The following is a 227,947-nucleotide window of genomic DNA, read 5'->3' on the forward strand; positions in this document are numbered from 1 at the left end:
ATGGCGCGTTAGCAAAGCGGTTATGCAGCGGATTGCAAATCCGTTTAGTCCGGTTCGACTCCGGAACGTGCCTCCATCTTCTATCTCTCTTTTCCCTGATTCATCACTCTTCGATCCGTGAAGCTTGGTCAGTATCCTTGCTGCACCAGTAACTGTTCGCAGCCAGCCTGTTTCCACTCGCGCTCGAGATAGTGGCTCACATCCGCCATGTTTTGCCCCCGATATTGAAACTGCACCTCGGCACTGTGCTGGTTGAGATCCGCAATCCGTTGCTTCAGTGTGCCGCATTGCCACAGGCTGACGGTGGGCACGCCCCGTTCTGCCAGCACGATGGCATCCTCCCGATTCAGTTGCCACTCCTCCAGTTGTGCCCGTGTCAGGGCAACCATCAGCACCAGCAGTGCCACTTCCGGCAGTTTCATGCGTGTCTCCCTACTGCATGTTTTTCCCCTGATAACTGTGGCAAAGCGCACGATTTTCGCAAGTTTGTTAACTGTTGGTTAATGACGTAACCCGTTTTCAGTATTTCCCATTTTTCACCATTTTTTTATAAAAAAATGCGTTGGTGATGTAGTAATCCTACATGGAGTGGGGTAATCTTTGCTCAGTGGTCTTACCAGTAAGGAGTTACATCATGTTTCATCCCTTTTCCCTGACTCAGATTATTCTTCGTCGCATTTATGTATTGCTGGTGGGCATTCTGGCTTTCCCCGTGATGCTGTTTCGCAGCGATCGTGCCCGTTTCTACAGCTATCTGCACCGGATCTGGAATAAAACCAGCACCAAACCGGTGTGGCTCAAAATGAGCGAGCGTGGCGAGCGGATTTTCTACTAAACCCCATTCGCACCATGTGCAAAAAGAGACAGCCAAAGCTGTCTCTTTTTTTATCTGCTTGCCGCAACTCCTGGCTCCCAACACCACTCCGATTGTTTATTTCTTGTTTCTTTAAAGTTGCATCCAGCCCTGCCTGTTGGCGGGGCTTTTTTATGTCTGACGCATCTCTTTTGATGGAAGCAGTGAAGAAGATTAACGGGATGAAAGTATCAAATGGCCCTCTTTTTTGTTCATAAAATGGTGGTCGGCAAGAAATTCTTAATGAGGGGATAGTTGTTTTAAATCAATATCTTGACTTCTGTTATTTGGATTATTTAATTCTTTTTGTGTTTTTTTGAAAGGGAATATCCCGTTTGCCGGTTCTATTGCAGGTACCCGGTTGCGACAAATCGGGGATATCAGCAACACCCAACGACATCAAAAGGAACATGAACATGAATGTTAAAAAAAGCACTGCTATCGCCTCCGCCATGACCGGTCTGCTGGCGCTGGGCGCCCAATTTATCGCGGCACCAGCCATGGCTGCCGATGAAAAGGAGAAGTGCTACGGCGTGGTCAAGGCCAGCAAGAATGACTGTGCAACCAAGAGCAGCTCCTGCGCCGGTACCGCCAAGGAAGATGCTCAGGGTGATGCCTTTGTGGTGATGCCCAAAGGGCTGTGCGAGAAGCTGGTCGGCGGTTCGCTGCAACCCAAGTAAGAGACATCGGGCAGGGGATGGCCAATAGGTCGCCCCCTGCATCTTCTCTGATTGGCGAAAGCGAGTCTTGCGATGAACCCTTTGATTGGTATCGGATTACGCACTCCCCATTACGACGAGATCCGGCAAACCCTGCCGGCAGTCGGTTGGCTGGAGGTGCACAGTGAAAATTACTTCGAACGGCACAGCCACGGTTTTCAGGTGCTCGCCGAACTGGCGCAACACTACCCCGTCAGTCTTCACGGCGTTGGCATGTCCCTTGGTTCTGCCGGCCCGCTCGATCCGCACCATCTGCAGCAGTTGTCGACACTGGCCGCGGCGATCAAACCGGTACGGATCTCCGAACATCTCAGCTGGGGCAGCATTGGTGGGCGTTACTTCAACGATCTGCTGCCGGTGCCCTATACCCGAGCCTCCCTGCGCAACATGAGCGACAAGATCCAGCAGGTACAACAGACCCTGGGTTGCCGCATGCTGATTGAAAATCCCTCCTCCTATCTGCAACTGGCCGGGGAGATGAGCGAGTGGGAATTTCTGGCCGAGCTGCAGCAGCGCAGCGAGTGCGGCATCCTGCTCGACCTCAACAATCTCTATGTCAGTGCCTTCAATCACGGTTTCTCTTGCGATGAGTATCTGGCGGCGATCGATCTCGCCACCGTCGGGGAGATCCATCTGGCCGGTTATACCGAGAAGCAGCTGCCGGAAGGCTCCCTCTATATCGATACCCACAGCGCCCCTGTGGTGGAGCCGGTCTGGGAACTCTATCGCCAGATCTGCCGCAAGCAGGTCATTCCGACCCTGATTGAGTGGGACCTCGAGATCCCGCCGCTGCCGGTCTTGCTGGCAGAGGCGGCGCAGGCCGGCGCCATTCTGGATGAGGCGTGCGCCATGAGTGCACCACGGGAGGTGGCCCATGGCTGAACTGGCACAGCTGCAACAGCACTTTGCCGAGGGTCTGCTGGGGGCGCCTGACGCCATTTCCCCTCACATCAGTTCCCGGCTCTTTTCTGCCGAGTCTGTGCTGCAGGTCTATCGCAACCACTTCATCCTGAGCCTTGGCGAGGTGCTGGCGAGCAGTTATCCCGCCGTCAAGGCCATGGTCGGGGATGACTTTTTTGCAGCGGCGGCCCGTGGCTTCGTATTAGCCGAGCCGCTCAGGGAAGGGAGCGTCATGCACTATGGCGCCGGATTTGGCCAATGGTTGGCCCGCTTGCCAACTACAACCGGACTGCCCTGGCTGGAGGCGCTGGCTCAGTTCGAATGGCAGCTTGAGCGTGCTAGTCTGCTGCCGCTGGAATCACGCTGCTGGCCAGCCGAGCGTCTGGCCGCATTATCGCCGCAACAATGGGAGCGGCTGCGACTCTTGCCAGCCACTGATCTGCTGCTGGTTGCCAGCGATTATCCGGTGCTGGCCCTGTGGCAGATGGCGCTGCACTGTGGTGAAGCGGTGGAGGTGCTTGATGCCCCCGTCTGGTTGGCATTGAAGAAACAGCTGGATTGCCGGGTTGCACCCTTGCCCCTGACGGCGGGTGAGTGGGCGCTGCTACAGGGTTGTCTCGCTGGTACGGCGCTGGTCGATCTGCTTGCGGCCGACCCTGCGGCCAGTGAACATCTCACTCGCCTGATAACCCTTGGTCTGCTGGTGGATATGGAGGTAATGCCATGATGGCAAACAAATGGCTGGCGCTGGCCAGCTCAAGTGGTGATTTGCCGCGCTGGAGCAGTACCGGTGTGCTGTTGCTGGCGCGGCTGTGGGTCGCGTCGGTTTTTATCACTTCAGGCTGGCTCAAGCTGACGGCGTGGGATTCCACCCTCTATCTGTTTGAATCCGAGTATCAGGTGCCCCTGCTGCCCTGGTTGTGGGCTGCTTATCTGGGTACGGCGACCGAGCTGCTGTTGCCGCTCTTCCTGCTGGCGGGGCTTTTTACTCGCCCAGCCGCCTTGCTGCTGTTTGGCTTCAATATCATGGCGGTGATCTCCTACCCGACCCTCTGGGCGGGTGGCTTTTACGATCACCAGCTGTGGGGCTGGATGCTGCTGACCCAGATCATCTGGGGCGGCGGTGTGCTGAGCCTGGATCACTGGCTGACACGTCGCAACCATTGATTTATCAGTGATTTTCCCCAATCACAAAGAGCGCCACAAGGCGCTCTTTGTCATAATGACGGCCGGCGAAATTTCCCATGAGAGAAAAGGAGCAGCCAATGATCATTCGTCAGGCAAGGGCCGCAGATATACCCGCACTGGTGGCGCTGCGCATGGAGCTGTTTTGTGAGGTCGGTGAGCTGGTGACGCCGCAGGCAGACCCGGCCTTGTGGCAGGCCACCCTTGACTACTTTACCCGGGCGATGAGTGAAGAGAGCGCTTTATCTTGGCTGGCTGAGGCCGATACGCAAGAGGGCGGCAAACAGATCGTGGCGGCAGGGACGCTGGCACTGTTTGAACGGCCACCCTATCCCGGCAATCTGGCGGGGATGGAGGGGTATCTGCTCAATATGTATACGCGGCCACAATGGCGCCAGCAGGGGATCGCCACGGCGCTGCTCGATGCCATTACTGCCTTCGCCAGATCGCGTCAGCTGGGCAAGGTGTGGCTCTATGCCAGCGAGCAGGGGCGCCCTCTCTATGAGCGGATCGGCTTTGTCGCCAATCCGGCCTATCTGGAGTGGCAACCGGCGGTGGAATAAGGGTTGCAGCTCTGCATGAGTGGCGTTTGGTCGGTGAATTTGATTTACAGCAATAAATATGGCGTCAGATGGGATCGCGGCAAAGCCGCCAACTATGCTGATGGAGCACGCCACCATTATCTTATTGATCCACTGCGTGGTTTGGCCATGGTGGGTGCCAGTCTGGAGGATACGTTTCGATGTTCAATAGCAAACTGAAAGCCGAGTTGCAGCAGTGCCAGGATCAACTTCTGGAACAGCAGGGATTTTTTGACGCAGTGCACGGCAGCGTGGCGACCATCACCTTTACGCCGGATGGCACTGTGCTGGCCGCCAATGATCTCTTTCTCAACGTGGTGGGCTTCAGTGCGCCCGAGGTTATCGGCCAGCATCACCGTATCTTTTGCGACAAGCTCTATGCCCAGAGCAGCGACTATCAGCAGTTTTGGGCGGACCTGAAGCAGGGGCGTTCCCGCACCGGGGTGTTCCAGCGCTTCAACAAACGGGGCGAGGTGATCTGGCTGGAAGCAACCTATTTTCCGGTCAAGTTGCGGGGCGTGGTGACCAAGGTGATCAAGATTGCGGCCGATATTACCGAGCACCACCTGCAACTGCTCAGCCAGCAGGCGGTGGTGACGGCGCTGGATCGGTCGCTGGCGGTCATCGAGTTCACCCCCGGTGGGGAGGTGATTGCAGCCAACGGTAATTTGCTCCATACCATGGGCTATACCCTGGCGCAGGTGCAGGGCAAGCATCACCGTATCTTCTGCGACGATCAGTTCTATCGAGACCAGCCCCACTTCTGGGATGAGCTGGGCCGTGGTCAGTTCAAGTCCGGTCTCTTCTGTCGTCAGAACAGTCATGGTAGCAAGGTGTGGCTGGAGGCGACCTACAACCCGATCCTGGATGACAACCGCCGGGTGGTGAAGGTGATCAAGTTCGCAAGCGATATTACCGAGCGGATCAACAAGAGCGATGCGGTGCGGGAAGCGGCCATGCTGGCCCACGATGCGGCGCAGGAGACCCTGAACTGCGCCGAGCGCGGCGCGGGTCTGCTCTCCTCGGTGGTCGATACCTCCAGCCTGATTGCCAGCCAGCTGACTCACAGCATCGGCCTTATCAATCAGCTCAACGAGCAGTCGCGCAGTATCGAGGCGATCGTCTCCACCATCAGCAGCATCGCCGACCAGACCAATCTGCTGGCCCTTAACGCAGCCATTGAGGCGGCGCGGGCGGGGGATCAGGGGCGTGGTTTTGCGGTGGTGGCCGACGAGGTTCGCCAGCTGGCGGCCCGCACGTCTCTCTCTACCGACGAGATTGCCAAGGTGGTACAAAATAACCGGGAGCTGACCGCCAAGGTCACCTCCGAGATGTCCGACGTCGCCAGCAGCGCCGAGCTTGGCAAGCAGCAGGTGGGCGAGGTGAATGAGGTGATGAGCGACATCCGTCGGGAGGCGAACAACGTCTCCAGCACCGTCTCTGATCTGGCAATCTGAACCCCCTGACTTCCTGTCATGCCGGGGCATTGACTCATATTTGAGCAGTCAGTGCCCCAATCTGAACCCCTCCTGTATCGTCCCGCCATTGTGAATTGTCCTCTTCTGGCCCCTTGATTAGGCTTGCCGCCTCATTTATTTCAGAGCAGGAACAGAACAAGATGGCATTACAACAGAAGGGGCGGGCAATGGCCCTGCTGGTTATGGTCGCGAGCATGGGTCTGGGCGGCTGTATGGGGCAGATGGGGCTTTCCGGCATGGTCACCAAGGGCAACCTGAGCGTGGTGGATAACCGCTACGCTCGTGCCGGGGTCTTCATGCTGCTCTCCCCTGTCTACGGTCTGGCCGCGACCGCTGACCTGTTCGTCTTCAATACCATCGAGTTCTGGTCTGGCAAGAACCCTATCACCGGCAAATCTCCGGCTGTGGTGGACATGAAAGCCAATCCGGTAATCAAGGTGAACCAGCATCTGGATCCGGCCCTCAAGAAGGTGCCGTTGGCCATGCTGCCACAAGGGGTGCGCGAGGTGGAGATCAGCTACCCGGACGAGCATACCGCCCAGATGGAGGTGCACTATCTGGATGGCCGCCGCAGTATGATGCGTGGCGAGAAGCGTGGCGAGTTGATGGATATCTACTTCGATGGCCGCTTTGTCTCTACCCTGAGCCGTGCGGAGCTGGAAGAGCGGGCGAATCAGGGCAAGGCTGCTGCCTAAATTCAACTGAATCCAGATCGATCCAGCTTCAGATGGGGTATACCTAATCTGCTGGCAAAATCGCCATGATGTCTAAGGGAGTGGACTATGACGGTGAATGGATTGCGATTGGCGGAGTTGATTGGTTCCCTCAGTCATGCGCTCGACATGACTGAGGGGCAACCAAGAGGACACTGCATTCGCTGCTGCTGGATAGGTTCCCGTCTGGGGGAGCGGCTGGGACTGGATGCCCGGCTGCGCCATGATCTCTACTACACGCTCCTGCTCAAGGATCTTGGGTGCAGCAGCAATGCTGCCCGTATCTGCGAGCTCTATCTCACCGACGATCTTCACTTCAAACGCGATTTCAAACTGGTGGATGGCTCCCTTTCCGAGGTAGTCAACTTCGTGCTGGGCCACACCGGCTTGCAGGCGGATCTGCTGGGACGTTTTCGCAGCCTGTTTCATATCTTTCGCAACGGCGACCAGATTGCCAACGAACTGATCCAGACCCGCTGTCATCGGGGGGCGGATATTGCTCGCCAGCTCCGTTTCAGTGACGAGGTGGCTGATGGCATTCTCTCCCTCGATGAGCACTGGAATGGCAAAGGTCGGCCCCTGCAACTGGCTGGCGAGGCGATCCCGCTCTTCTCCCGCATTGCCCTGCTCTGTCAGGTGGTGGATGTGTTTCACGCAGCCGCAGGCCCGGATGCGGCGCTCAAGGAGCTGCGCGAGCGCAGCGGCAGCTGGTTTGATCCGGCACTGGTTCGGGAATTTGAAGCGCTGGCCGACGAAGAGTTCTGGCAAGGACTGGCCGATCCCCGACTGACCGAGTGGGTGTTGGTCCACCCGGCCGGGCAAGGGGAGGTAGCGCTGGATGAAGATTATCTGGACGAAATCGCGGCGGCCTTCGGGCAGGTGGTGGACTCCAAAAGTCCCTACACCGCGGGTCACAGCGGCAGGGTGGCGCTCTATACCGACATTCTTGCCACCCAGATGGGGTTGTCCGAGCCGCGTCGACGCTGGCTCAAGCGGGGTGCCCTGCTCCATGATGTAGGCAAGCTCGGGGTGAGCAACGCCATTCTCGACAAGCCGGGCAAACTCGATGCGCAGGAGTGGGCGGCGGTGCAGATGCATGCCGCCTACACCGAGGAGATCCTGAGCCGCATCGGCGCCTTCGAGGAGCTGGCACAAGTGGCGGGCGCCCACCATGAGCGGCTCGATGGCAAGGGCTACCCCAAGGGACTTAAGGGGGACGAGATTACCCTTGAGACGCGCATCATTACCACAGCCGACATCTTCGATGCCATCACCGCCAAGCGCCCCTATCGCGGCGCCATCCCTGTGCCGCAGGCGCTGGAGATGATGGCGGAGAATCTGGGCACCGCGATAGACCCCGACTGTTTTGCCGCCCTGCAGGCGGGTATTCAGGATTTCTCCCTCTACCTCACCACCGAGCAGCCGCTGGCCAATGCCAGTTAAGATTTGCAGCCTTCATGGCCCAAGTGGCCAGTCAGACAGCAAAACGCCCCGCAACAGCGGGGCGTTTTGCATTGGGCCTAGTCGGGCTGCTTGCGATGGGGCGGGGTGAGGATCAGCCCCAGCAGGCGGCGCAGGTGGGTGAGCTGTTCGGTCAGCTGGACGTTGAGCCAGAGGTAACCATTGATGGCTGCCTCTGCGTTGGGCGGCAGCGACACCCGGGTCGCCACCTCGTGCAGGCGGGCGATAGCGTCATCTGCGCCGCGACCGTCACCGGTTTGCATCATCAGGGCAAGCTGGTTGATTGCCTCCTCGGTGGCCAGATGGCAGGCTTGCAGCGCAGCCGTGCTCTGCATCAGGAAGTGGCTCTCCCGATCGTTCCAGTAGGTGTTGGCCAGCATCTCAAGAGTGCAGAGGGTGTTGCGCATGGTGACCTGCACCGCATCAAACAGGGCGACGCTGTGGCGTGTTTCCTTGGCCGCGGGGGCCAGCAGGGCCCGCAGTTTGCCGGTCTGTGCCAACAGCTGGGAGAGATTGTGCTTGAGGCGCGGGCGCTCCAGCACATTGGGGGAGAGGTGGGTGTGATAGAGCCGCCCCGACTGCTGCAGGATCTGGTGCAACTGCAGGCGCCAGTGGCTGTAGGCCCGCTGGGGGTAGATGCTGCAAAAGAGCAGCGCCAGCAGGGAGCCCAGTATCACGTCGGCACTGCGCCACAGCGCCGTCTCTATGTCCCCCGGCATGGCCCCCATGGTGACTCCCAGGGTGATGCCGATCAGCAGCCCCACATAGGGGCGCTTGCCGAGGGCCAGATAGCCGCAGAGGAACATGATGCAGCCGCACCAGATCAGGGTGAGTGGCAGCGAGTAGATCTCGAGATAGAGCGCTACGACCCCGCAACTGGCGCCGAAGATGGTGCCCACCACCCGCTGCAGGGCGCGGGAGAGCACATTGCCCCAAAACGAGATGGGGCCCATCACCACCACCAGGGTGATCAGCGGCCAGGTGCTCTCCGGCAGTTTCAGCTCGCGGGTCAGCAGAAAGGTGAGCATAAAGGCGAGCGCAATGCGCAGGCCATGGACGATCCGGTAGCGGCCATAGACCAGCAGATCGAGTCGGGAGAGGGGGGCATCAAGACGCACGGTCTGCCTCCTGTCAGGTGGGGGACGGGGCGCCGTGCATCCGGCCAACGCCCCGTCGGGATTTAGGCCAGTCGTCCCTGCAGGGGGTGGATCCAGACCCGCTCGCCAACGGCGATCCCGGGTTGATCCGGTACGATTTCAATCAGGCAGTTGGCATCGGCCATGGAGCTGAGAATGCCGGAGCCCTGTGGCCCTGTGGTGCGCACCCGCAGCTGGCCGTTACGGTCCTGATGAAAGATGCCGCGCAGAAACTCGGTGCGCCCCGGGCGGCTCTTCATCTTCTCGTCTGCCAGTGCCGAGAGGCGCAGCGGCTGCCACCGCTTGCCTTGCAAGCGGGCGATGGCAGGCTCGACAAACTGCAGCACGCAGATCATCGCCGCTACCGGATTGCCCGGCAGGCCGAAGAAGGGGGTCTGCCCCAGCTTACCAAAGGCGAGCGGGCGGCCCGGGCGCATCTGGATGCGCCAGAAATCGATCTGGCCGAGCTCTGCCAGCACCAGCTTGATAAAGTCGGCGTTGCCCACCGAGACTCCGCCCGAGCTCAGCACCAGATCGGCACTGGCGGCGGCCTGCTCAAGCTGCTGGCGCAGAATGGTCTTGTCATCGGGAATGATGCCAAGGTCCATCACCTCGCAACCGGCGGCGCGGATAAGGGCCATCAGGGTGAAGCGATTGCTGTCGAAGATATGGCCGGGGGCGAGCTGCTCGCCCGGCGCCTGCACCTCGTCGCCGGTACTGAACAGCGCCACTTTCAGCGGGGTGCGCACAGTGAGACTGGCTTGACCGAGTGATGCCGCCAGCCCCAGCTGGGGGGCACCAAGCCAGGTACCGGCCGGGATGGCGACCGCACCTTTGGCGAGATCTTCCCCGGCGAGGCGCACATTCTGCCCCGCCCGGACTGGGGCGGTGACGGTGACCCACTCACCTTCAATATGCGTCTCTTCCCGCATCACCACGGTATCGACGCCGGGGGGCAGCGGAGCGCCGGTCATGATCTGCACCGCCTGACCGGCCAGCACAGGCTCGTGGCGCTGCTGGCCTGCCAGCACTTCCCCCACCAGTTGCCAGCGGCCGGCGGCGAGATCGTCGCTGCGAAGGGCAATGCCATCCATCGCCGAGTTGGCGTGGGGCGGTACATTGATGGGGCTTATCAGATCGGCGGCCAGCACGGCGCCGTGGCACTGGGCCAGCGGTTTGTCGCTGCAGGCGTTGCTCGGGGTGAGGGCCGCCAGAATGGCATTGCGGGCCGCCTCGACCGAGAGAAAGCCCTTGCCCGCCTCCGGCTCCTTGCTCTGGCAGCCGTCAAGCCAGCGGCAGACGAAGTCGGCAATGGCCGCCAGATCGTTGATATCGAGGCGGGGCAGGCTTGTCTGCTGTTGTTCGCCACTCTGTTGGGGCTGATCGCTGGCCAGCGCGATGATGTCGCTGTCTTCGGGGAAGAGCAGCGGCTTGCCAATCTCGGCGCGGTGCAGCTCGATTTTCGGGAAGTGTTCGTGCTTGAACCCCTCGACCAAGAGCAGATCGAGCTCTGTCTGATCGAAGCTGGCCAGCAGCTGGCGAAAGTCGGCTTCGGCCAGCTCGGTCTCGCCGTGCGTTGTTTCAGTAATGCGAGCATGACGACGGCGGGAGGCCACCATCATCTGCTGGGCACCCGCCTTGCGCAGGCGATAGCTGTCTTTGCCCGGTTGGTCGATATCAAAGTCGTGGTGGGCGTGCTTGAGCACCCCGATGCGCAGGCCGCGATCCACCAGCAGGGGGATCAACTGCTCCAGCAAGGTGGTCTTGCCGGTGCCGCTCCAGGCGGCGAAGCCGAGCAGGGGAAGAGTGGGGGCCGGGGTCATGAGGTGACTCCTTGTTGAGGGTCGATAGCCGGGGCGAGCAGACGGGCCTCGTAGGCGGCCAGCTCGGCAGGGCTGTTGAGATTGATAAAGGCATCCGGCTGATCGGCAAAGCTCACCACCGCCATATTGTGGCGGGCAAACCAGATATCGATTTTGCGCTCTCCCTCTGCCAGCGCAGCGGTGAGGGAGGGGAGCAGGGATTTGTGCAGCAGGGCCACCACGGGTTGCAGCCAGTCGCCATCGTGGGCCACTACCAGCTCGGTATCCGGGGTCAGGGCGGCGCGAAAGCGGCTCATCAGATCCAGCGGCAGGGCGGGGCCATCGCAGGGGACAAACAGCACCCAGTCGTGACGGGCGGCGGCAAGACCTGCCTGCATGCCCGCCAGCGGGCCTAGATAGTCGTTGTTGTCATCGCTGATGACCGGGGCCAGCGCCTGATAGCGGGTCTGACTGCGGTTGGCGTTGATTAGCACCTCATCCACCTGGGGGCGCAGGCGCGCCAAAACATGGTCGATAAGAGGGCGTCCTGCCAGTGCTACCCATCCCTTGTCTTCGCCCCCCATGCGGGTGGCGCGGCCTCCTGCCAGGATCACTGCTGATACGGCAACGGGATCAGAGTGGCTGTCGCTTTTTGAAGTCATGTCGCTCGATGATTTTTAAAGGGGTCGTCTCTTGCAGCTGGCCACGGGCGAGGGTCCATTGCCGCTCGCACAGGTCGGTCAATGCGTTGCTCTGGTGGCTGATGACGACCAGGCCGCTGCCATGTTCCCGCAGATCTTGCGCCAATGTGGCCATCAGGGCAACCGAATGTGTATCGAGATTGGCGGTGGGCTCATCCATCAGCAGAAAGGCCGGTTGTAGCGCCCAGGCGCGCGCCATTGCCAGCCGTTGCCGTTCGCCACCGGACAAAATGCTGATGTGCTCCCGCGCCAGCCCCTCCAACTCGACCCGGCGCAGCGCCTCGAACACCCGGATCTCGCTGCCGAGCTGTTTATCCAGCGCCCAAGCCACGTTGTCGTGCACCGTGCGATCGAACAGATAGGGGGTCTGGTGCAGATAGGTGACCCGGCCCGGCCCCAGATCCCGCTTGAGCAGCCGGTTGAGCCGCTGTTGCCAGCGCCCCGGCAGATTGGTGTGGCCGCGGGTGGGTGCCAGCAGCCCTGCCAGGATTTTGAGCAAGGTGGTCTTGCCCACCCCGTTGGCTCCATGCAGCCAGATGGCATCCCCCGGTGCGATGGCGAGCCGGTCAATCTCGAACAGCTGGCGCTCGCCAAAGCGCATCGTCAGCTGGTGGGCGGTCAGGGCCATGGGGTACTCCTGTTGGTACACAGTGGGGGCATGGTCAGTTCTTCAGATAGCTGTGGCCACGGCACGCGGTCAGCAGCAGGTTGAGCAAGAGGGCCAGGGTGAGCAGCACGATGCCGAGGGCCACCCCCTGGGTGAAGGCCCCTTTCTGGGTCTCCAGCGCGATGGCGGTGGGGATATTGCGGGTGAAATGCAGGATATTGCCCCCCACCATCATGGAGCAGCCCACCTCGGTGACGATGCGGCTGAAGGCGCCGATGATGGCGGCCAGCAGGCCAAAGCGGCATTCGTGCATCAGGCCGATCAGCGCCTTGGGCCAGGAGACCCCCAGGGTCAGGGCAGTCTCCCAGGCGCGCCGATCGCTCTGGACAAACGCCGCGTGGGCCATGGTGGCAATCACCGGAAAGGCGATCAGCATCTGCCCCACTACCATCGCCTGCTGGGTAAAGAGCAGCTTCCAGTCGCCAAAGGGGCCGGCCCGCGACAGCAGCATATAGAGCAAGAGGCCAATCACCACGGTCGGCACCGATTGCAGGGTATTGATGCAGGAGAGCCAGAGCCAGCGGCCGGGCAGCGGCAGATAGGCCAGGGCAAAGCCCAGCAGCAAGGCGGGCAGCAGCACCAGCAGCAGGGCGATGCAGGAGACGGAGAAGGAGACCCCCACCACCTGCCACAGTTCGGTGTCACCACTGAACAGCAGGGCGAGGGCAGCCAACGTAGTATCGAGCAGGGTCGGCATCAGGCGCCTCCCTCAGCGAACCGGGGGAGGGCCATCAAGGTCATCGCAGAGGTCAGGGTTGCCATTATTTCTCGTTGGCATCCGCTACAAACAGCGCCTGACCCGCCACCTTGAAGTCGCCGATCAGCTTCTGGCCATGCTCGGAGACCAGCCAGTTCTTCAGGGTGCGGGCCCCTTCGGTGTTGAGATCCGGGTAGCGCTTGGGGTTGACCAGGATCACCTGATAGGGGTTGAACAGGCGCTTGTCACCCTCCAGCAATACGGCGAGATCCAGCTTGCTCTGGTAGGCGAGCCAGGTGCCGCGGTCGGTCAGGGTGTAGGCACCCAGCTCCGAGGCCATGGTCAGGGTCGGGCCCATCCCCTGGCCGATGGATTTGTAACCGGCAAACTCGGGTTTGACGTCAGCCGCCTGCCACAGGGTCTTCTCCTTGATGTGGGTACCGGACTCGTCACCGCGGGAGATAAAGGCCTGGCCCTGCTCCTTGATGGCTTGCAGCCCTTTGGCTGCGTCGTGCAGTTTGCCGAGACCCGCCGGGTCTTTCGCCGGGCCGACGATAACGAAGTCGTTATACATCAGGTGTACCGGCTCGATGCCAAAGCCTGCGTCGACAAACTTCTTCTCGGCAGAGGGGGCGTGGGTCATCACCAGATCCGCGTCGCCATTCTCGCCCATCTTCAGGCTCTGGCCGGTACCGGCCGCCATCACCTGCACCGGATAACCGGTCTCCTTGGTGAACTGGGGCAGCAGCCAGCCCAGCAGACCGGACTGCTCGGTGCTGGTGGTGGTGGCGAGGCGGATCGGCGCTTTTGTGGCATTAGTATCCGCTTCAGTATCCGCTTCGGCGTGGGCCGCACCGGCGATCAGCAGGCTGGTGGCGAGGGAGAGGGCAAAACGTTTGAGGCTGGTTTTTATCGTCATTGTGATGCAACTTTTTCAGGGTGGCTGAGGAGAGGGCAAGAGTAAGCAAGCAGGGTGCCAAACCGTTCCTTTGCCGCTGCATTCACGGTTTGCCGTTTAAAAACAGAAGCTTATTAGAATCAATTAGGTGAGCTTGTTATCGCTTTTAATAATTGGTGTTGGTGCTTTTGATACGGTAAGGACAAAATGTCCCACTAAGGTTCCGGTTATCGGGACATTCACCGACCGTACGTGCATCCGAGGTACTTTTTTCCATGACACTCCCTCCCAGCCGCTGGTCTGCCCTCTCCCTGCTTATCGTTGACGATGAGCCCGGCATGCGCAGCTTTCTGGCCAAGGCGTTGGCCAAGCGTTTTGCCCAGATTGAGACTGCCGCCAGCGTGGAGGAGGCGGAAGCCCTGCGCTGCCGCCTTCACTTCGACCTTATCATCGCCGACATCCGGCTGCCGGGGCGCTCCGGCATCGAGTGGCACGAAGCCATCGACCCGGCCACTCGCCGCAGCGACATCATCTTCATGACCGGTTTTGGCGATATGGAGACCGCCCTCAAGGCGCTGCGCCTCGGCGCCAGCGACTTTATCCTCAAGCCCTTCAACCTCGATCAGATGGTGCAGGCTGTGGACAGAGTCATCGAGCGCCGCCAGATGGAGCGGGAGAACCTGCTGCTGCGCCGGGAGGTGAGCAAGCTGTTCCCGCCCACCCTGATTGGCGACAGTGCCAAGACCCGCGAGCTCAAGACGCTCATCGCCAGAGTAGCCCCCTCCAATGCCGCCGTATTGGTGGAGGGGGAGTCCGGCACCGGCAAGGAGTTGGTGGCTCGCGCCCTGCATCAACTCTCCGGCCGTATGGGGGCCTTTGTGCCCCTCAACTGTGCCTCCATCGCGCCGGAGCTGCTGGAAAGCGAGCTGTTCGGCCATGTGCAGGGGGCCTTTACCGGCGCCCGCAAGGGGCGCGACGGTCTGTTTCGGGTCGCCCATCAGGGCACCCTGTTTCTCGACGAGATCGGCGAAATGCCGCTAGCCATGCAGGCTTCCCTGTTGCGGGCGCTGGAGCAGAAGGCCATCCGCCCGGTGGGGGCTGAGCGTGAATTGGCGGTGGATGTGCGCATCGTCGCCGCCACCAACCGCAACCTCAAGGCCGAGGTGGAGGCGGGCCGCTTTCGCGAAGATCTCTTCTATCGCCTCAACGTGGTGGCGCTGCCGGTGGCCCCGTTGCGCGAACGCATCGACGATATCCCCGCGCTGGTGCACCACTTTACCCGCCAGCTCACCGCCGAGATGGGGATGGGTTCCTTGAGCTGGACCCACGAGGATGTGGTAGCGATGCAGGCCTATCCCTGGCCCGGCAACGTACGGGAGCTGCGCAACCTCATCGAGCGCTGCCTGCTGCTGGGCAAGCCCCCGGCGGATTACTGGCAGAGCAGCAAGCCCGCCGAGCAGGGGGCGAGCGAGGAGGGCTACCCGCTGGCGTGGCCGCTTGCCGAGGTGGAGAAGGCCCACATCCTGCAAGTAGTGGCGAGCCATGATGGCAACAAGTCGGCCGCCTCCCGGGTGCTCGGGGTGGCGCGCAAGACGCTGGATCGCAAATTCAAGGAGTGGGCCATCGAATGAGGAAGGCTGATCGGATGGGGTGGCGATGAAACTGACCCTGCTCTCCCGCTGCATGCGCGCCCTGTTGCCCCGTTGCGTTCGCACCAAAGTGCGCTGGCGCCTGCTGCTGCTTACTTCGGTGCCCATCATGCTCACCCTGGTGGGCATGATTGCGCTCACCCTCTACTGGACCCTCACCTACAGCTGGCAGAACCTGCTCACCACGGTGCGCAGCGATCTCGGGGTGGCCCATCACGCCATCACGGTGCAGCAGCAGCGCCAGACCGAGCATCTCGAGCATCTGCGCGATGCCTGGGCCTTTCAGCTGCGGCTGCGGGAATCGCCGGATTTGCTGCATGACTGGGTGATGCCGCTGGCGGCCAACTATGGTCTCGATTTTCTGCGCTTGCGCCGCGGCCCCGAGCTGGATCAGCTGACGGCGCAGGAGCGCGCCGCTCTCACGGCCGGACGCAGCGTCAGCCACTTTGTGGTCTGGTCGCAGCAGGAGATGCTCGCCCTCTCCCCGCAACTGGCCAAGCGGGCCGTGCTGTGGCAGCGGGATGGCACCAGGGTGGTGGAGAACAGGGGGTTGATCAGTCTGTCACTGACCCCTGTGATGGGCCGCGACGGCTCCCTTTGGGCCGTGCTGGAGGGGGGGGAGCTTGTCAACGGCAGCACCCGGCTGGTGGATGAGCTCAAGGGTCAGGTGTTTGCCAAAAACACTCTGCCGGATGGCAGTGTCGGCACCGTCACCCTGTTTCTCGACGATCTGCGGGTGAGCACCAACGTGCCGGTCAGCAGCAGTCGTCAGGTGGGTCGGGCGGTGGGCACCCGGGTCTCGCCGCCGGTGCGCGAACAGGTGCTGGGGCGAGGGGAGATGTGGGTTGACCGCGCCTTCGTCCACGACGCCTGGTATGTCTCGGGTTACGAGCCGCTGCTGGGAGCCAGGGGCGAGCGGATCGGCATGCTCTATGTGGGCTTTCTCGAGTGGCCCATTATCCGCACCTACCTCACCAATCTGGTGGAGCTGGGTTCCGGCGTAGTGCTGCTGTTGCTGCTCTCCGGCCTGCTGGTCTATCGCGGCGCGCGGGATCTCTTCTCCCCCATCGAGCGGATGCACAAGGTGGTGCGGCAGGTGCAGGCCGGGGAGTCGGCTCGCATCGGCCCGCTGGCCCTCGACCCTGACCACGAGCTGGCCCAACTCGGTCGCCAGTTCGACGCCATGCTGGACAGGCAAGAAGCGCATCAGCAGCAGATGGCTCGCAGCGCCGACGAGCTGGAGCAGAAGGTGGCCGAGCGTACCCAAAGCCTCGAGCTCAAGACCGCCGAGCTGGAAGATCATATTCATATGCTGACCGAGGCGCGCCAGCAGCTGCTGATCAGCGAGAAGCTGGCGGCCCTCGGCGAGCTCTCCGCCGGGGTGGCCCATGAGATCAACAATCCGCTAGCGGTGATCCTCGGCAATGTGGAGCTGATGAAGCTGGAGCTGGGGGAGGCGGCCGAGCCGGTCAGCGAGGAGCTGGCGCTGGTGCTGGCCCAGATCGAGCGCATTCGTGCCATCACCCGCAGCCTGCTGCAATACTCTCGCCCTGGCGATTACGAGACCGCGCCGGTGTGGCAGCACCTCAACCCCATCATCGAGGAGAGCCTGACCCTGGTGCGCTCCGCCCTGCGTCAGCAGCAGGTGGAGCTGGTGGCCGATCTCAAGGCCCAGCAGCCCATCGAGGCGGATCGCCAGCAGCTGTTGCAGGTGCTGATAAACCTTCTGGTCAACGCCAGCCACGCGCTGTGGGAGCAGGGGGAGATCCGGGTCGAGAGCCGCGACTGGGTCGATGAACTGGGTCAGCTGCGCGGGGCAGAAGTGCGGGTGATCGATAACGGCAGCGGCATCGAGGCGGCCATTATCGACAAGATCTTCGACCCCTTCTTCACCACCCGCGCCACCGGCACCGGTCTGGGGCTGGCCCTGAGTCACCGCATCATCAGCCGCTGGGGTGGGGAGCTGTTGGTGGACTCCACCCCGGGGCAGGGGAGCTGCTTTACCGTGCGGCTGCGCAGCCACGCCCTGCTGCCCAGCGGCAGCGAGCCCGCGAAACTGGAAGGGTGGCGCATTGCCCTCAATGCCGAGGGGCGTGAGACAAGCGATTGATGCTGTTATAAAAAGGCCCGTTATAAAAACAGCCCGTCAACATGGTTGGCGGGCTGTTTTGTTGGTGGGTGAGTGGTTATTTACTGCGGACTCCACACCAGCTTGCCGCTCTGGGTCAGGTCATAGCCGCCGAGGCGGGCCGCCAGCTCGCGTCCCTCGGGGGATTGCAGCCAGCCGATCAGCTGTTGCAGCAGGGTGCGAAAGAAGACCCCCTGCGGCATCACCAGATCGAAGCACTCCTGCGACAAGGGCATAAAGCCGAGGCCAAACTCGGTGGCGGTACTCTGGGCGCCGGGCCCGACATCCGCATCGCCGCGGCTGATGGCGGCAGCCAGCTCCCGCTCGCTATTGACCTCGAGGGTGCGCTCCAGCCGGGTCAGCGACTCCCCCTGAGTTTGCAGCCACTCCTGCAGGGCGCGCTGGCTGCCAGCCCCCTCCTGACGCATGGCCCAGCGCCAGTCGAGCGCCTCTTTCGCCTCCTTGGGTTGCAGCCCCTGCCGCAGCACCAGCCCCTGCACCCGCCTGAATCCATGAACGATCACCCATTGCCGGTGGCCCTGATACTGCTGCACCAGCGCCGGATGGCGCAGGTGGGCCTCTTCGGCCTGCCCCCAGTGGATGGCGCAGAGATCCACATGGCCGCGCGCCAGCATCGCCAGCCCCTGACGGGTGCCGCACGGGGTGTAGCCCACCAGTGCCTGGGTGCCGAGCTGCTGTGCCAAGCGGCTGCTGGCGTAGTGCAGCAGCACATCGTCCGAGCCCGCCAGCAGCAGCCGGTCGTTCATCACCCCCTCGTGGCAACTGCCGAGCAGCCAGCGATCGAGCAGGGAGCGGGGAAACAGCCACTTTCCGGTCGCCTTGGTGGCGGGGATGCGCGCCTCGTTGGCGAGCTGGTAGACCTTCTTCTCGTTGAGATCGAGGTATTCCGCCACCTGCTTCACGTTCATAAACTCGTTCATGACTTAATCCCGCATCCCGCGACCGGCCGGACTGGGCGCCAGCACCGGCGGCTTCTCGTCCAGCTCGATATGGTCGTGGCCGCTGAATACCTCGAAATGGCGCCCTTTGGCGCGGGCAATCATGGTGATACCGAGCTGACGGGCCAGATCCAGCCCCATCTGGGTGACGCCGGAGCGCGACAGCAGCACAGGAATGCCCATCTGCGCCACCTTGATCACCATCTCCGAGGTGAGCCGCCCTGTGGTGTAGAAGATCTTGTCGTGGCCACTCTCGCCGCGCATCCAGAGCTCGCCCGCCAGAGTATCCACCGCATTGTGGCGCCCCACATCCTCGACAAAGGAGAGGATTTCGCTGCCGCGACAGATGGCGCAGCCATGCACAGCACCCGCCATCTTGTAGGTTTCGTTATGAGCCGACAGCGCCTTGAGCAGGGCGTAGAGAGTACTCTGTTTAAGCTCGGGCGCCGCTAGCACGACCCCTTCGAGCTTTTTCATCACGCTGCCATACATGGTGCCCTGACCGCAGCCGGAGGTGACCGTCTTCTTCTCCAGCGCTTGGTCGAGATCGGCGGCCTGCTGACTGCTCACCACGGCGGCGGCCTCGCTCTCCCAGTCGACGATCACCGACTCGATGGCTGCAATATCCTCGATAAAGCCCTGATTTTTCAGATAACCCAGCACCAGCGCCTCGGGGCGGGCCCCCAGCGTCATCAGGGTTACGATCTCCTTCCAGTTGAGGTAGACCGTCAGTGGCCGCTCACAGGCGATTTGGCGGGTGTTCATCGTGCCCTGTTCATCCATCACCTCGACGGCCATGGTGAGCTGGGCGGCGGCATTGCTTTTGATAAAGGTCGGTGTCATGGGCCCCTCGCGACCGATTGCCAGGATCTAAGGGGAGGGATACAGCAAGTTTTGTTCCAGATTACTTTTGGTTTAGGTTCTCTTCTTATGGAGTTGAGTAGGTTCGAATAGCAAAGCGTATTCGAACAATCGCGATATTCGTGGCATTGAAATTGTGCGTATTGCGTCGGGTAGTAACACAATGTGTGGCTTTACGGCTATCAAAGGAAAACGGGATGGCAAATTGGCAACGAGCAAGGCAGCCCAGTGTAATTTGGTTCTTTACCGTTAACCTCCTGAAACGGCGCGAAAACCGGTTGCTGGTGACGCAGATCGGTTGCGCCATGTCGTTGCCAAGGTGAAACAGGCTCGCCCTACCTGACTATCTTCATTGAATTCTCTCCTTACCAGAGGGGGAGATTGATTTTCCTCTGCGTTGGCGGTTGATAAAAAGTTACTTCTCTTGTGTCTTGCCACTATAGATTTACGTAGTTAGACCCGGCTGCGACATTGCGAACGGGGTATTTGGCTGCGTAATTATTGGGAGCATTTTATTCGGGCTGAAGAGGATTGCCGTCGCCATATGGATTATGTCCATCGTAATCCACTTAAGCATGGCCATGCAATCCTCTTAATGTTTTTTGTCGCTCTTGTCTAACCTATGGCCTTGATTATAGGTCTGAGACTGTTAGTACTTGCAGTAAAGTGTCATCGTAACTTTCGATTTCAGATAAGCGAATAGCTTGATTTAATAGCATGGATTCAAATAAATTTCTGGCAAGACGGCCATTTGCGAACATATCAGTTGAGTTTCTATAGTTTGAAAACTTATCAATCAATGCGATTTCTAGTTCCTTCTCTAATGTGTAGTCATTTCTTTCAGCCATTCTTTTTACGATGCTGACCAATTCTTCATTGCTGTAGTCTTCGAACTCAATAAAAAAGTTAAAGCGAGATTTAAGGCCAGGGTTTGCATTCAAAAATTGCTCCATTTCGTTTTTATAGCCTGCGACAATAATTACAATGTCATCACGGTAATTCTCCATGGCAACCATAAGAGTTTCTATTACTACCTTGCCAAAGTCATTATCATCACCAGCTAAAGCATATGCCTCATCAATAAAAAGAACACCACCTTTGGCTTCTTCAAGAATCTTGTTAGTAATTATCTCTGACTTTCCAATATATTCTCCAACAAGGTCTGAACGCTTGACTTCTCTAAATCCCCCTTGACTAACCAATCCATAAGCTTTAAATAATTTACCAATAATCCTAGCTACAGTGGTTTTGCCTGTTCCTGGGTTACCAGTAAATACAATATGTCTTCCAACTGAAACGGACTGTAAGCCTAATTTTTTCCTTTTCTGTTGAATTGTACTAAAAGCAATAAGCTCTTTTATTTTTCTCTTAACACTAGACAAACCTACTATGTCGTTTAGTTCATTCTGAATGGAAGATATTTCATTGCACACAATGTTAGTGGTTTTCTTTAAGTTTGTTTGCGCCCCGCAAAGATTACAGATTGATGTTATAGAGGCCTGTTTTCCATTGTATTTAATATTGAGTGTTGAACATATCATTTTAATGTCATGATATGTAAGGCAATTTAAAATTTGCGACATGTGCAATGACGTGAGGGCTCGATTAATTAATTCGCTTTTGCATCCAGTGCCACTTAAACCGTTTTCCCTAAGGACCATCTGCAAATCATATTTATAGAGCTGATTTAAAATATCGAAAGGTTTCATTATGTATCTCATTGTTTTCAATGGTTATTAGAAATTTGAAATTCGAAACCCATACATATTTAGTGGGTTCGATTGATACACATTACTGTCTGTGATTACGCTTTTCAATAACAGAGGAAAAAATTGAGAGATAAGAGCTTGGATTGATATTCTCCTGTTGGGAATTGTTCGAATGGCGAAGCGTATTCGAACGGTAGTGTATTGGAATTGCTGCGTCCCCTGTCCGCCTTGATGGAACACTCCATCCTGCCTTGGCCCCACTCTTGCTAAGTCTTATCCCATTGATGGTCGTGGCCGCCATAAATCTCCTGCCGTGATCCGCCCCGAACAGGGTGGATCACGGGGGAGGGCGGCCCGGCAGAGACCTTCTGATGGGAGCCGTGACAGTGCAAGAGACAACCAAACCCCTCTCCCCGCAGCGCTGGCTGCAACTGGAGTTAAAGGCCATCAACAGCCAGGTTGGCCGCTGGCAGAGCCGCCGTTTCGAGATAGCGGCGCTCCATCCCGCCGAGCCCGAGGCTGCCGGTGCCTTGCCCCTTACCCTGTTTCGCGATGAGCGGGGGGATTATCGCTTCAACCTGAGCTCCGGCTCGCCCCGCCTGTTTGTCACCGGAAGCCGCGTGGACAGTGGCTTTGTGGCCGATGGCTTCACCCTGAGCCAGACCGTGGCCGCCGCCTATATGGATGGCGAGCGGCAGGTGCTCTCCTGCCCGCTGCCCGAGGCGCTGCAAGCCTGGGTGGAGGCCTTTATCGGTCGTCACGGTGAGCTGCTGGAGGCCCGCCGCAAGGGCAAGAAGGGCAAGGGGCGGGCGCAGGATCAGCTGGGTGTCGATAGCCAGGATCAAGCCAGCTGTGGCGCCGTCAAGGCCACCGGCCCCGATGGCCGCGAGCGTGGCAGCGACGCCGGAACCTGTGCTGTAAACAAGGCCGGAAACAGCGCCCATGAGTGAGTTCCTCAAGCGCTGGTCGTCTCGCAAGAGCGAGGCGCGCAAGCATCAGCCATTGCAGCCACGAGAAGAGGCCACCCCTGAGGCGCTTGCGACCCCTATCGATGGCAGTGGCGAAGCTGAAACTCCAGATACTGCGCTGGATAGCCCCGTAGTCAGTACTGACAAGGGGAGCGAAGTTCCTCTCCACCTCGAAGGGGAAAAGCCGCGCGGATCAGAGCCCAAAACGGCCCCTTCAGAGAAGCCGGTACTCCCCGACAAGGAGGCACTGCGGGCCATGTTTCGCAGCTACAAGCCGGATGGGCTCGACGACTACACCCAAGATTTCAGCCAGCCCGAATTGCTGCCCGCAGCCCTGAGCGCCGGGCTGCGCAACTGGCTGGTGGAGCAGGTGAGCACGCCCGATGGCGAAGCGCCTCATTTAACCGCTGCCGCCCCCGACCCGGCGATTGTGGCCGCCACGGCCATACCCAGCGAACCGCAAGGGTTGGCTGATAACCATTCTCAAAACCCTACCGATGATCGGGACATTTTGGTTGGCCATGATGGACAAAATGTCCCAACCAAGGGTGGGGGAATGGAGCATTTGGGATCCTGACTCCCTGCCAGTCACTTTTTTCCTGGGGGAGTTGGCTCGGCTCTTGCTCTCCCAGCTGACCAACAAGCACGCCATCCCACGAGGTGGCGCGCACAGGAGTGCATGTGAGCATCGAACAACCCATAACAACATCCGTCGCAACTCTGACCGCCGATGGCGTGGCCGCGCGCAACGAACGTGCCCGCGCCCATGCCCTGCAGCATACGGTCAAGACCGACAACCTGATCCCGACCACCGTCTCCTACCAGAGTCAGGGGCGCTTGTTGCTGGTCGGCCCGGAAGACAGCATTCGCCGCGCCGCCAGTCTGCTGCCCCAAGGCGTGATGCCGACCCTGCTGGTGACCGAATCCATTTATGACGCCGAGGCGGCGGATCTCGAGGCCATCTTCGAGGCTACCGCCACCCTGGATGCCCTGACCCTGCGCGAGCCGAGCCTGACCGGGTATCTCGGCCAGTTCCAGCTCACCGGCCTCAATGGTCAGGGTGAGCGGGTTAACCTTGCGGCGCTCTGCTTTTCACAACAAGCGACGATGGGTAGTGAGCCGCGCTTCGATTTGGTGGCTGATCTGGGCCGCGTCCCGCTGTTTGCGCTGGAACGCCCGCCAGTCGGTTATCTGCATCTTGCCGATGATCAAGGGCTGGCCGAACGGCTTGCCGAGCTCTGTGCGCTGACAGGTATTTTTGACAAGCCTCGCTATTTTCGCCTCGACCCCGAGGCGTGCGCCTTTACCGCCCGCGGCGTGCCCGGTTGCAGCCGCTGCCTCGATGTCTGCCCGACCGATGCCCTCAAGCCCATTAATGGCCGCATCCAGATCGATCCCCATCTCTGTCAGGGCTTCGGTAGCTGCGCCTCTGCCTGTCCGACCGGGGCGATTGCCTATCACCAGCCCGATGCCAACACCAGCGGCGACTACCTGCTGCGCTTGCTCAAGCACTACCGGGATGCGGGCGGCGAAGCGCCGCAGTTGCTGATCGCCGGTGAAAACGAGCGCGAATGGGTGGAAGCCGATCTCACCCGCCTGCCCGCCAACTGGCTGCCGGTCTGGGTGGAGGAGAGCGCGAGTTTAGGCATCGAGAGCTGGTTCGCCGCCCTCGCCTATGGCGCCAGTGCGGTGCGCATTGCGCTCGGTGATGATGCTCCCGCAAGTGTGCGGGCATTGGTTGAGCGGGAGCTGGCGAGCGCCGCCGTGCTGTTGGCGGGCGCCGGTCTTGCTGCCAATCGTATTGCCCTGTTTAACGGCGATGCCGAAATGGATGAGTCTCTTTACGCGCAGTCAGCCGTTGCCCTGCTGGACAAGCCGCTGAAAGGGGATAAACGGGAGAACCTGTTTGCCGCCTTCGATGCCCTCTGGCAGGCCAACGAAGGGAACCGCGAGCCGCTGGCGGTGCCTCACGGCGCCCCATACGGCAGAGTGGAATTGAAAGAAGCTGACTGCACCCTCTGCATGGGCTGCGTGGCGGTCTGCCCGAGCCGCGCCCTGCATGCGGTTGGGCACACGCCAGGCCTTAACTTTATCGAGCAGGATTGCATCCAGTGCGGCATGTGCGAAAAGGCGTGCCCCGAGCAGGCCATTGTACTGGTGCCTCGCCTGCAACCTGTGCCCGAGGCGCGCCGCGCCGTGCAGAGCCTGAAAGCCGAAGAGGCTGCCTGCTGCATTCGCTGCGGCAAGCCGTTCGCACCCGCCTCTATGATCCGCCGCATCCAGCAAAAACTGGCCGGTCACTCCCACTTCCAGAACGAGGCCGCCCAGCGGCTGCTGATGTGCGAGGACTGTCGCGTCAAGGATGTGTTTGCGGCGCTGGCGGCGGATCCCGTCTCCCAGCTCAAGGTATGAGGGGCCAGTGATGAGTGAACAACATAACGAAAAGGCTGGCGAACTGACCATGACCGAACTGGAACAGAGTAGCGCCGATCTCTACGCCCTGCTGGCAAGCCTCTGGCGCGCCGCCCCCCGTGGCGAACAGCTCGCCTGGCTGCAAGGGTTGCAGCCGATGCCGGGCCCCTTTGCCAGAGGGCTCGGGCTGGTGCAGCTGGCGGCCAGCAGCCACCACGAAAACGAGCTTGCCGAGGAGTATCAGGATCTCTTTATCGGGCTGGGGCGCGGGGAGATCGTGCCGTTTGCCTCCTGGTATCTCACCGGCTCATTGATGGAGCTGCCGCTGGCGGTGCTGCGCGCAGATCTGCAGTCCCTCGGTTTCGAGCGCCAGAGCGGAGTGTGCGAGCCGGAAGATCATCTGGCCGCCCTCTGTGAGGTGATGGCGGTACTGATTGCCGAGCAGCACCCGGAGCGCAACCGCTTCTATGAACGCCACCTTGCCCCCTGGGTACTCGCCTGCTGCCGCGATCAGCAACAGGCGAAAGGGGGCAGCTTCTACCGGGCGGTCGGCGCCCTTGCCGAAGATTTCTTCAAGCTGGAAAACGAATTGCGCCTGCCGTTTGGTGCCTGCGTGGTGCCGGGCTGAACGCCCTTATCAGCGCATAACAAGAGCTGCGCATAACAAAACGAGCAGACGAGATATCCCATTGGACGCGAAGCTGGCGCGCAGGCGCCAGCAAGAACAACAACAGAGGTCACAAGAATGAGCGATGAACAGCTGAAAGACCCGTCTCGCCGCAATCTGATCAAGGGAGTTGGCGTGGTCGCCACCATAGGCGTGCTAGCCGGTGCCACCGGTCGGGTGGTGGGCAAAGAGGTGCTGACCCACGACACCGAGCCTGACAAGGGCTATCGGGAGACCCCCCATGTTCACGACTTTTATCGCACCCTGCGCGGCACCGACTGAGCCGGATCAGTGAAGGAGAACTCATGAAACTGACAAAACGTGCCGAGCAGCCCCAGGTGGGCGAGCAGGGCAATAAGGCCATTCGCGGTCAGGGGCTGACCCGTCGCGCCTTTATGGTCAACTCCGGTCTGGTGGCCGGTGGCGCCGTGGCCGCCGGTTGGCTGGCGCCAGCCATGATGCAGCGGGCCGAAGCCAAAACCGTGGCGGCCGACGTGCCGGTCGAGGTGAAGCGCACCATCTGTTCCCACTGCTCGGTGGGCTGCGGCGTCTATGCCGAGGTGCAGAATGGCGTCTGGACTGGTCAGGAGCCAGCATTCGATCACCCCTTCAACCTTGGCGGTCACTGTGCCAAGGGGGCGGCCCTGCGCGAGCATGGCCACGGTGAGCGTCGCCTCAAGTACCCGATGAAGCTGGTGGGCGGCAAGTGGCAGCGCATCAGCTGGGATCAGGCCATCGAAGAGGTGGGCAACGAGGTGCTGCGCCTGCGCAAGGAGTCCGGCCCCGACAGCGTCTACTGGCTCGGCTCCGCCAAGCACTCCAACGAGCAGGCCTACCTGTTTCGCAAGATGGCGTCCCTGTGGGGCACCAACAACGTGGATCACCAGGCGCGGATCTGCCACTCCACCACGGTCGCTGGCGTAGCCAACACCTGGGGCTACGGCGCCATGACCAACAGCCTGAACGACATGCACAACAGCAAGTCGATCATGTTTATCGGCTCCAACCCGGCGGAGGCTCACCCGGTCGCCATGCAGCACATCCTGCTGGCGAAAGAGCGTAACGGCTGCAAGATCCTGGTAGTCGACCCGCGTCGCACCCGCACCGCCGCCAAGGCTGACATGTACCTCTCTCTGCGTCCGGGTACCGACGTCGCCTTTATCTGGGGCATGCTCTGGCACATCTTCAAGAACGGCTGGGAAGACAAGGAGTTCATCCGCACCCGCGTCTACGGCATGGATGAGGTGCAAAAAGAGGTGGCGCGCTGGACCCCGGCCGAAGTGGAGCGGGTGACCGGCCTCAACGAACAGCAGGTCTATGGCGCCGCCAAACTGCTTGCCGACAACCGCCCCGGCTGCGTGGTCTGGTGCATGGGCGGCACCCAGCACACCACCGGCAATAACAATACCCGTGCCTACTGCATCCTCGAACTGGCCCTCGGCAACGTGGGCAAGAGCGGAGCGGGCACCAACATCTTCCGTGGTCACGACAACGTGCAGGGCGCCACTGACTTTGGCGTCACCTCCGACTCCCTGCCCGGTTACTACGGGTTGGAAGAGGGCTCCTGGAAGCACTGGGCCCGGGTGTGGGACGTCGATTACGAGTGGATCAAGGCGCGCTTTGACAACAAGGCCTACAACGGCAAGCTGCCGATGAACAACAACGGCATTCCGGTCTCCCGCTGGGTGGACGGGGTGCTGGAGAATGCCGATCTCATCGAGCAGGGCTCCAATATCCGCGCCATGTTCTACTGGGGCCATGCGGTCAACTCCCAGACCCGCGGCCCGGAAATGAAGAAGGCGATGCAAAAGCTCGACATGATGGTGATTGTCGACCCGTATCCCACCGTTGCCTCGGTGATGAACGATCGCACCGACGGCGTCTACCTGCTGCCGGCCACCACCCAGTTCGAGACCTATGGGTCCGTTACCGCCACCAACCGTTCCATGCAGTGGCGTGACAAGGTGATCGAGCCCCTGTTCGAATCCAAGGTGGACCACGAGATCATGTATCTGCTGAGCAAGAAGCTCGGTTTTGCCGACCAGCTGTTCAAGCACATCAAGGTAGAGAACAACCAGCCGCTCTTGGAAGACATCACCCGCGAGTACAACCGCGGTATGTGGAGCGTGGGCTACACCGGCCAGAGCCCGGAGCGGCTCAAGGCGCACCAGCAGAACTGGCACACCTTCCACAAGACCAACCTCAAGGCCGAAGGTGGCCCGGTCAGTGGCGAAGTGTATGGTCTGCCGTGGCCCTGCTGGGGTACCCCGGAGATGAAGCACCCCGGCAGCCACATCCTCTACGACACCAGTATTCCGGTCTCAGAAGGGGGCGGCGGTTTCCGTGCCCGTTTCGGCATCGAGTATCAGGGGGTCTCGCTGCTCGCTGAAGACTCCTGGCCAAAGGGAAGCGAAGTAGAAGATGGCTATCCCGAGATCACTGCCGACCTGATGAAGCAGCTCGGCTGGTGGGATGAGCTGACCGAGGCCGAGAAGAAAGAGGCCGAGGGCAAGAACTGGAAGACCGACCTCTCCGGCGGCATTCAGCGGGTTGCCATCAAGCACGGCTTCGTCCCGTATGGCAACGCCAAGGCGCGCTGCGTGGTGTGGACCTTCCCGGATCAGGTGCCCAAGCACCGCGAGCCGCTCTACACCCCGCGCCGTGATCTGCTGGCCGACTACGCCACCTGGCCTGATTCGAAGAGCCTGTGGCGCCTGCCGACCCAGTACGCCTCGGTGCAGGAGAAGGATGTCAGCAAGGAGTTCCCCATCATCCTCACCTCGGGCCGTCTGGTCGAATACGAGGGGGGCGGTGACGAGACTCGCTCCAACCCCTGGCTGGCTGAATTGCAGCAGGAGATGTTCGTCGAGATGAACCCGGCGGATGCCAACGACGTCGGCGTGCGCGACGGTCAGGATGTGTGGGTCGAGGGGCCGGAAGGGGGCCGGGTCAAGGTGAAGGCACTGGTGACCCCGCGGGTCAAACCGGGGCTCGCCTTTATGCCGTTCCACTTCGGCGGCCACTTCGAGGGCAAGGATCTGCGATCCAAATATCCGGAAGGGTCTGACCCCTATGTGCTGGGGGAGTCGGTCAACATAGTCACCACCTATGGTTATGACCCGGTCACCCAGATGCAGGAGACCAAGGTCACCCTGTGCCGTTTTCGCAAAGTAGGAGCCTGATCCCATGGCCAGAATGAAATTCATGTGTGACACCAAGCGCTGCATCGAGTGCAACGGCTGTGTGACGGCGTGCAAGAACGAGAACGACGATGCCCTGGAGTGGGGCATCCAGCGCCGCCGGGTGGTGACCCTCAACGACGGCCTGCCGGGGGAGACCTCCATCTCGGTCGCCTGCATGCACTGCACCGACGCTCCCTGCATGGCGGTCTGCCCGGCCGACTGCTTTTATCACACCGACGACGGCATAGTGCTGCACAACAAGGATCTCTGCATCGGTTGCGGTTACTGCCTGTTTGCCTGCCCGTTCGGAGCGCCCCAGTTCCCGAAGACCGCCGCCTTCGGCGATCGGGGCAAGATGGACAAATGCACCTTCTGTGCCGGCGGCCCGGAAGAGGATCACAGCGAGGCGGAGCGCCAGAAGTACGGTGCCAACCGTATCGCCGAGGGCAAGCTGCCCATGTGTGCCGAACTCTGCTCCACCAAGGCACTGCTGGCGGGGGATGCGCAGGTGATCTCCGACATCTTCCGCGAGCGGGTTGCCTATCGCGGTGCTCCTCACGCAGCTTGGGGGGCTGATGAACAGGCGCTCTATCGCGACGCCAGCAAACCTCACGATGGCAGAGGCAAGGGGCTCAAGCTTGGCAAGCAGGAGGATGGCCAATGAGACACTGGCTGACAGCGCTGCTGACGGCCTTGCTGCTGTTCAGCGCGCCCGGCTTCGCTGATGCGCAGAAAGAGGCGGTCGGCTTTGCCGGTGCCGATTATTGGCGGGCGGTGAAGGATGGGCAGGAGGGGGTGACCACCTCCCGCTCGCCGGAGCACGGGGTACTTATCTCGGTGCCGGGCCAACTCTGGTTTGAGGTGAAGACCAAGTGGGTGTCGCCGCTCGGTGCCATCGCTATTTTCGGGTCGCTCGCCATGTGTGGCCTGATGTATCTGGTGGTGGGGCAGACCAAGCTCTCCAAACCGCGCACCGGGCGCAAGCTCAAGCGCTGGAGCAGGCTGGATCGGGCGCTGCACTGGACCACGGCGGCCATGTTCCTGACCCTCTCCGGGTCGGGGCTGGCCATCATCTACGGCAAGTACTTCATCAAGCCGGTGGTGAGCCTCGGGGTGTGGGAGAACTGGATCTGGTTTGCCAAGGTGTTCCACAACTACGTGGGGCCGCTCTTCTTCCTCTGCCTGATGGGGGTACTCATCAAGTGGTTCCGCCACAACATCGTCAACATGGTGGATGTGCAGTGGTTCATGAAGTTTGGCGGCATGCTCGGCAAGCACAAGGGAAGTCACCCCTCGGCGGGCTTCTCCAACGGTGGCGAGAAGGCGATCTTCTGGCTGCTGATCTGGTTTGGCGGAATAGTCGTGGCGACCGGGCTGTTCCTCGATTTCCCCATCTTTGGCCAGCTGCGCCGCCAGATGGAGTGGGCCAGCTTTATCCATATCGTCGGCGCCTTGATCCTTATCTGCGGTTTTATCTTTCATATCTACATGGGGCTGTTCCAGCTGGAAGGGGCGCTGGAGGGGATGGTGACCGGCGAGGTGGACGAGACCTGGGCCAAGGAGCACCACGACCTCTGGTATGAAGAGGTGAAACACACCCTCGATGAGCCCAAGGCGGGCAAATCAAGTTGATGGTCGACAAAGAGTAAAGAGAAGGGGCGCTGCGGCGCCCCTTTTGATGGCGGGTCGATGGTGATGGCAAATTGATTGAGCGATGCCGCAAACGGCGATGGTTTTTTGGGCCACCTTGAGCAACAGTAACAGGGGTTCCATTCACACAAGGGATGACAAATGATGAGAAAAGCATGGCTGGCAGCGGTATGTGCATCTGCGCTCTTCGGTGGTATTGCGGGCGTGGCGCAGGCGGCTGACGGGATCAAGACCCAGCAGGTGCAGTTCAAGAAGGGGGAGTCAGGGGCGACTATCAACGGCACCATTCAGGGTAGCCAGACCCTCGATTACAAGCTGACGGCCAACAAGGGCCAGAGCATGGTGGTGATCCTGACCGGCAAGCCCTACTTCAATATTCTGCCGCCGGGCAGCAAGGGGGAGGCGATGTTTATCGGTTCTACCGAAGGGAACAACTTTGAGGCGACCCTGCCCGCCAAGGGCACTTATACCATTCGGGTCTACCAGATGGGGGCGGCCGAGAGCAGCAAGGCCAAGACGCCGTTCAAGCTGGAGGTGGGCATCAGCGGCTAATGCCAGCAGCTGACAAGCATCACAGAGGTGGCGGCCACAAAGGGCCGCCACCGTTGTTTTATCCCCTCTGTTTTTGCCTCGCCAAGGTCAATATTCCCCCCGGGCCAGCCGTTCGAAGTAGCGCTTATAACGTCCGCTGGCGATGGCCTGCTGCAACTGCTGATTGAATTGATCCCGCAGTTTGGCTGAGCCCGGCATCTTGCGCGGGAACATCACGAAGCTGTCGTTGCGCAGAAAAGGGGTTTGACTGTGGGTGATGAGTGCCGCGCTGGCGGGGTCGAGCTGGCTCTGCAACTCGGCCAGACCGACTCGCAGCTCTTGTGGATAGAGGTCGATCCGCCCGCGCAGCAGCTTGCCGAAATTCTGCTTCACGTCGGTGACTTTCTGTTGGGTTACCTTGCCATCGGCCACCATCTTGTCCAGCTCGGGCCCGTAGCTATAGGCGATATCACCCCCCAACCGCATACCGATGATCTGCTCAAGGCGCTCGGCCTGCAGCTGCCGTGATTTGAGGGAGAAGAAGACAAACTGCTCCTGCAGCACCGCTTCGCTAAACAGAAAATCCTGCTCCCGCTCCGGTTTGTGCATCCAGACGGCGGTGGCGTCGTAGAGCTGGCTGTTGGCCGCCAGCGAATAGACCCGGCCCCAGGGGGCGAAGTGGAACTTCACCTCATAGCCCGCCTCCTTGAACAGATCGCTGATAAGGTGGGCCACTGGACCGTGCTGTTTTGACTGCTCGGAGACGAAAGGGGGCCATTCACCCACGATGATGTTGAGCACCCGGCCCGGAGCGGCGAGAGCCGACTGGCAGGTCAGAAACAACCACAGAGCAAGCAGCGGGATCAGGCGCATGGCAGAAAGAAGGGGACGCAGGCTGGCAGAGGCGAGGGCATCAGGTCACTCCCGGCTGTGATGCGGTGAAAGGGGCTGGGTTGCCCGCAATGCTAACATGAGTCTCATTCCTTGCCGTGGATATTTGTCTCGTCGGGGCCGCCGGGCGCCTATTTTGGCCGCAGGGTATGCCCAAGCTCACAAAACCGATCGAGTAAACGTCATATGATTGATTTCATTATGAGTCTTGCTCTCCTGCCGAACGGCAATTTCACGTAAATCAAAGAGAATGACTATGGCTACCGGACAATATCTGCTGTGGAAAGATGCACAGGGACAGGATTTTCGCCCCGTTGCACTGACCGGCACTGATCTGCTTAACAATCGATACCTCAACAAGGGCACAGCCTTCACCGAACAGGAGCGGGCCGATTTTGATCTCGATGGTTTGCTGCCGCCTCAGGTGCAAACTTTTGAAGCCCAGCTCGAGCGAGTGTATGAGGGGTTCAAGAGCGCTTGCAGCGATATCGAGAAGTACCAGAACCTGCGTGCCCTGCAGGATCGCAACGAGACTCTCTTCTATGCCCTGTTGTCACGCCATGTGGAGGAGATGACTCCCTACATCTATACCCCGACCGTGGGCAAGGCGTGTCAGGAGTTCAGCCACCGCTTCCAGAAGCCGCGGGGCCTCTACATCACCCCGGACAACGTGGATGACATGGGCAGTCAGGCCCGTCACTTCGATGCCAAATCGATCCGCATCATAGTCGTCACCGATAGCCAGGGCATTCTGGGGATCGGCGACCAGGGTGTTGGCGGCATGGGGATCCCCATCGGCAAGCTGGCGCTCTATACCTTGGGTGCCGGTATTCACCCCGCCTGCTGCATGCCCATCGCGCTGGATGTGGGCACCGACAACCAGAAACTGCTCGATGACCCCATGTATCTGGGCCGCCCGCACAAGCGCATTCGCGGCAAGGAGTATGAGGAGTTCATCGACAAGTTCGTGCAGGGGGTCAAGCGCCACTTCCCCAACGCCGTGCTGCAGTGGGAAGACTTCAGCAAATCCAACGCCTTCAACAATCTGGCCCGCTACCAGCAGGCACTGCCGTCATTCAACGATGACATTCAGGGCACCGGTGCCGTGGTACTGGCGGGCATCATAGGGGCTGTCAAGGTCAAGGGTGAGACCCTGGGCCAACAGAACTATCTGGTCTATGGCGCGGGTGCAGGCGGGGTCGGCGTGGCGGATCAAATCTGCGCTGGGATGATCCGCGAGGGAATGGATCCGCAGGCGGCCCGCGATCGCATCTACATTCTGGATACCCAGGGGCTGGTGTGTGATAACCGGGATGGGCTTGATGAGTACAAGCGTCGCTACGCCAAACCGGGGCTGCTGCTGGCCGGTTGGGACACCGAGGTGCCCGGCAAGGCTAATCTGGCCGATGTGCTGCGTCATGTGCCCATTACCGTGCTGCTGGGTACCAGTGGCTCGGGCGGTGCCTTCCAGGAAGAACACATCCAGCTGATGCTGCAGCATTGCGAGCGCCCCATGGTGTTCCCGCTCTCCAACCCGACCGCCAACTGTGAAGCGCTGCCGGAAGATATCTACCGTTGGAGCAATGGCAAAGCCATTGTTGCGACTGGCAGCCCGTTCAAGGATGTGAGCTACGAGGGGCAGGCGTTCCGAGTCGGGCAGGGCAATAACGTCTTTATCTTCCCCGGTGTAGGTCTGGCGGCCATCGTCAGCCAGCTCCGCGAGATCACACCCGATGTCTTCACTACAGCCGCCTTTGCGCTGGCCGAGTGCGTGAGTGAGGTGGACCTGGCGAAAGGAGCCGTGTATCCCCGCATTCGCGAGCTGCGCAGCATCTCGGTGCATGTGGCGACCGCCGTGCTCAAGGATATCGTGCGCCGGGATCCCTCCCACCCGCTGATCGGTCAGGATTTGCAGCAGCATATCCTCAACCACATGTGGGAGCCGGTTTACCTGCCCTATCGTCGGGTATAACCGCATATTCACCGCTCGGATAACGGGTCGGTAAAGATGACAAGGGGGTAGCACTGCTATCCCCTTTCGTTTACCCCGTGGCATTCACTAAGTTCGCAATGGCCGCCAGCGCCCTTGCTGATTGCGACAGGCGGTATCCTGCCACTGCTGGCTCGCCTTGCCGATATAGAGTTGCTCGCGATAGTCGCGGCACCACTCCCCACTGGTATGGCGGAAGGTGCGTAGCGGGGTGACGCTACCCGCGTGACGATTAGCCGGATTGAACCAGGTGAGGCTCTGCCCTTTGGTGCGGGTTTCCAGCGCCTTGGCAAGGGCCTGATTGGCCAGTTGAACATCTGCCTTATCCATCTGATGGTAAAGCGGCGGAGTGTCGACCGTGGCGCAGCCAGTGAGGCTGAGCAGGAGGAGTGGTAACAGATATCGCATCATGGTTGCCCCTGTTGGCGAAAACCGTTGTTGAGCAGCGCCCGCTCCTGCTCATCGGTAAGCACTTGCTGGCGATCATCGACCGTGCCATCACCTCTTAGTTTGTTGCCGTTGGCATCGACAGCATCCACACCGTTGTCATCGACCGTGCCATCGCCCCTGAGTTTGTTGCCGTTGGCATCGACAGCATCTACGCCGTTGTCATCGATGGTTCCATCACCCCTGAGCTGGTTGCCGTTGGCATCGACGGCATCCACGCCGTTGTCATCGATGGTGCCATCACCTCTGAGCTTGTTGCCGTTGGCATCGACGGCATCCACACCGTTGTCATCGATGGTGCCATCGCCTCTGAGCTTGTTGCCGTTGGCATCGACGGCATCCACACCGTTGTCATCAACGCCATTGCCAAACCCGCGGCCACCCCCATGGCGTTCTCCCCCTGCATGTTTTTCTCCACCAGCATGCCGTTCACCTCCACCATGCTGCTCTCCGCCGGCATGCTCGCCTTGGCCGCCACTGTCATCGCTGCCCCCATCGCTGTCGCTGCCACCGCTGCTGTTGCTGCCACCGTCGTTGTCGCTGTCGCCGCTGTTGCTGCCTCCGCCGCTGTTGCTGCCTCCACCGCTGTTGCTGCCTCCGCCGCTGTCGCTGTCTCCGCCGTTGTCGCTGCTACCGCCGCTGTTGCTGCTACTGCCGCTGTTGCTGCCACCGCCGCTGTTGCTGCCTCCACCGCTGTCGCCACCACCACTGCTGCCCCCACTGCCCCCATCGCCATCTTTGTTGTGAACGATCAGCTCATTGGCGATGTAGCTGTGGCTGCCATCGAGCAGCAGATTGAAGAGTGCGGTAGTGGGAGGCGCCTCGATCCAGCAGAGTGACTCAACCAGCAGTAATTCCGGCTGGGGTTGCAGGGCCAGATTGCCCGTCACCATGACAGGTGCCGGGCGACACATTATCTGCATGCCGGTAAATAGCGGCAGCACCGCCAGTTGCGGGTTTTCGGTTCGTGTCATGGCCGGTGAGATGGCAGCCCAGCCCCGAGTGGTCAGCAGAGGGTGCTCTGCGGTAAAGAACGGGGGCAGATCATTGATCCCGTAGAGTCTGCGCTTGCCTAGTATGACCCGTTCGATCGCCAGGATCCGGTTACTGCCGCCGTGCTGATCCAACACCCGTTCACCGACCCGCAGCGTCTCTATAGGGCGGGTGGAGCCATCGGCCATCGTGATGCGAGTGCCGGCGATAAAGCAGGACTTGGCATAGGCCTGATTCATTTGCCACTCATTGTGGGCGAAATCATAACTGAACGGGTTTGCAAACAGGGCGAGTGCGATGGCCGAGCCGATCAGCAATCTGCGCTGGCTGGCCTTGAATGGGGGCTGTGACATGGGGACTCCTTGTCCATCTTGATTCACAGGATCCATTATAGAGCGCCCCCTGGCGGCGGCATTTTTGACCATGAACACAATAAACATGATGGAAAAACGATTGGCGTTCGTCACAATAATGCGTAAAATCGCATACTCGATGCTTGTAGCAACGAATCCCGCCTAAAAAGCCAGTTTCATGCCCTTCCCAAGCAGTAAAAGGTAACAAGTGACGCATTTGTGTTCATTTCGCGCCTTGAAAAAGTCTTGTGATGACTGAAAAGTGATAAATATCCCCATCAGTTATCAAAAAATTAAGGACATCCATGTTTTCCTTAGTCAAGCAAAGTGTCGCCGGGCTGCAAATCCTGTTTGTCGCCTTCGGCGCCATGGTTCTGGTGCCCCTGCTCACCGGACTGAACCCCTCCATGGCCCTGCTTGGCGCCGGTGTGGGCACCCTGTTGTTCCAGCTCTGCACCCGCCGCCAAGTCCCGATTTTCCTCGGTTCCAGCTTTGCCTTCATCGCTCCCATCATCTACGCCACCCAGACCTGGGGATTGCCATCCACCATGTTTGGCCTGTTTGCCGCCGGTTTCATGTATTTCATTCTGGCTGCGCTGATCCGGGCAAAAGGGATGGGTTTTGTGCACAAATTGCTGCCCCCGGTGGTGATTGGCCCGGTGATCATGGTCATCGGTCTTTCTGTGGCGCAGGTTGCCTGCAACATGGCGATGGGCCGTGCCGGTAGTGAGCAGGTGGTACCTGCGGGGACTGCGCTGACGCTGGCCGGTATCTCGCTGGCGGTCACCCTGATTGCAGCTGTGTTCTGCAAGGGGTGGATCAAGCTGATCCCCATCCTGTGCGGCGTGATTGTCGGTTATGTCTCGGCGGTGTTCATGGGCCAGGTGAGTTTCGATGGCATGGTGAACGCCCCCTGGCTGGCGCTGCCCCACTTCGAAACCCCGGAGATCAACTGGGCTGCTGCGTTGTTCATGTTGCCGGTAGCCATCGCCCCCTGTATCGAGCATATCGGTGGCGTGTTGGCGATTGGTGGCGTGACTGGCAAGGATTACACCAAGGATCCGGGTTTGCACCGTACGCTGGCCGGTGACGGCATCGGCGTCTGCTTCGCCGGTTTCATCGGTGGCCCACCCGTGACCACCTACGCCGAAGTGACAGGTGCCGTGATGATCACTCGCAACTTCAATCCGGTCACCATGACCTGGGCTGCGGTGTTTGCCATCATTCTGGCCTTCTTCGGCAAGTTCAATGCGCTGCTTACCTCCATCCCCATGCCGGTGATGGGCGGTATCATGCTGCTGCTGTTCGGATCCATCGCTGCCATCGGTCTCAAGACGCTGGTGGAATCCAAGGTGGATCTGGGACTGTCACGCAATATCGCCATCGTCGCCGTGACTCTGACCGTCGGTGTCGGTGCGCTGGAGATGAAGATTGGCGACTTCGCGCTGGCCGGCGTTGGCCTGGCCTCTGTTGCCGCCATCCTGCTCAACCTGATCCTGCCTGCGCACTCCGAAGAAGGTGTGATGGACGCGGCCAAGGATTGAGTTCCACCAGACGTTCATTGTTAATTTGGAGAAGGCCACCTCGCGGTGGCCTTCTGTTTTTCGGGTATCTCGCGCCATTTTTCGGCTCGGCGGAGCTCATCTGGAATCTAATCTGGAAGCAGATGAGGGGGTTAGCATTCTCATTTGACGTATCTCTTTTCGTGACCTTAGCTAAAGGACAGGTTTGGCTCTGAGGTCTCCTCGAGCAGTATGGGAAAATGGATGTTGGCGTTTTCTATCATTTCTCTCCCAGACCCCTGTCATAAAACGATGCGCTTTTTCTTTGCCACGGCGCTGTTGTATGGCAGAGGCTTATCCGCCCCACTCCGCACTCCCCTTATGCTGCCCTGGCATGTTTCCTCCTCGATTTGTTGTGAGCCTCCCTCGCCGGTTGCGTTTCGTTGCGCACAGGCAAAATCCGTATCTGTTTGCTGCTGCACATGGGTGGGCGGCGAGCCGTGAAAGCCGGCATGACCCCAGCGGGTCAGACGTGCACCGCCATCGGTAACGGCGGATGTTCAGGGATGAATGGCAAGCAAAGCGAGGTTGCAATGAACTATCAACTGCTGTGGAAAAGTGCAATTTTTTCAGTCTCTTCCATGATGGCGATAAGCGCTGTTCAGGCTGCGCCACTGAACGTGATGACCGAGGATTACCCGCCATTCAACATGCAGGGGGAGGGGGGCAAGATTGTCGGGCTGTCGACCGAGGTGGTCGAAGAGCTGTTCAAGCGTGCTGGAGTCGAATACAAGCTGACCCTGATGCCCTGGAAACGGGCGTACGAAGATACCCTCGGTACTCCCAATACCGCCCTCTACTCCACGACCCGTACTCCGGAGCGGGAAGCACTGTTCAAGTGGGTCGGGCCGCTGGTCAATAACAACTGGGTGTTTTTCTCCAGCTCGACCGCCAATATCACGGTCAAGTCGCTGGAAGATGCCAAGCAGTATTCGGTGGGTGGCTATAACGGCGATGCGGCCGCCGAGTATCTCAAGGCCCAGGGATTTGCCAAGTTGCAGCTGGCGGCCAACGACACCGCCAACGTGAAGAAACTGGAGGCGGGCCGCATCGATCTTTGGGCAACCGGCCAGTATCTGGCGCCCTATCTGGCCAGCAAGGAGAAGGTGGCCTCACCCAAGCCGGTCTTCGTGTTCAAGGAAACCCAGATGAGCTTGGCGTTTAACAAGGACACGCCCGATGAGCTCATCACCAAGCTTAACGAGATCCTCGCTGCCATGAAGGCGGATGGCACCATCGACAAGATCAATGCCAAGTACCAGTAACAGTACCAATAGCAAGTGCCGCTCAATGGCACTGCGCCGGCTGCCGTAAAACCGGGAGGAAACCATGGATTGGAAAAGTCTGACGTTCAGGATTGCCGTGTTGACCTCCCTGTCGGTGAGTCTGCTACTGGTGTTGTTTGGCGCTTACAACTACAACGCCGTCAGGGCGGAGAGCTACAGCAAACAGAGTGCGCTGGTCGAGCAGGCCATCGGCCGGCTTCAGCTCTCCCTGCCCGGCCCGCTGTGGAATTATGAATCTGCCTTCATCGAGGCATCACTCAAGTCCGAGCTGGCGGCCGATATCCTGAGTGCTTTGCTGGTGGTCAACAAGGACAAGCTGGTGGCCGGGTTTGCCCGTGACACGGCGGGGAGCATTGCCCCCGTGACAGCCATGCCTGCCGATACCGCTGCCTATGGGGGATATGATCTGGTCTATGACGACAGTGGCCAGAAAAACACCGTGGCCCGATTGCTGGTGCAAACCAGTGATGCCGCCATTCAGGCCCAACTGCGCCAGCAGTTGATCACCACCGTCTGGCAGATCCTGGTGCTCGATCTCTGCATCATCGCACTGCTGATGGTGCTGATTCATCGCAATGTGCTCAGGCCGCTTCACCAGATGAATCAGGCGGTGTTCGATCTGGCCAAAGGAGAGGGGGATCTGACCCAGCGTCTGAAGATCAGCCGTCAGGATGAGATGGGCGCGCTGGCCACCAACATCAACCACTTTATTGCCAAGTTGCAGGAGATGGTGGCGGAGATCAACGAGCTCTCTGCCGGTGTGTTGCAAACCGCTGAACTCTGTGACTCCCTCTCGGCAGATACCCGGGTAGGCAGTGACGCCCAGCAATCCGAGCTGGATCAGGTCGCTACCGCCATTACCGAAATGAGTCAGGCAGTGCAGGAAGTGGCTGGTAACGCGGTGAAAACCTCTGGCGCTACCGATGAGGCCAACCTCTATGTGGAGCAGGGTTACAATCTGGCGGGCCATGCCAATGAGGCCATCCATCAACTGGTGGGGGAGGTGGAGCGAGTCGCCACCCTGATGCGCACCCTTTCGACCGAGAGCAGCAGCATTGGCACCATCATCGAGGTGATCAACGGCATTGCCGAGCAGACCAATTTGCTTGCCCTCAATGCGGCCATCGAGGCGGCGCGGGCGGGTGATCAGGGGCGCGGTTTTGCGGTGGTGGCGGATGAGGTGCGCACCTTGTCGGGCCGTACTCGCCAGTCGACGGAGGAGATCAGCGCCAGTATCAAGCGGTTGCAGCAAGCGACCCAGAATGTCGGTGCCGGCATGCAACAGAGTCAGGAGAAGGCATCCCGCGCCGGCATCGAGGCGGCAGATGTGCAGATATCGGTGGAGAAGATTAAAAATCAGGTCAGCCTGATCCGCGAGATGAACATGTATATCGCCCAGGCATCGGAAGAACAACACTCGGTGGCGGAGGCGGTCAGCCACAGCGTCAACCGGATTGCGACGCTCAACAGCGAGAGTGCGGCCAGAGTGGCACAGGTTGCCGAAGCCAGCAGCGATCTGCGGCAGCTGTCGGCCCAGCTCGACACCCTGCTCAAGCAGTTTCGGGTCTAGTCAGTTGACTTCGCCCCGTTGGATCATCCTGCGGGGCAGGTTAGGTTCCCTTTATTGTGAGGCGCGGCGAGATGTTGTGAGGGGCAAAGGGCCTTGTCCTGCAGCGCTTTTCGTCATGCCCATGTCACTGTTCAGTTGAGATTGGCGTGACCGCGATACGCGAAACTCGCAGCATCATGCTCTGCCCGATACGCAGTCCGACAGCGCTGGACGCATATTTTCATTTTCCCCGCTCATGCCTGCCTGCATCTATTGTGCCGCTGATCTCGACCCTTTAGAATTTCGTTTAATTACAGCGAGTCCTGAGCCGCCATCTGGCTTTATCAGGTGTGGAATCCCATCTTCTTCATGATGAATGCAAATAACAGGTGGTTGGTATGACGGGGGTTGCGCCAGGCAATAACATATCAGCCTATCACTTCGGTGATTATGTCTTTGATGTCAAAAGGCGAGAGCTGATCTTCTGTGCCGACAAGGACAACTTGCAAAGCGCCCGGGTGGTGCGTTTGTCATCGGCAGAGAGCCTCATTTTCAGCTATCTGCTCGATCACCATGACGAGGTGTGCGACAAGGATCTGTTGCTCGAAATCGGCTGGTTGGGTCGCCCCATCAGCCCTAACTCACTGAACGTGGCCATCGCCAATATTCGTCGCCACTTCGTCTCATCCCCCCAGACGCTGGATATCAGAAGTACCCCGAAAAAAGGGTACTCCCTGCATCTGAACTGCAAGATGAAGAGCTATTACGGCAAGGCACTGCCAACAGAGAGTGAGCCCTTGCCCGAGCCGATGAGCGAGCCCACGCCTGCAGCGGCTGCGCAGCCACCGTCGACATCACCAAGCTCCGACCACGAGGTCATCAAAGAACCTGCTGCTCCCCGTTCTTTTGGTGAGCGCGCCAAACTTGCCTTTCTCAGCGGTATCGGGCGGCCAATGCTGGCAAGGGGCCTGATATACGTCAATCTGCTACTGGCTGTGCTGGTGGTGTTTGTCGCCAGCTATCTCCATTTCGAGTGGCTCCATGTGCACTGCACCGACTCGCCGACCGGCGTTGTTTGCCAGATGGAGGCACGGAGCGATGTGCTACCAGTCAAACCAGCATCGCTGGTGCTGGTCTCCGGCCACCAGGTTCGCGTGTTTTCCTATAAAGAGCTCGAAAAAACGCTGTAAGGGATCTCTGATGAAACGAACGCTGAAAAATACCTTGCTGCTGTTGCCACTGCTTGTCGTGCTGCTGTTTGTGGTCGGGATGTTTATCAACAGTCTGGGCTGCCATTACGACCTGAAAATGTCGGCCAATGGAGTCAACTATCACGGGGTGTGCCGCTGGGGCAAAATCACCGTGATCGAAGAGGAGGAGGCGACCAGGGAGAAGTGGCGGGTGACCGGTTTTCAACTTACCTTCTTCAACCAGCTTGTTTACCTCATCGACAGTCGTACCCAACTGCACGAATCGGGTAACGATGACTCCTATCTCAATGAGTACAACCTGATCCAGTCGCAATATGCGTTGGTCAACTATGCCTGGGTGCCGCTGACTGAAAACAAGGTGGCGATCTTCCAGCGCGATCCAGTGCACGAGGTCGTGATTGCCCAGCGAGATGGCTGGTTCGATCTCTACCGCTGGTTCTTCCCCCCGGCACCGCTGGTGCCTGTTCAGCCACAAAGCGCAGGTGCCGGGCGTCCCGCTAGTTTCTAAGCAACTTGCACCAGGGGCCGGTGACCTCGCAGTGGCCTGTCTCATCACTGTTTTGCCAGCCCAGCCGGTGGTAGAAGGCTACTGCCGCCGTGTTGCGGGTCGCAACCTTGAGCGAGCCGTGCGGCGAATCAGCGAGGCCCCGCTCCAGCAGGGCGCGCCCTATCCCCTGACCGTGCCAGTCGCTTGACACATAGAGGTGATGGACGAAGTGATCGGGCTGCCAGATGGCGATAAAGCCGCAGATATTGCCCCCCTGTTCGGCGACCCACACCTGTTCACCTTTGGTCTGCACCTCGAAATCCTCGAGTTGGAAACGGGCGGGATCAACCCAGTGAAAGGTGTGGCGGCGGCTCTTTAAAAACAGCCGAGCCAGTTGTGGAATGTCGTGTTCTTCCATGAGCCGGATCATGATGCCCTCCCGAGCCAATGTTCACTGAGGCAGCTGCACAGCGGCAGGTTAATCGATGCAAATGACAAGGGTGTGATTAAGCACTGTCCATTGTATTTGCCATGGGGCTATACTGCCGGAGTCCCTTGTATGGATGGCTTGAGGATCGCTGATTTATGGACAATAAACTGATTGAAGGCAACATTTTTGTGCCGGCGCACATAGACGATGTCTGGCACGCCTGGACTACCGAAAGCGGTCTGCGCAGTTTTCTGGCTCCCGAATGTTTGATGGTGGCCGAACCGAATGGTCCTTTCGAGATCTACTTCAGGCCTGATGCCCCGCTGGGTGAACGTGGCAGCGAAGGGTGCCGGGTCATGGCCGTCATGCCCTATGACCTGCTCAGTTTCAGCTGGAATTTCCCGCCCAGCCTGCCCCATATCCGCCAGCAAAAGACCCAGGTTTGCCTGCGATTTGTGCCGGAAGGGCAGGGCACTCGCCTCTACTTCCTGCAGAGCGGTTGGGCCAATGATCCGGATTGGGATCAGGGTTATGCCTATTTTCGAGAAGAGTGGCTGGAGACCAGTCTGCCACGGTTGCAGTACCGTTTTACCCATGGTCCCATCGACTGGAACAATCCGCCAGACAAGGCGCAGTTGAAGGCGCTGGCCCAGTAATCCCGGATATCAGACATAAAAAAAACCGGCCAAAAGGCCGGTTGAAACAGTTCAGGCTTGTCAGGTGACAAACGTATCCAGCGGATGAGAGTCGCTTTCCACTCCTTGTGAAGCACAACACTCTTGGTTACGTGCGGCTACTTTATGCCATTCACACTGAATCGAGGCTGAACCATGGATGATCCCGCCTCGTTCCCCTCTTCAATCAGATAGTGATCCCCATCGACTGGCGCAAGTAAGCACCCGCACCGAGCAGCCCCGGCCCTTCATGGGTGATCAGAAACACCGGGATCTCCTTGAGGTAGGACTTGAAGCGCCCCTTGTCTTCAAAAGCGACCCGGAAACCGGAACCGGTAAAGAACTCCTGGAAGCGCGGCACTATGCCACCTGCGATATAGACGCCGCCAAAGGTGCCCATATTGAGGGCCAGATTGCCGGCAAAGCGGCCCATCAACACGCAGAACAGGCTCAGGGTGCGACGGCAATCGAGGCACTCCCCGGCCAGTGCGCGCTCGGTAATGTCTTTGGGGGCAAACGGCTCTGGCTCACGGCCATCGGATTTCACCAGCCCGCGATAGAGATTGACCAGACCCGGGCCGGAGAGGAAACGCTCTGCCGAGACATGGCCCAATTCGCCTCGCATTACTTGCAGCACCGCATCTTCCTCTTCGCTGTTGGCAGCAAAATCCACATGACCACCTTCTCCCGGCAGGCTCAGCCACTGCTCACCCGCCTTGACCAGATGGGCGACCCCAAGGCCTGTGCCTGCACCATAGATGGCGATGGGCTTACCCGCTACCGGCGCGGCGCCGCCAAGCTGGATGCGATCCGATTCAGCCAATACCGGCACAGCCATCGAGACCGCAGTAAAGTCGTTGATCACTTGCAGGCGTGCCAGCCCAAGATTGCTCTGCATCTCGCTGATGGAGAACTCCCAGCTGTGGTTGGTCATGGCAACCCAGTCACCGTTGATGGGGCAGGCGATGGCGATGCAGGCTTCAGCCACCTGGACCTTGTGTTCTTCCAGATAGAGGCGTACCACGGCTTCAAGGCTGGGATGGGCCAGACCTGAGTAGGTCTTTGCTTGAGATATTGTACCGGTGGCCAGCTCACACAGGGCCAGACGCGCATTGGTGCCGCCGACATCGCCGACCAGCGCATGGGTATGCTGCATAACAACTCCTTCGTTACAGGATGGGGACGACTCTGGTGTCCCGAGATTATTGTTGGATTATGACGGCCCATTCTATCCGAGCTCAGAATTGCTCACCCGCCGGATCGATACAAACGTGCGCCTGCTCACAGTGTTGTTGCTTTGCAACATTTGTAAGCGCTTTCATGGCAAGGTGACGTTTTGTAACGAAAAGTACGAAATAATTAGAGATGAGTCATACTTTGTATGGCAGGCGTTAGTTGCGATAACCGCTTGTCTTGTATAGTCCTTAGCTTGAATGGAAACTTGCTTAGCCGTAGATTGAGTGCAAAGACACTGAAGCTAAATTACAAAAACGCCTGGTGGTGATGATGAATACCCTTGATAAAATTACGAACAACTTGGAAAGTTTCAGTAAATCAGAACGCAAGGTTGCCGAGGTGATCCTGGCGTCTCCCCAGACCGCCATCCACTCCAGCATCGCCGCTCTGGCCAAGATGGCCGATGTCAGTGAACCGACCGTCAACCGCTTTTGCCGCCGTCTCGATACCAAGGGCTTTCCTGATTTCAAACTCCATCTGGCCCAGAGCCTGGCCAATGGCACCCCTTACGTAAATCGTCATGTGGAAGCGGAAGATGGGCCGGATACCTACACCGCCAAGATCTTCGAATCCACCATGGCCTGTCTGGATGCCGCCAAAAACAGCCTGGATATTTCTGCCATCAACCGCTGCGTCGATATCCTGACCCAGTCCAAGAAGATCAGCTTCTTCGGCCTTGGCGCCTCCTCCGCCGTTGCCCGCGATGCCCAGAACAAATTCTTTCGCTTCAACATTCCGGTAGTGAGCTTTGACGATATCGTCATGATGCGCATGAGCTGCATCAACAGCAGCGAAGGGGATGTGGTGGTGCTGATCTCCCACACCGGCCGCACCAAGGCGCTGGTCGAGATCGCCGCGCTGGCCCGCGAGAACGACGCCACCGTGATCGGCATGACCGCCAAGGACTCCCCGCTGGCCCGCGAGTGCAACCTGGTGCTCTCCATGGATGTGCCGGAAGATACCGATGTCTATATGCCGATGGCATCCCGCATCGCCCAACTGGCGCTGGTGGATGTGCTGGCGACCGGTTTTACTCTGCGCCGGGGGATGAAATTTCGCGAAAATCTGAAGAAAGTAAAAGAGGGATTGCGCGAATCCCGCTTCGAAACCCCGCACTCTTCCTGAACCGTCGGGGGCTCCGGCCCCCGACTGTCTATGCCACCCGCCTTGGTGTAGTATTGTAATTTAATAACAAAAACCACCCAGATGGTTTGTAAACGGGTGCATCGAGCCATGGGCTTGATGGGGCAGAATCTCAAGTCATATCAACTTCATATTGGAGTCTTTCATGCCTAGACGTACAAAGATTGTAACCACACTCGGTCCGGCTACCGACCGCGAAGGGATCCTCGAAGGGATCATCCGCGCCGGGGCCGACATGGTGCGGATGAACTTCTCTCACGGCACTCCTGAAGACCATATCCTGCGCGCCAATCAGGTGCGTGACATTGCTGCCAAGCTCGGTCGTCACGTCGCCATCATGGGTGATCTGCAAGGCCCGAAAATCCGTGTTTCCACTTTCAAGGATGGCAAAATCTATCTGGCCATCGGTGACAAGTTCATTCTCGACGCGGCACTCGGCAAGGGTGAAGGTTGTCAGGAGCAGGTCGGTATCGACTACAAGAGCCTGCCAGACGATGTGGTACAGGGCGACATCCTGCTGCTGGACGATGGCCGTGTACAGCTGAAGGTCGAGCAGGTTGAAGGCACCCGCATTCACACCACGGTGACCGTGGCCGGGCCGCTCTCCAACAACAAGGGCATCAACAAGAAAGGGGGTGGTCTCTCCGCTCCGGCCCTGACCGAGAAAGACAAGGAAGACATCAAGACCGCTGCCCGCATGAATGTGGACTATCTGGCTGTCTCCTTCCCGCGCTGTGGCGACGATCTGCGCTACGCCCGCGAGCTGGCCCGCGAAGCCGGTTCCAATGCCAAGATCGTGGCCAAGGTTGAGCGCGCCGAAACCGTCGCCACCGATGAGGCGATGGAAGACATCATCCTCGGTTCCGATGCTGTGATGGTCGCTCGTGGCGATCTGGGTGTCGAGATCGGTGACCCCGAGCTGGTTGGCGTACAGAAGAAGCTGATCCGCCACTCCCGTCGTTTGAACCGTGTAGTGATCACCGCGACCCAGATGATGGAGTCGATGATCAATGCGCCGCTGCCGACTCGTGCAGAGGTCATGGACGTGGCCAACGCCGTGCTGGATGGTACCGATGCGGTGATGCTCTCCGCCGAGACTGCTGCCGGTCAGTTCCCTATCGAGACCGTGACCTCCATGGCGAGCGTCTGTGTCGGTGCCGAGAAGCACCCGAGCCTGAACGTCTCCAACCACCGCATGAGCTACACCTTTACCTCGGTAGAAGAGGCGGTGGCCATGTCCACCATGTATGCGGCCAACCACCTGGAAGGGGTGAAGGCGATCGTGGCACTGACCGAATCCGGTACTACGCCGCTGCTGATGTCCCGTATCAGCTCCGGTCTGCCGATCTTTGCCATGTCTCCCCACAACAAGACCCTGGCCTGGACCAATCTCTACCGCGGCGTCACTCCGGTGATGTTTGACGGTGACGAGACCAAACCGGTCTACGAAGTGTGCCGCGACGCGCTGGCCGTGCTCAAGGATAAGGGGCTATTGCAGAGCGGTGACATGGTGCTGCTGACTCACGGTGACAAGATGGAAACCGTGGGTAGTACCAACACCTGCAAGGTGATGATGGTCGAATAAGCCCGTCCGGTTTTACTGTGCTTAACAAGGCTGCTCCTCTTTGATGAGCAGCCTTTTTGTTAACCGCTGTCGGGCTGTGGCGGTATAAACAGGACTCAATGATTGCTTAACCGGATTCCCCTTCCGATAATGCGGGAGTGATTTTGACCGGGTAGCCTGTTGTAGGTGATCGCCCCAGGTAGCCCAGACACTCGACAATACGGGAGTGAAAAAATGAACAAGCGTAACTGGTTGCTGGCCTTGTCACTGAGTCTGGCCTTCTCACCCTGTTATGCCGACTGGGCCAAGCTCAAGGCCGCAGCGTCCGATCTGGGAGCGGCAGTGAGCGAGACCAGCAAGGAGGTGTGGCAGGATGTCAGCGATTTTTCCAAAAAGAGCTGGGCCTCCATCTCGGCCTGGGGAGAGGATGCCTTCAATACCGCCGGGGTCTGGACCGACAAGTGCATCGCGACCGGTAAGGAGTGGCTGAAGGCGGCCGACAAGGAGCTCAACGAGATGCTCAACCCCAAGACGGCTAAAGAGGCGAGGATCGCGCTCAATACCATGGCCGACACTGCGCTGATCCGGTTGTTCAACGAGCAGCCATCAGCCAAGTTGTTGTTTGACAAGGCTTATGGCTATGCAGTGTTCGATTCGCGCAAGTTCTCCCTGATGCTGCATACCAATCAGGGGGCCGGGGTGGCGGTCAATCGCAAAACCGGCAAGCACACCTATATGAAGATGTTTGGTGCGGGTCTGGCGGCCGGGATTGGCGGCAAGTTTTATCAGCAGGTGATCCTGTTTGAAGACAAGGCCAGATTCGATGCCTTCGTGACCCAGGGGTGGGAGGCCACTTCCGAAGTGGGCGTGGTGGCCGGCAAGGAGAGCGCCGAGCTTACCGCCAAATACAATGGCGGCATGGCCATCTACCAGATTGGCGAGAAGGGCTTGCTGCTCGATGCCAATATCTCCGGCTCCAAATACTGGATTGACAAGGACTTGACTGAAACGGGCCGCTAATCCCGCCGTTATCGGTTGCTCACTGCACGCCATACGCTTGTCGTGATCTCGCCAACAGGCCCGCAGTGCGGGCCTGTTTGTTCTCTCGGTGTCAGTGGGCTGAATAGACCTGCTTGCCCTTGAACATGGTCCAGAGCACCTTGGTCTCCTTGAGCTCTTCGCTTGCTACCTGTTCCAGATTGCGATCCAGTAAGATCAGGTCAGCACTCTTGCCCGCGCTGATGGAGCCAATCTCCTTTTCCCGCCCAATAACCTTGGCGGCGTTGAGGGTATAGGCCTGCAAGATGGCCTGACGGCTGATCTGCTCGCTGGCGGGGGGCAGCAAGCCAAGCTCCCCTTGACGGGTGATCGCGGTATACATGGCGAGGAAAGGGTTGGGGCTGGAGACCGGCCAGTCACTGGCACCGGCGATAATGGTGCCGCTTTGCAGCAAGCTGCCTGCCGGATAGAGGCGGGCTAGCAGTGCCGGAGGCACTTTTCCTTCAAGCAGCAGGGTGGTCGCCACGTTTTTCCCGGCCCACAACAGTTGCATCGATGCGGCCACATTGAGTGGTTTGAAACGGGCAATGCTGGCCGGGCTCACCACCTCCAGATGGGTGATGCTGTGCAGCAGGCGGTGATCCTGATTGTGGGCCCGGGCATAGGCGATGGCATCGAGGGATTCTCGGACGGCCCGATCGCCGATGGCATGAAAGTGAGCGATAAGTTGATGGGCATCCGCGGTGCGGATCAGCTCGTTGAAACGCTGCTTGTCCAGATCGTCCTTGCCGCTGTAACCGGGACGGTTGAGGTAGGGCTCGCTCAACTTGGCGGTCTGGGATGGATACTCGATAACACCATCTTGGAGGATCTTTATCCCCACCAGTTTCACGTCCGGGGCATCTTGAAACTGCTGTTGCAGCGCTAATACGTCATCAATGATGGCGGGTGATGCATGTATCCCTACCAGTGCCAGTGCGGACACATGTCCGGTCAGCTTGCCTTCCCGGGAGAGCATGCTGTACGCCGGCAGCAGGCCGGTATCGCGGCGATCCGGCTCGGCGTTGAAGATGGGGGCGAGGGGGCGAATGTTGCTGATAGGGTCCATCCAGGCGGTAATGCCCACCTGATTGAGTTGTTTGGCGGCAGTCATGATGGCACTGGCAATCGTCTCGTCGCTGACAGGAGGCAGCGCCTTGAGGATGGCATCCCAGCCGCCTTCCGAGGCAAAGCCATTGAGCTTGCCGGATGGGGTGAGGCCAAAATTGCCTTTCAGCGGAGCATAACGACCGGCAAGGGTGTCGGCATCAATGCCAGCCTTGCGCAGCATGGCCTGATTGGCCCAACCGGTGTGGGCATCCGAACCTGCCAGCACTACCGGGATCTGCCGGTATTGCAGGCCATTGAACACCTGATCGAGCAGGGGAAGCTGATGCCAATAGTCGAGGGAGACATTGCTGTATAGCTCTACATCGCCCAGTGTCAGGCGGGGATCATCCTTGCTGCGGGTCAGAAATTGCTGCACCTGCTCAACCTCGCTCATGGCGTCAGGAAAGTTAACCGTCATCCCCTGAAAACCGGCAAATGCCGCATGAACATGGCTGTCGATGAGCCCCGGCATCAGGTACTTTCCTTTCAGATCAAGACGCTTGGCATGGTTGCCTAGACGGGCGCTGACCTCCTGATAGCTGCCGACTGCCACTATCTTTTTACCTTCAATGCCGACCGCTTCCGGGTGAGGGTTCGCCGGATCACCACTGTAGATGGTGCCGCCAAAGATCAGCGTCTGGCTCTGTGACTGGGCATTGGCGGCAGCGGGCAGCGTCACCAGCAAGCTGGCGAGAAACAGCGTTTTGATATTCATGGGCATGACTCCGTCGCTTCGGTGCCCGAAGGCACCGAAGTGGGTAAATGGAAATGAGGTATCGGCTTATCGGTTGATCAGCGGGATACAGATATCAAACACGTAATGCTCCCGGTCGGGGTCCGTACCTGCGTGGTATTGCTCGTAACACGGGCGATCGTCGCAGTTCAGCCCTTGGCCCACTACCCAGCGAAACGCCGTTTCCCAGCAGGCAACCAGTTGATCGCCGCGAGCGATAAACTGACAAACCGCATAGGGGCCCGCGGCGATGGTCTGGGTGGTTAACTGGCGCCCAGCGTGGATCTCTGGCCCCAGCTCGATGCAGACGTCAGTACGGCAACGGGTCTCATCGGTGATATCGGGGATATCCCAATAGAGACTCAGGGTACCTGCTGGTGTCATCGCCTCGTCTGAGGCGAACAGCGCGAGCAAATCCCGATGAGCTTGCTCGCAGGTCTCTTTGCCATAGGGGCCCAGGCGGCGCATGTACGCCACGCGCCGGGCGGGCATCTGTCTGACGCTTGCCCCCTGCAACAGACCCGGGTGTTCGGTGACCGGGTGCATGGCCAGGTCATCATAGGTGTCAAAGGGAAGGGGATCGTTTCCAATCTTGCTTTTCCAGTTTCCCCCCTGCTGCTGGCGGTATTCCGAGGGGCTCATGGCGAAGTGCAGGCGAAAGGCCTTGGCGAAATTCTGCGAGCTGGAGAACCCGGCGGCCAGTGCGAGGGTGGTGATGTCGCTTTGGGGGGAGGCGAGCAAGCGACGGGCAGCGCGCTCCATACGCAGGCGCCGGGTAAATCCGGCAATGGTCTCGCCGACCATCGTCTTGAAAATACGGTGGAAGTGGAAGGTGGAGATGGCCGCCGCCGCTGCGACCTCATCCAGGCCCGGATTGTCATCCAGATGGTGGCTGATGTAGTCCATCGCCTTGAACACGGGTTTGCGATAATCCAGAGCGGACTCCTTGCCAGCCAGCAAAAGTGGGCGTCAGAGTCGGATTTAATCAGAGCCACCTGCCGTTGTCGAACCCGTCCGGCCTGGTCTGGCCACTCATCTTCATCGCGTTTTTAACGCATTGGCACTCTAATTGCTTGTTGCATGCCAGCGTCAATGATTTGTCTGGGGATGGAAAATGGAAATTAGTGCAAGCAGCCTGATGCAAGAGATGCAGGCGCTCAAGATCGAAGCAGGCGCAACGCCGCTGGCACAACCCGGTCGTCAGGTAACCTCCGACTTTGGTCAGCTGCTGCAACAGGCGCTTGGCAACGTCAACGAACTGCAAGGGGCCGCCAATGACCTGCGTACCCGTTTCGATATGGGCGACAAGTCGGTGGATCTGGCCGAGGTGATGATCGCGGGCCAAAAATCGTCCATCGCCTTTGAAGCCACGGTACAGGTACGCAACAAGATCGTCGATGCCTACAAAACCATCATGAACATGCCGGTATAAGCGACGCCAATAAACCATGACGACTGAACATCATGAACATGTCAGCAATAAGGACATAAATCGTGGCTACTGACCAAAACGGCGATCTGCTGATAAACGATGAGGGCACCGCCGCCCTCGATGAAAATGAGCAGAAGAGTTCGGCGCTGGGCTTCCTGTCCAATACCGATGTGCTGCGGCAAATCACCCTGATCCTGGGGCTTGCCATCTGTCTGGCCATTGCGGTGTTTATCCTGCTCTGGGGCAAGGAGCCGGATATGCGTCCCCTCGGCACCTACACAACCCAGGAGCTGGTGAAGACTCTCGACTTCCTCGATCAGCAGAAGATCCCCTATGAAGTGGATGGCAAGAGCGTGCTGGTCAACGCCGAAAGCTACCCCACTATCCAGCTGGCCCTGACCCGTGCCGGTCTTGCCAATGCCACCGATAGCAACATCGGTGGTGAAGATATCCTGCTGAAAGATTCCAGTTTCGGCGTCAGCCAGCGGATGGAGAGCGAACGTCTGAAGCTGAGCCGCGAGCGCCAGCTGGCGAGCGCCATCGAGCAGTTCCAGAATGTGGCCAAGGCCCAGGTGCTGCTGGCTATCCCGAAAGACAACGTGTTTGCCCGCAACGAACGCAAACCCAGTGCCACTGTGGTGCTCAACCTGAAAGGGGCGGCGCTGGGGCAGGGGGAGGTGGACTCCATCGTCGATATGGTTGCCTCTGCCGTACATGGCCTCGAGCCGACCCGCGTCACCGTCACCGACCAGAATGGCCGCCTGCTCAACTCCGGCTCGCAAGACCCGATCTCGGCCCAGACTCGCAAAGAGTTTGCCATGCAGCAGAAGCAGGAGCTGGAGTACAAACAAAAAATTGACGCCATCCTGATCCCGGTGCTGGGGGCCGACAACTATACGGCGGAAGTGGATCTCTCCCTCGACTTCTCCCAGCAGGAGCAGACCCGCAAGACTTACAACCCGGACCTGCCTGCTGTGCGCTCCGAGATGACCATGGAAGAGAACAGCGCCAGCGGCAGCAACGGTGGTGTGCCTGGTGCACTCTCCAACCAGCCCCCTGCCGCCTCCAATATTCCCGAGGAGGCGACCGGTGGTGATGGTGCCAGCGCTGCCGCTTCGGGCCGTTCCCGCAAAGAGGCGACTCGCAACTTCGAGCTGGATACCACCGTCAGCCATACCCGTCGCCAGATGGGAGGCATTCGCCGCATGACTGTTTCGGTTGCCGTGGATTACAAAGCGGTACCGGGTGCCGACGGGGCCGTTACCCGTGAGGCGCGCACCCAGGCAGAACTCGATACATTGCGTCGTTTGCTGAGCGGTGGCCTTGGCTTTGATGTGACCCGGGGTGATACCCTTGAGGTGGTCGCGATTCCGTTCAATCGCCCAGAGCTGGATACCGTGGCCGAAGTGCCGCTCTACGATCAGCCCTGGTTCTGGCGTGCGGTGCGGATTGCCGCCTCGGTACTGGTGATCATCGTCTTGATCGTCACCGTGGTTCGCCCCATGCTCAAGCGACTGCTCTACCCGGATGCCAAACCGGAAGGGGAAGTGGATTTCGACAACCACACCGTACTGGGTGGCGACGACGAGTTGAGCCTGCTGTCAGCACAAGTCGAGAGCGATCAGGTGTTTGGTGTACGTGATGGCCAGCTGAAACTGCCGGATCTGCACCGTGACGAAGACTTGCTCAAGGCGGTACGTGCGCTGGTAGCGAACGAGCCGGATCTGGCCGCTCAGGTCATTAAAGAATGGGTAACGAACAAAGATGCCTGAAGAAAAGAAGAGTCAAGTCACCGGCAATGACATCACCGACAGTCAGCGCCAGATCCTCGACCAGATGTCGGGGATGGAGATGGCTGCGGTGTTGATGCTCAGCCTCAATGAAGAGGATGCCGCCCAGATCTTCCGTCATCTCGAGCCCAAGCAGGTGCAGCGGCTCGGTATGTCGATGGCTTCCATGTCTGACTTCAGTCACGATCGGGTGGCGGCGGTGCACCGTCAATTCATCGACGATATCCAGAAGTACACCAACATCGGTATCGGCAGCGAAGACTTCGTGCGCAAGGCGTTGGTGGCGGCCCTTGGCGAGGACAAGGCGAGCAATCTGGTGGATCAGATCATTCTCGGTTCCGGCGCCCGCGGCCTCGATTCGCTCAAGTGGATGGATGCCCGTCAGGTGGCCAGCATCATCCAGAACGAACACCCGCAGATCCAGACTATCGTGCTCTCCTATCTGGAGCCGGAGCAATCCGCCGAGATCCTGAGCCAGTTCCCGGAGCAGGTGCGCCTCGATCTGGTGATGCGTATCGCCAACCTCGAAGAGGTACAACCGGCGGCACTGCAAGAGTTGAACGACATCATGGAGAAACAGTTCGCCGGTGCGGCCGGTGCCCAGGCAGCCAAGATGGGCGGCCTGAAGGCAGCCGCCAACATCATGAACTACCTGGATACCAATATCGAAGGCCAGCTGATGGACTCCATCCGCGAGTCGGACGAAGAGATGAGCCAGCAGATCCAGGATTTGATGTTCGTGTTCGAAAACCTCATCGATGTGGACGATCGCGGCATCCAGACCATGCTGCGGGAAGTGCCTGGGGATCTGCTGCAACGCGCCCTCAAGGGCTCCGACGATCAGATGCGCGAGAAGATCTTCAAGAACATGTCCAAACGGGCGGCCGAAATGCTGGCAGACGATCTGGAGGCCATGGGGCCGATCCGGGTCTCCGAAGTGGAAGCGGCCCAGAAAGAGATCCTCTCCATCGCCCGTCGTCTGGCGGATGCTGGCGAGATCATGCTGGGCGCCGGTGGCGGCGAGGAGTTCCTCTAAGCCATGGCCCATAAACCGAATTGCGATGCCAAACCCGCATCAGGCTGTGGTGAGGAGCCGCGCAAAGCATGAACAACAAACTGCGTGGGTATGTGCGCCCCGAGGGCGATGATGCCCGGGTTGAGACTTGGGGCTGGCCCGAGATGGAGGTCGAGGTAGAGGCGGGTGCGCCTACCAATGCCCTTGGCCTGGCCCCTGACTGGTATCAGCAGGAAGAGGAGGTGGTGGAGCCGGAGCCCGAACAGGAGCCGGCCCCCAGCATCACTGCCGAAGAGCTTGAAGCGATCCGTCAGGCCGCTTGGGAAGAGGGGATGGCCGAGGGGCGCGAGTCCGGTTATGCCAAGGGGATGGAAGAGGGCAAGCTGGAGGGATTGCAACAGGGTCATTCTGCCGGTCTCGAACAGGGGCGCGAGGAGGGGCTGGCTATGGGCCGCGAGCTGGTGGAGCAGGAGATCGCCCACTGGCAGGGGCTCGCCGCGCGCCTTGCCAATCCGCTTAACGAGTTGGATCAGGCGGTGGAGCAGCAGTTGGTCTCGCTGGTGATGCAACTGGCCCGCGCGCTTATTCGTCACGAAGCAGAGACCTCCCCCCGCATTCTGCTGGAGGCGCTTAAAGAGGGGCTGGCCTTGCTGCCTGCCGCCGAACAGGGGGTGACTCTGATGCTGCATCCCGACGATATAGCGCGAATCGAGCAGGCATTTGGCGCCGACGAGTGCGCCAAGCGCCACTGGCGATTGCAGAGCGATCCCACCCTCTCCCCCGGCGATCTGCAACTGGCTACCGAGCTCTCCAGCATCGATCTGACCCTCTCCGGGCGCATCGATCAGTTGCTGCGCAACTTCTTGCGGGACAATGCGTCGCAGAAACCGGCTTCGCCGGACTCACGCCCATAACCGATGCCGGACGTTGCTGTCCGGCTGCACTTTTTAGCTCTCAGGAGGCCAGATGAGCGGCTCGCTACTGAACCGGTTGCAAAGGTACAAGGTACGCGACAGCGCCCCCAAACCGCCGGTCGCCGGTAAATTGACCCGGGTGGTGGGGCTGACCCTCGAAGCCATCGGCTGCCGTGCCGCCATCGGTGCCCTCTGCCGCATCGATACCCTTGATGGGACGCTGGAGGCTGAAGTGGTCGGTTTTTCTGGCGATCGCCTCTATCTGATGCCGAGCGAGCAGCTCAAGGGGGTGATCCCCGGTGCCCGGGTGGTGCCCATCACCGAAGAGCACGGCATTCCGGTTGGGATGAACCTGCTTGGTCGGGTCATCGATGGCATCGGCCAGCCACTCGATGGCCTCGGCCCCATTCTCTCCTCCCAGACCGTGCAGTTTGCCCAGCATCGCATCAACCCGCTCTCTCGCCGCCCGATCCATCAGCCGATGGACGTGGGGGTACGCGCCATCAATGCCGTGCTGACGGTGGGGCAGGGCCAGCGGATGGGGCTGTTTGCCGGTTCCGGTGTCGGCAAATCTGTGCTGCTGGGCATGATGACCCGCGGCTCGGTGGCGGATGTGGTGGTGGTCGGCCTCATCGGTGAACGGGGCCGGGAAGTGAAAGAGTTTATCGAAGACATTCTGGGAGAGGAGGGGCGTGCCCGCTCCGTGGTGGTGGCGGCTCCTGCCGACGCCTCGCCGCTGATGCGGCTCAAGGGGTGTGAAACGGCGCTGGCCATTGCCGAGTATTTTCGCGATCAGGGGCTCAACGTGTTGCTCTTGATGGACTCTCTTACCCGTTATGCCCAGGCCCAGCGTGAGATCGCGCTGGCGGTGGGCGAGCCGCCGGCGACCAAGGGCTATCCTCCCTCGGTATTTGCCAAATTACCGGCGCTGGTGGAGCGGGCGGGTAACGGCAGTGACGGCCAGGGCTCCATAACCGCCTTCTTCACCGTCCTGACCGAGGGGGATGACCTGCAAGATCCCATTGCCGATGCTGCGCGGGCGATCCTCGATGGCCACATAGTGTTGTCGCGCGAGCTGGCCGATGCGGGCCACTATCCGGCTATCGACATCGAGAAGTCCATCAGCCGGGTTATGCCCATGGTCACTTCGCCGGAACATATGGATCTGGCGCGCACCCTCAAGCAGTTCTACTCCCTCTATCAGCAGAACCGGGATCTCATCACCATCGGCGCCTACAGTCAGGGTTCCGATCCGCGTATTGACCGCGCCATCATTCAAAAACCCTATCTGGATCAGTTCTTGCAGCAGGGGATGCGCGAGGTCATTCACTACGATGATGGCCTGCAAGCCTTGCAGATGGTGGCGATGCCATTGATGCGCTGATGATGGTCGGTAACAGAGAGGTCGACGATGAGTAAAGGGTTGGTATTGTTGGCCGATCGGCTGGTGGAAGCGGAGCAGCAGTGTGCGCTGGCACTAGTGAAGGCGCAGCAGGATCTCAAGCTGTTCATGGATCAGCAAAATGCCCTCAACCAGTACCGCCAGATCTATCACCAGCAGTGGACCGATCGCGGCCTGCAGGGGATTTCGCCCCAGCAAAATACCCAGTATCACGCCTTTATCAACAAGCTCGAACAGGCAGCGACCCAGCAGTACGAAGGGGTGTTGCAGGTGCGTCAGGCGCTGGAACAGCGCCGTGAAGAGTGGCTGGCGGCCCAGCAGCGGCGCAAGGCGGTGGAGCTGTTGCTGGAGAAGCAGGCGAGCCGCGAGCAGCAGAAAGCCCAGCGTCAGGAGCAGAAGATGCTGGATGAGTACGCCATGTTGCGACGTTTTCATCAATCTGGCCTGTAACTTGCTTTGATATGGACATTGTCGGCGGCCATCTCTTTGGGGGCCACCAGAATTCAGGGATCCCATCATGATGCAGACACTGTTGACACAAACGCCTTCGGCTCCGGCCAACGGGTTGGACAAAGCGCCTCTGAGCGGTTCCGTCGAGAGCAAAAGTATCGATGGGGGAACCGGCAGCGACAGCAAGGGGGATTTCGCCACCCTGATTGCCAAGGCCCGGAACAGCGAACAGGGCGCCGCCGAAGCCACTCAGGGCGGTAACCATGTCCGATCAGCCAAATCTTTGGCGACCGAAAGCGCCTCTCCCAAAGAGGAGATCGGCAAGGAGGAGGATCCTGACGCCGACAACAAGGTGGAGGAGGTCCCTGCCACCGACTTTCTGCTGCGCCTGCAAGACTCCCTCAAGCTCGATACCTCGCTAGTGACTCCCCAGCTGGCGGTGGCGGCCCAACAGAACGCCACTGCGGTAGACGGCAATCCGTTGCCGCAAGAGGGTGAGCTGGAGGGGATTACGCTTGATGAAAGCGAGCAGACCCCAGCCGCAGCCAGGATTGCCCAACAGCTTGCTGGTCAGACCGGGGCGCAGTCGCCGCTGGCGACGACAGCCAACTCGACTCTTGATACCACCGTATCGTCCTCAGCGGCGCGAGTGGTGGCGCAGGGCGATGCCTCTGCTGCCGTTCTCTCCTCTGAAGGTGAAGATGCCGCCACTACTGCTGATGGGCTGTCCGGGGAGAAAGCCTCTGCCAAGGGAGAAACCCTCGGAGCAGATGGCAAGCACACCAAGCCCCTCACGGGGGCTGAGCGAATGGCCCAGCTGGCCAAGGTGCTGCCGGTCGATGAGTCGGCAAGCACCGCCAAATCCGCTGAGTCACTCGCTGCAAAAGAGGCTGGCGACAGCAAATCCGATCTCGCCGCCAGCAATGCTTTGACTAACAAGGGGCCGGCGACGCAAGCCACAACTCAGGGGGCTGCGCTCAAGGCCTTCAGCGAGGGGCTCAAGCAGCCTGAGGCTGGCGCTGCTAACTCTTCAGCAACTGCGGATGGAAGTGGGGTAGCTGGCAAGGGGGCAGAAAAGGGTGCCGCCGAGGGTAGCCAGCAGCCAGCCACCGCCGCCAATCAAGGTTCGGCGCCCGTGACGACGGCGCAAAGTGCCGCAGAAAGTGCCGCAGAAAGTGCCGCAGCCCAGAGCAGAGTGACGGCAAATGTGACGACTCAGAGCGATAGCGCTGCCGCCCCCGTGATGGTGGCGCCGCAGCAGGTGTTGGCACAGGTCGAATCTCAGGGGCTGCAAGCATCGCTGTCGACTATTTCAGCCGGCATCAAGCAGATGGAAGTGACCGGCACCGACGAGGTGCGCAAAGCGGTGTCGCTTGAGGTAAAACCGAAGGCCGGTGAGGCGGAGAAGAGCCTGGTTGCGACGACATCTAGCAGTGAGAGCAGCCCGAGCCAGACCGTTCAGCATGGCCAGAACAGCCAGACTCAGCCACAGGTAGCCGATAGCCGGGCGCCTGCCGCTGAGACTACGCTGCGCCGTGAGCCGCAGAATTTACCCCATTTGAAACTGGCCAGTCAGGAAGCGCCTGCCGAATTGCACCAGAAGGTCAATGTGATGCTGGCCGAAAAACTGCAACAGGCGGAAATTCAGCTCGACCCCCTCGGCCTTGGCAAGATGAAGATCCAGATCCAGATGGGGGCCGACAGCCAGGCCAACGTCCATTTTGTGGTACAACATGGCCAGACCCGCGAGATGCTGGAGCAGGCGATGCCCCGGCTGCGTGACATGCTGGCAGGGCAGGGGATCCAGCTTGGTCAGACGCAGGTGCAGCAGCAGTCGCAACAACAGCAGCAACAGGGCCAGCCCACCTTTAATGGGCAGGGTCAGCAGGGTCAGAGTAGTGGTCAGCCGCGGTCCGGTAACGGGCTGGTTGAAGGGGAACTCACCACTTCCAACCCCAGTTTGCTGGTGGAATCGACAAACGGTTCCGGAATTGATTTCTATGCTTGATGCAATCCCGAGTAAGTTTATGATATCGAACAAGTTTGAGACTAGGGTGGACAAGGGATGGCTGACGATAACGAGTTGACGCTAAAAGACCCGGCTGCGGGCAAGAAAAAGAAGCTGATCATTATCATTGCCCTGGCGGTTATTTTGCTGGGCGGAGGTGGTGTTGGCGCCTTCCTGATGCTCTCCGGCTCCGATAAACCGCCTGCTGAAGCGGCGGAAGGTGCCGAGGCCACACCCAAGGAGGAAGCGCCTAAACCTTCCCTCTATGTTGGTATGCCGCGCCCCTTTGTCTTCAACGTTGCAGGTGCCCAGCGAGATCGACTGGTGCAGATCAAGATCCAGCTGATGGTGCGCGGTACCGCCGACGAGACGCTGGCCAAACAGAATATCCCCCTGATTGAAGGCACCTTGCTACGGGTATTCAGCGCAGCCAGTGCCGAACAGCTGATGACCTTTGAAGGCAAGGAGAAGCTGCGCAAGGATTCACTGGAAGAGTGCCGTCGGGTGCTCAAGGACCTGGTCTCTTCCCCCGTTATCGAACAAGTGCTGTTTACCGGCTTTGTAATGCAGTAGGTGAAGCGTGAGCGATCTGTTAAGTCAGGACGAAATTGATGCCCTCTTGCACGGTGTCGATGATGTCGAAGAGGAAGAGATAGGCGGCGCTGGAGACCCCGGCGTAGCCCAGTTTGACTTCTCCTCCCAAGACCGCATCGTCCGTGGTCGCATGCCGACGCTGGAGCTGGTGAATGAGCGTTTCGCCCGCCATATGCGGATCAGTCTGTTCAACATGATGCGTCGTACCGCCGAGGTCTCGATCAACGGCGTGCAGATGCTCAAGTTTGGCGAGTATGTTCATACCCTGTTTGTGCCGACCAGTCTCAACATGGTGCGCTTCCGCCCGCTCAAGGGGACGGCGCTCATCACCATGGAGGCCCGACTGGTCTTCATTCTGGTGGAGAACTTCTTCGGTGGCGATGGCCGTTATCACGCCAAGATTGAGGGGCGCGAGTTCACCCCGACCGAACGGCGCATTATCCAGATGCTGCTCAAACTGGTGTTTGAGGATTACAAGGATGCCTGGGCACCGGTGATGGACGTAGGGTTCGAGTATCTCGACTCCGAAGTGAACCCGGCGATGGCCAACATCGTCAGCCCGACCGAGGTGATCGTGGTCAGCTCGTTCCACATCGAGCTCGATGGTGGCGGCGGCGACTTCCACGTGGCGATGCCTTATTCCATGCTGGAACCGATCCGCGAGCTGCTGGATGCCGGTGTGCAGAGTGACAAGGGGGATACCGACGTACGCTGGAGCAAGGCGCTGCGTGACGAGATCATGGACGTCAAGGTGGAGCTGCGTGCCAAGCTGCTGGAGACCGAACTCACCCTGCGTGAGCTGATGGAGCTGCGACCCGGCGATATCATTCCGGTCGATATGCCGGAAAATCTGCTGGTTTTTGTCGAGGACTTGCCCACTTTCCACGCCAAGATGGGCCGCACCAAGGATAATGTGGCGCTCAAGATCACCGACAAGCTCAAACGTCCGGAAGGGGTCAAGACGGAGATGCATCTGGTGACCCGGGGCGGGGTACGAATTGATGGCGAGGCCGAGCTGGAAGAGCTCGAGCGCAGTATCGAAGATCAACAGCGATAATTGACGGTTTATTACGGTAAACGGTCACGAAGTAGCATAAGGAAAAAAGATGAGCGGAACTGAGGAAGAGGATCTGATGGCTGATGCCTGGGCTGCGGCTCTGGAGGAGCAGGTGACGGCGGAAGCCAAGCCAGCCCCGCTGGAAGAGTTGAAAGATGATGCCCCCATCAGTGCCGAGGAGCGTCGCAAGCTCGACACTATTCTCGATATTCCGGTCACTATCGCCATGGAGGTGGGCCGTAGCCAGATCAGCATCCGCAACCTGTTGCAGCTGAACCAGGGCTCGGTGGTGGAGCTGGATCGTGTTGCAGGCGAGCCGCTGGATGTATTGGTCAACGGTACCCTGATCGCTCACGGCGAGGTGGTGGTGGTGAACGACAAGTTCGGTATCCGCCTGACTGACGTCATCAGCCAGATTGAACGGATCAAGAAGCTCAAATGATGCGCCTCCTGTTGTTATTGCTGCCTGTTCCGGCCTTTGCCGAGACAGCGGCATCTGCCAACGTGCCTAGTCTGAGCTCCTGGTTGCTCTCTAGTCTGATGGTGATCGGTCTCATTCTGGTGCTGGGCTTTCTGCTCAAGAAGAGCAAGCTGGCGACCGCCATGGGTGGCGGCCAGATGCGGGTCATCGCCTCGTTGCCGGTGGGTTACAAAGAGAAGCTGCTGGTGGTCAAGGTGGGCGAACAGCAGTTGCTGGTCGGCGTAACGCCGCAGCAGGTCAACTTCCTCTACCGGCTGGAACAGCCGCTGGATGAAAATCAGCCGCAGGCGTTTTCCCAGCAGCTTGGCAAATTGATGGGCAAGCATGAAAAAAGCTAACGGCTTATGGCTGAAAACAGGGCTGCTGGTCGGCCTGCTGATCCCCCTGTTCTGCTCTTGGCCCGCCCTGGCACAGGACGCCATGTCGGCGGTGACCGTCAAGACCATGGGGGATGGCTCTCAGGAGTACAGCCTGACCCTGCAAGTATTGGCGCTGATGACCGCGCTCTCCTTCTTGCCGGCCATGGTGATCATGATGACCTCGTTTACCCGCATCATTGTGGTGTTGGGTATCTTGCGCCAGGCGATCGGTCTGCAACAGAGTCCCTCCAACCAAGTGTTGATCGGCATCGCCCTGTTTATGTCGTTCTTCATCATGTCGCCGGTGCTGGATCGCATCAATGATGAGGCGTTGCAGCCCTATCTGGCCGAGACCATTCAGGCAAAGGAGGCGCTGGAGCGGGCCGAGTTGCCCATCCATCAGTTCATGCTGGCCCAGACCCGGATCAAGGATCTCAACACCTTTATGGAGATCGCCAACGTGCAGGTGGAGAAACCTGCCGATGTGCCGCTACGAGTGTTGATCCCGGCGTTTGTCACCAGCGAGCTGAAAACCGCATTCCAGATTGGTTTTATGCTGTTCCTGCCGTTCCTGGTCATCGATCTGGTGGTCGCCAGTATCCTGATGGCGATGGGGATGATGATGCTCTCGCCGATGATTGTCTCGCTGCCTTTCAAGTTGATGCTGTTCGTGATGGTGGATGGCTGGAATCTCATTCTGGGGTCATTGGCCAACAGTTTCGGACTGGGTGCCGGTTAGCCGGTCGAGCGCAAGGAGCCCGAACATGAGCCCTGAAACCTTTGTCGACGTCTTTCGCGAGGCGCTCTGGCTGGTCAATATCATGGTCAGCGCCGTGATCCTGCCCAGCCTCGCTATCGGGCTGGTGGTAGCCATTTTTCAGGCGGCCACCTCCATCAACGAACAGACCCTGAGCTTTCTGCCCCGTCTTATCGTGACCCTGCTAGCCCTGGGAATTGGTGCTCACTGGGGAATGCAGAGTCTGATGGACTTCTTCATACTGATGGTCAATCAAATCCCCGAGGTGGTGGGATGACCTATACAACCGCTCTGATCATGGAGTGGTTGTCTTCCATCCTCTGGCCGCTGGCGCGGGTGAGCAGTCTGCTGATGGTGATGGCGGTGTTCGGTAGCCGCCTCGCTCCTGCGCGGGTAAGGATGGGGCTGGCGCTTGCTATCACCTTTCTGATTGCCCCGCTGCTCCCGAAAATGCCCCCCATTGAACTCTTCTCTGCCGGCAGCTTTCTGGTATTGGGCCAGCAATTGCTGATCGGAATTGCCCTCGGCCTGATGACCCAGTTTCTGATGGAGAGCTTCGTGATGGCCGGTCAGGTCATCGCCATGCAGACCAGTCTGGGTTTTGCCACCCTGGTGGACCCGATGAATGGCCAGTCGGCCCCCGTAGTGGGTCAGTTTTATCTGATGCTGGCGACCCTGGTGTTTCTGGCGCTGGATGGTCATCTGGTGATGCTGCGGCTGGTCATTCTTAGTTTCGAGACACTGCCTGTCTCCGAGCACGGCCTTTCAGTTTCGTCCATGAAAACCCTGAGTGCGTTTCTGGGGGTGATGTATCAGGCTGCTTTGGTGATGTCGCTCTCAGCCATCGTCGCCTTGCTCTTGATCAACTTCGCCTTTGGTGTCATGACCCGGGCGGCGCCGCAACTCAACATTTTCAGTATCGGTTTTGCGGTCAGCATGATGTCGGGTCTGCTGATCCTCTGGCTCACTATCGGCGGGTTCCTCGGTCACTTCGACATCATGTGGGAGCGGGTGCAGGAGGTCAGCTGCGAGCTGATCAACACCCAGTGCTTCGGAGGCGCTCATGGCTGATACCGACCAGGAACGTACCGAACAACCCACGGGCAAACGACTGCAACAGGCCCGTGAAAAAGGGCAGATTGCACGTTCAAAAGAGTTGGGGACCGCCAGCGTTCTGCTCTCGGCGGTATTTGGCCTGCTGATGCTCAAGGGCTCGCTGGCGACTGCCATGATCAAGGTCGTCACCATGGGCTTTACTCTGGATCGGGAGCAGGCTTTCGATCCCAATGCCATGATCGCCATGGTGCCGGCGCTGCTGGGGGAACTGGTGCTTCCGCTGGGACTCTTGTTTGCGCTGGTGGCGATTGCCGCTTTTATTGGCAACACCCTGATGGGTGGGATGAACTTCTCCACCGAAGCCATGATGCCCAAGATGAGCAAGCTGAGTCCACTCAGCGGCATCAAGCGGATGTTCGGGGTGCAGTCGCTGATCGAGCTGGTCAAATCTATCGCCAAGGTGGTGTTCATCACCCTGTTTGCCTGGTGGATGTTATCCAGCCAGTTCAATCACCTGCTAAACCTCTCCATGGAGGGATTTCCCGGCGGCATTATCGATGCGCTGGAGCTGTTTCTCTGGATGTTGATCATCCTCTGCTGTGCCCTGCTCCCCATCGTGGCCATCGATGTGCCGTTCCAGCAGTGGAACCACATGCGTCAGCTCAAGATGACCAAGCAGGAGGTGAAGGACGAGTTCAAGGACAGCGAAGGCAAGCCCGAGGTAAAAGGCAAGATCCGTCAGTTGCAGATGCAGATGGCGATGCGCCGGATGATGGGGGATGTGCCCAAGGCCGATGTGGTGATCACCAACCCGACCCACTACTCGGTAGCGCTCAAGTATGATGCGGGCAAACCCGGTGCCGCGCCCAAGGTCGTAGCCAAGGGCACCGATGAAATTGCAATGAAGATCAGGGAGATCGCCAGAGAGTACGAGATCCCCATCATGCCGTCACCGGCTTTGACCCGGGCTATTTACCACTCAACCGAGCTGGGCCACGAGATCCCGGAAGGGCTGTTTGCGGCGGTTGCCCAGGTGCTCGCCTATGTCTTCCAGCTCAAGAAATTCCGTCGTGGTCAGGGGCGCCGTCCCCAGCCGCTGGCTAAAGATCTGCCCATTCCGACCGAATATCGAAAATGACAAAGTTCTGACGTAGTCAAAATAAATCCATTTCATTTCAATGTCTTGTATTGTTGGCTTGATGTTTGCTTTAATCTGGCACCAGCAGGTTGAAATTGAGAAGCGCGATGGAATTCAAGGCAGTATTGGGCCAGTTCAAAGAGTACCGGGGAGTATTGGGCAAAGGCCTTGGTACCCCTCTGCTGGTATTAGCCGCGCTCGGTATGGTGGTGTTACCCATCCCGCCGCTGATGCTGGACGTGCTCTTCTCCTTCAACATTGCCCTCTCCATCGTGGTGCTGCTGGTATCCGTCTATACCCGCCGCCCCCTCGAATTTGCTGCCTTCCCGACCGTACTGCTGCTCGCTACCTTGCTACGGTTGGCGTTGAACGTTGCCTCGACCCGGGTGGTGTTACTGGAAGGTCATAATGGCAGTGCGGCGGCCGGCCATGTGATCGAGGCGTTCGGTAACGTGGTGATCGGCGGCAACTATGCGGTCGGCATCATCGTTTTTACCATCCTGATGATCATCAACTTTGTGGTGATCACCAAGGGTGCCGGGCGGATCGCGGAAGTGAGTGCCCGTTTTACCCTTGATGCGATGCCGGGCAAACAGATGGCCATAGATGCCGATTTGAACGCCGGTCTCATCAATCAGGAAGAGGCGAAGAAGCGTCGTCAGGATGTGACCCAGGAAGCTGACTTCTACGGCTCCATGGATGGTGCCTCCAAGTTTGTCAAAGGGGATGCCATTGCGGGCATCATGATCCTCTTTATCAACATCATCGGCGGCTTCATCATCGGGATGATGCAGCACCAGCTGACCTTCAGCGAATCGGCCGAGATCTATACCCTGTTGGCCATCGGTGACGGTCTGGTGGCGCAGATCCCCTCCCTGCTGCTCTCAATTGCAGCCGCCATCATAGTGACCCGTCAGAATACCGAGCAGGACATGGGAACTGCGGTGCTGGGTCAGCTGTTTGACAATCCCAAAGCCCTGATCATCTCCGCCGGTATTCTGCTGATGATGGGACTGGTGCCGGGGATGCCGCATTTCGCCTTCCTGAGTCTGGGGGCTCTTGCCGCCGCTGGCGCCTGGTGGTTGCTGCGCCGAGAGAAACTGGCTGCCGCCAAAGCGGCCAAGGGTGAGCTGCTGCCTGCCACTGCCGAACAACCCCATGAGCAGAAAGAGCTGAGCTGGGACGATGTGATGCCGGTGGACATCATCGGGCTGGAAGTGGGTTATCAGCTGATCCCGCTGGTGGATCGCAATCAGGGTGGCGAACTGCTCAACCGGATCAAAGGGGTGCGCAAGAAACTCTCGCAAGAGCTGGGCTTTCTGGTCCCTGCCGTCCACATTCGCGACAACCTGGATCTGGCGCCAAACCAATACCGCATCACCTTGATGGGGGTCAGTACCGGCGAGGCCAATGTCTACCATGATAAGGAGATGGCCATCAATCCGGGGCAGGTGTTCGGCCAGATCCAGGGGATAGCGACCCGGGATCCCGCCTTCGGGCTGGAAGCGGTCTGGGTTGCCAAGGAGATGGTCTCTCAGGCGCAGACGCTGGGGTATACGGTGGTGGATACCGCGACCGTGGTGGCTACCCATCTGAGCCAGATCCTGACCAACCATGCGGCTCTGCTGCTGGGTCATGACGAGGTACAACAACTGCTCGACATGATTGGCAAACATCAGAGCAAGCTGGTCGAAGGGTTGGTGCCGGAAGTGATCAGCATGGGTAACCTTGTGAAGGTATTGCAGAATTTGCTCAATGAAGGCGTGCCAATCCGCGATATGCGCACTATCCTGCAGACCCTGGTTGAATACGCGCCGCGCAGTCCGGATCCGGAAGTGCTCACGGCCGCTTGCCGGATTGCCCTGCGTCGCCTGATTGTGCAAGAGATTGCAGGCCCCGATCCCGAGCTGCCGGTGATTACCTTGGCGCCGGAATTGGAACGTATATTGCATCAATCCCTGCAGGCTGGTGGCGGTGATGGTGCCGGTATTGAACCGGGTCTGGCTGAGCGGATGCAGCGCTCGCTGGTGGAAGCCACTCAACGACAAGAATTGGAAGGCCAACCGGCCGTGCTTCTGACATCGGGGATCTTGCGCAATACCCTGGCGAAATTTGTCAAGAATGCCATTCCTGGATTGCGCGTTCTGTCTTATCAGGAAGTGCCCGACGACAAGCAGATCCGCATCGTCAGTGCGGTAGGGCAGAACTAGTTAGCGGAGACGACGGGTGAAGATTAAGCGGTTTTTTGCCAAGGATATGCGAACGGCTCTGGCCGAGGTCAAGGAGACTCTCGGGCCGGATGCCGTCATCATGTCCAACAAGAAGGTCACCGGAGGGGTAGAGATAGTCGCCGCAGTCGATTATCAATCCCAGGTCCCGGGGCCCAAAGATGCGCCGGTTCGCCGTCAGCTGAACGATGAGAGCGTCAATATTTCGTCTGCTGCACGGCAGATGATCCGCCCCGAGCCGTCGCCGGCGAAGGAGCAGAACGAACATTATGCCGATACCCTGGCCGCCTTGCTGGCGCGCCAGCAGAAGCTCAAGCCGGGCAATGGGGCGCCAATGGGCAATACCCAATCGGCCGGGCTGGCCGCTGCCAATGCAGCGCCCAGAACATTGGCGGAGCAGGGGCAGTGGGGCGCAGCCCCGGAACCTGCCAAGCCCAAAGCCCGGGTTGCGTCCGGCCAGCGCCCCCCTCAACCTGCCCAGCGGGATCAGGAGATGGAGGGGATGCGCAAGGAGATGGCCAGCATCCGCAAATTGCTGGAGCACCAGATCTCCGGGCTGATGTGGCAAGAGGTGGAGCGCCGCGAACCGATGCGGGCCCTGCTGATCAAGGAGCTCAAGAAACTGGGCTTTGATGATGCGTTTGCCGATCAACTGGCGGGACTGATCCCCGAAGATATGTCCATCCATCAGGCGATGGCCCAGTTGGCCGAGGTGCTGACGGTCCAGCTCAAGATCAGTGAGGACGAGATCATGCGTCAGGGGGGCGCGGTGGCGCTGCTTGGTCCGACCGGGGTGGGCAAAACCACTACCATCGCCAAGCTGGCGGCCCGTTTCGCCATGAAGTATGGCGCCGAGCAGGTGGCGCTGATCACCACCGACAACTACCGGATCGGAGCCCATGAACAGCTGCAGACCTATGGTCGCATCATGGGTTGCCCGGTACGTCAGGTGCGTGATGCCGAAGAGCTGGCCAATGCCCTTTATCAGTTCCGCCATCGTCGGCTGGTACTTATCGATACGGCCGGGGTGGGTCAGCGGGATATCCGGTTGACCGAGCAGCTCGATACCTTGGTCAAGAATGCCAAGGTACGGATCCGCAGTTATCTGGTGATGTCGGCAACCTCCCAGCGTCGGGTGATGCAGGAGGCGGTGGACCATTTCCGGCGTATTCCATTAAGCGGCTGCATACTTACCAAATTGGATGAAAGTCTGAATCTTGGCGAAGTGATTAACGTGTGTATCCAGAATTCATTGCCCATCAGCTATATCACTGACGGACAAAGGGTTCCGGAAGATATTCAGGTTGCCAATGCGGCGCAGCTCGTCGGGGCTGCCATGGGCTCGCTGGAGCGAGAAACAGAGGAGCCCTATTTCTGGGGCGCAGGCTTTGGCGAGGCCGAAGATTCGGAGTTTTATGAGTAACATGTATATGGATCAGGCGAGTGGTCTGCGCAAAATGCGTCAAAACAATCGAGTAAAAGTAATCGCCGTTTCCGGTGGTAAAGGTGGCGTGGGCAAGACCAACGTGACCCTGAACGTGGCCGGAGCCATGGCCGCCCAAGGCAAGCGGGTGATGGTGCTGGATGCCGACCTGGGTCTGGCCAACGTCGACGTCATGCTGGGGCTGCGGGTTCATCGCAACCTCTCCCACGTGCTGGCGGGTGAATGCACCATCGACGATATCATCGTCGATGGCCCCTACGGTATGATGATCGTGCCTGCGACCTCGGGCACCCAGTCCATGGTCGAGCTTTCTCCGGTGCAGCATGCCGAGCTTATCCGTGCCTTCAGCGAGATGAAGACCCAGGTCGACATCCTGTTGGTGGATACGGCTGCGGGGATCTCCGACATGGTGCTGAGCTTCACCCGTGCCGCTCAGGACATCATGGTGGTGGTCTGCGATGAGCCGACCTCCATCACCGATGCCTACGCCCTCATCAAGATCCTCTCAAAAGATCACGGTGTGTTTCGTTTCAAGGTGGTGGCCAATATGGTGCGCAGTCTGCGCGAAGGGCAGGAGCTCTTTGCCAAACTGACCCGGGTCACGGATCGTTTCCTCGACACCTCGCTGGAGCTGGTCGCCTGTGTACCCTATGACACCAATCTGCGTGCCGCCGTGCGCAAGCAGAAGCTGATTGTCGAGGCGTTTCCCAAGTCGCCGGCCGCACTGGCGTTCCGGGCCCTTGCCAACAAGGCGGCGAGCTGGCCGGTTCCCAACCAGCCGGGCGGCCATCTGGAGTTTTTCCTGGAAAATTTGTTGCAGAAACCGGCCACAACACAGGAAGGTTCCCGTGAATAAAGCCCAAGCGTACTTGCGTCATCAGGATTCCTATGTGCTGGTGGAGCGTCATGCTCCCCTGGTCAAGCGAATTGCCCAGCATTTGTTGGCTCGCCTGCCCAGCAGTGTCTTGCTGGATGACCTGATCCAGGCAGGTATGATTGGGCTGCTTGAAGCCTCCCGCAATTTTGACGGTAGCAAGGGGGCCAGCTTCGAGACGTATGCCGGGATCCGCATCCGAGGCGCCATGCTGGATGAGATCCGGCGTGGTGACTGGGTACCCCGCTCTGTGCATCGCAACAGTCGGGCTATTGCAGAAGCGATCGAGAATGTCGAGCAGACGCACGGTCGTGACGCGCGAGATACCGAGGTTGCTGCCGAGATGGGGGTCTCCATCGCTGATTACCATGCGATGCTGCAAGACGTCTCTTGCGGGAAAATTATCGGCATCGAAGATCTGGGGGTCAGCGAGGATGTGATCGGTAACCCCGATGATGCTCCTTCAGGCTCGGGATTCGATGAATTGGCTGCCGAGCGATTTCAGATTCAATTATCCGAGCAAATTGGTCGTCTACCAGAGAGAGAAGCTTTGGTTCTCTCTCTTTACTACGATGAAGAGCTGAATTTGCGTGAAATTGGCGAGGTTTTGAATGTCAGCGAGTCGCGTGTGAGCCAGATCCACAGTCAGGCAATGCACAGATTGCGTGCTCGTTTGAGAGATTGGCATCTATAAGTGTTTGTACTGGCTACACTGAGATGAAACTCTAAGGCATAATCCGCACGACACAACCCGTTTTTAGCATCATGTAAGTGAGCCACTCTGGTGGCTATTTAGGAGGGAATTTTGGACAAGAACATGAAAATCCTCATTGTTGACGATTTTTCAACGATGCGCCGGATTATCAAGAACTTGCTGCGCGACTTGGGATTCAACAATACCCATGAGGCGGATGACGGCAATACAGCGCTGCCGATGCTGAAAAATGGTGATTTTCAGTTTGTAGTTACCGACTGGAACATGCCTGGCATGCAAGGTATTGACCTGCTTAAAGCCATCCGTGTCGATGAGAAGCTCAAGCATCTGCCGGTACTGATGGTAACTGCTGAAGCCAAACGTGAGCAGATCATTGAAGCCGCCCAAGCTGGCGTCAACGGTTACATCGTCAAGCCCTTCACCGCAGCAACGCTCAAAGAAAAACTCGACAAAATTTTCGAACGAATTGGCTAAGGAGCTGCAGGGATGATGGCCAAAACGAGAGCAATGATTTCGCTCGACCAGGCAAGGATGCTTGTTGCTCATCTGGAGCAAGGCGAATTTGAGCTGGCCGATGAACTGCTTGCCGAAGTATGTGCCCCCAACGCAGCCGATCTGTTTGAAAAAGTAGGTCAGCTGACCCGACAACTGCATGATTCACTTCAAGAGTTTCGCCTCGACCCCCGTATTCCCGATTTGGCTACCCATGACATTCCCGATGCTCGGGAGCGTTTGAGCTACGTTATCGATATGACCGACAAAGCGGCCAATCGCACAATGGATGCGGTGGAAGCCAGTTTGCCGATAGCGGATCGCCTGAATGACAATATCCAGCTGGTGATGCCGAACTGGAATGCCCTGATGTCTCGTGACATGAGCGTGGGGCAGTTCAAATCCTTATGTCACCAACTTGATGATTTTATTAAGGCTTCAGAGTCTGATGCCGATAAATTACGGCAACTGCTGACAGAAATCCTGATGGCACAAGATTTTCAGGATTTGACAGGTCAGATGATCCGCAAGGTCATCAAGCTTGTTCAGGAAGTTGAAACAAAATTAATAGAAATGCTGACCATGTTTGGTGAGGCTTCTGCTGAGCATTCAACTCGTAGTATTCCTGTCAACGGGATTGAAGCAGAGGGTCCTATCATGAACCCCGAGGCTCGTGCCGATGTGGTCAATGGTCAGGATGATGTGGACGATCTGCTGTCTAGCTTGGGATTCTAATGGAGTGACGCATGGCCTTCGAAGTTGATGAAGACATACTGCAAGACTTTCTGGTCGAAGCATCCGAAATATTGGAACAGTTGTCTGAACAACTGGTCGACTTGGAAAAGCGGCCCGATGACAAGAACCTGTTGAATGCTATCTTTCGCGGTTTCCATACCGTGAAAGGGGGAGCAGGTTTTCTGTCGCTCGGTGAACTGGTTGATGTATGCCACGGTGCGGAAAACGTGTTCGATATCTTGCGTAATGGCAAGCGAACCGTTACTGCGGAGCTGATGGATGTGATCCTGCAAGCGCTGGATGCCATCAATGTCATGTTCGCCCAGGTTCAAAATCGCGAAGCACCCAGCCCTGCGTCAGATGATTTGCTTCATGACCTCCATGAATTGTGCAAGCCAGAAGGGGAAGAGCAACTGCGCACTGCTACGAGTGTGGCTGCGGCTGTAGAATCTGAACCTGCAGCACCGGTAGTTGTTGAAGAAGTTGCTCCAGAAGTTGTTGAACCTGCAGCCATCAGCAGCGAGCCTGCTCCTGTCAATGGCGGCGGCTCGATCGATGAAATTTCTGCAGACGAATTCGAGCGTCTGCTGGACGAGCTCCACGGCGTGGGTGGGGCTCCGACCAAGACGGCTGCAGCAGCCCCGATAGCCGGTGGCTCTGGCGATATCACCGATGATGAGTTTGAGGCCTTGCTGGACCAGCTCCATGGCCAGGGACAGCACATGGGGGCACCAGAGGTGAATCCTCTGAAGTCGGTGCAAAAAGAGGTGGACGAGCTTATCGATGATGATGAGTTTGAGCGTCTGCTTGATGAATTGCATGGTCGTGGCCAAGGGCCTCAGAGTACTCTGGCACCTGCCGCACCTGCCGCACCTGCCGCACCTGCTGCGGTGACTCCGCCCAAACCGGCCACTCCTGTAGCCAAACCAGCACCGGCGGCCACCGGAAAACCTGCCGAAGCAGCCAAAGCACCAGCGCCTGCCGCCAAGGCGGCTCCTGCGCCAGTAGAAAACAGTGCCGTGCAAAGCGATACGACGGTGCGGGTGGATACCAAGACTCTCGATGTCATCATGAACATGGTAGGTGAGTTGGTACTGGTCCGTAACCGGCTGGTGAGCTTGGGTATTGCCAGTAATGATGAAGAGATGTCAAAGGCGGTTGCCAATCTGGATGTGGTAACGGCTGACCTGCAAGGGGCGGTGATGAAAACCCGCATGCAGCCAATCAAGAAGGTATTTGGTCGTTTCCCGCGCGTGGTGCGTGATCTGGCCAGAACCCTCAAGAAAGAGATTGAGTTGGTGATGGTGGGGGAAGAGACCGATCTTGATAAAAACCTGGTAGAGGCGCTCGCCGATCCTCTGGTTCACCTCGTTCGCAACTCCTGCGATCACGGGGTCGAAATGCCGGATGTGCGGGAGAAAGCGGGCAAGCCGCGGCAAGGGACAATTACCCTTAGCGCCTCCCAGCAAGGTGACCATATTCTGCTTTGCATCGAGGATGATGGGGCAGGGATGGATCCGGAGAAACTCAAGTCCATCGCAATCAGTCGCGGTGTTCTGGATGCAGATACTGCCGCTCGCATGAGCGACAACGATGCCTATAACCTGATCTTTGCCCCGGGTTTTTCAACCAAGGCCGAGATCTCCGATATATCTGGCCGTGGTGTCGGAATGGACGTGGTTAAAACCAGCATTGTCAGCCTCAATGGGTCAGTGCACATAGATTCCACTTGGGGGAAAGGTACCCGTCTCGAAATCAAGGTTCCGTTGACGCTAGCCATTCTGCCGACGCTGATGGTTGAAGTGGGTGAGCAAACCTTCGCACTTCCCCTTGGTTGTGTGAACGAGATTTTCCATCTGGATCTCAAAAAGGCCAACATGGTTGATGGCCAGCTCACCATCATTGTACGCGAGAAGGCGATACCGCTTTTCTATCTGCATAAATGGTTGATTCGTGGCGCCAACAAACGTTCACGTCAGGATACCGGACATGTGGTGATCGTGCAGATTGGCACTCAGCAAATCGGGTTTGTGGTAGACAGCCTGATTGGTCAGGAAGAGGTAGTGATCAAGCCACTCGATAACCTGCTGCAAGGCACCCCTGGCATGGCCGGGGCGACCATTACCAGTGATGGTGGAATTGCTCTTATTTTGGATGTGCCGAGTCTGCTCAAAGCATATGCGCGTAGACATTAATAGCTCAGGCCCAAGGAGTTAGAAAAACAACAATGGCAGTCAAGGTATTAGTTGTCGACGATTCGAGCTTCTTTCGCCGTCGGGTGAGCGAGATCATCAATCAGGATCCCATGCTGACGGTGATTGATACGGCCCAGAATGGACGTGAAGCGGTGGACAAGGCGATGTCGCTGCGCCCTGATGTGATCACCATGGACATCGAAATGCCCGTGATGGATGGCATAAGTGCGGTGCGGGAGATCATGGCCAAGTGCCCAACCCCCATTCTGATGTTCTCCTCCCTGACCCATGAAGGGGCCAAGGCTACGCTGGATGCGCTGGACGCCGGTGCCCTGGACTTCTTGCCCAAGAAGTTTGAGGACATTGCCAGAGACAAAGATGAAGCGGTCAGACTGTTGCAACAGCGGGTGAAGGAGATCTCCCGCAAGCGCTTCCTGATGACATCCGCTGCTCGTCCCAAAGCACCTGAACCGGTTGCTCGTGTTCCTCTGGGCAGCACAGCGCCCAGATCTTCAGATCGTCAGCCTGACCTGCAACGCACTGTGCCAAGTGCCTCATTCAAGCGCAGTGGCAAGAGTTATCAGTTGGTGGCGATCGGTACTTCTACCGGTGGACCTGTTGCTTTGCAAAATGTGCTGACCAAGTTGCCGGGGGATTTTCCCCATCCCATCCTGCTTATCCAGCATATGCCAGCCACTTTTACCGCCGCGTTTGCTGCCCGTCTCAACGGGTTATGTCAGATTGGCGTCAAGGAAGCGGAAGATGGCGATGTGCTTAAACCTGGGCATGCCTACCTTGCTCCCGGTGGTAAGCAGATGCTGTTGGAAGGTCGTGGTGCAGGGGCCCGCATTCGCATCGTCGATGGCAACGACAAGGTAAATTACAAGCCTTGTGTGGACATCACCTTTGCCTCTGCGGCCAAAACCTATGCCGACAAGGTATTGGCGATTGTGCTGACCGGTATGGGGGCTGATGGCCGTGATGGTGCCAGACTGCTGAAAGAGCAGGGATCAACCATCTGGGCTCAGGATGAGGCTTCCTGCGTGGTATATGGTATGCCCCAAGCAGTAGCCAAAGCGGGGATTGCCAGCGAATCACTCCCTCTGGACAAGGTGGCCCAGCGTATTCTGGTTGAGTTGGGGCGCTAATCATGGGCTTGCTAGGTCTGCTCCTGGCATTGGGGGCTATTGCCATTGCCCAACTGTGGCATGGCGGCTCCCTGTTGACGCTGGTAGACGGCCCCGCTTTTTTGATCGTGCTGGGTGGTACCGTTGGTGCAGTTACCTTGCAGACTCCAGCCAAGTACATCCTGCTGGCGTTGCGCCAGCTGTTATGGATTTTTACCCCTCCCCACCAAGATCTTGCGACGCAGGCCGAACGATTGCAGTCATGGGCCGTCTTTGCGCGCCAGCAAGGGCTGCTTGCCCTTGAAAATCAGGCCGAGCAGGAGGAAGACAACTTTACCCGTCAAGGGCTCGGCATGATTGTCGATGGGGTCTCCACAGAGGATATCCGTATGCTGCTGGAAGCGGACATCGATATCGAGCAGGAGCGCAATGAACATGCCGCCAGGGTATTTGAAGCCATGGGGGGGTACAGTCCGACCATCGGGATCATCGGTGCCGTGCTGGGCCTGATCCAGGCCATGTTTCATCTCGAAGACCCGTCAGCACTGGGGGCGGGGATCGCAGTGGCATTTGTGGCAACCATCTATGGAGTGGGGTTTGCCAACCTCATCTACCTGCCTATCGCCAACCGGCTACGTGCATTTCACTATCACTACGCACTCTTTCAGGAGATGACCTTGGAAGGGCTGCTGGCTATCGCCCATGGTGAAAACGGCTTGCAGGTTGAACGCCGGCTCAGGGCCTATTTGAAAGGAGAGTAGCCATGCGCAAGCGCTATCGGTTGCACTTGCAGGGTCGCGAGCATCTTGACCGCTGGCTGGTCTCCTATGCCGATTATATGACGCTGATCTTTGCATTGTTCGTGGTGCTCTACTCTGTTGCGCTGGTGAACAAGGACAAGTATCGCGCGGTGATTGATGGTATGAGCCAGGCGTTCAGTGTCATGCAGTCTGGCGGCAATGGCTTGCTTGAAGGGCAGGGTAATTCCCTGCTGGATAACCCAGTATCTGCCTCTCCATCGTTGCTGGAAAGTCCAGCATCCCCCTCTCCTTCACTTGCTCCCATTTCTGGTGTGCCAGTGCTGCAAGATGGCGCGACACTTGCAGAACTCGATATGCAGTTGCAACAGAGCATGGGCTCGCTGGTGGATGCCGGTATCGTCAAACTGACGCAGGATGAGAACTGGCTGACGGTTGAACTCAGTTCCGGCTTGTTGTTTGGCAGCGGCAGTGCCTTTTTGGGACCAAACGCTGCACCGGTCATTAATACTCTTTCAAGTATTCTCAAACCGGTCGATAACTATGTAAGGGTTCGGGGTTATACCGATAACCAACAGATAAATAATGAAATTTATCGTTCTAACTGGGCGCTTTCTGCTGCTCGGGCAGAAGCGGTACTCAATGGTTTGATTGCAGATGGGATCGCCCCCCAGCGTCTGGCGTTCGAGGCATATGGCGAGTTTTCCCCCTTTGCTGACAACGGCAGCGAGCAGGGCAGACTGCAGAATCGCAAGGTTGTGGTCGCTATCTCCAAATTTGCCTGGGTGCCGCCAGCACCTGTGGTTGCAACGCCTACGGTAGTTGCTGAACCGGTTCCTACTGTACAACAGGCGGTGGATGCGGGGGAGATAAAGGTGATCACCTTGCCCGGTGGTGGCATACGCATAACAACAAGGCAGGATTGATACAGTGATTGTTTGGACGGTTGCCAACCAGAAAGGTGGTGTGGGTAAAACCACCACAGTGGTCTCGCTTGCGGGGATCCTGGCCCAGCGTGGCCAGCGGGTGCTGTTGATTGATACCGACCCCCATGCTTCGCTGACTGCATATCTTGATTTTGATTCAGATCGCCTGGATGGAACCCTCTATGAGTTGTTTCAAGCTGTCAAACCGACAGCCGAGCTTGTCAATAAACTGACGCTCAAGACCAAGTTCGAAAATATCAACTTGCTGCCAGCATCTATTACCTTGGCAACTCTTGATCGGGTGATGGGCAATCGTGAGGGGATGGGACTGGTACTGAAACGGGCACTGCTGCGCATTCAGGATCAATATGATTACGTGCTGATCGATTGCCCGCCAGTGCTGGGAGTGATGATGGTCAACGCGCTGGCTGCCTGCGATCGCATTCTGGTGCCTGTCCAGACCGAATTTCTGGCCCTTAAGGGGTTGGAGCGGATGATGAAAACATTCGAGATCATGCAGCGTTCCAAGCGTGACAAGTTCCGTTATACCGTGATCCCGACCATGTTCGACAAGCGCACCCGTGCCTCTCTGATGACCTTGAAGTCGATCAAGGATCAGTATGGAGATTCAGTGTGGAATGCGGTGATCCCTATTGATACCAAGTTTCGGGATGCCAGCTTGCTGCATATCCCCCCGTCTATCTATTCTCCCGGGAGTCGTGGAACCTATGCATACGAAACGCTGCTCAACCATCTTGATGCCCTTGAGCGGCAACGGGTTCATGAGGTGACGGCATGAGAGATACCATTCAAGTTCGGGCGATGGATGACTATTTCCACTCCCTGCTGCTCGATGAGCCACTGGTGCTGGATGAGGTGGAAGAGGTTCAATCTGCCCCTGTTTTACAGTTGCAACGTCAGCCCCAAAGCGTCCCCGAGGTAGTCGCCGCACCTTACCTCGAAAGCGATCCACGGCTTGCCCAGCTCGGTGAGCTATTGGCTCAGGTGGGACAAGTCCAGTTCGAAAATGATGCCTTCACCCAGGAGATAACACTCACCGCACCGCTGGAGATTGTGGCGGAGGAGTCACTGTTGCCGGTGGAGCCTGAATGGCCTGCGGAAGTGCTACTCCCCGAGGTTGCAGAGCCCCATACTACTATCCTGACCGAGACGGCGCTGGAGGTTGCTCCGGTAGAGGCCAGTGAACCGGTCGCCTGGGAAAATATCGATACCGGTAAAGAGTTTCAGGCCCTTTTCTTTGAAGTCGCGGGCGTGACGTTTGCGGTGCCGTTGACCGAGCTGGGTGGTATTCATCAGCTGGGCGAGATCACCTCCCTGTTTGGCCAGCCTGGCTGGTACAAGGGGATCATGACCTCCCGCGAGCAGAAGATGAATGTGGTCGATACTGCCCAGTGGGTCATGCCGGGTCAGCATCTCGAGATGGATGATTACAAGTATTTGATTATGCTTGGTGAATCGCCGTGGGGATTAGCCTGCCACCATCTCAAAGGGACTGAATTGTTACACCGTGACCAGGTTAAATGGCGCCATCAGGAGGGCAAGCGCCCCTGGTTGGCTGGCATGGTCAAAGAAAAAATGTGTGCCCTGTTACATGTTCGCGAACTGCTCCTGTTGCTGGAGCGTGGGGTTAACATAGAAGGTCGCTGATAACTTCTGCAATCGAGCTGTTTTATTGCTAGTTTTAGCAGTAGACGTTTTCATAAAAGGAATAAAAACATGACAGAAAAGCGCAATATTGCACAGAATCTGGCCGAAGATGAAGTGCTGCAATGGGTAACCTTCCAACTGGAAAACGAAACCTACGGCATCAATGTGATGCAGGTTCAGGAGGTGTTGCGCTACACCGAAATTGCACCGGTGCCGGGTGCGCCTGAGTACGTACTGGGGATCATCAACCTGCGTGGCAATGTGGTGACTGTCATCGATACCCGTTCCCGCTTCGGTCTGCCTTCCGGTGATGTGAGTGAAAACTCCCGGATTGTGATCATTGAGGCCGAGAAGCAGGTGATCGGCATCATGGTCGACAGTGTGGCGGAAGTGGTTTATCTGCGCTCTTCCGAGATCGATGCGGCACCTGCGGTCGGTACTGAAGAGAGCGCCAAGTTTATTCAGGGGGTGAGTAACCGCGATGGGCAACTGCTGATCCTGGTTGACTTGAACAAGCTGCTCTCCGATGAAGAGTGGGAAGATATCGGTTCCCTCTGATAAGTAAGGTGATGTTTTGATAATCGAGATGGTTGCCTTGGGGATGTCCCTGATTGCCTTGGTGTTTGCCTCTTATATCTGGTTCAAGAGCAAGCGCAGCAAGCAGGAGTCCGAGGCCAGTGTGGCAACCCTGCAAGGTCAGTTGGAAAGCTTGCGCAAGCAGATGATGGAACTCCATACCGGTGCCATTGGCATGGGGCAGCGTCTGCAGTCGGTGGAAGGGGCTATGCAGCAGGTCAATGAGCGCCAGCAAGAGCTGACCATGCAGGATCCCGAACGCAGGCTCTACAGCCGAGCGGCAAAGATGGTCGAACTGGGCGCCGATCTTGATGAAGTCATGAGTGAGTGCGAGTTGCCAAAGGCAGAGGCTGAGCTCTTGATATCGTTGCGAAAAGGTCGCTCTTGATGATTCAGGAAGGCAATTGCCTTCCTGAATTTTATGGCGTGCAGCCGCTTGTCCCCCGTCTGCGTTGAGCGGATGGTTTCTACCGCATTTTCTTTGTGATCCCGGTCGCCAGTCAGTTCAATTGTTGCATCTTTGAAAAGACGTATTCCAATACTGTGTTAAGATGCAGACCGCTTCATTTTCTCTGAAAAAATCCCCATGCTGCTTCAAGTTAACAATCTGAGCTGCGTGCGCGAAGATCGCACTCTGTTTGAACACCTCTCTTTCTCTGTTGCGCCCGGCGATCTGGTGCAAATTGAAGGGCCCAACGGGGTCGGCAAGACCAGCCTGTTGCGGTTGTTGACCGGGCTGTCGCAGCCGTTTGCCGGTGAGGTGTGCTGGAATGGGGAGAATATTCGTCACTGTCGTGATGAGTATCATGCCAATCTGCTCTATCTCGGCCATCAGCCCGGTGTCAAAGCGGCGCTGACCCCTTTTGAAAACCTGAAGTTCTACCAGCAGTTACATCACCCGCAGCAAACAGAGACTGACTTGTGGCAGATATTGGCCCGGGTAGGGCTTGCCGGGTTTGAAGAGAACCCGACCGGGCAACTCTCTGCCGGTCAGCAACGCCGGGTGGCGCTGGCCAGACTCTGGCTGTCACAGAAACCGGTACTCTGGATCCTCGATGAGCCCTTTACCGCCATCGACAAGCAGGGGGTCAAGGTGCTCGAGCAGCTCTTTTTGGCCCACGCCGAGCGGGGCGGCATGGTGATCCTCACCACCCATCAGGATCTGACCCTGATGCAGGGACGGCTGAAGACTATCTCGTTGGCCCCCTTCGCCTCGACATTGCAGGAGTAACGCCATGTTGCGCGCTGTTATGCACCTTATTCACCGTGAACTGCTGATGGCCCTGCGCCAGCGTTCCGATATTCTCAATCCGCTCTGGTTTTTCCTCATCGTCATCACCCTGTTTCCGTTAGGCATTGGCCCGGAGCCCAAACTGCTGGCCCGTATTGCCCCGGGGATTATCTGGGTGGCGGCGCTATTGGCGGCCATGTTGTCGCTGGAGCGGCTGTTTCGCGATGACTTTGCCGATGGCGCGCTGGAGCAGATGATGCTGATGCCGCACCCGCTGGGCTTGCTGGCGCTGGCGAAAGTGGTCGCTCACTGGCTGCTGACCGGCTTGCCGCTGCTGCTGATCTCTCCCTTGCTGGCGATTTTGCTGTCGCTGGATATGAACACCTATCTGGCTGTCGTCGCGACGCTGGCACTGGGCACTCCAGTATTGAGTCTGCTCGGCGCGGTCGGAGTCGCGTTGACGGTGGGACTGCGCAAAGGCGGGGTGCTGCTTAGTCTGCTGATCCTGCCGCTCTATATTCCGGTACTGATTTTTGCCACCTCAGCCATCGATGCCGCGGGGATGAGCTTGCCCTATGGCGGGCAGCTTGCCATTCTGGCCGCCATGCTGGTGGGGGCTTTGACACTGACGCCGCTGGCTGTGTCGGCGGCGTTGCGGGTCAGCCTCAACTGATGGCCGTGAGCTGAACCGGATTTGGCTCCGAACGGAGTCTTTTTGCAAAAAATAATGTTGCGATGGATCAAGGAGAGTGCCGCTTATTGCTTTCGGGGTATTTGATGCTGCCCTGCGGTCGGTATGGTAGGCCTCGCCAAACGATTAATAACAAAAAGGTTTTGTGAGCTATGTGGAAATGGTTGCACCCTTATGCCAAACCGGAGCGGGCCTATCAGCTGGCAGGCACGCTGTTGCCCTGGTTTGCGGTGATTAGTCTGCTCTCGTTTGTGATCGGTACTGTCTGGGGCCTCGCGTTTGCGCCAGCGGATTACCAGCAGGGAGATTCGTTCCGGATCATCTATATCCACGTGCCTTCCGCCATTCTCTCCATGGGGGCCTACTCCACCATGGCGGTGGCCGCCTTTATCGGCCTGGTGTGGCAGCTGCGGATGGCGGACATGGCGGTTGCAGCCATTGCGCCGGTCGGCGCCGTATTTACCTTTATTGCCCTCTTTACCGGTGCCGCCTGGGGCAAACCGATGTGGGGAACCTGGTGGGTCTGGGATGCCCGTCTCACCTCCGAGCTGATTTTGCTGTTCCTCTACCTCGGCGTCATTGCTCTCTACAACGCCTTCAGCGACAAGGTGGTCGCTGGCCGTGCGGCCGGCATTCTGGCGCTGGTCGGGGTGATCAACCTGCCCATCATTCACTACTCGGTGGAGTGGTGGAATACCCTGCATCAGGGGGCCACCATCACCAAATTTGACAAACCCTCCATTTCCCCCGAGATGCTTTGGCCGCTGCTGATCATGATCCTGGCATTTGCTGCATTTCTCGGGGCCCTGACCCTGATGCGTTTTCGCAATGAACTCCTGATGCGGGAGTGGCATCGCCCCTGGGTCAAAGAGATTGCAGAGCAGGAGAAGTAAGCATGCACTTTGCCTCTTTCAGTGATTTTATGGCGATGGGCGGTTACGCCTTCTATGTCTGGCTCTCTTTTGGCCTGACGTTGGTGTGTCTGGTCGGCATCATCATTTCTACCCGCATGAAAACCCGCAGCCTGCTCGCCGAGTTGCGCAGCAAACAGGCGCGTGAGGCCCGTCGCAAGGCGGCCCAGCAGATGGAGAACACCCTATGAACCCGAGACGCAAAAAACGCCTCACCATCATTCTTGCCATCACCCTGGGCCTCGCCACCGTGAGCGGCCTGGTGCTTTACGCCCTCAGTCAGAATATCGACCTCTTCTATACCCCGAGCGAGCTGGTGGAGGGGAAGGGGCCGGACAAGATCAAGCCGGAAGAGGGGCAGCGCCTGCGCATCGGTGGATTGGTCGTGCCGGGGTCGGTGCAGCGGGATCCCCAGAGCCTCAAGGTTGCCTTCAAGCTGGTGGATAACGGCGGTCATCTGGTGAAGGTCGAGTTTGACGGCATCCTGCCGGATCTGTTTCGTGAAGGGCAGGGGATTGTTGCCCAGGGCACCCTCAAGGATGCCACGACCGTAGAGGCGTTCGAGGTGTTGGCCAAGCACGATGAGAACTACATGCCGCCGGAAGTGGCCGATGCCACCAACGGCATGCACTTCAAGCCGGAGTATACCGAGGCGCAGTTGAAGGGAGCCAAGCAGTGATCCCTGTGGTGTTTGCCTTTTCCGCTTTGCCTGCCGTGCGTGGTGCGGCTGTTGTCACCGTTCAATTGAAAGGAATGCCTTCATGATCCCGGAATTAGGTCAGTTTGCGCTGATCCTGGCCTTTGCCACCGCCCTGCTGCTGGGGAGCTACCCGCTGCTAGGCGCCAGTTGGGGGCGTCTTGGCATGATGTCGGCGGCCCGTCCGCTCGCCTATGCCCAGTTCTTGTTGCTGCTGCTGTCGTTTCTCTGCCTGACCTGGGCTTTTATCGATAACGACTTCACCGTGCAGTATGTGGCCACTAACTCCAACAGCCTGCTGCCGCTTGCCTATCGCATTTCCGCCGTATGGGGGGCCCACGAAGGCTCCCTGCTGCTGTGGGTTCTGACCCTGGGTGGCTGGACTGCGGCGGTGGCCATGTTCAGCCGTCGTCTGCCGCTCGATGCGGTGGCTCGGGTACTCGGCGTGTTGGGGCTGATCTCGGTCGGCTTCACTGCCTTCGTGCTGTTCACCTCCGATCCCTTCACCCGCACCTTGCCCTATTTCCCGGTAGATGGTCGTGACCTCAATCCGCTGCTGCAGGATCCGGGTCTTATCTTCCATCCGCCGATGCTCTACATGGGTTATGTGGGCTTCTCGGTGGCGTTTGCCTTTGCCATTGCTTCGCTGATGACCGGTCGTCTCGATGCGACCTGGGCCCGCTGGTCGCGCCCCTGGACCATGGCGGCCTGGGTATTCCTGACCCTCGGCATAGTGCTCGGCTCCTGGTGGGCCTACTACGAGCTCGGCTGGGGCGGTTGGTGGTTCTGGGATCCGGTAGAAAACGCCTCGTTTATGCCCTGGCTGGCGGGCACCGCTCTGCTGCACTCGCTGGCGGTGAGCGAGAAGCGCGCCACCTTCAAGGCGTGGACCGTGCTGCTAGCCCTCTCCGCCTTCTCGCTGAGCCTGCTGGGTACCTTCCTGGTGCGCTCCGGCGTGCTGGTGTCGGTTCATGCGTTTGCCTCCGATCCGACCCGCGGTCTGTTTATTCTCGGCTTCCTGCTGGCGGTGATCGGCTCATCCTTGCTGCTGTTTGCCTTCAAAGGCTCGCAGGTGAAGAGCCACGGCAAACACGAGCTGTGGAGCCGCGAGACCCTGCTGCTTTGCAACAACATCATGCTGGTGGCGGGTCTGCTGACCGTGCTGCTCGGTACCTTGCTGCCGCTGGTGCACAAGGAGCTGGGGCTGGGGAGCATCTCTATCGGTACTCCCTTCTTCAACCACATCTACAGCTGGCTGATCATCCCGTTTGCCCTGCTGCTGGGGGTTGGCCCGCTGTTTCGCTGGCGTCGTCAGGAGCTGGGGGAGCTCAAAAGCAAGGTGGTTGTGGCACTGGTGCTGAGTCTGGCCGCAGCCTTGCTGTTGCCGCTGCTCTTTGCCGAAACCTTCAAGCCGTGGGCGGCGGTAGGGATTGGTCTGGGCGCCTGGATCATCGTCACCAGCGTGCAGGAGACCTGGGCGCGAGCGACCCACAAGCACGGCTTTGCAGTCGGTGTGCGCAAGCTTGGCAACAGCCACTGGGCCATGATCCTTGGCCATGTGGGGCTGGCAGTCAGCATCATAGGTATCGCCTGCACCCAGAACTACAGCATCGAGAAGGATCTGCGAATGCAGGCGGGTGATCGGGTGCACTTTGCCGATTACGAGTTTGTCTTTGCCGGGATCAAGGAGAAGAACGGCCCCAACTACGATGGCTTCAAGGGCGTGCTGGAAGTGCACCGCAATGGCAAGCAGGTCGCCCTGCTCAAGCCCGAGAAGCGGATGTACAAGGTGACCCGGATGCCGATGACCGAAGCGGCCATCGATGCCGGTATCACCCGCGATCTCTATGCGGCGCTGGGGGAACAGCTCGACAACGGAGCCTGGGCGGTGCGGATCTACTACAAGCCGTTCGTGCGCTGGATCTGGTTCGGCGGCGTCTTTATGGCCATTGGTGGCGTACTGGCGATGCTCGACAAGCGTTACCGTTTCGGCCGTCGTGATGAGGAGGCCAAGGCATGAACAAAAAGACCTGGTTGTTTTTAATCCCCTTTATCGTCTTTTTGCTGGGGGCTGTGTTCCTGTTCAAAGGGCTCTACTCCGATCCCACCAAGCTTGAGTCCGTGATGGTGGGCAAAGAGGTGCCGGTGTTCACCCTGCAGGACATTTACGATCTGAACAAACAGCACGATCGCAGTATCCTGACTGGTCGCCCCATGCTGCTCAACGTCTGGGCCACTTGGTGCCCCACCTGCTATGGCGAGCACACCTACCTCAAACAGTTGGCGGGGCAGGGTATTCCCATCATCGGCATGAACTACAAGGATGAGCGCGACAAGGCGATCAAATGGCTGGCGGAGCTGGGCAACCCCTATCAGGTCAACCTCTATGATCCGGACGGCATGCTGGGGCTGGATCTCGGGGTATATGGCGCACCGGAGACCTTCTTTATCGACAGCAAGGGGATCATCCGGTATCGCCACGTGGGGGATATCAACCCCGAGAACTGGGCGTCGACCCTCAAACCCATCTTTGATGCCATGAAGTGAGGGGAGTCCTGATGAGAGTATTTATTGCTTCCCTGCTGCTGTTGCTGGGATGGGTGGTGCAAGCGCCGGCCATGGCCGCTATCGATGTCTACACCTTCGACAACGACAATCAGGAGCAGGTCTTTCGCGAACTGACCAAGGAGCTGCGCTGCCCCAAGTGTCAGAACCAGGATATCGCCGACTCCAATGCAGGGCTGGCCAAGGATCTGCGCGACAAGACCTACCAGATGGTGCGCGAGGGTAAGGATAAAGAGGAGATCGTGGATTACATGGTGGCCCGCTACGGCAACTTTATCCTCTATAACCCGCCCCTGATGGCCTCCACCCTGATCCTCTGGCTCGGCCCGCTGCTGGTGATCCTGATCGGTGGCGCCGTGGTCGTGATGCGCAGCCGCCGGCCCCCTGCGGTGAAAAAACAACTGGATAACGCCTTGAGCGAGGAGGAGCAGCGCCGACTGGCCGAGCTGCTCAAAGAGGAAGAGAAACAATGACCGCTTTTTGGATAGTGATTGCGGGCTTGCTGGTGCTGGTGAGTCTGGCGCTCGTCGTGCCGCTGTGGCGTGGTGAAGGCAAACAGAGCATCAGTCGCTCGGCGCTCAACAAACAGCTCTATCGCCAGCGGCTGCTGGAAATTGGCGAAGAGCGCGAGCAGGGTGTTCTGGCTGAGGAGTCCGACTCGCTGGTCGAGCTGCAACGAAGCCTCTTGGATGATATCCCTGATGTGGAGCAGACCGCCCGCAGTGGCAAGAGTCTGATCTGGATCCCGGGTGTGCTGGTGCTGTTGGTGGTGAGCCTGGGGCTCTACTACAAGTTGGGCTCCTGGCAAGAGGTGAGTCGCTGGCAAGATGCCAGCAGCCGTCTTGGCGAGCTGAGCAACCGCATTCTGGTGGAACGCGATGCCCAGGTGACCGAGCAGGATCTGCTGGATTTCACGCTGGCACTGCGTACCCGCCTCAAGGATGAACCGAACGACTACCGCGGCTGGCTGCTGCTGGGACGTTTGGCGCTGGATGGCAATGATCCTGAAATGGCCAGCGAGGCGCTGGAGCGGGCCTACACGCTGGCTCCCCAGAAATCGCTGGTGGCGGTGCCCTACGCGCAGGCGCTAATGATGACGGGGGATGAGGCGCAAGCGGATGCCCTGTTGCAAGCGGCTATCGCGCAGGATCCGGACAATATCGAAGCACGCTCTGTCTATGCCTTTATGGCGCTGCAAAAAGAGGACTTCCAGACCGCGCTGTCTCGCTGGCAGGCGATGTTGCCACTGATGGAGAAAGGTACCCCCCGTTACGTGATGGTCGAGCGCTCCATGGAGTATGCCCGCGCGCAGCTCAAGCAGCGCGGCATCGAGGTGACGAATTCAGGCGTAGCCAAAGCGGGCGCAGTTGAGGGACAACCGCTGGCGGTGAAGGAGGGGGAATTCCCCATCCACGTCACGTTGGCTGCGGGCATTCAGATGCCGGAAGATGCCCATCTCTTCGTCTTTGCCGTGGTGCCCAACGGGCCGCCCATGCCTATCGCCGTGAAGCGTATCGCAGGGCCAACCCTGCCAGTTACCCTGTCACTCGGGGATGGCGATGCCATGATGGAAGGTAGCAAACTGGAGGCCTATCCGGAGCTGCAGTTCAAGGCGCGTCTCTCGCGCGGTGGCAATGTGATGAACAAGGAAGGAGCCTTCGAAGGGGTATCCGTGCCGGTCAAGACGGCCGAGATCCCTGCTGCTCCGATTGACATCCGCATCGATCACGCCCTCTAATATGCCTTTGGATAACCCGGCCCCTGGATAGGGGCTGGGTTATCTATACTTCTGATAAATCAAAATAAAACGTCAGGACAATCATATGTATCTTCGTTCAGGGGCCATACTGGCAGCCCTCTTGCTGGCTGGCTGTGCCGGTGGCCCGCCCAAGCCTGGCCCAGAGAGTCTGGATCTCAATCCCGGTATGAATCGTCCGGGCGCCACCAGTACGGCGGCCGACCCGCGTGATCCCTTCCAGGGAGCAAACCGTGCCATGTGGGCGGTCAATTATGATGTGCTGGAGCCCTATGTAGCACGTCCTGTGGTACATGCTTACGCTCGCTATATTCCGGTGGGGGTGAAGGATGGCATTGCCAACTTTGTTGCCAACTTTGATGAACCGAGCAGCATGGTGAACCACCTGATCACCGGTGATTTGAAGGGGGCGGGGACCAACCTGGGGCGCTTTACCCTCAACACCACCGTCGGTCTGCTGGGTATCTTCGATGTGGCCAAACATGCCGGTCTCGAGCGCAACAAGCTGGAGATGGATACCGTGCTGGGCAGGGCCGATATCGGTAATGGTGCCTACATCATGGTGCCTGTCTACGGCCCGACTACCACCCGGGAGCTGGTTGGTGATGCGATTGACAGCTTCTACTTCCCCTATGCCCTGTTAACCTTCCCAATGAAGGTTGCACATTGGGCACTGGATGGCTTGGGCAATCGTGCCAAGCTGATCGATCAGGAGCGGATCATCGACAACTCCCTCGATCCTTATGCGCTGACCAAGGACTTCTACCTGCAATATAACCAGGGCAAGGTGACGGGCAAGCAGACCGAGCTGAAAGCGTCTCAGCAAGAGCAGGCCGACGATGCCAATCTGGATGAATATATGGACGAGTTGGACCAGTAAACGGGTCATCTCGATATGTAAAAGGCGCCTGCGGGCGCCTTATTCATTTTCGCAGCCATATCGAGATAAAAAAACGCCCCGCAGTGCGGGGCGTTTTGGCAAGCGAGGCTGATTAGGCAGCCAGATTCTTGGCCACGAATTCCCAGTTAACCAGAGCCCAGAAGGTTTCCATGTACTTCGGACGCAGGTTGCGGAAGTCGATGTAGTAGGCGTGCTCCCACAGGTCAACGGTCAGCAGCGGGGTGGTACCGGCTTCAGTCAGCGGGCAGCCAGCGTTGGAGGTGTTGACGATAGCCAGAGAGCCGTCAGCTTTCTTCACCAGCCAAGTCCAGCTGGAACCGAAGTTGCCGATGGCAGATTTGGTGAAGGCATCTTTGAACTCGGCGAAGGAGCCGAATGCCTTGTTGATGGCCTCAGCCAGGGCGCCAGTCGGCTCGCCACCGCCATTCGGGGAGAGGCAGTGCCAGTAGAAGGTGTGGTTCCAGATCTGGGCGGCGTTGTTAAAGATGCCGCCGTTGGAGGTCTTGATGATCTCTTCCAGAGACTTGCCTTCAAACTCGGTACCCGGCACCAGATTGTTCAGGTTGACCACGTAGGTGTTGTGGTGCTTGCCGTGGTGATATTCCAGAGTTTCCTGGGAGATGTGCGGTTCCAGAGCGTTGATTGCATAGGGCAGAGCGGGAAGTTCGAATGCCATTTTCTACTCTCCATTGGCTGGACCGTGCGAAGGCGACGGTTGCAAGACATTGCGTACTCTTTTCTATATGTGAAAAGAGTTGTTTTTAAAATGATGGGGCTGGGTAGCCCAAAGCCAAGGGATTGTAGCAGTATCAAAGATGGCCTAACAACTCTTGATTAGCGCCATGATCGCGATCAATCCAGTGTGGGTTCTTTGCGCAATTCGAGCTGGGTCACCCCTTTGCCAGTTTGTGCTCGGGCAAGATTGCAGTAGAATGGCCGCCGAAATCGCTCTAGTGAGGCACCTATGGAAACTATTGAAAAGATTAAGCAGCAGCTGGCTGACAACCCCATCATCATCTACATGAAGGGCTCCCCCAAGCTACCCAGCTGTGGCTTCTCTGCCCAGGCCTCCCAGGCTCTGATGTCCTGCGGCGAGCCGTTTGCCTACGTTGATATCCTGCAAAATCCGGATATCCGCGCCGAATTGCCAAAATTCGCCAACTGGCCGACCTTCCCCCAACTGTGGGTTGAAGGTGAGCTGATCGGTGGCTGTGACATCATGATCGAGATGTTCCAGGCTGGCGAGTTGCAGGCTCTGATCAAAGAGACTGCTGCCAAGTACAAGAAAGATGATGCTGCAGCTGAGTAATCGGTTCGGTATTGTCGAGAGGGAGCCACACTGGCTCCCTTTTTTATTGTCCCGGTTCTGTCAGGCAAGCAACTGATTGTCGGTTGCAAAAAGCAACGCAATTGCCCTGAAAAATCTAATCTTTACGGCTTTGTTTTGGAGTTGTTAATTATATTATTTTCCAATATCTGATTACTTTTTTTAATCCATTTGGATTCAAGTGTTGCTGCCATCACATTTTTTGATAATTTCACCGTAACGTAGTCTCTTTGTAGATTTTTTGTGTTTATGCTCACATTAATTGCAAGTGATAGAACCTAGTATCGCTTCGCCCTGTGAAATAAAACCCTACAAATTAATAAATAAAAAGAGATTTGCGATGAAGATGTATAGCAATCTGCCCATTGGTCTTCATGATATTACTGAAGCCAAAAAAAGACTGACCAATCATATATACAAGACCGCGCAACTACCCTCTAACTACATCAGCGAACGTTGCCATGGCGAGGTTTACCTCAAGCTTGAAAACATGCAACGTACAGGCTCTTTTAAAATTCGTGGCGCCTTCAACAAACTCAGTTCATTAAGTCTGGAAGACCGACAAAAAGGTGTTGTCGCCTGCTCGGCGGGCAATCATGCCCAAGGTGTATCACTCTCCAGTGCTATGCTGGGAATTGATGCCAAGGTGGTCATGCCTTGCTGTGCCCCCAAATCAAAAATTGCTGCAACCAGTGACTATTCAGCCAAAGTGATCCTCCATGGAAATAGCTTCAATGACACCATTGCCAAAGTCAGCGAAATCGTGGAGATGGAAGGCCGCGTATTTATCCCCCCCTTCGACGATGCAAAAGTAATTGCCGGCCAGGGCACCATTGGCCTGGAAATTATCGAAGATTTGTATGATGTCGATAACATCATAGTGCCGATCGGTGGCGGTGGTTTGATTGCCGGTGTTGCCATGGCTATCAAATCTATTAATCCGACCATCAAGGTGATTGGTGTGCAATCCGAGAATGTGCACGGTATGGCGGCCTCTTTCTATGCCGGTACCATGACCAATCACAGAACCAGCAGCACGCTGGCCGATGGCTGTGATGTGGCAAGACCCGGTTCACTGACCTTCGAAATCGTCAAACAATTGGTGGATGATATTGTACTGGTCACCGAGGATGATATTCGTCATAGCATGGTTGACCTTATTCAGCGCAACAAGGTGATTACCGAAGGGGCGGGAGCTCTGGCCTCGGCAGCGCTGCTCAGTGGCAAGCTGAAACATTATGTCGAAGGTAAAAAGACCGTCAGCATTATTTCGGGTGGCAATATTGATCTGACCCGGATCGCCGAAATTATCGAACAGAAAAATATTCGTCAATTTAGCCTGTAAGGAATGCAGTCATGATATTAGACAGTGTTGTCACTGGCAGTAAAGAGAATACGCGTGCATGGCGTAAATCGGATACCACATGGGGATTAGGTCTGTTCGGTACTGCTATCGGGGCGGGGGTCTTGTTCTTTCCAATCCGGGCCGGATATGGTGGCCTGATCCCAATATTAATCATGCTGGTGCTGGCTTACCCCATTGCATTTTATTGCCACAGAGCGTTGGCCAGATTATGTCTTTCTGGCAGTAATCCATCGGCAAATATTACCGAGACCGTTGAAGAGCATTTTGGCAAAATGGGTGGGGTAGTAATTACCTTCCTCTATTTCTTTGCCATTTGCCCACTGCTGTGGATATATGGTGTGACGATCACCAATACCTTTATGGCATTTTGGGAGCATCAACTACAGTTGGTTCCGCTTAATCGAGGTGTGGTTGCACTGGCATTGTTGATGTTGATGGCATTCGTGATCTACTTCGGTAAAGATCTGATGGTCAAGGTGATGAGCTATCTGGTCTTTCCCTTTATTGCCAGTCTGATCGTTATCTCTCTCTCCCTTGTCCCGTACTGGAACAGTGCCGCCTTTGATCAGGTCAATCTGAGCGAGATATCGATGTTTGGTCACGATGGTATTCTGGTTACCGTCTGGCTGGGGATCTCCATCATGGTCTTCTCCTTCAACTTCTCGCCGATTGTCTCCTCTTTCATCGTCTCCAAACGGGAAGAGTATGAGCAGGAGTTCGGTCGTGATTTTACCGAGAAGCGCTGCTCGAAGATTATCTCCGGTGCCAGCATGCTGATGGTGGGCGTGGTGATGTTCTTTGCCTTCAGCTGCCTCTTTACCCTGTCACCGCAAAATATGGCGGAAGCCAAAGCCCAGAACATTCCGGTGCTCTCCTATCTGGCCAACCACTTCTCTTCAATGACGGGCAGCAAGTCTGCGTTTGCCACCACTTTGGAGTATGCGGCGTCCATCATTGCGCTAGTTGCTATCTTCAAATCCTTCTTTGGCCACTATCTGGGGACGCTGGAAGGGTTGAACGGCCTCATCCTCCGCTTTGGCTACCAGGGCGACAAGAGCAAGGTTTCCAGTAAAAAACTCAACATGGTCAGTATGTTGTTCATCATGGGCTCCACCTGGCTGGTTGCTTATGTGAACCCCAACATCCTCGACCTGATTGAGGCAATGGGGGCGCCAATCATCGCTTCCCTGCTCTGTCTGCTGCCGATGTATGCGGTGAGCAAGACACCGGCACTTGCAAAATATAAAGGTCAGGCCAGCAACCTGTTTGTCACCATCATCGGTGTGCTGACCATCCTGAATATAGTTTCCAAGCTGTTCTGAAAACCTTTTCTGTAAGTCATCAACCATTCAGGCCCCCTGGCGGGGTCTGGATGGCGCAGTCAGAAGTGCGTAATAACCTGTTCTTGGTTGGCCCAATTATGTGGGCCCAGGGCAAGGCTATCCGTGATTTGGCCACCACACTCAGTGGTAAATATGTTCTGACTGCAGTGACTCGACATCATAAATATCGAGGCGATGTAATGAAGTTTGATTCGTTGGTTCTGGTTATCAATTGCGGCTCCTCATCGGTCAAATTCTCGGTACTGGAGAGTCAATCCTGTGAGGTGGTGATATCCGGTATGGCGGATGGTATTGAGACGGCCCATCCCCAATTGCAAGTGGGTAAAGAGCCCGCTATGTCATTACCTGAAAATAACCACACCTGTGCATTGGCTGCCATTGCGGCTGAATTGAAAAAGCGCGATCTGCTGGATTCGATTGTGCTGATTGGTCATCGGATTGCGCATGGTGGCAGTGAATTTAGCGAAGCCGTGATCATTGATGAACATGTCTTGGCCAAAATAAAGCAGGTGTCACCCTTGGCTCCCCTGCACAATCACGCCAATTTAAGTGGCGTGATGGCCGCCCGCCAGCTATTTCCCAACCAGCCCCAAATTGCGGTATTTGATACCGGCTTTCACCAGACCCTCAAGCCGGAAGCTTATATCTATGGGCTGCCTTACCAATATCTGCAGGATTACGGCGTGCGCCGCTATGGCTTCCATGGCACCTCCCATCGCTATGTGGCCGAGCAGGCCTGCGTATTTATGGGGCTGGATGAGCAGCATGCCGGTCTGGTTATCGCCCATCTGGGCAATGGCGCCTCTATTTGCGCGGTACAGGATGGCAAGAGCGTCGATACCTCGATGGGGATGACGCCGCTGGAAGGGTTGATCATGGGTAGCCGAAGCGGCGATATCGATTTTGGCGCGCTGGCCTATATCGCTAGCAAGACGGGGCAATCCATCGAGGATATCGAGCGGGTATTGAACAAGCAGTCCGGCCTGCTGGGTATTTCGGGGCTCTCCTCGGATATGCGGGTATTGGAAGCTGCCTATCACGAAGGACATCCCGGGGCAAAATTGGCCATTCACGCTTTTGTCCATCGTATTGCCCGCCATATCGGCGGCCATGCCACCTCATTGCGCCGGCTGGATGCCGTTATCTTCACCGGCGGGATCGGCGAGAACTCGGCTTTTATTAGAAAGCTGGTATGCGAACGGCTTCAGGTATTTGGCGTAGCGATCAGCGAGCCGTTTAACCAGCGTCCCAATAGCGAGGGCTGCCGGGTTATTTCGGCGGCAGAGTCCATGGTGCTGGCGGCGGTTATTCCCACCAATGAAGAGAAAATGATCGCGCTGGATGCCATTCGTCTGGGGCAGCAGGTTCGTCAGGCCGAGTGCGTCTGACATCTTCCACTGTAGTGTCATGAGTAGTGAAAGAGGTTTATTTGATGAAAGTTGATATGCAATTGGATCAGGATAAATTCCGTCAGGCATGGCAAGGGTTTGCCGGTGAGAACTGGATGCACGAGATTAACGTCCGTGATTTTATCCAGCAGAACTACACCCCCTATGAAGGTGACGAACGGTTTTTAGCAGATGCGACCGAAGCGACCACCACTTTGTGGAACAAGGTGATGGAGGGGATCCGTATCGAGAATGCCACCCACGCACCGGTCGATTTTGATACCAATATTGCTACGACCATCACCGCCCACGGGCCGGGCTATATCGAGCAGGGGCTGGAAAAAATCGTTGGCCTGCAAACCGACAAGCCCCTTAAAAGAGCGCTGCACCCGTTTGGCGGCGTAAATATGATCAGAAGCTCTTTTGAAGCATATGGCCGGGAGATGGATCCCGAATTTGAATACACCTTCAGCGAATTGCGCAAAACCCACAATCAGGGGGTGTTCGACGTCTACTCTCTCGAGATGTTGCGCTGCCGAAAGTCAGGGGTATTGACCGGTTTGCCGGATGGTTACGGTCGTGGTCGCATTATCGGAGATTATCGTCGGGTCGCGCTTTATGGCATAGATTATCTAATCCGTGAGCGGGAGCTGCAGTTTGCCGATCTGCAACCGGCTCTCGAGCGGGGAGAGCAGCTGGAGCAGGTGATCCGCCAGCGTGAGGAGCTGGCCGAGCACAAGCGGGCACTGGTGCAGATCAAGCAGATGGCGGCCAGCTACGGCTTTGACATCTCCGGGCCGGCACGCACAGCCCAGCAGGCAGTGCAGTGGCTCTACTTTGCCTATCTGGCGGCGGTGAAGTCGCAAAACGGTGGCGCCATGTCCCTCGGCCGTACCGCCACCTTCCTCGACATCTATATCGAGCGGGATCTGAAGGCGGGGCTCATCAGCGAGCAGGATGCCCAGGAGCTGGTCGATCACTTCATCATGAAGATCCGCATGGTGCGTTTCCTGCGCACCCCCGAGTTTGATTCCCTCTTCTCCGGCGATCCCATCTGGGCGACCGAGGTGATCGGCGGCATGGGGCTGGATGGTCGCACCCTGGTGACCAAGAACTCCTTCCGCTACCTCCACACCCTCAAGACCATGGGGCCGGCGCCCGAGCCCAACCTCACCATCCTCTGGGCGGAAGGGCTGCCGCGGGCCTTCAAGACCTATGCGGCCCGTGTCTCCATCGATACCTCATCCCTGCAGTATGAGAACGATGATCTGATGCGCACCGACTTCGAGAGCGATGACTACGCCATCGCCTGCTGCGTGAGCCCCATGGTGATCGGCAAGCAGATGCAGTTCTTCGGTGCCCGCGCCAACCTGGCCAAGACCCTGCTCTATTGCATCAACGGTGGCGTGGACGAGAAGCTGAAGATCCAGGTTGGCCCGAAAGTGGCGCCCATCATGGACGAGGTGCTGGATTACGAGACCGTCATGGCCAGCCTCGACAGCTTTATGGATTGGCTGGCGGTGCAGTACATCAGCGCGCTCAACCTTATTCACTACATGCACGACAAGTACAGCTACGAGGCCTCACTGATGGCGCTGCACGATCGCGACGTCTATCGCACTATGGCCTGCGGTATCGCCGGTCTGTCGGTGGCGGTCGATTCGCTGGCGGCCATCAAGTACGCCAGGGTCAAGCCGGTGCGCGATGCTGACGGGCTGGCGGTCGATTTCGTGATTGAGGGGGAGTATCCCCAGTACGGCAACAACGACGAGCGGGCCGACTCTATCGCCTGCGATCTGGTCGAGCGCTTCATGAAGAAGATCCAGGCGCTGCCGACCTACCGCAATGCGGTGCCGACCCAGTCGATCCTGACCATCACCTCCAATGTGGTCTATGGCCAGAAGACCGGCAACACTCCGGATGGCCGCCGCGCCGGTGCGCCGTTTGCGCCGGGAGCCAACCCGATGCACGGTCGGGATCGCAAGGGGGCGGTCGCTTCGCTCGCCTCGGTAGCCAAGTTGCCGTTCAAATATGCCAAGGACGGGATCTCCTACACCTTCTCCATCGTGCCGGGGGCGCTCGGCAAGGAGCCGGCCAATCGCGAGAACAATCTGGTGGGGTTGATGGATGGCTACTTTCATCATGAGCGGGATGTGGAAGGGGGTCAGCACCTCAACGTCAACGTGATGAACCGCGAGATGCTGCTGGATGCCATCGAGAATCCGGACAAGTACCCCAGCCTGACCATCCGGGTCTCCGGTTATGCGGTGCGCTTCAACGCCCTGACCCGCGAGCAGCAGCAGGACGTCATCTCCAGAACTTTCACCAACATGATGTAACTCTGATGCCCGGGGTGAGCAGGCTTGCTCCGGGCCTACTTTTTGTTTGTCAGCACGAGGAAGTAACAGATGCGACAGGTTATCACTACCAAAGCGGCGCCGGGCGCCATCGGCCCCTATGTGCAGGCCGCCCGGATTGGCAACATCCTCTACACCTCCGGCCAGATCCCGCTGGACCCGGTGAGCGGCGACATAGCGGAGGGTATCGAAGCGCAAACCCTGCGCTCCCTGCAAAACGTCAAGGCGATTGTCGAGGCGGCGGGCGGTGAAGTGCGCAATATCTTCAAGACTACGGTGTTTGTCTCGGATTTGAACGACTTTGCAGCGGTAAACCGGGTATACAACGACTTCTTCACCGAGCACGATGCCATGTATCCGGCTCGCTCCTGCGTAGAAGTGGCTCGGTTACCGAAGGATGTGAAGATCGAGATAGAGGCGATTGCTGCGCTGTAACCCCATCGGGAGTGTGTCAGCAAGCCAAAACAGAGCGGCTGCCAATGGCAGCCGCTTTTGTCTATATGGTCATCGGGCAGATCAGGCGATCCGTTCGATACGAGCCGTGTAGAAGCCGTCGAAGCCGGTCTCGGACGGGCTTACGGTGTGATCGTCACGCAGACGGAAGTTCTCGTTGGCGGCGAGGAACTTGTCCACCTGCTGGCGGTTCTCCTGCGGCAAGATGGAGCAGGTTGCATAGACCAGCAGACCACCCACCTTCACCATCTGGCTGTAACGCTGCAGGATCTCTTCTTGCAGCGCGACCAGCACCGGCAGACGCTCGGCGGTATCACGCCACTTGGCATCCGGATTGCGCTTGAGTACGCCCAGACCGGAGCAGGGCACGTCCAGCAGTACGCGGTCGGCGCTCTCTTTGAGGCGCTTGACGGTCTTGCTGCTGGTGATGACCCGGGTTTCCACGTTGTGGGCACCGGCGCGACGGGCGCGCTGCTTGAGATTCTCCAGCTTCCACTCTTCCACATCCATCGCCAGCAGACGGCCTTTGCCCTGCATCATGGCGGCGATGTGCAGGGTCTTGCCACCGGCACCGGCGCAGGCGTCGATCACCCGCATGCCCGGGGTGACCTCCAGAGCCGCAGCAACCAGCTGGGAGCCTGCGTCCTGCTGCTCGAAGCAACCATCGGCAAAGGCCTTGGTACGGAACAGGGCGGCGTCCGAGGTGACCTGCAGGGCAGTCTCCACACCATCAACCGGAATGGTGGTGACCTGCTCTTTGGCTAGAATGGCTTGCAGCTCATCACGGGTGCACTTGAGGGTGTTGACCCGCAGGTAGCGCTTGGGCATCCAGGCCAGAGCGGCACGCTCGGCAGGCCAGGCTTCACCCAGCTGCTCGCTACCCAGTTTCTCCAGCCAGCTCGGGCAACCATCCATCAATACCGGGTTCTTCTTCGCCTCGGTCAGACGTCGGCGGAATGCTTCTTCATTGAAGCGATCCAGGGTCGGGTGGTTGGGCTGGGCAATTTTGTGGAAGGCATGCCAGCTGTGCAGCAGCGGCCAGACATTCTTTTCGGCCTGACGCACCTGAATACCGGTGAGGAAACAATAGAGGCTGAGACGGCGCAGCAGGTCGCCGGTGACCAGGGCAATCCTTGCCTGTTCTTGCGGTTTGAGTTCGATGCCGGAGAAGTGACGGGCATAAGCGCGGTCGAGGGTAAGACCCTGACCGAGCACATCGTCAATAATGGCAACGACCAGATCCCCGAAACGGGGCAACAGTGGGGATTTGAGCATGAGATTAACCTTGGCCAGAGAAAGATGAACCGCACCTTTGTGAAGAGGGACAGTTCTAAAATTGACAAATCCGCGCAATGATAGGGGTTAGATGGGGTTGGCGCAACACTCCCCATGGGTGAGTGGCTGAAACAGTGGCGCCGGGCTTTTTGATTCGGCGGGATAATGATGCCGGTAATGGTTCAAAAAAGTGCATGACTACAAGGATGACAAAGATGCATGTGACCAGTAAGTGTTCGTTGGCCTTGTTGGTGGCCAGTTTGTTGGGGTCAACCAGCCTGATGGCCAGCGAGTGGAGGACGGTAGCCGCCAGAGCGACTGCGGAGCAAGGTTATGAGGTGCGGGCCAATCAGTTTCGGGTGGCCAAGGTGCCGCTCGACTATTTTGCCGGGCTGCAAGCCGGGGCGAGTGAGCTGACCCTGCCGTTGCCCGATGGGGGGGAGGTCACCTTTGCTCTGGAAGCCTACGACTTGCTGCCTGCAGATCTCGCCGCCAAGTATCCGCAGATCCGCACCTTCAAGGGTCACAACCCGGCGCATCCTATAGAGACGGGGCGCTTCGATCTGGGGCCGCAAGGTTTCCACGCCATGTTCAGCCATCAGGGCAGGATGGTGTTTGTCGATCCGCTGCGCAATGCCGAAGGTTACGCCATCTATTACCAGCAGGATGCCCATAGTCGATTGGAAGAGGCTGCAGATGAGGTGATAGGGCTCAAGCTCAGCAAACTGGTGCGCAAGGTGCAAGTGGATGGCAATGTTCGCAAGCGCTACGTCATTGCCATTTCGGCGACAGGAGAATTTACCCAATACCACGGTGGCTCCAAAGCGCTTACCATGGCGGCGATTGCGACCTTGCTCAACCGCGTCAATCAGGTCTATCAACGGGATGTGGGCGCCGAATTCGTGCTGGCCAGTGGCAATGACAACCTGATCTTTACCGATCCGGCCAGCGACTTGTTTGCCAATGATAATTCGGATGCGCAGACCAATATCGGGGTACAGGCTTATTACTTTACCAATATGCAGCTCGGTAATTTTGATATCGGCCATGTCCTGAATACCAATGGCGGCGGTCTGGCCGGATTGGCAGTGCTCTGCACCAATCAGAAGTCTGGTGGGATGTCGGGTTCACCCACACCGGTGGGAGATGCCTTCTTCGTTGACTATGTGGCTCATGAAATTGGCCACCAGTTTGGTGCTGATCATACCTTCAACGGCACTACCGGGAGTTGCGGTGCTGGTACCCGGGTTGCGAGTCAAGCCTATGAGCCTGGTAGTGGCAGCTCCATCATGGCCTATGCCGGTATTTGTGGTGATGAGAATATTCAGACTCACAGCGACCCCTATTTTCATAGCAAGTCCATCGAGCAGATGCGTGCGCACATGGCGACCGTATCGACTTGTGGAACCACACTCGCGTTGAGCAATAATGCCCCGCAGGCAGCTGCAGGGGGGGACTATGTGATCCCTGCCAATACGGCCTTTATGTTAAAAGGGGCTGGTGGAGATCTGGATAATGATTCTCTGCTCTACAACTGGGAGCAGATCGATCTTGGTACTGAATCGAGTAGTGCCGCCACCATGATTGACGATGGCTCCCGGCCGCTGTTTCGTTTTGTCTCTCCCACGGCATCGCCGGAGCGGATCCTGCCGAGTTTGCCATCCCTGCTCTCCGGCACGCTTGCCAAAGGAGAGGCCTGGCCGACTACCAACCGGGATCTCAATTTCAGACTGACGGTGCGTGATGGTCAGGGTGGAGTTGCCAGTGATGACATGAAAGTGCAAGTGATCAATACCGGTGCGGCATTTCGCATCACCAACCCGTTTTACGGGGTGACTCTCACGCCGGGGGCCAGTCAGGCCATAGCATGGGATGTGGCGGGCACAACTGTGGCGCCGATCAGTTGCAGCAAGGTGGACATCTCGGTGACCCAGGATGAGGGCGTAAGCTGGACAATGCTCGCCGCCGGACAACCCAATAACGGCGCAGCAACGGTAACGTTGCCTGCCGATCTCACCAGTAGCGTCAGGCTGAAAGTGGCATGCAGCGACAATATCTTCTTTGCCATCAGTCCCCTCAAATTGCCTCTGGTGCAAGGTGGCTCGACTTCAGGTGGCGGCAGTGGTGGCGGGGCGCTCGGATTGTGGACGCTGGCTCTGGCACTGCTCGGCTGGCAACGGAGGCGTACATGAAGGGAGTCCCTCTGTTGCTGCTTGTCATGCTCGGCGGTTGTCAGGCCGATGCCAGCACGCTGGAACAGGAGCTGAGTGCAAACCTCGCCAGGCAGGATTACCGCCTGATAGTGATAGCCGGGCGGGGAGAGTTCGCCCCCGGTATTGCAGCCGAACAGCAGGCAGAGGCCAAGGGGCGCTGTGGCAAGCGTTATCTGGATGGATTGGGCGATGTGATAAGGCCCGGTCAGCAAGAGATACATGCCAAGTTGAGCGCTTACGCCAGCGAGTATAACCAGCGTATGGTGATTCATTGCCCAATAGCATCGGGCGCTGGCAAGCAGTAATACACCAACGAACCAATCCAAATGGAGGGGATATTCATCCCCCTATCTATCCGTGAAGGCGCCAATGGCGCCTTCACTTTTTCCGTTGTTGAATGGGGCCAGTCTGTATTGCCTGAGATGGGGAGCGCGGGTGTAGCACGATTTTTCAGCGTGACAGAAGTTTTGTGCGAATTTTCTTTTCTGTCTGTCACGCAGATCGTCAATTGACGCTGCACCATACTTGTTGTCACCAAGGTAGGGCAAGGAGGCTCTATGAAGCATGGCATTGCGGTGATTATCACCAGTTTGTCTGTTCAGGTTGCAGCAGAACCACAGTGGACCTTCATGGATGAAAACTTGGAAAGGGGAGGGGTCTATGATGTGCGAGCTGAAAAGGTCAGAGTGGTGGTTCCTGACAAGCCTTTTGAACCCGGGCATCTCGCCAGTGTATTGACCTTGCCATTGCCGGATGGCACTACGGTGCAGTTTGATGTTCATCCCAATGCCTTGCTCCCGGAGTCTTTGGCCCAGCGCTACCCTTCTATCAATACTTACAGTGGGAAGGCTATCGATCGGGCGGCGGATACAGGCCGATTTGATGTCACCATACATGGTTTTCACGGTATGTTTACCCATCAGGGGCGTACCTTTTATGTCGATCCGCTTCAGGACGGTTTCTCTTATGCCGTTTATGAACAGCAAGATGCCTGGCGGCGACAGGATGTGGATCAGGTGATTGATCCTCATGGTATCGAGCGTGAGCGAGCTGTGCTGGTCGATGGCAATTTGCGCAAGCGCTACACCATCGCCATCTCGGCAACCGGGGAATATACCCAGTATCACGGTGGTACCAAGGTTGCAGCACTCTCGGCCATTGCAACACTGCTTAATCGGGTCAATGAAGTCTATCGCCGTGATGTGGGGGCCGAGTTTCAGCTTGCAGCTGATACGGATAATGTGATTTTCACCGATCCTGCGACGGATCCTTTCACCAACTCGACCCAGGATATCGCAATCAACCAGACCCAACAGGGGGTGTTGCTCAATCCTTCTTTTGATCTGGGCCATCTGCTGGCGACATCAGGCGGCGGGGTGGCGACCCTGAGATCTTTATGCAACCCTTTCAGCCGTTCACGGGGCATGACCGGAGGCTCACAGCCTATCGGTGATGCATTTTTTATTGATTATGTGGCTCACGAATTGGGGCACCAGCTGGGGGCCGAGCACTCCTTCAATGGCATGGCCGACAGTTGTGCCACGGGTCGCAAGGCTAGCTCAGCCTGGGAACCGGGCAGTGGCTCGACCATCATGGCTTATGCCGGGATCTGTGGTGAGGAGAATCTGCAGGTTAACAGCACTCCTTTCTTTCACAGCAAGTCGATCGAGCAGATGCGGGCTCTGATGGCCTCTCTGCCCTCCTGTGGCACCGACCTAGCGCTTGCCAATAACGCGCCGGTTGTGGATGCGGGGGGCGATAGGGTGATCCCCGCCAATACGCCTTTCACTCTTGTCGGTAGTGCGCTGGATCTGGATGGTCATCCCCTCAGTTACACCTGGGAGCAGGTTGATCTTGGCAATGCATCCTACAGCGTGGCAACCATGGTGGATGATGGAACCCGCCCGCTGTTTCGCTTTGCTTCACCGACATCGGATCCCCGTAGAACATTGCCCGCCATGAGCTCTCTGATATCGGGTGTCTTGGCCAAAGGAGAAGCGTGGCCTGCGACCAATCGCAATCTCCAGTTCCGCCTTACCGTACGTGATGGTCAGGGGGCGGTGAGCAGTGATGAAATGGTGGTTCAGGTGATCAATACCGGCGCGGCATTTGCCATCACAGCTCCGCAGATCGGCGCCATGGTGGCGGGTAGCACTCAGCTAGTGACATGGAATGTTGCCGGGACCGATCAGCCTCCTATCAATTGTCCCAGCGTGGATTTGGCACTGACACAGAATGGTGGTTCTACTTGGACTACGCTGGCAAGCGGGCTTGCCAATAACGGTTCGGCCAGTGTGGTGTTGCCTGCACCGTTGACCAGCACGGCCAGGCTGAAGCTGGCATGCAGCAATAATATTTTTTTCTCTATCAATGGGATAAGAGGTAATGCGTCTGCCACTACGGAAAGTGCAACTGTCATTACCGACAACAATGCGGGTGGCGGCGGTGGTGGTGGTGCAGTGAATCTTATCGTGATCCTCCTGATGGGAGGGGCAGCCGGATGGCGCAGGTATTACGGTTAGCCGTCAGTTTGCTGTTTCTATATATCTGCGCAGCGCCTGTTGTGGCCGCATCACTGACCGAGGCAATAGATGAAAGTCTTGCTGCTCAGGATTATCGGCTCATCGTGCGTGGCGGGCGCGGCGGTATGGCTCCGGGGGTTGTGGAGTCATTGCAAGCAGAAGCGAGAACCCGGTGCGGAGTCCGTTATCTGAAAGGGTTCGGTGATGTCATTGAGATGGGCAAGGAATCGGAGTTTGAGCAGCGGATTGACTATGCCACCCGATATAACCGACAGATGCTGGAAAGGTGCATGCCGGAGGCGATTTCAAGGCCGTAGTGGCTGTTCAACAACGGCGTGTAAATCGGCATGATTGGAGTTATAACTCTAATGTTCCAAACATAGTGATAGCCTCATGGGAATGATTCGATGACTCACATATGAGCTCCCATATACTTTTTTTGGAGTTTTAACTCTATTAAAAAGAACTGCTGAAAATGCTAACAAAATGAGCTGTTTATAAACTATAACTCACTAACTTTATGATTTTAAATGAAATAAAATTCATTTAATTTTTATTGAAAAAGTTGAAATGTGATTTGTGTCACGTTATTCTCGCCGGCTGTTCAGTCAGGTGATTAATAATGATGAAGTTCACAATAAATGCAATCTCAGTTGTCATCGCAATGTCAGCCAATATCGCGCTGGCATCCCCATGGCATATGATCGAAAAACGCAGCAAGCAGGCCGATGAACCTGTAAGGGCTCGCGCATACAATATCTTTGAGGTAGAACCAGATTTTTTAGAAAATCTGCGCTTGGGCCAAACCGTGATTGCGCTACCATTGCCTGATGGCAAGATGGTGCAATATGAATTGGAAGCCTATTCCGTATTACCGCCTGCGCTGGCAGCAAAATACCCAGATATCATGACCTATAAAGGACATGAAGTGGGCACCGCCAGCAATACCGGTCGCTTTAATATTTCTCCACGCGGTTTTAACGGCATGTTTATGCATGCTGGAGAGCAGGTGTTTGTCGATATTCAGCGCAACGGTACCTACGCTGTCTATTACAAAAAAGATGCACATTCAATGAGTGGCAAGAATATCAATGAGATCATTGACAAGTCCGAGCTGAAAAAAAATCTAGAAAATAATACTGAAGCGGCTCGTAACGAGGCTAGTTATAGCAAGGCAGCGCTTACCCAGTACAGCATTGCATTCTCTACCACTGGTGCATATACCAAGTTCTTTGGCGGCAAGGCGCAAGCCATGGATTCACTGGCTGTATTGGTTAACCGTTTAAATGAGGTGTATGAAAGGGACTTGGGTGTTCGTTTCGTATTGGCAGAGGGAAATCACAATATTATATTCGAAAATCTTGCTGACGATCCTTTTGTGAATGGCAGATATCCAGGTGAAACAAGAGATACTCTTATAAATGCTAGAGTTCAGAGAGAGAAACTGATTAGTAGAGAGATTGGTTATTTCGACCTTGGCCATGTATTGACCGCGGGTAAAGATGCAGGTTCGGCGAGAGTTGGGTCATTATGTGATGACATAGGATATCTTTATTCATCTAGGTCTCAAGCTGTTACAGGAAATATAAATCCTGTTGGTGATGCATTTTTTATTGACTTCGTTGCGCATGAAATTGGCCATCAATTTGGCGCCAATCATACCTATAATGCAAATGGGACACAAAGAGAGCCCTCTATGGCATGGGAGCCAGGCAGTGGTAGTTCAATAATGGGTTATGCGGGTTTGATGGGGGAGCAAAACGTACATCTCAACAGCGAGGCTTATTTTCATAGCAAGTCGATTGAGCAGATGCTGCAGCATATCATCGCGAGAGAAGCCAAAGCGCAGAAAGGGGAGATCGAAATCAAGGACGCAGCGATTCTTGCACCGACTATCGCATCGCGTTGTGGCGCCTCTATTCCGAGACAGAATGGGGACAATTTGGAGCCGGAAATTACCGAAGTGCCGCCAGTGCATGTGATCCCTAAAGGTGTGGCATTTAGCCTGAGTGGTAAGGGCAGTGACCCTGATGGTGATGCACTTGTTTACACTTGGGAGCAGGTTGACCTGAGTGATGATGCAACGACGAGTGGCCATCAATTGAGCTCCGGGTTCCTTGCTACCGGTCCCCTTTATCGTTACGCCGCGCCGACAGCATCCCCGGTTCGCCACTTTCCTTCGCTGGCTACCCAGTTAAAAGGGGAAGCTGAGAAAGGTGATGTCTGGGTTAATGTGCCGCGCACCCTTAACTTCCGTCTGGTCGCCCGTGATGGCAAAGGCGGTGGTGCCTATGGTGAGACCTCGGTCGAAGTGGTCGATACAGGTTCACAAACCTTCAAGATATTGCCAGCCCCTGACCAGCGTATTCTGGTTGGTAGCCCGACCACAGTGAATTGGCAAGTAGCTGGAACCGACGGTGGCCGCATCAACTGTCAGCAGGTCGATATCAGTTATAGCAACGATGAAGGCAAGAGCTGGCAGCGGCTGGTCAATGGCGTGAACAACAATGGCGCCCATGAGGTGACCATTCCGGCCAATGCTGGCAGCGCTGTTCGCCTCAAGCTGGCCTGTAGCGACAATATCTTCTATGCCATTACGCCAAAACTGGCGACCAAGAGCAGTGATACACCGGCTCCCCAGCCTGAAAGCAATGGCGGCGGTGGTGGCGGCGGTTCGACCGGTCTGTTCGCGCTGTTGGGCCTTGGTATCGCTGCGCTGCTGCGTCGTCGTGAGATCGTGAGCTACTAAACCAGATAACCCAAGGGTGAGATTACCCATCTTTGGTAAATTGATAAACCAAGCGAAGAGGCGTTAGCCTCTTCGCTTTTTTTGTATGGTTTACAAGGTCGCTTTATCGAGCGCACAATGCCTGCGTCACTCTCTTGATGGTCGTGGAACCATTATTTATTTGAAGGAAAATCAAGATGATGGATGTTGCTGATCTGCGCCGTGAATACTCCCGTGGCGGGCTGCACCGGGCCGATCTGCCGGCCGAGCCCCTCGAGCTGTTCGAGAAGTGGTTGGCGCAGGCTTGTGAGGCCAAACTGACCGATCCCACCGCCATGGTGGTGGCGACCGTCGATGCCGATGGTCAGCCCTGGCAGCGCACCGTGCTGCTCAAGCACTACGACGCCCAGGGGATGGTCTTTTACACCAACATGGGCAGCCGCAAGGCGCAGCAGCTGGAAGGCAATCCCCGTATCAGCCTGCTCTTCCCCTGGCATACGCTCGACCGTCAGGTGCATGTGACCGGTCGGGTGGAGAAGATGAGCACCTTCGAGGTGATGAAGTATTTCCACAGCCGTCCCAAGGATAGCCAGATCGCAGCCTGGGTCTCCAAACAGTCGACCCGCATCTCGGCCCGCGGCGTGCTGGAGGCCAAGTTCCTCGAGCTCAAGCAGAAGTTTGCCAATGGCGAAGTGCCGCTGCCGAGCTTCTGGGGCGGATTCCGGGTGGTGATCGAGACGGTGGAGTTCTGGCAGGGGGGCGAGCACCGGCTGCACGACCGCTTCTACTACACCCGCGACGGGGATGGCTGGCATATCGAGCGTCTGGCTCCCTGATCGCGCTGTTCAATTCTGTTTTCACAAGGAGTGTGTATGCATCTGTATGGTGATCTGCGTTCCGGCAACTGTTACAAGGTGTGGCTGCTGGCCCGCTGGCTGGAGCTGCCCCTTGAGTGGGTAGAGGTGGATATTCAGGCGGGGGATACCCGTACCCCCGCATTTCTGGCCATGAACCCCAACGGCAAGATCCCGGTGCTGGAGATTGGCCAGGGCGACATGCTGGTGGAATCTAACGCCATCCTCTTCTATCTGGCGCAAGGCAGCGCTTTGTGGCCAACCGATCCGCGCCAGCAGGCCGAGGTGCTCAAATGGATGTTCTTTGAGCAGTACAGCCATGAGCCCTACATCGCGGTGGCCCGCTTTATCGTTCACTATCTCGGCCGACCCGAGTCCCAGGAGGCGCGGCTCGACGGTCTGAAAGCCGGTGGCGAGAAGGCGCTGGCGGTAATGGAGCAGCAGCTGAAACAGAGCCCCTACCTGTGCGGTGATGCGCCGACCATCGCCGATATCGCCCTTTATGCCTACACCCATGTGGCAGAGGAGGGGATCTTCTCCCTGCAGGGGTGGCCCGCTATCCGTAGCTGGATCGCCCGTATCGAAGCCCATCCCCGCCATCAGACGCTGCCAGCGGCCTGTCAGGCCAGCTGATGGAATTGCTGATCGAGGCCAGTCTGTGGCAACCGCAGTGGGCTGCGCTGTTGCTGCACTGGCAGCAGCAAGGTCATCGCTGGCAGCTGCTGCTGGGCAAAGAGGCGGCCGCCGCCCTCGATCAAACCGATGCTCCCTGGGCGAGCAGTCCTCCTGACGGGGTGCTCTGCCCGGGGGCTCTGCTGGCTGCCTGGCTCGATGGCGATCTGCTGACGGATTTTCATGTTGATCCCAGCCGCCAGATCCTGATCAGTGCCTCCACCTCGCTACTGACCCTCGCCAGAGAGCAGGGTCTGCTTACCCTTGGTCCTGTGGGGGCCGATCTGCCGCTTACCCCCGAGGCCGATTTGGGCGCCGTGCTCAATCGCCTGCTGGTGCGCCGCATGACGGTGCCGACCCTGGCTGAGGGGCATTCGCTATCAGGCGTCGTGCTGCGACCACTGCAGGCCGACGATGAGCGCGAGATAGTGCGCTACTGCAGCGACGAGGCGCTGGCGCGCTACACCCTCAATATTCCTCACCCCTATCCGCCGGAGGGGGCCCGCGACTGGCTGGCGCTCAGCTGGCGCAAGGCGGCGCTTGGCCTTGGCTGGAGCTGGGTCATCACCTTGCCAGAGGAGCAAGGTGCGGCGTTGCTTGGGGTGATCTCCCTGCACTGGAATGGCGAGCTCGCCTGGTGGGTGGGCGTGCCCTGGCAAAATCGCGGTCTGGCGACTCGGGCCGCCAGCTTGGTCAAGGCGTTTGCCTTTGACCAACTGCAACTGCCTGCGCTGACGGCTCGCCATATGCCAGACAATTTAGCTTCCGGCCGGGTGATGGCAAAAGTGGGGATGCACTATCGCGGGCGGCGCCATATCAGTGGTCGCCAGCCGTGTGACGTGAGTTACTGGCGACTGGATCGCGCCCCCTCCTTACCCAATCCCTTGGCCGAGGAGATTTCCCGCTGGCTTGCTGATGAGCGGATCGCCGTGGTGATCCTGTGGGATCCCGCCACGACCAATCGGCAGAGTACCAACGGCAAGCTGGCCATTTCGCTCTTTGTGGATGAGAGGGGCGCGGGGGAGAAGCCCTGTTTTCTGCACTGCCCGCCGCATCTTGAGCGGTTGCTGGCGCTGCACTGTTACCCCGTCGATCTGCTGGAGCAGGCCGAACCGGAGCAGTTGTCCCATCTTGGCGGCGTCTTGCTGAAAGACAGGGATGAACAGGGGCTGGCGTGGTTGCTGCAACTGTCCGCGCTGCAGCGTCAGGGGCCCGACCTGCTCAGCCGCGAGGAGCGTGCATCACGGCTCCACTGGTTCAACCAGTTGATGGCGCAGGCGCTGGGCGATCAGGGTGACTCTTCGCAGATACGCTATCAGCAGTTACGGCTGCTGGTGGAGCTGCCGGAGCTGGTCGATGAGCTGGATGGCTGTTGGTATCAAACGCCAGAACTGACCTTTGAGCGGTTGGCGCGGGAGGCTCCCGCCCTCTGGCTGGCCTACCACGAGGCGATGAACAGGGTCACCCCGGCTACGCTAACCGCCTTGCAGCTGCAGTTTGCTGCTCGTTTTCCTGAGTGTACCCTCCCATTTTTGGACAAAGGTACTCAGAATGACCAGCCGTTGTGTGGAATAATGCCCGCTCTGCTGTACGAGGAGTAATACCTGATGTTGAGAACCGAGCGCCCCGGTGACATGCTGCCGGTTTATGAGCTGCTGAGTGCTGCCTTCGGTCGTTCCGATGAGGCCGAACTGGTCAACCGCCTGCGCGAATGTGGTGCTGCCGTAGTGACCATGGTCGAAGAGGAAGAGTACGAGTTCATGGGGCATCTGATGCTAAGCCCGATCACCATTAACGGCATGGAAGGGCCCTGGCTCGGTCTGGCGCCGGTCGCGGTTCATCCCGACTGGCAAGGCCAGGGGATTGGCTCGGATCTTATCCGTGAAGGGCTTGATACGGCGCTCGAGATGGACTGGAAAGGGGTGGTGGTACTCGGGGATCCGGCCTATTACAGCCGTTTCGGTTTCCGCCCGGCCAGCGAGTTTGGCCTGCACTGCATCTATGAGGTACCTGCCGACTGCTTTATGGCGATGGAGCTGCAGGAGCGCGGTTTTGCGGGTGTGCAGGGTGAGGTGCTCTATCACCCGCTGTTTGACGAGCTGCCTGACGAAGAGCCGCTCGAGGTGTGAATGGTCGACATCTGTGAAAAAGGCGCCTGATGGCGCCTTTTTCATCTATATCAGCCAGTCAGGTTAGTTGAAGAACCAGTAACCGCGGTTGACCAGACGGGTCAGCAGTTGCAGGAAACCTGCCTGATCGGCCAGCTCCACCAGGTCGGCCTGAGTGATGATGTCCTTGTCACACAACAGGGAAATGGCTGCCGCGTCTTCGCTCTGCAGAGTCCAGGCTTCGCCGTCGATGAAGCACTGCTGGCTTTCGCCGCTAAACCAGACGGTGCGCAGACCCGGCACCTTGATGGCGGGCTCGCCCTGGGTCAGCAGGTCGGCAACCTCCTCGGCGCTATAGTCCGGCTCGACCGGATTGACGTCCAGATCGTGCTTGGCCTCGGAGATCATGGTGCCGAACCACTCCTTGAACAGGATCTCGTCATCGAGGGCCTGCTGCATCAGCTCGCGCAGACGGTGCAGCTCGTGGGGCTGGATCTCGCCGTGACGGGCACGGGGCTTGAGGTCGGCGTCGCCGTAACGCTCGGTACGCACCTCGTTGTCGATCAGATGATCGGCAAAGGAGGAGATAAGTGCTTTGGCATCCGGTGCGCGGAAACCCACCGAGAAGTTCATGGAGGGCTCGATGGCGTAGCCTTCGTGGGGGAATCCTGGCGGAATGTAGAGGATGTCACCCGGCTCCATGATGACGTCGATGATCGCCTCGAACGGCTCGCAGTGCAGCAGGGCGGCGTGGGCGGCGAACTCGTTGAGGGGCTTGGCATCGCCGACTCGCCAGTGGCGCTTGCCCAGACCCTGGGTGATGAACACATCGTAGTTGTCGATGTGGGGGCCGACACCCGCATGGGGGGTGGAGAAGCTCACCATCACATCGTCAAAGCGCCAGCCCGGGATGAACTGGAACGGCACGGCCAGCTCGTTCACCTCGGGAGCCCAGTGGTTGCAAGCCTGTACCAGAATGGTCCAGTTCTCTTCGCCCAGATGGTCGTAGGATTCGAAGGGACCGTGGGCGGCATCCCACTTGCCGTCGAAACGAGTGACGAGGCGGGACTCTACCACCTCTTCCATGGCCAGACCGGCCAGCTCGTCCGGGCTGATGGGATCCTGAAAGTCCTTGAAGCCGCCCTTGATAAGGAGTGGGCGCTTCTGCCAGTAGTGCTCAAGGAAGTGAGCGATATCCAGATTGAGTTCGTACATAGATCTTCTCGTCAAAGGGTTCGACAAAGGTCAGGAGAGGTCTTGCCAGAGGCGGCTGCCGGCCTCGGGCAAGCCCGCTTGCAAACCGTATATAGGGTGCCACATAAAATAACCGGGGCCCTGTTGCAGATCATGCACAGGGCCCCGGTGGTGTCATTTATCCGCTTATTTCAGCAGGTCAACCAAACGCTGGGCGTCACCGATGTAGTTGGCCGGGGTCAGCTTCTTCAGCTCAACCTTGACCGCTTCCGGCAGCTCCAGGGTGTCGATAAAGGTACGCATCCCTTCGGCATCGACGCGGCGACCACGGGTCAGCTCCTTGAGCTTCTCGTAGGGCTTCTCGATACCGTAGCGGCGCATCACGGTCTGGATCGGCTCGGCCAGCACTTCCCAGTTGGCATCCAGATCGGCGGCCATGGCGGCGTCGTTGGCTTCCAGCTTGGAGATACCCTTGAGGGTCGCCTGATAGGCAATCAGGGAGTAACCCACCGCCACACCCAGGTTGCGCAGCACGGTCGAGTCGGTCAGATCACGCTGCCAGCGGGAGATGGGCAGCTTGCTCGCCAGATGCTGGAACACGGCGTTGGCCAGACCCAGATTGCCTTCGGAGTTCTCGAAGTCGATGGGGTTGACCTTGTGCGGCATGGTGGAGGAGCCGATTTCCCCCGCGATGGTGCGCTGCTTGAAGTGACCCAGGGAGATGTAACCCCACACATCGCGGTCGAAGTCGATCAGGATGGTGTTGAAGCGGGCCATGGCGTCGAACAGCTCGGCGATATAGTCGTGCGGCTCGATCTGGGTGGTGTAGGGGTTCCAGGTCAGACCCAGGGAGGTAACAAACTCCTCGGAGAACTGGTGCCAGTCCACATCCGGGTAGGCGCTAAGGTGGGCGTTGTAGTTGCCGACCGCACCGTTGATCTTGCCGAGGATCTCCACCGCCATGATCTGCTTGAACTGGCGCTCAAGACGATAGGCGACGTTGGCCATCTCCTTGCCCATGGTGCTCGGGGTGGCAGGCTGACCGTGGGTGCGGGAGAGCAGCGGCATGTCACGGTACTCGTGGGCCAGACGCTTGAGCTCGCTGATCAGCTTTTCGCAATAAGGCTTGATGACCTCTTCGCGGGCAGTTTTCAGCATCAGACCGTGGGAGTTGTTGTTGATGTCTTCCGAGGTGCAGGCGAAGTGGATGAACTCGCTGACAGCCGCCAGCTCCGGGTTCACTTCGACTTTTTCTTTGAGGAAGTACTCCACCGCTTTCACATCATGGTTGGTGGTGCGCTCGATCTGTTTGATGCGGGCGGCGTCACTCTCGTTGAAGTTGCTGACGATGCCATCGAGCAGGGCGTTGGCGGCCGCGCTCAGGGCAGGGACTTCCGGGATCCCGGCGTGGCTGGCCAGTTTTTGCAACCAGCGCACCTCGACTTCGACGCGAAAACGCAGCAGGCCGAATTCGGAGAAGATAGGGCGCAGGGCATCGGCCTTGTCGCCATAACGACCGTCAATCGGGGAAACAGCAGTCAGCGCGGACAGCTCCATGGGGTGAACTCCTGATGATTTGTGTGGGGGATCCGTATCCACTCGCGCGTGGGGCTGAGTCGTCGTCAGGGCGGATGTGCGGCTGTTCACCCTGATGTTGACCTCGCTTGCCCGCGCGCGAGCCGATGATTAGTAACGTTTGGCCAGCTCCACCATCTTCTTGCGAGCGAAGATGATCTGGGTGCGGCTGCCACCGAGCTGGCGCCACAGCACGCAGGCACGAATGCCCGCCAGCAGCAGGGCGCGCACCTTGTGCTGCACCAGCGGTTGCTGCAGGAACAGCGGGGTACCCGCAACCTGGATGCGCGGCCCGATGGGGCTGATAAGATCGCTGTAGATGCTCGCCATGTTGGCCAAAATCTGCTCGTCGAGCAGATCGAAGTGCTGTTGCTGGCGGCCAATCTGGCTGATCCGCTCACCCAGCATATTGAGAATGTCCTTGCGCTTGGCCAGCTTGCGCTCTAGCGCAATCAGGCTCACCACGTAGCGGGTCAGCTCGGCATTTTTCTGGCTGCCATCTGCTCCCAGCTGCTCGACCAGCGCACGGTAGCCGTCGCGAATGGCCAGATGGGTGTTGTTGAACACCTCGAGCGGCTGGCTCGGGTTGGTCACCAGAATGCTGGAGAGGCTCTCGCGCAGGGCGGCCTCGTCACAGCTGCCGTCTCGGGCCACCTTCTGCACCAGATACGCGGCCTGGCAGATGCCGGCAAAGGCCATTGTTCTGTCTTGGAATTTATCGCTCACGTCTGCTGCCTTCTGTTAAGGATTCAAACCGGATGGCTGAAACGTTGTTCGATGATGCCGCCGCCCAGACACACTTCCCCGTCGTAGAAGACGGCGGATTGGCCCGGGGTGACCGCAGCCTGTTTCTCGTCGAAGATGACCCGGATGGTCTCGTCGTCGATGGGCTGGATCAGGCAGGGAATATCCTGCTGGCGGTAGCGGGTCTTGACGGTGCAGCGACGCGGCTCGCGAATGGGGGTGCGATCCACCCAGTGCAATTGGCTGGCAATCAAACCATCGGAGTAGAGGCGGGGATGTTCGCCCTGCGCCACCACCAGCACGTTGCGTTCGACCTCTTTGTCGACCACATACCAGGCCTCTTCGGTGGCATCTTTGCGACCACCGATGCCGAGCCCCTTGCGCTGGCCCAGGGTGTGATACATCAGACCCTGATGCTCGCCGATCACCTTGCCATCCACGGTCTCGATTTTACCGGGCTGGGCGGGCAGGAACTTGGCCAGGAAGTCCTTGAACTTGCGCTCACCGATAAAGCAGATGCCGGTGGAGTCTTTCTTCTTGGCGGTGATGAGATCCAGCTGCTCGGCGATGCGGCGCACCTCGGGCTTCTCCAGATCGCCAACCGGGAACAGGCTCTGACCCACTTGCTTCTCGCTCAGGGTATAGAGGAAGTAGCTCTGATCCTTGTTGGTATCGAGCCCGCGCAGCAGGCGCGGGCGGCCGGTGCTGTCGTCACGGCGCACATAGTGGCCGGTGGCGATATAAGTGGCACCCAGCTCTTCGGCGGCAAATTCGAGGAACGCCTTGAACTTGATCTCCTTGTTGCACAGGATATCGGGGTTCGGCGTGCGGCCCGCCTTGTACTCTTCGAGGAAATGCTCGAACACATTGTCCCAGTACTCGGCCGCGAAGTTGATGGTATGGAGTTTCATCCCCAGCTTGTCGCAGACGGCCTTGGCATCAGCCAAATCCTGGGCGGCAGAGCAGTACTCGTCCGTGTCGTCTTCTTCCCAGTTCTTCATGAACAAGCCTTCGACCTGATAGCCCTGCTGCTGGAGCAGGTAGGCCGAGACGGAAGAATCCACGCCGCCGGACATGCCGACGATCACCTTGATTTGGCTGTTGTCTGTCATTAGTCGAAGTTACCAGTTCGTTTAAACGGGGCGTATTCTACCAGAGTTTTGCGCCCCCGGTCACATATCCATGCCGCAGTTCCCATCAGGAACCTTGCGGCAGGAAATCGTTTTTCTTGTGGCGATTGCCAGCGGATGCCTGCTCTGTCCCTAGCTCTGGATAAAGGCCTTGAGCGCCGAGAGCGGCAGGCGTGTTCCCGCCAGATAATCCTCGATGCACTGCCACACCAGCGGGCTTCTCAGGGCCGGTTTGCACTCGGCGATCTCCTCCAGGGTGAGCCAGTGGCAGGCGAGGATATCGCCGTCAGGATCCTCTGGATGGTGCTGACCCGGCGCTTTTTCAAGGTCGAAGATGATGGCGGTGCGCACATAGGTGGCCTCGCTGTCGGCCGGTTTGAACAGATAGGTACCAAGCCAGGCGGTCGGCGTGGCGGTCAGACCCGTCTCTTCTTTCAGCTCACGACAGGCCGCTTCAAGCAGGTTTTCCCCCGGCTCCACATGGCCGGCAGGTTGGTTGAAACGGCGCTGGCCTTTTATCTCCTCTTCCACCACCAGAAAGCGCCCCTGCCACTGCACCAGGGCGGCGACCGTCAGGCGCGCCTCCATGCGGGCGTGGCTGGTGGCCGATTGCTCTGCCTGATTGCTCATCATGACTCCTTGTCGCTGCTATTGGGATTGCCCGCTCGGGCGGGTCTGCGTGCCGTTCCTCGCCCGCTGCTGCGGGGTTTGCCGCTGGTCGAGTTTGAAGTTGAACGCTCGGTTGGGTGAGTGCTGCGGGGGCGCTCGTCCCGTCTCGGCTGGCTGGCCCGCCGTGGCGCATCCCCTGCCGGTTTGGCCGGTTTGGCGGTATGAGCGCCTGAACGGGATGAGGAGGGACGCGGGCTGCGGCTGGAGCTCGGCGCCAGCTCGGGGGCGGGCAGGGCTCGGCTCTCGCCGGGGGCCAATCCATCTAACGTCCAGTCACCGATGGCATAGCGAATAAGGCGCAGGGTGGGGTGGCCGATATGGGCGGTCATCCGCCGCACCTGCCGGTTACGCCCCTCCACTATCTTGATCTCCAGCCAGCAGGTGGGGATCTCCTTGCGCTTGCGAATGGGGGGATTGCGCGGCCACACCGCAGGTTCATCCATAATGCGCGCACCGGCGGGCAGGGTCATGCCGTCGTTGAGCTCCACGCCGGCGCGCAGGGCGGCCAGTTTCTCCTCGCTCGGAATGCCTTCCACCTGCACCCAGTAGGTCTTGGGGGTCTTCTCCCCCGGCTGGGTGAGGCGCGCCTGCAGCTTGCCATCGTTGGTGAGCAGCAGCAGCCCCTCGCTGTCGCGATCGAGCCGCCCTGCGGCATAGATGCCGGGCTCTTTAATGTAATCCTTGAGGGTCTCGCGGCCCGCCTCGTCGGTGAACTGGCAGAGCACCATGTAGGGCTTGTTCAGCAGGAGCAATTTGCGATCCTCTGGGGCCAGCTCCGGTTTGCGGGGGGATGCATGGCGGGGTGCGGCTGGTTTGGCCGCCGTGCGCGGGGCGTTATCGCGCGGCGCGCGGCTGACAGAGAGACGGGATCGGGGAGATTTCATCGGATACACACTTCAGACAGACGATGGCAGCGAGTGTACCACAGGGTGCTGAGGGCAGGATGAATGGCTGGCGTTACAGCAAGCAGCGCCCAGAGCCAATTCGCCTAGCTTAACAGGCTCTCGATGACGATAGCCTGACGGGCGGGGGCCGAGCCTGCCAACAGCAGGGCGTGGCTGACCACATCGTCGATCATCGCCTGCGCCAGTCGGGTGAGGGGGCGCAGGGTCTCCCGTCCGCTACCAACCGGCACCGCCAGCAGAATAACGGTCTGCACCGGCCCGATTTGAGAGCCCCACTCGATGGGCTCCTTGCAATTGAGCAGAGTCAGCGCTGGCTGGCTGATCCCTTCGCTCAATACATGAGGCATGGCAAGGCCGGGGCGGATGATGGTGGCCGAGACCTGCTCGCGCCGACTGATCGCCTCCTCCAGCGCGGCTCTGTTGCTGACCAGCTCGGCGGGCAGTAGATCGATCAGATGCTCGAGCGCTTCGGCCTTGGTCACCGGTTCGGTGCTGTGGGCCAACTGGCGCAGGGCAAAATGGTAGTCGGGCAGAGCGTTGGCCAGTCGCAACTCCGCCAGCGCGGCGGTGCGCGGGCGCACCAGTGGTTGACCCAGTTCCCCGCACCAGCAGGTGAAGGCCATGTGGGCCAGCTCGGCATCGCACCCTTCAATTTGCAACTGGCAGAGATCGCCGGGCTGGGTGGCGAGGGTCAACAGGGAGAGCTGGTTGCTGGCGGCAACGGTCTGGCGCCGGGTGAGGTTGGCGCAGCGGATGGTGGATTTGAACATCCTCGCCAGCCGGTTCAACTGCTTGGCCTGGGTGATGCTCAACCCCTGCTGGCAGTAGAAGGTGATTTCGCGGGTCAGCATCAGGCCGGGATCGGCAGGGCCTTGAGTACGGCGTTGGCATCCAGCAGCACGGTTTCCAGTCTCACCTGATGGATGGTGCAGCCGAGGAAGCGCTCTTTCTGCTCAATCTCGATATCGGAGGCAATCAACACCAGGTCGGCGCTGGCAATATCGCGGGCGGTCAGCATGTTCTCCATGCCCATGGCGCCCTGTGTCTCGACCTTGATCTTGAGTCCCAGCCCAGTGGCGGCTTTTTGCAGGGCATCGGCAGCCATATAGGTATGGGCAATACCGGTCGGGCAAGCGGTGACGGCGACGATCTTCATCTGCTCTCTGTGATGCTGACAAGGGGGAGCAACAAGATAGCGCCAGCGGGGGGCTTTTACCAAAAGTCCATATGAAAAGTGGGATCTTGATGGGGATATGCCCTTCCCTTGAACGGCAGTGCAGGCTGATATGGGCCAGCCGGAAGTGGGTTTTCTCCAAACAACAAGGGCCACCCCTGTGGGTGGCCCTGAACAATCTGCGTCTGTTGTTATGGCTATCAGGCGGTCTGGGCGGCCAGCTCGGCGGCTTTCAGTTCGCGCTTGATGCGGCGGATCTTGCGCTCTTCGGCGACCGCGACACAACCCATCAGTACCAGACAGGCGGCGGCTGCGATATCCAGCGCCGCGAAAGTGCCGGTCCAGCCGGTCAGACCGAAGATGGGGGTGCCATCGGCGATCATGCCCAGACCCAGTTTGGCGAAGCTGTCACCAATCAGGTAAGCAAAGGTGCCCTTGACGCCATCGGCTACGCTGATGCCCTGCTTGGGGACGAAGCCCACGGCGGCGACGCCGATCAGCAGCTGTGGACCAAACACCAGGAAGCCCAGGGTGAACAGGGAGCCCAGGAACATGAACTGGGTAGTCGCATGCTGGTATAGACCCAGAGTCGCGATGATCAGCGCCAGTGCCACACAGGCAACCAGACCACGACGGCCATTGGCCAGATCGGAGAGGTAACCCCACATCAGGGTGCCGACCAGAGCGCCCACTTCGAAGAAGGTAAAGCCCTGAATGGCCACGTCTTTGGAGAAGCCCAGCTCCTGGTGGGCATAGACGGTAGACCACTGGTCGATACCGATACGCACCACGTAGAGGAAGATGTTGGCAAAGCAGAGCAGCCAGATCACCTTGTTGAGCAGCACGTACTTCACGAAGATCTGCCACTTGGTCAGCTGCTGCTCTTCGGTAGCGATATCCTCTTCGCTCGCCACTTCGTCAAACAGCTCTTCCACCTTGCCAAGGCCATAGGCTTCCGGTGAATCGCTACCAAAGCGCAGGCCGATAAAGCCGACGATCAGGGCGATGATGGAGGGGAAGATAAACATGCCGAGCACGTGACCATCAAACAGGTAGTTGGCACCGAACAGCGCCACACCGGCCGCACCGGCACCGCCCACGTTGTGGGAGAGGTTCCACATGCCCAGATAGGTGCCGCGCTTGTTGCGGGGAGTCCACTTGGTGATGGTGGAGTAGCTGCAGGAGCCGCCACAGCTCTGGAAGAAACCGCTCAGGGCGTAGAAGAAGATCATGAAGTAGAGGCTGAAACCGGTGCCGCCCATGCTGGCACTGAAGCCCAGCATGCAGAGCGCGGAGAGGATCAGCATCAGCGGCAGGAACTGCTTGGTGTTCTTGCCATCGGCGTAGTAGGAGACGATGGTCTTGCCCACCCCGTAGGTGATGGAGAAGCCAAGGCCGATCATGCCGAGCTCGGTCATGGAGAGACCGTAGGACTGGATCATGTCATTCTGCGCAATGTTGAAGTTCTTGCGGATCAGATACATGGTCAGATAGCCAATAAATACAACCAGATAGGATTGCATAAACGGCTTGAACCAGAGTTTGCGCCGGGCTTCTACCGGCAGGTCGAGGGTGGGAACCCGGACCTGTTCAAGAAATTTCAACATTTTCGTTCATCCTCTGCGAGATAGACGGTATTTCCGCCGCGCCCCTCATTTGTAGATAGGTTGTTCGAGGTCACGCCACGGAAGGGGGAACGGAACGTCGGGGCTGTCAGCCGTTGCTGCGCTCGACGCTCCATCCATATAAACCCGGGCCCGGCACGGGATAACGGGGCGCATTGCCCGTCGCGGTGCGGGTCACGACATCAGGTGGGGTGACTCTAATAAGAGGGGCAAAAAATGGCTTGAGAGCCATCCCTAGTGGGGCTAGGAAATTTTCCTAGTTTTTGCGCTTTCGCGGACAAAGCGTGAGAAACATCACACCGCTGACGCCGGATTGCTGCCATTTCAGCCAGTTTGGCGCTCTGTGCGAGGGCTGGGCTGGGCTGGGGAGGTGGGATGGATAGGCCAGAAGGGAGCCAGGGAAAGGCAAGGAGAGAGGTGAAGGGAGATATGAGGGAAGAGTGCTTATCGACCACTATTTCTCGGGGGGCGATGTTGGGAAATACGGCTCGCCAGCCATCCCAAAAAACAAGAGGCCACCCCGTGGGGTGGCCTCTTTTATGGTTTAGGAGCCGCTATGGCGAGGGGAACTCAGGCCGCCTTGGCCAGAGTTACCTCATTACTCTTTTTGACCCGCAGTTTTTTCAGGGCAACCGCCACCACGCCGGTGACGATGGCACCGCAGATCATGCAGAGCAGGGCCAGCAGCGGCTTGTTGACCGCACCCAGCAGGGCCACGATGGGGCCACCGTGGGCAACGCTGTTGGTGATGCCGAACAGGAAGGCCATCACAGCGGCGGTCATGCTGCCCAGCACGTTGGCCGGAATGACGGCCAGCGGGTCACGAGCGGCGAACGGAATCGCACCTTCGGAGATACCCACCAGACCCATGGCACCGGCGGCTTTGCCCGCTTCGATCTCGGACTCGTCAAAGATGCCGAGCTTGCGACCGAGTACGGTAGCCAGCGACATGCCAAGGGGCGCAGCCGGGATGGCGCAGGCCATGGCACCCATGAACTGGGTCTGACCGGAGGCGATCATGCCGACGGAGAAGAGGAAGGCCACCTTGTTGACCGGGCCACCCATATCAAAGCCCGCCATACCACCCAGCACGATACCCAGCAGCACCAGACTGCCACCACTCATGGAGAGCAGCATGGCGTTGAGGCCGGTCATCATGTCCGCAATCGGGGCGCCGATGATGAAGATGAATACCGCCGCGATAAAGAGCGACCCGACGATGGGGGCGATCAGGATCGGCACCAGCGGTTGCACCATCTTGTGGTACTGACGGGTCGCAATCCAGCGCACCAGATAGCCGACCAACAGGCCCGCGATGATGGCACCGATAAAGCCGGTACCGGCGTCAGCGCCGTAGAAGCTGCCGTTGTTGGCGATCCAGCCGCCGATAAAGCCCGGCGCCAGTGCCGGACGATCACCGATGGCGTAGGCGATATAGCCCGCCAGAATGGGGATCATCAGGGTGAAGGCGGCCACGCCCACGTTGAGGATCTGGTTCCACATGCTCCCTTCCGGGATCTGCATGCCGCTCGGGGTCGGGTTGCCGCCGATGGCCAGTGACAGGGCGATAAGCAGACCACCGGTCACCACGAACGGGATCATGTGCGATACGCCGTTCATCAGGTAGCGATAGAGATCCGAGCTGCCGCCGCTGGCGCGCTTCTCGTCACCCTTCTTCTCATCCTTGTCTGCTACATAGGCGGGGGCTTTCAGCGCCTGCTCAATCAGACCCTTGCCATCCTTGATGGGGGCCTTGACGCCGGTCTTGATGAGGGGCTTGCCAGCGAAGCGGGCCATGTCCACCTGCTTGTCGCAGGCCACCACGATGGCGGCGGCGCGGGCGATCTCGTCCGCAGTCGGGCTGTTCTTGACGCCGATGGAGCCGTTGGTCTCCACCTTCACCTCATAACCCAGCTCCTTGGCGGCGCGCTCCAGCGACTCGGCCGCCAGATAGGTGTGGGCGATACCAGCCGGGCAGCCGGTGACACCGATGATCAGCCCCTTGTTGGCCGCAGGTGCAGCAGCCGCTTCCTCTTTTTTGGCCAGCAGCAGTGCCAGCGCATCGGCCGGGGTTCTGGCTGCCAGCAGGGCATCTATAAAGCCCTCTTCAATCAGCTTGCCGGAGAGCTCGGCCAGCACCTCGATATGGTGGTTGGCGCCGCCATTGGGGGAGGCGATCATAAAGAAAATATGGGACGGCTTGCCATCTTCGGCGCCGTACTCGATGCCGTTGCGGCTGATGCCGATGGCCACCGCCGGGGTGCTGACCGCCGCACTCTTGGCGTGGGGCAGGGCAACACCCTCTTCAAAGCCGGTGTTGTCCAGCTCTTCACGGGCCCACAGATCCTTGACGAACTGCTGTTCGTCGCTGACCTTGCCTTGCGCGACCAGCAGGCGGGCCATCTCGGTGAAGACCTCTTCCTTACGTGTCGCTTTCAAATCGAGATTGATCAGATGTTCATTGATCAAGGTGGTTATCATGGCGCTCTCCCCGCTCCGTTGCCGGAGCCTGTTGGCATGCCGCCCTTGCAGGCCGGCATGCAGACAAAATTGACCCGACTATTATCGCGCCGGGGCAGAGGTCACCCTATCGGACAAATGTGCGAATAACTGGATTTTTGTGCGCTATCACCTTGAGTGTGACCCTGATCGCAAAGCTGAATAGCGGCTGAAATGGGGGCGGATTGAATCACTCATATTTTTATTGATGATTAAAATCAATTGGTTGTGTTTATTTGTGGTTCAGCGCCTTGGCCGTGAGGTGAGTTTTTACTCAGCGGATGGGAGCACTCTTTCTATAAATTTGTGAGGTGAAAAACGGCGGTGGGATGTGAGCCAACGCACAGAAATGGCCTCGCTGGCGGGATGCGAGGGGCGGACGCAGGGGAGGCGTGAGCAGAACAAGCTGGAGAAATGGGTTGCACCATAGGTGTCAGACAACCCACCACAACGGGCAAGGACAACCACAGCCATTGGCGCACCGTAGGGAGCAATGAACAGAGTGAATTGCACCGCTTGTTTGGGCAGGCAGGGTGGTGGCAAAGATAGAGGTGCAATGCGCTGCGCTTATTGCACCCTACTGGATTAAGGTGACCGGATGAAAACTCGAATCTATGGACTGTCTTGGAGCGTTTTTATAAGCGTGAGCTGGTTTTTATCAACAATGTAATAGTTTGTGTAATATATAAAAGACTTTCCGTCTTGACTGTTTTCAACTTTAACCGTTGTGAGAAGGCTGCTATCAATTTGGGGTGATTCTATCCATTCTCCCACACGGATATCAGATTCATCATTTACATCATATGAGCTATAAGCATTAAATACCATATCAAGTACCTTGCCCGTGCGTTTGTTGACAAGAACTTGATCATAACAACCTGATGAACCACATCCCCAGCCTGTCAGTACATATTCACCTGCATATACTGGCTTTTGTGACAAGGCAGCGGTAAGTCGGGTTCGGAATGTTCTGGCTAATTCAGAGTCTAGTGAAAGTTTGGCTGGCTTACCTCTATATACAGGTGGTGCCGGGTAGTCTTCTGGCCGAGGTGGAACTTGAGATCCGGTTTCATTAGCAAATGAGATTTGGCTGGATAATCCGAGGAAAAACAATAAGTAAATAACGCGTGATTTCATAATGTTTTGTTTTGATATTTAAAGTTGTGGTACCGTAGGGGTAATAAACTAGGTGAATTTCACTGCTTATTTGGTAACAAAATTGTGGCGTCTGGAAGGTCGAGGTGATTAAATGAATGTCTAGATACGCTGCACACGACTAACCGACGTTTCTATGGTATGTCGTCATAGTTGAACATTTCTGAATCCCAAGTCATACCTTTAAAATCCTTCCATCGTTTTAACTGTCTTTCATAAAATGGTGTGCCTACATTAATAACTGAACCCATAGATATTAATTCATTATCTATTATTTTTACTGTTCGAGATGAATTGCAAATTTCAGCTTGCTGGTAAAGAAAATCGAAGATGTATTTTCTACCACCCTTACAGTTCTCTAAGCGTATTCTCTCTTCTAGTTTTTTATTTATAATTTCTTTTAGGGCTGCCTTTTCATTTTTTTTCATCCTTGCACCAAATACTATTCCAGCCACTTGGTCAAAATCATAATGAAAGAGGCGTTGATAACTACTATATTCCGACTGACCTGATATCCAGTGATTAGGCTGTAGAAGTAACAATCTAACTTCCTCTTCATAATCCCAGCATTCATTTTTTGTTAGTAGTTGCTGTTTTATTTTTGAATGAAAATGCAAACGCTCACTATCTGATTTGAATTGAAGTCCTGTGTTAAAACTGGGAAGAAGATAGAATGCGTTTATAGGTTCTAATTGATTATTGTATTGAATCTCTTCTAGAGGGAAATCGCAACCTATCAGACTGGTATGTCCATCACTAACGATTAATGAATCCTTTGTTCTATGAGGGCATTGATTTAATTTTTTATTAATTGGTCTATATATTAAGCAGTAACCGGTGTGGCTAGATGCATAATGGGACCACATTAACATATCGCTATTTGATTTTGAAAGAGAGACCGAATAGCCTGCATTTGGTGCATAGAGTGACAGTAGAGATGATAGCTGGTTTATATGACTATTTAACTGTTCTAGTTTGAACAAATTAAAATTATTACTCTCGTATGCATGAGAGATTAAGTTTTTTACATGGTGTTCATACTCAGAAAGAATTTTCTCGTAAGAGATAGGACTTATGTTTGATAAGTAATTGGCAAAAAAATCTATATATTCACTATCTTTCCATAGCGCTCTGAGCACCCTTTTCCAAATTTCTGTACTATTTCCAGGGAACTCAAATCTTGATTGCATATCAATTGGGTCGTTTAGCTCTTCACGGGAGGCAAAGTACCATTCATCATAAATAAGCTCTTTTTGAGATAAAAGACCTGGTGAACGGTATCTATATACGTGCATTGATTATCCTGTTTTTATTTTATGAGAAAAGGAAAAAATAGGTTGTATCTCGTATGTTGGGCCAAACATCGTAGGTTGGAGCTGAACGAAGTGAAGCCCAACGTTTACCGCGACAATATCTTAATTGCTTACATCGACTTCAATCGCCCTTGAAAATGGCGGTAAACATCATCGTTATTAAAGCCATCCACATTCTGGCTGGAGAAAATAAGTGGGGTGACGCCTTGTGCCAGCGCCAGTTTCTGCGCTTCGACTACCAGCGTATTGATCAGCACCATGCCGGAGATGGAGGAGAAGGCGCCGGTGACCCGATCATTGACTTCGCACAGTCCATCGCCCGGCGGCACGCAGTTATCCAGTACCAGATCGGCCAGCTCCATCAGTTTTTGGCCAGAAGGGTGACGACTCGGGTTTTGTGCCGATTGCGCCACCGAGGTAATAGCGATCAGCTTGTGGCCGCGTGCTCTGGCAAGCTGGGCCCACTCGATGGGCAGGGCGTTGCGCCCCGAATTGGAGATGACCACCATCAGATCCCCCGGCGCAATCGGCTGATCCTCCCACAAAATGGCGGCAAGCCCGGGCAGTTTTTCCAGCGCCGAACTGCGCAGGGCACCATCGGCGGTGGTGACGGTGGAGTCGAGCACGGCGTTGATATTGCCAAGGCCACCGGCACGGATAAACCCCTCCAGCCCGACCATATGAGAGTGTTCGGTGCCCAGCATATGGATCATCTGGTTGTGAACGATGGCCTCGCTAAACCAGTGGGCCGCCTGCCGGATCCCGGCTTCGTTCTGGCTGACCATGGTAGCGATGCGCGTTTGCAGTTTTTCGACGTACTCAAACATAACGGCGGGATCCTTGTCTATTATCGTTATGGTCAGCTGGTTCTCTTAAATTAATATTTCCGTGAGACGATTTAAGCCTGATGGGAGAGAATCATATTTTATGTACCCATTTTTACTCATTTCTCTGACTAAATTCATGAATACTTTATATTCTGTTTTAGAAATATCGAAGCTTGGATCTATAGTTTTCATACTAGAATTTGCGATGGAAACATTTGTAGGTAATTTATCTCTATTAATGTTTTTGATCGCAGCGACAAACAATCGCTCAATTTTATTTTCAATCTTAATAGTGTTTTTAGTTGAAAAATCCTCTAGAAAAATTAGGTTGTCAAAAGATTTAGCAAGAATTGCTCTATCTTTATCCTTACGCTTGCAAATTAACCAAACCTCTTTTCCAAATTTCCTTAGCCTATCACCAATGACAGTGAAATCAGAATCGCTAGTAAGAAAACAATAGCGATCAATTTGTGGGTTTCCTAAATATAATGTTTCAAAAGCATCTAAGCTGATAAAAAGGTCAGCTCTATTTTTTTCTGTTCCTATTTTGGGTGTATCCAAAATCGTAAAGTTATGGTTTATGATTTGTTCTTTTAGCGTCTTTTTTGACGTAGACTGGTTACCATATGCTGATTTTATTGCAAAAATACTATTTAATCCTTCATCTGAACTTAATAAAGAATTCATTAAATCTTCAAGGATAAAGTCGAGAGATGAGACATTTTCCATGTCTATATATACGGCGATATTAAAGTTCTGTTTTTTCACAAAAACGGCCCTGTCTTTAATGAAAAGGAAGAATTAATTTAAACTTATTTAAAATATGTAAAATGTTCATTGCGAACTAAGGTTTATATTCCATGAAGCTCAATAAAACCTTTTTCAATGTCATATTTTAAGTGTTTGGTTAAAGAGTATTGAGGATCACTCTTAGAGAAGTTTTCAATAATCATATTTTGATACTCGTCAACAGACATCCCATTGAATATATGTTTGTTGATGTTATAGCCAGAGCAATTATTTCTCCCACTACCTTTTCTATTTGAAGTTCCAACAATGAAGATTTTAAAATGAAGATGGTTTTTTAAATCAACATTTTTAATGTTGTTGGTATCTATTTTCATTATGAGCTCCCCACCTTTTAATGAAGGTTATATCACTGCTAATTATTTAAATAATTATTTGGTATTTAGGTTTGAATTCATATTGTTTGCTGGAAGCAAAGCCCACGCTACCGCCCGTGGATTACAGCCTCCAGCCTGCTGCGGTTATCCGGCGATGTGGTGGATGGCGAAACGGCTGCACAGGGTTATCTCTGCAAGAGTGGTTGCCAAGTGGAGCATATTAATCGAGAGAGGGGCAGGGTAAAACCGCAGTCGGGCAAAAACCTGCCAAAGATCAATAAATTGCTTAATAATCGGCTGTTATCTGACCGCTTGGTAAAGTGACCGCAAGCTGAGCGTCACTTCTTGCCGGGTACTATCGCCACTCAATACTCCAGAAACTTCTCCCCGCAGCGCTCACAAATAAGATGTTTTACATGGGTGGTCTGGTAGGCCAGTGTTTCACCAAACGCCCAGTTGGTGATGCTGCTGGAAGTAAAGGCTTGCCAGAAGGCTTTGCTCGGATCCTTGGGCATGATGTCCTGGCTGTGATCGCGGGCGACCAGCACCACGATATGGCGGGTTCGTTCCCTGCATTTGTCACAGCGATGGATTTCACTCGGTGGGTTCTGGTCGTGCGGGTTGCTCATAAATGGGCTCGTGAAGTGAGGCAGGTGCCCATCATAACCCTCTTCAATTGGCTCTCAATCTCTCCTTGCCGGCGCAGTGAGCAGGCTCACGTTTTGCGCTGCTGCAGGCTTGCCCAGCCAGCTCAGGCTGATGCCCGCTTCTGCGGTTTGCTGGTGAGCGGTGATGATATGGCGGGTGGGGTGAGCTCGGGCTTGTCCAGCCAGCTCAGGCCGACTCCCGCTTCTGCGGTTTGCTGGTGAGCGGTGATGATATGGCGGATGGGGTGAGTTCGGGCTTGCCCAGCCAGCTCAGGCCGACTCCCGCTTTTGTAGATTGGGGGTGATGATATGGCGGTTGGGGGCGAGTTCGGGTTGCTGCATCCGGGTCAGCAGTCGCCTCGCCGCCTGTCGGCCGATTTCGCGGGCCGGTGAGCTGACAAAGGTGAGGGCGGGGGAGGTGAGTTCGGCCTCCGCCACGTCGTCAAAGCCGAGCAGGGCCACCTGCTGGCCGATGTAGTTGTCCTTGCCCACGGTGCGGCCGCTCGCCTCGACGCCATAGATGGCGCCGAGCGCCACCTCGGGGTAGTGGCAGAGCACGGCGGTCACCTTGGGGTGCTGATGCAGCAGCTGGGCGATGGTGTCGGCGGCGCTGCGCTGGGTGCGCTCGCACTCCAGTACCCACTCAGGTTTGAAGGGCAGGCCATATTGCAGCAGGCTGGCGCAGTAGCCGCCGATGCGCTCGGCACGGGTGAGGGAGTCCGCCCGCCCGCCGACGTAGGCGATATGGCGGTGCCCCTGCTCGATAAGGTAAGTGGTGGCCTGCTTGGCGGCGTGGGTGTTGTCGGGGCCGATAAAGTCCACGTCATCCCGATAGTAGGAGCGGGCGGCGCACACCACCGGCAGTTCGGAGTCGAGCAGGGTCTCCAGGGTTTTGGCCGCCGCGCCGCGCACCGGATTGAAGATTATGCCCGCCACCCCTTGGCGTGACAGGGAATGGATGCTCTGCTGCAGCCGCTCCGGGCTGTGGCCGCACTGGGTCAGAAACAGCAGATAGCCCTGCTGCTCCAGCACCTCGCTCACCCCGGCGGTCACCTCGGTATAGAAGGGGTCGGTGATGTCGCGCAGGATCAGCCCCACCAGATTGGATTGCTGGCTGCGCAGGTTGGCGGCGGCGCTGTTGGGCACGTAGTCGAGCTCTTTTATCGCCTGCTGCACCCGCTCGGCGGTGGCCGGGGAGATGCGCCCCTTGCCGTTGAGCACCATGGAGACGGTGGTGACCGACACTCCCGCCCGCTGGGCGACATCGGTGATCTTGGTGGCTTTGGCAGAGAGGGATTTGGGCGACATAGGGCGAATGGACGACGGACAGTTGAGAGCGAGGCCCCAGCATACCTGCTCAGATGCTCAAGTGAAACGTTACATCACCATCTGGCCGATCCGGCTCACAAATTTGGAACCTGCTGCCAGACAGCCCCCTTATTCTGTGATCCTGTCGGCACTTGTAAGTTGATAAAACGTTTTATCATCTGGTAAACCTGATGCTGACCCGCGCCTTTTGCTTCGAGATTGCTTCGAGATTGCCTCGAGCGGGGGAGGGCAGCCGCAGATATTGCTGTCTATTCACAAGGAGCCGTTTCATGGCCAAGCCTCAAGCCAAATCCACCATCTGGGAGTTCCTGCAGAGCCTCGGCAAGACCTTTATGTTGCCGGTCGCCCTGCTGGCCTTCTCGGGCATCCTGCTCGGTGTCGGCAGCTCGCTCACCAGCGATGCGGTCAAGCAGAGCATGCCCTTCCTCGACAATACCGTGCTGCAACTGCTGTTCCTCTGGATGACCAAGGTGGGGCTGGTGGCTTTTATCTACCTGCCGGTGATGTTTGCGGTGGCCATTCCGCTCGGGCTGGCGCGAGAAGAGAAGGGGGTCGCAGCCTTTGCCGGTTTTGTCGGCTATGCGGCGCTCAACCTTTCCATCAACTTCTACCTGACCGTAGCCAACGTCATCGGTGACGCGGCGGCGGAGAAGGCCTACGGGGTGAAATCGATCCTCGGTATCAGCTCCATCGACACCGGGATTCTGGGGGCCATCATCGTCGGGGTGATCGTCGCGAAGCTCCACGCCCGTTTCTACACCTACAAGATGCCCGATGCGCTCGCCTTCTTCGGCGGTGCCCGCTTCGTGCCCATCATCACCGCACTGGTGCTGGGTGTGGTCGGCTTGGTCGTGCCGTTCGTCTGGCCCTGGTTTGCTGCCGGCATCAACGGCATCGGGTCGCTCATCTCCCACGCCGGTCCCTTCGGCCCCTTCCTGTTCGGTACCGGTGAGCGTCTGCTGCTGCCGCTCGGTCTGCACCACATTCTGGTGGCGCTGATCCGCTTTACCGAAGCGGGCGGCACCCAGCTGGTATGTGGTCACGAGGTAAGTGGCGCCCTCAATATCTTCTACGCCGAGCTCTCCTGCGCCGATACTTCCGGCTTCTCGGTCTCTGCCACCTCCTTCCTCTCGCAGGGCAAGATGCCTGCCTTCCTCGGCGGCCTGCCGGGTGCGGCGCTCGCCATGTATCACTGTGCTCGCCCGGAAAATCGCGGCAAGATCAAGGCGCTGCTGGTCTCCGGCGTAGTGGCCTGCGTCATCGGCGGCATCACCGAGCCGCTGGAGTTCCTGTTCCTGTTCGTTGCGCCGGTACTCTACGTCATCCACGCCATCCTGACCGGTCTGGGCTTTATGACCATGGGGCTGCTCGGCGTCACCATCGGCAACACCGACGGCAACCTCATCGATTTTCTGGTGTTCGGCGTGCTGCAAGGCACCGCCACCAAGTGGTATCTGGTGCCGGTCGCGGCCGCCATCTGGTTTGCCATCTACTACAGCGTGTTCCGCTTCGCCATCGTGCGCTTCAACCTGAAAACCCCCGGTCGTGAAATCGAGACCAGCGAGGCTGCCCAGCCCGCAGGCAAGAAGGCAGGCAACAGCGGTTACAACGGTGAAATCATCCTCAATGCGCTGGGCGGCGCTGATAACATCCTCGCGCTCGATAACTGCATCACCCGCCTGCGGATGTCGGTGCAGGACATGAGCCGGGTCGATGACAAGGTACTGAAAGCGAACGGCGCCATCGGGGTGATCAAGCTCGACGAGCACAACCTGCAGGTGGTGATCGGCCCGCAGGTGCATCTGGTGAAAAACCAGCTGCAGAGCCTGATGGAGGCCTGAATCGGCCAATAAGATCCGAACGGGGGGCGCAAGCCCCCTTGTTTGCCTCTCCCAATGTGTCTCCTGTTTATGGAGGGAGAAACTTCATGCACGATATTTATGACTTCGATCGCGTGGTCGACCGCCACGGTACCTACTGCACCCAGTGGGACTATGTGGCCGACCGTTTTGGCCATGCCGATCTGCTCCCCTTTACCATCTCCGACATGGATTTCGAGACAGCCCCCTGCATTCGCCAGACGCTGGCAACCCGCCTTGAGCATGAGGTATTTGGTTACAGCCGCTGGAATCACGACGACTTCAAGGGGGCTGTGAGCCACTGGTTTGCCCACCGCTACGGGGCGAACCTCGACCCCGAGACGCTGGTTTACGGCCCCTCGGTCATCTATGTGATTGCCCAGCTGGTGAGCCTCTGGTCGGCGCCGGGGGAAGGGGTGCTGGTGCATACCCCAGCCTACGATGCCTTCGGCAATATGTTGGCTGCCAACGACAGGGTGCTGCTGCCTTGCCCGCTCAAAAAAGCAGAGGGGAGTTACCAGATCGACTGGGCCTGCTTCGAGCAGCAAGCCGCTCGCCCCGATTGCCGGATTTTGCTGCTCTGCAGCCCCCACAATCCCACCGGCCGGGTCTGGACGCGGGATGAACTGGGCCGGATGGCCGCCATCTGCCAGCGCCACGGGGTCAAGGTCATCTCGGACGACATCCATATGGATGTGAGCTTTGCCCGCTACCTGCCGTGGAGCGAGGTAGCGCCGGACGATCACTGGGCGCTGGTGAGCTCGGGCTCCAAATCCTTCAATATTCCCGCCCTTGGCGGCGCCTACGCCTTTATCGCCAACGCAGAAGCGCGGGCCGCCTATCTGCAGCGGCTCAAGGCGGCCCACGGTCTCTCATCGCCGCCCATTCTCGGGGTGCTGGCTCATATCAGCGCCTATCGGGACGGCGCTGCCTGGCTCGATGCGCTCAAATCCTACCTGCACGGCAATCTCGCCCATGTGGCGGCGCGGCTCAACGCGGCTTTCCCCGCCATCGACTATCGGGTGCCTGAGGGAACCTATCTCGCCTGGATTGATCTGAGCGGCCTTGGGATCGACTCCACTAAACGGATGGATGCGCTGCAAACCTTGCTGGTGGAGAAATACCGGGTCGCCATCATGCGCGGCGACACCTACGGCCCGGAAGGCTCAGGCTATATCCGCCTCAACGTCGGCTGCCCACGCTCGAAGGTCGATCAAGGACTCGACGCTCTGATCGGCGCACTGGGGGAGGTGGTGTAAGGCAAATCCATTCAACATGAGAAACATAACGGGGCCATCAGTGATGGCCCCGTTATGTGGGGAAATATAAAAAACCGCCCCGGATATCCGGGGCGGTTTTTATTTGGTGATACCGAGATGAGTCGTGGACGACATAAGGGCTCAGCGATAGCGGCCACGTACCGAGCTGCTGGCGCGGCCGGCCATCTTGATCAGGCTCTGGCGGGTGTGCAGGTGGCAGAGCGCGACGCCAAGGGCATCTGCTGCATCCGCCTGCGGGGTGGCGGAAAGTTTCAGCAGATGGGTCACCATATGCTGCACCTGCTCCTTGGCGGCGCCGCCAGTGCCCACCACTGCCTGCTTGATCTGGGTGGCAGAGTATTCGCTCACCGGCAGATAGGCGTTGACCGCGGCGACGATGGCGCTGCCACGGGCCTGCCCCAGTTTCAGGGCCGAGTCGGCGTTGCGGGCCATAAAGACCCGCTCGATGGCAAATTCGGTGGGTTTGAACTGGGTGATGATCTCGCATACCCCGTCATAGACCTGCTTGAGGCGCTCCGGCAGCTCGCCGCAATCGGTGCGGATGCAGCCAGAGCCAAGGTATTCGGCCTTGCCGCCCACGACCCGGATAACCCCGTATCCGGTGATCCGCGAACCCGGATCGATGCCCAAAATAATGCTCATGGGTGTTGATGGCTCTAAACGCGAGTGATGGCCGCCAAGATAGCAAACTGTGGCCCGTTTGGCTGTATGTCCCGGGTCAAGCGGGCAAAGATTGGACAGCCTGCGTCGGGCGTGGCTACCCCTTGAACAATTCTATGGTGTCGCCATCCTGCAGGCTGCCGGCACCGCGCACCACCACCCGGTCCCCCTGCTTGAGGGCGCCGCTCACCGCCACCTGCTGGCTGTCGCCAAACAGCACGGTGACCGGCACCCGATTCACCGTGAGCGCCTTGCCGCTTCTCGCCACCTGATAGACCACGCTGCCATCGGTGCCGAGCACCAGAGCATCCCGGGGCAGCAGCATGCTCTGCTGATCCCCCAGTGGCAGGGCAACCCGTACCGGCGAGCCGATGATAAAGGTGCCCGCTTCCGGTTTGAGGCGCAGCTCGATCAGCCGTGATTTGGGATCGGCGCTGGCGGCTCGCTGGTAATAGACGCCGTGACCGCTCAGCTGCTCCCCCTCCACCCGCAGCCGGGTTTGCGGCGCCAGCTGTTGGGCCCAGAGGATGGGGGCCTGCAGGCGGATATCCGGCTGATCCGGGTTGACCAGCTCCAGCGCCTGCTCGCCCGCGTCCACATGCTCGCCGGGCTGGATGAAGTGGTTGTTCACCACCCCGTCGAACGGGGCATAGATGTGGCTGCGGCGCAGCTGTTCTTCAATCTGGTTCACCTGTATGGCGGCCAGCCGCTCGGCCAGAGCGGCCTGCTCCACATCGTAACTGGCCTTGTCGTACTGGCTTTGGGAGGCGCTCTTTTGCTGGTGTAGCCGGGTGATCCGCCGGGATTCGGCGCGGGCGAAGCGCAAGTTGCTCAGCCATTTCGCCTGCTCGGCGCGAGCCTGCTCCAGCGAGAGGCGCAGTGCTGCGCTGTCGAGGCGCAGCAGCTCGTCCCCTTTTTTGACCCGGCTGCCAAATTCGGCGATCCACTCCACCCGGCCGCTCACTTCGGCGCTGAGCGCCGCTTGCTGGCGACTCGCCACCGTGCCGCTGACCCAGATATTGGCGGCCGCATCCCCTTGGGTCACATCCGCCAGGGTCACCATCTTGCCCTGATCGGCCAATACCGGTAGTGCACTGCCTGCAATCAGCACAGCGCTAGCCAACATTCGGGTAATCATATGTGTCATTGATGAGCTCCTTGCTCAGGCCCGCTGGCGCAGGGGTTGTGGGATCGCCACCTGCTCCCCGAGACGCAGGAAGGCAGGCAACAGGATCAGGGTAAACAGAGTGCTGCAACTCATGCCGCCGACAATGACGGTGGCGAGTCCGCGGTAAATTTCGCTCCCCTCGCTCGGGCTCAGCATCAGCGGCAGCATGCCGAAGATGCTGGTGAGACTGGTCATGGCGATGGGACGCATCCGGCTTTGCAGGGCATCGGCCACCGCCAGCTGACGGCTCATGCCGTCCCGCTCGGCGGTGCGGGTCTGATGCACCAGCAGGATGGCGTTGTTGACCACCAGTCCCAGCAGGATGACAAAGCCGATGATAGTGAGCAGATCCATCGGCAGCGGCACCAGCAACCCGCTCAGCTGCAGCGCCAGTACGCCGCCAACCGAGGCAAGGGGCAGGGTGAGCAACACCAGCAGGGCATCCTTGAGGGAGGCAAACACCCCCCACAGCAGCACCAGCAGGATCACCACGGCAAACAGGAAGATGGTCCCCAGATTGTCGAGCGCCTGTTGCAGGCTGTCGGCATTGCCGGCAATGCGCAGCTCGCCACCAGCGGGCAGCAGGGGGCGGATGGCGGCAAAACTGCGGTTTTTCAGGGTGTCGAGCACCTGCTCCATGGTCATGCCCGCTGGGGGCGCTATCTGCAGGCTGATGCTGCGCCGCCCATCGGCCCGGAAGATACTGGCAGGGCCCATGTCGTGCTCTACCCGCAGCAGCTCGCCAAGGGGAACGATGCGCCCGGAGGGGGTGGCCAGCGGCACTGCCTTCAGTTCGTCCGGATTGGCGGAGCTCTGCCCCATCAGCATGATGTCGAGCCGATCCTCGCCGTCAAAATACTCGCCAACCCGCAAGCCGTCGCCAAAGGTCTGGATGATGGCGGGCAGGGGCGTGCGATCCCAACCCACTTCGGCGAGACGCCGATCTTGCGGCACCAGTTTGAGCTCGGGGGCGGTGAAGTCGAGACTCGGCTCGGGCCGGATCTGTGCTCCCGGCAGATCCTTGCTGAGGATCCCCATGCTGGCACGGGCCGCCTGATAGAGCTCGGGCAGGTTGCCCCCCTGCAGCAGCAGGGAGACGCCGTTCTCGCTGTCAAAGCCGCCAAACAGCGACCCCTGACCGCCGAACACCCGGGTGTCGGGAATACCCACCAGCAGCTGTTTCATCAACAGGCTCTCCAGCTCCTTGATGTGGGTCTCGTCCTTGGGTCGCACGCCAATCTGGGCGCCCCCCGGGTAGCGCAAGATGTAGTAGTTCTTGAGGGCAGGCTCTTTCTCCCCCTTCATGTAGGGGGCGAGGCGGGCGATCAGGGTATCGATCACCTCTTCGCGCTGGGCCTTGAGGTTGACCCCGGGGGTGAAGTTCATCCAGACATCCACCGCGTCCCGTTTCACGTCCGGCAGATAGTCCATCTTGGGCAGCAGCGCCCAGGTGGCCAGGGCCGGCAGGCTCATCATCAGGGTGATGACCGTCCAGCGCTGGCGTGAGGTCGAGGTCCAGCGGATCACATGACGGGTGGTGCGCTGCCACAGCGACTCATAGGGGTCGGTCAGCGTTTCATGTCCCATCCAGCGCGCCGCCACCGCAGGCAGCACGATGACGGCGACCAGCATGGAGACCGTCACGGCGCAGGCGATGGTGAGCGCCAGATCGGCAAACAGCTGACCCTCCACATCGTTGAGCAGCAGCACCGGCAGGAAGATGGCGACCGTGGTGAGGGTGGAGGCGACCAGCGCCGTCCACACCTGACGGGTACCTTCGAGCGCCGCCTCCGCCTTGCTCAAATCTCCCCGCTCGTGGCGCCGGTAGATGCTCTCCAGCACCACGATGGCGGCATCGAGCACCATGCCGACGGCAAAGGCGATGCCCGCCAGCGAGATGATGTTGAGGGTGCGATCCATCACCTTGAGCAGGCAGAAGGTGAGCATGATGCTGATGGGGATGGCGAGGGCAATCATCAGGGTCGCCTTGAGCTGGCGCAGGAAGAGCCAGAGGATGGCGCAAGAGAGCAGCACCCCGAGCCCCAGGTTGGCAGTGACCATGCTGACGGCGCGATTGATGTAGAGGGAGGCATCGAACGACTGCTCCATGTGCAGCCCGACCGGCTCCAGCACCTCGCGGTTGAGCTCGTTCACCCGAGCCTTGATCGCCTCAAGGGATGCCAGGGCATTGGCGCCGTTCTCCTTGAAGATCTGGGCGGCGATGGCGGTATTGCCGTTCTGGATCCGCAGCACCGGGTTCTCTTCCCTGGCCACCCTTACTTCTGCTACATCTCGCAGATAGATGGGCAGGCCATCGCGCCAGTCCACCACCTTGTCCCCCAGCGTCTCGACATCATAGCGACCGGCGAAGCGCAGCTTGTACTCCCAGCGCCCGATGTCGAGGGTACCGGCCGACACGTCCCAGCCGGTGGTGGCCCGGCTGGCCAACACCGGGATCTCCACCCCCAGCTCGGCGGCGCGATAGGGGTCGAAGCGGATCTGGATCTGGCGCTCGTTGATCCCCTCGACTGCGACTGTCGAGACCCCTTCGATGCGCTCCAGCTCGGGTTTGACCCGCGCCTCGATCAACGCCTGATGATCATCGATCACCCCTTGGGCACCGGGCAACTGCTGGATGAAGAAGAAGGTGAGGGTATCGTTGCTGCTGTAGTTGTTGACGTAGGGACCGCCAATCTTGTCCGGCAATCCCGAGACCCGGTTCAGTCGCGAAATCACGTCGAGTTGGGCCCGCTGCATGTCGGTGCCGAGGGCAAACTCCATGTCGATTTCGGTAAAGCCGGGATAGCTGTTGCTGACAAGGCTCTTGAGCCCTTGCACCCCCTGCATCTCCTGCTCGATGGGGTCGGTGATCTCCGACTCCATTTCTTGCGGCGAGGCTGAACGCCAGCTCACCGAGATGTTGAGGTGTGGACGGTCGATGTCGGGGAACAGCTGGATCGGCAGTCCCCGGATGCTGAGCAGGCCCAGCAGGAAAATCAGCACGATCGAGACCGCCACCCAGATGGGGCGTTCGATCGCTGTTTTGGCGAGGTTCATTCACTCTTCCTGAGTTGTTGTTATCGGCCATTCCGCTGGCCTTGCTTCCAAAGCCCCTGCAACAGGGACTCAAGCATTTAACTGGAATTCTCCCGGCTTGTAAATGCATGGTTAACAAACAAAAAAACCGGCCACGAGGGCCGGTTTGGTACTGGTTTGCCAAGGGATCAGGCGGCGTGCTCGACCTTGTTTGGCTGCTTGTTTGCTTGCTGGGAGAAGCCTTCCAGCTCGCCCGGGGCGAAGTTGTCTACCTGAATCGCTTCGTAGCGCAGGGCATCGGCGGCCAGCAGCTTGTCCGCTTCGTCCTTGCTCAGGATGGAACCGGCCAGCGCGGCGGCAACCAGCTCCGGCAGCGCCAGTTTGCGGGGCAGTTTGCCCTCTTTCTGGGCCTGAACCAGTTTCTTCTCGTAGGGCTGCACGGCGACCATGGCCTGGAAGGCACGCTCCATCAGGCCGACCGGATCCGCCTCGTCCTTGCCCACATAGCAGAGGGCGGTCAGACGGTCGCGGAACTCGCCCGGTTTCATCATGGCCAGACAGATGGCGTGGCAGCGATCGTCGGCCGGCATCTTGTAACCGACGCCGAACGGGAACACCACGCGCTTGAGTACGGCACCCACCACCTTGTTCGGGAAGTTCTGGAAGAAGCCCTCGAACGCCTTGCCAATCAGGTAGAGGTTGCGCTCCACCGCGTACTGCACGAACGGCAGATCGGAAACCATGCGGCCCTGATCCTCGTAGTGTTTGAGGGTGGCGGAGGCCAGATAGAGATGGCTCAGCACGTCACCCAGGCGGGCGGAGATCATCTCCTTGCGCTTGAGATCGCCACCCAGCATCAGCATGGAGACGTCGGCGCACAGGGCCAGCCCTTTACTCATGCGGGAGAGCTGCTTGTAGTAGCGGGCGGTTTCACCGGCTACCGGCGCGCTGTTGAACTGACCCAGGGTCAGCCCTTGGAACAGGGAACCGAAGAAGTTGCCGGCGCCAAAGGCGATGTGCTTCATCAGCAGGGCGTCAAACTTCTCGAGACCGCGCTCCACGTCGGTATCGGCTGCCGCTTCCAGCTCGGCAAACACATACGGGTGGCAGCGAGTGGCCCCTTGCCCGAAGATCATCAGGTTGCGGGTCAGGATGTTGGCCCCTTCCACCGTGATGGCGACCGGAATCCCCATGTAGGCGTAGCCGGTGTAGTTTTTCGGACCGAGCTGGATGGCGCGACCGGCGTGGATGTCCATGGAGTCATCCATGATCTGGCGCGCCATCTCGGTCATGTGGTACTTGGAAATCGCGGTGACGATGGCCGGTGCCTGACCCAAGTCCAGGGAACCGGCGGTCATGCGACGAGCCCCTTCCAGCTGATAGGTGAGGCCGCCGATGCGGGCCAGTGCCTCTTGCACACCTTCAAACTTGCCAATGGACATGCCGAACTGCTTGCGCACATAGGAGTAGGCACCCACGGTGCGGCTCGCCATGTGACCGCAAGCGGTGCCAAGGGCAGGCAGCGAGATGCCGCGACCGGCGGAGAGGCACTCCACCAGCATGCGCCAGCCGCGACCGGCGTAATCCGGGCCGCCGATGATCCAGTCGAGCGGAATGAACACATCCTTGCCGAAGGTCGGGCCGTTCATGAACGCCAGGCCCATGGGGTAGTGGCGATCGCCAACACGCACGCCGGGGTGGCTGGTTGGGATGAGCGCGCAGGTGATGCCCAGCTCTTCCTTGTCACCCAGCAGCTTTTCCGGGTCATAGAGTTTGAACGCCAGTCCCAGCACGGTGGCGCGGGGCGCCAGGGTGATGTAGCGCTTGTTCCAGTTGAGGCGAATACCCAGCACCTCTTCACCCTTGTGCATCCCTTTGCAGACGATCCCCTTGTCAGGAATGGCGCCGGCATCGGAGCCCGCTTCCGGACCGGTCAGGGCGAAGCAGGGCACCTCTTTGCCACTGGCCAGCCCCGGCAGCCAGAAATCTTTCTGGGCCTGGGTGCCATAGTGCATCAGCAGCTCGCCCGGGCCGAGGGAGTTCGGCACCATGACGGTGACCGCCACGCTCAAGCTCTTGGTGGCGATGCGGGTGACGATGGTGGAGTTGGCAATCGCCGAGAATTCGCGGCCGCCATAGGATTTCGGGATGATCAGGGAGAAGAAGCCTTCCTTCTTCAGATAGTCCCACACCGGTTCCGGCAGATCTTTGGTTTCGTTGACGATCTTGAAGTCATCGACCATGGCGAGCAGGGTTTCGACCTGATTGTCGATAAAGGCCTGCTCCTCTGCGGTCAGCTCGGCCTTGCCGTAGCCATGCAGTTTTTTCCAGTCGGGGTTGCCGCGAAACAACTCGCCATCCCACCAGACGGAGCCGGCTTCCATGGCCTCCCGCTCGGTAGCTGACAAGGGCGGCAATATTTTTTTGAAGATGCCGAACACCGGACGGGTTACCACCTTTTTACGGATGGAGGGTACGCCGAGCACAACGGCTATCGCCAGCACCAGCAGGACAAGCAATGTGATCATACCGAAGTTCCTTCTATTTCACTGTTTCCGTTGATTTATTGTTGGTTGTTACACGGCCAGGGAGAGCCTGGTCGACTCCACGGGCGCCCCGACTCCGGACGCCAGATAAGGAATAACGTTGCGCACCAGCCCTTCCACATCGAGCTGCTGGCCAAAGTCGGCCAGGGCGATGTCGCGCAGGGCATCGGCAGAGGCCATGGTGAATACGACGGTGCCCAGAGTGAAGTGCAGGCGCCAGAAGAGATCCGCGGGCGACAGGGCCGGATTGGCCTTGGAGATGGCCTGGGTGATCCGCTGCAAAATGGGGCCATAGTGAGCGGTGATAAAGCGGCGCAGGTGGCCCTGGCTGTCGATATAGCCGCGCCCCAGCAGCTGCATAAAGATGGCCGGGCCGTTGGCCCGCACCACCGATAGCTTCATCAGCGGCTCTACAAAGCTTTCAAACAGTTGCAGCAGGGTCAGCTGCTCCTGCTCCATCAGTACCCGCAGGCGGGCATCGAGATCGGGCATAAACAGGCTCAGATAGCGGTCGAGCACCGCCTGGATCAGCTCCTTCTTGGAGCCGAAGTGATAGTTCACCGACGCCAGATTGACGTCGGCCTCACTGGTGATCAGACGCAAAGAGGTATCGGAGAATCCCCGCTCGGCAAACAGCACTTCAGCGGCGTCGAGAATACGGTTTTTGGTATCGATTTTACTCACTGGACACCTCACTTAAACGAATGTTTAAAAAGTACGTTTCATAACGTGAAGTGTCAAGAGAATGTGAATGAGTGTTGGCGGAATGTTTTTCGATGAAAAAAGCAAAGTGGGCGGAACTTAGTCAAAAAGCAGGACTCTATATCTATGCCACTGCAATTAAACATTAAGTCTCGCCCAACCTGCACCATGCTAGTTGGGCCTTTTTTTGCACGTTTGTTACCGGTTTGCGGCTTGCAGGCAAAAAAAACCGCCGCAGGGCGCGACGGTGGGGAAAGTGAGTTCGCGTCATCCTGACGGCAAACTGTCGATGCGAGTTCAGGCATTTATCGACGGGGGCAGTATGCCAGCCAGAGCCCCTCAGACTATGTCAGCTTCGCGGTATTTTGTGACAAAGTGTGGCAAGCACTGGCGTGGCCCACGCTGCCGCTCTTTGCTATGCTGCCCTTTCAAAATATGAGGGGAGATAAGATGAAGTACCCGGTCGATACCCATACTCACACTATTGCCAGCACCCATGCCTACAGCACCATCCACGACTATCTGCCGATAGCCAGGGCCAAGGGGATCAAGCTGTTCGCCACCACGGATCATGGCCCCGAGATGGCCGATGCCCCTCATGTCTGGCATTTTGCCAACTTGCCGATATTGCCAAGAGTGGTGGACGGGGTAGGGATCCTGCGGGGTATCGAGGCCAACATCAAAAACCTGGAGGGGGAGATCGATTTTCCCGAGCGTTACGAGTCGCGCCTCGACATGATCATGGCGGGTTTTCATGAGCAGGTATTCCCTCCCTGCGATCAGGCTACCCACACCCAGGCGATGATCAACGCCATCAAGAGCGGTCGGGTCGACATGATCAGCCACCCGGGCAACCCCGCATTTCCCATCGACATTCAGGCGGTGGTCAAGGCGGCGGCCGACTATCGGGTGGCGCTGGAGATCAACAACTCCTCCTTCATTCATTCCCGCCCGGGGAGCGAAGGCAACTGCCGTGCCATAGTCGAAGCTGCGCGAGATCTGGGGGCCTATCTCACCTTCGGCTCCGATTCCCACGTGGCATTTACTCTTGGCGATTTTGACCACTGCCACCGTCTGGTGACCGAAGCGGGCTTCCCGCAAGAGCGGATCCTGGTGCGCTCCCCCCGCGCCCTGCTCGAATTTCTCGAAAGCCGCGGCCGGGCCCATATCCCCGAGTTTGTCGATCTGTAAATCGGGCTCTAACACCATGAGCCAACTCATAAAATCGAGCTGGCTCAATTGACTTGCCGGTCATTTTTTATGAATGTGGAGAGCAACAAGCCGGTATAGCTCAGTTGGTAGAGCAGCGCATTCGTAATGCGAAGGTCAGGAGTTCGATTCCCCTTATCGGCACCAGATCGTGAGGGCAGGTTTCATTTGTGAAACCTGCCCTTTTTAAATGGCTTTTGCCATGGCTCGCTCCACATAGAGATAGCCAATCCCCATCACCTGCTGGGCGCGGCTGAGCTTGCCGAAACGGATATGGGTGGCGTTGACCGCATCGCTGCAGTCGAACGGGTTGGCGCCGGTCTGACTGACGATCGTTTGCAGCCAGGTTTCACCAAAGTGGCAGCTGCGGCCATAAAGCCAGATGCGGTTGATGTTGAGGATATTGAGGAAGTTGTAGAGGCTCAGGCCAATGGCGCGGGCCCCTTCGTCCACCAGGGCGCGGATCATTGCATCCCCCTGATGGTAGAGCGCAAGCAGTTGGGCGGTCTCCAGCTCTACACCAGTCTGCGCCGGGTTGTCGGCACTGGCTTGTTGTTTGAGAAAGACCCGGGCCCGTTTCTTGATGGCAAACAGCGAGGCGACTGTCTCCAGGCAGCCATAGCGGCCGCATGCACAGGCGCTGCCGTCCGGATTGATGATGGTGTGCCCTATCTGGCCGCTGCCAAACAGGGCGCCCCGGTAGATCTGGTCGTTGATGATAAAGGCCGAGCCGATGCCGTAATCGACGTTGATGACGCAAAAATCCCCGTTCCCTTCCCGGTCCTGCCACTTCTGGGCCAGCGCCAGCATGATGCAGTCGTTATCCACCATCACCTCGCAACCCAGCCGCTCCTCCAGCAGGTACTTGAGCTCGACCGGTGCGTGCCAGGGTGCTTGCGGCATGGTTTGTGATACCCCGGTCGCCGGGTTGACCTGACCGTGTACCGCCAAGGCCAGCCGGATCGCCAGTCCCTTGTGGCGGCGCTTGTGCTGGTAGTAGTGCGCTTCAATCAGGTGCAGCAGCTCATCGGGGGTTTGTGGGGCAATCTTCTGGTCGCTGAACTCATCCAGCGGGGTGATCAGGTTATCCACCAGGATGCTCTCCAGATGGGTGGGGCTGATATTGAGGCAAAGAATGGCCCCCTGGCCGCTGGCAATGCGGTAGCTGCCGCCATTGATGCCGCGCTGGGAGAGGTTCTGATCGCTGTGGCTGATGGCGCCATCGGCCACCAACTCGTCAAGGATCTTGCTGACCGCCGGAATGGAGAGCTCGCAGTGGCGCGCCAGGGTGGACTTGCTCGCCTCTTTTAACTGATAGAGCAGGGCAAGCAGCACCTGCTTGTTGTGGTGGCGGACCTTCTGGTTGTTCAACCCTATGCTCATCGCTTCACTAAACTCCGCTTACTGTATTGCGTGATCTTTCAGCAATTAATGCAGGTTTAACCATTCTAATCTGGTCTCACTGAAAACTTTATTAACAAATGTTGAGTGAGGCGAGATTAATGAGAGCTGATGTCAAGGTCTGGGTAGAGACCATCTCACTGCCGACCTACGAGGTAGGCGCCGAAGATCCCAACCCCATGTTTCTCGAGAAGCGGGTCTATCAGGGCTCCTCGGGGGCTGTCTATCCCTATGGGGTGATCGACACCCTCACCGGCCAGAAGAAGATGAAGTCCTATCAGGCGGTCTGGCTGGAGAACGACTTTATCAAGGTGATGCTGCTGCCGGAGCTGGGGGGGCGTATCCACCGTGCCTACGACAAGGTGATGAATCGCGACTTCGTCTATTACAACGAGGTGATCAAACCGGCGCTGGTGGGGCTGGTGGGGCCCTGGATTTCCGGCGGCATCGAGTTCAACTGGCCGCAGCACCACAGACCCACCACTTTCATGCCGGTGGACTTCACCATTACGGAGCGGGAGGGCGGCGCCAAGACCGTCTGGCTCGGCGAGGTGGAGCCGATGCGTGGTCTGCAGGTGATGGCGGGCTTTACCCTCTATCCCGACAAGGCGCTCATCGAGATCACTGGCAAGGTGTTCAACGGCAACGACACACCGCGCCACTTTCTCTGGTGGTCCAACCCGGCGGTGAAAGGGGGCGATGCCCACCAGAGCGTCTTCCCGCCCGATGTGACCGCTGTCTATGATCACGGCAAGCGCGACGTCAGTGCCTTCCCCATCGCCCGCGGCACCTACTACAAGGTGGACTACTCCGCCGGGGTCGATATCTCCCGTTACCGCAATATTCCGGTACCCACCTCCTATATGGCGGACAAGTCTGACTACGACTTTGTCGGTGCCTACTGCCATGACGAGCAGGGCGGCCTGTTGCACGTGGCGGATCACCACGTTTCGCCGGGCAAGAAGCAGTGGAGCTGGGGCAACTGTGACTTCGGTCTGGCTTGGGATCGCAACCTGACCGATGACAACGGCCCCTACATCGAGCTGATGACCGGGGTCTATACCGACAACCAGCCCGACTTCACCTGGCTGGATGCGGGGGAGGAGAAGGTGTTTGTGCAGAACTTCCTGCCCTACAACACCCTCGGTACCCTGCAAAACGCCAACACCCGCGCCGCCATCAAGCTGGAGCGTAGCGAGGACGGTCTGTTGTGCGGTGCCTACGCGATCGCGCCGCTGTGCCACGCCCGTTTCGAAGTGAGTGATGAGAGTGGCGTGCTGTTCACCCAGACGCTAGATCTGCAGCCGGGTCAGGCCTGGCTTGAGCCGCAGGCCATCACCAGCGAGGGACGCTTGCAGGTACGCCTGCTGGATGAGCAGGGCCAGCCGATCCTGAGCTATCTCGAGCATCAGCCCGCAGGCGAAGCCCTGCCTGATCCTGCCACCGCGCCGGAGCCCGCCGTCAATCTCGACTCGGTCGACGAGCTCTACTTCATCGGCCAGCATCTTGAGCAGTATCTGCACGCCAGCCGCTCGCCCTTTGATTACTACCTGCGGGCTCTGGAGCTCGATGGCGGCGACTATCGCTGCAACCTGGCGCTGGCAACGCTGGAGTACAACCGTGCCAACTATGAGCAGGCGCTGACCTACGTCAATCAGGCGCTGGTCCGTGCCCATCGCCTCAACAAGAACCCCCAGTGTGGCAAGGCGAGCTTGCTGCGTGGCCACATCGAGGAACGTTTGGGGCAGTTCGATGCCGCCTTCGATGACTTCTACAAGGCGACCTGGAGCGGTAACTGCCGCGACAGCGGCTTCTTCGGGCTGGCCCGTATCGCCATGGTGCGCCGGGATGCCTCGCAAGCGCTGCAATTTGTCGAGCGCAGCCTCGCCGTCAACGGTACCCACTACGGCGCTATCGCCCTCAAGGGGTTGGCGCTGCTGGAGTCTGGTGAGCAGGAGGCGGCCATCGCCTATATCGACGAGCAGCGCGTTCGTTATCCACTTCACTATCAACTGGCCTTCCTGCGCTGGCTGGCAAGCGAGCAGCCGACCGATCTCGAGGCGCTGCGCACCCTGTGCAACGGGCGCGGAGTGAATCTCTGCTTCCTGGCAAGCGATCTGCTGGCATTGGGACGTCCCGAGCTGGCGCAGCAACTGCTCTCAACACTGCCGGTGGAGGAGACCCTGCCGCAGCTGTTCCAGGCTGCATTGTTGCCGGAAGGTGAGGCGCAGGATGCCCTGCTGGCGCGAGCCGAGCAGGCCTTTGGCCGCAAGGTGCGCTTCCCCAATACCCTTGGCGAGGTGGCCATGCTGGCGCAACTGCCACACAGCTGGTTTGCCAGCTACCTGCTGGGCTGCTTCCACTACAGCAAGCGCAGCTACCCGCAAGCCATTGCCCTGTGGCAGCAGGTGTGCGAGCAGGCGCCCGGGTTTGCCCCGGCATGGCGCAACCTTGGCATCTATCACTTCAACAAGAGCGGCGATCCGGTGGCGGCCGAGCAGTGCCTGAGCCGGTCCTTTGCCCTCAAGCCGGATGATGCCCGCTTGTTGTTTGAACTGGATCAGCTGCACAAGCGCTGCGCCATGGCGCCAAGCGAGCGGTTGGTGCTGCTGGAGGCGCATCGTGAGGTGGTCCTCAAGCGCGACGATCTGACCGCTGAACTGCTCAGCCTCTATCACATCACCGGCCAGCTGGAGGCGGCGGCAGAGATCTTGCGGCTGCGCGAATTCCACCCCTGGGAGGGGGGCGAGGGTAAGGTGACCGGTCAGTACCTCATCAATCAGCAACGCCGGGCGTTGGTGTTGATGACTCAGGGACGCCACGAGCAGGCTATTCCGTTGCTGCAACAGGCGTTGCACTACCCCCTCAATCTGGGGGAGGGACGTCTGGTTGGACAGACCGACAACGATATCCATTACCTGTTGGCGCTCTGCCATCTGGCCTGTGACAACCAGAGTCTGGCGGCCCAGTGCCTGCAACTGGCCTGCCTCGGCCAAGGATCGCTCGGGGCCAGCCGCTACTACAACGATCAGCCGGTGGATTATCTCTTCTATCAGGGTATGGCGCTGGCACGTCTTGGTCGGGTTGCGGAGGCGCAGCGTCTCTTTGAAGGGATGGTCGGCTGGGCCGAGCAGGCGATGGGCGAGTCGATCGAGGCGGACTTCTTCGCCGTCTCACTGCCGGATCTCATCGTGCTGGATGACGACCCGCAGCACAAACATCGCCAGCACTGTCTGCTGGTCAGAGCACTCGGTCTGTTAGGACTGGGTCAGCTGGATGGTTGTGAACAGACCTTGCGAGAGCTGCTCACCCTTAACCCGGCTCACGACAAGGGACACCTCTTTGCCCTGATCTGCCGCGAGCTGTCACTCCACTCATAACTCTCATAACAAAAACCGGCGCCCCGCCACGGTGAGGGGCGCCACTGCACCCTACAATCGACAAGATAGAAAGGATGAGTCATGGAACGCACGAAAAATCAATTGGATACGAATGGGCTCAATATGAGCTACATCTGGATGATCTGTTTGGTGGCCGCCTGCGGTGGCCTGCTGTTTGGTTATGACTGGGTCGTTATTGGCGGGGCCAAGCCCTTCTATGAGGCCTATTTCGCCATCACGGATCCGGCCCAGTCCGGCTGGGCCATGAGCTCGGCGCTGGTGGGCTGCGTGCTGGGGGCAGCTATCTCCGGCTGGTCAGCTGACCGCTTAGGCCGCAAGAAGCCGCTGATCCTGGCCGCTATCCTCTTCACCATCTCGGCATGGGGCACGGCTGCGGCCAGCAACTTCGATCTGTTCGTGGTCTATCGTATCGTGGGGGGGATCGGTATCGGTCTGGCTTCTGCGCTCTCGCCCATGTACATCGCCGAGATCAGCCCGGCCGACAAGCGGGGCAAGTTCGTCGCCATCAACCAGCTCACCATTGTCATCGGCGTGCTGGCGGCTCAGCTGGTGAACCTGATGATCGCCGATCCGGTTGCGAGCAACGCCACTCAGGCCGATATTCTGGCCACCTGGAACGGCCAGTCCGGCTGGCGCTGGATGTTCGGTGCCGAACTGGTACCTGCGTTGGCGTTTCTGGTGTTGATGTTCTTCGTGCCGGAGTCGCCGCGCTGGTTGGCCAAAGATGGTCAGTATGAGAAAGCCTCCCGCATGCTCGGCAAGATTGGCGGGGATGCCTATGCCAAGCAGACCCTGGCCGATATCCGCCAGACTCTGGTGGGCGAGACCCACAAGGTCTCGCTGGCGGAGCTGGGCAAACCCTCGGTGCGGCCGATCCTCATCATCGGGATTGTGCTGGCGGTGTTCCAGCAGTGGTGCGGCATTAACGTCATCTTCAACTATGCGCAGGAGATCTTTGCCTCTGCCGGCTTTGACATCAACAGCACCCTCAAATCCATCGTCGCTACCGGTCTTATCAACTTGCTGTTTACCCTGATCGCGCTGCCCATGGTGGACAAGATTGGCCGCCGCAAGCTGATGCTGATTGGTTCGGCGGGACTGACCATTATCTACGGCATGATGGCGGCGGCCTACGCCACAGGCGTACTGGGGCTGCCAGTATTGCTGCTGGTATTGGCGGCCATCGCCATCTATGCCTTGACCCTGGCGCCGGTCACTTGGGTGCTGCTCTCGGAGATCTTCCCGAATCGGGTGCGTGGGCTGGCGATGTCGGCTGGTACCCTGGCGCTCTGGATCGCCTGCTTCGTGCTGACCTACACCTTCCCGCTGCTCAATGCCGGGTTGGGGGCTGCGGGCAGCTTCCTGCTCTATGGCCTTATCTGTTTTGCCGGTCTCATCTTTATCTATCGCAAGGTGCCCGAGACCAAAGGGGTGACGCTGGAGGCACTGGAAGCCCAACTGGCCCAGGGCAAGGTCGAACTGACGCCGACCAAGGCGAGCGCCTCGGCATGACGGTTTACACATTGGGCAACCCGCATCTTCGGATGCGGGTCTCTGCACAAGGGGCTTGTCTGCTGGGGCTGGAGGATGAGCAGGGGCGCCCGCTGTTGCGCGACACTGACCTGGCGCAGCCCTGGCATCCCGGCCAGAGCGCGCTGTTTCCCATGGTGCCGCTGGCCAATCGGGTCGCAGGCAACCGGTTTGAACTGTGGGGGGAGGCGTGTGTGTTGCCCGCGAGCGAGCTCGATCCCGACTTCTTTTTGCATGGCGATGGCTGGTTGCAGTCATGGCAGTGGGTGGCGGGTTCTACCAGTTCGGTGACGTTGCAGTTGACCAGCCAATGCGGCCCTTTTCACTATCTGGCGGAGATAGACTATCGGCTGCATGGTGCGAGCCTGGTGGCGCGGATCAGCCTGACCCATCTTGGGGAGAGCCCCTGTCTCTACGGCGCGGGTTTTCACCCCTTCTTCTGGCGCGACGAGCAGACCCGCATCCGTTTTCTGGCGAGCGGCGTCTGGCAAGAGGGAGCAGATCATCTGCCGATCGACTGGTCGAGCAGGCTGGCGCCCCATCTCGATTTTCGCCTGTGGGCTCGCCCGCAAGGGTGGCTCAACCACTGTTACGGCGGCTGGCGCGGTCAGGCCGAGATTGACCATCCTGCCCGCCAGCAGCGGCTGCTGGTTTCAAGCGAGTGTGCCTTCCTGATGCTCTATCAGCCCGATGAGGGGAGTGGCTTCGTCTGTCTGGAGCCCCAGAGTCACGCCGCCAATGCCCACCACCTGGCCGGTCACCCCGGTTTGCGGCTACTCGCCAGAGGTGACCGCATGAGTATCGGTATGACCCTGACAGTGGCGTCCGGGGGCTGATAATGATCTGGCTTGTGGTATTGGTGAACGCAAAGAGCCACCCGTCGGGTGGCTCTTTTTATGGCGGATTATCCTGCGTGTTACCTGATCTCCGGTCAGGCTATCTCCATCTCTGGCTGTGGTGTCGAGTTGTGTTGGCTGGTCAGCTTGTCGATGCGCACCGCTGCCACCTTGAACTCGGGGATCTTGGCGTGGGGGTCGGTGGCATTGATGGTGAGCCGGTTGGCCGGGGCTTCGGCAAAGTGGAACGGGATAAAGACCACGCCAGGCTGCATCCGCTTGGTGACGAAGGCGGGCAGTTCGATATGGCCGCGGCGGCTGGTGACCTTCACCCGCTCGCTGTTGCTGATCCCCATCCGCTCGGCGTCCGCCACGCTCATCATCACCCGCGGGCCAGCCAGCTTGTCGAGCCCCTTGGTCTTGCGGGTCATGGTGCCGGTGTGGAACTGCTCCAGCAGGCGGCCGGTAGTGAGCACGATGGGATAGGTCTCGTCGGGCAGTTCGGCGGCATAGCGGAACGGGGTGGCGACCATCTCCCCCTTGCCACGGGTGAACTGCTTGCCGTGGAGCAGGCGAGTGCCTTCGGGCGTCGCGTCGTTGCAGGGCCACTGTAGCCCTTGTACACCCACCTTATCCCACTGGATGCCGGCGTATTGCGGGGTGACCCGGCAGATCTCGGCGGTGATCTCCTGGGCGTTCTGATAGCGCCAGTCGCCGCCCATGGCGTTGGCGATCTGCTGGATGATCCACCAATCCTCCCGCGCGTCGCCCGGTGCCTTGAGGGCGGGGGAGATGCGCTGAACTCGCCGCTCGGTGTTGGTGAAGTGGCCGCTCTTCTCGGCAAAGGAGCAGGAGGGGAGCACCACATCGGCGAGCTGGGCGGTTTCCGAGAGGAAGATATCCTGCACCACCAGAAACTCCAGCTGCTTGAGCCCTTCGATGACGTGGTGCTGATCCGGATCGCTCAGCACCGGGTTTTCCCCCATCACATAGAGCCCCTTGATGCTGCCCGCGCAGGCGGCATCGATGGTCTCTGTGAGGGTAAGGCCGGGCGTGCGCGGCAAGTCTGGCTGCTGCCAGACGGTTGCGAAGCGGGCATGCACCTCGGGGTTGGCCACCTTCTGATAGCCGGGCAGGCAGTTTGGCAAGGCCCCCATGTCACAGGCACCCTGCACGTTGGATTGGCCCCGCAGCGGGTTGATGCCGCCCCCTTCGATGCCGATGTTGCCGCACAGCAGTTGCAGGTTGGCGATGGCCCGCACGTTGTCGTGGCCGGTAGTGTGCTGGGTGATCCCCATCGAGTAGTAGATTGCGGTGCGTTCGGCGGTGCCGATGAGGCGGGCGAGCTCGATCACCTGCTCGGCCGGCACGCCGGTGACGAGGGCTACCTTGTCCGGTGCATAGGCCGGGGAGAGCACCTCCGCTTGCAGCGCTTCGAACCCTTCTACTCGTGCGGCGATATAGGCCTTGTCGTGCCAGTCGTGCTGGATGATCTGCTGCATCAGGCCGTTGAGCAGCATCACGTCGGTGCCGGGGCGGTGGGCCAGATAGAGGCTGGCATGGTCCGCCATCTCGATCCGCTTGGGATCGGCCACTACCAGCCGCGCTTTGCCCATGGTGACGGCCCGCTTGATATGGGAGCCGATGATGGGGTGGGCCGCCGATGTGTCGGAGCCGATGATGAAGATGAGATCCGAGTGATCAATGCTCGGGATGTCGTTGGTCATGGCGCCGCTGCCGAGTGACGCCTCCAGCCCGGTGACGGTGGAGGCGTGGCAGAGCCGCGCGCAGTGATCCACGTTGTTGGTGCCAAGCTCCCGGCGCATGAACTTCTGGAACAGGTAGTTCTCTTCGTTGGTGGTTTTGGCTGACGAGAAACCCGCCAGCGCATCGTTGCCATAGTGCTGGCGCAGGGCGGTGAAGCGTTCTGCAACCAGCTCAATGGCCTCTTGCCAGCTGGCGGGCACCAGCTCGCCATTTTTACGGACAAGCGGGGTAGTGAGGCGCTCCTCGCTCTGGATAAAGTCAAAGCCGAAGCGCCCCTTGACGCAGAGCAGCCCCTGATTGACCGGCGAGTTGCGATTCCCCTCCACATAGCGGATGCGGTTGCGCGCCTCATCGACATAGAGGGTGACGCCGCAGCCGACCCCGCAGTAGGTGCAAATGGTATTGACTGGCGTGAGCAGTTCGGTGCGCCCCTGCGACTTGTCGCGGGCATCCACCAGGGCGCCGGTGGGGCAGACCTGTACACAGGCGCCGCACTGCACGCAGTGGGAGTCGCCCATTGCCAGCCCGCTGTCGAACTGCGGGCGGTTCGAGAGGGTGCCATCGCTGTGCTTGGCAAAGCGCAGCACACCCTGCACCGCCTGTTCGCCACAGGTCTGCACGCACTGGCCGCAGCCGATGCAGCGGTTGGCATCGAACACGATAAATTCGCTGCTGTTATCCACTGCAAACTTCTGGCACTGGCTGGTGTCGAGAGCGCTCTGCTCGACCTTGTATTCGGTGGCGTAGTCGCGCAGGGCACAATCGGTGTTGGCCTGACAGCCGCACTCGAGGCAGCGGCTGGCTTCGCTGCGGGCATCGGCATCACTCAAACCACGCTCCACCTCGGCAAAGCTGCCCTCGCGATCCTGCTCTGCCAGATGGGGCATGATGGTGCGGGCGACTTTTTTCAGGTGAGCAAACTGGGCGGGATCGACCTGCTTGAGTTTGGGGGCCTTGCAGGCGTTGAAGGGGCGAACCGGATCGACCATGTCACCGTGGAGGAACTGATCGATGGCCAGTGCGGCCTTGCGGCCATCGGCAACCGCCTCGATGGCGGTTGCCGGTCCGCGGCGCAGATCGCCGATGGCGAACAGGTTGCCGTGGCCGCTGTGCATGGTGTCGGGGTGGGATTCCAGCGTCTGCCAGCGGGTGAAGGGGAGGGTGAGGGGTTCCCCTTCCATAAAGCTGAGATCCGGCTGCTGTGACACCGCCGCAATCACGGTATCGAATTCTTCAATGAGGTACTCGCCAGTGGGCTCCGGGCGGCGGCGACCGGAGGCGTCCGGCTCGCCGAGAGCCATCTTCTCGAGGCGCACCTGAAAGACGCGACCACGACTGTCCGGCAGATTCTCCACCGGATTGGTGAGCATCAAAAAGCGCACCCCTTCGTGCTCCGCTTCGTCGATTTCGTAGGCTTCGGCGGGCATCTCGGCGCGGGTGCGGCGATAGATAAGGGTGGTTTCTGCGCCCAGCCTGACCGCCGTGCGGGCGCAGTCGATCGCGGTATTACCACCCCCGATCACCGCAACCCTCTTGCCGGTGGTGAGCCGCTTGGCCAGCATCCGATCCTTGAGGTAATCGACCCCGAGATAACAACCGGCCAGGGTGCTGCCCGGGTAATCCATCGGCACCGCCTTGGAAGCGCCAACCGCCAGACAGACCGCATCATAGTCGCGGCACAGTGCCGAGAGGGTGATCTGGTGGCCCAGTCGCTGCTGGGTGTGGATCCGCATGCCACTCTGGCACATCAGGTCGATCTCCTGATCGAGGATCGCCTTGGGCAGCCGGTATTCGGGGATGCCGTAGCGCAGCCAGCCACCCGCTTCGGGCATCGCCTCGAACAGATCGACCTCGAACCCCTCGTAACCCAGATAGTAACCGCAGGTGAGGCCGCCTGGGCCGCTGCCAATAATGGCCACCCGCTTGCCCTTGGCGGGCTTCTTTGCCGGTTGATAGGGGGCAACCTCTGCCAGATCGAGATCGGCGGCGTGGCGCTTGAGCTGACGAATGGCCAGTGGCTCATCCACCAACGCGCGGCGGCACTGTGCCTCACAAAATGCGGGACAGACCCGGCCGATGGAGAGAGGCATCGGCAGGGTCTGCTTGATAACGGCCATGGCCGCCTCGTGCTCCCCCATGGCGATGTGGTGCAGATAGGATTGAATGTCCACCCCGGCCGGACAGGCGCGTTGGCAGGGGGCTTCGCAATCGGCGTAGTGATCTGCGAGGATGCGGCCGAGCGCCTGCTGGCGCTGCGCGCGCAGGGCATCGCTCTGGCTGGTGATCACCATCCCTGCCTCGGGGCGCGTCTCGCAGGCGCGGCGGATGCCGAGACCGGCAATCTCCACCACGCAGAGGTCGCAGGGGGTCTTGGGGCCGCTGGTGTTGTCACCGCACAGGGAGGGGATGTCGATCTGGTGCTGTTTGGCTATCTGGAGCAGGGTTCTGGTCGGGTCAACCGTCAACTGAGCCCCATCGAGGGTGATGGTGATCATGGCGTCATAAACTCGCTTTCAAGGCGCAGAAAATGCTGCATCTGGCGGAGCCAGCAGGGGAAGCGACAGGGAGGCCGCTTGCTATACGCTCACCATAACAAAGATTATTTACAACTTTATTTGATTTTAGACAGCTTATTGTTCAAAAGGGAAAACGATTTCAGGTTGTCTTGTCTACCTCATCGGCACGGCGCATCGTTGAGAACTATTCCTGTTACAGCAGGCGATTCATTGTCTTATTGTCAGTTTATGCGTCTGGCAGAAGAGAGGCCGCTCTCGCTCGCGGTAGGCGTGAACCGCCAGTAGCACCATTTGTGATGCAACTTATTTTGCATAAATGGTGACTCTGATGAAGGCATGCAGAGCAAAGGGGGTGGGTGGCACTCGGCTGGATAGACGGTTGCTGGAGAGGGGGCGGGCATGCGTGAGTGGCGAGTCCTAGATAAAGAAAATGGCCACCTTTTCCAAGGCGGCCATTCACGTTGCCGGTCGGTGCCCTGTTGGCCCGAAGGGTTGGTCGCAGGAGATCAGCCGGATATCAGGGTCGGCAGTCGGGCTTGCCAGATCTGGTGCCAGTGCTGCAGTTCGCTGCGCGGCATCGGGCGGGCGGTAAAGAAGCCCTGACAGATATCGCACCCCAGCTTGGCCAGCAGTTGCCAAGTCTGCACATCTTCCACCCCTTCGGCGACTGATTTCAGCCCCAGCTTGCGGGCCAGCTCGATGCTCGATTCGATGATGGCCAGACGGGAGGGGTCGGCATAGCAGCGATCGACAAAAGATCGATCAAGTTTGAGCTCGGTAAACGGCAGCAGCGTCAGCTGCTGCATCGAGGAGTAGCCGGTACCGAAGTCATCGATGGAGAGGCCAAAGCCGTGCATCCGCAGCCGAGTCAGCACCTCCAGTGCCTTGCCGATATCCTCGACAAACGAGCTTTCGGTCACCTCCAGGGTGATCAGCTCGGGATTGACGCCCCAGCGCTGGCACTGGTTGATCAGGAAGTGGCAGAGATCTCCCTCGATCAGCGAGGTGGTTGAGAGATTCATCGACAGATTGAGGGATAGGCCGGTCTGCCCCCACAGATGGCAATCCTGCAGCGACTTGTTGATGATGACATCGGTCAGCTGATCGATAAGGCCGTTGTTTTCCGCCAGCGGGATAAACATGCCGGGGGAGATCAGCCCGTATTCCGGATGCTGCCAGCGGGCCAGCGCCTCCATCCCCACCCACTGGCCGGACGCAAAGCCGACCTTGGGTTGATACCATGGCAACAGCTGGTCGTTGTCGAGGGCGCGTTTGAGCTCGTCCACCGAGAGGGTGAGACCATCCTCTTTGCCGGACGGGGCCGACTTGGGTGCCCAGGAGTCGATCAACTGGCGCAGCCGCTGCGGGCTGGAGGGTTTCTCGATGCGACCCAGCACATGGAGACCATAGGCCGAGCTCATGCGCAGCACGGCCTCCACCACGTCATCTTCCAGCGCGCTGGAGAGGATGATGCCGCCCCGAAAGCCACCCAGCGAGAGGCGGCGCAGCAGCGCCATGCCATCCATGCCGGGCATCCGCAGATCGCAGAACAGGATGTCGACAGCGTGGCTCTGGCAGAGCGCCAGGGCTTCGATGCCGTCTGCGGCCTCCAGCAGTTGCTGATAACCGAGCGCCCGGATCTGGTGCATCAGGGTCTTGCGTTGAAACCCGTGATCCTCGACCACCATGATGACCAACTCGTCTGCCGTTCTACTCATCGAGCCACAATCCCATTTCACGTTCAATATTGTTCATCTGTTCTTCCACTCTCTGTGTCAGCAGCGCGAGCTCGCTCAACTGTTTGAGGCGGGCCGCCGATTCCAGTTGCGCCGCCTGCTCGGCCAGGGAGAGCTCCCCGACCATTCTGGCTGCCCCTTTGATGCGGTGGGCGATCTCCACCAGCTCCTGGCTATCATCGGAGGAGAGCGCGCTCATCATAGCGTGGCAATCTTTCCGGTTGGAGGCCAGATACTCCCTTGCCATGCTTTTGGCAATCTCTTCATCGCCAAACAGATCTTGCCAGCGACCGATCATGTCGAGATTGATGGCCTGTCGTGCGGGCACTCTCTCTGTGATCGTAGTCGCGGGCAACCACCGCAGCAGCATCTGGCGCAGTGACTCCAGCGAATAAGGTTTGCACAGCATGCCGTTCATGCCTGCTGCCGTCATATTGGCTGCCGCCTCCTCCGAGGTATCGGCGGTGACGCCGATAATGGGGGCTTGCTCCCCTTGTTCCCGCAGGTGGCGGGTCAGGGTGTAGCCATCCATGTGCGGCATGTGGCAGTCGGTGATCAGCAGGGCGAAATCCCGGGTTTGCCAGGCGCGCAACGCCTTCTCGCCATCTTCCACTACCTCGCACTCCACCCCCAGAATCGCCAGCTGACGGGTCAGCAGGGCGCGATTGACCAGATGGTCATCGGCGACCAGCACCCGCCCGACCAGTTTTTCGATGCTGGCGGCATGGGTGGTCACGGCTCGCCCGGTGATCAGTTCGCGGCAGCTTTCGAGCAACAGATCCGGATAGAGGGGGGATTGGCCGAGGCGCCACCAGTTCTCCGAGCCCATGCGCCCCCGCAACGCTTCGCGGGGGGAGAGGATGACCCCCTTGAGAGTGCCGGACTGCAACAAGGTGTGCCAATCGCTCCCCAGACTGGATTCCAGCGCGGCCTCTTCCGCCAACAGCAGTCCGTCGAGATCGGCGGTGAACTGGTGGATATCGAGGGGGCTCAACCGGGCGCCGAGCCGTGCCATGGTGGCCTGCAAGGCGGCATCGCTACCCAGCCACCACCATTCGCTGCCCGCCAGTGCGGGTGGCTCCCACAGGCCATTGAGCAGCGGGATGCTAAAGCGGAAACAGGCCCCTTCACCGAGCTGGCTCTTGACCGTCAGGGTGCCGCCCATCTTCTTCACCAGCTGATCACAGATGGCCAGGCCCAGACCGGTGCCGCCAAAGCGGCGATTGATATCGGATTCCACCTGCTCGAACGGGGTAAAGAGCAGCGCTTGCTTCTCTTCGGCGATGCCGATGCCGGTATCCGTCACCGCGATAACCAGCTGCTGGTCGTGACAGCTGACCTGGATCGAAATGGTGCCCTGCTCGGTGAACTTCACCGCATTATTGAGCAGATTGGAAACCACCTGGCCCACTCTGACCGGATCGATATCGGCCAGGTCGGGGAGTTGATCCTCCCACTGGAGCGTGACCTTCAGCCCCTTGCTGTAGGCCAGTGCGGCATGGCCGCGGATCACATCGCACACCACAGGTTGCAGACGGCAGGATTGGCGATTGAGGTGCAGCTGACCCGCCTCGATTTTGGAAAAGTCGAGGATATCGTTGACCAGATAGAGCAGGTGGTTGGCCGAGCTCTCCACATTGCGCAGCAGATAGCGCTGGTCATCATTGAGCTCGCTCATGCGCAGCAGCTCCAGCATGCCGTGCATGCCCGAGATGGGGGTTCTCAGCTCATGGCTCATGGTGGCCAGAAAAAGGCTGCGAGCCTGCATCGCCTGCTCGGCCGCGGCGCGCGCCTCACGCAGCTCATGCTCCTGTTGCTTGATGGCGGTGATGTCCTGCACCACGCCGTTGAGCAGGCGATCATGGCCCTGTTGCGCCACAAAGTTGCCGCGGATCTGGATATAGCGCTCCCCCTGAACAGAGGGCACCAGCACCTCCATATCGAGCGGCTCAAGGGTTTGCGCATGTTTGGCCACCTTATCGATAAAGGTTGCCATAGCCTCATCGTTCAAGCCGAGGATCACGCCGCCAGACTCGGCTGCCATCAACTCTTGATGGGTCATCCCGAGAATGTCGCTGGCTCCTTGGGACAGATAGAGGAATTTCCCCTTGCCGGCCCCTTGCCAGAGATATTGATAGACCAGACCCGGCATGCTGTCGGTGATGTCCCGCAGCCTGCCCTCCACTTCCCGCACCTTGTTTTCGGCGGCCTTGAGGGCACTGACATCGGTCAATACCGTCAGCACCCCCTGAATGGCGCCGTCTGCTGCGCGATAGGGCAACTTGACGTAGACCACGTGAAGGGGAACATCCCCCTCGCGCTGGGTATAACCCGATCCTTGGAAGATCTCGCCGGTTTCCCAGACCGCACGCTCCTCGCGCAGCATCTGTTGCCGCTCGTCCTCGGTCATATAGCCCCAGCGATCACCTTCTTCCCCATCACCGACAAACAGCTCGCGGTATGCCCGGTTGCTGAGGGTCAGGCGATGATCGCGATCCCGCAGCGCCACCATATTGGGTAGGGAGTCGAGCAGGGTCTGGATGAACACTAACTGTTCATTGAGCGTCTTCTCGGCCCGTTGTCGCTGCACGATCTCCCGTTTCAGGGTACGGTTCCACGCCCAGAACAGGGTAAACAGCAGGGTGGCAGTTGCGCCGCTCATTACGAACCAGAACAGCACTGTTTCGTTATTGATGCCGGTCTGCACGCTCATGGAGAGCCAGCGTTTCTCCACTTTATGGAGCTCCTCCGGCGGTATCGAATAGAGCACCTTGGTAAGGATCCGCTGCAGCATGGGATCTTTGCGCGTGGCCATGGCGACCGGCAGGCGCAAGTCTTTGCCGGCATAGACCACCTGATAGCGTTCGCTAACCCGCTTGTTGATGGATGGCAGGGTGACCATCACGTAGTCGGCATCGCCCGTGTCCAGCAGCTCCAGCAAGCGGTTGTCATTGTTGACCTCTACCGGATGGGCGCCGATGTGGGTCAGTAGATCTTTGTCCAGCGAGCCATGCACCATGCCGACCCGTTTCCCTCGCAGCAGTGAGAGATCGGTGATATCGGCACTGCGTTTGGGGGCAATGACTACCCGATCGACAAACAGATAGCCGGGGGTGAACAGTGCAAACTGGCCGCGGTCGTGGTTGGGGGAGATGGCCGGAATAAAATCGATCTGCCGCAGCTTCAGCAGGTTCTGGGTTTCCCCCCAGCTATTGGTGCGAACCAGAGAGAACTTCAGCCCGGAGACTTGCTGCATCAGCGCCATCAGGTCCGCCACATAACCGACCAGCCTGCCCCGGTAATTGAATTCGCTCATGGAGGTCCAGTCCGGAGAGACGCCGTAAGTGAGCTCAGGATGCTGGTTGAGCCACTCCTGCTCCTCAGGGGTAAACTGCACAGACTTTACCGCTCCTGAGTCCGCATGTTGGCTAGTCGTGGTAGCTGCCAGCATATGACGACGATCTTCAACCGGTATCTCGTTGAATGCCTTGCTCACCAGGCTGACCAGTGCCGGGTCGCTCTGGTTCATATTGATGGAGAGAGACGTGCCGCTTACCCATTCCGGAGTGGCAATGGTGAAGCCAGCCTTGGGGTGCTGATCTTTCACCATCACCAGTGACGGCATGTCAGCAAGATAGGCGTCAGCCATGCGCTTTTTGAGCATAAAGGCCGCTTCGCTGCGACTCTCGGCCTCGGTCACACGGGGAAATCCCAGTTTTTTCAATTCACTGCAAGCATTGACTCCCATGACACAGATCCAGTGCAAACCATGGGCATCCTGTCGTGACAACTTCGTTTTGCCATTGTTGAGCAGCACGCCGCGCGGCATGGAGAGCAAAAATGGGAGGGAGACAATATTGGATCGCCATTGTTCGCTTGGCTGGTCGTTCACCAGTATGTCGATTGCGCCGTGGTCAAGTCCGGACAGCGCATCCACGTAGGAGGGGTAAACCTTGTAGCGCAGGGTCAACCCGAGCGTTCTGGCAATCTGCTGCGCAATATCGGGGACTGGGCCGGTAAAGCGTTGATCTGCATCCTTATAGCTGTATGGAGGGTCACCCATCATCGGCATGCCGATGACTAGCTCCTGGTGTGATGACAGCCAGGCGCGCTCAGACAGATCAAACTCGTCTTCATTCAGACTGGTAATGGCGTGCGCCGCCACGCCCCAGAGCAGTAGCAGGAGAAACAGGAATAGACGATCACATTGGCGGAGCATCAGAAGGAATCCAACAGAATTGGGCGCATATTGTAAGTGCATTAAAATGCAGCGGCCAACTTCAATTTACTCAATATTGGGCCACGACATGCCGATGTGCGGCTGTGAGTCCGGCTAGTACAGGGATGGCAACCTGATAATAAAGCCTGCGCGGTGATGCGCCTGATTTTTTGCCAAAGGCCAGTTCAAGGGGGATATTGGAAAAAATCCAACCAGTTTGATATCGGTAAACAACATGGACATGGACAAATAAAAAGGGCCACCTCTTGCGAGGTGGCCCTTTCCAAACGTTTGGTGGAGCTGGGGGGATTTGAACCCCCGTCCAAAATTACTACATCCTTGGCACTACATGCTTAGTCACTCTTTACATTCGCCAACCCGCTGCGGAGAGACACGCCACGAATTGACTAGCTCGATTGGTTTTAATGCTTCCGCCCCGAGCAGGACTTCCACACGATCCTGTGAAGGATGACCTTCCGATTCCCTAGGACACAGGCAAGCTAGGGTAGAAGGGCTCTATGCAGGTTATTAAGCTGCTAGTGCGTAGTTTTCGTCGTTTGCGACTATTTTTTTGCGGTTTATTAACGAGGCCTACCGCACCTCGGCATGCACCTTGGGTTTCGTGAATCTTGTCGAATCCAGAATCAGCCCCAAGTTGTTAATTGCGATTGTACGCAAAAATGCTGTCATAGCAAGGCGTTGATACCCATTCCCTCTGACAGCCAGTCTGTTTGCCGATTTATTGTACGCAGCTGAGCCTGAAGAGCCAGCTGCGCCGGGGGAAGGTGAACTGACGTCCTGATCCTGGCAGTAGCTGGTTAGCCGCGATGCTTGTTCTTCATGATTCGAGCTTTTTCCCGATCCCACTCGCGAGCCTTGGTATCTTCGCGCTTGTCGTGCTCTTTCTTGCCCTTCACCAGGCCGATCTCGACCTTGACCCAGCACTGTTTCCAGTAGAGGGCGAGGGGAACTATGGTGTAGCCCTGACGGGCGATCAGGCTTTCGAGCTTGTCGAGTTCACGACGGCTCAGCAGCAGTTTGCGGGTGCGGGTCGGGTCACATACCACGTGGCTGGAGGCCGCTTGCAGTGGCAGGAAGCTGGAGCCGAACAGATAGGCCTCGCCATCGCGGAAGATGACATAGGCTTCGCTGATGTTGGCCTTGCCCGCCCGCAGGGATTTGACTTCCCACCCTTGCAGGGACAGACCCGCTTCGATCTTCTCTTCGATGAAGTATTCGTGGCGCGCGGTTCTGTTGAGTGCAATGGTGCTGGACCCGGCTTTGTTTTTACTGTTTTTTTTGCTCATGACGGGCGATTTCCGGCAATGACTAGGAGGCTCGTATTATACGTAGGCAGGGGCGGCTGTAAAACGCGCAGCAGGTCAAGTGGTGGCTTTCTGAGCGGTTTGGCTGAGGTTTTACCTCCACAACCCCAAACATGGTGATAAAATCGCGCCGATTGGATGAGGAAAAGCCATGCCCCGAATTACGCGCAGTGCCCTGGTGATGTTCAGTGCAGAACAGATGTTCAAGTTGGTTAACGATGTGGATGCCTATCCGCAGTTTTTGCCCGGCTGTGTTGGCAGCCGTGTCCACGAGGCTGGCGATGACTACATGATGGCGTCAGTCGATGTGGCCAAGGCGGGGATTGCCAAGACCTTTACTACCCGCAATCAGCTGGATGTGAACCGTCAGATCAGGATGGAGCTGGTGGATGGCCCGTTCCGCAAGCTGGCGGGCTGGTGGACCTTTACCCCGCTCGATGTCGACGCCTGCAAGGTGGAGTTTGATCTCGATTTCGAGTTTACCTCCAAGCTTATCGAGGTGGCATTTGGTCAGGTGTTCCGCGATCTGGTGAGCTCCATGGTCTCCGCCTTCTCCAACCGGGCGAAGGAGGTCTACGGTGTCTGACCAGCTCAACATCGAGGTTGTCTATGCCTTGCCGCAGCAGCAGACGGTGATTGCCCTGCGGGTTGCGCCCGAGACCTGCGTGCTGGCGGCCATCGAGCAGTCCGGCATCGTACAAAAACACCCCGAGATCGATCTGGCGGTCAACAAGTTCGGTATCTACAGCCGCCCGGTGAAAGGGAGCGAGCCGCTGCACGACGGCGATCGTATCGAGATCTACCGCCCGCTCATCGCCGATCCCCGCGAGATGCGCAAAAAGCGGGCCGAGAAGGCCAAAGAGGAGGGGAGAGCCGATAGCGTGACCGGTGGTCGCCCCGATGTGCATCGCAAACTCCGCGAGTAGCGCTCAAGTTTTTCTTGCAGAAAAAAGGCGCCGAGGCGCCTTTTTTTGATCCCGTTAGCCGGTGAGCTGGCCGAAGGGATATCAAGAGAGGGCTGCTTCTATCACACCCAGCCGGGCGCGGGCCCAGGCGGCCAGTAGCTCGACCCCGCTTTGCATCACCCGCTCATCGAAATCGAATTCGTTGTGATGGTGCGGCGCCGCCAGATCGGCCCCCAGAATGAGGTAAGCCGCTTCGCCCCCCTGTTTTTGCACCCGCTCCATCAGAAAACCGGCATCTTCGCTGGCGCCAAAGCGGCGAGTCTGGATGGTGGCGAGCCCCTGCTTGCGGGCCAGCGCCGCCAGCTCGGCCTGCAGCGCCGGGCTGTTGTCGAGGGCAATGGCCTCACCCTGCTTGATGATGCGGTAGGTGACGCCGTGGGCGAGGGCGGTACCTTCGACGATGCGCTGTACCTGACTGAACATGTAGTCGTTGAGCGCACTGTCGGCGCCGCGGGTCTCACCGCGCAGCTCGGCATGATCGGGGATGACGTTGCGACCGCTGCCTGCGTGAAGCTGGCCGACGTTGATGCGGGTCATGCCGTCGCGGTGGCGGGGAATGCCGAGCATGGCGGTGGTGGCCATGCAGGCGGCGGCCAGCGCATTGCTGCCAGCGTTGGGTTCGAGTCCCGCGTGTGCGGCGGTGCCCATAAAGTGGACGTCGAACTTGGTGGAGCAGAGAAATTCGGTGGGATTGATCACCAGCTCGCCGCTGCCAGCGTGAATACCGATATGGAGCGAAAGTAGGGCATCCACGTCATCGAGTGCGCCACCGGCAGCCAGCGCCTTGCCACCGCGGCACCCCTCTTCGGCGGGTTGAAAGAAGAGCTTGATGCGACCGCACAGCTGCTCCTTGATCGCCATCAGCTGGCTGGCCAGCCCCATGCCGATGGCGGTGTGGCCATCGTGGGCGCAGGCGTGCATCCACCCCTTGTTGTGGGAGGCGAAGCCCTCCTGCTGCGGTTGGTGCTGTTCGGCGTCGGACTCTTCAACCTCCACCGCATCGATATCGAAGCGAAAGGCCAGGGTCGGACCGGGACGGCCGGTATCCAGTTCCCCCATCAGCCCAGTGACATCGCCGATCCGCTCCAGCCAGTCGGGATGGGCTCCCTGACGGCGGGCACGGGCCTTCTCGGCCGCCACATCCACATCACGGCCCATCATCAGATTGCTGGCCAGCAGTTTGTCGCCAAGCACGATGCGATAACCGAGCTCGCTCAGGTGGTGGGCAATCAGGCTGGTGGTGCGAAACTCTTTCCAGGCGGCTTCCGGCAGGCGGTGCAGGTCGCGGCGCCACAGGATCAGGTGCTCAAGGGTCATCTTGGCTTCCTTGGTGATTCGATTTGTCGGCTATTGTGCCTTTTTTCCCGGCTGACCACACGGGGGCTGCAGCTGGTCGGGGGAGCTGTGCGTGCGAGTGGTGGCTGTTCGGGCCGTGAATAGTGGTGAGCGCCCATAAAAAACGCCTCCACAAGGGAGGCGTTGTCGATAGCTGGTTATCAGGCCGCGTGATGGTAAGCGGAGGGTTCAAACAGCTTCTTGTTGGCCACCAGATCGATGGGGTCAAAATCATCGACGTTGATGGTGCGCAGGCGACTTACCTCGGCGCGGCGCAGCAGCTCGGCTTCGCTCTGGGTCAGTACGCCAGCGGCCAGGCCGATGTCGGCCACCTTGTCCAGCGCCATGAAGGGACGCTTGATACCATCGCTCTTGCAGACTTTCTCGAACAGCGGCTCGGCGGCCAGTACGTCATCGAGGGCCTGCTCCAGCAGACCGAAGGGGTTGCCCTCTTCGCGAGTCAGGTATTGCCCCTTGGCCAGGCGGCTGCGGGTCTCGCTCGGTGTTTGCAGCAGACGGGCAACCTGTTGGTCCAGCTTGTCGCATGGACGGTTCAGGTCACGACCCAGCGGCAGCACCACCGCGCGCAGGGCAAGACCAATCCAGCGGTTCGGGAAGTTGCGCAGCAGCTCGTCGATCGCCTCTTGTGCCTTGAACATGGCATCTTGCAGTGCCCAGTGCAGCAGCGGCAGGTCGGCCTGCTGGCGTCCCTCGTCCTGATAGCGCTTGAGGGCGCTGGAGGCGAGATAGAGCTGGCTCAGCACGTCGCCAAGGCGGGCGGAGACCCGCTCCTTGCGCTTGAGCTCGCCACCCAGGGTGCCCATCGCCATGTCTGACAGGAACGCCAGGTTGGCCGAGAGGCGGGAGAGCTGCTGGTAGTAGCCCTTGGTCTGATCCTTGTAAGGAGCCGCGGCAAAGCGTGCGCCGGTGATACCGAGCCAGAAGCTGCGCACCAGGTTGCTGATGGCAAAGCCGACGTGGCTGAATACCGCCTTGTCGAAATCCTTCAGCGCCTGCTCCTTGTCGGGGTGGCTGGCGGCCAGCATCTCCGGCAGTACATACGGGTGGCAGCGGATAGCGCCCTGACCGTAGATGATCATGCTGCGGGTCAGGATGTTGGCCCCTTCCACCGTAACGGCGATGGGGGCACCCTGATAGCCACGGGCCAGATAGTTGTTGGGGCCCATGCAGATGGCTTTGCCGCCGTGGATGTCCATGGCATCGATGATGCACTTCTGGGCACGGTCGGTGAGATGGTATTTGACGATGGCGGAGATGACCGAGGGCTTCTCGCCAAGGTCGATACCGGTCACGGTCAGGTTGGCTGCGGCGCCCATGATGTAGGCGTTGCCGCCGATGCGGGCCAGCGGCTCTTCAATCCCTTCCATCTTGCCGATGGGCAGCTTGAACTGGCGACGGATACGGCTGTAGGCGCCGCTCGCCAGGGCCAGCATCTTGACGCCGCCAGTGCTGTTGGAGGGCAAGGTGATGCCGCGACCGACCGACAGGCACTCGACCAGCATGCGCCAGCCCTGACCGGCCATGGCCGGGCCACCGATGATGAAATCGAGCGGGACGAACACATCCTTGCCCTGGGTCGGGCCGTTCTGGAACGGCACGTTGAGCGGGAAGTGGCGACGGCCGATGCCGACCCCCTTGATGTGAGTGGGAATGAGGGCGCAGGTGATGCCGAGCTCTTCCTCTTCACCCAGCAGGTGTTCCGGATCACGCAGTTTGAAGGCGAGACCCAGCACGGTAGCAATGGGGGCGAGCGTGATGTAGCGCTTGTTCCAGGTGAGGCGCATACCGAGCACTTCTTTTCCTTCCCACTCGCCCTTGCAGACGACACCGAAGTCGGGGATGGAACCGGCATCAGAACCCGCTTCCGGGCTGGTCAGGGCGAAGCAGGGGATCTCTTTGCCTACCGCCAGGCGGGGCAGGTAGTAATCCTTCTGCGCGTCAGTGCCATAGTGTTGCAGCAGTTCGCCCGGGCCCAGCGAGTTGGGTACGCCGACGGTGGAGGCGAGCACGGCGCTGGCGCCGCACAGTTTTTGCAGGACGCAGGACTGGGCGTAGGCCGAGAACTCCAGACCGCCATATTTCTTCTTGATGATCATGGCGAAGAACTTGTTGTCCTTCAGGTATTGCCACACCTCGGGGGAGAGATCCGCGCGCTCGTGGGTCACTTCCCAGTCGCTCACCATGCGGCACACTTCCTCGACCGGGCCATCCATAAAGGCCTGCTCTTCGGCAGAGAGGGCGCTGACCGGAATGGCGTGCAGCTTTTTCCAGTCAGGGTTGCCCGCGAACAGATCGGCTTCCCACCAGGTGGTACCCGCTTCGATAGCCTCTTTCTCGGTGCGGGACATCTCCGGCATGATCGATTTGTAGATCTTGAACAGCGGCTTTGTTATTTGATTGCGGCGAAATTCCACCAGATTGAGCGGGATGGCGATCACCGCGAACAGCGCCCATACCAGCAAGGGCACATGACCATAGAGGGCGCCAAGCACCAGGGCGGCGCCGGTGACCAGGGTGGAGATGAACAGGGATGCCCGGCGATAGGCCAGGGCTCCGATAACCAGGATCACCCCGAGCAGAGTGAGGGTCGTCGTCATTGCTTGCTCCTTGCGTGGTTAGGTTGCCAACGTGGCGTAACTGATCCAGAGGTCTGACCTGTTGGATATGGCCCCTGTTGTAATTCATACGCACAAAGTTATCAAGCTGTTTACATCTTCATTACCTTCTCTCTGTGATCCCCATAACGCTCACGCGCTGCCAGCGCTGTGGCTCGCAGGGGGGCGACTGTGCGATTTGCTTGTGCGAGAATAGCCGCGATCTACACGCACACTAAAAACAGTGGAAGAGACATCATGTACCAAGAATTGATCCGCAATGAACTGACCGAAGCTGCCAGCGTGCTGCAGGCCTTCCTGGCTGATGAGCAGAACCTGAAAAACATCGAGGCGGCTGCCAAACTGCTGGCCGACTCTTTCAAAGAAGAGGGCAAGGTGCTCTCTTGTGGCAACGGTGGTTCCCACTGTGACGCCATGCACTTTGCCGAAGAGCTGACCGGTCGCTATCGCGAGAACCGCCCGGGTTACGCCGGTATCGCCATCTCCGATCCGAGCCACCTCTCCTGCGTCTCCAACGACTTTGGCTATGACTATGTCTTCTCCCGTTACGTAGAAGCGGTCGGCCGCCGTGGCGACGTGCTGCTTGGTATCTCCACCAGCGGCAACTCCGGCAATATCCTGAAAGCCATCGAGGCTGCCCGCGCCAAAGGGATGAAAGTGATCGCCCTGACCGGCAAGGATGGCGGCAAGATGGCAGGCCTGGCGGATGTCGAGATCCGGGTTCCGCACTTTGGCTATGCCGACCGTATTCAGGAAGTGCACATCAAGGTGATCCACATCCTGATCCAGCTGGTCGAAAAAGAGATGGCCAAGTAATCAGGCCACGCTACCGGACAAGGGCATCACAGGTTGATGGTTTGTCATCGACCGGTTGCTGCCACAGGGGAAGGAATTGCGCCTTCCCCTGCTGTCTGTCGAACCAGTGTGCTGGTCGAACATGACACAAGCCAAATCATGAAAGGAGTCTGCCGGATATGTGCGAACTGCTCGGCATGAGTGCCAATGTGCCGACCGATATCTGCTTCAGCTTTACCGGGTTGATGCTGCGCGGCGGCAAGACCGGGCCCCACAAGGATGGCTGGGGGATCACCTTTTACGAAGGGAAGGGCTTTCGCACCTTCAAGGATCCCGAGCCCAGCGCCCAATCTCCCATCGCCAGACTGGTACAGGCGCTGCCCATCAAGAGCTGCGCCGTGGTCAGCCACATCCGGCAGGCCAACCGTGGCTGCGTGTCACTGGAAAATACCCACCCCTTTACCCGTGAGCTGTGGGGTCGTTACTGGACCTTCGCCCACAACGGTCAGCTCACCGGCTACAAGAAGCTGCCAACCGGCCGCCACCGGCCGGTGGGGGATACCGACAGCGAGCACGCCTTCTGCTGGCTGCTCGATCGGCTGGAGCAAAAATATCCCAAGCGTCCGGCCAACTTTCCCGCCATGTTTCGCTATCTCGCTACCCTGTGTGACGAGCTCAGAGCGTTCGGGGTGTTCAACATGCTGCTCTCGGACGGGGAGTATGTGATGAGCTACTGCAGCAACAACCTGCACTGGCTGACTCGCTGTGCGCCCTTTGGCGAGGCGAGCCTGCTGGATGAGGAGGTGGTGATCGACTTTCAAAGCGAGACCACCCCCAACGATGTGGTGACCCTGATCACCACCCGTCCGCTGACCGGCAATGAGAATTGGGTCAAAATGGCGCCCGGCGAATTCAATCTGTTTCGCATGGGGGAGCGGGTGGCGACCAACCAGGTCGCGCTTGAGCAAGATAAAAAAATACCAGGGTAGATACCTACCCTGGTTCTTCGCAGCAGCCATAAAAGGCAAAAGGGATGAGAGGTGTTGCTGAGCATCATCACTCTGACGGCATTGAGTGTTGATCAATTGTTAATTTGTGGCAATCAAGTTGTTGTCTTGACGGGCGTTTCAGCATCGCTATTTCGATACCGATCACATTTTTGCCACTTTATTCCCTGAGCCATCCAATCGGGTGCTTCATCACTGCCTAGCCGTGAGCCACGACATCGAAAACTATCTATAGTATGGTCTGTTTGAATACCGTTCAGGAGGAGCCTCGCATGGAGTGGGTGGATCGCAAGGTGTTGCAGCAGCTGGCAGAGGATATCGGTCCGGATATGCTGCCCGTGGTCATCGCAGTCTTTATTGAAGAGGTGGGCGAGCAGCTGAGTCAGCTCAGACCCCTCTATGAACAGGGGGAGTGGGAGGCGCTGGCTCGGGTGGCACACAGCATGAAATCATCCTGTGGCAGCTACGGCGCCATACCGAGTTATCAGCAGGTGATGGCGCTGGAGATGGCCAGCAAGCAGGCCGATGTGGCCGAGGCGGAGCACCAGTTGAAACTGCTGGAGGCCTCCTTGCCCCAGGTGCTCGCGTTTCTTGCCGATTATCAGTAACGGCGCCATGCAGGGATGCCGGGACCGTTGCCTAACGCTGGTTGAGCAGTTGCTGGATGATCCGGTCCAGCGCCAGTTTCAGCTTCAACCGATCGTGCCGATGGGGCAGCTCAAGCTCGCCCAGCTCGGCTTCGATCACTCGCCCTTGCCAGTCCCCCGCATCACCCGCGCCTTGTGGGGCCAGGATGGCATCCAGCCGACCCTGACCGACCCGGGATTCCAGCCAGCGACACTGACTCATCAGATCCAGCTGGCTGGCAGGGCCGTTTTCCGCCACCAGATTACAGACAAAAACCAGCATGGCGCTGCTCTCGTTGATGGCCTGGGCGATCTCGGCCAGCAGCAGTGGCGGCATGATGGAGGTGAGAAAACTGCCCGGCCCCAGAATGATCATGTCCGCCTGCTGCAGTGCCAGCACCGCTTCCCGGGTCGCTTGCACCTCCGGCATCAGGCCGAGGGAGAGAGGCGGTGTTGCCAGTTGATCGATGGATACCTCTCCCAGGATCTGGGTGCCACACTCCATATGGGCGCAGAGATCGGTGGGAAATTCAGACATGGGTAGCAATTGTGACTCGATTTTGAGCATGTCACTGATCAGCTTGATAGCATCAAGAGGACGGACACAGAGATTATCGAGCGCCAGCAGCATCAAGTTGCCAAGGTTGTGGCCCGCCAGCTCGCCTTTGCCGGCGAAGCGGTACTCGAACAACAGGCTGCCGATGCTGGGATCGGTCACCAGCTGGTTCAGGCAGTTGCGCAGATCGCCCCAGGCGATGCACTCCTGACTCTTGCGCAGGCGTCCGGTCGAGCCACCATCATCTGTGGTGGCGACGATGCCGGTGAGCCGTTGACCGAGAAACGAGAGGGACGAAAGCACTCGTCCCATGCCATGGCCACCACCGATGGCAACGACCCGATCGAAGTCATTGATGTTTTTTTGCCACATATGGGCGTCCTGTTATTGGTCTCAGTTGACCGCTATGTTAGCAAGCGAAGCGAGATAATTGTTTGATAAAGGTATGATTTTTGCTTGAGACTGCCATTCGATAAAACAAGGAGATGGTGTTGAAATTTCTGACCGTTCACTCCCTCGCCCAGAATTCATCGCTGGCGGCCCAAGATATCTGCGCGCAGCTGCGCCACCATGCCGATCAGGCCCCCTCCCTGCTGTTACTCTATTTTACCCAAGCCCATGAGGGGGCGATACTGCGCGACGCGCTCAAACGCCAGTTCCCGACGACCCGCCTGCTTGGGTGCAGCTCTTGCGGTGGTGTCATGACCGAGATGGGACACCACGCCCGAGACGGATATGGGCTGGCCGTTGCTGCCCTGTATGATGAAAAAGGGGCATTCGGGGTAGCCGGTGCCAGCGGTGACGGGGTGGATGTGCGGCAGTTGCTGCGCCGAGCCATGAGCGACTGTGGTCGGCCGGGCGAGCTGCCCCAGCTGATCCTGTTTCATGCCAGTCCCGGCAAGGAAGAGGGGCTGCTGGCCGGTATCGAGGCCGAACTTGGTGCCTCGGTGCCGGTGGTCGGTGGATCCGCGGCTGATAGTAGCGTCAGCGGTGACTGGCAGCTCTGCTGGGATGAGGCGGTGGCTCAGGATGGCATCGGTCTGGCGGTGCTCTATCCCGATTGCCAGCTCGCTTTTCAGTTTCACTCGGGCTATGTGCCTGCCGAATTCAGCGGCGAGATCACCGCCTGCAACGGGCGGGAGGTACTCACTATCGATCACCAACCTGCCGCCGAGGTCTATGCCCGCTGGTGCGGGCGCGAGCAGCCCTGGCCGGTGGGGGCGATTTTGCGGGAGACCACGCTCACCCCGCTGGCTCGTCAGGTGGGAGCGCTGGATGGCATTCCTTACTACAAACTCTCCCATCCTGAAGCTGTGACCGAACAGGGCGGGCTGCGGCTCTTTACCGATGTGGTGCAAGGGGAGCGTCTGCTGTTAATGTACAGCAGTCAGGAAGGGTTGTTGCAGCGCAGCCTCAATGCCATGCGCGTTGAGCCAGGGTATGGGGTCGATGTGGAATTGCAGCCTATCGGCGCGCTCATCATCTTTTGTGCTGGTTGCCGTTTGGCGCTAGGTGATATGTTGTGCCAATTTGTCGAGCAGAGCCAGGCTCGCCTCGGCAAGATCCCCTTTATCACCCCCTTTACCTTCGGCGAGCAGGGGCGGTTGCCCAATAGCGAGCTGGCCCACGGCAACCTGATGGTATCGAGCGTGATTTTCCTGACCCGTTGAGTCGGCAGAACATAACAGAGCAGGCAACAAGATGATTGGCAACAGTGAACTGGAAGCCCTCGGCGACAAATTGCAGACCACACTGGTCGATCTTATACGTTGCCGCGAGCGCGAGGCCAAGTATCGTCACGAGTCCCAGACCCTGCTGGGCGGGGTTGCCACCCTCGCTGATGCCAAGACGTTGGAGCAGGTGCTGGAGAGCCTTATCCAGGTGCTCAAACCCTTTATCGGCTTTGAGCACGCGGATGTGGTGGCCTGGGAAGGGGAGCAGGGAAGTACCCACCTCAGTACCGAGCCAATGCTATCAGCCCGCAGCTGGCGCATGACTCCGGCATTTGCCCGCGCCATTTCGGGTGAAACCCTGGTGATTTACGATCCCGCCCAGCTGCCTGAGCTGGCGCCGCTGGCGAGCGAGCCGGGCTGGGCCAGCGTGATGCTGACCGGGCTACAGGCCCCCGGTTTTACCGCTACCCTCATCTGCCGCCACGCCCGGGCGGGCACCTTCGATCTCACCAGCAAGGCCGCCATGGAGCGTTGCCGTCCGCTCATCGCCCAGGCGCTGGTCAACATCACCTATCGGGCCCGCTTGCAGGAGCAGGTCGCAGTAAAAACCGAAGCGCTGCAGGCCAGCGAACGCCGTTTTCGCAGCTTCGCCGCCATGGCTTCGGACTGGTTCTGGGAGACAGATGCCGAGCATCGCCTCAGTTATGCCTCTGAGCCGGGTTATCTGGATGAGATGACCCCGCAGGCGACCCGGCCGACCCTCTATGACTACGTCTGCAACAAGCAGAGCTGCGATGCCCAGAAATACCTGCAGCTTTTGGCGCTGCGCCAGCCGGTGCGAGGGGTGCGGATGCAGGTTGCGCTGCAACACGGCCCCTGCTGGATGGAAGTGAGCGCCGAGCCCTGTTTTGACCATGATGCCCAGTTTATCGGTTATCGTGGCACTGCCCGGGATATCAGCAACCAGATCCGCCGTGAAGAGGAGCTGGCGCGGGCACGGGATGAGGCCGAAGCGGCCAACCGTGCCAAGTCCCAGTTTTTGGCCATGATGACCCACGAGATCCGTTCGCCCATGAATGCGGTGTTGGGGATGCTCGATCTGGTGCAGCATGCCGAGCTGGCGCCGGAGCAACAGAGCCTGCTGCGCCATGCCACCCACTCGGCCAGATTGCTGCAAACCATCATCGACGACGTGCTCGATTTTTCGAAAATCGAGTCGCAAACCCTGGTGTTTCACTGCGAGACCCTGCAACCCGTCCAGCTTTGCCAATCTCTGGTCGAGCCGCTGCAAGCTCGCGCGACCGCCAAGGGGATCGCGCTGGTTTATCGGGTCGATGAGTCGGTCCCCCGGGAGTTGCAGGGGGATCCGATGCGTTTGTCACAGGTGATGGGCAATCTGCTGGACAACGCCCTCAAATTTACCGAGCAGGGACAGGTAACACTGCACCTGGGTTGGCAGGATGAGAAGCTGCTGATCTCGGTCTCCGACACCGGGATCGGTATCGCTGATGCGGATCAGGCGCTGCTGTTTGAACCCTTCTCCCAGGTCGACAACTCGGCCACCCGGCGTTTTTCCGGTACAGGTCTCGGTCTTGCCATCAGCAAGCGTCTGGTGACGCTTATGGGGGGAGAGATCCACCTGAAGAGCGAGCCGGGCAAGGGAAGCTGTTTCTGGTTCGAACTGCCCGGCATGGCGCTACCCTGCCATAGCCAGCCGCAGCGGGAGGAGGGGGCTTCGGCACTGCTGCCACTGGATGTGCTGGTGGTGGAGGACAGCCCAGTGAATCAGTTGGTGGTGTCGCTGATGCTGCAAAAACTGGTGGGCAAGGTACGGCTGGCAGCCAATGGTCTGGAGGCGCTGGCGCAGGTGGATGAGCAGCTCCCGGATCTGATCCTGATGGATATGCGGATGCCCCTGATGGACGGACTGGAAGCCACCCGGCGCTTGCGTGAGTTGGGATGTACTATGCCTATCGTCGCCCTGACGGCCAATGCGATGGCGGAGGACAAGGCGTGCTGTCTGGCGCAGGGGATGGATGACTTTCTCGCCAAGCCTATCACCTTGTCGCGGCTGAGAGAGTGTTTGCAGCGTCACTTTGGTCAGCGGTTGCCGACGCGCGGATAAAAAAAATGGTCAACTTTGTGGGTTGACCAGTTCTTCAGCAAATACTGAAGAGAGCACGGGATAAATCGGGTTGTATCAATCTATATGAAAAATCTGTGCCAACTTTTTTAGACTCTTTTGTGTTCAATTTTGGCCGTTTAGCGCAGCGGCTCTCTCTTGTTATGGCGTTCTGCGTTCCTACTAACTCGCAAAATGCGAATTTCACATTTTCATTGTTGGAATAATTGCATTTTGCAACGCTGTTTTTGTCATTGTGAAATCAGGCGATGCAGGAATTTACGGGCCGCTTCGCTGTTTTGTTTGGCAATCAGCATCTGCTTTTCATAAATCGGCATCGGCAATATCTCGAGCCAGCGTTGGCAGAGCCAGGCGGCATCTTCAAAGCGCTTGTCCGGATAGAGTTCATCAAGCTCCGGATACTGCTCGAATACTTCCCGCAGGCGATTGACCAGCAGCTTGTCGTTGAAATCGGAGTGGGTGCTCGGCCAGTTGGGCAGCATCTCCACCTTGGCCCGGCGCAGCCCCATCTCGTCTGTTTCCATCTCGTGGATGCAGAAGCGCTCCAGTCCCAGTACCGTCACCCCCAGCAGGCCATCATTGAGGGTGTAGAAGTCGGTCACCTTGACCCGGGTGCCCACCGGCAGAATGCGGCCGGACTGTCCCGAGGTGGTCGACTCTTCCATCACGATGCCAAAGCCCTGATCGTTGATGAATGACTCCTTGAGCATCTGCAGGTGGCGTGGCTCGAACAGACGCAGAGGAAGCTTGCCGCCCGGCAGTATGTGGGAAGGCAAGGGGAACAGTGCCAAAGGTTGTAGTTTCATGTTCCATCCTCCATTGAGTAGTTGCTGAATATGACAATGCAGCGACTGTGCCAGAGAATGAAAAAAGCCACCGGAGGGTGGCTTTTCGGGCGGTTGAGGGCGCTTAGTTGCGCTGCTCCAGATACATGACAGCCGCTTCCACGCGGCTTTGCGCCTCGAGTTTCTTCAGCAGGCTCTTCACGTGAACCTTGACCGTTCCCTCGGAGATATGGAGTACCGAGGCGACCTGTTTGTTGGAGAGGCCTTTTGCAATTTCGCGCAGGATTTGCATTTCGCGACGCGTTAAGCTTTCCAGCTTCTGCTGCAGGTGATCCAGCTCGTAGATGTTTTCGAGATAGGGGCGCAGCGGTTCGCTCAGGATCTGCTTGCCGGTCATCACGTCGGCCAGCTGGGCCAGCAGCAGATCAGGCTCGGTATCCTTGAGCAGGTAGCCGTCGGCACCGGCCTTGAGCAAAGCCACCACATCCTGACGGGCATCGGAGACGGTGAGGATCACCACCCGGGAGGTGATCTCTTCGGCCCGCAGCGCCTTGAGGGTATCGAGGCCGGAGAGCCCCTTCATGTTGAGGTCGAGCAGGATCAGGTCCGGCTCGGACTCTTTGGCCAGCGCCACGGCATCTGTGCCGTTGGAGGCTTCACCGGTCACCTCCATGTTCTCTTCCAGAGCCAGCAACTGCACAATCCCTTTGCGCATGAGGGGATGGTCATCTACGACCAGAACTGTGTATTTCATCTCGTCCATCAGGCGTCTCTCGCTAGACTGGTGGGAAAGGTCAGATGCACGCAGGTGCCTTGTGGTTGCTGCTCGTTGATGGTCAGCAGACCGTGCAGTTTGCTGGCGCGCTCGTTCATGATGCTCAACCCGTAATGGTTGATCGCCGAGCTGGCGAGTCCGATCCCGACACCGTCATCTGAAATCTGAACCTCAATGTTACCACTGGCGAGGGTCTCACAGCTAACATCAATCACTTGCGCGTTGGCATGTTTGATGGCATTGAGCACTGCCTCACGGATCAACTGCAAAATGTGGATATGCTGGCCCGCCTCTAGGTCGTTGTCGGCCAGTCCGTAATGGAACCGGATTTCGGCCTGGGTCTGAGGCTGCAGTTGATCAAGCATGACGCGGATCGCTTCCCCCAGATTGGCATCGCCAATGGTGAGACGGAAGGTACCGAGCAGTTCGCGCAACTGGGTATAGGCATTGCTAAGCCCCTCGTCGATCTGCTGCATCGCCTCCTGCGCCTTGTCATGTTGTCCCTTGGCGTAAGAGCGCTTGAGCAGGGTGGACTGGATCTTGAGATAGGAGAGGGCCTGCGCCAGCGAGTCGTGCAGCTCGCGGGCGATCACCGCCCGCTCCTCCATCAGCAGCAGTCGCTGCTGCTGCAGCAGGGTCTGGTCTTTGTGCAGCACCTGAGCCAGCAGCATGGTGAAGTTTTTAATCAACCGCTCATCGATGGGGTGTTGGCTGATGATGTCGAGGCGGCCGAACTCCTGCTCATCCATCTGCAGATAAAAGCTGGCCACCGCATCGAGATCGCCGGGCCAGCCGGTGCGCCCCGAGATATAGACCGGCATGGCGTTGTGTTCGAAGCGGGTCAGCCGGATATGGTCGATATGCTGGTGGGCGGCGGCGCGGTCCAGCAGTTTGATGAGGGTACGGGTACTGAGTGGAGCCGCGTGCAGCTTCTGGGCGGTTGAGTAGAGAAACGAGAGGGTGTCATTGGCCTGCTGCAGCTTGGCGGTTTTCTCTTCCACCTTGTTTTCCAGTTCCCGATAGAGCTTGCCCAGCTCGTCGGCCATGGTGACGAAGGCGCGTGACAGCTCCCCCAGCTCGTTTTCGCCGTGGGCGGGCAGCTTAAGATCGAAATCCTGCCGCTGGATCTGGCGGGCACAGTAGACCAGCTGGTTGAGGGGGGCGACCACCTGCTGGCGGGTGAAGCGCACAGTGAACCAGGCGATGGTGATGATGGCCAGCAGGCCGAGCCCCTCCGCAAGCGCCAGCATCCTCACCTTGAATTCCACGTGGTACTGCATCTGATTGACGAAATTATCGATGGCCGCCACAAACTGCTCGGTGTTATCGGTGTACCGTCTGGGGGTGCGATCCTCGATGTGCTGGCGCATCACCTGCCACTGGCCCAGCACCTCGCCATAGGTGCGACGCAGGGAGGCAGGAGTGATCCAGCGCTGGGTCTCCTGCAGCTCTTCGGCGTGCAGGGTCTCTTCAAACTGGGAGAGGCGCCCCAGCACGCTGTCGCCCCGCTCGATTTCGTAGGCCATCCGGTAGGCCTGCATCCGCAGCGAACCGGAGAGGTTGATCGCCTTGGCATCGGGTACCGAGTAGAAGAGGGTGACCATGGCGACCAGCGCGATCAGGCTGGCCATGAAGAGGATCAACACCATGGCACGGCCAATGGCACTGCTGACCGAATGGACCCTGAACCGTTTTCCCATACTGATGCGCACCTCTGAATAGTGATAAGGACCCCGCAAGATGCGTGGGAGTGTACTCCAACTTGTGTTAGCATCGAAAAACTAGATGAACTCCGAGCGGTTTTGCCTAAGTCCTAGCGATAGGGGGAAACCAGCCGTCAGCCGACGTTCGAGCTGTAAGGGTCAGGAAAGAAATGCCCTGGCCTCCCGTATTTGGAAAGGTGTTTATGTTGCCACTTGAAGATGGTTTTTCCCGTCGTTTTTACTATTTGCGTCTGTCGGTGACCGATGTGTGCAATTTCCGTTGCACCTATTGTTTGCCTGACGGTTATCGCCCCCCCGAAGGTCACAAAGCGGGGCGTCAACCCTTTCTCTCGATTGACGAGATCCGCCGCGTGGTCAGCGGTTTTGCAGCCATGGGCACCCGCAAGGTGCGCATCACGGGGGGCGAGCCATCCCTGCGCCGCGATTTCACCGAGATCGTCAAGGTGGTTGCCTCCACCCCGGGTATCGAGAAGGTCGCCATGACCACCAACGGCTATCGCCTCAAGGAGCGGGCTCAGGAGTGGTTTGATGCCGGACTCAACGCGCTGAATGTCAGTGTCGACAGTCTCGACCCGCGCCAGTTTCACCAGATCACCGGTGAGAACAAGCTGGCCGAGGTGATGGAGGGGATCGAAGCAGCACTGGCCGCCGGTTTCAAATCGGTGAAGATCAATGCTGTGCTGCTCAAGGGGCTCAACGACTACCAGCTCGATGCCTTTCTGGGCTGGATCAGACACAAGCCCATCGAGCTGCGCTTTATCGAGCTGATGCAGACCGGCGAGATGGATACCCTGTTTCGTGACCACCATGTCAGCGGCGAACAGATCAAACAGCGCTTGCTGGAGAGCGGCTGGGTGCAGCAGTTGCGGGGCACGGATGACGGTCCGGCGCAGGTCTTTATGCACCCCGATTCGCAAGGTGGGGTGGGGCTCATCATGCCCTATAGCAAGGATTTCTGTGCCGGTTGCAACCGGCTGCGGGTCTCCTCGCTGGGGAAGCTGCATCTTTGCCTGTTTGGCGACAACGGCATTGACCTGCGGGATCTGCTCGGCGCAGATGCACAATCTGATGAGCTGCAACAGCGCATTCGCGCGGCACTGGCGGGCAAGAGTGCCACCCATCGTCTCCATGAGGGCAATGCCGGCATCACCCCTCATCTCGCCTCGATCGGCGGATAACCGCAAAAAATCGCCAACGATTAAATAGCAATCCTCACATGGAGGTATTTTAACCGATACCTCCATTTTTATTGCGCTGCAAGGCTTTGATCTGGCGCAAGAATCCCCCCTGTTTATCTCCCTGGTGGTATATCCCTTACCTTGTCAGGGCCGCAATATACACCCACTCTTATAATTGGTATCAAGAATGCCAATCATGGACTCGCACTGTCCCCTTTTTCACCAGAACAGGAGTCAACATGCCGGATGAGATCGATCTTGCCCGCCGCGGCCTGTTCCGGGGGCGGCTGAGAACCGCCGAACCGCCGGTGCAGTTGCCCTGGTCAGTCAACTGGTCGGCATTTGTCGCCGACTGCACCCGCTGCGGGGAGTGTCTGGCGGCCTGTCCGGAGCAGATCCTGGTGAATGGCGAGGGCGGTTTTCCGGTGGTCGATTTCCAGCGTGGCGAATGCACCTTCTGCACCGAGTGCGTCACGGTCTGCAAGGCGCCTGTGTTTCGCCCGACCAGCGAGTCCCCCTGGCACTACAAGGCCCATATCGAGGCCAACTGTCTGGCCAATGGTCAGGTGTTCTGCCAGCGCTGTCAGGACAGCTGTGAGCCCAATGCCATTCGTTTTATTCCGGTGCTGGGGCGTGTGCCCACCCCGACGGTCGAGCCGGATCGCTGTAATGGCTGCGGCGCCTGTGTGCAGGATTGTCCAGTTGGCAGCATCAAGGTCGACGGGCGAGCCGCCCCATCCGGTGGTGCGAGTCAGCCCCCCCTCAAGCAGGAGTCAGAATGAGTCAGAAGCCGTGTGACACAGAAGCCACAATGGATCAGGAGTTCCATGTATCGAGTCTGGTGGTGCTGACTCAGCCCCCTTTGCGCCATCAGCTCGCCGAGCAGATTGGCGCCCTTGAAGGGGCCGAGATCCACGCCGTCAGTGACGAGGGCAAGCTGGTCGTGACCCTGGAAGGTCCGAGCCAGCGGCCGATCATGGCGGCCATTGATGCGATACAGGCGATGCCGGGTGTGCTCTCTGCCGCCCTGATTTACCACCAGTTCGATGAACTGGGCGGTCACTGAAAAGAGTGATGGGATGCCGGGCATGCCCTCTGCCGCTGATGGCTGGCTCCCGTTCGACAGATTCGACAACTATTACGCGATAAGCAATGTGAGGATATGCCATGAAGCTGAGTCGACGCGACTTTATGAAGGCCAACGCGGTGGCAGCTGCCGCTGCCGTGGCCGGTGTCAGTGCCCCCACGCTGGCAGCCAATCTCATCACCAGTACCGACAAGACTGCCATCCATTGGGATAAGGCTCCCTGCCGCTTCTGCGGTACCGGCTGCTCCGTGCTGGTGGGCTCTCAGGATGGGCGGGTCGTGGCGACTCAGGGCGACCCTGATGCACCGGTCAACCGTGGCCTCAACTGCATCAAGGGCTACTTCCTCTCCAAGATCATGTACGGCCAGGATCGCCTGACCCAGCCGATGCTGCGGATGAAGAACGGCCAGTTCGACAAGGATGGCGACTTTGCCCCCATCAGCTGGGATCAGGCGTTCGACATCATGGCCGAGAAGTTCAAGGCGACCCTGAAAGAGAAGGGGCCGACCGCCGTCGGCATGTTCGGCTCCGGCCAGTGGACCGTCTGGGAAGGCTATGCCGCCGCCAAGCTGATGAAGGCCGGTTTCCGCTCCAACAACATTGACCCCAACGCTCGTCACTGCATGGCCTCTGCGGTCGTTGGCTTCATGCGTACCTTCGGTATGGACGAACCGATGGGTTGCTACGACGATATCGAGCAGGCCGATGCATTCGTGCTGTGGGGCTCCAACATGGCCGAGATGCACCCCATCCTCTGGTCGCGGATGTCCGATCGCCGTCTCTCCAACCCGGATGTGCAGGTGCACGTGCTCTCGACCTTCGAGCACCGCAGCTTCGAGCTGGCGGACAACGGCATGGTGTTCACCCCGCAGACCGATCTGGCGATCCTCAACTATGTCGCCAACTACATCATCCAGAATGACAAGGTGAACTGGGACTTCGTCAACAAGCACACCGTGTTCAAGAAGGGGGCCACCGACATCGGTTATGGCCTGCGCCCGACCGATCCGCTGCAGCAGAAAGCGAAGAACCCGGACAGCGGCGATGCCACTCCGATGACCTTCGAGGAGTTTGCCAAGTTCGTGGCGGATTACGATGTGGAGTCGGTCTCCAAGCTCTCCGGCGTCTCCAAAGAGAAGCTGGAAAAGCTGGCCAAGCTCTATGCCGACCCGAGCAAGAAGGTGGTCTCCTACTGGACCATGGGTTTCAACCAGCATACCCGTGGCGTCTGGGCCAACAACCTCTGCTACAACATCCACCTGCTGACCGGCAAGATCTCCGAGCCGGGTAATGGTCCTTTCTCACTGACCGGCCAGCCCTCTGCCTGTGGCACCGCGCGTGAAGTGGGTACCTTTGCCCACCGTCTGCCCGCCGACATGGTGGTGACCGAGCCCAAGCACCGCGCCATTGCCGAGAAGATCTGGAAACTGCCAGAAGGGACCATTCCCGACAAGGTGGGTTTCCACGCCGTGCTGCAGGATCGCATGCTCAAAGATGGCAAGCTCAACGCCTACTGGGTGATGTGCAACAACAACATGCAGGCTGGCCCCAACATGAATACCGATCGCCTGCCTGGCTATCGCGATCCGCGCAACTTCATCGTGGTCTCTGACCCGTACCCGACCGTCACTGCCCAGGCCGCTGACCTCATTCTGCCTACCGCCATGTGGGTGGAGAAAGAGGGGGCCTACGGCAACGCCGAGCGCCGCACCCAGTTCTGGCACCAGCAGGTGAAAGCGCCGGAAGGGGCCAAGTCCGACTTGTGGCAGCTGATGGAGTTCTCCAAGCGCTTCAAGGTTGAGGATGTGTGGCCGGCTGAGCTGATTGCCAAGATGCCGGAAGTGAAGGGCAAAACCCTGTTCGACGTGCTCTATGCCAACGGTCAGGTCAACCAGTTCCCGAAAGAGCAGAGCAAAGGTCTGCTGAACGACGAGGCCGAGCACTTCGGGTTCTACGTCCAGAAAGGGTTGTTCGAAGAGTACGCCACCTTCGGTCGTGGCCACGGTCACGATCTGGCGCCGTTCGATCAGTACCACGAAGCCCGTGGTCTGCGCTGGCCTGTGGTAGATGGCAAAGAGACCCTGTGGCGCTATCGTGAAGGGTTCGACCCCTATGTGAAAGCGGGCGAGGGGGTACGTTTTTATGGCAAGCCCGATGGCAAGGCGGTCATCTTCGCCCTGCCGTTCGAGCCCGCCGCCGAGTCGCCGGATAAAGAGTACGATCTGTGGCTCTCCACCGGTCGCGTGCTGGAACACTGGCACACCGGCACCATGACCCGTCGGGTGCCCGAACTCTATCGCGCCTTCCCGGATGCGGTGCTCTTCATGCACCCGGACGATGCCAAGGCTCGCGGCGTGCGCCGTGGTGAAGAGGTGATCGTCTCCTCCCGCCGTGGCGAGGTGAAGACCCGTGTCGAGACCCGTGGTCGCAACCGTCCGCCGAAAGGACTGGTCTTCATGCCCTTCTTTGATGCCAGCCAGCTGGTCAACAAGCTGACCCTGGACGCCACCGATCCGCTCTCGAAAGAGACCGATTACAAGAAGTGCGCCGTCAAGGTGATGAAGGCTTAAGGCGGGGGAGTGCGAGATGAGTCGTAGTCGTCGCCAGTTTCTGGCCGACATGGCCAAGGGGGCCTGCGGTGTGGGCCTGCTTGGCGTGGGGCTCGGCGGCATGGCACGCCAGCAGGCACAAGCTGTGCCTGCCCAGGCGCTGCGTCCGCCTGCCGCCCTCGATGAAACAGAGTTCCTCAGCGCCTGCGTGCGTTGCGGGCTCTGCGTCGAGGCGTGCCCCTACGACACCCTCAAGCTCGCCCGGCTGTTTGACCCTGTGACCACTGGCACCCCCTATTTCAAGGCGCGTGCCGTGCCCTGCGAGATGTGTGATGACATCCCTTGTGTGGTGGCCTGTCCGAGCGGGGCGCTGGATCAGCAGATGACCGACATCGATCAGGCCCGGATGGGGGTGGCTGTGCTCATCGATCACGAGACCTGCCTCAACTATCTGGGGCTGCGCTGCGATGTCTGTTATCGGGTCTGCCCGCTGATTGACAAGGCGATCACTCTTGAGCTGCAGCATAACCAGCGTACCGGCAAACACGCCATGTTCCTGCCCACGGTACACAGCGATGTCTGTACCGGCTGTGGCAAGTGCGAGCATGCCTGCGTGCTGGAGGAAGCGGCCATCAAGGTGGTGCCACGCCAGCTCGCCAAAGGTGAGCTGGGTCATCACTACCGGCTCGGCTGGGAAGAGAAGGCCAAGGCGGGGAACAAGTCGCTCATCGGCGACAGACTCACCCTGCCCACCCGCAAACCGGAGGGGTTATGAGTCGTTATCCGGGGGAAGAGGCTAGCATCAAGCTGGGGTGGTGGCGTTCCCACCGCTTCCTGCTGCTGCGTCGGCTGAGTCAGTTCAGCGTGCTCGGGCTGTTTTTGCTGGGGCCGCTGGCGGGCATCTGGATCCTCAAGGGCAACCTCTCCAGCTCGCTGTTGCTGGAGACGGTGCCGCTGACCGATCCCCTCACGCTGTTGCAGTCGCTGGCGGCGGGTCACTGGCCCATCACCACTCTCTGGCTGGGGGCTGCCATTGTGCTGGCCGGTTACTGGCTGGTCGGGGGGAGGGTGTTCTGCTCCTGGGTCTGTCCGGTCAACCTCATCACGGATGCTGCAGCCTGGCTCAGGGTGCGCCTTGGCCTCAAGGGCAATGGCCAGTTCAGCCGTGCGACCCGCTACTGGCTGTTGGCCATGGTGCTGGTGGTGCCTGCTGTGGTCGGCGTGATGGTGTGGGAGCTGGTCAATCCGGTGTCACTCGCCATGCGCGGCCTGCTGTTTGGCATGGGGGCTGGCTGGGCCCTGCTTGCAGCGCTATTCCTGTTCGATCTCTTCGTGGTTGAGCGGGGTTGGTGCGGTCATCTCTGTCCGGTGGGGGCCTTCTATGCCCTGGTCAACCGGGTCGGATTTATCAAGATTTCTGCCAAGGGGCGCGAGCGGTGCAACAACTGCATGGATTGTTATGCGGTCTGCCCGGAACGTCCCATCCTGCGCGGACCTGTTCATGGTGCCAAGCGCGGTCACGGGCCCTTGATTGCGGCTCAGGAGTGTACCAACTGTGGCCGCTGCATCGATGTCTGCGCGGAACAAGTTTTTGAAATCACTGTAGGTTTTGCCGTCAAGGCAGAAAAAACGTCGGAGAACAAATAATGAAAAAGCTGATTGGAGCAATGCTGGCCTGCCTGATGGCGGGATCCTTGATGGCAGCGGCACCCGAGATCACCAACAGTACCGGTGGCCTCAAGTCCGAGCGTGGCGCCACCGATCTGGTGACCGATGCCACCGCCGCGCCCCTGAAAAACTTCCGCAAGGATGGCGCGCCCTACGATCGCCAGTACATGCATCAGCCGCCGCTGATCCCCCACGACATTCGCAACTATGAGGTGGATACCAAGGTCAACAAGTGCCTGGCTTGCCACAGCTTCAAGAATGCCAGCGCCATGAAGGCCCCCAAGATCAGTCCGACTCACTTCGAGACCCGTGACGGCCTGACCCTGGGTGAAGTGTCGCCGCGTCGCTACTTCTGCCTGCAGTGCCATGTACCGCAAGCGGATGCCAAGCCGCTGGTGGAAAATACCTTTAAACCGGTTGAAGCGCTGAACTGAGGAATCCATAGATGAAATTACCCGGCTTTATCCAGCGTCTGTGGACCACCTTCAAGTCACCGTCGAAGGCGGCTCTCTGGGTCATCTTGCTGATGGGCTTCTTTGGTGGCGTGATTTTCTGGGGTGGCTTCAACACCGCCATGGAAGCATCCAACACCGAGGCCTTCTGCACCAGCTGTCACGAGATGAAGGACAACGTGTTCGAGGAGTATCGCGATACCATCCACTACGCCAACCGCTCCGGTGTGCGGGCCAGCTGCCCGGATTGTCACGTACCGCACGAGTGGACCTACAAGATCATCCGCAAAGTGCAGGCTTCCAAGGAGCTGTGGGGCATGATCACCGGCAAGGTGGATACCCGCGAGAAGTTCGAGTCGCACCGACGCGAGATGGCGGAGCGGGAGTGGCAGCGGATGAAAGAGACTGATTCGCGCGAGTGCCGCAACTGCCACAACTTCGAGTACATGGACTTCTCCCTGCAGGGGCAGCGTGCCGCCAAGATGCATTCTACCAATCTGGCCAGTGGTGAAAGTACCTGCATCGACTGTCACAAGGGGATTGCTCACCAGCTGCCCGACATGACCGGGGTGAAAGGGTTCTGATCCTGCGACGACAGGCCGGGTTTGCCCGGCCTGCGTTTTGTTCATATATGGGACAAGCATCAGATTTGTGTGTCTTTTAAATCCCATATCTCGTGAAACCTTTGATAGAATCAGCCCGCCGTCACACGCTTGAGCAAGTTGGTCACCCCTGTCTGCGTCCGTTTTTGCGCCCTGACAGCTGGCCTCTCATACCCCTTCTCTTCCTGCCTCGTTGACGGCCCATAGCCACAAGGAGCTGCCCGATGGGACAGAAACACAACGCATTTATTCCCCTCAAGATCGCCGTGCTGACGGTCTCCGACAGCCGCACCGCCGCCGATGACAGCTCGGGCGACTATCTGGTCTCGGCCCTTACCGACGCGGGCCATCAGCTGGCCGATCGGGCGCTCTGCCCGGACAACCTGTTTCGCATCCGCGCGCGGGTGAGCGAGTGGATCGCCGATGAGGGGGTGCAGGTGGTACTGATTAACGGCGGTACCGGCTTCAACGAACAGAACCGGGTGCCGGAAGCGGTCGGTGTGCTGTTCGAGCGCACCGTACAGGGTTTTGGCGAGATGTTCCGTCAACTCTCCTTTGCCGAGATTAAAGGCTCCGCCATGCAGAGCCGTGCGCTGGCGGGACTCGCCAATCGCACCCTGATCTGCTGTCTGCCCGGCTCCACCGGCGCCTGCCAGCTGGGTTGGGAGCAACTGATCCGCGATCAGCTCGATGCCCGCACCAAGCCGTGCAACTTTGTCTCCCACCTCTGAGAGCAAACGATGAACCAGACCGATCCCAAGCAGACCCAGCCCAACCTGACGCATCTGAACCAGAGCGGCGAAGCCCATATGGTGGATGTGACCGACAAGCAGGTGACCGAGCGCGAAGCCCGCGCCGAGGCGTTTGTTGCCATGGCCCCCGAGACGCTGGCGCTGATCCTGAGCGGCCAGCACCACAAGGGTGACGTGTTCGCCACCGCCCGCATCGCCGGCATCATGGCCGCCAAGAAGACCGCGGATCTCATCCCCCTCTGCCATCCGCTGGCCTTGACCAAAGTCGAGGTGGAGATAGTGCCGCTGGCCGAGCAGAACCGGGTGCATATCCGCACCCTCTGCAAGCTCTCCGGCAAGACCGGGGTAGAGATGGAGGCGCTGACGGCGGCATCGGTGGCGGCGCTGACCATCTACGACATGTGCAAGGCTGTGCAAAAAGACATGGTGATCGAACAGGTTCGTCTGGTAGAGAAAAAAGGCGGCAAGTCCGGCCATTTTCAGTTGGGGTCAAATAGTGGGGAGCAAGCATGATCAAGGTACTCTTTTTTGCGCAAGTAAGAGAGCTGGTGGCCTGCGACGAGCTGAACCTGCCCTGCGACTACGCCACCGCCGAACAACTGCGCGCGGCGCTCTGTGAGCGCGGCGACAAGTGGGCACTCGCCCTCGAGTCGGGCAAACTGCTGGTGGCGGTCAACCAGACCCTGGTGCCCCTCGATACCCCCATCAATGATGGCGATGAGGTGGCCTTCTTCCCACCGGTGACCGGAGGTTAAGGATGAGCGAGATAATGACCGTGGATCGCACCACTGAGCTGTGCGGTGGTGACGAAGTGGCCTTCTTCACTTTCTCTCCAGTAACGACCGGAGGCTGATGATGAGCGAGGCAACCATCACAGATCGCATTGTGGTGCAGCGGGAGGATTTCTCGCTGGCGGACGAATATGCCCGTCTCGCCACCCGCCCCGACAGTGGCGCAATCGTCACCTTCGTTGGCAAGGTTCGCGACTTCAATCAGGGGGAGGAGGTGAAGGGGTTGGCCCTCGAGCACTACCCCGGCATGACCGAGAAGGCGCTGGCCGATATCGTGCAGGAGGCCCGCCGCCGCTGGTCGCTGCAGGAGTGTACCCTCATTCATCGTATCGGCGAGTTGTGGCTTGGCGATCAGATCGTGCTGGTGGCGGTGAGCAGTGCCCACCGCGACGCCGCCTTTGACGCCTGTCACTTCATCATGGATTTCTTGAAAACCCGGGCGCCGTTCTGGAAAAAAGAGCTGACCGCCGAGGGTGTGCAACGCTGGGTCGAGGCCAAGGAGAGCGACAACGCCGCCGCTGCCCGCTGGCAAGCCTGACCTGTTCATCACGAGGGGCGCAGGTTCAACGGGAACCACGGCCCCGCAAGGGGCGCGGATGTGCAGGCCCCATCAGGAGAAAGGGAATGAAACCGCTGTTATCTGTTGTCATCGCCGGCATCTGCGCCACCTTGCATACCGGTGCCGTTCAGGCCGATGAAGTGAAAGTGGCCGTGGCGGCCAACTTCAAGGGCACTATCGAGCGTATCGGCAAAGAGTTCACCGCCAAGACAGGCCACACCCTGGCCATCTCGTCTGCCGCCACCGGGGTGCTCTACACCCAGATCAGTCACGGCGCACCGTTCGATCTCTTCCTCTCCGCCGATGCGGCGACCCCCGAGAAGCTGGAAAAAGAGGGCAAGGGGATCGATCGCTTCACCTACGCCATCGGCCAGCTGGGGCTGTGGAAGAAGGGGGGGCCGGCCCCTGACGAGGCGACCCTGCGTAGCTGGAAAGGCAATCTCGCCATCGCCAATCCCCGCACCGCACCCTATGGTGCTGCCGCCATGGCGACCCTCACCCATCTCAAGATCGATCCCAAGCAGTACCGGTTGCTGACCGGTGCCAACATCGGCCAGACCTGGCAATTTGTCGACACCGGCAATGCCGAGCTGGGCTTTGTCGCCTGGGCCAATCTGGTGGAAGCGGGCAAGACTGGTGAAGCCTGGGCAGTGCCTGCGGGCTTCTATCCCCCCATCGAGCAGCAGGGGCTGGTATTGAAAAAAGGCGCCGCGGTCGAGGCGCTGGTGGCCTGGCTCAAGGGGCCGGGTCAGGCACAGATCAAGGCAGCTGGTTATGCCTTGCCCCAATAAGGGGATGGGCCTGATGCGATACCCTGAGTGGTCGGCCTTCGGGTCGGCCACTCTTTGCAATAAGGATGGATACCATGCCGTTGGAGGCATTTATCAACCGGGAGGTCGGCAATGAGTGAAGGGGATCTGCTGGCGGTCTGGCTCACCCTGAAGCTTGCGGCCTGCACCACAGCGATTTTGCTGTTGCTGGCACCGCCGCTGGCCTGGTGGCTGTCGCGCAGTCAGAACCGGCTGCGGCCACTGGTTGAGGCGCTGGTGGCGCTACCGCTGGTGCTCCCCCCCACTGTGCTGGGTTTTTATCTGCTGCTCGCCTTCTCCCCCGAATATGGTTTCGGCGCCTGGTGGCGCGACACCTTTGGTGCCCCGCTCGCCTTCAGTTTTCTCGGCCTGCTGTTTGCCTCCATCCTCTATTCGCTGCCGTTCGTGGTGCAGCCGCTCACCTCCGCCTTCGTCAACATGGGCAACAAGGAGCTGGAAGCTGCCGCTACTTTGGGGCTCGGCCCGCTGGAACGCTTCTTCCACATCATCATGCCGATGACCCTGCCGAGCTTTGTGATGGCGGCGGCGCTGGGCTTTGCCCATACCCTGGGGGAGTTTGGCGTGGTGTTGATGATTGGCGGCAATATCCCCGGCGAAACCCAGGTGCTTTCCATCGCCCTGTTTGATCATGTGGAGGCGATGGACTACCAGAACGCCCATATTCTGGCGGGCGGCCTGATGGCCTTCTCGCTGGTGATGCTGGTTCTGGTCTACGGCGTGCTGCAGCGCAGACAGCGGAGAGTGTTTGGATGAAACAGCCCGCCACTATGCCGCCTGTGAACGTGCCGCACCGCCATGCCCTGAACCTCCATGCCCGGCGCGAGTTTGGCCCCTTTACCCTCGACTGCGCACTGACCCTCGAACTGGGTGGGATCCTCGGACTGTTTGGCCCCTCGGGCTGCGGCAAGAGCACCCTGCTGCGTATCATCGCCGGGCTCGATCGCCAACAAGGGGATCGCTTATGGTGGCGCGAGCGGGAGTGCGCCGCTCTGCTGCCCGAAGTGCGCCGGATCGGACTGGTGTTTCAGGACTCGCGCCTCTTCCCCCATCTGACGGTGCTCGGCAATCTGCAACTGGCGGCCCGCAAGGGGCGAGGGCGCTGGCAGCCCGAAGCGCTGACGGCGCGGCTCGGTTTTGCCGATCTGCTGGAGCAGCCTGCCCATGCGCTTTCTGGCGGCCAACGCCAGCGGGTTGCGCTGGGGCGGGCGCTGCTGGCCGAGCCCGATCTGCTGCTGCTCGATGAGCCTTTCTCGGCGCTCGATCGGCGCAGCCGCATCCATCAGGCCCATGTGCTCAAGGGGTTGCAGCAGGAGAGCGGCATCCCGATGATCTTCGTCAGTCACGCCATGGAGGAGGTCAGCCTGCTCTGCGATCAGCTTGTGTTGCTGGAAAGTGGCAGGGTCGAGGCGCAAGGCAGGCCGAGCGAGATCTTCGCCCGCACCGATCTCTCGCTGGCCAGCCGTGACGATGCAGGGGTGATGCTGGATGCGACCTTGGCCCACTACGATGACGACGAACAGATGGCGACCCTGCAGCTCGGTGAGCAGCAGCTGCGGGTCACCATGACCCATGTGCCGGACGAGAGCGGCCCCTTGCAGATCAAGGTGGCGGGGCGGGATGTGGTGATCGCCACCGCCCCCATCGAGCACTCCAGTCTCTCCAACTGTCTCGTCACCCGTCTGCTGTCTGTGCGCGAGGTGCGCCCCGGCCAGACCCTGTTGCAGTTGGCGCTGGGTGAGCAGATACTGCTGGCCCGGATCACCAGCCGCTCCGCCAGGCGGCTGGCGCTGGCGCCGGAGCAGCAGATCTACGCTTATATCAAGGCGGTGAGTCTGGTCAGCGAAGGCTGATTGGGCGCCGTGCTGATAACGTGGCAGGATGGCCACGGGCAACATAACAACGAGAGATGGTTCAGGTGATGAGTCGAGAGGCAATACACTGATGCGCCGCAATCAGGTGATGAAATTCAACGGTCTTGCCCTGCGCAGTGCGGGGGAGGGCCCCTTGTTGTTGCTGCTGCACGGGCTGGGCTCCTCGAGCCTCGACTGGCAGGCGCAGATCGAACGGTTTTCCGAGCACTACCGGGTGGTGGCGCTGGACTTGCGCGGCCACGGCCAGAGCATGCAGGAGGGGCCGTTCGATGTGGCGACCCTGGCAGCCGATGTGGTGAACTGGCTCGATGCACAGCCAGAACCCGCCTGGGTGGTGGGATTGTCGCTGGGGGCCATGGTCGCGCTGGAGCTGGCGCTGCAACTGCCCCACAAGGTGCAGGGGCTGGTGCTGGTCAACGGTTTTAGCGAGTTTCTGCTGGAGACCCCCAAAGAGCAGGAGCGTTACGCCCAGCGCCTCAAGTGGCTGCGCTGGTTTGGCATGCGCCCGCTCGCCTGGTGGCTGGGACGCGAGCTCTTCCCGGGCCCGGATCTGGCACAGGTGCGCCACACCTTCCGACTGCGTTTCGTGCGCAATAAAAAGAAAACTTACAAGGCGCTGCTGGAGGCACTACCCGGCTGGTCGGTACGCGCCCGGCTCGGCTCCATCTGGCAGCCGGTGGCCATCATCTCCACCAGTCACGACTACCTGCCGCTGGCCAAACGGGTAGAGCAGTTTGCCGCCCTGCCCAACGCCACCATCCACACCCCCAACGGCCACCACGCCTGGCCCGCGGAAGACCCCTCGGGCTTTAATCACCTGTTGCAACGGATCCTCACGACCCATTAAAGAAGGGGTTGTTAGGTGCAGATACCAAAAAGCCGAACCACAGGGTTCGGCTTTTTTGATCCCGTTTGTGTCAAGGATGGGAACAGACGGGGCAGTCGGGGCGCTTGGGCAGCTTCATCTCGCGGAAGGTGCCGCTCAGGCCGTCGATCATCAGCAGGCGGCCGCTGTAGTTTTTTCCTGTGCCCGCCAGCAGCTTGATGGCTTCCAGTGCCTGCAGGCTGCCCACCAGACCCACCACAGGGGCGAGCACGCCCGCCTCGACGCAGGTGAGTGCCTGCTCGCCAAACAGGGCGCTGAGGCAGGCGTAGCAGGGCTCATCTTCCTGCCAGGTGAAGCTGCAGAGCTGACCCTCCAGCCGGATGGCGGCGCCGCTGACCAGTGGCACGCCATGCTGGCGTGCCTTTTGGTTGAGCAGGTTGCGAATGGCCAGGTTGTCAGTGCAATCCAATACCAGCTGGTGTTGGGGCAACAGGGTATCGAGCAGCGCCTCGTCGGCCACGGCCGCGTGGGTCTCGACGTTGAGCCAGGGATTGAGCGCGCGCAGCGACTGGGCGGCAGAGTCTACTTTGTAGTGACCGATGCGCTCATCGTTGTGCAGCACCTGACGCTGCAGGTTGGAGAGCTCCACCTTGTCGAAATCGACCAGGGTGAGTCGGCCAACCCCGGCCACCGCCAGATACTGGCTGGCGGCGCAGCCAAGGCCACCGGCACCGATCACCAGCACACGGGCTTGTTTGAGCGCCTCCTGCCCCTCGAAATCGAAGGATTTGAGGATGATCTGGCGGTTGTAGCGCAGCAGTTCGGCGTCGCTGAGGATCTCGCTCACAGCAGCAATCCCCCGAATGGCTCCACGGTTACTGTCTCGCCCACGGCGACGCGGCCCCGTTCCCGTTCAAGAACGATGTAGCAGTTGGCTTGCGACAGGGAGCTGAACACGGCGGAGTCCTGCGAGCCGGTGCTGCGCACCTCGAGGCCGTTTGGCCCCTGACTCAGGATGCCGCGCTGGAAGTCGAGTCGGCCCGGGCTCTTTTTGAGTGGCTCGGCCGCAATGGCTTGCAGCTGGAGCGGGCGCTCGAAGTGCTGGCCCGCCAGCTTGGCCAGCGCCGGTTGCACCAGCTGATCGAAGGTGACCATGGCGGAGACGGGGTTGCCCGGCAGGCCGAAGAACCAGGCGCGGGGCAGACGGCCAAAAGCAAACGGCTTGCCCGGCTTGATGGCCAGCTTCCAGAAGCCAATCTCGCCGAGCTCGTCCAGCAGTTGTTTGGTGAAGTCCGCTTCCCCCACCGAGACGCCGCCGGTGGAGATGAGCACATCGGCCTCTTCATCGGCGCGGATAAAGGCGGCGCGTAGCTGGGCGGGATCGTCCGGGATGATGCCAAGGTCGAGGCAGTTGCAGCCCATGCGCGCCAGCATGGCCCGCACGCCGTATCGGTTGGAGTCATAGATATCGCCGTGGGCAAGCGGGGTACCGACCGGTTTGAGCTCATCGCCAGTGCTGAAGATGGCCACTTTCAGCGGTCGGCGCACCGCGACGGTAGCCACGCCGAGGGAGGCCAGCAGTGGCATCTCTCTTGGGGTGAGGCGAGTGCCGGCTGGCAGCACGCAGGCGCCCTTGCCGATATCGCTGCCGGTGCGGCGGATATTCTGGCCCGGTTCGGGTTGTGCCAGAAAAGTGATCCGATCGCCGTCGGCCTGCGTTTCTTCCTGCATCACCACCGCATCTGTGCCTGCGGGGACCGGGGCGCCTGTCATGATCCGCACGCAGTGGCCAGCGGGCCACTCGCCATGATAGGGCTGACCGGCAAACGCCTTGCCCGCCATGATGAGCGGGGTGCCGCTGGCGAGATCCGCAAGGCGCACGGCATAACCGTCCATGGCGGAGTTGTCGAAGGGGGGCACGGCGAGGGGAGAGGCGATGTCGCTGGCAAGAACCCGGCCAAGGGCCTCTGGCAGGGGCAACTGCTCGCTGTCGCAGCAGCAGGCGAGTTGTTCCAGCATCCCTTGCAGGGCATCGCTTAAGGGGAGTAGTCCGCTGGTATCAAATCCCATCGTCATGACCTCTTTCTATGATTGAAGGCGGGATTATCACAAAAATCCCCGGGGATGGGCAGGTTATCTCAAGGATTCTCGGGGTAATCGGCGCTGAAACGGGGTTAGATGGCCATAAAGTATGAGGTGACGCACAAGTTGACTTGAATCTTGGCGGCAATGGCCGTTTACTATGCCGCCATAACAGATGGCCGTTACATCCCGAGTGGCGACCATTACAGCGATACCGTCGGCCCTGTACGTCGCCATAACATAAGGGGTTGCTCGATGAGCTGCCCTCACAGTCCCTGAGCGTGGGAGAGAAGATAATGACAACCTTAAGTCCGGAAGCCTTGCTGGTCAGGGCTGCCCTCGAAGCCCAGGGACTGGAAACCCCCCTGGTCACCAACGAGCTTAACAGCCAGCAGAAGCGGGAGAAGATCGAAGGCCATATGCGCTCCATCATGGAGACGCTGGGGCTGGATCTGGCCGATGACAGTCTGGCCGAGACGCCGCATCGCATCGCCAAGATGTACGTCAATGAGATCTTCTCCGGCCTCGATTATTCCACCTTCCCCAAGGTGACAGTGATCGAGAACAAGATGCAGGTGGACGAGATGATCATGGTGCGGGACATCAGCCTCACCAGCACCTGCGAGCACCACTTCGTCACCATCGACGGCATGGCTCATGTGGCCTATATCCCTCGAGGCAAGGTGATTGGCCTGTCGAAGATCAACCGCATCGTGCAGTTCTTTGCCCGCCGTCCCCAGGTGCAGGAGCGGCTCACCCAGCAGATCCTGCTGGCGCTGCAGACCCTGCTCGGCACCAAGGATGTGGCCATCAGCATCAAGGCGACCCACTACTGCGTCAAGGCGCGCGGGGTGATGGATTCGACTTCTTACACCACCACCACCTCCCTCGGTGGGGTGTTCAAGACCCAACCCGATACCCGGGCCGAATTTCTGGGCGGCCTGCGCGGATAAGATGGCGGTTATTTTGTAACCGCCTTGCTGAATAAACGAGACGCCAGCAGCCATTGCTGGCGTTTTTCATTGGTTCTGGATCAGAGTGGTGGCCTGCAACGGCTTGGCCCGTGCGGCTTGCCTTATGCAAACGTTATGTATTTTTTCGATTTATTCATCTGAGCAGTATATTTAATCGAGCACGATAAATCCCTCGTTTTCACCTTACAAAAAGTAACCGGACAGACTCTTTCCGAACCATCACAATCCGGTTACTCTAGCGCCCCCTCACGGCTCTCGCTGCCGCTCATGGAATTCAGAGATATTCATCAAGGTTGGATGGTGCGCCACTGAACAGGTGGCCAGATAGTTCATGCCAGGAGGGCGTGAACCGGACGAGTGCTACGAATTTAACGACCACCAGGATATCCCATGAATACCAGTACCATGACCATAGGTAAAAAACTCACCGCCGGCTTTGCCGTGCTCGGTTTGATGGTCGCCTTTATCGGCGGTTTTGCCCTTGTCCAGTTTGGCAACATGAATGATGTTGCCATCCGGTTTACCGACAGCATCTTGCCAGCGGTCAATCGCACCAGCGCGATCGGGGATTCTCTCGGTGAGCTGCGTCGTTATGAGCTGGGTTATTTCGTGGTGGCCGCCGAGCCGCTGAAAAGGGCTGAATATCGGAATATTGCCAGTCAACAGCTTAACTCGATCGCGCAGCAGCTGATTGCCCATGACAAGACGATCTGGCCTGAGGATGTGGCGGAGCGCCGTACCTTCGATACGGTGAAATCTGACTGGGATCGTTACGTCGCCCTGCACCAGCGAGTCAAACAGCTGCAAGACAGCGATCAGCTTGCCGAAGCCCAACGCATCTTCCTTGAGGAGGGGGTTCCCCTTTACACCGCGCTGAGCAAGTCAGTGGCCTCCCTTATCCAGATTAACCATGGTTATGCGTCTGAATCCCGCAGCGATATTGTCGACTCTTATCACTCCGCCAATCTGAGTGTCACCATCGCGCTGGTGCTCGGTTTGATCCTTGTGGTGGTGCTCTCCGTGGTACTGACCCGCCAGATCCGCGACCCGCTGATCATGCTGGCCCGTCAGGCCCAGCGTATTGCCAATGGCGATCTGGGTCAGGGCGAACTGCAGCAGTGGATCCGTGACAGCCGCTTCAACCGTGATGAACTGGGTCAGCTGGGCTCCGCCATCAACCGGATGCAGGGCTCCCTCTCCGATCTGGTGAGTGAGATCGCCGGCTCCGTGAGCCAACTCAGCAGCGCAGTGGAGGAGGTGAGCGCCATCTCCAGCCAGTCTGCCAGCGGCATGGCCATCCAGCAGAACGAAGTATCCCAGGTGGCGACCGCCATGAACGAGATGCAGTCCACCGTCAATGAAGTGGCCCGCAACACCACGGATGCCATGAGCGCCGCCAAGGATGCCTCCCGCACCTCTGCTGCCGGCAGCGAAGTGGTACGCAGCTCCATTGCCAGCATCGAAGAGGTGTCGGTCAAGATTGAACAGGCGGGCACAGTGGTGCAGCAGCTGGAGGCCGATAGCGCCAATATCAGCGTGGTGCTGGATGTGATCCGCGATATCGCCGGTCAGACCAACCTGCTGGCCCTTAACGCTGCCATCGAAGCGGCCCGTGCCGGTGAGCAGGGCCGTGGTTTTGCGGTCGTTGCGGATGAAGTGCGTTCATTGGCCCAGCGTACCCAGGACTCCACCGCCGAGATCAGCAAGATGATCGAGCTGCTGCAGAGCCGCGCCGCCGAGGCGGGCAACGCCATGCAGCTGAGCCGTCACCAGATGCAGGAGAGTGTCGGTCTGGCACGGGATGCCGGTACCAGTATCGAGACCATCAACGGTGCCGTGGTGCGCATCACCGACATGAACACTTTGATCGCCACCGCCACCGAAGAGCAGAACGCGGTGACCGAAGAGCTCAACCGCAGCATCGTCAACATTCACAATGCCGCTGACGAGAATGCCCAGGGCGCTCATCAGATCGCCCAGGCTTGCGTCGAGCTGAGCAAGCTGGCCAACACCCTGCACCATATGACCCAGCGCTTCACCCTCTAAGGGTTGATGCATGGATAACAGAAGGCCCCGCAATTGGCGGGGCCTTGTTGTTTCTGGCGTTGTGGAAGGGCTCAGCTCAGGCCGACTATCTCGCCGTTCTCATCGATATCGATATGGCGATAGGCCGGCAGGCTGCCAAGGCCCGGCATGGTCATGATGGGGCCCGCCAGTGCATAGACGAAGCCGGCACCGGCGCAGAGCTTCACCTCGTCGATGGGCACCTCGAAATCGGTCGGCACGCCCTTGAGAGCGGGGTCATGGCTGATGGAGAGCGGCGTCTTGGCTACGCAGATGGGCAAGTGATCCCACCCTTCGGCGGAGAGTTGCGCCAGCTGCTGGCGCGCTCTGTCGGAGAGCAGCACTCCGCGGCCGCCGTAGCCGCACTCCACCAGGGTAGCCAGCTTGGCGTCGAGGCTCATCTCGTCGGGGTAGAGCAGTTTGACTTTGCTTGGCTGCTCGCAGGCGGTGACCACGGCGCGGGCCAGCTCGCTGGCACCGGCACCACCCTGGGTGAAGGCGTTGGAGATGGCTGCGCCACAGGCACCGGCTTGCTGCGCTTCATGGGCCAGCAGCGCCAGCTCGGCCTCGCTGTCGGTGGGGAAGCGGTTGATGGCGACCACCACCGGCACCCCGTAGCGACGGGCGTTCCGGATATGCCAGGCGAGGTTGGCGCAGCCCTGCTTGAGGGTCGGCAGCTCTTCCCCTTGCAGGCTGGCTGGCAGCGGCTGGCCCGGGCGGATATCGAGCAGGCCGCTGTTGGCCTTGAGGCCGCGCACCGTGGCCACCAGCACCACGCAGGCTGGGGTAATACCGGATTGGCGGCTCTTGATGTTGAAGAACTTCTCCAGCCCCATGTCGGAGCCAAAACCCGCCTCGGTCACCACATAGTCGGTCAGGCCAAGGGCGATGCGATCGGCGATCACCGAGGAGTTGCCGTGGGCGATATTGGCAAAGGGGCCAGCGTGCACCAGCACAGGCGTCTGCTCGGTGGTTTGCATCAGGGTCGGCTGCAGCGCGTCTTTCAGCAGCACCGTCATGGCGCCCGCTACTTCTAGCTGTTCGGCGGTAATGGGCTTGCCGTGGATATCGCGGGCCAGCTGGATGCGGCCGATGCGCTGGCGCAGGTCTTTAAGATCGCTTGCCAGCGCCAGAATGGCCATCAGCTCGGAGGCGGCGGTGATGACGAAGCGATCGTTGCGCTCCACACCATCGGCAGCGCCCCCCCGGCCTATGGTGAGGTGGCGCAGGGCGCGGTCATTCATGTCGAGGGTGCGCGGCCAGAGGATGTTATCGGCATCGATATCGAGCCGCGGCAGGCCTGTTTTGGCGGTGAACTCTGCACCCAGTTTCTGTTCGTGGAACAGGCGGGCATCGAGGGCTGCCGCCGCCAGATTGTGAGCCGCCGTCAGAGCGTGAAAATCGCCGGTAAGGTGGAGGTTCATCTCCTCCATCGGCACCACCTGGGCGTGGCCGCCACCAGCGGCCCCCCCCTTGACCCCGAATACCGGCCCGAGGCTCGGTTGGCGGATGGTTGCGATGCTGGGCTGGCCGATATGGTTGAGCCCCATGGATAGGCCAAGGGTGGTCACCGTTTTCCCTTCACCGAGCGGGGTCGGGGTGATGGCGCTCACCAGTACCAGCTTGCCGCTCTGCTTGGGTTGAGACGTGAGCAGGTCGAGGCTGAGCTTGCCTTTGTAGTGGCCATGAGGGCTGAGCAGGTGCTGGGGGATGGCGAGGCGTTCGGCCAGCGCGTGGATTGAGAGACGGGGGGACTGGCGGGAGATCTCGATATCGCTTAGCATCAGCACCTCGTTGGCATATCGGGGTAAAATATGCGGCGCAGTCTAGTGGAATATAACGGGTAATCCAATGACGAAAACGATTTTATTTGGTGAGGGTGAGGTTCGTCAGAATCCTGTTCTGCTGGATCTCAACGCACTCTATCATCCCCCCAAGCAGCCGATGACGGCGCTGGGGATTGTCAGCGCGCTGGTGCCGTTGTTCGGTTTCGGCTGGCAGGCGATGACCCAGGACCCCGAAACCCAGCTGCGCCACGAGATCCGCAAACGGGTCAACAAGCACAAGACCGACGAGGCAAACCTCATTTTGATCCTGCAGCTGGCCGCCATGTTTGACTGCCCCGAGATTGAAGTGGCGCTCCCCTATGCCCTCAGTGAGCAGCAGTTGTCGGTGATACGCACCCGTTTGCCACGCTGGCAGTTAAGCCTCGAGCAGGAGCGTCTGCTGGCGAAGCTGGTTCCTGCCACGGCCCCTGGCCAGCGCTAGGTTTTAAGCCGGGTCAGCAGGCCGGACAGTCAGGCCGTATCCTCTGCTCTGGCAATCAGGTCGGCGCATCCCACTGTTGCGGAGCGAGATAGCGCTCCTGCACAAACTCGATAAAGCAGCGCACCTTGGCCGAGACGAAGCGGCGGTGCGGATAGACCGCATAAAGTCCCACATCTCCCTTGTCCCACTCTGGCAGCAGGCTGACCAGCTGTCCTGACCGCAGCGCCTCCCCCACGATAAAGGTGGGCTGCAATATGATGCCCTGATCATCACAAGCGGCGCGGGTCAGCGCCACCCCATTGTTGGCCCGCAGCGGCCCCTGTGGCCGGATGCTCTGCTGCTCGCTTCCCCGTTTGAAGTGCCACTCCGGCTGGGTCAGGGTGTAGATCAGACAGTCGTGCTGCTTGAGATCCTCGGGCTTTTCCGGTCTGCCCTTGCGCGCCAGATAGGCGGGGCTGGCGCAAAGCTCGACCCGAATGGTGGCCAGTTGGCGCGCCACCAGCGAGGAGTCGCTGAGGTGGCCGATCCGCAGCGCCAGATCGAACCCCTCTTCCACCAGCGCTACCCGCCGGTCGCTGTACTCGATATCGAGCTTTAGATCGGGAAAGCGCTGGCGAAACAGCGGCAGGGCGGGGGAGAGGTGCAGATAGCCAAAATCCATCGGCACCGAGAGCTTGAGGGTGCCGTTCGGCTGCTGGTTGTGGTGGGTCAGCTGGCTGTGGGTCTCTTCCAGCTCTGCCAGCAGGGCGAGGGAGCGCTGGTAGTAGAACTGGCCCGCTTCGGTGGGATTGACCTGACGGGTGGTGCGCGACAGCAGCCGGGTGGCGAGGGACTCCTCCAGCTGCTGTATCAGTTTGGAGGCCATGGCGACCGAGATGCCGAGCTGGTTGGCGGCCTTGGTAAAGCTCTGGCACTCCACCACCTTGATAAAGGTGCGCATGGCAGCGATCTGGTCCATTTTCCATCCTCAGTAAATAATGAATTTAATAAATCACTGATTATTCATCTTCAGAACGAGGTTAGCATTTTAACCACTGATGTGAACCCCAAGATGAAGGAACGAACGGATGAAAATGACCAAGGCTCTGCTGGCCTCCTGCCTGTTTATGGCTACCCCTCTGATGGCGGCGGATTACGATGTGGATGCGGCGCACACCACAGTGCAGTTCAAGGTGGGTCACCTGGGCTTCTCCGAGCTGGTGGGTCGCTTCAACACCTTCAGCGGCACCTTCAGCATGGATGACGCCAACCCGGCGGCCGCCAAGGCGAGCTTTGAAGTGGATGCCGCCAGCGTCGACTCCAATCACGAGGCCCGCGACAAGCACCTGCGCAGCCCGGACTTCCTCGACGTGAAGCAGTATCCCAAGATGACCTTCGTCAGCTCCGCTTACGAGGGCACCAAGGATAAAGGCGTGCTGAAAGGGACCCTGACTCTGCACGGCGTCTCCAAGGAAGTGGCCTTCGATCTGGTCAAGATCGGTGAGGGCAAGGATCCCTGGGGCGGCTACCGCAGCGGCTTCAACGCCTCCACCACCATCAAACGCAGTGACTTTGGCGTGAGCTACATGCTGCCCGGCATTCCGGACGAGATGAACATCAACCTGTTTGTCGAAGGCGTGCGCAAGTAATGGGCGCGGAACTTCTGCTGCAAACCCTGGCGGCTCCTCTGGGAGCCGCTTTGCTATCGTGGCGCTGGCCGCGACTGGGGTATCTGTGGGGCGCGCTGGCGCTCTGGCTGGTGGGATCCTGGCTCGGTGGACTCTATGGCATACCGGAAAAGGCGTGGCAGTGGCTGCCGCTGACCCTGCTGGCCCCCGCCATTGCGGCTCAGGTGAACAATCTGCGCGGTTCACTGCTGCTCTTTGCGGTGTTCAGTGCGCTGGTGTGGTGGCAGGGATTGGCCTCGGTACTGGCGAGCGAACCCGGGATCTGGCTGGCACTGCTGCCCGCTATCCTCTGGTTTGGCTGGAGCACCTTGCGCTGTGATAGCCGCGAGGGGCTCGGGTTTGCCCTCGGTTTTATCTGGCTGGCGCTGGTGATCGGCATCGATGGCAGTCTGCTGATTGCCCAGCTGGCCGGTGCGCTGGCCGCTTTCGCCGGTTTTCGCGCCCTGCTTGCCACCTTTGTTGGCACCAAGGTAGCACCCGCCGGTCTGGCGCTGGCCCTCGCCTTCGTCCAGATGCTCGCCTGGCAATATGTGGAGGTGCTGCTGGTGGTGTTGCTGCCGGTCTGGTTGCTGCCGCTGCTGGAGTGGGTGTTGCGTGACAAACCCTGGCCAGTGCGTTGGGGTGGGCTGATCTTGCTCGCAGCGGCGGGAACCGGGCTCAGCCTGTGGTGGGTGTGGCCTGCTGCTTCTTTGTACTGATTTTTGCATGAAAAACAGGCAATTACAGTCATTTTTGCATACTCGCTCATACTCTTGGCAGATAATGATTGAGCCCCATATGTGTTTCAGATAAAAAGGATTTTCATTTTATTTGGACACACACAGAACCCGGCCGCGCCGGGTTCTGTTTGCCTGCTTTGCGGCACATAAGGAGGCCACAGTTGCGCAGTCAAGGATCTGAGCATCTGTTTTTTCGCCATTTCACCGGACAGGGACGTATCGACGGTCTCTGCATTCTGCTGGTCACTCACCTACTTCCCGATCGCCCCCGTTTTATCGACGCTCTCGGTCAGATTGGACGGATTGGCGCCATTTTGCCCAAACCGAAATCGGTACATGGCCCGACCCTGGAGTGGGTATCCCAGCACTATCCGGTGCTGCCCCTCAACCGGCGCTGGACCAATGAACCCGACAGCATCATCCAGCAGATTGCGCCGCTGGTGGCCCCCCACGAGCGGTTGCTGATCCTCGATATAGGCGGTTACTTCGCCAAAACCCAGGTGATCTTGAGCGAATACTTCGGCCCCCGTTTCCTAGGGGTGGTGGAGATGACCGAGAACGGCCACCAGCGCTATGAGCAGGAGGTGCTGGCGACCCCGGTGGTGTCGGTGGCACGCAGTCCCCTCAAGCAGGCCGAGGATATCCAGATTGGTTTGAGCGTGGTCTACTCCGCGGAGTCGCTGGCCCGTAACCTCAACCGTACTTTCAACGTCTGCGAAGCCGTGCTGTTTGGCTATGGCAAGGTGGGGCGCAGCATCGCCCGCGACCTGCGCTGTCGCAACCTCCATCTCGGGCTGGTGGAGACCGATGTGCTGCGACAGGTCGAAGCGCTCTCTCACGGTTTTCGCCTGATCACCAAGGCCGAGGCGTTGAGCCGTGCCGAGCTGGTGATCTGCTCTACCGGCAACGGCTCGCTGGACTTGGTGGATCTGCAGGCGCTGCGCCCCGGCACCATGGTGGCCTCGGTCACCTCGGCTGACGACGAGTTCGCCTTCTCGCTGGCCCAGTTGCCGTGGCCGAGCGAAGAGGTGTGCCCCCATGTGCTGGCCCTCAACCGGCCGGATGGTACCCAGATCTACCTGCTCAACCGGGGCGAGGCGGTCAACTTCGTCCATGGCGCCGTGATTGGTGAATATGTCTATCTGGTGCTGGCGGAGATCATGGAAGGGATCCGGATGCTGGCGGCAGGCCCTCTTGCACCCGGCCTGTTCGAGCTGCCAGAATCGGCGATGCGTACCATTGCCCGCCATTGGCTGGCCGATTTTCATGGGGTTGAGCAGCACTGATTTGACCAAACCGGGATCGGCCATTGGGCGGCAGTACGCCACTTCCCGCCATTGTCGCTTTTTTATGGAGTCACTCATGACCGAGTCTGAAACCCTGATCAGCAAACCCCGCATCGAAATCCGCTACTGCACCCTCTGTCGCTGGATGCTGCGCGCCGCCTGGCTGGCGCAGGAGCTGCTTTCCACCTTTGACAGCGATCTGGGGGAGGTGGCGCTGGTGCCGGCCAGCAAGGGGGAGTTCCGCATTCTGGTGAACGGGGTGCAGGTGTGGGATCGGGTGGTCGATGACGGCTTCCCCGAGGCCAAGGAGATCAAGCAGCGGGTGCGTGACGTCATCGCCCCTGAGCGTGATCTCGGCCACTCGGATCGCAAGGCGGCCGAGTAACGCCAGATGGGCCGAGCGCCTCGAAAAGGTGCTGAGCATGAGAGCGAAAGGAGAGGGAGGCGATGGCCTCTCTCTCCTTTTTTGCATTTGGCTGTTTGCCTGGCGCCTGCAGGGCTATGAGCGCGGCTCGGCCAGATGGCTGCCGATATAGCGGGCCCGCTTGTGGGACTTGATGCGGCTCACATCGACCCACACCAGCCCGTCGATGCAGTGGTTGAAGTCGGGGTCGATGCCAAAATCCATAAACTGCACCCCGCTCGGCTCGCACAGCTCGGAATACTGCTTGTAGAGGGTGGGGATGGCGCAGCCCAGATTGTCGAGACGGGCCTTGAGTGCTTTGAGATCGGCGCCGTAATCCACCCCCTCGAACAGAGGTTGCGTCTCGGGGTAGGGACGGCGGGAGGGGGCCAGCGCCAGTTCGGGGGCAAAGTGCTGGCGGTAGAAGCTCACCAGCAGATCCTTGGCCGCCGGCGGCAGGCTGCCGGAGAGCGACACCGGGCCAAACAGGTAGCGGTAGCGGGGATAGCGGGCCAGATAGGCACCGATGCCGAACCAGAGATAATCGAGCCCCCGCTTGCCCCAGTAGGCGGGCTGGATAAAGCTGCGGCCAAGCTCGATGGCCTGCTCCAGCCGGGGCAGCAGCTTATCCTCAAAGCCGAACAGGGTGTGGCTGTAGAGGCCATCCTTCCCTTTGCTGGCCAGCAGCTCGGCCACCGGGGCGAACCGGTAGGCGCCGATAATGTCGAGCTGGGCCGGATCCCAGAGGATCAGGTGGTGATAGTCGTTGTCAAAGCCATCGAGATCCCGCCTTTTGCCGGATCCTTCCCCCACTGCGCGAAAGGCGATCTCCCGCAGTCGCCCCAGCTCGCGCAGGATCACCGAGTGGCTCAGTTCGTGGCGGCGGTAGAGGTAGATCCCCTGACCATCCGGGGTGGTGCCGAGCTGTTCGCAGCTTTCGATGGCTTGTTTGAGCTGGCGGCGATCCTCCGGCAGGGCGATGGGGGCCTCGGTCTGCAGGCGCCCCGCCTTGCCACGGCCAATCCGGTAGAGGTGGTTGCGCACCAGCCGCGCCGCCGTCTTGGCTGGCAGCTCCTGAAAACTGCCGAGCGGAATGCGTGCCCCTATGGTCACCGGCAGGGTTTGCCCCTGCTGGCGAAACAGCTGACGCACCAGCAACAGGGCGGAGGCGGGCTTGTTGAGCCAGGAGGCGAGATAGAACCAGAGGCTGTTGCGCCCCCCCAGATGGATGGGCACCAGCGGGGTGCGTGTGCGCTGGGCCAGCTTGATAAAGCCTGCCTGCCAGGGGCCGTCTTTCACCCCCTTGAGGCCAAGCCGCGAGACTTCACCAGCGGGGAAGATCACCAGCGCCCCTTCATGGGCGAGGTGTTCGTTCATGGCGAGGATGGCTTGCCGATCGGTCTTGCCCTCCATATTGTCCACCGGCAATAGCAGAGGGCGCAGCGGCGCGAGCTGGGCCAGCAGCTGGTTGGCGACGATCTTCACATCGGGGCGGATGCGACCGAGCAGTTGCAGCAGCGCCAGTCCGTCCAGCGAGCCGATGGGGTGGTTGGCAACAAGAATGACCCGGCCGCTGGCTGGAATATGCTCCAGTTGCGCCTCGCTGACCCGATAGTCGAAATCGAGCTGGGTCAGCGCCTGCTCGACAAAGTCGAGGCCGCGCAGGTGCGGGTAGCGGGCGGCAAAGTCGGCAAAGGCACGTTCGTTGAGCAGCCAGCCCAGCAGCCGCTTTAACAGCGGGGTGAGCAGGGGGTAGCCAAGCAGGCGGGGGAAGTGCTGGGTCAGCAGGGTATCGATAGTGAACATCTGGGGGGCTCCGGCGATCCGTTGCTCCCAGCATGATGTGGCACTGTTCCCGCGACATGTCAGCGGGATGACAGTTTGATGGCAGCGGCAGCCAGTAGCTCCTGAGCGACCCTCCCCCGGTTTCCCTTTCCTGATGGGTGATGGCCAGATAGCAAGGGGGGTGCCGGTAAACCGGCTCCCCCCTTGGTTGTCATGGTAATCGATTAACCGCGCCAGGCTGCGGTGAGGCGCACCAGCTCCACCAGGGTGGCGACCGATTTCTCCATGGATTGCAGCGGGATGAACTCGTGCTTGCCGTGGAAGTTGTGGCCACCGGTGAAGAGGTTGGGGCAGGGCAGGCCCATAAAGGAGAGGCGGGCGCCATCGGTACCGCCGCGAATGGGCTTGATTTTCGGCACCACGTCGGCGGCTTCCATGGCGGCCTTGGCCAGCTCGACGATATGCATGTGCGGCTCGATCTGGCTGCGCATGTTGCGATAGCTGTCGGTCAGGGTCAGCTCGATGCGGGCCTTCGGATACTCGGCCTGCAGGGCGGCCACCCGGCTCTGCATCTCGGCCTTGCGTGCGGCGAAGTGCTCGTCGTCGAAGTCACGGATGATGTAGTGCAGGGTGCTCTCCTCCACGGTGCCGCTCATCTGGGCCAGATGGAAGAAGCCCTCATACCCTTCGGTGCACTCCGGGGTCTGCTCGGTAGGCATGGCGGCGTGGAAGCGGGCGGCCAGGGTCTGGCTGTTGATCATGCTCCCCTTGGCGGTGCCGGGGTGGACGTTATTGCCGATAAAACGCACCGTGGCGCTGGCGGCGTTGAAGTTTTCATACTCCAGCTCGCCCAGTTCGCCGCCATCCACGGTATAGGCCCACTTGGCCGGGAATCTCTCCAGCGGGAACAGGTTGGCGCCACGGCCAATCTCTTCATCCGGGGTAAAGCCGACCCAGATATCGCCGCGGGGGATCTCGGGGTGGGCCTGCAGGTGGTCGATGGCAGTGAGGATCTCGGCGATACCCGCCTTGTCGTCGGCGCCAAGCAAGGTGGTGCCGTCGGTGGTGATGAGATCCTGACCCAGGTAGTTTTTCAGGAAGCGGTAGTCACGGATGGCGAGCACCTCGTCACCCTTGCCAAGGCAGATGTCGCCGCCCTGATAGTTTTCGATGATTTGCGGTACTACGTGCTCCGCCTCGTAGTCGGCGGTGTCCATGTGGGCAATCAGGCCGATGGCGGGTGCGTCCGGCTGGTTGCCCGGCAGGCAGCCGGTGAGGTAGCCGTGCTCATCCAGGGTGACCTGGCTCAGCCCCAGCGCCTTCATCTCTTCTTGCAGGGCACGGGCAAAGATCAGCTGGCCTTCGCTGCTGGGGCAGGCTGGATTGGTCTCATCGGAGCGGGTATGAAAAGTTACGTAACGCAGAAAACGCTCAAGCAGGGTATCCATTAGTCAGCCTCTAACCGATTGTGAGCGGTCATTGTGGCCAATCCGTGCGGGGCACTCATTGCGTCAGCGCAGGTTTTTCCCATTTTTTGACGCAAGGGAAGAGCGGCGAATGTGCGGCGTGCGGGGCAACGTCCGGGAGGGAGATCGCATAAATGTGGCATTTATTGCGATATTTAGGCGCTGGCGGTGGCGACCAAATTCCCCTCAGCGACCGCACAGCAAGGCGTCAGCCCAATCATGGCGTTTTCACACACTTTTCAAGGGGAAACCGGGCTGTCGCATAACCTGCGCCATCCCAGAGCCTGCCTGCCCGCCAGCAAGATTTGATCGACTTATTAAAAGGGGATTTTGAACACTATTTTTTATTGTCACTGCCCGCGGTAAGTGTGTACACTCCGCGCCGATCCAAGGGCAACCCTGAAGCAGGCAGAGCCGCCAGAAACCCGACCGATCATACGCCTATAGGGCGAGGCACGCAGAAACGACAGACACTGCTGGGGAATGGTTTCTTTAATACCGGTTAGGCTCCGGTATCAGGGAGAACAACAGACTCTCATCCTTCATTTGACCGAGTGGGCCACCGGCTCATCATCTTCCCTTGTCATGGGCGGTCACTGGAGGTGAGGTGGGCTGTGGTTGTTGTCGTCTATCAACACGCATGCGTGCTGGCGCCTTCGCTTCTCTTCCTTGGAACCCTCTCCTTCTGTCGGGATCGCTGCCGAATGATGAACTGACGGCGTGGCTGATGTCGTCTGTCATCAAAGTACCGCGGCGCTACGGCATAGTGGCACCGCATACCGTTGAGCTTGATGTAAAGCCACCAGCCCCACATCAAGACTCGTTACTTCCCCAAGATCCACCAGGCAGCCTCTGGCTTGCCGCGATGTGCAAAGGATTGGTTTGGGTGGCTGCGTCTCGTGATGGCAGCGCTCGCCGTACTCTGCACTAGATGGTCTGGATGTGATTGAGGGTAACGAAGGCGACTTTGGGTCGCTCATTTGCGAGGCATAGCCCATGACTAACTGGTCCAGCAAGGACTCCTTGAAGGTCTACAACGTTCCCTACTGGGGTGCGGGTTTTTTCAATATCAATGACGCCGGTCATGTGACCGTCGCCCCCGACAAATCACGCCCTGACGCGCATATTGTGCTCTCTGACGCCATAGAACAGTTGCGTCAGTCCGGGCTGACCACCCCCGTGTTGCTGCGCTTCCCCGACATTCTCAAGAGTCGGGTCGATGCGCTGTTCAACGCCTTTGGTCAGGCCATCGAGAAGTCAGGCTATGAAGGGGACTACCTCTGCGTTTATCCGATCAAGGTAAACCAGCAGCGTCGTGTCATCGAGACCATCAGCCAGTCCTACAGCGACAAGCCCCGGCTTGGCCTGGAAGCTGGTTCCAAACCGGAACTGCTGGCCGTGCTGTCCCATCACCATGAGCAAGGCTCGGTGATCGTCTGCAACGGTTACAAAGACCGCGAATATATCCGCCACGCCCTCTTGGGCAACCTGATGGGCCACAAGGTCTACATCGTGGTGGAGAAGCCCTCCGAACTGGAAATGGTGCTGGACGAGTCAGCTCGTCTCAACATCAAGCCCAACATCGGGGTGCGTGCCAAGCTCGCTTCCACCGGCTCCGGCATGTGGGAATCGAGTGGCGGCTCCATGTCCAAATTTGGTCTCTCCGCCTCCCAGATCCTGGCGCTGATCGAACGTCTGCGCGGGCTGGGCAAGCTGGATTGCCTGCAGTTGCTGCACTTCCATCTGGGCTCCCAGATCGCCAATATCCGCGACATTCAGGGCGGCATCCGCGAGTGCGGCCGTTTCTACGCTGAACTGCGTCGCCTCGGTGCCAACATCGAAGTCGTGGACGTCGGTGGTGGCCTGGGCGTGGACTACGAGGGAACCCGTTCCCAGAGCCACTGCTCCGCCAACTACAGCCTCTCCGAGTACGCCAATAACGTGGTATGGGGCATCGGTGATGTCTGCCGCGAGTTCGATCTGCCGCACCCGACCATCATCAGCGAGTCCGGCCGTGCCCTGACCGCCCACCACGCCGTGCTGGTCACCAATATCATTGGTGCCGAAGGGGTGGAGATGAACGACATCAGCGCGCCGGACGAAGATGCACCGACCATTCTGCAGAACATGTGGAAAGGCTGGCTGGATCTGCGCAGCGAAGATCCCTCCCTGCTGGAGATCTTCCATGACTCGGTGGCAGATCTGGGTGACGTGAATACCCAGTACACCATGGGCCTCTTGAACCTTGAACAGCGTGCCTGGGCCGAGATGCTGCACCAGAACACCTGTCTGGCACTCAAAGAGATGCTCAACCCGGTCAACCGCAACCACCGTGCGCTGGCTGACGAGCTGAGTGAAAAGCTGGCGGACAAGTGCTTTGCCAACTTCTCCCTGTTCCAGTCTCTGCCGGATGCCTGGGGTATCGGTCAGGTATTCCCGGTGATGCCGCTCTCCGGTCTCGAGCGTCCGCTCAGCCGTCGCGGCATCCTGATGGATATCACCTGTGACTCCGACGGTCAGGTCGAGCACTATGTTGACGGTCTGGGGGTCGAGAGCACCCTGCCGATGCCGGTTTATGGCGAAAACGAAGAGTGCCACGTCGGCTTCTTCCTGGTCGGTGCCTATCAGGAGATCCTCGGCGATCTGCACAACCTGTTTGGTGACACCCACTGCGCGGAAGTGTGGCTGGACGAAGAGGGCAAGATGGACATTCGCAACGTGGTGCGCGGCGACACCGTCGACCAGCTGCTGCGTTACGTCAACATCGACCCGTCCGTGATCCGCGAAAACTACCAGCGGATCGCCGCTCACCCGGCGCTGGACGATGCCACTCGCAAAGCCCTGCTCGACGAGCTGGAGCTGGGCCTGCAAGGCTACGCCTATCTGGAAGACGAATAAGCCTTTTGGCTTGCCCCTTGCTTTGGCGGGGAGATGAAAAAATGGCGCCTGCGGGCGCCGTTTTTGTTACCGGGGGCCATCCGGCGATATGGCGGGGCTCTCGGCCCATCTTCATTCGGATAACCGATGCTGGCTCAAGGCATCCGCAGGCCACAGATCTGGCAGATATCTGTCCCTTTCAGCTGTTTCCCTTGATCTGCATCAAGCGTGAACCTCGGTGGTTATTTTACGGTCAGGAGTGATGTTGATGGAATGTAACAAAAGGATGTGCATATGGAACTGAAAAGGGACCCGAGATGCTATACCGACGTCTGTATCGACGGTAAGTGGTATCACTACGACCACTGCAGCACCAACGTCTACATGCTGATGGGAGGCGCTGCGCCGAGCCTTCAGCTGGCCTATGAGCCGAGCAGCGAAGAGGAACTGATCGAGATGCTCCAGCAGCTGGGGCGCTTCTGACTTACCGAATTGATGTCTTGCCATATGGCCATCGGGCGCGTTGCCACGATGGCCACCACTCTTTACCGCTGCACCTAATCTAGGCGGGTTTTATTACCGAATAACCCCTTGCCAATCTCCAGCATGGCGACGGCTGCGGCATAGGTGCTATCGGACTTGCCTATCTCATCCGCTATATAGAGAAAATTGGATTGGAACTTCTCGACGGCCTCTCGCGGGCTGGTTGCGTCAATAAAGTCCTCCTCCACCTCGAATCCTTGGGTCAGCAGGGCCGCCTTTTCACTCAGAAAAGTCGGTGATGCCATGTCGATAAAGGTGTATTGCTGCCGATTGGACGCCGGAATGGTAAAAAACTGGTATCTGGCCATGGGTAAATCCTCGCTTGAAGCGGGTGATAAATGACGTGACGCTGGGTTTAATCTGTGGCTCGCAGGCGGCTTGCTTGCCTCGACGTCGCAGACCGTGCGTGTCGGGAATGCCGCATTTTGTTTTCGTTCGAGACTACTTTGTTGGCGTTTGCCCGGCAAGTGGGTCGCAGAGATTTTCTGGATGATCCGAGCAACCGAGATGTTGTTGGCAGGGGCGAGACCGAGATAATGCCGGGCTCACGTTGAGCCCGGCTTGTCAGCGCTCTGTTACAGCACGAAGCTCTGTACCATGGCGCGCAGCTGTTCGGTGAGCTGGTGGATCTGGCGGGCGGCATCGCGGGCGGCGTTGGCCACTTGCAGCGCCTCGTCACTGCCATCGGAGATGCGCACCACGTTGCGTTCGATCTCGTTGACCACGGCGCCCTGCTGCTCGATGGCGCTGGCGATGATGGCGTTGGTATCGACCATTCGATCCACCTTCTCGGTGATGGCACCGAAAGCCTGTTTTGCCTCCTGCGCCAGCCCGACCCCCTCCTGCGCTTCATGGCTGGCCGCCGACATGGCGGTGACCGAGGCGCGGGCGCCGGATTGCAGCTGTTCAATCATCTGCTGGATCTCGACGGTAGCCCCCTGGGTGCGGTTGGCAAGAGATCGCACCTCGTCGGCCACCACCGCAAAGCCGCGACCCTGCTCACCGGCCCGGGCCGCTTCGATGGCAGCGTTGAGGGCCAGCAGGTTGGTCTGTTCGGCGATGCCGCGGATCACGCTGATGACGCCACCAATCTGGCTGCACTGCTGCTCCAGCTGGCCTATGGTGTCGGCGGTGCGCAGCACCTCGCGGTTGATATGGTCGATGGCCTTGATGGTGCGCTCCACCACATCCTCGCCCTGACCGACCACGTTCTGCGCCTCCTGCGTCATGCGGGCGGCTTGCAGGGCGTTGCCCGCCATGTCTTGTGAGGTGGCGGCCAGCTCCTTGATGGCGGTAGCGACCTGATGGGTCTCCCCTTGCTGATCGGCAATGACCTCCTGCGAGCGGCAGGTGCGCGCTTCGATCTCGGTAGCGCTCTCCACCACGGTGACGCCATTTTCCCGCACTCGCCGCATCAGGGTGCGCAGGGTCTCCAGGGTCACGTTGTAATCCCGGCTGATGGCGGCCAACTCGTCCTGACCAACGATCTCGATATGCTGGCTGAGATCCTGGGCGTTGACCCGGGCGGCGATATCACGCACCCGCCCTACGGTGTCGCGCAGGGAGAGATAGGCACCGATCATCAGGTAGAGGTAGAGCAGCAAGCTGGCGGTCAGCGGCGCGGTGACCCACCAGAAGTGGCGTTGGTTGGCGGTCAGCCGCTGATGCAGGTCGGCCTCCAGCCGCTGGCGTACCTGGCCTGCCAGTGCGGTGATGGCCTCGTCCATTTTATCCCCCAGCGCCTGCACCTCCTTGGTGGAGAGTTGCACCAGCTGATCCTTCATCATCTTGTTTTCCATGGTCTCGACCCCCTGACGCACCAGCTGTATCAGAGCATCGGTCTGCTGACCCAGCTCGGCGCGGTAGGCCGGTTCGATCTGGTAGAGCAGGGTCAGATCGGCCTCCAGCTCCTGCAGGGTGGCGCTGATAAGATCAAGACGAAAACGCAGGCCGCTGTAGCCCTCAGCCTGAAACAGGCCGAAGTCGGCGATGGTGGCGGCGCGATCCCGCACCTGGGCCAGCAGGTCGCGCAGCTGCGGCAACCGCTCGCTGGCGAGGATCACCATGTAGTAGGTACCGAGCGCCGGATCCTGGATCAGGCTGCTGCTGGCTGTGATGTGCTTGTAGAGGTGGCGCACCTCGGTCAGCAGCTTGTCGTGGCGCAGGTTGCTCTGCTCCACTTCCAGCTTGCCCGCTTCACTCTGCAGGGCGGCCCAGCCCTGCTGGATAACCTCAAAGGAGGGGTTGTTCTGGCGGGTGTCGGCAAAGGCTTGCAGGCTCTGATCAACGGCTTGTGCGGCTGCCTTGACCTGATCATCACCGACCGGATCCACTTCATAGGCGTGACGGGTTACCAGATTGCGATGGGTGAGCAGGGCTTGCTCGATAGCGGGCACGGGGGTGAGATTGACCACTCCCGCCAGCTCGCGGTTGGCCTGGACGTTGTCATCCTGCAGCCGCCCCAGCAGATTGGTCATGCTGTAGGCCAGTGGCAGCAGCATCAGGCAGGACCAGAGCAGGAATTTGTATTTGAAGGAGAGCTGATTGCCCAGCCGGATGGCGGGGTTGAAAATCCATTTCATGTTAAGCCTCGATACCTGAGTGCGGGCGTGATTCGTGTTGCCTGAATAGTACTCCGAGCGGCCTCCCTTGGGTGATGGCCGGTTGCAAGTTGTGATCCCCTTGGCTTTTTACTTCCGGGCGGGGGCGCGGTCAGCCGAGCCAATAGAAAACGGGCCACCCGAAGGTGACCCGCGGTCGATAAGGGGAAACCGATCAGTTGAACGCCAGGAAGGGCGAGACACAGAGCAGCAGGCCGGTGACGATGATGATGTAGAGGGAGGTGCCCTTGTACTTGTGCAGCGCCGGTACCTGATAGACCAGATAAGCCGGGATGAGGCAACCCACCATGCCGAAGATGGGGCTGCAGATAGAGGTGAAGCTCAGTACCGGTGCGTTGAGCACGATGGCACCCCAGGAGAGCATGACGGTAAACACCATGATCCCTTTGCCTACCAATCCTTTGTTGATGCGGTTTTCCGGCAGCACCCGGCGCAGCAGGTTCATCGCCAGCCCCTGACAGGCTTCACGGAAACCGAGGTAAACGCCGAAGTAGGCGGTCATTACCGCAAAGATGTTGAGGGTGAGGCTCAGGAGCTTGAGGGTCTGGCCGGGCATCCCCTGGGCTACCATCGCCAGCGCGGAGATGTTCTCCTCGGAGGCTTTGACCGCCTGATCGTGGCCCATGGCCAGAGTGAAGGAGACCGCGTAGAAGAACACCACCACAAACAGGATGCCGAAGGCGATATTCATGGCGCGCATCGCCTTGAAACGGGCCACTTCCAGCGACTTTTCCCGCGAGCGGTAGGAGATCACCATGGGGCTCAGGCTCTGGATAAAGAGGATGGAGGTGAGGGTAAAGGGCAGCATGATGATGGCATCCTTCATCCAGTCACCGGCAGCGGGCATGGCGGTGATGTTGGCCGCATCCCACTTGTCCACCATCATCAGGCCGAGCACGGCCACCACGCTGATCTTGGTCAGCACCATAAAGGTGGAGATCTTGAACAGCAGGTTTTCGCCGCGCGAGGCCAGAGCCACCAGACCGCAGATCAGCACCAGACCGTAGAGCGGGTTTTCGGAAAGCAGGCCGTCGGTGACGCCGAAGCTCTGCAAGAAGGAGGCGCTGTCATTGGTGATGGCGGTGGAGTAGACGAAGACCCAGATCACCAGCATCACGAAGTAGAGCGCGCCGAGCAGCACACCCCAGTTCTTGCCAAGGTAGCCGGTGATGACGCTGGGGTAATCCTTGCACTCCGGCGAAGTGGCCAGGGTGTTGATAAAGAGGCGCTGGAACATGTACATGGCGGGGTAGCCGATCACCGCCGAGAGCAGAAAGACCCACAAGCCCATCAGACCCACCTGTACCGGCAGGAAGACGATCCCTGCGCCGATGGCCATGCCGATGCTCATGATGATCCAGCCCCAGTCGGTGCTGTCGAAGCGAACCGCTTCTTTCCATTCCAGCGTGCCCATCACGGGGCTGGCGAGTGTAGTGCTATGCGCGTCCATTAAAACCTTCTTTTTTGTAGGGATGTGGGAAAGCGGCGCAAATATAGTTGAATGAAACTGTCATAAACAATGCCCATAAGAGTACTTTTGTTCAAATCAGGATGGTGATCACGGTTTATATTGAGGCCGAAAGGTGCCTTTAAACGCCATTTTTGTATCTTTTTGTTGAATGGATAAAATAAAAAGCAAATAATGTTGAACGGAATGAGATTCGTGATTGCAAAAAAAATTGCACAAACAGGAGTGGCTATATGAAACGCATCATCACAGCAGCAGCGGCACCTGACGCTATCGGTCCCTACAGCCACGGCACTGCCTATGGCGACCTCATCTTTACTTCCGGTCAGTTGCCGGTTTGCAAGCAGCAGGGGGGTGTGGTGGAAGGGGGGATTGCCGCCCAGACCCGCCAGTCACTGGAAAACCTGAAATCCGTGCTGGAAGCCGCTGGCGGCTCGCTGGATACCGTGCTCAAAACCACCTGTTACCTCGCCGAGATCAGCGATTTTGCCGCGTTCAACGAGGTCTATAAAGCCTATTTCCAGAAAGATTGTCCGGCGCGCAGCTGCTTCGCAGTGAAGGATCTGCCGATGGGCGTCAAGGTTGAAGTGGAAGCGATCGCCCATATCGCTCGTTAATGCTGATAAAAAGGTTCAAGTGATGAAACAAGCGTGGCAGCAGTATCTGCAGATTATTCAACAGGTTGTCAAACCAGCGCTGGGTTGTACCGAGCCAATCGCCGCCGCCTATGCCGCGGCTGTCGCCACCCGGCAACTGGGCTGTGAGCCCGGTCGCCTCGAGGTTGCGGTGTCGGACAATCTCTATAAAAACTCGATGGGTGTCTATGTGCCGGGGACCGGCAAGATCGGTCTGGCCATTGCGGCCGCGGCCGGTGCCATCGGCGGCAACGCCGATGCCGGGCTGGAGGTGCTGGCCGCGATCCAGCCAGAACAGGTGGAGCGTGCCCAGCAGCTGATCGATGCCAGCAAGGTGCAGGTGAGCCGCACCACCGCCCCCGAGTTTATCTTCTGCCGCGTGACCGTTTATGGTACGGATGAACATGGTGAAGAGCACAGCGCCGAAGTGACCCTGTGTGGCGGTCATACCCGCATCGTCGAGCAGCGCCGCGATGGCGAGGTGACCTTCACCGCCGATCAGAGCCAGGGCGGTGCCACCGGTTCCATCTGCGACGGGGTAGATATCAGCATCGCTGCCATCTACGAGTTCGCCACCCGGGTGGAGTTCGAGCAGATCAAGTTCATCCTCAAAGCTTCCGAGCTTAACGGCAAGCTCTCCGCCGAGGGGATGAACAACCCCTATGGCCTGGAGATTGGCCGCACCATGCAGCAGAACATCAATGCAGGTCTTATCGGCGAGGATGTGATGAACCGCATCGTGATGATGACGGCGGCGGCCTCCGATGCCCGCATGGGGGGCGCGACCCTGCCTGCCATGAGCAACTTCGGCAGCGGTAACCAGGGCATTGCCGCCACCATTCCGGTGATGGTAATTGCCGAGCGCTTTGCGGCCAGCGAAGAGCAGCTGGCTCGCGCCCTCATCATGAGCCATCTGGGCGCTATCTATATCAAGTCCCACTATCCGCCGCTGTCGGCCTTCTGTGGCAATACCGTGACCAGCGCGGCCGCCTCCATGGCCATGGTCTATCTGGCGGGCGGCAGCTTCGAGCAATCCTGCTTCGCCATCCAGAACGTGCTGAGTGACAGTGCCGGTATGGTATGTGACGGGGCGAAAGCCTCCTGCGCCATGAAGGTGAGTACCTCCTCCGGTGCGGCGGTGCGCGGCTTCCTGATGGCCCTCAACAGCCACTCGGTGTCGGGACAGGGGATCGTCGCAGGTGACGTGGATCAGACCATCCGCAACGTCGGCCAGATGGTGAAGGAGGGCATGTCTGCCACAGACAGCACCATTATTGATATCATGTCCGCCTGATGTCCCTGTCGGTTGCTGCCCGGCGCCCATTGTCCGGCAGCAACCCTTGCAAGAAGGTCCCATTGTGAAGCTGCAAGAGTTGAGTCCGAGCGATTTTGAGATCCTCAAGTCGATGGAGAACATAGTGGATGGCATTGCCGCCATGTATGGTCAGCACACCGAAGTGCTGCTCCACAGTCTGGATGCGCGCAATCCCTCGATCGTCAAGATTGCCAACGGCCATATCACCGGCCGCAGTGTCGGTGCCCCCATCACCAACCTGGCGATGATGAAGCTCAAGAGCGGGCAGGATATCTCCAGCCCCTACATGACCAAGTGTGCTACCGGCAAGACGCTGCGCTCCATCACTACCGTGATCCGTAACGGGGAGCACAGGGCCATCGGGTTGCTCTGTATCAACAGCGACATGGATGCCCCGCTGCAATCCGTACTGCGGACCATGATGCCGGAGTGCATGCATCCCCACGAGAGCCATGCCACCCCGGAGGTGTTCGCCCGCAACATCGACGAAGCGCTCAACAGCACCATAGATACCGTCAGTGCCGAGGTGCGCGGCAACGAGGCGGTGCCCCCGTCCCAGAAGACCCGGGTCATCGTCAACCAGCTGCACGACATGGGGATCTTCGAACTGAAAGACAGCGCCCAGATCGCCGCGCGCCAGCTCGGTATTTCGGTCCACTCTATCTACCGCTATCTGCGGGAGATCAAGAAGGGCTGAGCCGGTTTAATCTGGCCAAATTGGCAGCAAACGGGTCAGCCCTGACCCGTTTTTTACGCCCGTTTTAGCCTCTCTGTTTGGGCCATCCTTCGGGCTCATCTGCTATCATCACCCCCCTTTATTTTTCTATCTCTCTGAACGTGCTGGAGAAATCATGTCTCGACTCATCTATCTGCTGCGCCACGGCCAGACCCGATTCAATGCCGAGCAGCGTCTGCAGGGGCGTTGCAACTCCGATCTGACCGACAAGGGCGAGGCACAAGCCATCGCCATGGGGCGGCGCCTTGCTGCCGAACTGGCAGATCCCGCCCGCTGGACCGTCTACGCCAGTCCGCTCGGCCGTGCTCGCCAGACTGCGCTGCTGGTGTGCGAGCAACTGGGGTTGGCGGCAGAGCGCATCGTCTGGGACGACCGGTTAATGGAGCTCGGCATGGGAGAGTGGGAGAGCTGCCAGATCCCGGCGCTGCGTCTTGCCCACCCCGAGCTCGATACCGGCAAAGGGGACTGGTATCTGCAGGCACCGGGGGCCGAGAGCTTCGAGAGCATTCAGCGCCGGGCACACCAGTGGTTGCAGGATCCCGCCATCGCCGAGCGGGCCATCGTTATCTCCCACGGCCTGCTTGGTGCCATGTTGCGTGGCGTCTATGCCGATCTCGACTATGAGGCGACCTGGTCACAGGAGTTGCCGCAAGATGCCTTCTATAAGCTGCAGGATGGCCACATCACCCGCATTGCCTGCTAATTGCCGTGAGGTGGCACCATGGCATGGACCATGATTGCCACCTTCGGATGCCCATTTTTGCCGCAGTTCAACACATCAGAGCACCTTATCGCGGCAAGATGAGGTATCTTATGCCCCGATTTCATCCATTAAACGGATCCGAGACCCCATATGATCATCAAACCCAAGGTTCGCGGCTTTATCTGCACCACCACTCATCCGGTCGGTTGTGAAGCCAATGTTCGTCGCCAGATCGCTTATACCAAGGCCAAGGGCACCATCGAGAATGGTCCCAAGAAGGTGCTGGTGATCGGCGCTTCCACCGGTTATGGCCTGGCCTCCCGGATTGCGGCTGCCTTCGGTAGCGGCGCCGCCACCCTCGGCGTCTTCTTTGAAAAAGCGGGCACCGAGTCCAAGACCGGTACCGCTGGCTGGTACAACTCTGCCGCCTTCGACAAGGCCGCCAAAGAGGCGGGTCTCTACGCCAAGAGCGTCAACGGCGATGCCTTCTCCAACGAGTGCCGCGCCAAGGTGATCGAGCTTATCAAGCAGGATCTGGGTCAGATTGATCTGGTTGTCTACTCCCTGGCCTCTCCGGTGCGCAAGATGCCGGAAACCGGCGAAGTTGTGCGCTCTGCCCTCAAACCGATCGGCGAGGTCTACACCACCACCGCCATCGATACCAATAAGGACCAGATCATCACCGCCACCGTCGAGCCGGCGAACGAGGAAGAGATCCAGAACACCATCACAGTGATGGGCGGTCAGGATTGGGAGCTGTGGATGGCTGCCCTGCGTGATGCCGGTGTGCTGGCTGACGGCGCCAAGTCCGTGGCCTACTCCTACATCGGTACCGATCTGACCTGGCCAATCTACTGGCATGGCACTCTGGGCCGCGCCAAGGAAGATCTGGACCGCGCCGCCGCCGCCATCCGTAGCGATCTGGCTGCCAACGGCGGCACCGCTCACGTGGCCGTGCTCAAATCCGTGGTGACCCAGGCTTCTTCCGCCATTCCGGTGATGCCGCTCTATATCTCCATGGCCTTCAAGATTATGAAGGAGAAGGGCATTCACGAGGGCTGCATGGAGCAGGTGGATCGCATGATGCGCACCCGTCTCTACACCTCCGACATGGCGCTGGACGATCAGGCTCGCATCCGCATGGATGACTGGGAACTGCGCGAAGATGTGCAGCAGACCTGCCGCGACCTGTGGCCATCCATTACCAGCGAGAATCTTTCCGAGCTGACTGACTACACCGGCTACAAGCAGGAGTTCCTGCGCCTGTTCGGTTTCGGTCTGGATGAGGTCGATTACGATGCGGATGTAAATCCGGATGTGAAATTCGACGTGGTCGAGCTCTGAGTCTGACTCAAGTGAAAACAGGGCCCCGCGGGGCCCTGTTTTTTTGGCAAACATTCCGCTAATTTGCGGAATTTTATTATCAGCGATCACCTTTTTCCCATATCAAACCCGCTAGTCTTGCGCTGATCGGATCACAGACGGCATTGCCGAGGTACGGAAGCTATGACCACTCCAAACGAGGCGCCCAAGAAGCGCCAGCTCCCCACAGTTTATACCCTGCTTTTCATCATCATCGCCCTGATGGCCGCCCTCACCTGGGTGCTGCCAGCGGGCAAATATGACTATGTCACCGCCAAGACCCAGCAGCCGGTTGCAGCAGCGGCCGTGGCCGATTACAGCGGCGACGAGCGGCTGTTGCCGGTGCCTGGCAGCTACACCGAGTTACCCGCCCACCCGCAAGGAGTGTTCGAGGTGCTCAAGGCCCCCATTCAGGGCTTTCACAAGGCGGCCGACGTGGCGCTGTTCGTGCTCATCATCGGTGGTTTTCTCGCGGTGACCATGCAAAGCGGTGCGCTCGATGCCGGGGTGGGGGCCATTGTGCGCGGCTTTGCCGGGCGTGAGCGGCTGCTTATCCCGGTGCTGATCGCCCTGTTTGCCCTCGGCGGCTCCACCTTCGGCATGGCAGAGGAGACGGTGGCCTTCTGGGCGCTGATCGTGCCGGTGATGATGGCGGCGGGCTTCGATCGCATGGTGGCGGCGGGCATTATCCTGCTCGGCTCCGGGGTCGGGGTGCTCGCCTCCACCGTCAACCCGTTTGCCACCGGCATTGCCTCCGGTTTTGCCGGTATCCCCATCGGCGAGGGGATCGGTTTGCGGGTCATCCAGTGGCTGCTGCTGGTGATCTTCGCCTCCTGGTTCGTGATGCGCTACGCCAAGCAGGTGCAGCAGGACAAGTCCCGCTCCGTGCTGGCCGACATCGTCTATGACGACGAGTTTTCCCAGATGAAGAGCGGTAACCTCGCCTTCACCGGCAAGCAGAAGCTCACCATGCTGGTCTTCTTCGGCACCTTCCTGCTGATGATCTATGCGGTGGTGCCCTGGTCGGACTTGGGGATCGACGTGCTGCCCACCTTTGGTTGGTGGTTTGACGAGCTCTCTACTCTCTTCTTCAGTGCCTCCATCCTGATTGCGCTGATCAACCGGATGCCGGAGTCCAACTATGTGGCGACTTTCCTGAACGGCGCTCGAGATCTTATCGGGGTGGCACTGGTGGTAGCGGTGGCGCGTGGCATCTATGTGGTGATGGAGCAGGGCGTCATCATCGACACCATTTTGCATTGGGCTGAAGGGCTGGTGACCGGACTCTCCTCGTCGGTCTTCATCCTGATGGCCTATCTGGTGCACATTATCCTGAGTTTCTTCATCCCGTCTACCTCGGGGCTGGCGACCGTCTCCATGCCGCTGATGGGGCCGCTGGCGGACTTCTCCGGCATCTCCCGGGATCTGGTGATCACCGCCTATCAGTCCGCCTCCGGCTGGATCAACCTGTTTGCCCCCACCGCCGCTCATCTGGTGGCCGGTCTGGCGCTCGCCAAGATCCCCTACGATCGCTTCGTGCGCTGGGTGCTGCCCTTTATCATCGGCGTAGCCCTCATCACCATGGCGGTGCTGGTAGCCGGTGCCCTGCTGCACGGCTGATGGTGCGGATAGAAAACGACAGATAACAAAAAGGCTCCCGCGGGAGCCTTTTTCATGAGCCTTGCTTACTGCTTGTAGCCCTTGAGGAAGCGGGCGAGGCGGCCGATGGCATCCTCCAGCTCCTCTTCGCGGGGCAGGAACACCAGCCGGAAGTGATCCGGCGCCGGCCAGTTGAAGCCGGTGCCTTGCACCAGCAGCAGCTTCTCCTGCTGCAGCAGGTCGAACACCATCTTCTGGTCATCGCGGATGTCATACACCTTGGGGTCGAGGCGCGGGAACATGTAGAGCGCCCCCTTGGGTTTGACGCAGGAGACCCCGGGGATCTCGTTCAAGAGCTCCCACGCTTTGTCCCGCTGCTTGCGCAGGCGGCCGCCCGGCAGGATCAGCTCGTTGATGCTCTGGTAGCCGCCGAGCGCAGTCTGGATGGCGTGCTGCATCGGCACGTTGGCGCACAGTCGCATGGAGGCCAGCATCTCCAGCCCTTCAATGTAACCGCGGGCACGGCCTTTTGGACCGGTGATGACCATCCAGCCCTGACGGAAGCCGCAGGCGCGGTAGGCCTTGGAGAGGCCGTTGAAGGTCACCACCATCACATCGTCACACAGGGTGCAGACGCTGGTGTGGGAGATATCGTCGTAGAGGATCTTGTCGTAGATCTCGTCGGCGAAAATGATGAGGTTGTGCTGGCGGGCGATCTCGATCACTTCCAGCAGGAACTCGCTGCCGTAGACGGCACCGGTCGGATTGTTGGGGTTGATCAGCACCAGGCCGCGGGTGCGCGGGGTGATGCGGGCGCGGATATCGTCGAGATCCGGATACCAGTCAGCCCCTTCGTCGCAGCGATAGTGCACTGCATGGCCACCGGAGAGGGTGACGGCGGCGGTCCAGAGCGGGTAGTCGGGGGAGGGTACCAGCATCTCGTCGCCATTGTTGAGCAGCGCCTGCATCGCCATCACGATCAGCTCGCTGGCGCCATTGCCAATGTAGATGTCGTCGATATCGACCTTGCGCATCCCTTTTTGCTGGTAGTACTGCATCACCGCTTTACGGGCAGAGAAGAGCCCCTTGGAGTCGCAGTAGCCCTGGCTCAGCGGCATGTTGAGGATGACATCCTTGATGATCTCTTCCGGCGCATCAAAGCCGAACGGGGCCGGGTTGCCGATGTTGAGCTTGAGAATGCGGTGGCCTTCGTCTTCGAGACGGCGAGCCTCTTTATGCACCGGGCCGCGGATGTCATAGCAGACATCGTCGAGCTTGTGCGACTTGTCGATTGTGAACATGGTGAGTGTGATTCCTTCCCCACAGGGACGCGTTGGCGAAAAAGGCGATCTTTAGTATCAAATTTCTTTTCCCCTATTCTTCACAGAATTGAATGCTAGAACAATCCTCTTTTTAGAAGAATTCCCTGATTTTTAGCCCTAAAACAGGGTTGCTAGAACGTTAAATTCAGCACGATCTTTGGTGCTAACCAAGGTTAACTAGTGAAACATGGGGAACGAATTAACAAAGCTGCCTGACTGTGTTGCAATATCCGGATCCTGTGGCACGATTGGCTTGTGTAAAAAATCGTCTTCGTCCCCCTTTTCGATGAGTTGAATGGCACTCATGGTGTCATCTTTATGTGGTTCGCTCATCGGTGTTCACTTCTGCGAGGTTTTCCCATGCAAGCACCCGTTCCAGGCCGCTATCGCCACTTCAAGGGGGGTTACTATCAAGTGCTTGCCCTGGCTCTGCATACCGAAACCCAGGAGCAGCTGGTCATTTATCAATCCGAGCAGGATGGTCAGGTCTATGCCCGTCCCGTCGCCATGTTTATGGAGTGGATTGAGCATCAGGGGCAGGTTGTCAGCCGTTTTGCCCCTGCAGGAGACTGACCACGCCTCCGTTTATATCGTTCAAGGGATGAGCACTCGAGCTAAACGGTGTCACAAGTTGTCGCATGACGCTCTTGGGTATGAGATGTGCAGCCAGCTGTCTTAATGATAAATCCCTTATCTAATCAACTAATTGTGACGAATGTCACATTGAGTGAGCCCCGCCTGCCGGGTTCGCAATCTGGACTCACACTCCCATAATGCTGCGCTTGTTCAAGCATGGGCCCTTCTCGGGTCTTGTTCGGTGTTATCTCAAATGGGAGAAATAATGTGAAACCTGTTGCTGCTGAGTTTATGGGCACTTTCTGGCTGGTATTGGGCGGATGCGGCAGTGCCGTGCTGGCTGCAGCCTTCCCTCACGTCGGGATTGGTCTGCTGGGGGTCTCGCTGGCTTTCGGTCTGACCGTGCTGACCATGGCGTTTGCCATCGGCCATATCTCCGGTTGCCACCTCAATCCGGCCGTGACCGTCGGTCTGTGGGCGGGTGGTCGTTTTCCGGCATCCGGTGTACTGCCTTATATTGTGGCGCAAGTGCTGGGTGGCATTGCCGCCGCTGCCGTGCTTTACGTGATTGCCAGCGGTCAGGCCGGGTTTGATCTCTCTGCCGGTTTTGCTTCCAACGGCTACGGTGAGCACTCTCCGGGTGGTTACAGTCTGACTGCTGCACTCGTATGCGAAATGGTGATGACCGGTTTCTTCCTGTTCGTCATCATGGGGGCCACCGATAGCCGTGCGCCTGCCGGTTTCGCGCCGATCGCCATCGGTCTGTGCCTGACCCTGATCCACCTCATCAGCATTCCGGTGACCAATACCTCGGTCAACCCGGCCCGCAGTACCGGTGTTGCGCTGTTTGTCGGTGACTGGGCTATCAGCCAGCTGTGGCTGTTCTGGGTTGCCCCGATTGTCGGTGCCATTCTGGGTGCGCTGGCTTATCGCCTGGTGGCGACTGAGCAGAAGTAATCATTTGCGAAACAAAGTGTGGTATCGACACGCCTGCGGGCGTGTTTTTTGTTTCTGTAGGGGCAAGAAAAGAGCATTAACTGAGGCTAACCTCAGAGCCCTTTGGCCTGCAGCATCTCTTTGTAGCGCAGGTGGAGGAGCTGGACGCGCTCCACATAGGCACGGGTTTCCGCATAGGGCGGGATACCGCCATGTTTTTGTACGGCGCCTGCGCCGGCGTTGTAGGCCGCGGTCGCCAGCGCCACGTTGCCATCATATTGCTTGAGCAGTCCCGCCAGGTATTTCACCCCGCCGAAGATATTCTGCTCCGCCAGCAAAGCATTGCCGACCCCCAACTCCCGCGCTGTGGCGGGCATCAGCTGGGTCAGACCCATCGCCCCCTTGCGGGAGACCGCCAGCGGATTGAAAGCGGATTCCGCATGGATCAGCGCCCGGATCAGCGCCGGCTCAACCTGATAGGTTTTGGCAGCCGCCTTGATGGTGCTGGCATAGTCATAGAGAAACAGCCCTGTAGTCTGCCAGTTGACGCTGGATTTGGGATCGCAGGCGAAGCAGTCGTTGAACAGCAACAGCTCGTAATGGCCCTGTTCGGGTACCATATCGGAGTAGCGAACCACCCCGTTTCGCTGCACCGATTTATAGACCTGGATCTGCTTCTTGCCGTTGGTGGCGACTGCCGCTGTTTGAGCGGTGTCGGGTTGTGAGGCGGGAGTGGCATCTTTGCTCGGACGCAAGGGGGAGGGCGCGGCGGTCAGGAAGATCACCTCCGCGGGAGGGGGAGTCTGGCTCCATCCGTTCAGGGGGATCAACAACATATGGCCTGCCAGCATCCATGCTTTCAACCCTAATACTCCTTCTTGTGATGACCATGTTGAGTAAAGCATCATGACGAGGGCAGAACAAGCGGCCAACAGGGGGCAAATGATCCGATTCGGTGACCGGGATCAAAGTATCCGCCGCAATAAAGGATTGTCATCATAAAGTACGGTTTTGGCAGTCGTGCGGTGGGTCATGGCCTCTTCCACCGGGTAAGCAAGCTGCCCACGACGTCCGCTTTTTTGTTGACGAAAGGCATGCTATCGTGCTGGCGTCATGTGGTCGGATTAGCGCACCGTATCTGGCACTAATAACTGATTATCAAAGGATTTGTCTGTGACAAGCAAGCTGGCGATGGAACTCACTTTCGAAGAGTACTGCGACGCCGACCTCTCCCTTATCAGGGACTATTACGAGACGACGTTTTCCCACTATGTGCCGGATCTGGCCGAGCGGATCTTTGTCGTGCGTGATGCTCACTGGCTGGTGGGGGCGGTACGGTTGCGGGACGAGGAGGAGTTTTACCATCTGTGCGGCTTTCGCCTGTTGCCCCACTACCAGTCGCTGGGATTGGGGTCACGGCTGCTGCAGCACGCCTGTCACGGTCTGTTGGACAAACCTGTGGTCTGTCAGGCGCTGCCCTTCGAGAAGCCTTTCTATCTCAAGGCCGGGTTTGCCGATATGCCCCTCAATCAATTGAGCGGGTCGCTTTTCTCCCTCTACGAGCGGCAGCAGCAGCAGGGTTATCAGGTGGAGCTGCTGGTACGGGATACCACCCAGCCCCTCCTGAATTGAGCGGTTTAGCGCGGTTTGGTCAGCAGGTGGATCTTGCCCGGTGACAGCTCCAGCCCCAGCAGATTCTCCTTCAGCCACGCCTGATCCGGGTCCTTGTCATTGAGTTTGTAGACCGGTTTGGTCTCGAGCCGCTTCTCCATGCTCTGCAGCAGCATGTTGAGCATCAGCCCGAACTTCTTCTCGGCCGCCTCCGGCTCCAGCTTGTACTCCACCAGCTTCATGTTATCGAGAAACAGCGCGCTCTGGCTCTTGTCATAGCGGGGTCTCGCCTCATAGGTCATCTGCAGGCGGGCGTCATATTCGGTATTGTCTGGCAGGGCGATTTTGAGCTTGCCCTTGCCATAGACCCGGGCGGTATCGGGGCGTTGGCGACCGATTTGGACGTCGCTCTGCTCAAGCGTCACATGGGCCTTGATGATGCCCGGCAGCTCCAGCTGTTTGTCGACTTGCACCTGAGATTGCAGGTACTGGTTTATCTGTTGCTCATTGATGTCATATGAGCCTTGGCCTAGCATGGCCAGGCTGAGCAGCATAGATTGCAGGATCATGCGTGCGACCTGATAGAATGGATTTGCCTTACAGCATACCATCCCGGCCGGTTGGGGTCTGCCCACCGCGCTGTTTGTCGATTAGAAGGAGTCCCCGTTGTTTAACGGTCTGGAACACGATCTTCAACTGCTGTTTTCCCGTTTTCTGGGTTGGCTGCTACTGCTTTTTCATACCGCGATTGTCACCGGTGTGTCGTTTCGGGTGGTGATGAAACGCCGTCCCATCGGGGTGTCGCTGGCCTGGCTGGCGCTGATCTATGCCATTCCGTTTGCCGGGGTTGGCTTCTATGTGCTGTTTGGTGAAATAAAGCTGGGGCGCCGCCGTGCCGAGCGCGCCCAGGCCATGTATCGCCCTTATTCCATCTGGATCCGCCAACTGGCCCGTCTGTTCCCGCAGCACTGCTGCGAAGTGGGCGCCAAGGCACAGCCGCTGCACGATCTCATCCAGGGACGGCTCGCCATGCCGATGCTCTCCGGCAACCGCATGACCTTGCTCAACAAGCCGGACTGGATCTTGCGCGAGATTGCCCAGGATATCCGTCGCTCGACGCTCTCCTGCTATCTGGAGTTCTACATCTGGCATCCGGGCGGCGATGCCGACGAGGTGTGCGAGGCGCTGATTGAAGTGGCGCAACGCGGCGTGGATTGTCGCTTGCTGCTCGATTCGGTGGGCAGCAAACAGTTCTTCCGCTCCCACTGGCCCAAAAAGCTGCGCAAGGCGGGGGTCAAGCTGGTGGAGGTGCTGCCGGTCGGCGCCTGGCGCATTCTGTTCCAGCGTCAGGATCTGCGGATGCACCGCAAGCTGGTGGTGATCGATGACAGGGTGGGTTACACCGGCTCCATGAACATGGTGGATCCCCGCTTCTTCAAACAGGATGCCGGGGTCGGCCAGTGGGTCGACATCATGATCCGGGTGCAGGGCCCCATGGTGCCGTTGATGTGGTCGATCTTCGTCTGGGATTGGGAGATGGAGACCGGCGAGCGGCTGCTCGACAGTCTGCAGCATGAGCCGGAGGCCTGGCCCCAGACCAACTACCGTGCCCAGCTGATCCCGTCCGGCCCCTTCGTCGGCGGCGACTGCATCCAGCAGAGCCTGCTGCTGGCCATCTATCAGGCGCGCAGCCATCTGGTGCTGACGACCCCTTACTTTGTACCCGACGATCCGCTGGCGGCTGCACTCAGCTCGGCAGCGGCGCGCGGGGTGCAGGTGCAGCTGGTGTTGCCGGCACGCAACGACTCCATCATGGCCAATTACGCCTGCAACGCCTTTATGGAGGAGCTGCTGGCGGCCGGGGTGGAGATCTACCGCTACGATGCCGGTCTGCTCCATACCAAGAGCGTGCTGGTGGATGATGACTTCGCGCTGGTGGGGACGGTCAATCTGGATCGGCGCAGCCTCTGGCTCAATTTCGAGGTGACCCTGCTGGTGGATAACCCCTCGTTCGTGGCCCAGATGACCCGGCTGGTACAGGGCTATATGGCGGAAGCCACCCCGATGACCCTGGCCCAATGGCAGGCCCGCCCCTGGTACAAGAAGGCGATGGAGAACATCTTCTATCTCTTCAGCCCCTTGCTGTGATGTTGTGGCGAGCCGCAAGAAAGTGGACTCGCCATCTGATTGGACTTGCCTAGCCCCGAGTCCGCCCCGTAGAGTGCAGTGACAACTCCCTGGAGACACATGGATATATGAAAAAGATAGTGGCCCTCGCCGTGGGTGCGGCACTGGTAGGTGGTGGTCTGGCTGCGTGCTGGTACACGGGCAACAGCTTCGACAACATCATGGCGGAGCAGATCGCCAAGGTAGAGCAAGAGACTGGCATCGACATGCAGTGGCAGCCGGGCAGCAGCAACCTCTTCACCCGTGACGGGATCCTGAAGGTCGTGGTGACGCCGGAGGAGCTGGCTGCCATCGACAGCGAGCTGGAGGGCAGTCAGCCCATCGAGTTGCAACTGGTGGTCAAGAGCCAGATCCTGCCGCTCTACATCAAGAGCCACTTCCTGCTCGATACCCATAATGGCACTCTGGCGCCAGTCTTTACCGCACTGGGCATGGAGCAGTGGGAACTCGGTCTGGAGTCGGTCACCAGTCTCTGGACCCAGGGTAACAGCAGCCGTTTCTGGGCCAATGAATTCAAGATCAAACAGGGGCTGGACGAGTTCAGCTTCCTGCCCCTGAGCGGCGAGTTCCACGGCAATCTGGAGGGGAATGGTCACCTCACCATGACCTGGCAGGGGATGACGGTTCACGAAGAGCAGAGCAAGATGGACTTGGTGCTGGCCGATCTGAAAGGGAGTGCCGACATTGCCGAGATCAGCGGTGTGCTCCTCTCGCCCCAGAGCGAGATGACCCTCTCGGCCCTCACGGTACAACTGCCTGACAGCGTCAAGGTCGCCCTGCAGGGGATGACCACCGAGACTCAGTTGACCGGCGATGATGCCCAGACCCTCTCCAGCAGTTATCAGATGAAAATTGCCAAGCTGGATCTGGAGAACGAGACCGACACCCTGGCGGTGACCGACAGCAAGTTGGCGCTCAACCTCAACGGTCTGGATCTGGAAGGGTATCAGGGGCTGCAGGCCGCCGGTGGCAAGGGAGTTGAAGATGCCGCTATCCAGCTGGCGCTGGACAAGATGCTCAAACGTGGCGCGACCCTTGAACTGGCCGATCTCAGCGCCAAGCTCAACGGTGAGGCGGTGACCATGAAGGGGGACGTGAAGCTGGCCTCTACCTCGCTGGAGCTGCTGTTCAACAGCGACGCGGGGATGCAGGCCCTCTCCGGCGTGCTGCATGCCAGCCTCAGCGACAAGCTGGGCAAAGCGGTGCCGCAACTGGCCCCCATGCTCGATCAGCTGACCCTGATGGGTTATCTGAAGGCCGACAAGCAAGCGCTGACCTCCGAGTTGAAGCTGGAGAAGGGCGCGGTGACGGTAAACGATCTGCCGCTCTGACACTCGGCGCAGAAACAACAACGGCTCCCGCGGGAGCCGTTGTTGTTTCTGGCGTTTGCATACGAGCCATGTGGGCGGATTACTTGAAGACCACCGTCTTGTTGCCGTAGACGAACACCCGTTCGTTCAGTACCAGCTCCAGCGCGCGGCTCAGCACCGATTTCTCCACATCCCGACCCGCCTTGGCCATGTCGTCCGCACTGAAGGCGTGACCGACGTGGATCACGTCCTGTTCGACAATGGGGCCTTCATCCAGATCGTCGGTCACGAAGTGGGCGGTGGCGCCGATCAGCTTGACGCCGCGATCAAACGCCTGCCGGTAGGGGCGGGCACCGATGAAGGCGGGCAGGAAGGAGTGGTGGATGTTGAGGATCTTGCGCGGGTAGGCCTCGACGAAGCTCGGGGTCAGCACCCGCATGTACTTGGCCAGGATCACATAGTCAGGCTCATAGCTGTCGATGATGGCGCGTACCTGCTCTTCATGTTCGGTCCGGCTCAGATCCTCGTGACTGACGGTGTGGAACGGGATATCGAACTTGCCGGTGAGCTCGGCCAGGGTGTCGTAGTTGCCGATCACCGCGACGATATCCATATCCAGCGCGCCCGCGTAGTTCTTCATCAGAATATCGCCGAGGCAGTGGGTCTCCTTGGTAACCAGGATGACGATACGCTTCTTGCCCGCCTTGACCAGACGACGCTGGGCGCCGGTGGGCAGGGCATCATCGAGGTCGGCCAGCAGGGTCTCGTCGTTGAAGCGCCCCTCCAGCTCGGTACGCATGAAGAAGCGACCATTCTCGTGATCCACAAACTCATCGTTCTTGATGATGTTGAGCTGGTGCTTGTAGCAGATGTTGGTGATCTTGGCGATGAGCCCTTTGGCATCAGGGCAATCCGTGAGCAGTATTTTCTTTTCCATCTCTGTCATTTTCCGTTTGTGGTGTTGGCGCTGCTGTCTGCGCCGGCAGCGTTGTTCAGGCTCTTTTTCAGGCTCTGTTTTTTGGTTTCGGGAACTATGCCATAAACCGATCCGCGCCATAAAGAAATTCGCCAGTCATGGCCTCGCACGCTGGCGAGCAGGCCGCAGAGCGGGATCTCGTGCGCAATGTTGAAACGCTTTTCAGCCTGCGGGGGATTTTGGCTGGTATCTGCAACCGTTTTTCTTTAGGCTGTCTGCGCTTATTCTCAGGGCGGGGTGCAATTCCCCACCGGCGGTATCCCGATTGACTCGGGGAGCCCGCGAGCGCCCGACTTGGCTGATTGCCGGGTCGGGGTCAGCAGATCCGGTGAGATGCCGGAGCCGACGGTCATAGTCCGGATGAAAGAGGATAAGACAGACCTTGCCGTGTTGGCCCTTGTGGGCTGGCCGCTGCATGCCCGTCTCTGTCTGCCTTTCCATGCCCTGATTCTGGTCCTTGTCTTGTTTAGGAGTTTTACCATGAATCAGTCTCTACTCAGTGAATTCGGTGATCCCGTTGCCCGTGTCGAAGCGGCCCTGTCTGCCTTGCGTGCCGGAGGCGGCGTGCTGGTGGCCGACGATGAAGATCGGGAGAACGAGGGCGACCTCATTTTCGCCGCTGAATCCATGACCAATGAACAGATGGCGCTGATGATCCGCGAGTGCTCCGGCATCGTCTGCCTCTGCCTGCCCGACGAGCGGGTTCGCCAGCTCGAACTGCCGATGATGGTGGAGGCCAACTCCAGCCACTACCAGACCGCCTTTACCGTGACCATCGAAGCGGCGCAGGGGGTCACGACCGGTGTCTCGGCGGCTGATCGCATCACCACCATCCGTGCAGCTATCGCTGATGGCGCCAAACCGGGTGATCTGCACCGCCCGGGTCATGTTTTCCCGTTGCGTGCGCGAACCGGTGGGGTGCTTACCCGCCGTGGTCATACTGAAGCGACGGTCGATCTGATGCAGCTGGCTGGCCTCAAACCGTTTGGTGTGTTGTGTGAATTGACCAAAGAAGATGGCTCGATGGCGCGTCTGCCAGACCTTGTTGCGTTCGGTCGCAAGCACCGGATGCCGGTGCTGACCATCGAGGATCTGGTGCAATATCGTCAATTGTTGTCAGAACGTACAGCCTGAGCCTCATACGAAATTGTAATAAGGCAAAAATTTGGTTAACCTTTGTCCGTGCCCCCACCACACGGCACTCATTTTTTAGACGAATCTGGACAAAAACTGTTCATTCAAAAAAAAATGAGGGTTTTAATGCATTTATCTGTGGTGGGGACTATGCAAAGTAGGATTTTTTTGTGCCATAATCACGCCGCTTGCTAAACGTCTGGCGAGTTCAAGGGAGCTTTAAAAATGAAAAAATTGTTGTTGGTAGGTGTTGTTGGTCTGTCCGCTCTGCTGGGCGGTTGTGCAAACACCAGCGAACTGGAAACTTCCGTTCAGAATCTGTCTAACAAAGTTGACCAACTGGCTCAAGATGTTAGCGCAGTTCGTGCTGATCAGTCCAAAATCGCTGCTGATGTTGCCGAAGCCAAGCAAGAAGCTATGCGTGCTAACCAGCGCATCGACAACATGGCTACTTCCTACAAGAAGTAATCCATGCGAAAAAAATGGCGCAGTTTTGCGCCATTTTTTTTTGCCTGAAATTCACCGTATCTCCACTATTCCCACAGCACCTTCTTCGTACTTGACTCATGAGGTAATGCCGGTCTCCCGACACTCCCCCATCATTACCAGCCAGTTCGATTCCGATCAGTAGAGCAGACTATAGAGTTTGCGACGGTAGCTCTGTGCCGCCGGAGTGCTGCCCATGGTCGCCAGAATATCGAGATAGGTCTTTCTGGCATCGCCGAATGCCAAATCCCGCTTGAGGATCTCCAGCAGCAGTCCCAACGCCTCTTCCTGACGACCAGCTTGGTTGTATTGCACCGCCAGTTCCTGAGTCAGGGCAAAATCATCAGGCTGTTCTGCATGACGGGCTTCCAGCGCGCGCAGCTCCGGGCTGTCTGCCGCTTGCAGGGCCAGCGCCAGCCGTGAGCTCAGGGTATGGAAGTGACCATCCTGCGCCGCCATCGGGATGGTGCCGAGGCGCTCCTGCGCTTCATCCAGCAGGTTGAGGTCGAGCGCAGCTTGAATGAGCCACAGGCTGATGTCGTGACGTTCAGGAGCCAGCAGGTGTGCCTTGGTCAGATGGGCATAGGCGATGCTGGGCTGCTCGTCAGCCAGCGCCTGTTGCCCCTTGGCCAGCAACTCTTCCTCTTCTTTGGGGGCGAAGGCGGCGAAATACTGGCGCAGGGTGGCTTCATCCTGCGGTCCTTCGATGATCCCCTGTTCGTCAGGGCGACCCTGATGGAACAGCACCAATGCGGGCAGGGCGCGCAGGCCGAGCTGACTGGCCAGCGGCTGCAACTGGGGATCGTTCATATCCACCTTGGCCAGGGTGACCTGCTCATTGGCGGGCCCAACCAGTGATTCGATCAGCGGTGTCATCCCCTGGCACTCCGGCATCTGCGGAGCATGGAAATAGATGACTACCGGCTTCTTCATGGACGCATCGATAAGTTCAGCGTGAAAATTCTGGGGAGTAATGTCGACGATCATGAGTTGGACTCTTCAGAAAGGGTGTTAAGTAACATGGGGTTAAGCGAGTTGCAATTCAAGCGCTCATCCAGCCGGTAAAAGGTCACGGGGGCTGCCGTTGCCGCGAGACTGAGCCAGCCGCTGGCAAAGGGCCAATCCTGTACCTGATAAGGGGTGTCATCGAGCCGGTTGTCGAGTCGCCATCCTTCCTCCGGGAGAAACCGCACCTTCTCCAGTCCCGCCGCTATGCCGCCACCGTGGGCTTTCAGTACCGCCTCCTTGCGTGACCAGAGCCGGTAGAAGGCGCTCTCCTGCTCTTGGGAAGGCAGTGCGCAGAGCCACTCATATTCACTCTGTGCATAAAACCGGCGGGCCAGGGGGAGGGGATGATGCCGCCGTTTGCCCAGCTCGATATCCACCCCAAGCGGCCCCTGCGGGCAGAGCGCCAACACCAGCCAGCTGCCACTGTGGCTCAGATTGAACTGCCAAGCATCATCATGCAGTCGGGGCTTGCCGTGGGGGCCGTTGCAAAATTGCAGACTGGCTGCAGGTTGTTGCAGCCGCTCGGCCAATAGCTGGCGCAACAGGGCGCGGCTCACCAGATATTCCTGACGCCGTTCAGGATGGGTCATGGCTTGCCAGATATGCTGCTCATCGGTTGACAGCCATTCAGGCAATTGAGCAAGCAGCTCCTGGCATACCCTGGCCGGTTTTAACAAAAAAAGATCGGTTTCGATCATGATTTTTCACTTTAAAAAGGTGCTGAAGCAGGGATAAAAGCCAGTTATCTAGGAGGCCCAAGGCTCTTTTTGCGATTGTATATTGTTTGGGCATGATCACATTAATTATGAAAAATCGTGCATTTCCTTGCAAAAATGTGAGCTTGATAGGGATTTTCACTTGCCTCGATAGAATTCTTGGATATAGTCGGGTGCTGTTGCCTTATAAATTGCCCTTTGGGGCCGTATTTTAACAAGATTTACTATTTAGCGGGGATAAAGGATTGCGCCACCTGATGCTACTGCTGGTCGCGCTCGGAATGGTGGGTTGTGCCTCGGCACCCCAACCCGAGGTCGCGAGCAAGATCGAAGTTTCCATGGTTGAACCTGTCATCGAACCGGAAGCTTCCCAGACACCCGATGTGAATGAAATCCTGACTGTATATAAAGAGTGGCGTGGTGTTCCGTACCGTATGGGTGGCAGCAGCCAGCGCGGTATCGACTGTTCTGCCTTTGCCCGTGAAGTGTTCCGCAATGCCGTCGGTATCGAATTACCCCGCGATACCCGCTCCCAAGTCCATGAAGGGACGCGCGTTTCCAAGCAGGATCTGGTCGAGGGTGACCTGGTCTTCTTCAAAATCAATCGTCGTCTCAACCACGTTGGTATCTATGTCGGCAATGGTGAATTCATCCACGCCTCGACTCGCGCCGGTGTGACGCGCTCCAAGCTGGATAGCCAATATTGGCGCAACAAGTTCTGGCAAGCTCGCCGGATCGATATCTGAGTCAGGCTGGACAAACGGCTCGCAGTACGGACTGTTTTTCCAACCTCACTTGAACCGGGCTCGATAGCCCGGTTTTTTATTGCCGTCGTTTAGACTTTCCCGAGTCAAATCACTATAGTGTGGGCCCGTTTTCTTCGGCAGGCTCAGCATGAAACCCCGCATCCCATCAGCCGGTGGCCCCAAGTCGGGCGACCGTAAATCCGGACTTCACTCCCGTAATCGCCATCAGACTGGTTACGACTTTGAGGCGCTTTGCCTGCGAACTCCCGAATTGGCCGCTCATGTCTTTATCAATGACTACGGTACCCGCACCATCGATTTTGCCGATCCCGATGCAGTGAAGACTCTCAATCGCGCCCTGCTGGCCCATCACTACGGGATTGCCCACTGGGACTTGCCTGCCGGTTACCTCTGCCCGCCTATCCCGGGACGGGTGGACTACCTGCACTGGGCGGCCGACCTGCTGACCGAGAGCGCAGGCCAGCTCCCTACCGGCAAGGGGGTGAGGGTGCTGGATATCGGGGTGGGGGCAAACTGCATCTATCCGCTGCTCGGCTGCCGCGAATATGGCTGGCGTTTTGTGGGATCGGATATCGATCCGGTCTCGGTCAAGGCGGCCACTTTGCTGGCCAAGAGCAATGGACTCGGCAACCAGATTGAGTGTCGTCTGCAGTGTAACCCCAACCATGTGTTTCGCGGCATCATAGGGCCAAAGGAGCGCTTCGCCCTGACGCTGTGCAATCCGCCGTTCCATGCGTCGCTGGAAGAGGCGAGCAAGGGGACGGAGCGCAAGCTGCGCAATCTGGGCAAGGAGGTGACAGGCGCTCCTGTGCTCAACTTCGGCGGCCAGAAGGCCGAGCTCTGGTGCGAAGGGGGCGAGTCGGCGTTTCTGGCCAACATGATTGCCCAGAGCAAGGAGTGTGCTACTCAGTGCCTCTGGTTCAGCTCGCTGGTGTCGAAAAAAGAGAACCTGCCGGGGGCGAAAAAGGCGTTGAGCCGGGTGGGGGCGCGTCAGGTACGGGTGATCGACATGGCGCAGGGCAACAAGGTGAGCCGGATCCTCGCCTGGTCCTTCCTGGATGAAGAGGGATTGCGTAACAGTTGGTCGGGCGTGCGCTGACTTCCCACCATAAGGCCCGATGAGGGCCTTTTTTCATGATGAGCACCGCGAATTTCCCCTGCTGGCGGCATCTTTGGCAATCGATTTCCTCATTGGCAGATCGTGCTGGTTTACATGGTGTAAGTAGTTACTTCCGCCTTGGTACAGGTGTACGCCGAGATTTTTTTGCACTTACAGCTGAAACTTTAATAAAATAGGACTGGTTAGACCTCTTTACAGGCATTGAATCAAATAGGGATCGGTAGATGAAAGTTGTCGATTTTCTGAAGCGCAAGCGCGAAATTCTGGCGCAGCACCCCTTTGAGCTCAAGGATTGGCTCTCCCCGGCGATCCGCGACTACTGGCGTGAGTTTCAGCAAAAGGCACATCTTCACCCTTTGCTGGGGCGTGTGCTGGACTTGCAAGCCGAGTCCCAGAGCGAGCAGCAACAGGATGCAGCAACCGTGGCACAAGTAGCCAACGGTCAGCCTGCCGTGGCTCAGGAACCCGCTGTTGAGCTGGGGGCCGAGGCGGCCGAGCTCTATGCCGCCCTGCAGGCCCGCATTGGTGAAGAGACCCATGTCGGCGAGTGGCTGCACGTCAGCCAGCAGATGATCGATCAGTTTGCTGCCGTGACCGGGGATCATCAGTGGATCCACACCGATCCGGAGCGTGCGGCCGCAGAGTCGCCTTTCAAGACCACCATCGCCCACGGCTTCCTGACCCTGGCGCTGCTGCCGCAGTTGACCGGCTCGGTCGATGAGGCCACCCCCGAGTTCCCGACCGCCCGCATGGTGGTGAACTTCGGGCTGGATCAGGTACGTTTCCCGTACCCCATCAAGGTGGAGAGCAACATCCGCGCCCGCACCAAGCTGGCCCGGGTCACCCCCATCAAGGGTGGGCTGGAGTTGCTCAAAGAGATCAAGGTTGAGATCGAAGGGATCCGCCGCCCGGGTTGCGTCATCGAGTCGGTGACCCGCATCTACTTCTGAGCTCTCTCATCGGCATGAGTGGTGAAACGGGCCCGCTGTCGTGTGCAACGAACAGCGGGCCCGTTTTTTTGCCTGTTTGTTGCAAGGGTTGAGGCGTCAGCCATCGCGCGCCGACCCCAGCTTGATATGACTCACAAAACGGTGCGCCGTGCAGTTAGCCAGCTCTCATTTTGGCGAGTTGGCCGCGTGAGGCGATAGCATGTTATGCCACTATTGGCTTCTTACTCCCGATCCTG

The 227,947-nt window shown here is 58.8% G+C and carries 204 protein-coding genes, 2 tRNA genes, 1 other RNA gene, 1 pseudogene and 2 riboswitches; of the genes and pseudogenes, 140 read left to right on the plus strand and 68 right to left on the minus strand.

Annotation, left to right across the window (positions count from 1 at the left end; translation table 11 throughout):
• Positions 1-2: 2 nt before the first annotated feature.
• Positions 3-76 (plus strand) — tRNA-Cys (locus tag OKC42_RS00005).
• A 52-nt stretch (positions 77-128) separates the two neighbouring features.
• On the opposite strand, the gene OKC42_RS00010 is transcribed toward OKC42_RS00005, so the two are convergent.
• A complete protein-coding gene (locus tag OKC42_RS00010; protein ID WP_005347702.1) occupies positions 129-422 on the minus strand; it encodes a hypothetical protein in 294 nt (97 codons plus the stop codon).
• 212 nt (positions 423-634) lie between these two features.
• Here OKC42_RS00010 and OKC42_RS00015 point away from each other — a divergent pair, with 212 nt between their 5' ends.
• From OKC42_RS00015 to OKC42_RS00055, 9 genes are all read left to right on the plus strand, one after another.
• The gene (locus OKC42_RS00015; protein WP_005334863.1) at positions 635-835 is read left to right on the plus strand and encodes a YbfA family protein; all 201 of its coding nucleotides are present in this window, start codon (positions 635-637) and stop codon (positions 833-835) included.
• Positions 836-1,269: 434 nt separating this feature from the next.
• Positions 1,270-1,533 carry a BufA1 family periplasmic bufferin-type metallophore gene (locus OKC42_RS00020; RefSeq protein ID WP_005334862.1) on the plus strand — a complete coding sequence of 88 codons (264 nt, stop codon included), beginning with the start codon at positions 1,270-1,272 and terminating at the stop codon, positions 1,531-1,533.
• 72 nt (positions 1,534-1,605) lie between these two features.
• On the plus strand, positions 1,606-2,454 hold the full coding sequence (gene bufB, locus OKC42_RS00025) for an MNIO family bufferin maturase (protein ID WP_270818813.1): 849 nt from the start codon (positions 1,606-1,608) through the stop codon (positions 2,452-2,454).
• A complete protein-coding gene (locus tag OKC42_RS00030; protein ID WP_270818814.1) occupies positions 2,447-3,199 on the plus strand; it encodes an HvfC/BufC N-terminal domain-containing protein in 753 nt (250 codons plus the stop codon). The genes bufB and OKC42_RS00030 overlap by 8 nt, the downstream gene beginning before the upstream one ends.
• The gene (locus OKC42_RS00035; protein ID WP_100653229.1) at positions 3,196-3,639 is read left to right on the plus strand and encodes a DoxX family protein; all 444 of its coding nucleotides are present in this window, start codon (positions 3,196-3,198) and stop codon (positions 3,637-3,639) included. Before OKC42_RS00030 ends, OKC42_RS00035 begins: the two co-directional genes overlap by 4 nt.
• 98 nt (positions 3,640-3,737) lie before the next feature.
• Entirely contained in the window at positions 3,738-4,220 is a 483-nt protein-coding gene (locus tag OKC42_RS00040) for a GNAT family N-acetyltransferase (RefSeq protein WP_270818816.1), read from the plus strand.
• Positions 4,221-4,399: 179 nt separating this feature from the next.
• Positions 4,400-5,695 (plus strand): methyl-accepting chemotaxis protein, encoded by a 1,296-nt coding sequence (locus OKC42_RS00045; protein WP_270818817.1) that lies wholly within the window; start codon positions 4,400-4,402, stop codon positions 5,693-5,695.
• 161 nt (positions 5,696-5,856) lie between these two features.
• Positions 5,857-6,411, plus strand: a complete 555-nt coding sequence (locus OKC42_RS00050; protein WP_005334841.1) for a DUF3332 domain-containing protein — start codon at positions 5,857-5,859, stop codon at positions 6,409-6,411.
• 87 nt (positions 6,412-6,498) lie between these two features.
• Entirely contained in the window at positions 6,499-7,872 is a 1,374-nt protein-coding gene (locus tag OKC42_RS00055) for an HD-GYP domain-containing protein (RefSeq protein WP_139463454.1), read from the plus strand.
• Between the two features lie 77 nt (positions 7,873-7,949).
• Here OKC42_RS00055 and OKC42_RS00060 read toward each other — a convergent pair whose 3' ends face one another.
• From OKC42_RS00060 to OKC42_RS00085, 6 genes are all read right to left on the minus strand, one after another.
• A complete protein-coding gene (locus tag OKC42_RS00060) occupies positions 7,950-9,008 on the minus strand; it encodes an FUSC family protein (protein WP_005353787.1) in 1,059 nt (352 codons plus the stop codon).
• A gap of 62 nt (positions 9,009-9,070) precedes the next feature.
• Entirely contained in the window at positions 9,071-10,849 is a 1,779-nt protein-coding gene (locus OKC42_RS00065) for a bifunctional molybdopterin-guanine dinucleotide biosynthesis adaptor protein MobB/molybdopterin molybdotransferase MoeA (RefSeq protein ID WP_270818818.1), read from the minus strand.
• A complete protein-coding gene (gene mobA, locus OKC42_RS00070; RefSeq protein WP_115521203.1) occupies positions 10,846-11,490 on the minus strand; it encodes a molybdenum cofactor guanylyltransferase MobA in 645 nt (214 codons plus the stop codon). Before mobA ends, OKC42_RS00065 begins: the two co-directional genes overlap by 4 nt.
• The gene (locus tag OKC42_RS00075; protein ID WP_270818821.1) at positions 11,462-12,157 is read right to left on the minus strand and encodes an energy-coupling factor ABC transporter ATP-binding protein; all 696 of its coding nucleotides are present in this window, start codon (positions 12,155-12,157) and stop codon (positions 11,462-11,464) included. The genes mobA and OKC42_RS00075 overlap by 29 nt, the downstream gene beginning before the upstream one ends.
• Before the next feature lie 34 nt (positions 12,158-12,191).
• On the minus strand, positions 12,192-12,893 hold the full coding sequence (locus OKC42_RS00080) for an ABC transporter permease (RefSeq protein WP_005347674.1): 702 nt from the start codon (positions 12,891-12,893) through the stop codon (positions 12,192-12,194).
• A gap of 64 nt (positions 12,894-12,957) precedes the next feature.
• On the minus strand, positions 12,958-13,812 hold the full coding sequence (locus OKC42_RS00085) for a substrate-binding domain-containing protein (RefSeq protein ID WP_270818823.1): 855 nt from the start codon (positions 13,810-13,812) through the stop codon (positions 12,958-12,960).
• A 254-nt stretch (positions 13,813-14,066) separates the two neighbouring features.
• Between OKC42_RS00085 and OKC42_RS00090 the strand changes: the two genes are divergently transcribed.
• Together OKC42_RS00090 and OKC42_RS00095 are read left to right on the plus strand one after the other, a co-directional pair.
• On the plus strand, positions 14,067-15,422 hold the full coding sequence (locus OKC42_RS00090) for a sigma-54-dependent transcriptional regulator (RefSeq protein WP_058055711.1): 1,356 nt from the start codon (positions 14,067-14,069) through the stop codon (positions 15,420-15,422).
• Positions 15,423-15,447: 25 nt separating this feature from the next.
• Entirely contained in the window at positions 15,448-17,550 is a 2,103-nt protein-coding gene (locus tag OKC42_RS00095; protein WP_270818824.1) for a sensor histidine kinase, read from the plus strand.
• A gap of 80 nt (positions 17,551-17,630) precedes the next feature.
• Here the strand turns inward: OKC42_RS00095 and OKC42_RS00100 are convergent, their stop codons facing one another.
• The 3 genes from OKC42_RS00100 to OKC42_RS00110 all read right to left on the minus strand — a co-directional run bounded on the left by OKC42_RS00100 (position 17,631) and on the right by OKC42_RS00110 (position 21,097).
• Positions 17,631-18,497, minus strand: a complete 867-nt coding sequence (locus OKC42_RS00100) for a helix-turn-helix transcriptional regulator (protein WP_013723539.1) — start codon at positions 18,495-18,497, stop codon at positions 17,631-17,633.
• A 15-nt stretch (positions 18,498-18,512) separates the two neighbouring features.
• Positions 18,513-19,370, minus strand: a complete 858-nt coding sequence (locus tag OKC42_RS00105; RefSeq protein WP_270818825.1) for a formate dehydrogenase accessory sulfurtransferase FdhD — start codon at positions 19,368-19,370, stop codon at positions 18,513-18,515.
• A 650-nt stretch (positions 19,371-20,020) separates the two neighbouring features.
• Positions 20,021-21,097: an AAA family ATPase gene (locus OKC42_RS00110; RefSeq protein ID WP_179214378.1), complete on the minus strand. Its 1,077-nt coding sequence runs from the start codon at positions 21,095-21,097 to the stop codon at positions 20,021-20,023.
• Positions 21,098-21,468: 371 nt separating this feature from the next.
• On the opposite strand from OKC42_RS00110, the gene OKC42_RS00115 reads away from it, so the two are divergent.
• The 9 genes from OKC42_RS00115 (at position 21,469) to OKC42_RS00155 (ending at position 30,528) form a co-directional block, all read left to right on the plus strand.
• The gene (locus OKC42_RS00115) at positions 21,469-22,047 is read left to right on the plus strand and encodes a DUF3305 domain-containing protein (protein ID WP_270818826.1); all 579 of its coding nucleotides are present in this window, start codon (positions 21,469-21,471) and stop codon (positions 22,045-22,047) included.
• Positions 22,040-22,642, plus strand: a complete 603-nt coding sequence (locus OKC42_RS00120) for a DUF3306 domain-containing protein (RefSeq protein ID WP_270818828.1) — start codon at positions 22,040-22,042, stop codon at positions 22,640-22,642. The genes OKC42_RS00115 and OKC42_RS00120 overlap by 8 nt, the downstream gene beginning before the upstream one ends.
• A gap of 104 nt (positions 22,643-22,746) precedes the next feature.
• Positions 22,747-24,477 carry a 4Fe-4S dicluster domain-containing protein gene (locus OKC42_RS00125; RefSeq protein WP_270818830.1) on the plus strand — a complete coding sequence of 577 codons (1,731 nt, stop codon included), beginning with the start codon at positions 22,747-22,749 and terminating at the stop codon, positions 24,475-24,477.
• A 10-nt stretch (positions 24,478-24,487) separates the two neighbouring features.
• Complete coding sequence (locus OKC42_RS00130) at positions 24,488-25,105, plus strand: TorD/DmsD family molecular chaperone (RefSeq protein ID WP_075114851.1); 618 nt, start codon at positions 24,488-24,490, stop codon at positions 25,103-25,105.
• Between the two features lie 117 nt (positions 25,106-25,222).
• Positions 25,223-25,426 carry a transcriptional initiation protein Tat gene (locus OKC42_RS00135; RefSeq protein WP_005303194.1) on the plus strand — a complete coding sequence of 68 codons (204 nt, stop codon included), beginning with the start codon at positions 25,223-25,225 and terminating at the stop codon, positions 25,424-25,426.
• Between the two features lie 23 nt (positions 25,427-25,449).
• Complete coding sequence (locus OKC42_RS00140; protein ID WP_270818832.1) at positions 25,450-28,326, plus strand: formate dehydrogenase subunit alpha; 2,877 nt, start codon at positions 25,450-25,452, stop codon at positions 28,324-28,326.
• Between the two features lie 4 nt (positions 28,327-28,330).
• Positions 28,331-28,990 carry a formate dehydrogenase FDH3 subunit beta gene (fdh3B, locus tag OKC42_RS00145; protein WP_005353752.1) on the plus strand — a complete coding sequence of 220 codons (660 nt, stop codon included), beginning with the start codon at positions 28,331-28,333 and terminating at the stop codon, positions 28,988-28,990.
• Positions 28,987-29,958, plus strand: a complete 972-nt coding sequence (locus OKC42_RS00150; RefSeq protein WP_005353740.1) for a formate dehydrogenase subunit gamma — start codon at positions 28,987-28,989, stop codon at positions 29,956-29,958. Before fdh3B ends, OKC42_RS00150 begins: the two co-directional genes overlap by 4 nt.
• A 159-nt stretch (positions 29,959-30,117) precedes the next feature.
• Positions 30,118-30,528, plus strand: coding sequence for a hypothetical protein (locus tag OKC42_RS00155; protein WP_013723543.1), 411 nt, complete (start codon positions 30,118-30,120; stop codon positions 30,526-30,528).
• A gap of 87 nt (positions 30,529-30,615) precedes the next feature.
• On the opposite strand, the gene OKC42_RS00160 is transcribed toward OKC42_RS00155, so the two are convergent.
• Positions 30,616-31,380: a substrate-binding periplasmic protein gene (locus tag OKC42_RS00160; protein ID WP_270818833.1), complete on the minus strand. Its 765-nt coding sequence runs from the start codon at positions 31,378-31,380 to the stop codon at positions 30,616-30,618.
• Positions 31,381-31,654: 274 nt separating this feature from the next.
• On the opposite strand from OKC42_RS00160, the gene OKC42_RS00165 reads away from it, so the two are divergent.
• Positions 31,655-33,370, plus strand: coding sequence for an NAD-dependent malic enzyme (locus OKC42_RS00165; protein WP_270818835.1), 1,716 nt, complete (start codon positions 31,655-31,657; stop codon positions 33,368-33,370).
• An 87-nt stretch (positions 33,371-33,457) separates the two neighbouring features.
• On the opposite strand, the gene OKC42_RS00170 is transcribed toward OKC42_RS00165, so the two are convergent.
• Positions 33,458-33,799 carry an RT0821/Lpp0805 family surface protein gene (locus tag OKC42_RS00170; RefSeq protein WP_270818837.1) on the minus strand — a complete coding sequence of 114 codons (342 nt, stop codon included), beginning with the start codon at positions 33,797-33,799 and terminating at the stop codon, positions 33,458-33,460.
• Positions 33,796-35,181, minus strand: a complete 1,386-nt coding sequence (locus OKC42_RS00175) for a hypothetical protein (protein WP_270818838.1) — start codon at positions 35,179-35,181, stop codon at positions 33,796-33,798. Before OKC42_RS00175 ends, OKC42_RS00170 begins: the two co-directional genes overlap by 4 nt.
• 305 nt (positions 35,182-35,486) lie before the next feature.
• Here OKC42_RS00175 and OKC42_RS00180 point away from each other — a divergent pair, with 305 nt between their 5' ends.
• The 5 genes from OKC42_RS00180 (at position 35,487) to OKC42_RS00200 (ending at position 41,297) form a co-directional block, all read left to right on the plus strand.
• Positions 35,487-36,725, plus strand: coding sequence for a uracil-xanthine permease family protein (locus tag OKC42_RS00180; protein ID WP_258721742.1), 1,239 nt, complete (start codon positions 35,487-35,489; stop codon positions 36,723-36,725).
• Between the two features lie 551 nt (positions 36,726-37,276).
• Positions 37,277-38,008: a substrate-binding periplasmic protein gene (locus tag OKC42_RS00185; protein ID WP_005334783.1), complete on the plus strand. Its 732-nt coding sequence runs from the start codon at positions 37,277-37,279 to the stop codon at positions 38,006-38,008.
• A 64-nt stretch (positions 38,009-38,072) separates the two neighbouring features.
• Positions 38,073-39,599: a methyl-accepting chemotaxis protein gene (locus OKC42_RS00190; RefSeq protein WP_270818840.1), complete on the plus strand. Its 1,527-nt coding sequence runs from the start codon at positions 38,073-38,075 to the stop codon at positions 39,597-39,599.
• A gap of 377 nt (positions 39,600-39,976) precedes the next feature.
• The gene (locus tag OKC42_RS00195) at positions 39,977-40,768 is read left to right on the plus strand and encodes a winged helix-turn-helix domain-containing protein (RefSeq protein WP_270818842.1); all 792 of its coding nucleotides are present in this window, start codon (positions 39,977-39,979) and stop codon (positions 40,766-40,768) included.
• Positions 40,769-40,778: 10 nt separating this feature from the next.
• A complete protein-coding gene (locus OKC42_RS00200) occupies positions 40,779-41,297 on the plus strand; it encodes a hypothetical protein (protein WP_005353702.1) in 519 nt (172 codons plus the stop codon).
• Here OKC42_RS00200 and OKC42_RS00205 read toward each other — a convergent pair.
• Positions 41,287-41,706: a GNAT family N-acetyltransferase gene (locus OKC42_RS00205; protein ID WP_110302527.1), complete on the minus strand. Its 420-nt coding sequence runs from the start codon at positions 41,704-41,706 to the stop codon at positions 41,287-41,289. The genes OKC42_RS00200 and OKC42_RS00205 overlap by 11 nt on opposite strands.
• Before the next feature lie 155 nt (positions 41,707-41,861).
• On the opposite strand from OKC42_RS00205, the gene OKC42_RS00210 reads away from it, so the two are divergent.
• Positions 41,862-42,362: an SRPBCC family protein gene (locus OKC42_RS00210; RefSeq protein WP_005334766.1), complete on the plus strand. Its 501-nt coding sequence runs from the start codon at positions 41,862-41,864 to the stop codon at positions 42,360-42,362.
• Positions 42,363-42,567: 205 nt separating this feature from the next.
• Here the strand turns inward: OKC42_RS00210 and glk are convergent.
• Positions 42,568-43,539: pseudogene (gene glk / locus OKC42_RS00215) on the minus strand (glucokinase); the annotation flags it as partial.
• A gap of 347 nt (positions 43,540-43,886) precedes the next feature.
• On the opposite strand from glk, the gene OKC42_RS00220 reads away from it, so the two are divergent.
• The 3 genes from OKC42_RS00220 to befA all read left to right on the plus strand — a co-directional run bounded on the left by OKC42_RS00220 (position 43,887) and on the right by befA (position 47,343).
• Complete coding sequence (locus OKC42_RS00220) at positions 43,887-44,741, plus strand: MurR/RpiR family transcriptional regulator (protein ID WP_005334759.1); 855 nt, start codon at positions 43,887-43,889, stop codon at positions 44,739-44,741.
• A gap of 163 nt (positions 44,742-44,904) precedes the next feature.
• Positions 44,905-46,344 carry a pyruvate kinase gene (gene pyk / locus OKC42_RS00225; protein WP_252655368.1) on the plus strand — a complete coding sequence of 480 codons (1,440 nt, stop codon included), beginning with the start codon at positions 44,905-44,907 and terminating at the stop codon, positions 46,342-46,344.
• A 213-nt stretch (positions 46,345-46,557) separates the two neighbouring features.
• Positions 46,558-47,343 carry a beta cell expansion factor BefA gene (befA, locus tag OKC42_RS00230; protein ID WP_270818845.1) on the plus strand — a complete coding sequence of 262 codons (786 nt, stop codon included), beginning with the start codon at positions 46,558-46,560 and terminating at the stop codon, positions 47,341-47,343.
• 91 nt (positions 47,344-47,434) lie between these two features.
• On the opposite strand, the gene OKC42_RS00235 is transcribed toward befA, so the two are convergent.
• Together OKC42_RS00235 and OKC42_RS00240 are read right to left on the minus strand one after the other, a co-directional pair.
• Positions 47,435-49,186: an amidohydrolase gene (locus OKC42_RS00235; RefSeq protein WP_270818846.1), complete on the minus strand. Its 1,752-nt coding sequence runs from the start codon at positions 49,184-49,186 to the stop codon at positions 47,435-47,437.
• Between the two features lie 66 nt (positions 49,187-49,252).
• Positions 49,253-50,164, minus strand: a complete 912-nt coding sequence (locus tag OKC42_RS00240) for an AraC family transcriptional regulator (protein WP_270818847.1) — start codon at positions 50,162-50,164, stop codon at positions 49,253-49,255.
• A gap of 154 nt (positions 50,165-50,318) precedes the next feature.
• Here OKC42_RS00240 and fliE point away from each other — a divergent pair, with 154 nt between their 5' ends.
• From fliE to OKC42_RS00435, 39 genes are all read left to right on the plus strand, one after another.
• A complete protein-coding gene (gene fliE / locus OKC42_RS00245; protein WP_270818848.1) occupies positions 50,319-50,636 on the plus strand; it encodes a flagellar hook-basal body complex protein FliE in 318 nt (105 codons plus the stop codon).
• 62 nt (positions 50,637-50,698) lie between these two features.
• Positions 50,699-52,408 carry a flagellar basal-body MS-ring/collar protein FliF gene (gene fliF / locus OKC42_RS00250; RefSeq protein ID WP_180342942.1) on the plus strand — a complete coding sequence of 570 codons (1,710 nt, stop codon included), beginning with the start codon at positions 50,699-50,701 and terminating at the stop codon, positions 52,406-52,408.
• Positions 52,401-53,462, plus strand: coding sequence for a flagellar motor switch protein FliG (fliG, locus tag OKC42_RS00255; RefSeq protein WP_005334749.1), 1,062 nt, complete (start codon positions 52,401-52,403; stop codon positions 53,460-53,462). The genes fliF and fliG overlap by 8 nt, the downstream gene beginning before the upstream one ends.
• A 68-nt stretch (positions 53,463-53,530) precedes the next feature.
• Positions 53,531-54,355 carry a flagellar assembly protein FliH gene (gene fliH, locus OKC42_RS00260; RefSeq protein ID WP_139433180.1) on the plus strand — a complete coding sequence of 275 codons (825 nt, stop codon included), beginning with the start codon at positions 53,531-53,533 and terminating at the stop codon, positions 54,353-54,355.
• A 52-nt stretch (positions 54,356-54,407) separates the two neighbouring features.
• Entirely contained in the window at positions 54,408-55,739 is a 1,332-nt protein-coding gene (gene fliI / locus OKC42_RS00265) for a flagellar protein export ATPase FliI (RefSeq protein WP_236356168.1), read from the plus strand.
• A 27-nt stretch (positions 55,740-55,766) separates the two neighbouring features.
• Positions 55,767-56,207 carry a flagellar export protein FliJ gene (fliJ, locus tag OKC42_RS00270; protein WP_005334746.1) on the plus strand — a complete coding sequence of 147 codons (441 nt, stop codon included), beginning with the start codon at positions 55,767-55,769 and terminating at the stop codon, positions 56,205-56,207.
• A gap of 67 nt (positions 56,208-56,274) precedes the next feature.
• Positions 56,275-58,215 carry a flagellar hook-length control protein FliK gene (locus tag OKC42_RS00275; protein WP_270818849.1) on the plus strand — a complete coding sequence of 647 codons (1,941 nt, stop codon included), beginning with the start codon at positions 56,275-56,277 and terminating at the stop codon, positions 58,213-58,215.
• A gap of 57 nt (positions 58,216-58,272) precedes the next feature.
• Entirely contained in the window at positions 58,273-58,788 is a 516-nt protein-coding gene (gene fliL, locus OKC42_RS00280; RefSeq protein WP_040065335.1) for a flagellar basal body-associated protein FliL, read from the plus strand.
• A 7-nt stretch (positions 58,789-58,795) separates the two neighbouring features.
• Positions 58,796-59,866, plus strand: coding sequence for a flagellar motor switch protein FliM (fliM, locus tag OKC42_RS00285; protein WP_005334736.1), 1,071 nt, complete (start codon positions 58,796-58,798; stop codon positions 59,864-59,866).
• A gap of 49 nt (positions 59,867-59,915) precedes the next feature.
• Complete coding sequence (gene fliN, locus OKC42_RS00290; RefSeq protein WP_005298791.1) at positions 59,916-60,308, plus strand: flagellar motor switch protein FliN; 393 nt, start codon at positions 59,916-59,918, stop codon at positions 60,306-60,308.
• Positions 60,305-60,685, plus strand: a complete 381-nt coding sequence (gene fliO / locus OKC42_RS00295) for a flagellar biosynthetic protein FliO (protein WP_201933195.1) — start codon at positions 60,305-60,307, stop codon at positions 60,683-60,685. Before fliN ends, fliO begins: the two co-directional genes overlap by 4 nt.
• A complete protein-coding gene (fliP, locus tag OKC42_RS00300; protein ID WP_058052840.1) occupies positions 60,672-61,445 on the plus strand; it encodes a flagellar type III secretion system pore protein FliP in 774 nt (257 codons plus the stop codon). The genes fliO and fliP overlap by 14 nt, the downstream gene beginning before the upstream one ends.
• A gap of 25 nt (positions 61,446-61,470) precedes the next feature.
• Positions 61,471-61,740 (plus strand): flagellar biosynthesis protein FliQ, encoded by a 270-nt coding sequence (gene fliQ / locus OKC42_RS00305; protein WP_005334727.1) that lies wholly within the window; start codon positions 61,471-61,473, stop codon positions 61,738-61,740.
• Positions 61,737-62,534, plus strand: coding sequence for a flagellar biosynthetic protein FliR (fliR, locus tag OKC42_RS00310; protein WP_005353677.1), 798 nt, complete (start codon positions 61,737-61,739; stop codon positions 62,532-62,534). Before fliQ ends, fliR begins: the two co-directional genes overlap by 4 nt.
• Complete coding sequence (gene flhB / locus OKC42_RS00315) at positions 62,527-63,657, plus strand: flagellar biosynthesis protein FlhB (RefSeq protein ID WP_100653280.1); 1,131 nt, start codon at positions 62,527-62,529, stop codon at positions 63,655-63,657. Before fliR ends, flhB begins: the two co-directional genes overlap by 8 nt.
• Before the next feature lie 107 nt (positions 63,658-63,764).
• Positions 63,765-65,867, plus strand: coding sequence for a flagellar biosynthesis protein FlhA (gene flhA / locus OKC42_RS00320; RefSeq protein ID WP_270818853.1), 2,103 nt, complete (start codon positions 63,765-63,767; stop codon positions 65,865-65,867).
• Between the two features lie 16 nt (positions 65,868-65,883).
• Positions 65,884-67,308: a flagellar biosynthesis protein FlhF gene (gene flhF / locus OKC42_RS00325; RefSeq protein ID WP_270818855.1), complete on the plus strand. Its 1,425-nt coding sequence runs from the start codon at positions 65,884-65,886 to the stop codon at positions 67,306-67,308.
• Position 67,309: 1 nt separating this feature from the next.
• Positions 67,310-68,185, plus strand: coding sequence for a MinD/ParA family protein (locus tag OKC42_RS00330; protein WP_270819005.1), 876 nt, complete (start codon positions 67,310-67,312; stop codon positions 68,183-68,185).
• The gene (locus OKC42_RS00335) at positions 68,178-68,897 is read left to right on the plus strand and encodes an RNA polymerase sigma factor FliA (RefSeq protein ID WP_019444723.1); all 720 of its coding nucleotides are present in this window, start codon (positions 68,178-68,180) and stop codon (positions 68,895-68,897) included. The genes OKC42_RS00330 and OKC42_RS00335 overlap by 8 nt, the downstream gene beginning before the upstream one ends.
• Positions 68,898-69,020: 123 nt before the next feature.
• On the plus strand, positions 69,021-69,392 hold the full coding sequence (gene cheY / locus OKC42_RS00340; protein WP_005334709.1) for a chemotaxis response regulator CheY: 372 nt from the start codon (positions 69,021-69,023) through the stop codon (positions 69,390-69,392).
• Between the two features lie 12 nt (positions 69,393-69,404).
• A complete protein-coding gene (locus OKC42_RS00345; RefSeq protein WP_005353668.1) occupies positions 69,405-70,145 on the plus strand; it encodes a protein phosphatase CheZ in 741 nt (246 codons plus the stop codon).
• 11 nt (positions 70,146-70,156) lie between these two features.
• Positions 70,157-72,340 carry a chemotaxis protein CheA gene (locus tag OKC42_RS00350; protein ID WP_270818856.1) on the plus strand — a complete coding sequence of 728 codons (2,184 nt, stop codon included), beginning with the start codon at positions 70,157-70,159 and terminating at the stop codon, positions 72,338-72,340.
• 32 nt (positions 72,341-72,372) lie between these two features.
• Complete coding sequence (locus tag OKC42_RS00355) at positions 72,373-73,488, plus strand: protein-glutamate methylesterase/protein-glutamine glutaminase (RefSeq protein ID WP_064335787.1); 1,116 nt, start codon at positions 72,373-72,375, stop codon at positions 73,486-73,488.
• Positions 73,489-73,490: 2 nt separating this feature from the next.
• Positions 73,491-74,228 (plus strand): flagellar motor protein, encoded by a 738-nt coding sequence (locus OKC42_RS00360; RefSeq protein ID WP_005334700.1) that lies wholly within the window; start codon positions 73,491-73,493, stop codon positions 74,226-74,228.
• A 2-nt stretch (positions 74,229-74,230) separates the two neighbouring features.
• A complete protein-coding gene (locus OKC42_RS00365; protein ID WP_270818858.1) occupies positions 74,231-75,151 on the plus strand; it encodes a flagellar motor protein MotB in 921 nt (306 codons plus the stop codon).
• Between the two features lie 4 nt (positions 75,152-75,155).
• On the plus strand, positions 75,156-75,950 hold the full coding sequence (locus tag OKC42_RS00370) for a ParA family protein (RefSeq protein ID WP_005334696.1): 795 nt from the start codon (positions 75,156-75,158) through the stop codon (positions 75,948-75,950).
• Positions 75,947-76,819 (plus strand): chemotaxis protein CheW, encoded by an 873-nt coding sequence (locus OKC42_RS00375; protein ID WP_042054452.1) that lies wholly within the window; start codon positions 75,947-75,949, stop codon positions 76,817-76,819. Before OKC42_RS00370 ends, OKC42_RS00375 begins: the two co-directional genes overlap by 4 nt.
• A gap of 69 nt (positions 76,820-76,888) precedes the next feature.
• Positions 76,889-77,377, plus strand: coding sequence for a chemotaxis protein CheW (locus OKC42_RS00380; protein WP_005298836.1), 489 nt, complete (start codon positions 76,889-76,891; stop codon positions 77,375-77,377).
• 28 nt (positions 77,378-77,405) lie between these two features.
• On the plus strand, positions 77,406-77,783 hold the full coding sequence (locus tag OKC42_RS00385; protein WP_005362036.1) for a DUF2802 domain-containing protein: 378 nt from the start codon (positions 77,406-77,408) through the stop codon (positions 77,781-77,783).
• 198 nt (positions 77,784-77,981) lie between these two features.
• On the plus strand, positions 77,982-78,626 hold the full coding sequence (gene ccmA, locus OKC42_RS00390; protein WP_270818860.1) for a cytochrome c biogenesis heme-transporting ATPase CcmA: 645 nt from the start codon (positions 77,982-77,984) through the stop codon (positions 78,624-78,626).
• A 4-nt stretch (positions 78,627-78,630) separates the two neighbouring features.
• Complete coding sequence (ccmB, locus tag OKC42_RS00395) at positions 78,631-79,299, plus strand: heme exporter protein CcmB (RefSeq protein WP_005353658.1); 669 nt, start codon at positions 78,631-78,633, stop codon at positions 79,297-79,299.
• Positions 79,300-79,469: 170 nt separating this feature from the next.
• Positions 79,470-80,210, plus strand: a complete 741-nt coding sequence (locus OKC42_RS00400; protein ID WP_216975434.1) for a heme ABC transporter permease — start codon at positions 79,470-79,472, stop codon at positions 80,208-80,210.
• A 2-nt stretch (positions 80,211-80,212) separates the two neighbouring features.
• Positions 80,213-80,419 carry a heme exporter protein CcmD gene (gene ccmD / locus OKC42_RS00405; RefSeq protein ID WP_005353657.1) on the plus strand — a complete coding sequence of 69 codons (207 nt, stop codon included), beginning with the start codon at positions 80,213-80,215 and terminating at the stop codon, positions 80,417-80,419.
• Complete coding sequence (ccmE, locus tag OKC42_RS00410) at positions 80,416-80,907, plus strand: cytochrome c maturation protein CcmE (RefSeq protein ID WP_005334685.1); 492 nt, start codon at positions 80,416-80,418, stop codon at positions 80,905-80,907. Before ccmD ends, ccmE begins: the two co-directional genes overlap by 4 nt.
• 82 nt (positions 80,908-80,989) lie before the next feature.
• The gene (locus OKC42_RS00415; protein WP_270818862.1) at positions 80,990-82,945 is read left to right on the plus strand and encodes a heme lyase CcmF/NrfE family subunit; all 1,956 of its coding nucleotides are present in this window, start codon (positions 80,990-80,992) and stop codon (positions 82,943-82,945) included.
• On the plus strand, positions 82,942-83,472 hold the full coding sequence (locus OKC42_RS00420) for a DsbE family thiol:disulfide interchange protein (RefSeq protein WP_005353655.1): 531 nt from the start codon (positions 82,942-82,944) through the stop codon (positions 83,470-83,472). Before OKC42_RS00415 ends, OKC42_RS00420 begins: the two co-directional genes overlap by 4 nt.
• 11 nt (positions 83,473-83,483) lie before the next feature.
• On the plus strand, positions 83,484-83,963 hold the full coding sequence (locus tag OKC42_RS00425; RefSeq protein WP_017788562.1) for a cytochrome c-type biogenesis protein: 480 nt from the start codon (positions 83,484-83,486) through the stop codon (positions 83,961-83,963).
• Positions 83,960-85,228, plus strand: coding sequence for a c-type cytochrome biogenesis protein CcmI (gene ccmI / locus OKC42_RS00430; protein ID WP_270818864.1), 1,269 nt, complete (start codon positions 83,960-83,962; stop codon positions 85,226-85,228). The genes OKC42_RS00425 and ccmI overlap by 4 nt, the downstream gene beginning before the upstream one ends.
• Before the next feature lie 85 nt (positions 85,229-85,313).
• Positions 85,314-86,126: an MlaA family lipoprotein gene (locus OKC42_RS00435; protein ID WP_270818865.1), complete on the plus strand. Its 813-nt coding sequence runs from the start codon at positions 85,314-85,316 to the stop codon at positions 86,124-86,126.
• A gap of 112 nt (positions 86,127-86,238) precedes the next feature.
• Here OKC42_RS00435 and sodB read toward each other — a convergent pair whose 3' ends face one another.
• Entirely contained in the window at positions 86,239-86,823 is a 585-nt protein-coding gene (gene sodB, locus OKC42_RS00440; protein WP_019444736.1) for a superoxide dismutase [Fe], read from the minus strand.
• A 288-nt stretch (positions 86,824-87,111) separates the two neighbouring features.
• On the opposite strand from sodB, the gene OKC42_RS00445 reads away from it, so the two are divergent.
• The 6 genes from OKC42_RS00445 (at position 87,112) to OKC42_RS00470 (ending at position 94,363) form a co-directional block, all read left to right on the plus strand.
• Complete coding sequence (locus OKC42_RS00445) at positions 87,112-87,456, plus strand: Grx4 family monothiol glutaredoxin (protein WP_005353650.1); 345 nt, start codon at positions 87,112-87,114, stop codon at positions 87,454-87,456.
• 358 nt (positions 87,457-87,814) lie between these two features.
• Complete coding sequence (tdcB, locus tag OKC42_RS00450; RefSeq protein WP_270818866.1) at positions 87,815-88,819, plus strand: bifunctional threonine ammonia-lyase/L-serine ammonia-lyase TdcB; 1,005 nt, start codon at positions 87,815-87,817, stop codon at positions 88,817-88,819.
• Between the two features lie 11 nt (positions 88,820-88,830).
• A complete protein-coding gene (tdcC, locus tag OKC42_RS00455; RefSeq protein ID WP_270818867.1) occupies positions 88,831-90,162 on the plus strand; it encodes a threonine/serine transporter TdcC in 1,332 nt (443 codons plus the stop codon).
• A 50-nt stretch (positions 90,163-90,212) separates the two neighbouring features.
• The gene (gene tdcD, locus OKC42_RS00460) at positions 90,213-91,571 is read left to right on the plus strand and encodes a propionate kinase (protein ID WP_270818868.1); all 1,359 of its coding nucleotides are present in this window, start codon (positions 90,213-90,215) and stop codon (positions 91,569-91,571) included.
• A gap of 44 nt (positions 91,572-91,615) precedes the next feature.
• Entirely contained in the window at positions 91,616-93,910 is a 2,295-nt protein-coding gene (gene pflB / locus OKC42_RS00465; protein WP_270818869.1) for a formate C-acetyltransferase, read from the plus strand.
• Between the two features lie 69 nt (positions 93,911-93,979).
• Positions 93,980-94,363, plus strand: a complete 384-nt coding sequence (locus OKC42_RS00470; RefSeq protein ID WP_270818870.1) for a RidA family protein — start codon at positions 93,980-93,982, stop codon at positions 94,361-94,363.
• Positions 94,364-94,444: 81 nt separating this feature from the next.
• Here OKC42_RS00470 and OKC42_RS00475 read toward each other — a convergent pair whose 3' ends face one another.
• Positions 94,445-95,656, minus strand: a complete 1,212-nt coding sequence (locus tag OKC42_RS00475) for an RsmB/NOP family class I SAM-dependent RNA methyltransferase (protein ID WP_270818872.1) — start codon at positions 95,654-95,656, stop codon at positions 94,445-94,447.
• 215 nt (positions 95,657-95,871) lie between these two features.
• Between OKC42_RS00475 and OKC42_RS00480 the strand changes: the two genes are divergently transcribed.
• The 9 genes from OKC42_RS00480 (at position 95,872) to OKC42_RS00520 (ending at position 106,774) form a co-directional block, all read left to right on the plus strand.
• On the plus strand, positions 95,872-97,848 hold the full coding sequence (locus tag OKC42_RS00480) for a reprolysin-like metallopeptidase (RefSeq protein ID WP_270818874.1): 1,977 nt from the start codon (positions 95,872-95,874) through the stop codon (positions 97,846-97,848).
• Entirely contained in the window at positions 97,845-98,174 is a 330-nt protein-coding gene (locus OKC42_RS00485; protein ID WP_042054439.1) for a hypothetical protein, read from the plus strand. Before OKC42_RS00480 ends, OKC42_RS00485 begins: the two co-directional genes overlap by 4 nt.
• A 252-nt stretch (positions 98,175-98,426) precedes the next feature.
• Complete coding sequence (locus OKC42_RS00490) at positions 98,427-100,391, plus strand: reprolysin-like metallopeptidase (RefSeq protein WP_270818876.1); 1,965 nt, start codon at positions 98,427-98,429, stop codon at positions 100,389-100,391.
• Positions 100,370-100,708, plus strand: coding sequence for a hypothetical protein (locus tag OKC42_RS00495; protein ID WP_080768659.1), 339 nt, complete (start codon positions 100,370-100,372; stop codon positions 100,706-100,708). The genes OKC42_RS00490 and OKC42_RS00495 overlap by 22 nt, the downstream gene beginning before the upstream one ends.
• A gap of 305 nt (positions 100,709-101,013) precedes the next feature.
• Positions 101,014-103,140, plus strand: a complete 2,127-nt coding sequence (locus tag OKC42_RS00500; protein WP_270818877.1) for a reprolysin-like metallopeptidase — start codon at positions 101,014-101,016, stop codon at positions 103,138-103,140.
• A gap of 176 nt (positions 103,141-103,316) precedes the next feature.
• Complete coding sequence (gene pdxH, locus OKC42_RS00505) at positions 103,317-103,955, plus strand: pyridoxamine 5'-phosphate oxidase (RefSeq protein ID WP_042082460.1); 639 nt, start codon at positions 103,317-103,319, stop codon at positions 103,953-103,955.
• A gap of 36 nt (positions 103,956-103,991) precedes the next feature.
• Positions 103,992-104,606 carry a glutathione S-transferase family protein gene (locus OKC42_RS00510; protein ID WP_042082459.1) on the plus strand — a complete coding sequence of 205 codons (615 nt, stop codon included), beginning with the start codon at positions 103,992-103,994 and terminating at the stop codon, positions 104,604-104,606.
• The gene (locus OKC42_RS00515; protein WP_270818878.1) at positions 104,606-106,246 is read left to right on the plus strand and encodes a GNAT family N-acetyltransferase; all 1,641 of its coding nucleotides are present in this window, start codon (positions 104,606-104,608) and stop codon (positions 106,244-106,246) included. Before OKC42_RS00510 ends, OKC42_RS00515 begins: the two co-directional genes overlap by 1 nt.
• Before the next feature lie 6 nt (positions 106,247-106,252).
• Positions 106,253-106,774, plus strand: coding sequence for a GNAT family N-acetyltransferase (locus OKC42_RS00520; RefSeq protein WP_042082457.1), 522 nt, complete (start codon positions 106,253-106,255; stop codon positions 106,772-106,774).
• A gap of 63 nt (positions 106,775-106,837) precedes the next feature.
• Here the strand turns inward: OKC42_RS00520 and OKC42_RS00525 are convergent, their stop codons facing one another.
• The 17 genes from OKC42_RS00525 to OKC42_RS00605 form a co-directional block, all read right to left on the minus strand.
• Positions 106,838-107,968, minus strand: coding sequence for a ribosomal protein uL16 3-hydroxylase (locus OKC42_RS00525; RefSeq protein ID WP_042082456.1), 1,131 nt, complete (start codon positions 107,966-107,968; stop codon positions 106,838-106,840).
• A 165-nt stretch (positions 107,969-108,133) separates the two neighbouring features.
• Positions 108,134-109,504: an adenylosuccinate lyase gene (gene purB, locus OKC42_RS00530; RefSeq protein ID WP_005334624.1), complete on the minus strand. Its 1,371-nt coding sequence runs from the start codon at positions 109,502-109,504 to the stop codon at positions 108,134-108,136.
• A gap of 129 nt (positions 109,505-109,633) precedes the next feature.
• Positions 109,634-110,248, minus strand: a complete 615-nt coding sequence (gene hflD / locus OKC42_RS00535) for a high frequency lysogenization protein HflD (RefSeq protein WP_005334622.1) — start codon at positions 110,246-110,248, stop codon at positions 109,634-109,636.
• A gap of 23 nt (positions 110,249-110,271) precedes the next feature.
• Positions 110,272-111,378, minus strand: a complete 1,107-nt coding sequence (mnmA, locus tag OKC42_RS00540) for a tRNA 2-thiouridine(34) synthase MnmA (protein WP_005353619.1) — start codon at positions 111,376-111,378, stop codon at positions 110,272-110,274.
• A gap of 150 nt (positions 111,379-111,528) precedes the next feature.
• A complete protein-coding gene (locus tag OKC42_RS00545; protein WP_227343090.1) occupies positions 111,529-112,026 on the minus strand; it encodes an NUDIX hydrolase in 498 nt (165 codons plus the stop codon).
• Complete coding sequence (locus tag OKC42_RS00550) at positions 112,026-112,949, minus strand: pseudouridine synthase (RefSeq protein WP_270818879.1); 924 nt, start codon at positions 112,947-112,949, stop codon at positions 112,026-112,028. Before OKC42_RS00550 ends, OKC42_RS00545 begins: the two co-directional genes overlap by 1 nt.
• Positions 112,950-113,053: 104 nt before the next feature.
• Positions 113,054-113,821, minus strand: a complete 768-nt coding sequence (locus OKC42_RS00555) for a PTS sugar transporter subunit IIA (protein ID WP_270818880.1) — start codon at positions 113,819-113,821, stop codon at positions 113,054-113,056.
• Positions 113,821-114,126 carry a PTS fructose transporter subunit IIB gene (locus tag OKC42_RS00560; RefSeq protein ID WP_005334611.1) on the minus strand — a complete coding sequence of 102 codons (306 nt, stop codon included), beginning with the start codon at positions 114,124-114,126 and terminating at the stop codon, positions 113,821-113,823. The genes OKC42_RS00555 and OKC42_RS00560 overlap by 1 nt, the downstream gene beginning before the upstream one ends.
• Positions 114,127-114,344: 218 nt before the next feature.
• Positions 114,345-115,751, minus strand: coding sequence for a hexose-6-phosphate:phosphate antiporter (gene uhpT / locus OKC42_RS00565; protein WP_270818881.1), 1,407 nt, complete (start codon positions 115,749-115,751; stop codon positions 114,345-114,347).
• A gap of 588 nt (positions 115,752-116,339) precedes the next feature.
• Entirely contained in the window at positions 116,340-118,250 is a 1,911-nt protein-coding gene (locus tag OKC42_RS00570) for a PTS fructose transporter subunit IIABC (RefSeq protein ID WP_270818883.1), read from the minus strand.
• Between the two features lie 630 nt (positions 118,251-118,880).
• On the minus strand, positions 118,881-119,405 hold the full coding sequence (locus OKC42_RS00575) for a hypothetical protein (protein ID WP_270818885.1): 525 nt from the start codon (positions 119,403-119,405) through the stop codon (positions 118,881-118,883).
• A gap of 152 nt (positions 119,406-119,557) precedes the next feature.
• Positions 119,558-120,718: a DUF2971 domain-containing protein gene (locus OKC42_RS00580; RefSeq protein WP_270818886.1), complete on the minus strand. Its 1,161-nt coding sequence runs from the start codon at positions 120,716-120,718 to the stop codon at positions 119,558-119,560.
• A 128-nt stretch (positions 120,719-120,846) separates the two neighbouring features.
• Complete coding sequence (locus OKC42_RS00585; RefSeq protein WP_270818888.1) at positions 120,847-121,563, minus strand: sugar isomerase domain-containing protein; 717 nt, start codon at positions 121,561-121,563, stop codon at positions 120,847-120,849.
• A 45-nt stretch (positions 121,564-121,608) separates the two neighbouring features.
• Entirely contained in the window at positions 121,609-122,331 is a 723-nt protein-coding gene (locus tag OKC42_RS00590; RefSeq protein ID WP_139407916.1) for an NYN domain-containing protein, read from the minus strand.
• Between the two features lie 83 nt (positions 122,332-122,414).
• A complete protein-coding gene (locus OKC42_RS00595) occupies positions 122,415-122,687 on the minus strand; it encodes a hypothetical protein (protein WP_139407914.1) in 273 nt (90 codons plus the stop codon).
• Between the two features lie 365 nt (positions 122,688-123,052).
• A complete protein-coding gene (locus OKC42_RS00600) occupies positions 123,053-123,316 on the minus strand; it encodes a hypothetical protein (RefSeq protein WP_270818890.1) in 264 nt (87 codons plus the stop codon).
• A 288-nt stretch (positions 123,317-123,604) separates the two neighbouring features.
• The gene (locus tag OKC42_RS00605; protein WP_005344074.1) at positions 123,605-124,642 is read right to left on the minus strand and encodes a Mal regulon transcriptional regulator MalI; all 1,038 of its coding nucleotides are present in this window, start codon (positions 124,640-124,642) and stop codon (positions 123,605-123,607) included.
• Between the two features lie 290 nt (positions 124,643-124,932).
• Between OKC42_RS00605 and malX the strand changes: the two genes are divergently transcribed.
• Both malX and OKC42_RS00615 read left to right on the plus strand, forming a co-directional pair.
• On the plus strand, positions 124,933-126,504 hold the full coding sequence (gene malX, locus OKC42_RS00610; RefSeq protein WP_270818892.1) for a maltose/glucose-specific PTS transporter subunit IIBC: 1,572 nt from the start codon (positions 124,933-124,935) through the stop codon (positions 126,502-126,504).
• Positions 126,505-126,590: 86 nt separating this feature from the next.
• Positions 126,591-127,781 (plus strand): MalY/PatB family protein, encoded by a 1,191-nt coding sequence (locus OKC42_RS00615; RefSeq protein WP_270818894.1) that lies wholly within the window; start codon positions 126,591-126,593, stop codon positions 127,779-127,781.
• A 141-nt stretch (positions 127,782-127,922) separates the two neighbouring features.
• Here OKC42_RS00615 and ruvC read toward each other — a convergent pair whose 3' ends face one another.
• From ruvC to OKC42_RS00640, 5 genes are all read right to left on the minus strand, one after another.
• Positions 127,923-128,444 (minus strand): crossover junction endodeoxyribonuclease RuvC, encoded by a 522-nt coding sequence (gene ruvC, locus OKC42_RS00620; RefSeq protein ID WP_005334512.1) that lies wholly within the window; start codon positions 128,442-128,444, stop codon positions 127,923-127,925.
• A gap of 115 nt (positions 128,445-128,559) precedes the next feature.
• Complete coding sequence (locus OKC42_RS00625; protein WP_270818896.1) at positions 128,560-129,609, minus strand: efflux RND transporter periplasmic adaptor subunit; 1,050 nt, start codon at positions 129,607-129,609, stop codon at positions 128,560-128,562.
• Between the two features lie 15 nt (positions 129,610-129,624).
• Positions 129,625-132,687 carry an efflux RND transporter permease subunit gene (locus OKC42_RS00630; protein WP_270818898.1) on the minus strand — a complete coding sequence of 1,021 codons (3,063 nt, stop codon included), beginning with the start codon at positions 132,685-132,687 and terminating at the stop codon, positions 129,625-129,627.
• A 167-nt stretch (positions 132,688-132,854) separates the two neighbouring features.
• Positions 132,855-135,194 carry an acyl-CoA dehydrogenase gene (locus OKC42_RS00635; RefSeq protein WP_194496040.1) on the minus strand — a complete coding sequence of 780 codons (2,340 nt, stop codon included), beginning with the start codon at positions 135,192-135,194 and terminating at the stop codon, positions 132,855-132,857.
• A gap of 48 nt (positions 135,195-135,242) precedes the next feature.
• Positions 135,243-135,896, minus strand: coding sequence for a TetR/AcrR family transcriptional regulator (locus tag OKC42_RS00640; RefSeq protein ID WP_216961613.1), 654 nt, complete (start codon positions 135,894-135,896; stop codon positions 135,243-135,245).
• Positions 135,897-136,364: 468 nt separating this feature from the next.
• Here OKC42_RS00640 and OKC42_RS00645 point away from each other — a divergent pair, with 468 nt between their 5' ends.
• Positions 136,365-137,105, plus strand: coding sequence for a phosphatase (locus tag OKC42_RS00645; RefSeq protein ID WP_110302651.1), 741 nt, complete (start codon positions 136,365-136,367; stop codon positions 137,103-137,105).
• An 89-nt stretch (positions 137,106-137,194) separates the two neighbouring features.
• Positions 137,195-137,270: transfer RNA gene (locus OKC42_RS00650), tRNA-Thr, on the plus strand.
• A 39-nt stretch (positions 137,271-137,309) separates the two neighbouring features.
• Here OKC42_RS00650 and OKC42_RS00655 read toward each other — a convergent pair.
• Positions 137,310-138,506 (minus strand): ROK family transcriptional regulator, encoded by a 1,197-nt coding sequence (locus tag OKC42_RS00655; protein WP_270818903.1) that lies wholly within the window; start codon positions 138,504-138,506, stop codon positions 137,310-137,312.
• A gap of 119 nt (positions 138,507-138,625) precedes the next feature.
• On the opposite strand from OKC42_RS00655, the gene OKC42_RS00660 reads away from it, so the two are divergent.
• The 3 genes from OKC42_RS00660 to OKC42_RS00670 all read left to right on the plus strand — a co-directional run bounded on the left by OKC42_RS00660 (position 138,626) and on the right by OKC42_RS00670 (position 144,291).
• The gene (locus tag OKC42_RS00660) at positions 138,626-141,904 is read left to right on the plus strand and encodes a DUF5107 domain-containing protein (RefSeq protein ID WP_270818905.1); all 3,279 of its coding nucleotides are present in this window, start codon (positions 138,626-138,628) and stop codon (positions 141,902-141,904) included.
• Between the two features lie 81 nt (positions 141,905-141,985).
• Positions 141,986-143,437 (plus strand): sugar porter family MFS transporter, encoded by a 1,452-nt coding sequence (locus OKC42_RS00665; protein ID WP_270818907.1) that lies wholly within the window; start codon positions 141,986-141,988, stop codon positions 143,435-143,437.
• Positions 143,434-144,291: an aldose 1-epimerase gene (locus tag OKC42_RS00670; RefSeq protein ID WP_270818909.1), complete on the plus strand. Its 858-nt coding sequence runs from the start codon at positions 143,434-143,436 to the stop codon at positions 144,289-144,291. The genes OKC42_RS00665 and OKC42_RS00670 overlap by 4 nt, the downstream gene beginning before the upstream one ends.
• A gap of 95 nt (positions 144,292-144,386) precedes the next feature.
• On the opposite strand, the gene fdhF is transcribed toward OKC42_RS00670, so the two are convergent.
• From fdhF to smpB, 5 genes are all read right to left on the minus strand, one after another.
• Positions 144,387-148,553, minus strand: coding sequence for a formate dehydrogenase subunit alpha (gene fdhF, locus OKC42_RS00675; protein ID WP_270818911.1), 4,167 nt, complete (start codon positions 148,551-148,553; stop codon positions 144,387-144,389).
• Between the two features lie 527 nt (positions 148,554-149,080).
• Positions 149,081-150,292, minus strand: a complete 1,212-nt coding sequence (locus OKC42_RS00680; RefSeq protein ID WP_270818912.1) for an EAL domain-containing response regulator — start codon at positions 150,290-150,292, stop codon at positions 149,081-149,083.
• The gene (locus tag OKC42_RS00685) at positions 150,285-154,529 is read right to left on the minus strand and encodes an ATP-binding protein (RefSeq protein WP_270818914.1); all 4,245 of its coding nucleotides are present in this window, start codon (positions 154,527-154,529) and stop codon (positions 150,285-150,287) included. The genes OKC42_RS00680 and OKC42_RS00685 overlap by 8 nt, the downstream gene beginning before the upstream one ends.
• A gap of 292 nt (positions 154,530-154,821) precedes the next feature.
• Positions 154,822-155,181: a transfer-messenger RNA gene (gene ssrA, locus OKC42_RS00690) on the minus strand.
• A gap of 166 nt (positions 155,182-155,347) precedes the next feature.
• Positions 155,348-155,836, minus strand: a complete 489-nt coding sequence (gene smpB, locus OKC42_RS00695) for an SsrA-binding protein SmpB (protein WP_005334498.1) — start codon at positions 155,834-155,836, stop codon at positions 155,348-155,350.
• Between the two features lie 169 nt (positions 155,837-156,005).
• On the opposite strand from smpB, the gene OKC42_RS00700 reads away from it, so the two are divergent.
• On the plus strand, positions 156,006-156,440 hold the full coding sequence (locus OKC42_RS00700) for an SRPBCC family protein (RefSeq protein ID WP_005334496.1): 435 nt from the start codon (positions 156,006-156,008) through the stop codon (positions 156,438-156,440).
• A complete protein-coding gene (locus OKC42_RS00705; protein WP_042054648.1) occupies positions 156,433-156,780 on the plus strand; it encodes an RnfH family protein in 348 nt (115 codons plus the stop codon). The genes OKC42_RS00700 and OKC42_RS00705 overlap by 8 nt, the downstream gene beginning before the upstream one ends.
• Before the next feature lie 81 nt (positions 156,781-156,861).
• Here OKC42_RS00705 and OKC42_RS00710 read toward each other — a convergent pair whose 3' ends face one another.
• A complete protein-coding gene (locus OKC42_RS00710) occupies positions 156,862-158,136 on the minus strand; it encodes an amidohydrolase (RefSeq protein WP_270818916.1) in 1,275 nt (424 codons plus the stop codon).
• Positions 158,137-158,315: 179 nt separating this feature from the next.
• Positions 158,316-160,772, minus strand: coding sequence for an acyl-CoA dehydrogenase FadE (fadE, locus tag OKC42_RS00715; protein ID WP_257690406.1), 2,457 nt, complete (start codon positions 160,770-160,772; stop codon positions 158,316-158,318).
• Positions 160,773-161,027: 255 nt separating this feature from the next.
• Between fadE and lpcA the strand changes: the two genes are divergently transcribed.
• The 3 genes from lpcA to OKC42_RS00730 all read left to right on the plus strand — a co-directional run bounded on the left by lpcA (position 161,028) and on the right by OKC42_RS00730 (position 163,200).
• The gene (gene lpcA / locus OKC42_RS00720) at positions 161,028-161,606 is read left to right on the plus strand and encodes a D-sedoheptulose 7-phosphate isomerase (RefSeq protein WP_005334485.1); all 579 of its coding nucleotides are present in this window, start codon (positions 161,028-161,030) and stop codon (positions 161,604-161,606) included.
• 158 nt (positions 161,607-161,764) lie between these two features.
• The gene (locus OKC42_RS00725) at positions 161,765-162,574 is read left to right on the plus strand and encodes a class II glutamine amidotransferase (protein WP_019446544.1); all 810 of its coding nucleotides are present in this window, start codon (positions 161,765-161,767) and stop codon (positions 162,572-162,574) included.
• Positions 162,575-162,864: 290 nt separating this feature from the next.
• Positions 162,865-163,200, plus strand: coding sequence for an Hpt domain-containing protein (locus tag OKC42_RS00730; RefSeq protein WP_270818919.1), 336 nt, complete (start codon positions 162,865-162,867; stop codon positions 163,198-163,200).
• 31 nt (positions 163,201-163,231) lie between these two features.
• On the opposite strand, the gene OKC42_RS00735 is transcribed toward OKC42_RS00730, so the two are convergent.
• Entirely contained in the window at positions 163,232-164,146 is a 915-nt protein-coding gene (locus OKC42_RS00735) for a gluconeogenesis factor YvcK family protein (RefSeq protein ID WP_047438497.1), read from the minus strand.
• A gap of 113 nt (positions 164,147-164,259) precedes the next feature.
• Here OKC42_RS00735 and OKC42_RS00740 point away from each other — a divergent pair, with 113 nt between their 5' ends.
• Positions 164,260-165,444 carry an FIST signal transduction protein gene (locus OKC42_RS00740; RefSeq protein WP_270818922.1) on the plus strand — a complete coding sequence of 395 codons (1,185 nt, stop codon included), beginning with the start codon at positions 164,260-164,262 and terminating at the stop codon, positions 165,442-165,444.
• A gap of 31 nt (positions 165,445-165,475) precedes the next feature.
• Positions 165,476-167,572, plus strand: coding sequence for a hybrid sensor histidine kinase/response regulator (locus OKC42_RS00745; protein WP_270818923.1), 2,097 nt, complete (start codon positions 165,476-165,478; stop codon positions 167,570-167,572).
• Between the two features lie 248 nt (positions 167,573-167,820).
• Here OKC42_RS00745 and OKC42_RS00750 read toward each other — a convergent pair whose 3' ends face one another.
• The 3 genes from OKC42_RS00750 to narQ form a co-directional block, all read right to left on the minus strand.
• The gene (locus OKC42_RS00750) at positions 167,821-168,396 is read right to left on the minus strand and encodes an LON peptidase substrate-binding domain-containing protein (protein ID WP_005334473.1); all 576 of its coding nucleotides are present in this window, start codon (positions 168,394-168,396) and stop codon (positions 167,821-167,823) included.
• A gap of 103 nt (positions 168,397-168,499) precedes the next feature.
• Entirely contained in the window at positions 168,500-169,138 is a 639-nt protein-coding gene (gene narL, locus OKC42_RS00755; protein ID WP_005334471.1) for a two-component system response regulator NarL, read from the minus strand.
• Entirely contained in the window at positions 169,138-170,850 is a 1,713-nt protein-coding gene (narQ, locus tag OKC42_RS00760) for a nitrate/nitrite two-component system sensor histidine kinase NarQ (RefSeq protein WP_005334468.1), read from the minus strand. Before narQ ends, narL begins: the two co-directional genes overlap by 1 nt.
• Before the next feature lie 78 nt (positions 170,851-170,928).
• Positions 170,929-171,069, plus strand: a riboswitch (molybdenum cofactor riboswitch).
• Between narQ and moaA the strand changes: the two genes are divergently transcribed.
• From moaA to OKC42_RS00840, 16 genes are all read left to right on the plus strand, one after another.
• Positions 171,057-172,052 (plus strand): GTP 3',8-cyclase MoaA, encoded by a 996-nt coding sequence (gene moaA, locus OKC42_RS00765; RefSeq protein ID WP_270818925.1) that lies wholly within the window; start codon positions 171,057-171,059, stop codon positions 172,050-172,052. It overlaps the preceding riboswitch by 13 nt.
• A gap of 239 nt (positions 172,053-172,291) precedes the next feature.
• A complete protein-coding gene (gene napF, locus OKC42_RS00770) occupies positions 172,292-172,834 on the plus strand; it encodes a ferredoxin-type protein NapF (RefSeq protein ID WP_270818926.1) in 543 nt (180 codons plus the stop codon).
• A gap of 29 nt (positions 172,835-172,863) precedes the next feature.
• On the plus strand, positions 172,864-173,118 hold the full coding sequence (locus OKC42_RS00775) for a chaperone NapD (RefSeq protein ID WP_031227438.1): 255 nt from the start codon (positions 172,864-172,866) through the stop codon (positions 173,116-173,118).
• Between the two features lie 101 nt (positions 173,119-173,219).
• Entirely contained in the window at positions 173,220-175,709 is a 2,490-nt protein-coding gene (gene napA, locus OKC42_RS00780; RefSeq protein WP_270818928.1) for a nitrate reductase catalytic subunit NapA, read from the plus strand.
• 16 nt (positions 175,710-175,725) lie between these two features.
• Positions 175,726-176,463, plus strand: coding sequence for a ferredoxin-type protein NapG (napG, locus tag OKC42_RS00785; protein ID WP_064340968.1), 738 nt, complete (start codon positions 175,726-175,728; stop codon positions 176,461-176,463).
• Positions 176,460-177,335 carry a quinol dehydrogenase ferredoxin subunit NapH gene (gene napH / locus OKC42_RS00790; protein ID WP_216951734.1) on the plus strand — a complete coding sequence of 292 codons (876 nt, stop codon included), beginning with the start codon at positions 176,460-176,462 and terminating at the stop codon, positions 177,333-177,335. Before napG ends, napH begins: the two co-directional genes overlap by 4 nt.
• Positions 177,335-177,790 carry a nitrate reductase cytochrome c-type subunit gene (locus tag OKC42_RS00795; protein ID WP_005334452.1) on the plus strand — a complete coding sequence of 152 codons (456 nt, stop codon included), beginning with the start codon at positions 177,335-177,337 and terminating at the stop codon, positions 177,788-177,790. Before napH ends, OKC42_RS00795 begins: the two co-directional genes overlap by 1 nt.
• An 11-nt stretch (positions 177,791-177,801) precedes the next feature.
• Positions 177,802-178,392 carry a cytochrome c3 family protein gene (locus OKC42_RS00800; RefSeq protein ID WP_005353459.1) on the plus strand — a complete coding sequence of 197 codons (591 nt, stop codon included), beginning with the start codon at positions 177,802-177,804 and terminating at the stop codon, positions 178,390-178,392.
• Positions 178,393-178,634: 242 nt separating this feature from the next.
• Positions 178,635-179,141, plus strand: a complete 507-nt coding sequence (moaB, locus tag OKC42_RS00805; RefSeq protein ID WP_005344126.1) for a molybdenum cofactor biosynthesis protein B — start codon at positions 178,635-178,637, stop codon at positions 179,139-179,141.
• 9 nt (positions 179,142-179,150) lie between these two features.
• Positions 179,151-179,675: a cyclic pyranopterin monophosphate synthase MoaC gene (gene moaC, locus OKC42_RS00810; protein ID WP_139463724.1), complete on the plus strand. Its 525-nt coding sequence runs from the start codon at positions 179,151-179,153 to the stop codon at positions 179,673-179,675.
• Positions 179,672-179,917, plus strand: a complete 246-nt coding sequence (gene moaD / locus OKC42_RS00815; protein WP_123172677.1) for a molybdopterin synthase sulfur carrier subunit — start codon at positions 179,672-179,674, stop codon at positions 179,915-179,917. The genes moaC and moaD overlap by 4 nt, the downstream gene beginning before the upstream one ends.
• A gap of 100 nt (positions 179,918-180,017) precedes the next feature.
• Positions 180,018-180,491 carry a molybdopterin synthase catalytic subunit MoaE gene (gene moaE, locus OKC42_RS00820; RefSeq protein WP_047438511.1) on the plus strand — a complete coding sequence of 158 codons (474 nt, stop codon included), beginning with the start codon at positions 180,018-180,020 and terminating at the stop codon, positions 180,489-180,491.
• An 86-nt stretch (positions 180,492-180,577) separates the two neighbouring features.
• Positions 180,578-181,303, plus strand: coding sequence for a molybdate ABC transporter substrate-binding protein (gene modA, locus OKC42_RS00825; protein ID WP_270818933.1), 726 nt, complete (start codon positions 180,578-180,580; stop codon positions 181,301-181,303).
• Positions 181,304-181,414: 111 nt separating this feature from the next.
• Positions 181,415-182,095, plus strand: coding sequence for a molybdate ABC transporter permease subunit (gene modB / locus OKC42_RS00830; protein ID WP_270818934.1), 681 nt, complete (start codon positions 181,415-181,417; stop codon positions 182,093-182,095).
• Positions 182,092-183,192: a molybdenum ABC transporter ATP-binding protein gene (modC, locus tag OKC42_RS00835; protein WP_270818935.1), complete on the plus strand. Its 1,101-nt coding sequence runs from the start codon at positions 182,092-182,094 to the stop codon at positions 183,190-183,192. Before modB ends, modC begins: the two co-directional genes overlap by 4 nt.
• A 91-nt stretch (positions 183,193-183,283) precedes the next feature.
• Entirely contained in the window at positions 183,284-184,060 is a 777-nt protein-coding gene (locus OKC42_RS00840; protein ID WP_270818937.1) for an alpha/beta fold hydrolase, read from the plus strand.
• A gap of 70 nt (positions 184,061-184,130) precedes the next feature.
• Here OKC42_RS00840 and moeB read toward each other — a convergent pair whose 3' ends face one another.
• Positions 184,131-184,886: a molybdopterin-synthase adenylyltransferase MoeB gene (moeB, locus tag OKC42_RS00845; protein WP_139407105.1), complete on the minus strand. Its 756-nt coding sequence runs from the start codon at positions 184,884-184,886 to the stop codon at positions 184,131-184,133.
• The gene (gene moeA / locus OKC42_RS00850) at positions 184,883-186,109 is read right to left on the minus strand and encodes a molybdopterin molybdotransferase MoeA (RefSeq protein WP_270819006.1); all 1,227 of its coding nucleotides are present in this window, start codon (positions 186,107-186,109) and stop codon (positions 184,883-184,885) included. The genes moeB and moeA overlap by 4 nt, the downstream gene beginning before the upstream one ends.
• 308 nt (positions 186,110-186,417) lie before the next feature.
• Here moeA and folE point away from each other — a divergent pair, with 308 nt between their 5' ends.
• Together folE and OKC42_RS00860 are read left to right on the plus strand one after the other, a co-directional pair.
• The gene (gene folE / locus OKC42_RS00855) at positions 186,418-187,074 is read left to right on the plus strand and encodes a GTP cyclohydrolase I FolE (protein WP_042054628.1); all 657 of its coding nucleotides are present in this window, start codon (positions 186,418-186,420) and stop codon (positions 187,072-187,074) included.
• A gap of 411 nt (positions 187,075-187,485) precedes the next feature.
• Positions 187,486-189,141: a methyl-accepting chemotaxis protein gene (locus OKC42_RS00860; RefSeq protein ID WP_266134509.1), complete on the plus strand. Its 1,656-nt coding sequence runs from the start codon at positions 187,486-187,488 to the stop codon at positions 189,139-189,141.
• Positions 189,142-189,212: 71 nt separating this feature from the next.
• On the opposite strand, the gene OKC42_RS00865 is transcribed toward OKC42_RS00860, so the two are convergent.
• Positions 189,213-190,943 (minus strand): formate--tetrahydrofolate ligase, encoded by a 1,731-nt coding sequence (locus tag OKC42_RS00865; RefSeq protein WP_270818941.1) that lies wholly within the window; start codon positions 190,941-190,943, stop codon positions 189,213-189,215.
• 67 nt (positions 190,944-191,010) lie between these two features.
• On the opposite strand from OKC42_RS00865, the gene OKC42_RS00870 reads away from it, so the two are divergent.
• On the plus strand, positions 191,011-191,427 hold the full coding sequence (locus OKC42_RS00870) for a hypothetical protein (RefSeq protein ID WP_270818943.1): 417 nt from the start codon (positions 191,011-191,013) through the stop codon (positions 191,425-191,427).
• Between the two features lie 55 nt (positions 191,428-191,482).
• Here the strand turns inward: OKC42_RS00870 and OKC42_RS00875 are convergent, their stop codons facing one another.
• The gene (locus OKC42_RS00875) at positions 191,483-192,385 is read right to left on the minus strand and encodes a LysR family transcriptional regulator (RefSeq protein ID WP_270818944.1); all 903 of its coding nucleotides are present in this window, start codon (positions 192,383-192,385) and stop codon (positions 191,483-191,485) included.
• A gap of 109 nt (positions 192,386-192,494) precedes the next feature.
• Between OKC42_RS00875 and OKC42_RS00880 the strand changes: the two genes are divergently transcribed.
• The 4 genes from OKC42_RS00880 (at position 192,495) to OKC42_RS00895 (ending at position 195,484) form a co-directional block, all read left to right on the plus strand.
• Entirely contained in the window at positions 192,495-193,055 is a 561-nt protein-coding gene (locus tag OKC42_RS00880; protein ID WP_005334411.1) for a YceI family protein, read from the plus strand.
• Positions 193,055-193,792, plus strand: coding sequence for a hypothetical protein (locus OKC42_RS00885; protein ID WP_270818945.1), 738 nt, complete (start codon positions 193,055-193,057; stop codon positions 193,790-193,792). The genes OKC42_RS00880 and OKC42_RS00885 overlap by 1 nt, the downstream gene beginning before the upstream one ends.
• A 182-nt stretch (positions 193,793-193,974) precedes the next feature.
• Positions 193,975-195,099, plus strand: a complete 1,125-nt coding sequence (locus OKC42_RS00890) for an adenosylhomocysteinase (protein ID WP_270818946.1) — start codon at positions 193,975-193,977, stop codon at positions 195,097-195,099.
• Positions 195,100-195,175: 76 nt separating this feature from the next.
• Positions 195,176-195,484 (plus strand): SelT/SelW/SelH family protein, encoded by a 309-nt coding sequence (locus OKC42_RS00895; RefSeq protein ID WP_005344153.1) that lies wholly within the window; start codon positions 195,176-195,178, stop codon positions 195,482-195,484.
• 114 nt (positions 195,485-195,598) lie between these two features.
• On the opposite strand, the gene OKC42_RS00900 is transcribed toward OKC42_RS00895, so the two are convergent.
• A complete protein-coding gene (locus tag OKC42_RS00900) occupies positions 195,599-197,308 on the minus strand; it encodes a lysophospholipid acyltransferase family protein (RefSeq protein ID WP_270818949.1) in 1,710 nt (569 codons plus the stop codon).
• A 203-nt stretch (positions 197,309-197,511) separates the two neighbouring features.
• Positions 197,512-198,735, minus strand: coding sequence for a peptidase T (pepT, locus tag OKC42_RS00905; RefSeq protein WP_263716776.1), 1,224 nt, complete (start codon positions 198,733-198,735; stop codon positions 197,512-197,514).
• A 1,014-nt stretch (positions 198,736-199,749) separates the two neighbouring features.
• Here pepT and speA point away from each other — a divergent pair.
• Positions 199,750-201,651, plus strand: coding sequence for a biosynthetic arginine decarboxylase (gene speA, locus OKC42_RS00910; RefSeq protein WP_224969739.1), 1,902 nt, complete (start codon positions 199,750-199,752; stop codon positions 201,649-201,651).
• 273 nt (positions 201,652-201,924) lie between these two features.
• A complete protein-coding gene (locus OKC42_RS00915) occupies positions 201,925-202,113 on the plus strand; it encodes a hypothetical protein (protein ID WP_005334402.1) in 189 nt (62 codons plus the stop codon).
• A gap of 74 nt (positions 202,114-202,187) precedes the next feature.
• Here the strand turns inward: OKC42_RS00915 and OKC42_RS00920 are convergent, their stop codons facing one another.
• The 3 genes from OKC42_RS00920 to OKC42_RS00930 form a co-directional block, all read right to left on the minus strand.
• The gene (locus OKC42_RS00920; RefSeq protein WP_270818951.1) at positions 202,188-202,481 is read right to left on the minus strand and encodes a hypothetical protein; all 294 of its coding nucleotides are present in this window, start codon (positions 202,479-202,481) and stop codon (positions 202,188-202,190) included.
• Between the two features lie 267 nt (positions 202,482-202,748).
• Positions 202,749-204,755, minus strand: a complete 2,007-nt coding sequence (locus tag OKC42_RS00925) for a methyl-accepting chemotaxis protein (RefSeq protein ID WP_270818952.1) — start codon at positions 204,753-204,755, stop codon at positions 202,749-202,751.
• Positions 204,756-204,948: 193 nt separating this feature from the next.
• Positions 204,949-206,244 (minus strand): amino acid permease, encoded by a 1,296-nt coding sequence (locus OKC42_RS00930; protein WP_021229327.1) that lies wholly within the window; start codon positions 206,242-206,244, stop codon positions 204,949-204,951.
• A gap of 251 nt (positions 206,245-206,495) precedes the next feature.
• On the opposite strand from OKC42_RS00930, the gene OKC42_RS00935 reads away from it, so the two are divergent.
• From OKC42_RS00935 to OKC42_RS00960, 6 genes are all read left to right on the plus strand, one after another.
• Positions 206,496-206,879 (plus strand): Rid family detoxifying hydrolase, encoded by a 384-nt coding sequence (locus OKC42_RS00935; RefSeq protein WP_005344164.1) that lies wholly within the window; start codon positions 206,496-206,498, stop codon positions 206,877-206,879.
• Between the two features lie 22 nt (positions 206,880-206,901).
• The gene (locus OKC42_RS00940; protein ID WP_245133278.1) at positions 206,902-208,191 is read left to right on the plus strand and encodes an L-cysteine desulfidase family protein; all 1,290 of its coding nucleotides are present in this window, start codon (positions 206,902-206,904) and stop codon (positions 208,189-208,191) included.
• Positions 208,192-208,255: 64 nt separating this feature from the next.
• The gene (locus OKC42_RS00945; RefSeq protein ID WP_005334376.1) at positions 208,256-208,909 is read left to right on the plus strand and encodes a helix-turn-helix transcriptional regulator; all 654 of its coding nucleotides are present in this window, start codon (positions 208,256-208,258) and stop codon (positions 208,907-208,909) included.
• A 154-nt stretch (positions 208,910-209,063) separates the two neighbouring features.
• Positions 209,064-209,651, plus strand: a complete 588-nt coding sequence (locus OKC42_RS00950; protein WP_245133276.1) for a histidine phosphatase family protein — start codon at positions 209,064-209,066, stop codon at positions 209,649-209,651.
• A gap of 150 nt (positions 209,652-209,801) precedes the next feature.
• The gene (gene fabV / locus OKC42_RS00955; protein ID WP_042054615.1) at positions 209,802-210,995 is read left to right on the plus strand and encodes an enoyl-ACP reductase FabV; all 1,194 of its coding nucleotides are present in this window, start codon (positions 209,802-209,804) and stop codon (positions 210,993-210,995) included.
• Positions 210,996-211,157: 162 nt separating this feature from the next.
• Positions 211,158-212,633: a YfcC family protein gene (locus OKC42_RS00960; RefSeq protein ID WP_110302458.1), complete on the plus strand. Its 1,476-nt coding sequence runs from the start codon at positions 211,158-211,160 to the stop codon at positions 212,631-212,633.
• A gap of 65 nt (positions 212,634-212,698) precedes the next feature.
• On the opposite strand, the gene OKC42_RS00965 is transcribed toward OKC42_RS00960, so the two are convergent.
• A complete protein-coding gene (locus OKC42_RS00965; protein ID WP_005334367.1) occupies positions 212,699-213,913 on the minus strand; it encodes a pyridoxal phosphate-dependent aminotransferase in 1,215 nt (404 codons plus the stop codon).
• Positions 213,914-214,294: 381 nt separating this feature from the next.
• Here OKC42_RS00965 and OKC42_RS00970 point away from each other — a divergent pair, with 381 nt between their 5' ends.
• Both OKC42_RS00970 and aqpZ read left to right on the plus strand, forming a co-directional pair.
• Positions 214,295-214,507, plus strand: coding sequence for a DUF1653 domain-containing protein (locus OKC42_RS00970; protein WP_005334366.1), 213 nt, complete (start codon positions 214,295-214,297; stop codon positions 214,505-214,507).
• A gap of 270 nt (positions 214,508-214,777) precedes the next feature.
• Positions 214,778-215,467, plus strand: coding sequence for an aquaporin Z (gene aqpZ, locus OKC42_RS00975; RefSeq protein WP_019445956.1), 690 nt, complete (start codon positions 214,778-214,780; stop codon positions 215,465-215,467).
• Positions 215,468-215,559: 92 nt separating this feature from the next.
• Here aqpZ and OKC42_RS00980 read toward each other — a convergent pair whose 3' ends face one another.
• On the minus strand, positions 215,560-216,309 hold the full coding sequence (locus OKC42_RS00980; RefSeq protein ID WP_429098936.1) for a lytic transglycosylase domain-containing protein: 750 nt from the start codon (positions 216,307-216,309) through the stop codon (positions 215,560-215,562).
• A 328-nt stretch (positions 216,310-216,637) separates the two neighbouring features.
• Between OKC42_RS00980 and OKC42_RS00985 the strand changes: the two genes are divergently transcribed.
• The gene (locus OKC42_RS00985; RefSeq protein ID WP_041980377.1) at positions 216,638-217,078 is read left to right on the plus strand and encodes a GNAT family N-acetyltransferase; all 441 of its coding nucleotides are present in this window, start codon (positions 216,638-216,640) and stop codon (positions 217,076-217,078) included.
• Positions 217,079-217,083: 5 nt separating this feature from the next.
• Here OKC42_RS00985 and OKC42_RS00990 read toward each other — a convergent pair whose 3' ends face one another.
• The gene (locus OKC42_RS00990; protein ID WP_005353308.1) at positions 217,084-217,626 is read right to left on the minus strand and encodes a DUF1439 domain-containing protein; all 543 of its coding nucleotides are present in this window, start codon (positions 217,624-217,626) and stop codon (positions 217,084-217,086) included.
• 97 nt (positions 217,627-217,723) lie between these two features.
• On the opposite strand from OKC42_RS00990, the gene cls reads away from it, so the two are divergent.
• Positions 217,724-219,205 (plus strand): cardiolipin synthase, encoded by a 1,482-nt coding sequence (gene cls, locus OKC42_RS00995; protein ID WP_270818953.1) that lies wholly within the window; start codon positions 217,724-217,726, stop codon positions 219,203-219,205.
• Positions 219,206-219,312: 107 nt separating this feature from the next.
• Positions 219,313-220,575 carry a DUF945 family protein gene (locus OKC42_RS01000; RefSeq protein ID WP_270818954.1) on the plus strand — a complete coding sequence of 421 codons (1,263 nt, stop codon included), beginning with the start codon at positions 219,313-219,315 and terminating at the stop codon, positions 220,573-220,575.
• A gap of 79 nt (positions 220,576-220,654) precedes the next feature.
• Here OKC42_RS01000 and purU read toward each other — a convergent pair whose 3' ends face one another.
• Positions 220,655-221,491, minus strand: coding sequence for a formyltetrahydrofolate deformylase (gene purU, locus OKC42_RS01005; RefSeq protein WP_005361738.1), 837 nt, complete (start codon positions 221,489-221,491; stop codon positions 220,655-220,657).
• Positions 221,492-221,749: 258 nt separating this feature from the next.
• Positions 221,750-221,906, plus strand: a riboswitch (FMN riboswitch).
• A 104-nt stretch (positions 221,907-222,010) separates the two neighbouring features.
• Between purU and ribB the strand changes: the two genes are divergently transcribed.
• Positions 222,011-222,664 carry a 3,4-dihydroxy-2-butanone-4-phosphate synthase gene (ribB, locus tag OKC42_RS01010; protein ID WP_193859982.1) on the plus strand — a complete coding sequence of 218 codons (654 nt, stop codon included), beginning with the start codon at positions 222,011-222,013 and terminating at the stop codon, positions 222,662-222,664.
• 225 nt (positions 222,665-222,889) lie between these two features.
• Complete coding sequence (locus tag OKC42_RS01015; protein WP_005334342.1) at positions 222,890-223,132, plus strand: Lpp/OprI family alanine-zipper lipoprotein; 243 nt, start codon at positions 222,890-222,892, stop codon at positions 223,130-223,132.
• Positions 223,133-223,288: 156 nt separating this feature from the next.
• Here the strand turns inward: OKC42_RS01015 and OKC42_RS01020 are convergent, their stop codons facing one another.
• Positions 223,289-224,137: a tetratricopeptide repeat protein gene (locus OKC42_RS01020; protein WP_270818955.1), complete on the minus strand. Its 849-nt coding sequence runs from the start codon at positions 224,135-224,137 to the stop codon at positions 223,289-223,291.
• Complete coding sequence (locus tag OKC42_RS01025; RefSeq protein WP_270818956.1) at positions 224,134-224,856, minus strand: 4'-phosphopantetheinyl transferase family protein; 723 nt, start codon at positions 224,854-224,856, stop codon at positions 224,134-224,136. The genes OKC42_RS01020 and OKC42_RS01025 overlap by 4 nt, the downstream gene beginning before the upstream one ends.
• 275 nt (positions 224,857-225,131) lie before the next feature.
• On the opposite strand from OKC42_RS01025, the gene OKC42_RS01030 reads away from it, so the two are divergent.
• From OKC42_RS01030 to OKC42_RS01040, 3 genes are all read left to right on the plus strand, one after another.
• Complete coding sequence (locus tag OKC42_RS01030) at positions 225,132-225,620, plus strand: C40 family peptidase (protein WP_005334331.1); 489 nt, start codon at positions 225,132-225,134, stop codon at positions 225,618-225,620.
• Positions 225,621-225,768: 148 nt separating this feature from the next.
• Positions 225,769-226,740: a 23S rRNA (adenine(1618)-N(6))-methyltransferase RlmF gene (gene rlmF / locus OKC42_RS01035; protein WP_270818957.1), complete on the plus strand. Its 972-nt coding sequence runs from the start codon at positions 225,769-225,771 to the stop codon at positions 226,738-226,740.
• Between the two features lie 245 nt (positions 226,741-226,985).
• A complete protein-coding gene (locus OKC42_RS01040) occupies positions 226,986-227,711 on the plus strand; it encodes a MaoC family dehydratase (RefSeq protein WP_270818958.1) in 726 nt (241 codons plus the stop codon).
• Positions 227,712-227,947: the final 236 nt, after the last annotated feature.

The sequence above is a fragment of the Aeromonas sp. Y311-2 genome, assembly GCF_027706025.1.
GTDB lineage: Bacteria > Pseudomonadota > Gammaproteobacteria > Enterobacterales > Aeromonadaceae > Aeromonas > Aeromonas veronii.

What these genes read in the sequence shown, in the direction of transcription:
- OKC42_RS00970 (WP_005334366.1), top strand. Translation starts at nt 214,295, where the DNA reads ATGCAAGCACCCGTTCCAGGCCGCTATCGCCACTTCAAGGGGGGTTAC.
- tdcB (WP_270818866.1), top strand. Translation starts at nt 87,815, where the DNA reads ATGAAGATGTATAGCAATCTGCCCATTGGTCTTCATGATATTACTGAA.
- fliN (WP_005298791.1), top strand. Translation starts at nt 59,916, where the DNA reads ATGAGCGGAACTGAGGAAGAGGATCTGATGGCTGATGCCTGGGCTGCG.
- OKC42_RS00600 (WP_270818890.1), bottom strand. Translation starts at nt 123,316, where the DNA reads ATGAGCAACCCGCACGACCAGAACCCACCGAGTGAAATCCATCGCTGT.
- OKC42_RS00090 (WP_058055711.1), top strand. Translation starts at nt 14,067, where the DNA reads ATGACACTCCCTCCCAGCCGCTGGTCTGCCCTCTCCCTGCTTATCGTT.
- OKC42_RS00860 (WP_266134509.1), top strand. Translation starts at nt 187,486, where the DNA reads ATGAATACCAGTACCATGACCATAGGTAAAAAACTCACCGCCGGCTTT.
- OKC42_RS00140 (WP_270818832.1), top strand. Translation starts at nt 25,450, where the DNA reads ATGAAACTGACAAAACGTGCCGAGCAGCCCCAGGTGGGCGAGCAGGGC.
- OKC42_RS00740 (WP_270818922.1), top strand. Translation starts at nt 164,260, where the DNA reads ATGGTGTTGAAATTTCTGACCGTTCACTCCCTCGCCCAGAATTCATCG.
- OKC42_RS00420 (WP_005353655.1), top strand. Translation starts at nt 82,942, where the DNA reads ATGAACAAAAAGACCTGGTTGTTTTTAATCCCCTTTATCGTCTTTTTG.
- bufB (WP_270818813.1), top strand. Translation starts at nt 1,606, where the DNA reads ATGAACCCTTTGATTGGTATCGGATTACGCACTCCCCATTACGACGAG.
- OKC42_RS00175 (WP_270818838.1), bottom strand. Translation starts at nt 35,181, where the DNA reads ATGTCACAGCCCCCATTCAAGGCCAGCCAGCGCAGATTGCTGATCGGC.
- OKC42_RS00150 (WP_005353740.1), top strand. Translation starts at nt 28,987, where the DNA reads ATGAGACACTGGCTGACAGCGCTGCTGACGGCCTTGCTGCTGTTCAGC.
- OKC42_RS00520 (WP_042082457.1), top strand. Translation starts at nt 106,253, where the DNA reads ATGTTGAGAACCGAGCGCCCCGGTGACATGCTGCCGGTTTATGAGCTG.
- malX (WP_270818892.1), top strand. Translation starts at nt 124,933, where the DNA reads ATGGCCAAGCCTCAAGCCAAATCCACCATCTGGGAGTTCCTGCAGAGC.
- OKC42_RS00030 (WP_270818814.1), top strand. Translation starts at nt 2,447, where the DNA reads ATGGCTGAACTGGCACAGCTGCAACAGCACTTTGCCGAGGGTCTGCTG.
- narL (WP_005334471.1), bottom strand. Translation starts at nt 169,138, where the DNA reads ATGGACGAGATGAAATACACAGTTCTGGTCGTAGATGACCATCCCCTC.
- fliI (WP_236356168.1), top strand. Translation starts at nt 54,408, where the DNA reads ATGAGCGGCTCGCTACTGAACCGGTTGCAAAGGTACAAGGTACGCGAC.
- napG (WP_064340968.1), top strand. Translation starts at nt 175,726, where the DNA reads ATGAGTCGTAGTCGTCGCCAGTTTCTGGCCGACATGGCCAAGGGGGCC.
- pflB (WP_270818869.1), top strand. Translation starts at nt 91,616, where the DNA reads ATGAAAGTTGATATGCAATTGGATCAGGATAAATTCCGTCAGGCATGG.
- OKC42_RS00075 (WP_270818821.1), bottom strand. Translation starts at nt 12,157, where the DNA reads ATGGCCCTGACCGCCCACCAGCTGACGATGCGCTTTGGCGAGCGCCAG.
- OKC42_RS00935 (WP_005344164.1), top strand. Translation starts at nt 206,496, where the DNA reads ATGAAACGCATCATCACAGCAGCAGCGGCACCTGACGCTATCGGTCCC.
- OKC42_RS00800 (WP_005353459.1), top strand. Translation starts at nt 177,802, where the DNA reads ATGAAATTACCCGGCTTTATCCAGCGTCTGTGGACCACCTTCAAGTCA.
- OKC42_RS00950 (WP_245133276.1), top strand. Translation starts at nt 209,064, where the DNA reads ATGTCTCGACTCATCTATCTGCTGCGCCACGGCCAGACCCGATTCAAT.
- OKC42_RS00360 (WP_005334700.1), top strand. Translation starts at nt 73,491, where the DNA reads ATGGGCTTGCTAGGTCTGCTCCTGGCATTGGGGGCTATTGCCATTGCC.
- OKC42_RS00100 (WP_013723539.1), bottom strand. Translation starts at nt 18,497, where the DNA reads ATGAACGTGAAGCAGGTGGCGGAATACCTCGATCTCAACGAGAAGAAG.
- fliE (WP_270818848.1), top strand. Translation starts at nt 50,319, where the DNA reads ATGGAAATTAGTGCAAGCAGCCTGATGCAAGAGATGCAGGCGCTCAAG.
- OKC42_RS00840 (WP_270818937.1), top strand. Translation starts at nt 183,284, where the DNA reads ATGCGCCGCAATCAGGTGATGAAATTCAACGGTCTTGCCCTGCGCAGT.
- OKC42_RS00555 (WP_270818880.1), bottom strand. Translation starts at nt 113,821, where the DNA reads ATGCTGACCCGCGAAATCACCTTCTACTGCCAGCAGGGGTTGAGCATC.
- OKC42_RS00120 (WP_270818828.1), top strand. Translation starts at nt 22,040, where the DNA reads ATGAGTGAGTTCCTCAAGCGCTGGTCGTCTCGCAAGAGCGAGGCGCGC.
- OKC42_RS00165 (WP_270818835.1), top strand. Translation starts at nt 31,655, where the DNA reads ATGGCTACCGGACAATATCTGCTGTGGAAAGATGCACAGGGACAGGAT.
- OKC42_RS00735 (WP_047438497.1), bottom strand. Translation starts at nt 164,146, where the DNA reads ATGTGGCAAAAAAACATCAATGACTTCGATCGGGTCGTTGCCATCGGT.
- OKC42_RS00035 (WP_100653229.1), top strand. Translation starts at nt 3,196, where the DNA reads ATGATGGCAAACAAATGGCTGGCGCTGGCCAGCTCAAGTGGTGATTTG.
- modB (WP_270818934.1), top strand. Translation starts at nt 181,415, where the DNA reads ATGAGTGAAGGGGATCTGCTGGCGGTCTGGCTCACCCTGAAGCTTGCG.
- OKC42_RS00795 (WP_005334452.1), top strand. Translation starts at nt 177,335, where the DNA reads ATGAAAAAGCTGATTGGAGCAATGCTGGCCTGCCTGATGGCGGGATCC.
- sodB (WP_019444736.1), bottom strand. Translation starts at nt 86,823, where the DNA reads ATGGCATTCGAACTTCCCGCTCTGCCCTATGCAATCAACGCTCTGGAA.
- OKC42_RS00010 (WP_005347702.1), bottom strand. Translation starts at nt 422, where the DNA reads ATGAAACTGCCGGAAGTGGCACTGCTGGTGCTGATGGTTGCCCTGACA.
- OKC42_RS00020 (WP_005334862.1), top strand. Translation starts at nt 1,270, where the DNA reads ATGAATGTTAAAAAAAGCACTGCTATCGCCTCCGCCATGACCGGTCTG.
- ribB (WP_193859982.1), top strand. Translation starts at nt 222,011, where the DNA reads ATGAATCAGTCTCTACTCAGTGAATTCGGTGATCCCGTTGCCCGTGTC.
- OKC42_RS00185 (WP_005334783.1), top strand. Translation starts at nt 37,277, where the DNA reads ATGAACTATCAACTGCTGTGGAAAAGTGCAATTTTTTCAGTCTCTTCC.
- OKC42_RS00865 (WP_270818941.1), bottom strand. Translation starts at nt 190,943, where the DNA reads ATGCTAAGCGATATCGAGATCTCCCGCCAGTCCCCCCGTCTCTCAATC.
- OKC42_RS00660 (WP_270818905.1), top strand. Translation starts at nt 138,626, where the DNA reads ATGAGAGCTGATGTCAAGGTCTGGGTAGAGACCATCTCACTGCCGACC.
- OKC42_RS00065 (WP_270818818.1), bottom strand. Translation starts at nt 10,849, where the DNA reads ATGACCCCGGCCCCCACTCTTCCCCTGCTCGGCTTCGCCGCCTGGAGC.
- OKC42_RS00355 (WP_064335787.1), top strand. Translation starts at nt 72,373, where the DNA reads ATGGCAGTCAAGGTATTAGTTGTCGACGATTCGAGCTTCTTTCGCCGT.
- OKC42_RS00195 (WP_270818842.1), top strand. Translation starts at nt 39,977, where the DNA reads ATGACGGGGGTTGCGCCAGGCAATAACATATCAGCCTATCACTTCGGT.
- OKC42_RS00180 (WP_258721742.1), top strand. Translation starts at nt 35,487, where the DNA reads ATGTTTTCCTTAGTCAAGCAAAGTGTCGCCGGGCTGCAAATCCTGTTT.
- OKC42_RS00545 (WP_227343090.1), bottom strand. Translation starts at nt 112,026, where the DNA reads ATGAGCAATCAGGCAGAGCAATCGGCCACCAGCCACGCCCGCATGGAG.
- OKC42_RS00095 (WP_270818824.1), top strand. Translation starts at nt 15,448, where the DNA reads ATGAAACTGACCCTGCTCTCCCGCTGCATGCGCGCCCTGTTGCCCCGT.
- OKC42_RS00170 (WP_270818837.1), bottom strand. Translation starts at nt 33,799, where the DNA reads ATGATGCGATATCTGTTACCACTCCTCCTGCTCAGCCTCACTGGCTGC.
- OKC42_RS00365 (WP_270818858.1), top strand. Translation starts at nt 74,231, where the DNA reads ATGCGCAAGCGCTATCGGTTGCACTTGCAGGGTCGCGAGCATCTTGAC.
- OKC42_RS00475 (WP_270818872.1), bottom strand. Translation starts at nt 95,656, where the DNA reads ATGCTCAAATCCCCACTGTTGCCCCGTTTCGGGGATCTGGTCGTTGCC.
- OKC42_RS00085 (WP_270818823.1), bottom strand. Translation starts at nt 13,812, where the DNA reads ATGACGATAAAAACCAGCCTCAAACGTTTTGCCCTCTCCCTCGCCACC.
- ccmI (WP_270818864.1), top strand. Translation starts at nt 83,960, where the DNA reads ATGACCGCTTTTTGGATAGTGATTGCGGGCTTGCTGGTGCTGGTGAGT.
- mobA (WP_115521203.1), bottom strand. Translation starts at nt 11,490, where the DNA reads ATGACTTCAAAAAGCGACAGCCACTCTGATCCCGTTGCCGTATCAGCA.
- OKC42_RS00595 (WP_139407914.1), bottom strand. Translation starts at nt 122,687, where the DNA reads ATGAAAATAGATACCAACAACATTAAAAATGTTGATTTAAAAAACCAT.
- OKC42_RS00480 (WP_270818874.1), top strand. Translation starts at nt 95,872, where the DNA reads ATGCATGTGACCAGTAAGTGTTCGTTGGCCTTGTTGGTGGCCAGTTTG.
- OKC42_RS00525 (WP_042082456.1), bottom strand. Translation starts at nt 107,968, where the DNA reads ATGTACGAACTCAATCTGGATATCGCTCACTTCCTTGAGCACTACTGG.
- OKC42_RS00345 (WP_005353668.1), top strand. Translation starts at nt 69,405, where the DNA reads ATGATGGCCAAAACGAGAGCAATGATTTCGCTCGACCAGGCAAGGATG.
- narQ (WP_005334468.1), bottom strand. Translation starts at nt 170,850, where the DNA reads ATGGGAAAACGGTTCAGGGTCCATTCGGTCAGCAGTGCCATTGGCCGT.
- moaD (WP_123172677.1), top strand. Translation starts at nt 179,672, where the DNA reads ATGATCAAGGTACTCTTTTTTGCGCAAGTAAGAGAGCTGGTGGCCTGC.
- OKC42_RS00570 (WP_270818883.1), bottom strand. Translation starts at nt 118,250, where the DNA reads ATGATAACCACCTTGATCAATGAACATCTGATCAATCTCGATTTGAAA.
- ccmA (WP_270818860.1), top strand. Translation starts at nt 77,982, where the DNA reads ATGCTGCTTCAAGTTAACAATCTGAGCTGCGTGCGCGAAGATCGCACT.
- modA (WP_270818933.1), top strand. Translation starts at nt 180,578, where the DNA reads ATGAAACCGCTGTTATCTGTTGTCATCGCCGGCATCTGCGCCACCTTG.
- ccmD (WP_005353657.1), top strand. Translation starts at nt 80,213, where the DNA reads ATGCACTTTGCCTCTTTCAGTGATTTTATGGCGATGGGCGGTTACGCC.
- OKC42_RS00160 (WP_270818833.1), bottom strand. Translation starts at nt 31,380, where the DNA reads ATGCGCCTGATCCCGCTGCTTGCTCTGTGGTTGTTTCTGACCTGCCAG.
- OKC42_RS00575 (WP_270818885.1), bottom strand. Translation starts at nt 119,405, where the DNA reads ATGAAATCACGCGTTATTTACTTATTGTTTTTCCTCGGATTATCCAGC.
- ruvC (WP_005334512.1), bottom strand. Translation starts at nt 128,444, where the DNA reads ATGAGCATTATTTTGGGCATCGATCCGGGTTCGCGGATCACCGGATAC.
- OKC42_RS00615 (WP_270818894.1), top strand. Translation starts at nt 126,591, where the DNA reads ATGCACGATATTTATGACTTCGATCGCGTGGTCGACCGCCACGGTACC.
- fliH (WP_139433180.1), top strand. Translation starts at nt 53,531, where the DNA reads ATGAACAACAAACTGCGTGGGTATGTGCGCCCCGAGGGCGATGATGCC.
- OKC42_RS00730 (WP_270818919.1), top strand. Translation starts at nt 162,865, where the DNA reads ATGGAGTGGGTGGATCGCAAGGTGTTGCAGCAGCTGGCAGAGGATATC.
- OKC42_RS00045 (WP_270818817.1), top strand. Translation starts at nt 4,400, where the DNA reads ATGTTCAATAGCAAACTGAAAGCCGAGTTGCAGCAGTGCCAGGATCAA.
- moaA (WP_270818925.1), top strand. Translation starts at nt 171,057, where the DNA reads ATGTTGCCACTTGAAGATGGTTTTTCCCGTCGTTTTTACTATTTGCGT.
- OKC42_RS00445 (WP_005353650.1), top strand. Translation starts at nt 87,112, where the DNA reads ATGGAAACTATTGAAAAGATTAAGCAGCAGCTGGCTGACAACCCCATC.
- OKC42_RS00435 (WP_270818865.1), top strand. Translation starts at nt 85,314, where the DNA reads ATGTATCTTCGTTCAGGGGCCATACTGGCAGCCCTCTTGCTGGCTGGC.
- OKC42_RS00350 (WP_270818856.1), top strand. Translation starts at nt 70,157, where the DNA reads ATGGCCTTCGAAGTTGATGAAGACATACTGCAAGACTTTCTGGTCGAA.
- OKC42_RS01040 (WP_270818958.1), top strand. Translation starts at nt 226,986, where the DNA reads ATGAAAGTTGTCGATTTTCTGAAGCGCAAGCGCGAAATTCTGGCGCAG.
- lpcA (WP_005334485.1), top strand. Translation starts at nt 161,028, where the DNA reads ATGTACCAAGAATTGATCCGCAATGAACTGACCGAAGCTGCCAGCGTG.
- OKC42_RS00385 (WP_005362036.1), top strand. Translation starts at nt 77,406, where the DNA reads ATGGTTGCCTTGGGGATGTCCCTGATTGCCTTGGTGTTTGCCTCTTAT.
- OKC42_RS00040 (WP_270818816.1), top strand. Translation starts at nt 3,738, where the DNA reads ATGATCATTCGTCAGGCAAGGGCCGCAGATATACCCGCACTGGTGGCG.
- OKC42_RS00915 (WP_005334402.1), top strand. Translation starts at nt 201,925, where the DNA reads ATGGAACTGAAAAGGGACCCGAGATGCTATACCGACGTCTGTATCGAC.
- OKC42_RS01020 (WP_270818955.1), bottom strand. Translation starts at nt 224,137, where the DNA reads ATGATCGTCGACATTACTCCCCAGAATTTTCACGCTGAACTTATCGAT.
- smpB (WP_005334498.1), bottom strand. Translation starts at nt 155,836, where the DNA reads ATGAGCAAAAAAAACAGTAAAAACAAAGCCGGGTCCAGCACCATTGCA.
- purU (WP_005361738.1), bottom strand. Translation starts at nt 221,491, where the DNA reads ATGGAAAAGAAAATACTGCTCACGGATTGCCCTGATGCCAAAGGGCTC.
- OKC42_RS00990 (WP_005353308.1), bottom strand. Translation starts at nt 217,626, where the DNA reads ATGATCCTGCAATCTATGCTGCTCAGCCTGGCCATGCTAGGCCAAGGC.
- flhB (WP_100653280.1), top strand. Translation starts at nt 62,527, where the DNA reads ATGGCTGATACCGACCAGGAACGTACCGAACAACCCACGGGCAAACGA.
- OKC42_RS00670 (WP_270818909.1), top strand. Translation starts at nt 143,434, where the DNA reads ATGACGGTTTACACATTGGGCAACCCGCATCTTCGGATGCGGGTCTCT.
- OKC42_RS00500 (WP_270818877.1), top strand. Translation starts at nt 101,014, where the DNA reads ATGATGAAGTTCACAATAAATGCAATCTCAGTTGTCATCGCAATGTCA.
- OKC42_RS00490 (WP_270818876.1), top strand. Translation starts at nt 98,427, where the DNA reads ATGAAGCATGGCATTGCGGTGATTATCACCAGTTTGTCTGTTCAGGTT.
- pdxH (WP_042082460.1), top strand. Translation starts at nt 103,317, where the DNA reads ATGATGGATGTTGCTGATCTGCGCCGTGAATACTCCCGTGGCGGGCTG.
- OKC42_RS00400 (WP_216975434.1), top strand. Translation starts at nt 79,470, where the DNA reads ATGTGGAAATGGTTGCACCCTTATGCCAAACCGGAGCGGGCCTATCAG.
- OKC42_RS01025 (WP_270818956.1), bottom strand. Translation starts at nt 224,856, where the DNA reads ATGATCGAAACCGATCTTTTTTTGTTAAAACCGGCCAGGGTATGCCAG.
- fliJ (WP_005334746.1), top strand. Translation starts at nt 55,767, where the DNA reads ATGAGTAAAGGGTTGGTATTGTTGGCCGATCGGCTGGTGGAAGCGGAG.
- folE (WP_042054628.1), top strand. Translation starts at nt 186,418, where the DNA reads ATGACAACCTTAAGTCCGGAAGCCTTGCTGGTCAGGGCTGCCCTCGAA.
- OKC42_RS01000 (WP_270818954.1), top strand. Translation starts at nt 219,313, where the DNA reads ATGAAAAAGATAGTGGCCCTCGCCGTGGGTGCGGCACTGGTAGGTGGT.
- OKC42_RS00625 (WP_270818896.1), bottom strand. Translation starts at nt 129,609, where the DNA reads ATGACACATATGATTACCCGAATGTTGGCTAGCGCTGTGCTGATTGCA.
- OKC42_RS00235 (WP_270818846.1), bottom strand. Translation starts at nt 49,186, where the DNA reads ATGAATATCAAAACGCTGTTTCTCGCCAGCTTGCTGGTGACGCTGCCC.
- OKC42_RS00965 (WP_005334367.1), bottom strand. Translation starts at nt 213,913, where the DNA reads ATGTTCACAATCGACAAGTCGCACAAGCTCGACGATGTCTGCTATGAC.
- napF (WP_270818926.1), top strand. Translation starts at nt 172,292, where the DNA reads ATGCCGGATGAGATCGATCTTGCCCGCCGCGGCCTGTTCCGGGGGCGG.
- OKC42_RS00700 (WP_005334496.1), top strand. Translation starts at nt 156,006, where the DNA reads ATGCCCCGAATTACGCGCAGTGCCCTGGTGATGTTCAGTGCAGAACAG.
- OKC42_RS00135 (WP_005303194.1), top strand. Translation starts at nt 25,223, where the DNA reads ATGAGCGATGAACAGCTGAAAGACCCGTCTCGCCGCAATCTGATCAAG.
- OKC42_RS00630 (WP_270818898.1), bottom strand. Translation starts at nt 132,687, where the DNA reads ATGAACCTCGCCAAAACAGCGATCGAACGCCCCATCTGGGTGGCGGTC.
- OKC42_RS00605 (WP_005344074.1), bottom strand. Translation starts at nt 124,642, where the DNA reads ATGTCGCCCAAATCCCTCTCTGCCAAAGCCACCAAGATCACCGATGTC.
- OKC42_RS00870 (WP_270818943.1), top strand. Translation starts at nt 191,011, where the DNA reads ATGACGAAAACGATTTTATTTGGTGAGGGTGAGGTTCGTCAGAATCCT.
- OKC42_RS00105 (WP_270818825.1), bottom strand. Translation starts at nt 19,370, where the DNA reads ATGACACCGACCTTTATCAAAAGCAATGCCGCCGCCCAGCTCACCATG.
- OKC42_RS00190 (WP_270818840.1), top strand. Translation starts at nt 38,073, where the DNA reads ATGGATTGGAAAAGTCTGACGTTCAGGATTGCCGTGTTGACCTCCCTG.
- moeA (WP_270819006.1), bottom strand. Translation starts at nt 186,109, where the DNA reads ATGGGATTTGATACCAGCGGACTACTCCCCTTAAGCGATGCCCTGCAA.
- OKC42_RS00080 (WP_005347674.1), bottom strand. Translation starts at nt 12,893, where the DNA reads ATGCCGACCCTGCTCGATACTACGTTGGCTGCCCTCGCCCTGCTGTTC.
- OKC42_RS00560 (WP_005334611.1), bottom strand. Translation starts at nt 114,126, where the DNA reads ATGAAGATCGTCGCCGTCACCGCTTGCCCGACCGGTATTGCCCATACC.
- OKC42_RS00380 (WP_005298836.1), top strand. Translation starts at nt 76,889, where the DNA reads ATGACAGAAAAGCGCAATATTGCACAGAATCTGGCCGAAGATGAAGTG.
- OKC42_RS00875 (WP_270818944.1), bottom strand. Translation starts at nt 192,385, where the DNA reads ATGGACCAGATCGCTGCCATGCGCACCTTTATCAAGGTGGTGGAGTGC.
- OKC42_RS00580 (WP_270818886.1), bottom strand. Translation starts at nt 120,718, where the DNA reads ATGCACGTATATAGATACCGTTCACCAGGTCTTTTATCTCAAAAAGAG.
- fadE (WP_257690406.1), bottom strand. Translation starts at nt 160,772, where the DNA reads ATGACGACGACCCTCACTCTGCTCGGGGTGATCCTGGTTATCGGAGCC.
- OKC42_RS00470 (WP_270818870.1), top strand. Translation starts at nt 93,980, where the DNA reads ATGCGACAGGTTATCACTACCAAAGCGGCGCCGGGCGCCATCGGCCCC.
- fliG (WP_005334749.1), top strand. Translation starts at nt 52,401, where the DNA reads ATGCCTGAAGAAAAGAAGAGTCAAGTCACCGGCAATGACATCACCGAC.
- OKC42_RS00680 (WP_270818912.1), bottom strand. Translation starts at nt 150,292, where the DNA reads ATGAGTAGAACGGCAGACGAGTTGGTCATCATGGTGGTCGAGGATCAC.
- OKC42_RS00130 (WP_075114851.1), top strand. Translation starts at nt 24,488, where the DNA reads ATGAGTGAACAACATAACGAAAAGGCTGGCGAACTGACCATGACCGAA.
- OKC42_RS00115 (WP_270818826.1), top strand. Translation starts at nt 21,469, where the DNA reads ATGGGAGCCGTGACAGTGCAAGAGACAACCAAACCCCTCTCCCCGCAG.
- fliP (WP_058052840.1), top strand. Translation starts at nt 60,672, where the DNA reads ATGAAAAAAGCTAACGGCTTATGGCTGAAAACAGGGCTGCTGGTCGGC.
- OKC42_RS00725 (WP_019446544.1), top strand. Translation starts at nt 161,765, where the DNA reads ATGTGCGAACTGCTCGGCATGAGTGCCAATGTGCCGACCGATATCTGC.
- tdcC (WP_270818867.1), top strand. Translation starts at nt 88,831, where the DNA reads ATGATATTAGACAGTGTTGTCACTGGCAGTAAAGAGAATACGCGTGCA.
- fdhF (WP_270818911.1), bottom strand. Translation starts at nt 148,553, where the DNA reads ATGATCACCATCACCCTCGATGGGGCTCAGTTGACGGTTGACCCGACC.
- OKC42_RS00635 (WP_194496040.1), bottom strand. Translation starts at nt 135,194, where the DNA reads ATGATCACATTGCTTGTCCTGCTGGTGCTGGCGATAGCCGTTGTGCTC.
- flhA (WP_270818853.1), top strand. Translation starts at nt 63,765, where the DNA reads ATGGAATTCAAGGCAGTATTGGGCCAGTTCAAAGAGTACCGGGGAGTA.
- OKC42_RS01030 (WP_005334331.1), top strand. Translation starts at nt 225,132, where the DNA reads ATGCTACTGCTGGTCGCGCTCGGAATGGTGGGTTGTGCCTCGGCACCC.
- modC (WP_270818935.1), top strand. Translation starts at nt 182,092, where the DNA reads ATGAAACAGCCCGCCACTATGCCGCCTGTGAACGTGCCGCACCGCCAT.
- OKC42_RS00210 (WP_005334766.1), top strand. Translation starts at nt 41,862, where the DNA reads ATGGACAATAAACTGATTGAAGGCAACATTTTTGTGCCGGCGCACATA.
- OKC42_RS00155 (WP_013723543.1), top strand. Translation starts at nt 30,118, where the DNA reads ATGATGAGAAAAGCATGGCTGGCAGCGGTATGTGCATCTGCGCTCTTC.
- cheY (WP_005334709.1), top strand. Translation starts at nt 69,021, where the DNA reads ATGAAAATCCTCATTGTTGACGATTTTTCAACGATGCGCCGGATTATC.
- OKC42_RS00415 (WP_270818862.1), top strand. Translation starts at nt 80,990, where the DNA reads ATGATCCCGGAATTAGGTCAGTTTGCGCTGATCCTGGCCTTTGCCACC.
- fliQ (WP_005334727.1), top strand. Translation starts at nt 61,471, where the DNA reads ATGAGCCCTGAAACCTTTGTCGACGTCTTTCGCGAGGCGCTCTGGCTG.
- OKC42_RS00205 (WP_110302527.1), bottom strand. Translation starts at nt 41,706, where the DNA reads ATGATCCGGCTCATGGAAGAACACGACATTCCACAACTGGCTCGGCTG.
- moaE (WP_047438511.1), top strand. Translation starts at nt 180,018, where the DNA reads ATGAGCGAGGCAACCATCACAGATCGCATTGTGGTGCAGCGGGAGGAT.
- pyk (WP_252655368.1), top strand. Translation starts at nt 44,905, where the DNA reads ATGCCTAGACGTACAAAGATTGTAACCACACTCGGTCCGGCTACCGAC.
- OKC42_RS00745 (WP_270818923.1), top strand. Translation starts at nt 165,476, where the DNA reads ATGATTGGCAACAGTGAACTGGAAGCCCTCGGCGACAAATTGCAGACC.
- OKC42_RS00645 (WP_110302651.1), top strand. Translation starts at nt 136,365, where the DNA reads ATGAAGTACCCGGTCGATACCCATACTCACACTATTGCCAGCACCCAT.
- OKC42_RS00940 (WP_245133278.1), top strand. Translation starts at nt 206,902, where the DNA reads ATGAAACAAGCGTGGCAGCAGTATCTGCAGATTATTCAACAGGTTGTC.
- OKC42_RS00985 (WP_041980377.1), top strand. Translation starts at nt 216,638, where the DNA reads ATGGAACTCACTTTCGAAGAGTACTGCGACGCCGACCTCTCCCTTATC.
- fliL (WP_040065335.1), top strand. Translation starts at nt 58,273, where the DNA reads ATGGCTGACGATAACGAGTTGACGCTAAAAGACCCGGCTGCGGGCAAG.
- tdcD (WP_270818868.1), top strand. Translation starts at nt 90,213, where the DNA reads ATGGCGCAGTCAGAAGTGCGTAATAACCTGTTCTTGGTTGGCCCAATT.
- fliR (WP_005353677.1), top strand. Translation starts at nt 61,737, where the DNA reads ATGACCTATACAACCGCTCTGATCATGGAGTGGTTGTCTTCCATCCTC.
- purB (WP_005334624.1), bottom strand. Translation starts at nt 109,504, where the DNA reads ATGGAGCTGTCCGCGCTGACTGCTGTTTCCCCGATTGACGGTCGTTAT.
- OKC42_RS00510 (WP_042082459.1), top strand. Translation starts at nt 103,992, where the DNA reads ATGCATCTGTATGGTGATCTGCGTTCCGGCAACTGTTACAAGGTGTGG.
- OKC42_RS00200 (WP_005353702.1), top strand. Translation starts at nt 40,779, where the DNA reads ATGAAACGAACGCTGAAAAATACCTTGCTGCTGTTGCCACTGCTTGTC.
- OKC42_RS00775 (WP_031227438.1), top strand. Translation starts at nt 172,864, where the DNA reads ATGGATCAGGAGTTCCATGTATCGAGTCTGGTGGTGCTGACTCAGCCC.
- OKC42_RS00885 (WP_270818945.1), top strand. Translation starts at nt 193,055, where the DNA reads ATGGGCGCGGAACTTCTGCTGCAAACCCTGGCGGCTCCTCTGGGAGCC.
- moaC (WP_139463724.1), top strand. Translation starts at nt 179,151, where the DNA reads ATGAACCAGACCGATCCCAAGCAGACCCAGCCCAACCTGACGCATCTG.
- OKC42_RS00050 (WP_005334841.1), top strand. Translation starts at nt 5,857, where the DNA reads ATGGCATTACAACAGAAGGGGCGGGCAATGGCCCTGCTGGTTATGGTC.
- OKC42_RS00655 (WP_270818903.1), bottom strand. Translation starts at nt 138,506, where the DNA reads ATGAGCATAGGGTTGAACAACCAGAAGGTCCGCCACCACAACAAGCAG.
- OKC42_RS00550 (WP_270818879.1), bottom strand. Translation starts at nt 112,949, where the DNA reads ATGAAATCTCCCCGATCCCGTCTCTCTGTCAGCCGCGCGCCGCGCGAT.
- OKC42_RS00585 (WP_270818888.1), bottom strand. Translation starts at nt 121,563, where the DNA reads ATGTTTGAGTACGTCGAAAAACTGCAAACGCGCATCGCTACCATGGTC.
- moaB (WP_005344126.1), top strand. Translation starts at nt 178,635, where the DNA reads ATGGGACAGAAACACAACGCATTTATTCCCCTCAAGATCGCCGTGCTG.
- OKC42_RS00960 (WP_110302458.1), top strand. Translation starts at nt 211,158, where the DNA reads ATGACCACTCCAAACGAGGCGCCCAAGAAGCGCCAGCTCCCCACAGTT.
- pepT (WP_263716776.1), bottom strand. Translation starts at nt 198,735, where the DNA reads ATGGATACCCTGCTTGAGCGTTTTCTGCGTTACGTAACTTTTCATACC.
- ccmB (WP_005353658.1), top strand. Translation starts at nt 78,631, where the DNA reads ATGTTGCGCGCTGTTATGCACCTTATTCACCGTGAACTGCTGATGGCC.
- uhpT (WP_270818881.1), bottom strand. Translation starts at nt 115,751, where the DNA reads ATGTTGAAATTTCTTGAACAGGTCCGGGTTCCCACCCTCGACCTGCCG.
- OKC42_RS00485 (WP_042054439.1), top strand. Translation starts at nt 97,845, where the DNA reads ATGAAGGGAGTCCCTCTGTTGCTGCTTGTCATGCTCGGCGGTTGTCAG.
- mnmA (WP_005353619.1), bottom strand. Translation starts at nt 111,378, where the DNA reads ATGACAGACAACAGCCAAATCAAGGTGATCGTCGGCATGTCCGGCGGC.
- OKC42_RS01015 (WP_005334342.1), top strand. Translation starts at nt 222,890, where the DNA reads ATGAAAAAATTGTTGTTGGTAGGTGTTGTTGGTCTGTCCGCTCTGCTG.
- fliO (WP_201933195.1), top strand. Translation starts at nt 60,305, where the DNA reads ATGATGCGCCTCCTGTTGTTATTGCTGCCTGTTCCGGCCTTTGCCGAG.
- OKC42_RS00925 (WP_270818952.1), bottom strand. Translation starts at nt 204,755, where the DNA reads ATGAAATGGATTTTCAACCCCGCCATCCGGCTGGGCAATCAGCTCTCC.
- fabV (WP_042054615.1), top strand. Translation starts at nt 209,802, where the DNA reads ATGATCATCAAACCCAAGGTTCGCGGCTTTATCTGCACCACCACTCAT.
- napA (WP_270818928.1), top strand. Translation starts at nt 173,220, where the DNA reads ATGAAGCTGAGTCGACGCGACTTTATGAAGGCCAACGCGGTGGCAGCT.
- OKC42_RS00110 (WP_179214378.1), bottom strand. Translation starts at nt 21,097, where the DNA reads ATGAAACCTTTCGATATTTTAAATCAGCTCTATAAATATGATTTGCAG.
- OKC42_RS00425 (WP_017788562.1), top strand. Translation starts at nt 83,484, where the DNA reads ATGAGAGTATTTATTGCTTCCCTGCTGCTGTTGCTGGGATGGGTGGTG.
- befA (WP_270818845.1), top strand. Translation starts at nt 46,558, where the DNA reads ATGAACAAGCGTAACTGGTTGCTGGCCTTGTCACTGAGTCTGGCCTTC.
- napH (WP_216951734.1), top strand. Translation starts at nt 176,460, where the DNA reads ATGAGTCGTTATCCGGGGGAAGAGGCTAGCATCAAGCTGGGGTGGTGG.
- OKC42_RS00055 (WP_139463454.1), top strand. Translation starts at nt 6,499, where the DNA reads ATGACGGTGAATGGATTGCGATTGGCGGAGTTGATTGGTTCCCTCAGT.
- OKC42_RS00930 (WP_021229327.1), bottom strand. Translation starts at nt 206,244, where the DNA reads ATGGACGCGCATAGCACTACACTCGCCAGCCCCGTGATGGGCACGCTG.
- OKC42_RS00880 (WP_005334411.1), top strand. Translation starts at nt 192,495, where the DNA reads ATGAAAATGACCAAGGCTCTGCTGGCCTCCTGCCTGTTTATGGCTACC.
- OKC42_RS00495 (WP_080768659.1), top strand. Translation starts at nt 100,370, where the DNA reads ATGGCGCAGGTATTACGGTTAGCCGTCAGTTTGCTGTTTCTATATATC.
- OKC42_RS00920 (WP_270818951.1), bottom strand. Translation starts at nt 202,481, where the DNA reads ATGGCCAGATACCAGTTTTTTACCATTCCGGCGTCCAATCGGCAGCAA.
- OKC42_RS00275 (WP_270818849.1), top strand. Translation starts at nt 56,275, where the DNA reads ATGATGCAGACACTGTTGACACAAACGCCTTCGGCTCCGGCCAACGGG.
- speA (WP_224969739.1), top strand. Translation starts at nt 199,750, where the DNA reads ATGACTAACTGGTCCAGCAAGGACTCCTTGAAGGTCTACAACGTTCCC.
- OKC42_RS00895 (WP_005344153.1), top strand. Translation starts at nt 195,176, where the DNA reads ATGACCGAGTCTGAAACCCTGATCAGCAAACCCCGCATCGAAATCCGC.
- rlmF (WP_270818957.1), top strand. Translation starts at nt 225,769, where the DNA reads ATGAAACCCCGCATCCCATCAGCCGGTGGCCCCAAGTCGGGCGACCGT.
- OKC42_RS00685 (WP_270818914.1), bottom strand. Translation starts at nt 154,529, where the DNA reads ATGCTCCGCCAATGTGATCGTCTATTCCTGTTTCTCCTGCTACTGCTC.
- OKC42_RS00665 (WP_270818907.1), top strand. Translation starts at nt 141,986, where the DNA reads ATGGAACGCACGAAAAATCAATTGGATACGAATGGGCTCAATATGAGC.
- OKC42_RS00375 (WP_042054452.1), top strand. Translation starts at nt 75,947, where the DNA reads ATGAGAGATACCATTCAAGTTCGGGCGATGGATGACTATTTCCACTCC.
- OKC42_RS00330 (WP_270819005.1), top strand. Translation starts at nt 67,310, where the DNA reads ATGTATATGGATCAGGCGAGTGGTCTGCGCAAAATGCGTCAAAACAAT.
- OKC42_RS00750 (WP_005334473.1), bottom strand. Translation starts at nt 168,396, where the DNA reads ATGAAACTACAACCTTTGGCACTGTTCCCCTTGCCTTCCCACATACTG.
- OKC42_RS00220 (WP_005334759.1), top strand. Translation starts at nt 43,887, where the DNA reads ATGAATACCCTTGATAAAATTACGAACAACTTGGAAAGTTTCAGTAAA.
- OKC42_RS00710 (WP_270818916.1), bottom strand. Translation starts at nt 158,136, where the DNA reads ATGACCCTTGAGCACCTGATCCTGTGGCGCCGCGACCTGCACCGCCTG.
- OKC42_RS00900 (WP_270818949.1), bottom strand. Translation starts at nt 197,308, where the DNA reads ATGTTCACTATCGATACCCTGCTGACCCAGCACTTCCCCCGCCTGCTT.
- fdh3B (WP_005353752.1), top strand. Translation starts at nt 28,331, where the DNA reads ATGGCCAGAATGAAATTCATGTGTGACACCAAGCGCTGCATCGAGTGC.
- OKC42_RS00515 (WP_270818878.1), top strand. Translation starts at nt 104,606, where the DNA reads ATGGAATTGCTGATCGAGGCCAGTCTGTGGCAACCGCAGTGGGCTGCG.
- OKC42_RS00015 (WP_005334863.1), top strand. Translation starts at nt 635, where the DNA reads ATGTTTCATCCCTTTTCCCTGACTCAGATTATTCTTCGTCGCATTTAT.
- ccmE (WP_005334685.1), top strand. Translation starts at nt 80,416, where the DNA reads ATGAACCCGAGACGCAAAAAACGCCTCACCATCATTCTTGCCATCACC.